Here is a 230,686-nt window from a genome sequence, read left to right as displayed (position 1 = left end):
CTGGCTGCGGCAAAACCACCACGCTGCGTATCATCAGCGGGCTTGAGCGCTGCGATGATGGCGGCGAAGTGTGGTTCGACGATCGCAACGTTACCGCGCTGCCGATTGAGAAACGCAACGTCGGTATGGTGTTCCAGAACTACGCGCTGTTCCCCAACCTTAACGTCGCAGAGAACGTGGCTTACGGCTTGAAAGTACAGGGCGTGGCGCGCGCAGAACGAGAAGCGCGCGTGCAGGAGATGCTGGAACTGGTGGATCTCAGCGCCTTGTCACAACGCAGTATTGATAAGCTATCCGGTGGACAGAAACAGCGTGTGGCACTGTCGCGCGCGCTGGCGGCTCGCCCTAAAGTGCTGCTGTTTGATGAGCCGCTGGCTGCATTGGATGCGCGTCTGCGCGATCGCCTGCGCCTTGAAATAGGCACCTTATTGAAAAAGCTGGCGATCACCGCCGTCTACGTCACGCACGATCAGCAAGAGGCGATGGCGCTCGGCGATCGTATTGCCGTGATGGAGCAGGGGCGTCTGGTGCAGATCGATACGCCACAAAATATCTATCAACATCCCGCTTCGAAGTTTGTGGCTGATTTTGTGGGGGCGATTAACTGCGTCGATGTCGATAAGCGCGGCAATCCGCAGCGCTTCTGCCGTCCGGAAGATGTGCTGCTCGCCGATGACAATCGTTATGCACGTCAGGGCTTTATCCTCGCCAGTACCTTTTTAGGCGCCTCGCAGCGGTTGATGATCGACATTGGCCTGGCGACGCCGATTCAGGTTGATCGCCACGCGCGTGAAACCTGGCACGCCGGACAACCGGTGAGCTGGACGCTGGCGCAGGACGCCGCCCTCCAATTTTCTGCATCCTGAGGAATAATTTCGTGTCTGAAGCATTGACGCTGATTGCGCAAATAAGTGATTTACACATTAAGGCCAACGGTCGCCTGTCGTACAAGAAAGTGGATACTCAGGCGGCGCTGCTGCGGGTTATCGAGACATTGAATCGTTTGACGCCGCGCCCGGACATGGTGGTGATCACTGGCGATCTGGTGGATTTTGGCAACGCGGAAGAGTATCAAACGCTGCGAACGGCGCTGCGTCGTCTGCAGCTGCCTTACATGCTGATGGCGGGCAATCACGACGATCGCCAGCAATTACGCGCGGCGTTTCCGGATCACCACTATCTGCAGCGCGGTGAAACCCTCAACTGGCAGGCGCGGGTGAAAGGGGTGCAGCTGTTGGCGCTGGATTCCAGCGTGCCGCAGCAGCCTTGGGGTTATGTGGATCAAGCGCAGCTGGCCTGGCTGGAAGAGCAGCTGGTGCGCGAACCGCAATTGCCCACGCTGGTGATGCTGCACCATCCACCGCTGATTTCAGGTATCGGCCATATGGATAAGCAGCCGCTACGCAATCCTGAAGCGCTGGCGGCGATCATCCGCCAGCATCCGCAGGTGGAGCGCGTGCTGAGTGGTCATTTACACCGCTCGGTGCAGGCGCGTTTTGCCGGGACGCTGGCCTGCGTGGCACCGGGGGTGTCGCATCAGGTGGCCTTTGACTTGTCTGAAAATGGTCCGGCGAATTTCGTGCTGGAACCGCCTGGTTTCCTGCTGCATCGCTGGCATCCTCAGCAAGGTATGACGACGCATCAGTGCGCTATCGGCGATTATCCGGGACCGTGGCCGTTCTATGATGCGAATGGTCTGATCGATTAGCACCAACGTTTGCTGAATAATTACGCGTGCCTGACAGGATGGTTCGTGCTCAATCTGGTTTGCAGGTGTACAATTGGCGGTTCCCTCACCAGGGGTAGCTAGTCCAACTATAACTATATTGTCAGGCACGCAAATTATGAATTCTCACACCAGGGCGGTTGCGTCATGCTGATGCGCATCCGGCCAAAAACTGACCTGCGTACGCTGATCGCGTTGCTGGCGATCACCAGTATCGTCATTACGCTCGCCAATACGTTGTACGCCACCTGGCGCGTGCAGCGTATGGTGCTGATCGAGAGCACTCTCGAAGCCAATCGCGCTTATGCCACCAAACTGGCTGCCACCACGGAAGTCTTTTTCCAGCTGGCACAGTCGCAGCTGCACTACAGCGCGACGCAGTTGGGCAAGGATTTTGATAATCCGGAACTGGCGCAGCAGGAAGTGAACCGTCTGCGTGAGCAAACCAACAGCTTTAACTCCGTTGCGGTGGTCGATACCAACGGGATAGTGAAAGCGATTTCGCCTGAGTCACTGATGCTCAAAGGCATGCAGCTCACTAGCCAGGCTTCGCGGGAAGCGCTGGCGCAGCGTCAACCGATGGTGAGTAAACCCACCATCTCTGCTGCCAACAATCTGGTGGTGTTTGTCTCCTGGCCAATCTGGAGCAACGAAGGGCGCTACCTTGGCTATGTCGGCGGCACCATCTATCTGAAGAAGAAAAGTATTCTCAATGCGTTACTCGGTGAGCAGTTCTACCGGGATGGCACGCGCGTGTATGTACTGGATAGCAACAATCAGGTGCTTTACCACCAGAATATTCAGCTGATTGGTAAAACCGCGCCGGAGATCGTCAGCGAGCGTCAACGCAAAGAGAGCACCAATGGCGAGGTGCAGGTCATCGAAGAAGACACGCCGAAACTGGCGGGTTACGCCATTGTGCCGACCACTGGCTGGATGGTGGTGGCGCTCAAACCGACTGACGTCACCCTGCTACCGCTTTCCGGCTTGCTGCTGAAAGTGCTGAAAAACTCTGTGCCGTTTGCGCTGCTGACCTTGCTGATGGCGGTGATTTTCGCCCGTCTGATTGCCTTGCCGCTGTGGCAACTGGCGCGTAAAGCCAGCCAGATGGATACCCAGGGCGTATCGGGTGAAATTGGCGGTATTCGTGCCTGGTACTTCGAAGCGGCACAAGTGAAACGTGCCTTGCTGACGGGGATTGGTCTGGTTCAGGACAAAATCGGTCGGCTGAAATCGGAAGTACAAACCGATCCGATGACCAGCCTGCTTAACCGCCGTGGCCTGAGTGCGGTGCTGGATTACTTCGAAACCATGCGTCAGCCCTTCGCGGTGCTGGCGCTGGATATCGATCACTTCAAACGGGTGAATGACAACTTCGGCCATGATGTGGGTGACGAAGTGATCAAACAGGTGGCACGAACCCTGCGCAACAGTGCGCGCCAGACTGACGTGGTGTGCCGTAACGGGGGCGAGGAGTTTCTGATGCTGTTGCCAGCCACCTCAACGGAAGAAGCGCGCGTCATTGCCGAGCGCGTGCGCACCAGCATTGCCGAGAGCTGGATTGACCATGTCGGCCATATCACGCTGTCGGTGGGCATCGCGCGCTGGGAAGCGGACAACGGGCCCCAAGACATGAGCCTGAAACAGGCGGATGCCGCGCTCTACCAGGCGAAAAATGCCGGGCGTAACTGCGTGATGATTGCCGGCCAGGACGCGCTGGTGAGTAGCATTACGCGCTAGCGCTTTCCGGGTGCCATAAATGGCTCCCCTACAACAAGACAGCGCAACGTGTCCGGTGCGCACGGACGCACGATATCGTCGGGTTTTCGTAGGGTGCGCACAGACGCGCAATATCATCTGATATTCGTAGGGTGCGCATTGATGCGCATCAGGCAATCGCTGCAAATTTCTGTACAATCGTCATCCCGTTTTTGGCGTCAAGGAAGTGAAATGCTGGTTCTGCTTTTCCAATGGTACAAACGTCGCTTTAGCGATCCCGAGGCGATTGGCCTGTTGGTGATCTTGTTGATGGCGTTCTGCATCCTGTTTTTCTTCAGTGGGTTATTGGCGCCGTTGCTGGTCGCGCTGGTGCTGGCTTATCTGCTGGAGTGGCCAACCGTTCGGCTGCAGCGCCTGGGATGCAGCCGTACCTGCGCGACCAGCATGGTGCTGATTGTGTTCGCTGGCATTTTGCTGGTGATGGTGCTGATTGTCGCGCCGGTGGCCTGGCAGCAGGGCATCAACCTGCTGCGTGACTTGCCCAACATGCTGAATAAGCTCTACGTCTATGCCGCGGGTTTGCCGAAACGTTTCCCGGCGCTGGTGGATGCGGGCATCATCGATATCATCGTGGAAAATCTGCGCAGCCGTTTGACCGGATTAGGTGAATCACTGGTGAAATACTCTCTCGCCTCGCTGGTGGGATTGATGACGCTGATGATCTATCTGGTGCTGGTGCCGCTGATGGTGTTCTTCCTGCTGAAAGATAAAGAGCAGATGCTGAACGCCGTGCGCCGTGTGCTGCCGCGCAATCGTGGTCTGGCGGGCGTGGTCTGGCAGGAGATGAATCAGCAAATCACCAACTACATTCGCGGCAAAGTACTGGAAATGGTCGCGGTAGGTTTTGTCACCTGGATTGCCTTCCTGATACTGGGACTTAATTACGCGCTGCTGCTGGCGGTGCTGGTGGGGATTTCTGTGCTGATCCCTTACATCGGCGCCATGGTGGTCACCATTCCGGTGATTGGCGTCGGTCTGTTCCAGTGGGGCTTAGGCACCGAATTCTGGACGATGTTTATCGTTTATCTGGTGGTGCAGGCGCTGGATGGTAATGTGCTGGTGCCGATTCTATTCTCTGAAGCGGTCAATCTGCATCCGCTGGTGATTATACTTTCGGTGGTGATTTTTGGTGGCATGTGGGGCTTTTGGGGCGTGTTCTTCGCCATCCCGCTGGCCACGTTAATCAAAGCCGTGGTGCGCGCCTGGCCTGAAACCACGCTGGAGCATCAGCAGGGGTAAAGAAAACGGGTGCACATTGTGCACCCGTTTTGTTTTATGCCGACTTCAGATAATCCAGCACGATATCGTGGTGGTTCGACGTTTTGAAGTCGTCGAAAACTTTCTCAACTTTGCCGTTGCCATCAATCAGGAAACTGGTGCGGTGGATGCCGTCATAGGTTTTGCCCATAAAGGTTTTCTCACCCCAGATACCGAACTGCTCACACACCTGATGATCTTCATCAGAGAGTAGGGTGAAGTTCAGCACTTCTTTTTCGACGAAGCGTGACAGTTTTTCAGGCTTATCGGTGCTGATGCCCAGCACTTCCACGCCCACGGTTTTCAACGCATCCATGTTGTCGCGCAGACCACAGGCCTGAACGGTGCAACCCGGCGTCATGGCCTTTGGGTAGAAATAGACCAGAACGCGCTGTCCCTGGAAGTCGGCCAAATTTACTTGTTCGCCGTCCTGATCGGGCAAGCTAAATTTCGGTGCGGTATCACCGGCTTTCAGTGGATTCATCACAACTCTCCATTTTTTTCTTCATGCTGTGGGTAATACACCATCGCGGGAAAAAGTACCAGCGGGTGCCACCCTCTGGGTTATTTCACTACACGGTATGCCGCGCGGCAGAGTGTGTGGAGAAATAACCCGGCGTTAGTTTACAGGGTGTTGTTGGCATCGTCGGTGACACTATAAAGACGAATTGAGCCTTGTGCATGCAGTTCTTCACACAGATTGTTGAAGGCTTGTTCAAACGGTGCACTGGCATGGTTATCGGGACTGTGTGCTGTCATCTGAATATACAGCGTCGGTGGGACACCTTCCTGTGCCGGGGTAATACGCGACACCAGTTCGGCAATGTTCATCTGATGTTTGTCGAACAGATCGGTGAAGCGCTCAATGAGATGGGGCGAATCCGGCACTTCCACCTGCACCCATACAGTGGCGGGCATCGGCGGAGTGATGCGCGCATTAGTGCGCTTCATGACAATCAACAGTTCCAGCTCAGCCCCTTTCATTGGCAATGTCGATTCAATCAGGGTTATCGCGTTCCAGCTACCCGAAAGCAGCATAATGAACGTGAACTCATCCCCGAGCATCGCCAGACGGCTGTCTTCAATATTGCAGCCGCAGCTACTGACGTGGCGAGTGATGGTATTGACGATTCCCGGACGATCAACGCCCAAAGCGGTGATCACCAAATGGTGAGGCTGTGACTGCGACAAAATGGCATTTCCTGTACGTTCGCTAATAACCATAAGGTAAACATAAAAAAAACTGCTGACAAGGGCAGGAATGGCTTGGCTCGCTTGCTTTTCTTTCGAGGTAAAACGTAACATGAGGCACTTGTTTGTCGAGGGGATAGCCCATGTTCACCGGAAGTATTGTTGCGCTCATTACGCCAATGAATGAAAAAGGTAATGTCTGCCGCGAGAGTTTGAAAAAACTGATTGATTATCATGTTGCCAGCGGCACCGCGGCGATTGTTTCTGTTGGCACCACCGGCGAATCCGCTACCCTCAGCCATGAAGAACATGGCGATGTGGTGATGCAGACCCTGGAGCTGGCTGATGGCCGCATCCCGGTGATTGCCGGAACCGGCGCCAATGCCACTGCTGAAGGTATCTCTCTCACTAAACGCTTCACCGGCACCGGTGTGGTGGGTTGTCTGACTGTGACGCCTTACTACAACCGTCCAACCCAGGAAGGTCTGTTCCAGCACTTTAAAGCCATTGCTGAGAGCACCGATCTGCCGCAAATGCTGTATAACGTGCCATCACGCACCGGCTGCGACATGCTGCCAGAAACCGTGGCTCGCCTGGCTGAAATCAAAAATATTATCGGAATCAAAGAGGCGACCGGGAACTTATCACGCATTACTCAGATCCAAGAGCTGGTTAATAATGAGTTCATTATTGTCAGCGGCGATGACGCGACAGCATTGGATTCCATGCAACTGGGCGGCAATGGCGTTATTTCGGTCACGGCTAACATTGCAGCGCGTGAAATGGTTGAACTCTGTGCGCTGGCGCAACAGGGTAAATTTGCCGAAGCGCGTCGCCTGAATCAGCGTCTGATGCATCTGCACCAGACGCTTTTCTGTGAACCCAATCCAATCCCGGTTAAATGGGCAGCGAAACAGCTAGGATTAATCGCGGATGACACGCTGCGCTTGCCAATGACGCCACTGACCGAAGCGGGTCAGGCGAAAACGGCTCAGGCGCTGATTAAAGCGGGTCTGCGATAAATTAGGGAGAATCAATGAGTTATTCAGTTAAGCGCTCGACGCTGGCAACCGTGGTGGGCTTGTCCACCCTGATGCTGCTAACAGCTTGTTCCAGCGATCAGCGTTATAAGCGCCAGGTCAGCGGTGATGAATCTTACCTGCAGGCGCCTGAACTGCATGATTTAAAAGCCCCGGCGGGGATGATTCTGCCTCTGCAGAATGGCGATTATGATGTGCCGCACACTGTCGCCAAGGGTGCTGTAGGTAAAGAGTTGGATATTCGTCCTCCGGCTCAACCCCTGGCGTTGCTGAACGGAACGCGTGCGCAGTTCAATGGCAACACGGCCGTGTTGGCAGTGGAAAGCAGCCGTGGTTCTATCTGGTCACAGGTCGTCAATGTGATCCAGTCTTACAAGTTCCCGATTGCACAGCGTGATGATGCTGGGCAGCAGCTGACCACCGATTGGGTGCAGTGGAACCGTGCGGATGAAGACAACCAGTATCGCGGTCGTTACCAGATCAGCGTACAGAACCAGAGCTATCAGCAAGTGCTGACGGTTCGTCTGCTGGAACTGCAGCAGAAAGGTGAGACGGTGACTTCCCCTGCGCAGATCCAACGCTACACCGGCCAGATGCTAAACGACATCAGTACCGGTCTGGATAAGATTGATACCGCCAGCGCCGATGCCGCTGCAGGCCGCGCAACCGGACAGATTGATGTCCAGAGCGGCGCAGATGATACCGGTCTGCCACTGCTGGTGCTGCGTTCACCGTTTAACGTCACCTGGCAGCGTCTGCCAGCGGCGCTGAAGCGTGTGGGCATGGAAGTGACTGATGACAACCGCTCGCAGGGTAGTCTGAAAGTGACCTACAAACAGCCAGGCAGCAGCGCGTTTGACGCGATTGGTGCGAAAGATCCTGAGCTGCCAAACGGCGATTACAAATTGCAGGTTGGCGATCTGGATAACCGCAGCAGTCTGCAGTTCATTGATCCTAAGGGCCATGTGCTCACTCAGGCGCAGAATGACGCGCTGGTGGCCGTGTTCCAGGGTGCACTGAACAAATAAATTGCCAAAGGGCCGGAGATTCTCCGGCCTTTTTGTTTTGATTTTGGCATAATAGCGCCCGGCGAAGTAAACGATTGCGTCAGGCAGTCGTCGCGCGGTGAAACACCGCTGAACACGGGTTCTTTCATGTTTGGAGTTAATGAGATGCAAAAGCGAGCTGAGTTGTATCGCGGTAAAGCGAAAACCGTATACAGCACCGACAATCCGGATCTGCTGGTACTTGAATTCCGCAACGATACGTCAGCAGGAGACGGTGCACGAATCGAGCAGTTTGATCGTAAAGGGATGGTGAACAACAAGTTCAACCATTTCATCATGACCAAATTGCAGGAAGCGGGCATTCCGACCCAGATGGAAGCGCTGCTGTCGGAAAACGAAGCGCTGGTCAAAAAGCTGGAGATGGTGCCGGTGGAGTGCGTGGTACGCAACCGTGCGGCAGGATCGCTGGTAAAACGTCTGGGCGTGGAAGAGGGCATGTTGCTCAATCCACCGCTGTTTGATCTCTTCCTGAAAGATGACGCCAAACACGACCCGATGGTAAACGAATCCTACTGCGAGACCTTTGGTTGGGTGAGCAAAGCCAATCTGGCGCGCATGCAGGAACTGACTTTCAAAGCCAACGACGTACTGAGCAAACTGTTTGATGACGCGGGTCTGATCCTGGTCGACTTCAAGCTGGAGTTCGGTCTGTTCAATGGCGAAGTGACGTTGGGCGATGAGTTCTCGCCAGACGGCGCGCGTCTGTGGGATAAAGAGACCATGGACAAAATGGACAAAGACCGTTTCCGTCAGAGCCTCGGCGGCCTGATCGAAGCGTATGAAGAAGTGGCGCACCGCCTGGGTGTGAAACTGGATTAAGTTTCAATTGGTGTGCATCACTGCACACCTGATGAAATCTTGCCGTAAGGGCGTCATTGATGACGCCCTTTTCTGTTTCTGCTATTCCTGCACACTTTAATTCGCCTCCTTTCTCTCAATCTCGCTACGCTTGCGCCGCAACGCTGGTGATTAGCAACGCCGCCAACTAAAATCATGCAAAACCTTTTAACAGGAGCGAGCCATGCGCTGGCAAGGTCGTCGTGAAAGCGACAATGTAGAAGATCGTCGCAATGATTCACCCGGAATGGGTGGCGGCGGCGGGCGGCAAATCCGTTTGCCGCGCGGCAAAGGCGGCATCATCCTGCTGATTGTGGTGGCGGTGGCGGGTTATTACGGTTATGACCTCACCGCGCTGCTGCAAGGGGAAACGCCGGTGACGCAACAGCAACAGCGCCCGGTTAACTCTGCGCAGGATAATGAGGATGCCAAATTCACCAAGGTGATTCTCGCCACCACCGAAGAGACCTGGGGCACGCTGTTCCAGAAAATGGGCAAACAGTATGTACCGCCTAAGCTGGTGATGTATCGCAATGCTACCTCGACCAGCTGCGGCACCGGTCAGTCGGCGATGGGGCCGTTTTACTGCCCGGCAGATCAAACCGTTTATATCGATCTTTCGTTTTACGATGATATGAAAACCAAACTGGGTGCGGGCGGAGACTTCGCGCAGGGCTATGTGATTGCCCATGAAGTTGGCCATCACATTCAAAAACTGCTTGGCATCGAGCCGAAAGTGCGTCAGATGCAGCAGGGTGCCACTCAGGCGCAAGCCAATCAGCTGTCAGTAAAAATGGAACTGCAGGCGGACTGCTTTGCCGGCGTGTGGGGCCATTATGTGCAGCAGCAAAATATGCTGGAAGTGGGCGATCTCAAGAAAGCGCTGGATACGGCAGAAGCGATTGGTGATGATCGACTGCAGCAGAAAAGTCAGGGGCGCGTGGTGCCGGATAGCTTCACACACGGCACTTCACAGCAGCGTTATACCTGGTTTAAACGCGGTTTCGACAGCGGTAATCCCGGCGACTGCAACACCTTCGCCTCTAACTGATGTCATTAATTGATATCACCGCCGCGATGCAGCGTGCGGGTATTCGACGCTTGTGCGTCGTCTCCGGTGAAGCTGACTGGGCGCTGCAACAGGCGGTCGAATGGCGTGCGGCGCTGCCCGGTGACTGGCTGACGCTCAGCGACAACGATGATTTCCCCCAACGTGTTGCCCCTGCTGCACTGCGTACGTTGTTGGGGCGTGAATTCCAGCATGCGATTTTCGATGCGCGCAGCGGTTTCCATGCTGAAGCCTTTGCGGCGTTGGCAGGCACGTTGCGTGCGGGAAGCTGGTTGTTGCTACTGACGCCGCCGTGGCACGATTGGGCCACGCAACCGGATGACGACAGCCTGCGTTGGGCCGATGTCGCTGAACCCATCGCCACGCCTCATTTTATTCATCATCTGCAGCAATTAATGGAGCAGGATCAGCAGGTCATGTTGCTGGATCAGCACCAGCACCAGCACCAGCACCAGCACCAGCAGCCTGTTCGCGCACCTGAATTATTGCATCGGCATAAGCCTGTTCGCGCATCCGAGTTACTGCATCAGCATCAACCTGAGCGCGCACCTGCCTTGCTGGATTTACCCGATTGGCACTGCCAGGCACCACAGCAGCAAGCGCAGATCCTGCAACAATTGCTGGTGATGCACTCCGGCGTGGCGGTGATCACTGCCGCGCGCGGGCGTGGTAAATCGGCGCTGGCCGGCATGCTGGCGCAGCATAATCAGCACTGCCTGGTAACGGCACCCGCCAAAGTTTCCACTGAAGTGCTGGCGGCGTTTGCCGGTGAACATTTTCACTTTATGGCGCCAGATGCCATTCTTGCGATGGATGCTGAGCCGTCAGTGCAGTGGCTGATTGTTGATGAAGCGGCTGCGATTCCAGCGCCGTTGTTACAACAGCTGGTTCAACGTTTTCCGCGCGTGTTGATGACCACTACCGTGCAGGGTTATGAAGGCACCGGGCGCGGCTTTATGCTGCGTTTCTGCGCCACCTTGCCGCAGGTAAAACATTTCCAGCTCGATGAACCGCTGCGCTGGTCTGCCAACGATCCGCTGGAAAAGTGGCTAAGCCAGGCGTTGCTGTTTGAGGATGCTGTAGAAAGCGAAACTGGCGGCGAGATAACGATTTTCCCGGCCACGCCTGAGCAAGGGGTACTGGAAGCAGGTTATCGTCTGCTGGCGAGCGCGCACTATCGCACTTCTCCTTTGGATCTACGTCGCATGCTGGATGCGCCGGGCATGCGCTTTTGGCTGGCTGGTACGCCGGAAAATATTGTCGGTGCCTTGTGGCTGGTGGAAGAGGGTGGGTTAGAGGAGCCGCTGGCTGAAGCGGTCTGGGCAGGTTTACGCCGCCCGCGCGGCAATCTGGTCGCACAGTCACTGGCTGCGCATGCCGGATTTACGCAAGCCGCCACCTTGCTCTCGCAGCGCATCAGTCGTATCGCCGTGCTCGCCGCACAACGGCAGCGTGGCATTGGTAGCGCGCTGGTGGCAGCGGCACAGCAGCAGGCAGATGGCTGCGATTTCCTTTCTGTAAGTTTTGGCTATACCGAGACGCTGTGGCAGTTCTGGCAGCGTTGTGGCTTTACCCTGGTGCGCATCGGCTCACAGCGTGAAGCCAGCAGCGGCTGTTATGCGGCGATGGCGATACGCGCCTTAACGCCGGCAGGAGAACGACTGCAGCAGCAAGCGGCTCAGCGATTTGCGCGTGACGCCGTGTGGCTGCGCGACATTATTGATCTTCCCTTCGAGACCACAGATCACCCGCAAACACTCAATGATGATGACTGGCCGCTTCTGGCAGGCTTCGCCTGGGCGCAGCGGCCGTATGAAGCGAGCTATGCCGTTTTACAGCGCCTGGTGCGCGCCTCCTCGCAACCGCTACTTGAAGCCATCCTTGTGCAAAAACAAGCGCTGACTGAGGTCGCTCAACAAGCCGCCATCAGTGGCCGCAAGGCACTGGTGCTACGTCTCCGACAGGAAGCGGCTGCGGCCCTGATGCAGTGTGATGCCAGCCGCGCGAAACAGTGGCATCAGCAGTTGGCATCATTGCAATAAATCCATTATCTCGTTCAAATTTTCCCAATATCACTGTGGCCTCAGCGGCGTATAGTGATTTGAGGAGGATCTTATGGCACTACGATATGTAATTGTTCAGCAACCGACGCACGCTGCGCAGCTGTTTTTGCTGTATCACGGCGTGAATGACAACCCTGATTCGATGGCACAAGTCGGCAACTGGTTCGCAAAAGCGTTTCCGGAAGCGTTCGTTGTGGCAGTGGGCGCGCCTTATCCCGCGAGCGAGCCGCAGGGTCGCCAATGGTTTGCGGATATCCCCGCGCATGACCGCTCAGAGCAGCAGGGTATCAATGCCGTGATGCCGATGTTTGTGGAGTCGGTGCGCCATTGGCAGCAGGCATCGGGTGTTCGGCCGGAAGCCACCGCGCTGGTGGGTTTTTCGCAGGGCGGCACCATGGTTCTGGAAGGCGTGAAAGCGCAAGCCGACCTGGCAGGACGCGCGATTGTGTTCAGTGGTCGCTACAGCACACTGCCGGAGCGTGCCAGTTCCCGGAATACCATCCACCTGATCCACGGTGATTATGATGAGCAGATCCCGCTGGAGCATGCCGAAGCTGCCATGCAGCGATTAACCGCGCTGGGAGGCGATGTGACGCTGGATGTGGTGGACGATTTGCCGCACGCGATTGATGACCGCAGCATGCAGCTGGCGTTGAATCATCTGCGTTATACCATTCCGCGTCGATATTTTGACGAGGCGCTCAGCGGTGCTAAACCGGGCGATGATGATGTCATCATGATGATGTGATGGCAGGACAGTGAGGTTGGCAATTAACCAAACGGCGAGATAAATCGCGCATTACTGTAGCCAGTTCGCTATCAGATGCGCGATGAATCACGCCGTCAGGTTTACAGGGGAAACGTTAACCGCAATTATTTCTTCTTCGGCCAGTCTTCGTCATCGTCCCATTTATCGTTAAAGTCGCGATGCGGTGGTAAATCCGGTTTGTTATCCATGAATTTTTTATGATCGATACGTTTTAAATCTTTATAAACGTTCATTAAAATACCGACCATCAGCAGGATCACTAAGATCCACCAGTACTCTTTAAAGAATTCCATCCCATTGCTCCTTTAGCGTGCTTACTTAAGCGATCAGCTGTTCCATGATGCGCTGGTACATACGACTCAGCATCTGCAAATCTGACGCTTTCACGCACTCATTGATTTTATGAATGGTGGCATTCACCGGGCCCAGCTCCACAACCTGTGCACCCATCCGCGCGATAAAGCGTCCGTCAGAGGTGCCGCCTGTGGTCAGCAACTGTGGCTTAATTTCATTATAGTGCGCGACAGCATTTACCACGGCATCAACCAGTTTGCCACGCGAGGTCAGGAACGGCTGACCGGAAACATTCCACTCTAGGGTATAACGCAGCTGATGGCGATCCAGCAGCGCCGCAACGCGCTCTTTGATCATCTGATCGGTGAGTTCGGTGCTGAAACGGAAGTTGAACTGCACGAAAAATTCACCAGGAATCACGTTATTGCTGCCGGTGCCGGCCTGCACGTTGGCAATCTGCATGCTGGTGGGTGGGAAGAATTCGTTGCCCTGATCCCATTCGGTGGCCACCAGCCCATTCAGTGCCGGCATCGTGCGATGCACCGGGTTATCGGCCAGATGCGGATAGGCCACGTGACCCTGCACACCGTGGATGGTGAGATTAGCGGTCATCGAACCGCGACGGCCGTTTTTCACCACGTCGCCAACGATTTCGGTACTGGAAGGCTCGCCCACCAGGCAGTAATCCATGCGCTCGTTGCGCGCCATAAGACGCTCAACCACTTTCACCGTGCCGTTAACCGCGCTGGCTTCTTCATCGGAAGTGATCAGGAATGCCAGACGCCCTTTGTGCTGCGGATTAGCCGCGACAAAACGTTCTGCTGCCACCACCATCGCGGCCAGCGATCCTTTCATGTCCGCGGCACCACGGCCAAACAGCATGCCATCACGAATCGAAGGCTCAAACGGCGGGCTGATCCAGCGATTAGCATCGCCCGGTGGCACCACGTCGGTGTGACCGGCAAACGCCAGAGTTTCGCCCTGGCCGCGCGTGGCCCAGAAGTTCAGCGTATCGCCGATATGCATCTGCTCGACCGTAAAGCCAATCGCTTCCAGACGCGCCACCAACAGCCCCTGACAACCGGCATCATCCGGACTCAATGACGGGCGACGAATAAGCTGCTGAGCCAGCTCAATGACCGGACAGAACATGTTATGACTTCTCCTGGATAAAGGCGTGATAAAGGGAATCTTTAAAACCGACCAGCAGGTCGCCATTCGGCGCAGACAATACCGGACGCTTGATAATGGCAGGCTGAGCGAGCATCACAGCTTTCGCGCTGGCCGCATCGGTGACGGCTTCACGCTCGGCTTCCGGCAGATTGCGCCAGGTGGTGCCGCGCGTATTCAGCAGCACTTCATAACCCAGCTGGTCGATAAAGGATTGCAGCAGCGCATCATCGATGCCATCTACGCGATAATCGTGAAAACGATAGTCGATGCCGGATGCGGTTAAATAGTTGCGTGCTTTTTTTATGGTGTCGCAATTCTTAATTCCGTACATCACCCACTGCGCTGTCATCGCTTATTCCCGTCCTGTTAAAAATAAAGCGCGAGTTTACCATAGCGCTTTCGTGGCTGTGACCCTCACGGCTGCGGGCACAGCGATTTATTTGTTTTTTCATGATTATTTTGGCGTTATCAAAGTTACTTATTAGATCCAGTAAACGTTTTCATTAACGTCATAAATAGTCGCCAGCGGCATCATCAGGGCGCTAAGAATTATCCTAATCTCGCAAAAGCGACTTTTGCTAACCTCAGTGATTTTTCCCTGTGGTGATAACGGGTTGCTGAAATGTGCGTCAGTACGCAATTTCGGCAAAATGACGCTTTTGTGCGCTTTTACCGATGGTGACAAGTGGTGGAAACGTATTCACCTGTAGAAAAAAACGGCGTAGAATCAGCCCTACAATAAGAGAGGGTACGATGGTCGACACCGAAATGGGAAACTGGAAAGAATTCATCGAAGCGATGTTACGTAGTAAGTAATACGCGAAGAGAAAAGCAGGGCATTCCCAACTTGCTGTAATTCTAACCACACAAAGCAATAAAGCCGCTATGTCTCCATAGCGGCTTTTTTTATGACTCCGGTTTTAATCGTGCGGCTTATCTTTCAATGGGAAGCGACGACGCACCAGCACAAAGAATAACGGCACAAAGAAGATGGCAAGCACGGTTGCGGAGATCATGCCGCCCATTACGCCTGTACCCACCGCGTGCTGGCTGCCGGAACCAGCTCCGCTGCTGATCGCCATCGGCAGCACACCGAAGATAAAGGCCAGCGACGTCATCAGAATCGGGCGCAGGCGCTGGCGCGAAGCTTCCAGCGTGGCTTCCAGCAACTCACGCCCTTTACTGTTGATCTCATTGGCGAACTCCACGATCAGGATGGCGTTCTTCGCCGACAAGCCAATCACGGTGAGCAAGCCAACCTGGAAGTAGACGTCGTTCTCCAGTCCGCGCATCCAGGTTGCCACCAGCGCGCCGACCACACCGAGCGGCACCACCAGCATCACGGAGAATGGAATCGACCAGCTCTCGTACAGTGCCGCCAGACACAGGAACACCACCAGCAGCGAAATCGCATACAGCGCAGGCGCCTGCGAACCGGAGAGACGCTCCTGATAAGAAGCTCCGGTCCATTGGAAGCCTACGCCTAACGGCAATTGGCCCACCAGTTTCTCCATCACATCCATCGCGGTACCGCTACTGACGCCGTTGGCGGCTTCACCGACGATCTCCAGCGATGAGTAGCCGTTATAGCGCTCGAGGCGCGGCGAACCGGTTTCCCAACGGCTGGTGGCGAAGGCGGAGAAGGGCACCATGGTGCCGATGCTGTTGCGTACGTACCACTTATTGATATCGCCCGGCAGCATGCGGAACTCCGCACCTGCCTGCACATACACCTTCTTCACACGACCCCGATCGAGGAAGTCATTCACATAGGTTGAACCCCATGCGGTGGTCAGCGTGTCGTTGATGGTATCAAGAGATACGCCGAGCGCCTGCGCTTTGCGCTGATCGACATCGATCTGCAATTGCGGGCTGTCATCCAGACCGTTGTGACGTACGCGAGATAAAGCCGGATTGCTGTCGGCCAGTTCCAGCAACTTGTCACGCATCGCCATCAACTGCGTATGGCCGACACCGCCGTGATCCTGCAGCTCCATATCGAATCCGGAAGAACTGCCCATGCCGGTAATCGCCGGTGGGCTGCTGGCGATGACGCGGCCTTCTTTGATCTTATGGAAGGCTTTAGTCGCACGGTCAATAATGGCGAACGAGGTACGATCGCTGCCTGGACGCTCTTCCCAGTTTTTCAAGCGCACAAACAGGCGCGCCACGTTTTGGCCGTTACCGCCCGGACCGGCACCGATGGTTGAAAACACTGACAGCACGTTATCTTTCTCGGCGGTCATATAATAGTTCTCGACCTTCGCCACCACGTTGGAGGTTTGCTCTAACGTCGCACCCGGCGGCAGCTGCACTTGCGTGAGGAACACGCCACGGTCTTCCAGCGGCAGGAATGAAGTTGGCAGGCGGAGAAACAGAAACGCCATCAGACCGATAATGCCGAGATAGAGCAACAGCCAGCGGCCACCTTTCATCAGGATGCGAGCGACACCGCGCTCATAGCGTTCCGCGCTGGCGTTAAAGTTGCGGTTAAACCAGCCAAAGAAGCCGCGCCGTCCGTGATGGTGACCTTGTTCGAGAGGTTTTAGCAGCGTCGAGCACAGGGCAGGAGTTAAGATCATCGCCACCAGCACCGACAACACCATCGCCGAGACAATGGTGATCGAGAACTGACGATAAATAGCACCCACGGTGCCACCGAAGAAGGCCATTGGCACAAAAACCGCCGACAGCACTAGCGCAATACCAACCAGCGCACCCTGAATCTGGCCCATCGATTTTCGCGTGGCGGCGCGCGGTGAAAGTCCTTCTTCACTCATGATGCGCTCGACGTTTTCCACCACCACGATGGCGTCATCCACCAGCAGGCCGATAGCGAGCACCATCGCGAACATGGTGAGCGTGTTGATACTGAATCCGCAGGCATACAGCACGGTGAAGGTGCCGAGCAGCACCACCGGCACGGCAATGGTCGGAATCAGCGTGGCACGGAAGTTCTGCAGGAACAGATACATTACCAGGAACACCAGCAGAATTGCTTCCAGCAGCGTTTTCACCACGTCGGTGATCGAGGCTTTTACGAACGGCGTGGTTTCATAAGCCACTTTGGCTTCCAGCCCGTGCGGGAAGTAGTGCGATAACTCTTCCACGCGGGCGCGCACCAGCTTATCGGTGTTCATTTCGTTGGCACCGGACGCCAGCTTAATGCCGAGACCGGAAGCCGCCTGGCCATTGTAGCGGCTAAGGAAATCGTATTTCTCCGCGCCCATCGCCACGTCGGCCACATCGCCCAGCGTCACTACCGAACCATCACTGTTGTTTTTCAGCGTGATGGCTTTGAACTGCTCTGGCGTCTGCAGCATAGACTGCGCATTCACGGTGGCATTGAGCGCCTGTTTATCCACCGACGGCAAGCCGCCGACCTGGCCGACCGCCACCTGGGTGTTCTGCGATTCGATCGCCGTCACCACGTCATCCGTGGTCAGCGCATAGGCGATCAGTTTGTTGGGATCGAGCCAGATTCGCATAGCATATTGCGAACCGTAGGCATCCACCTGGCCGACACCGTCGATGCGGCTCAGCGGATCCTGAATGTTACTGGCGACATAATCTGAAATATCCTGTTTGTCCATACTTCCGTCGGTAGAGACAAACGCAATCATCAGGATATTACTGTCACCGGTTTTATTCACCGTCACGCCCTGAGACTGAACGGCGGCAGGCAGTTTGCGCAGTGCAGTTTGCAACTGATTTTGTACCTGCTGGCGTGCTTCATCAGGATTGGTGCCAGCGGTAAAGGTGAGGGTGATTTGCGCCTGACCGGTATTACTGCTGTTAGAAGACATATACATCAGGTTATCGATGCCGGTCATGTTCTGTTCGATAACCTGGGTGACGGTATTCTCCAACGTTTCCGCAGAGGCACCGGGATAGTTGGCAGTAATACGCACGTTAGGCGGTGCGAGATCGGGATACTGCTCAATGGGCAGGGAGATGATCGCTAGTGTGCCGCAAAGACAAAGCAAAATAGCCAAAACCCAGGCAAAAATGGGGCGGTCGATAAAAAAATTCGACATGGAACCGACACTCCTCAGCTGCGTATTTTTTACTTTTATTATGTAAAACGTGAAGCGCGGTCGGCTTCACGTCGGCGGAGTGCAAGGTGCTATCCCGAAAACTCCTGCTGCTGCTTACTGTACGCGGCGCAAATTAGAGAATCGTGGATAAATTATGGAGAAAGTGTAAATGTCGTGCTGGGATTCTGTGCGCTGCTACACATTGCGGCTCTCAAGCCATAACACGGTGGCGGCGACGCGTGAACGCACATCCAGTTTACGCAGCAGATTGCGGATGTGCACTTTTACCGTTTCTTCGGAAATATGCAAGGTGGCGGCAATCTCTTTATTGGACAAGCCACGTGCGACTTCCTGCAGCACATCCAGTTCACGTTCGGTGAGCTGTTTGAAAGGATTGGCGCTCGGCTGTCGCGTCGCCAGATAGTCTGCCACGACTTCACTAAACACATTCTCACCCAATGCACCGCGCATCACCTGCGCCAGCAATAATTCCGGCTCGCTGTCTTTCAGCAAATAGCCATCGGCTCCCGCATCGACCATGGCGTAAATATCATTGCGCGCGTCGGAAACGGTCAGTACCAAAATACGGGAGGCGATACCTTCGTGGCGCAGGGCTTTCAGGGTATCCAGACCCGACATGCCTTTCATGTTCAGATCGAGCAGGATCACATCGGGCGACAGGCGACGCGCCTCAGCCAGCGCTTCGGTGCCGTTGTTGGCTTCGGCCACCACTTCCAGACGCGGTTCCAGTGCCAGCAGTTGGCGGATACCACGACGCATCAGCGGATGATCGTCGACGATCATAATCGTCAGGGAAGAGGGTGCCATAAGTTCTCCAGTCAAGGTCCATTCAACATAAGTGTATCGCGTTAAGCCAGCCGGTGTGTCGGGCGTGGTGGGAAACGCAGTGTGACGCGCGTACCGCGTGTCTGCGGAGTAATCAGTAAGCTGCCGGAAAGTCGGGCAGCGCGCTCCGCCATAATCGTCAGGCCGTAATGGCCTGGTGGCTCTTCAAGGCTGCGAATGCCGCAACCGTCATCTTCAATGGTCAGCAGGTGGGAGGCATCTGCATCGCGCTGATAGTAAATATGGATTTGCTGTGCCTGCGCGTGGCGAATAGCGTTCAGCAGCGCTTCGCGTGCGATCTGCAGCACATGTACCTGCTGTTGAGCATCCAGCGTTTGCAGGCCCGATTGATAATCGAAGGCGATCGCGGCGTGGGACTGTTCCTGCAGCGGGGCGATCATGGCCTGCATCGCCTGTACTAAATCCGCCTGTTCGATGGTCAGACGGAAGGTAGTGAGCAACTCGCGCAGCTGCTGGTAGGCCTCGGCCAGGGCGCGATCGAACTCGGCAATAATGGATTGCGCCTGGATCTGGGTATTATCGACGTTGCGGCGCAGCAGCGTGAGCTGAATGCGCAGGAAAGAGAGCGACTGCGCCAGCGAATCATGCAGTTCACGTGCAATAGTGGATCGCTCTTCTATTAATAGCATCTGCTGGTACTGTTTTTGTGTCTGCCAAATCCATAGCGAGCGCGCCAGCATGTTGGCCAGGCTTTGCATCAGTTCATCGGCAGGAGGTGCTCGCCGCGTTTGCCAGCACAGTTCGCCGAGTCGTTGATCCTCTTGCTGCAACGGCAAACGTTGCCATTCGAGATCGCCTTCCGCCACGCCCGCCTGAAAATCAATGCCGTCGCTGGTGATGCTCAATACGGTCAACGCTTCACGACGTTGAACCAGCCGCAGCAATCCCTGGAACAACTCTGGGTTCAGTGGGCTGCTGGTGAGGATCTGTGAGCTTTCATAGAGTAATTTCAGCGTGCGGTTGGCTTGGGTGAGATCTTCAGTTTTATTACGCACCGCCAGCTCAAGCAGGCGATAGTGCGAGTGCAGCCGTTCGGCCATGGTGGTAAAGGCTTGAGCTAACACGCCGAGTTCTGTGGGTTGGGAAATCGATAACGGCGGAAAGCTGAAATTCGCCTGCTCAACGTATTGGCTGGCCGTGACCAGTGAATCCAGCGGGCGCACCACGTTGCGACGAATAAAGCGGATGGTCCACAGCGCCAGCGCCACAATCGCCAGGAAACCAAACAGGCTGCTGGCCGCCACCAGATGCATTTTCAGTTCAGCGTAATGCTGCAGCGCCAGCACAAAACGGTCGATCTCACTGACGTAACCGGCAACGCGTTGCTGATAGATCTGCGCGCGTTCAGGCTGCAACGTTTGCTGCAACTGCGGCCAGCTGTCGCGTAGATAGCGATAGCGGCTGGACACTTCCTTCGGCACCCACGGTCGTTCCAGATGCTGCAAAGCCGGTGAGCGGAGGGTTTGCTGATAGATTTGGATGTGCTGCGCCAGCTGCTGCGGATCGCGCGTGGTATCCCAGGCGAGGCGGTATATTTGCATGCGCAGCGAACCGGCGACATTCACCGCTTCGGCATCACGTAAACTGCTAGAGAGCGTTAACAGCGCCAGACCGGTGGTGAGCAGCGATAACAATACAATCGCGCTCAAAGCACGGGCCATGGTGCGGGTAACAGGACGTTTCACTATCACAATAAAACCCTTATAAGAGCGTGGGATTATAAGGCAGCGCCTGGCAGACAGCGAGCCGGAATCGTCACATCAGGTTACTTTTAGCAGAGAAATCCACTTCTCTTTACCTTTCCCTGGATTGCATGTCGTTAGCTGGCGAATTATTGAACGGCTTTACGGCCTGCTGTGCCTGCTTTTCATTACATCGCTGATAATTTGCAGCGTAATCACTTTTATGAACGGACGACAACAGGAGCAAATGATGAAGAAACCCATTGCCATTCTGACTGCTGCACTGCTTGCCACCGCAAGTTTCACGGCCTTCGCCGCGCAACCTTTAAGTGCTGAGCAGGCGGAAAACCTGCAAAGCAGCGGCACCGTTTCCATCAGCGGCGTACGTGGTTCACTCGATGATGCAACCCGTCAGCTGTCGCAAAAAGCGGAAGATATGGGCGCCAGCCATTACCGTGTGATTGGCGTGCAGAACCCAGGCGACTCCAGCCTGTGGAGCGGCACCGCAGAGATTTACCGTTAGTCCCTTGTAGTGGCGGCATTTATGCCGCCCGTTAATCACCCGATGAAGTATTGAAAATCCCCACCTCCCTGTAGCCACCCCTTTACCGGCCATTCACTGGCCGGTTTTTTTGTGCACCGCGACCGATTCTTACAATTCACTTTGTGCAACCAAACGGTATTTTTTGCTTCGTTCATGCAGAACGGGTAGGATTCATCGCCGTAATTTCCCGGCTCTCCGCGCGGCATCGTTCCGCCGTTGCGGTAGCAGGTTTTACCCCATTTCGCACCGCCGTACGCAATCGTTTGGTTAGGCGATGATTGATGGTCAGGACAAACAGGAAAGCTATGAAATCAACTAAAAAAACCGCAGCCGAACAACGCGCTGCGAAAAGACGCTGGCTCAACTCTCACGACAGCGGTTATCAGAAAGCGATGGGTAACCGTCAGGTACAAATGATCGCCATTGGCGGTGCCATCGGTACCGGCCTGTTCCTTGGTGCAGGCGCACGCTTGCAGATGGCGGGTCCTGCTCTGGCACTGGTTTATCTGGTGTGCGGTATCTTCTCCTTCTTTATCCTCCGTGCGCTGGGCGAACTGGTATTACACCGTCCATCAAGCGGCAGCTTTGTTTCTTATGCACGTGAATTCCTTGGGGAAAAAGCGTCATACGTTGCAGGCTGGATGTACTTCGTTAACTGGGCGATGACCGGTATCGTGGATATCACGGCGGTGGCGCTGTATATGCATTACTGGGGCGCGTTTGGTGATGTACCGCAGTGGGTGTTTGCCCTCGGCGCACTGGCCATTGTCGGTACCATGAACATGATCGGCGTGAAGTGGTTCGCTGAGATGGAGTTCTGGTTCGCGCTGGTGAAAGTATTGGCGATCGTGGTGTTCCTGGTCGTCGGTGTAGTGTTTCTTGGCAGCGGTAAACCGCTGGATGGCAACACCACTGGCTTCCACCTGATCACTGACAACGGTGGCTTCTTCCCGCACGGCTTGCTGCCTGCGCTGGTCTTGGTACAAGGCGTGGTATTTGCCTTCGCCTCGATTGAGCTGGTGGGCACGGCGGCCGGGGAGTGTAAAGACCCGAAAACCATGCTGCCAAAAGCTATCAACAGCGTGATCTGGCGTATTGGTCTGTTCTACGTCGGTTCGGTGGTACTGCTGGTGCTGCTGCTGCCGTGGAATGCCTATCAGGCGGGACAAAGTCCGTTTGTGACCTTCTTCTCCAAACTGGGCGTGCCTTATATTGGTAGCGTGATGAACATCGTGGTGCTGAGTGCGGCGCTGTCGAGCCTCAACTCTGGCCTTTACTCCACGGGTCGTATTCTGCGTTCCATGTCGATGGGCGGTTCTGCACCACAGTTCATGTCGAAGATGAGCAAACAGCAGGTGCCGTTCGCCGGTATCCTGGTCACTATCGCGGTCTACGTGATTGGTGTGGTGCTCAACTACTACGTGCCTTCGCAGGTGTTTGAGATCGTACTGAACGTCGCTTCACTGGGCATCATCTCTTCGTGGGGCTTTATCGTGGTGTGCCAGATGCGTCTGCGCAAAGCGATTAAAGAAGGTAAAGCGGAAGACGTCAGCTTTAAGCTGCCGTGGGCACCGTTCACCTCCTGGCTGACGCTGCTGTTCCTGGTGAGCGTGCTGGTGTTGATGGCGTTTGACTATCCAAACGGCACTTACACCATCGCTTCACTGCCGCTGATCGCGGTGGTACTGGTGCTGGGCTGGTTCGGCGTGCGCAAACGCGTGCATGCGGAAGCCATGAAAGAGCACGACCATCATCATGACGATCAGGATGATGCGTCAGCTAAGCTGGCGGAAGATAGCTCGCGTTAATCGCAGCGATTCTCATCAACGGGGGCCTTTTGGCCCCCGTTTTCATTTCAATTGTCCTTCCCTTGATCCCACATCGGGATATACACCTTTCGGGTGATATAGCCCTGCATAACCTCAGGTTATTTTACGCCTCATCTCAAGCTGGCTAAACGAGGTGAGCGCATGACGCACTCCATTCTCCCTGAAAGCAGTTGGCACGTGTGCGGTCTGGTGATCCAGGCGCGACCCCACGCCATCCCGGCGGTAAAGCAGGCTTTGCTGGCGCTTTCTGACTGCGATATCGCTGCCGAAGACAGCGCTCGCGGCACGCTGGCCGTAACCTTAGGGGCAGCAGACAGCCGCGCCTTGCTGGACAACATCGAAGCCACCCGCAATATCCCGCATGTATTGGCCGTTTCTCTGGTGTATCACCAGCAGGACGAAACGGAATATCGTCACAAGGAAGCATCATGAAAGTCAGTCGTCGAGAATTTATGAAGGCCAATGCGGCCGCCGCGGCGGCAATCGCCGCAGGACTCACTATTCCTAGCGTCACCAAAGCCGTGACTGCTTTGGGTGCACCGATCCGCTGGGAAAAGGCACCGTGCCGTTTCTGTGGTACCGGCTGTGGCGTGCTGGTGGGCACGCAAGAAGGACGCGTGGTGGCCTCTCAGGGGGATCCGCAGGCGGAAGTGAACCGTGGACTGAACTGCATCAAAGGCTATTTCCTGCCGAAGATCATGTACGGGAAAGACCGCCTGACCCAGCCTTTACTGCGCATGACTGACGGTCATTATGATAAAGAGGGCGAATTCACCCCGGTGAGCTGGGATCAGGCTTTCGACATCATGGAGCAGAAGTTTAAAGCGGCGCTAAAAGCCAACGGACCTGACTCTGTAGGCATGTTTGGCTCCGGCCAGTGGACGGTATGGGAAGGATACGCGGCGTCAAAACTGATGAAAGCCGGTTTTCGCACCAACAATCTCGATCCCAACGCGCGCCACTGCATGGCCTCGGCGGTGGTGGGCTTTATGCGTACCTTCGGCATGGATGAACCGATGGGCTGCTACGATGATATCGAAGTGGCCGATGCCTTTGTGCTGTGGGGCTCAAACATGGCCGAGATGCATCCGATTCTTTGGTCACGCCTCACCGCCCGTCGTCTGAGCGATGACAATGTCAAAGTCGCGGTGCTCTCCACCTATCGCCATCGCAGTTTTGAACTGGCCGATAACGGCATGGTGTTTACCCCGCAGAGCGATTTGGCGATCCTCAACTTCATCGCCAACTACATTATTCAGAACAACAAAGTCGATAAGACCTTCCTGCAGAATCACGTCACGCTGCGTAAAGGCGTGACGGATATTGGTTATGGATTGCGCCCGAGCGATCCGCGTCAGGCCTCAGCGAAAAACCCGGATAGCGGCGAATCCACGCCGATCAGCTTCGACGAATACGCCAAATTCGTTGCTGAATACACGGTAGAGAAAGCCAGTGAGATGAGCGGTGTAGAGCAGGACCAGCTGATCGCGCTGGCTGAGCTTTATGCCGACCCGAGCATCAACGTGGTCTCCTACTGGACCATGGGTTTCAACCAGCATACGCGCGGCGTGTGGGCCAATAACCTGTGCTACAACATCCATCTGCTGACCGGCAAAATTTCACGTCCTGGCACGGGTCCGTTCTCGCTCACCGGCCAGCCTTCTGCCTGCGGCACCGCACGTGAAGTGGGTACGTTCTCGCATCGCCTGCCTGCCGACATGGTGGTCAATAATGACAAGCACCGTGCCACAGCGGAAAAGCTGTGGAAGCTGCCGCAGGGCACTATTCCCGCCAAAATCGGCCTGCACGCAGTAGCACAGGATCGCGCGCTAAAAGACGGCAAGATCAATGCGTACTGGGTGATGTGTAACAACAACATGCAGGCGGGCCCGAACCTGACGCAGGAGCGTATGCCAGGTTGGCGCGATGCGCGCAACTTTATCGTGGTGTCCGATCCCTATCCGACCGTCAGTGCCTTGTGCGCGGATTTGATTCTGCCGACCGCGATGTGGGTGGAGAAAGAGGGCGCTTACGGCAACGCCGAGCGTCGTACTCAGTTCTGGCATCAACAGGTTAAAGCACCGGGCGAGGCGAAATCGGATCTGTGGCAGATGGTGAATTTCGCCAAGCGCTTCCGCGTAACCGAAGTGTGGCCGGAAGCGTTGATCGCTCAGCAGCCGGAGCTGCGAGATAAAACCCTGTACGACGTGCTGTACGCCAATGGGCAGGTCAATCAGTTCCCGCTGAGTGAAGTGGCGGACGATCGACTGAACGACGAGGCGCGCGATTTCGGCTTTTACATCCAGAAAGGGCTGTTCGAAGAGTACGCCAGCTTTGGTCGCGGCCACGGTCACGATCTGGCGCCATTCGATGCCTACCATGAGGCGCGTGGATTGCGCTGGCCGGTGGTGAATGGCAAGGAGACGCGCTGGCGCTATCGCGAAGGTTTTGACAGCTACGTCAAAGCGGGCGAGGGCGTGCGTTTCTACGGCAAGCCGGATGGCAAAGCCACCATCTTCGCACTGCCGTATGAGCCACCCGCTGAAGCACCGGACGCCGAATACGATATGTGGTTCTGTACCGGCCGCGTATTGGAACACTGGCATACCGGCACCATGACGCGTCGCGTGCCGGAACTGCATCGCGCGGTGCCGCAGGCATTGCTGTACATCCATCCGCTGGATGCCAAAGACCGTGGCTTCCGCCGTGGCGAGAAGGTGCGCGTGGTGTCACGCCGGGGTGAAACCGTGGCGACCGTCGAAACGCGTGGGCGTAATCAACCGCCTAAAGGCTTGGTGTTTATGCCGTTCTTCGATGCGGGTGTGCTGGCCAATAACGTCACGTTGGATGCCACCGATCCGCTATCCAAGCAGACCGATTACAAAAAATGCGCCGTCAAGCTGGTCAAAATCTAAGGCAGGATGCAATGAAACCCTTATTCACTCTTATCACCGTCGCCGCCCTGATGCTGGGCGGCGTGGTTTACGCGGGCAATAGCGTGGATCTCACGCAATCCCCGGAAGTTACGGCCACGCAGCAGGGCACTATCCATCAGCCGAAAGAGCAGAGCCGTAAACCCCTGAACTATGTGAACCAACCGCCGGTGATCCCGCATAGCGTCGATGGCTATCAGGTGACGAAAAACGTTAATCGCTGCCTGCAGTGCCACGGCACGCAAAGTTACCTGACCACCGGTGCGCCGCGCGTCAGCCCAACACACTTTACCGATCGCGATGGTCTGGTGAGCAGCACAGTTTCGCCGCGCCGCTACTTCTGTTTGCAGTGCCACGTCCCGCAGACCGATGCCAAACCGGTGGTGGAGAACACCTTTAAACCGGCCAACGGTTTTGGGCAGTGAGGTTATCAATGAAAGAAAGACTATTACGCATCTGGCGCTGGTGGCGACGTCCGAGTCGCTTAGCACTCGGCACACTGCTGATTCTCGGCTTTGCCGGCGGGATTATTTTCTGGGGCGGCTTCAATACCGCGATGGAGATGACCAACCGCGAGCAGTTCTGCATTGGCTGCCACGAAATGCGCAACAACGTCTATCAGGAGTACATGCAAACGGTGCACTACAACAACCGCAGCGGCGTGCGCGCGACCTGCCCGGATTGCCATGTGCCGCACGAATGGGGCCCGAAAATGCTGCGCAAGCTGCAGGCCAGCAAAGAGGTGTACGCCAAGATCTTCGGCCTGATCGACACGCCGCAAAAGTTTGAAGAGACGCGCATTGAGCTGGCGCAGAACGAGTGGCGCAGGATGAAAAACAATAACTCGCAGGAGTGCCGTAACTGCCACAACTTTGAGTATATGGATTTCACCGCGCAGAAAACCGTCGCGGCGAAGATGCACAGCAAAGCCGTTGAGGACGGGCAAACCTGTATTGATTGCCACAAAGGGATCGCCCACCATCTGCCAGATATGAGTGAGCAGAAGAACGGTTTTTGATTTTCGCATTGTCATCAATTCGCGCGATAAATCGCGCCGCTACCACTCACTGCACTTTGCGGTAGCGGCGCAACGTATTGCGCGACCGTTCTCGCCCTTCATTGCGTATTGACCGCACGAATTCAGATAGTTTTCCCCGCCGCTAGCGCCTATTATCTCAGGCTCCCTCATTTAAGCGGTGGAGCGGCCATGTCGTTAAAGATCAACATCATCAAAGATAAGTTACTGTCAGATAATTACTTTATCCTGCGTAACTTCACCTACGAGCTGACCCGTAGCAACGGCGAAGTCGTGCGCCACAAACGCGAAGTCTATGACCGCGGCAACGGCGCCACCATCTTGCTTTACAACCGCGATAAAAATACCGTGCTGCTGATTCGTCAGTTCCGCATTGCGACTTACGTTAACGGCAATGCCAGCGGTGAATTGATTGAGACCTGCGCAGGGCTGCTGGATAACGATTCGCCAGAAGATTGTATCCGCAAAGAAGCTATCGAAGAGACCGGTTATGAAGTCGGCAAAGTAGAAAAGCTGTTTGAAGCTTACATGTCGCCGGGTGGCGTGACCGAGATCGTCCATTTCTTCGCAGCAGAATACAGCGAATCGATGCGCGCCAACGCCGGTGGTGGCGTGGAAGATGAAGAGATTACCGTACTGGAGTTGCCTTTCCCGGAAGCGCTGGCGATGGTGAAAGATGGCCGCATCCTCGATGGTAAAGCGATTATGCTGCTACAGCATGCGCAAATTGCGGGATGGCTCAAAGCCTAACGATTGCAATGCTATGGGCGACCTTAATGGCCGCCCACCGTCATTCAAGCCATCACTTCAAACGGCTCAGGCACACACTCCGGATGGGCCTGCATACGCGCCAGTGCTTCGGCATAAGATGGCATAGAGTTAGCCGCACCAGAACGCTCCACACACAGCGAAGCAAACGCCGAGGCAAAAAGTGCCGCCTGTGGCAGTTCATCACCCGAAGCTAAACGTGCCGCCAGTGCGCCGTTAAACGCATCGCCCGCACCGGTGGTATCCAGCGGTTGCGCCGGGAACAGCGGAATGCGCAGCGGTTGTTGTTCCGCGTTGGACAGCAGGGCACCCGCCATCCCCAGGGTAATAATCACCTGACGCGCGCCTTTGCGGTGCATCACTTCGGCCGCTTTCTGCGCGCTGGCAAAATCAGTGACCTTCACACCAGTGATCTGCATCGCTTCGGTGCTATTAGGCGTCAGCAGATCCACCTTCGCCAGCAGCGCGTCGCTCACTTTCTGCCAAGGCGCCGGGTTTAAAATCACAAAGGTGCCACCCGCACGCGCGTTATCAATCATGCGCTGAATGGCATTCAGGTTGTTCTCTAACTGTACCAGCAAAATATCCGCCGCCGCCACCGTAGGCTGACAGCGCGACACTTCCGCCGCCGTTACCGTGGTGTTCGCACCTGGAAACACCGAAATCATGTTCTCAGCATCATCCCCGGCCACATAGATCAGTGCGTTGCCGGTGGGTTTCTCTTTGCAGGTAAACAGCGTAATCGCATCGAAGCCGGTTTTCTCGAGGTGACGACGGGCAAAAGTGCCGAAATCATCGTTACCCACTTTACCGATGTAGTGTACGCGAGCCCCGGCACGCAGCGCCGCAGTGGCCTGGTTTGCCCCTTTGCCGCCTGGTCCCATCATGCTGTTGTGGGCGGTCAGTGATTCACCGGGCATCGGGAAACGGTTCATCACCGCGACCACGTCGAGGTTGAACGAGCCAAACACACACACTTTTCCTTTCATCATGCACTCCTGAACAGGCGTTCGGCGGCTAAACAGGCTCCCCGACAGCCGGTGTGATCGGTGGACTGACTAAAGACGATCTTCAGATTGTCACGTGTGGCCGGTGGACGCAGATGCTGCTGAATCTGACTGCGTAACTGCGCCAGCGGGAAATCCGCCATCGCCAGTACGCCACCGCCCAAAATTAGGTACTCCGGATCGAGGATGTTCATCTCGGTGGCAATCAGCTGTGCCAGACGATACACAAACGCCTGCAGTTCCGGATGGTCGCCATGCTGAGTAAACAGCGCCGACATATCGGTATCCGGCACGTTTGCCCTGGCCCAGTGACTCAGCCAGTTGCCGGAAGTCACCGTCTCTGCACAACCGTGGTTGCCGCACGGGCAGGGCAGATCGTTCCCGGCAATCGGCACGTGGCCCAATTCCCCCGCGCCGCCGTGCTGGCCGTGATAGAAGCGGCCATTGATCCACAAGCTGTTGCCCATGCCAGTACCGGGATACAAACCTACCGCGATATCCGGCAACTGCTCCAGCTGCATTAAATCCCACATCATCAGATGGTTAACGTCTTTATCCATCGCCACCGGCACGCCAAGACGTTCGGTGAGGATCGCCGCCACCGGCTGGTGATCCAGCGCCTGAATAAACGGCAGCGAAATCACCTGCTGGCGATCGCGGCTGAGAATGCCCGGCAATCCCAGCATCACGCCGCTCACTGGCTGCTGCTCCAGTGTTTCACTGATTAACTGCCCGAGTGCCGTCAAAGCGTCGGGCTGCTGCGCCCAGCTGGCCGTCGGCACCTTGCGGAAGCTGGACCAGATGCGTCCCTCTTCCATCAGCTGCAGACGTGTGCCGGTGCCGCCAATGTCGATACCCAGCCAGCGTGGAATCATGCGGATACCTTCGCCAGGCCCTGAGCTTCATCGATGCTGTCACGCATCATGTCCCAGGCCGTTGCTAAATCGTCATGGATATTGAACAGGCCAGAGGTACCGACGATCAGTACTTCAGCACCCGCACCGACCAGCGTGTTGTAAGTGCGCGTGTTGCACGAGCCATCAATCTCAATCAGATATTTGTGGCCATGCTGCTGCTTCAGGGCTTTCAGCTCCTGCACTTTCGCCACCATTTCCGGAATGAACGGTTGGCCGGCATAGCCAGGATCCACGGTCATCACGGTGATCTTATCCAGCAGATGAATGTAGTGATGGATAAATGACACTGGCGTCGCCGGGTTCAGCACCACGCCGACTTTCTTGCCGTGGCTGCGAATCAGGTTGATCACGCGGAACGCATCACGGTTGATGGTTTCGGCATGCGGGCAGATGTAATCGGCACCCGCTTTGGCAATCGCATCAATGAAATCAGTCGGCTGCTCCACCATCAAATGCACGTCGAGTGCCACTTTGGTGTGCGGGCGAATCTGCTCAATAAAGAACGGCGACAGCGTGATGTTCTTAACGTAATGACCGTCCATGATATCGATATGGAGGAAGTCTGCGCGGGAATCCAGCACTTCCAGCTGGTGCTTGATCTCCATCAGATTCATACACATCAACGACGGGGAGACTTGAATACGCATTAGACTTCCTTTTTTTCGGTCAGAGGATTAAGGGCCGCAGCGAGTTTGCTCAGCTTGACGGCACGATGTTCATTAAAACGGGCTTTAAATTGTTTGAAGGCCAGCACCACAATCAGTACTGCGCCCCACATCGCCAGGCTTACGTGCTGGCTGATGTTCATCAGATTGAATCCGGTTGAGAGCACTTGCAGCGCAATCAGCGCCAGCACCACACCGGTGACGCGGCCAAAACCGCCGTTGGGATCCGTGCCGCCGAGAATAATCGCCAGCACCGTCAGCAGCAGATACGCATCGCCGTAACCCATTCGTGCCGAGTTGAAGCGTGACATCATGATCAATCCGGCTAATACGCACAGCAGGCTGGAGATCACGTACACCAGCACCACCATGCGATGGGTGTTGATGCCGCTAAACCAGGTGGCATTGATGTTACTGCCGCCCATGTAGATGCATTTACCGGCGCGCGTTTTGCCGAGGAACAGCGCCAGCAGCGCAGCGGCAATCAGGAAGACCCACAGCGGCAGCGGCATACCCAACAGCGTGTTGGAACCGAGCGCCTGCACCACCGATGGCATGCCGCTCACGGCCGCACCTTTGGTCAGCCAGATACCGATGCCGTTCAGCGTCATCATGGTCGCCAGCGTTACCAGAATCGGATGAGCGCCAATTCGCGTCACCATCACGCCAGTAACCACGCCGATCACCACGGCAATTAACATCGCGCCGATGATGGCAATAAACAGCCACAACAGCTGCTGACCGGTGCCGGCATCAGTGGGCAGGGCGCTCATCAGTGTCCAGGCAATAAACAGTGCGGTCAGGTTGGCGGTGGCGATAATCGCCAGGTTCAGGCCGCCGCTGAGGATGGCGATAAACATCGCCAGCGTCAGTAGGCCGAGTTCCGGCAGCTGGAACGCCATACTCATAAAGGTCGAGTCGGTCATAAAGCGGCCCGGCAGCATAATGGTGAAGATTGCCAGCGCCAGCGCAATCAGCAGCATCAGGCCGATATTGGTGCCGTCCGGACGCAGAGCAGAGAGTGATTTCATGTGAATGCCCCTGTCAGACGAAACTGACGTCAGTTTCTTTACGTTTTTTGTAGTGAGTCACGGCAATCGCCACCATGATCACGCCGCCTACCACGATGTTCATGAAGTAGTTGGAGACGCCAATCAGGTTGAGGCCGTTCTTCAGAATGGCGATCAGGAACACACCCATTAGCGTGCCACTCACCGTGCCTTTACCGCCCATCAGGCTGGCGCCACCGAGTACCGTTGCTGCCAGCACATCCAGCTCGCCGCCGACTAAGGCATTCGGCACCACTTCACCCATGCGATACACCTGCACCAGCCCGCCAATCGCCGCCATCGCGCCGAGCCAGCCGTAAGCGAAGACATGAATCAAGCCGACGCGAATCCCGATACGACGTGCGGATTCCGCATCGCCGCCCACCGCATACAGCTGGCGGCCGAGATTGGTTTTGTTCAGCAGCAGCGCGGTCAGTCCGGCAATCACCAGCATGGTGATCAGCGGCAAGCCAATCTGGAAGCTGTTGCCTTGCCAGGTGAAGGGCAGCACGCTGCGCAGCGTGATCCACCAGTCCGGCAGGGAATAAAGGCTCTTACCGCCGGTCACCCACATCAGCAGACCAAACAGCAGCGACTGCATACTGATGGTGATGATGATCGACACCACGCGCAGTGAGGTGATCAACAGGGCGTTAATCACGCCGAAGGCAGTGCCACAGGCAATCGCCAGCAGGATGCTCAGCGCCGCGTTATCAAACTGGAACTGCACAAACAGCGAGGCGATCAGGTATTGCACCACCGACGCCACGGCGGCGAAGGAGATATCGATCCCGCCGGTCACCAGCACCACAAACAGACCGAGGGCAAAAATACCGGTCACGGCGTAGCTTTCGGCTAAATCCAGCAGGTTCTGCACCGAAAGGAATTGATCGCTGGCTACCGAGAAGAACAGGATGAAAGCCAGCAGTACCCACGCCAGCCAGCCCTGACTGGAGTGCGGACGTAAACGAGAAAAATCAGGCATTGATCACCTCCGCCAGCTGTTCTTGCTCAACGGTATCGGGTTGGTATTCGGCATGAACGGTGCCATCACGGAAGTGCAGAATGCGGTCGCAGTTGTACCAAACCTCTGGCACTTCATCGGAAATCAGAATGATCGACAGACCTTCCTTCGCCAGCTCGTGGATCAGCTGATAGATGCTGGCTTTGGCGCCGACATCCACGCCCACGGTCGGCGAATCCAGAATCAAAATGCGCGGCTGGGTCAGCACCCACTTCGCCAACACGATCTTCTGTTGGTTACCACCGGACAGGGTGGAGATCGCCAGATTGGGATCGGCCACGCGCACGCCGAGCTGTTGAATCCACTGCAGGATCAGCTTGTTTTTGCGGTATTCGTCGATTATGTGAAAACGGTTTTGCAGCTTATCGAGGATCGGCAACACCATGTTGTCGGCCACCGATTGTTGCTGCACCAGGCCCAGGGTTAAGCGGTCTTCGGAGACATAGCCGATACCGGCTTTGATGGCATCTTCATGGCCACGGAAGCGCACGGGTTTGCTGTCGAGCCAGATTTTGCCGCTGTCGGGTTTGGTCATGCCAAACAGTGACAGCGCCAGTTCGGTGCGACCCGAACCGAGCAGGCCGCACAGGCCGAGTACTTCGCCCTGATACAGCTTGAAATTGACGTCGTGATATTGTCCGGCGCGCGTCAGATTCTCGACTTCGAGAATGGCGCGGTCGGCATTGCGCGTTGGCGCTTTCAGCTGATAATCGAGCTTCAGCCCGGTCATCAGTTCAGTCAGATGATGTGGCGTCATCTCTTTGGCGGGCCAGCATCCCATCTTGCGACCGTCGCGGATCACCGTTACGCGATCCGAAATTTCCAGTACTTCATCCAGACGATGGCTCACAAACACCACGCAGATGTTTTTATCTTTCAGGTAGCGCACAGTGCGCAGCAGCTGATTCACTTCGGTGCGCGTCAGGGAAGCGGTTGGCTCGTCCATGATCACCAGGCGCGCATCGGCGACCAGTGCACGGCAAATGGCCACCTGCTGACGTGCGGCAATCGACAGCGCCGAAACTTTCTCATCCAAATCGAGATCGAATTTCAGCTCTTCAATAATGCGGGTTGCCGTTGCGCGCAGCTTCGCCTTGCGGTGCCAGCCCAACAGACTATTGAGATTGTGCTCAAAAGCGATGTTCTCGGCCACGCTCAAATTCGGGAACAGCGACAGATCCTGATAAATCACCTGGATGCCGAAATCACGCGCCTGACGGGTGGTCAGACGCGGGAAGGTCGGGCCATCACCTAAGGTAATGCGGCTGCCATTGTCCGGGGCATGCACCCCGGAAATGACTTTGATTAAGGTGCTTTTGCCACAGCCGTTGGTGCCAGCCAGGCAGTGCACTTCGCCCGCCAGTAAGCTCAGCGAGATATCGCTCAGTGCGCGGTTGCCACCAAATGTTTTCGACAGGTTGTCGAGCGCAATTATCGTCTGTGGGATCACCTCTTTCATCATTACAGCCCCATTTTCACCAGTTTTGGCAGGTTTTCTTTATCCAGGCTTTCGGTGTTGTTACCGAGGATGGTGTGGGTCGCCTCGTCAACTTTCACTTTGCCCAGACCGTCGATGGTCATACCGTCGGTGATTGGCTCTTTCTTCTGCATCATGTCGGCGATACGCACGAACACTTCACCGGCGGTTTGCGGGTTCCAGATGTAGCCGCCTTTGATCGCGCCACGCTGCACCAGAGAAGCACCCTGGCCTGGGCTGAAGGCGCCAATCACGCAGACCTGATCAATCTTGTTACGGTTCATCACTGCACGACCGGCACCGATTGGGCCCTGCGATCCGAATGCCATAATGCCTTTCAGATCCGGGTACTTGGACATCAACTCGTTGGTGGTACGGATGGAGTCATCCAGCGATTCGCCGACGCCGAACTTGTCGGTCACCATCTGCATTTTTGGATAGTGTTCTTTCTGATAATTCAGCGCCGCATCGGTCCACTGTTGATGCAGTGGCACGGTCAGGCTGCCGACGTACATGGCGTATTTGCCCTCTTCATGCATGCATTTCGCCAGCGCTTTCATATGGTTGATGCCGTGCGTTGGGGCATCTACCAGTTCGAAATCCCAGTTCGCGCCTTTCTGATCCGGTGATTCGTGGGTGATGACCTGAATACCGGCTTCACGCGCACGTTTCAGCACCGGCTCCAGCACTTTCGGGTCATTCGGCACCACGCCGATGATGTCGACTTTCTGCGCAATCAAATCTTCAATTGCACGCACCTGCAGGGCAGGGTCGGCGGCGGTTGGGCCTACCATCCATGCATCAATGCCGCGTTTCGCCGCTTCACTCTTGATGCCCGCTTCCATGGCGTTGAACCACGGAATACCGCCAATTTTCACCACGATGCCCATGCGTAATTTGTCAGCAGCGTGCGCGCCGGTGGCGGCAAACAGAGCAAGCAGAGAACAGGCGATAAGATGTTTTTTCATAAAGACTCCGGATTAATTTTTTATTAGCTGCATTGAATTGTTGCGCTGTGAGCAATCAATAATATTGACGCCGTTCCAGGCTAATTCTTGTTCCAGCTCTTTGTCTTTTAATTGGTCAGTGATGAGAAAGTCCACATCGCGATAATGACAAATACGCGCGAATGAGGGCCGCAGGAATTTACTGGCATCCAGCAGCAGATGTTTTCTTTCTGCTGCCAATAACATCTGTTGTTTTAAATGTGCGTTGTTTTCGTTACCTTCACGTAAATAACCGTCATTGCCTAAACTGCTACAGGAAAAAAAGATCTTATTAATCTGAAATTCCCGTAAAGGCTGCTCAGCGACAACACCGTGGAAATCTTCATAACGGTCAGAATATTCTCCCCCCAGACAGATGGTGCGGATACTGCCCCGCGCCGCAAGGGTTTGGACAATTCTGATGGAGTTAGTTAATACCGTTAATTCAATATCCGGCAGCTGTCGCGCTAAATACCAGCAAGTAGTGCTACTGTCGAGTAATATACAATCGCCGGGGCTGATGAAATCGAGTGCACGTTTGGCTATCACCATCTTTGCATCTACATGTTCATTCATTCGCTGGCGGAAAGATAATTCATACTCGTTAACACCCCTCGTATTCCCCTGAATGTTAGCGGCTTGTCGTTTTGCTGGTACTGCACCGCCGTGGCTACGTTGCAACAGCCCACGTTTCTCCAGTTGAGTTAAATCACGACGAATGGTTTCTTGCGAAACCTGACACAACGTGACTAATTCAGCGACAATAACCCGACCATTTAAATTTAGTTCGTCAATAATTCGCTGCTGTCTTTCAATCGGCAACATGACTTCCCTCCGATGGCTATAAAGTACTGGATACCGCAGCGGGAAAATGTGGACTGCGCACGAGTCCGCAGTGGTCAAAATGCCCGGCGACGTAAGAGTGATGTGAGTCGAATTTTTATGTAAATGAGATCTCAAATTTTCATTTAATAGAGATCTGATTCACATAAACACGCGTGTTAGCGCTAAATCGGGGGATCGGTAGCAAACAATTATTACCGTATGAAAACACCTTATCATGACCGGTTGTGACCGTTTGTGTGTATTTGACCGATTTGTGATGTGAATAAAATTGTTTTGGGCTGAGCCCCTACAAACGGCGTGGCTGCGCCAGGGCAGATATTTCACCCCCATGCACACTTTTAAGAAAAACATGACTCCACAGTCCGACGAATCCGATTGAGCGGAAATCAGTCAAAAAGGATGATGGAACCCTAGCTTCTCCAGCCTTAGATCGCCCCAGGCGACGGCTTTTTCAGCAGTTAGTACCGCTTTTAGGGCCAGCTCACAGTTTCGGCCTGCTGACCACGTTGCCGTTACGCTATGATTTCCTTTCAAGGAATTTGGGGACCTTTTTTTTTGATGTCTTATTGGATGAAGTTGCTGATTTTATTGCCCTTTGTGTTTGTCGCGTGCGTTCAGGCTGAGCCACTGCAAAAGTCATTTTCTGACTGGCAGCTCACCTGTAACAACGCGGCTTTTTGCGTGGCGCGCAGCTTTCCGGGGGACAACGGATTAGTGATGACCCTTTCACGCGGCGCTGGCGTTAACGATCGCCCACTGCTGCGTATCGATTACGGCAGCGCGTACAGCGGAGAACTGCCCGGCGGACCGTTAAAGGATAATTTGCTGCTGGATCAGCGTCGCCTGACGCCAGACCTCAAACACTGGAGTGTGGAGCCACACCATCTCGCCACCAGCAATGCTATCGCCATCGATGAGTTTCTGGCGCAAACGCTGGACGCCCATACTCTGCAACTGACCTATCAGGCGAAAGCCATCATTCCACTTAGCGGCATGAAAGCGGCGCTCCTGCTGATGGATGAAGTTCAGGGCCGGGTGAATGGCGCCAGCGCCTGGGTGAAGCGGGGCGATCGCGCGCAATGGGATGTTCCCCCTGTGCCGCAGGCCCCGCAACTGCCTGCTCCCTTGCCGCAGCCAGCGCCATTAACCCAGGAAGAAACTAGCGGGCTAATTGATTACGGCACCTGGCGGGTTAACACCGACAACTGTTCGCTCGACCCGCTGAGACGTGAAGTGAGTGTGGCGCCGCTCACCGACACGAAAGCTTTGCTATTAATCAGTTGTGAAACCGGTGCCTACAACGTGATTGATTTAGCGTTTGAAGTGACGCGCAGCCAGCCCTATGTGGCACGCGGACTGACGCTAACCTTGCCGTTTACGCCACCGGGACGCAGTGACAATCAAATGGAACTGGTGAATGCTGAATTTGATGCCAGCAACGGTTTGCTTTACACCTTCAGTAAAGGTCGCGGTCTGGGCGATTGCGGTGTCGCCACGCGCTGGCAATATGACGGCAATGAATTTGCGCTGGCAGAGTATGCTGAAGAGAAAACCTGTGATGCCTGGCATAGCAGTGATGATTGGCCAACCCTGTGGGTCAGCCAACCCCCGTCATAATTCGCACTGCAGATGCGTTGGCTGTTTTCATTCACCCCAGTCACTTACTGATGTAAGCTCCTGGGGATTCATTCAATTGCCGCCTTTCTGCATCACGAATTATCTAGGGGGAAGGTATGGCATTGATCATCATCGGTGAGCCATTTTGATTACCGACCAGCTCCACCAGCAGGTTATTCACGCCATCGCTCATGGGTGTGAAGCGTGACAGCGGTGAACGGGTCACCACCACAAATACCCCGACGTTACTTTGTGGCACCATCGCCATGTAAGTAATAAAGCCGCCGCCGCCGCCGGTTTTTTCGATAATGCCTGGACGACCCTCTTTCGGCCCCATATACACCCAACCCATGCCTAACGCATCGGCACGACCGGGCACATCCATACCTTCCACTTTGGTCAGCTGGTCACGGCGATAGATCAGCGTTTGCAGACGATCAACCTGTGGCGTGCGGTGATTGACCGCCGAGTTCAGGAACTGCTGCATCCAGCGGCCCATATCGTCCGGCGTAGAGTAAACGCCTCCGCTGCCCACTGCCGCGAGGGTGTTGTTGCACGGGCTGGCGCCTTTTTCTGGAATCATCAGACGCTGACACTGATCGGGTGATGGCGTGAAGGTGGTGTCTTTCATACCGAGTGGGCGAGTCACTAACTGCTGCAACAGCGCCGGATAGGGCATGCCTCCCGCTTTCGACAGGGCATCGCCCAGCAGATCAAAGCCGAGATTGGAGTAAGCGGCCTGGGTGCCCGGCGTGGCTTTCAGTTGCGCACCTTGCAGCCATTGCCAGCGATCGGCTTTGGTTGGCCAGACAAACACCGGTCGATGCGGTTTGCCGCCCGGCTGTTCACGTGGCAGGCTGCCGGTATGGGTGGCGAGGTTGATCAGGCGAATCGGCTGACCGTTGTAATTCGGGACGCGCGCGCCAGCCGGAGCATATTTGCTTAACGGATCGTCGAGGCGAATCTGTCCGCGTTCCGCCATCTTGACCATCACTTCGCTGGTCATCAGCTTGCTCAGCGAGGCGATGCGAATCACCGAATCAAGCTGAGGGCGCACGTTATTGCCAGGGCTGGTATCGCCAAAGCTGGCGAACACGCGCTGATTGCCATCGATCGCCACCAGCGCCATGCCGGTTGCGCCACTGCCATAGAAGATGTGCTCGGCGTAACGATCCACAATCTGAGAAGCCAGCAGCGGATCGGCCACCGTCTGCGCCATGCTTTTTAATGGAAGCACTGAAACCATTAAGGCCAGTAAAAAGGGAGTACGTTTTTTCAACGGGAAAGCGTCCGCAACAGGATTCGGAGGAAAGCTTATAGTAATCAGTTTGTGCGAGGCGTGAAGGGGGAAGGCAGGATTTTTTTCTGTATCAGGCTGTGATCAAAAAACGGCCCTTACGCCAAATGACGCAGGGCCGGATCGATTAGTGCGGCTTGAGTAATGCTTCGGTATGGCTCACGATATTTTCCACGGTAAAGCCAAATTCCGGGAACAGCTTGCCGGCCGGTGCAGACTCACCAAAGGTGGTCATACCGACAATCGCGCCATCCAGTCCAACATACTTGAACCAGTAATCTGCAATACCGGCTTCAACCGCCACGCGCGCTTTCACGCCGGAAGGCAGCACGGATTCGCGATAGGCCGCATCCTGCTTATCAAACACGTCGGTGCAGGGCAGCGACACTACGCGTACCTTGTGACCGCTGGCACCGAGTTTATCCGCCGCGCCCAGCGCGATTTCAATCTCAGAACCGGTGGCGATGATGATCGCTTCTGGCGTGCCCGCGCAATCCTGCAACACATAACCGCCTTTAGCGATATCCGCTACCTGTGCTTTGCTGCGTTCGGGCTGCAGCAGATTTTGACGCGACAGAATCAGCGCCGTAGGGCCATGGTGGCGCTCAACGGCGGCTTTCCAGGCCACGGCGGTTTCCACCTGATCGCACGGACGCCAGACGCTCATATTTGGCGTCACGCGCAGGCTGGCGAGCTGTTCCACCGGCTGATGCGTCGGGCCATCTTCGCCCAGGCCAATCGAGTCATGGGTGTACACCATCACCTGACGCGCTTTCATCAGCGCTGCCATACGCACCGCGTTGCGCGCGTACTCAACGAACATCAGGAAGGTCGCGGTGTATGGAATAAAGCCGCCGTGATGCGCCAGACCGTTACCAATCGCCGTCATACCAAATTCGCGCACACCGTAATGAATGTAGTTCCCAGCGAGATCCTCTTTGATCGACTTCGAACCCGACCAGATGGTGAGGTTACTCGGCGCAAGGTCTGCTGAACCGCCCAGCAGCTCTGGTAGCAGTTTGCCATACACTTCCAGCGTGTTCTGCGAAGCCTTACGGCTGGCGATTTTTTGCGGATTAGCCTGCAACTGGTCAACAAAGGCTTGAGTCTCTTCCGCCCATTTGGCCGGCATACCGCCATCCAAACGACGGCTAAACTCGCTAGCGAGGTCCGGGTGTGCGGCTTTATAAGCAGCAAATTTCTCATCCCAGGCTTTCTCACGCTGGCTGCCGGCCTCTTTGGCATCCCACTGCTGATAAATCTCTTTCGGGATTTCAAACGGCGGATGATGCCAGCCCAGTTTTTGGCGTGTCAGCGCAACTTCCTGCTCGCCCAGCGCGGCGCCATGTGACTCTTCTTTACCGGCTTTGTTCGGCGAACCGAAACCAATCACGGTACGGCAGATGATCAGCGAAGGCTTGTCGGTGACGCTCTGCGCTTCTTTGATCGCCGCCGCAATGGCTTCAGGATCGTGGCCATCAATGCCTTCCGCACTGCCAACCACGTGCCAGTTGTAGGCTTCGAAACGTTTATGCGTGTCATCGGTGAACCAGCCTTCGGTTTCACCATCAATTGAGATGCCGTTGTGATCGTAGAAACCAATCAGTTTACCGAGGCCCAACGTGCCCGCCAGCGAGCTGACCTCATGCGAGATCCCCTCCATCAGACAGCCATCGCCCATAAACACGTAGGTGTGATGATCGACGATATCGTGGCCCGGGCGGTTGAACTGTGCTGCCAATGTGCGCTCAGCAATCGCCATCCCCACGGCATTCGCCAGGCCCTGGCCCAGCGGACCGGTGGTGGTCTCCACGCCTGGCGTGTAGCCAATTTCCGGATGGCCCGGCGTTTTCGAATGCAGCTGGCGGAAGTTTTTCAACTCTTCCATCGGCAGGTCATACCCGGTGAGGTGCAGCAGGCTGTAAAGCAGCATCGAACCGTGGCCATTGGAGAGGATAAAGCGGTCGCGGTCGGCCCAGGCCGGGTTGTTAGGGTTATGTTTGAGGACATCGCGCCACAGCACTTCGGCGATATCCGCCATCCCCATTGGCATACCGGGGTGACCAGAATTTGCTTTTTGTACCGCATCCATACTTAAAGCACGAATCGCGTTAGCCAACTCTTTGCGTGAAGACATAGGGTTCTCCCTTATGATTGGGCAAATGAGGACGGGCAGACGCCCGTCCGACATGAAAAGGGTGGTGATTTACAGGCGAGAAGCCAGCACATCCTCCAGCTTCTGCTGGTCAATGGCGAATTGACGGATGCCGTCAGACAGTTTTTCCACCGCCATTGGATCCTGGTTATGTTCCCAGCGGAACTCCGCTTCGGAGAGCGATGCAGGCTGGTGAAAACCTTCGGTTGAAGGCTCCAGTTTGCGCTCCAGTGGCGCATCGCTGTTCGCCAGCTCTTCCAGCAGGTTAGGGGAGATGGTCAGGCGGTCACAACCGGCCAGCGCCTGAATCTGCTCCACTTTACGGAAGCTGGCACCCATGATCACGGTGCTATAACGATGCTTCTTGTAGTAATCGTAGATACGACGCACAGATTTCACGCCAGGATCTTCATCCACCACGTACGGGTCGAGCGGTTTACGGGTGTTGTACCAGTCATAAATACGGCCAACAAACGGTGAGATCAGGAACACGCCGGCTTCGGCACAGGCACGCGCCTGAGCAAAGGAGAACAGCAGCGTCAGGTTACACTGGATGCCGTTCTTCTCCAGTTCTTCGGCGGCTTTGATCCCTTCCCAGGTTGAAGCCAGTTTGATCAGGATGCGTGAACGATCAATGCCGTTCTCTTCATACATCCGCACCAGTTTTTCAGCCTTGGTCACACACATGCCACGATCGAAGGAGAGGCGCGCATCCACTTCGGTCGAAACACGGCCCGGTACGCTTTTCAGAATTTCCATACCGAGATTGATCGCCACTTTGTCGCTGGCGTTAATGATTTGCGTCTCTTTGCTGCCGCCCTGTTTTTTCGCATAGTCGATGGCGTCATCAATCAGATGTTTGTAAGCGTCAAGACCGGAGGCTTTCAGAATTAAAGAGGGATTAGTTGTTGCGTCTTCCGGATGGTAATGGCGAATAGATTCGATGTCGCCGCTGTCCGCCACCACGGTGGTGAACTGTTTCAATGCATCTAGCTGGTTCATCGCTTAACTCCTTGATTAGCAATAATGTGGGCAGGGTATTCGTGCCCTTTCCTGTTGAGTCCTGGCTCAACACAGTGCTACAGACGTTGCACGAAGAAAATGCGTTTTCTCTGATTGTGGCGTCGGAGTACTTCTGTGACAGAAGAAGTTGCCTGATCGGTTCAGCTACGCGTTTTGCCATCCATAAGCATAGCAGGCTGCACCAAAGCCGCAGGCGAAGCCGTAGCAATCTGTGCCCTTATAACTGTGTGTTCTTTGAGCGCCTTCACCCTCTTTTGTGCCGTAGATTCCTATACTGGAGGCTTTCAGCCGTGCCAAAGGATGCCCAATGGACGATCAACTCAAGCAAAGTGCGCTCGACTTCCACCAATATCCCACTCCCGGAAAAATTCAGGTTTCCCCCACCAAACCGCTGGCGACCCAGCGTGATTTAGCACTGGCCTATTCGCCAGGCGTGGCGGCACCTTGTCTGGAGATCGCGGCCGATCCGCTGGCGGCCCACAAATACACCGCGCGCGGCAATCTGGTGGCGGTGATTTCCAACGGCACGGCGGTGCTAGGGCTCGGCAACATTGGTGCGTTAGCGGGTAAGCCGGTGATGGAGGGCAAAGGCGTATTGTTCAAGAAGTTTGCCGGTATCGATGTGTTTGATATCGAAATTGATGAGCTGGACCCGGATAAGCTGATTGAGGTTATCGCCGCGCTGGAGCCGACATTTGGCGGCATTAATCTGGAGGACATTAAAGCGCCGGAGTGTTTTTACATTGAGCAGCAGCTGCGCGAGCGCATGAAGATTCCGGTGTTTCATGACGATCAGCACGGCACGGCGATCATCTGTACTGCGGCAGTACTCAATGGTCTGACTATCGTGAAAAAGGCCATCTCCGATGTGCGGCTGGTGGTGTCCGGCGCGGGGGCTTCAGCGATTGCCTGCCTGAATTTGCTGGTGGCGCTCGGTATGCAAAAGCACAACATTGTGGTGTGCGATTCGAAAGGGGTGATCTACCGCGATCGCGAACCGAATATGACGCCGACCAAAGCTGAGTATGCCATTGAGGATAATGGCTCACGCACGCTGGATGAGGTAATTGCGGGCGCGGATATCTTCCTGGGTTGTTCTGGTCCGAAAGCGATGACGCCAGAGATGGTAAAGAAAATGGCGCAGGACCCGCTGATTCTGGCACTTGCCAATCCTGAGCCGGAGATCATGCCGCCGCTGGCGAAGGAGGTCAGGCCTGACGCGATTATCTGCACCGGGCGCTCGGATTTCCCCAATCAGGTTAACAATGTGCTGTGCTTCCCGTTTATTTTTCGTGGGGCGTTGGACGTAGGGGCTACCGCCATTAACGAGGAGATGAAGCTTGCGGCGGTGCATGCGATTGCGGCGTTGGCGCAGGCCGAGCAGAGCGATGTGGTGGCGTCGGCGTATGACGATCAGGATCTGAGCTTCGGCCCGGAGTATCTGATCCCTAAGCCTTTCGATCCGCGTTTGATTGTGCAGATCGCGCCTGCCGTGGCGAAAGCGGCGATGGAGTCTGGCGTGGCGACCCGACCGATCGCCGATTTCGATGCCTATCGTGAGCAGCTCACCGAGTTTGTGTATAAAACCAACCTGTTTATGAAGCCGATTTTCTCGCAGGCACGCAAAGATCCCAAGCGGGTGGTGATGGCGGAAGGAGAGGAAGTGCGCGTGCTGCACGCGACGCAGGAGCTGGTGTCGCTGGGGCTGGCGAAGCCGATTCTGATTGGTCGTCCGAATGTGATTGCGATGCGTATTCAGAAACAAGGGCTGAAGATCGAAGCGGGCAAGGATTTTGAAATCGTGAACAACGAATCCGATCCGCGCTTTAAAGAGTACTGGAATGAGTATTACCAGATCATGAAACGGCGCGGCGTGACGCCTGAAACCGCTCAGCGCGCGGTGATCGGCAATCCGACCTTGATCGGCGCGATCATGGTGCATCGTGGCGAGGCTGACGCGTTGATATGCGGCACCATCGGCGATTACCGTGAACATTACGATGTGGTGGAGAAGGTATTTGGTTTCCGCGATGACGTGAAAGTGGCCGGGGCGATGAACGCGCTTCTGCTGCCGAGCGGTAACACCTTTATCGCCGATACATATGTGAATGAAGATCCCAGTTCGGAACAGCTGGCGGATATCACATTGCTGGCGGCTGAAACGGTGCGCCGCTTTGGTATCGAACCGCGCGTGGCGCTGCTATCGCACTCCAGCTTTGGCACCTCGAATGCGCCGGGCGCACGCAAGATGCGTGAAGCATTGGCATTGATTCAGAGCCGTGCGCCGGAAATGGAGATCGATGGTGAGATGCACGGTGATGCGGCGCTGGTGGAGAGTATCCGCCGCGAGTTGATGCCTGACAGCCCGCTGAAAGGCACCGCTAATCTGCTGATCATGCCGAACGTGGAAGCGGCGCGCATCAGCTATAACCTGCTGCGTGTGTCGTGCTCGGAAGGTGTGACCGTGGGGCCGGTGTTGATGGGGATCAGCAAGCCGGTGCATGTGCTGACGCGCATTGCATCGGTAAGGCGCATTGTGAATATGGTGGCACTAGCGGTGGTGGAGGCGCAGACCGAGCCGCTTTGATGAATTGTGGTTAGGTGGCCAACAGCTGGAGGCTGTTGATGCGGTGGTGGGCTGTTGCGGTTTTACGATGGTGTGGTGGTGCGGGCCTTAGCACCTCTGCTGCTGCCGGGCCGTCCTCGCGCCGCTTGCGCGGTACCCTCGGCTTTCACGTCGTGCCGACGGATCGTTCGGGTAAGGCCATCCAGGCCAACCCGAACTGCCAGCCGCATCCATGCGCCTGGCTCCAGCCAGCGTTATCATCAGATCCAATACGCAGCTTCAAACAGTGTTTCATTCAGAATCTACAAGCAGCCCAGGACAGGGTTGCCCACTGCTAAGACGACATTACCATCAGATCCAATAATCAGCCTTAACACCAGTTTGTATGAAATAAGGCTACTCACCTAATCCCAGCCAATCCTTCACCGGCAGGAAATCGCTGTAGAGTGCCGCTTCTGGCGTGCCGGCTTCGGTTTGATAATCATATTCCCAGCGCACCAGTGGCGGCATCGACATCAAAATTGACTCGGTGCGGCCGCCGGTTTGCAGGCCGAACAACGTGCCGCGATCCCATACCAGGTTGAATTCAACATAACGGCCACGACGATAGAGCTGGAACTGGCGCTCGCGATCGCCCCACGGCAGTGCTTTGCGTTTGGCGACGATCGGCAGATACGCGTCCAGATAACCCTTGCCCACGGCCTGCATAAAATCGAAGCAGTGATCAAAGTCCGGCGTGTTCAGGTCATCGTAAAACAGCCCGCCGATGCCGCGCTGCTCATTGCGATGCTTAAGGTGGAAATAGTCATCACACCATTTCTTGTAGCGCGGATAGACGTCTTCACCGAACGGCTGGCACAGGTCAAACGCGGTTTGATGCCAGTGCAGCGCATCTTCCTCGAAACCGTAATAGGGCGTGAGATCGAAACCGCCACCGAACCACCACACTGGATCGGCACCCGGTTTCTCGGCAATGAAGAAGCGCACGTTGGCATGACTGGTGGGGATGTACGGATTTTCCGGGTGGACAACGAGTGACACGCCCATGGCTTCAAAACTGCGGCCGGCCAGCTCAGGACGATGCGCGGTGGCAGAGGCGGGCATCTGATCGCCGTGCACGTGCGAGAAGTTCACGCCCGCCTGCTCAAACACCGCACCATTGCGCAATACGCGGCTGCGTCCGCCGCCGCCGCCTGGGCGCTGCCAGTCATCTTCGGCGAAGGTCGCCTGGCCATCGGCTGCGGCCAGCTGGGCGCAAATTTCATCCTGAAGCGTCAATAAGAACGCTTTGACGCGGGAAATATCGGGATTGCTCATGAGTCACTCGTTCCGGAAATTTGCCGCGATTCTATCACATGAAAAAGCTACGCCTGGTGCCGATCGTACTCGTTAAAGTAATTGACGATGCCATCCGCAATTGCGCTGGCGATCTTCTGGCGGAAGGCGGTGGTGCCCAGCAACTGCTCTTCTCGCGGATTGGTAATGAATGAGGTTTCGACCAGCACTGACGGAATCGAAGGTGACTTCAGCACGGCGAACGCGGCCTGTTCAGTATGCTGGCTGTGCAGATGATGCACCGGGCGGATCTGATCCAGCACATGTTTGCCCAGCGTCAGGCTGTTGCGGATGGTATCGGTCTGCACCAGATCGAACAGAATCTGGTTCAGATAGTTATCTTTCTCCTGCACTTCCGCGCCACCGACCTTATCGGCATCATTCTCACGTTGAGACATGTAGCGCGCCATAGCACTGCTGGCACCGCGATTCGACAGGGCGAACACCGATGCGCCGTTGGCATCCGGGCTGGTGTAACCGTCGGCATGAATCGACATAAACAGGTTAGCGCCGTGCTGGTGTGCGATCTCCACACGCTGATACAGCGGGATAAAGTGATCGCTGTCGCGCGTCAGGCGCACTTCCACTTTAGGGTGATTTTGCAGCAACGTGCGCACGGTGTTCGCAATCGCCAGCACCACATGTTTCTCTTCCGAACCCTCTTCGCCCACCGCGCCTGAATCAATGCCGCCGTGGCCGGGATCGATCATCACGATGCGTTTGCCATTGGTCGCCGGTTTCGGCGGCGTGTGACCTTTGCTCACGCGCAAATTGGAACTCTCTTCTTTCGCCATCACCGCGCGCGGTGACAGCACTGCCAGCGCAAGGCCAGACAGGAGCAACTGACGCCGATTGGTGAGGCGCTTCAGCAGTGAAATTTTACTCATAATGGGGTCCCTGACAGAAAATCCTGCCCAGTGTTATATCGTAACAACTGCCTTGCGGCGACTTCACAACCATTTCAGCGCATTACTTTGTATTACACGGTACTAACAGCAATTTAGCCGTTTTTTTCCTCCGTTGCGCGGCGTGAGGGTTGCGCCTGGCAAAGAATGCGTGATAATCAGCGAATTGTGCCTAATTGCAGGGTAACGCCGATGGAAATCCGCTCATTCCGCCAGGAAGATTTTGAAGAAGTGATCACGCTCTGGGAGCGTTGCGATCTGTTACGCCCATGGAACGATCCTGAACTGGATATCGAACGTAAAATGAACCACGACGCCGAACTGTTTCTGGTGGCGGAAGTCGGCGGTGAAGTGGTCGGCACGGTGATGGGCGGCTACGATGGTCATCGCGGTTCAGTTTATTACCTCGCGGTGCACCCGGATTATCAGGGGCGCGGTTTTGCCAACGCGCTGATGAATCGCCTTGAGAAGAAGCTGATCGCGCGTGGCTGTCCGAAAATCAATCTGATGGTGCGTGAAGAGAACGATCAGGTGATCGCTTTCTATGAAAAGCTTGAGTACGAGCCAGTAGATTCGGTGCTGTTGGGTAAGCGCCTAATCGAAGACCGCGAGTATTAAGCTGCCCATGATGGGGCTAAAATATTTGCCTGATGAGTACGATGCGAAAGGGCAGCTACGGCTGCCATTTCTTTTCTGGCTGATCTTACTACTGCAAGCGCGTACCTGGCTGTTGCTGGTGATGGCGGGCGCATCTCGTCAGCAAGGCAACGATCTGCTGGCGCTGTTCTATCCAGACCGTCAGAGCTTTTGGGTTGGGTTAGCGCTGGGCATTCCGGCGGCAATCGGTTTGTTGCTCACCGGCTATCGCCAACGCTGGCCGCGCCTGTGGCAGCGCTGGCGACTTGTGCTCATCGCATCGTTTTTGATCAGTCTGCTGTCGCAGGGCTACGGTCTGTGGCAGGGCGCTTTTCCCGATTCCCCGTTGCCGTTGCTACTGACGCTGTTTGACCTGCTGGCGCTGGTCTGGCTACAAGCTCATCAGCGCCTGCGCGACTGTTTTCTGCCGGAACATCACATCGAATAAACTTTTTGCCGGTTTGCGACTCCAACAGGCACGCCAATCGGCACAAGAGATCAAGGAGCATTCATGAAAGTTGTTCGTCCCGCACTGCTGGTCAGCGCCATGATTCTGGCGGGTTGCGCCAGTTCAGGTTCCTCTACCGCCTCCAGCGCGAGCGAAAGTCATTGGTATAATCCGCTCAGCTATCACTGGTCGGCATTGAATCCGATGACCTGGTTTGGTGGATCACTCACTGTGACCGAGCAGGGCGTGGCAGGCTTAAGCAGCACCACCGCCATGTCAGAAGCGGCGATCGGTAAAGCACTGAACAATGATTATCAACTGCGTCAGGGCATGCGCACCCAGAATGGTCAGGTTGTCGATTTCTGGCAGGCGCTGGAAGATGGCAAAGTGAAGCTGGTGATCAATGGCCAGAGCAGCGTTGAACGCATTGAAGTGATGGATGCGGATGCAAAGAGCGCAGACGGCAGCAAAATTGGCGATTTGTTTAGCGCCAAATTCAGTAAAGCCTTCGACAACTGCAAATTGACCACCGGATTAGATGCCCGCGATATTGAATGTCGCGCACCGGGTATTCAGCACATCTCTTATGTTTACAGCGGCGAAGGGCACGGACCCGAAGGTTTAATGCCCGCTGACGACACCTTAAAAATCTGGAAAATCAGCAAGATCGTTTGGCAGCGCTAAGCGAAAAAAAGTTGCGTTAACGCACAACCATAGTGTGGCTTTCCGGTATGATGTGGGCGAAAAATCGTCCTAACTTTCATGCCGGAGAGCAGTGCAATGTCTCAATTTCAGAGCGGGATCCTGTTGGAGCACCGCCGTTTCGCCATTTGGCTTGAAGCCCGCGTCACGGGCGATCTCGATGCTGTCCGCCAGGGGAGCAAAACCTTCCTGCAACACCTCGAACTGCTGCAACAGAAATTTACCGATGCCGGATTAGGCGCGGTGATCGCTTTTGGCGATGCACTGTGGCGCGATCTGCAAGGCCAGGATTCTGCTCCAGAGTTGAAAGCCTTTGCGCCGCTCGGTAAAGGCATTGCACCCGCGACGCAGCGTGATCTGCTAATCCATATTCAATCACTGCGCCATGACGTCAACTTTTCGCTGGCGCAGGCGGCATTGGCGGCTTTTACTGACGCCGTGAACATCGAAGAAGAGACGCACGGTTTTCGCTGGGTGGAAGAGCGCGATCTCTCCGGCTTTGTCGATGGCACTGAAAACCCGCAAGGCGAGGCGCGCCAGCAGGTGGCGATTATCGCTGATGGCCCGGATGCCGGCGGCAGCTACGTCTTCACCCAGCGCTGGGAGCACAATCTCAAACTGTGGAATCGCATGGCGGTGGAGAAGCAGGAAGCGGTTATGGGTCGCACGAAAGTGGATAATGAAGAGTTGCCTGGCGATCAGCGTCCCGCCACCTCGCATCTCAGCCGTGTCGATCTGAAAGAAGAGGGCAAAGGGCTGAAGATTCTGCGTCAAAGCCTGCCTTACGGTTCGGCCAGCGGCACCCATGGCTTGTACTTCATCTCCTATTGCCATCGCTTGTACAACATCGAGCAGCAGTTGCTGAGCATGTTTGGCGAGCGTGACGGCAAGATGGATGCGATGTTGCGCTTCACCAAGCCGGTAACCGGCAGCTACTTCTTTGCGCCCTCGCTGGACGCATTGCAGGCGTTGTAACACGCGAGTGAGCGGCCTTATGCGCCGCTCACCGTTAATCCCGCCCGCCGCATAAACTCTCCCGCCGTCTTATGCCTTTTTAGACTTTGAAATCCCCAAACGATATATAAAACCGTTACTGGTTTGCCCTGAGTTATAAATACACTGACAGCATCTAATGGCATTGGCGATATCGCCGACTAGCAGGGTGCAGCATGACACTTCCGATTGCGAAAAAATGGATGAGCGGAATCGCCTTGTCGCTGGCGTTAGCCGGTGCAGCGCAGGCAACAGAGTTGTTGAACAGCTCTTATGATGTCTCGCGCGAGCTGTTTGTCGCCCTCAATGCGCCGTTTGAAAAGCAGTGGGATGCAGCGCATCCGAATGACAAATTGACGATTAAACAATCGCATGCCGGGTCATCAAAACAGGCGCTGGCCATTCTGCAGGGCTTACGTGCGGACGTGGTGACCTACAACCAGGTGACGGATGTGCAGGTGCTGCATGACAAAGGCAACCTGATTCCCGCCGACTGGCAATCGCGTCTGCCGAACAGCAGTTCTCCGTTTTACTCCACCATGGCGTTTCTGGTGCGCAAAGGGAACCCTAAGCAGATTCATAGCTGGGCTGACCTCGCGCGCGACAACGTGAAGCTGGTGTTCCCGAATCCAAAAACTTCAGGCAATGGCCGTTATACCTATCTGGCTGCCTGGGGCGCTGCCGATCAGGCGGATGGCAATGACAAAGCGAAAACCGAAGCCTTTATGGCGAAGTTTCTCAAGAACGTTGAAGTGTTCGACACCGGCGGCCGGGGTGCCACCACCACCTTCGCCGAACGTGGCTTGGGTGATGTGCTGATCAGCTTTGAGTCGGAAGTGAACAACATCCGTAATCAATACGGCAAAGATGAATATGAAGTGATTGTGCCGAAAACCAACATCCTCGCGGAGTTCCCGGTGGCGTGGGTGGATAAAAACGTGGAGCAGAATGGCACCGCCGATGCGGCCAAAGCCTATCTGAACTTCCTCTACACCCCTGAGGCGCAAAAAATCATTACCGGTTTTTATTATCGCGTGAACAATCCTCAGCTGATGGCAGAGCAAAAAGATCGCTTCCCGCAGACGGCGCTGTTTAACGTTCAGGACGCGTTTGGTGGTTGGGAAAATGTAATGAAAACCCATTTTGCCAGCGGCGGTGAGCTGGACAAATTGCTGGCAGCGGGGCGCGGCTGATGTTTGCTTTAGCGCAAAAGCGCGTGCTGCCGGGATTTGGCCTTAGCCTCGGTACCAGCCTGTTGTTTACCTGCCTGATTCTGTTGCTGCCGATCAGTGCACTGCTGATGCAACTGTCCAACATGACGCTGGCGCAGTATTGGGATGTCGTCACCAATCCACAGCTGATTGCGGCCTATAAGGTGACGCTGCTGTCGGCTGGTGTCGCTTCTATTTTCAATGCGCTGTTTGGCATGTTGATGGCCTGGATTTTGACGCGTTATCGCTTCCCTGGCCGTGCGCTGCTGGATGGCTTGATGGATCTGCCTTTTGCACTGCCGACCGCCGTTGCTGGTCTGACGCTGGCTGGTCTGTTCTCGGTGAGTGGTTGGTATGGTCAATGGCTGGCCCATTTCGATATTAAAGTCTCTTACACCTGGCTGGGAATTGCGGTAGCGATGGCCTTCACCAGCATCCCGTTTGTGGTGCGCACGGTGCAGCCGGTGCTGGAAGAGTTAGGCCCGGAATATGAAGAGGCGGCAGAAACCCTCGGTGCGACGCCGTGGCAGAGCTTCCGCCGCGTGGTGCTGCCTGAAGTGGCGCCTGCGCTGTTAGCGGGCACGGCGTTATCTTTTACGCGCAGCCTGGGCGAGTTCGGTGCGGTGATCTTCATTGCGGGTAACATCGCGTGGAAAACCGAAGTCACCTCGCTAATGATTTTTGTTCGTCTGCAGGAGTTCGATTACCCGGCAGCCAGCGCAATCGCCTCGGTGATTATGGCGGCTTCGCTGCTGTTGCTGTTCGCGATTAACACCCTGCAGAGCCGCTTTGGCCGTCGTTTAGGAGGCCACTAATGGCGGAGATTTCGCAGATTAATCATGCTGAACGCCAGCCAGTGAACTGGGGCAAATGGCTGTTGATTGGCGTGGGCGCGCTGGTCTCCTTCCTGCTGCTGGTGGTCCCAATGATCAGCATCTTCTGGGAAGCGCTGAATCAGGGGATTGTCGCTTCGCTCTCTAATTTGAAAGATGGCGACATGCTGCACGCCATCTGGCTGACGATCCTGGTGGCGTTGATCACCGTTCCGGTCAACCTGGTGTTCGGTACGCTGCTGGCATGGCTGGTGACGCGCTTTACCTTCCCTGGCCGCCAGCTGTTGCTGACCCTGTTTGATATTCCGTTTGCCGTGTCACCGGTAGTGGCCGGGCTGATGTATCTGCTGTTCTGGGGCATTAACGGTCCGGCTGGCGGTTGGCTCGATGCCCACAATATCCAGATTATGTTCTCCTGGCCGGGCATGGTGCTGGCCACTATCTTTGTGACCTGTCCGTTTGTGGTACGTGAGCTGGTGCCGGTGATGTTGAGCCAGGGCAGCAATGAAGATGAAGCCGCGGTGCTGTTAGGCGCCTCGGGCTGGCAGATGTTCCGCCGCGTGACGCTGCCGAACATTCGCTGGGCGCTGATGTACGGCGTGGTGTTAACCAACGCCCGAGCCATTGGCGAGTTTGGTGCGGTCTCGGTGGTATCGGGATCGATTCGCGGTGAGACCTATACCTTGCCGCTTCAGGTTGAATTACTGCATCAGGATTACAACACGGTTGGCGCCTTTACCGCGGCAGCGCTGTTGACCCTGATGGCCATTTTGACGCTGTTTCTGAAAAGCATCGTGCAGTGGCGATTAGAGCATCAGCAGAAGCGCCTACAGGAGGAAAATCATGAGCATTGAGATTAAACAAATTAATAAATCGTTCGGTCGCACCCCGGTGTTGAACGATATCTCACTGGATATTCCTACCGGTAAGATGGTGGCGCTGCTGGGGCCTTCAGGCTCGGGCAAAACTACGCTGCTGCGCATCATCGCTGGGCTGGAGCATCAGAACAGCGGACAGATTCATTTCCACGGTAAAGATGTCAGCCGCATTCACGCGCGCGATCGTCAGGTCGGCTTCGTGTTCCAGCACTATGCGCTGTTCCGCCACATGACGGTGTTCGACAACATCGCCTTTGGTTTGACCGTGCTGCCGCGCCGTGAGCGCCCGTCCGCCGCTGAAATTAAACAGCGTGTGACGCGACTGCTGGAGATGGTGCAGCTGGCGCATCTCGCCAATCGTTTCCCGGCGCAGCTGTCCGGTGGACAGAAGCAGCGTGTGGCTTTAGCGCGTGCGCTGGCGGTGGAACCGCAGATCTTGTTGCTGGATGAGCCTTTCGGCGCGCTGGACGCACAGGTGCGCAAAGAGCTGCGTCGCTGGCTGCGTCAGCTGCATGAAGAGCTGAAATTCACCAGCGTGTTCGTCACCCATGACCAGGAAGAGGCGATGGAAGTCGCTGACAGCGTGGTGGTGATGAGTCAGGGCAATATCGAACAGGTCGGGACGCCGGATGAAGTGTGGCAGGAACCAGCCACCCGCTTTGTGCTGGAGTTCCTCGGCGAAGTGAATCGCTTCGACGGAGAAGTACATGGCTCGCAATTCCATGTCGGTGCGCACCGCTGGCCGCTGGGCTATACGCCTGCACATCAGGGTGAAATAGAGCTGTTTCTGCGTCCGTGGGAAGTGGATATCTCACGTCAGAGCAGCCTCGAAACCCCGCTGCCGGTACAAGTACTGGAGATCAGCCCACGTGGCCACTTCTGGCAATTAGTGGTGCAGCCAAGCGGCTGGCAGGGTGATGTCTTCTCGGTGGTCTACGACGGCGATCACACCGCTCCGATTCGCGGCGAGCGCCTGTTTGTTGGCCTGCAGCAGGCACGACTGTACAACGGCACGACACCGCTGCGTCCGGTTGCCTTTGCCGAAAGCGCCTGATATTTTTGACACTCCTTCGGGCGGGACTTTCCCGCCCGATTTCTTTGCGTCTTTTTTGTCTGGAACCAAACCGTGACCACACTAGAAAATACTATCGGCAACACGCCGTTGATCAGGTTGCAGCGCCTGACGCCGAATAACGGCAGTGAAATCTGGTTAAAGCTGGAAGGCAATAATCCGGCCGGTTCGGTAAAAGATCGTGCGGCCTGGTCGATGATCCACCAGGCGGAACTGCGCGGTGATATCCAACCCGGCGATCAACTGATTGAAGCCACCAGTGGCAACACCGGTATTGCTCTGGCGATGATCGCAGCGATGAAAGGCTACAAACTGCGCTTGCTGATGCCCGATAACATGAGCCAGGAGCGACAGGATGCCATGCGTGCCTATGGCGCAGAACTGGTGCTGGTGACGCGTGAACAGGGCATGGAAGGCGCCCGCGATTTGGCGCAAGAGATGGCCGATCGTGGCGAGGGCAGGGTGTTAGATCAGTTTAACAATCCCGACAATCCTCTCGGCCACTATCTCACTACGGGTCCGGAAATCTGGCAGCAGACGCAGGGGCGCATGACGCATTTTGTCTCCAGTATGGGCACCACGGGCACCATCACCGGCGTCGGTCGCTATCTCAAAGAGTTTGCACCGGCGGTGAAAGTCATTGGTTTACAGCCGCAAGAGGGCAGCAGCATTCCCGGCATTCGACGCTGGCCCGAGGCTTATCTACCGGGGATTTTCCGTCCTGAGTTAGTGGATGAGGTCATCGATATGGCACAGCTGGAAGCCGAGGAAACCATGCGTGCGTTAGCGCAGCGTGAAGGGATTTTCTGCGGTGTGAGTTCAGGAGGCGCTGTCGCAGGTGCACTTCGCATCGCCGCGGCCCATCCCGGTAGCATCGTGGTGGCAATTGTTTGCGATCGCGGCGACCGCTATCTCTCCACCGGCGTGTTCCACTAACCTTCTTCCCCCCGCATTTTATCTGGCCTGAGCGTACTGATGTGGTGCGACCGGGCCATTTTTGTCTATAGTCTCCCTGATAATCGTCTGGTGTTGGCACTGTAAGGATCGAGTAAAATCGGCTGCGTTCATTGCCAACTCAGGCCAAAATAGCGGCAATTTTGTACGAGAGATAAAGATGAAAATTCTGCTTGTTGATGACGATGTAGAACTTGGCACCATGCTGAGCCAGTACCTGATTGCGGAAGGCTTTGAAACGCAATTGGTTTTAACCGGAACCGCCGGGGTTGAAGGTGCGCTGTCGGGCAACTATACCGCGATGATTCTCGACATTATGCTGCCGGATATGAGCGGTATTGATGTGCTGCGTCAGGTGCGCCAGAACAGCCGCTTACCGGTCATCATGCTGACGGCGAAAGGCGACAACATCGATCGCGTCATTGGCCTGGAAATGGGTGCGGACGATTATGTACCGAAGCCGTGCTATCCGCGTGAGCTGGTGGCGCGTCTGCGTGCCGTGCTGCGTCGTTTCGAAGATCAGGCACCGGTTCAGGACAAAAAAGAAGTGCTGCGCTGGGGCGAACTGAGCCTGAATCCGGCCGCACGCATCACTGAATGGCAGGGCAAAGCCTTTGACCTGACCGCCTCTGAATTCAACCTGCTGGATCTGCTGCTGCGTGCGCCAGACCGCGTAGTGTCGAAAGATGAATTGTCAGAGAAAGGGCTAGGCCGTCCGCGTGAAGCTTACGATCGCAGCGTGGATGTGCACATCAGCAATATCCGTCAGAAGCTGGCTGCGCTGACCGCCGACAGCATTAACATTGAAACTGTGCGCAGTATTGGTTATCGCATTCGATGAAACACAGCTACCGCGGCCGCATGTTCTGGAAGATCCTACTGGGCTTCTGGATCGTTTTTGTCATTATCAGCCAGCTGCTGTGGCTAGGTTTTACGCTTTCCGGTAATCGTCATGAGCCACCCGAAATTGTCGCTATACGCCGTATTGTGAATTTACAGATGGCGTCCGCGGTTTCTGTTCTTGAACGCGGCGGACCGAGTTCACTGGATGACATGATGGCCGATTGGGAACCCAACGACCGTCAGTTCTTCTCAGTCATCCAGCATGATAAACCCGCTGCTACGCCGGGCAATGCACCGCCTGAGACCTTCAGTGAACCTTTCCACGGCCCATTCCCCAATATTATTGTGCGTTGGGTGAAAGGGCAGGACGGCAAAGAGTACGAGCTGCGTTACGACGTCAAAGGGTTGCGTGAGGATAGCTCGATGGGCGGCGGCGGGCCGCGTCGTATCCTCAACATTCCAGAGCCGATGTTTACCTTTGCCGGTGCGCTGGGGCTGCTGTTTAGCCTGTTGCTGGCCTGGAACCTGACGCGCCCGATGCGTCAGCTGCGTGAAGGTTTTGCCCGCGTCTCCAGTGGCGATTTGTCAGTGCGACTCTATCCGGTGATGCGCCGACGCCATGATGAGCTTTCCAGCGTGGCACAGGATTTCGATGCCATGGTGGAGCGCCTGGACACGCTGGTGAAGGCGCGCGAGGAGCTACTGCACGACATCTCCCACGAACTTCGTTCACCGCTGGCGCGCCTGCAATTGGCGACCGGTCTGGCGCGGCAAACGCCGGAATCGGTCGAGTCCTCTCTCAACCGCATCGATGAAGAAGCGCGTCGCCTCGATAAGATGATTGGCGAATTGCTGACGCTGTCGCGTGCGGAACACGAAAGCATGCCGGGCGAGCAGTATTTCGACCTCACTGGTCTGCTGCATGCGGTGGTCACGGATGTGCGCTATGAAGCGCAGATCCCTGGCGTGAAAGTCGACTTTCAGGTCGATGAGAACGCGGATTACACCGTGCACGGCAATGCCGAACTGATTCGCCGCGGCGTGGAGAATGTGCTGCGTAATGCGCTGCGCTTCTCGCATAAAGGACAGCACATCAGCGTGCGGTTGCAGGCGGAAAACCAGTGGCTGGCGATTCGCGTGCGCGATCAGGGGCCGGGCGTGGACGAAGAGAAGCTCTCCAGCATCTTTGATCCCTTCGTACGCGTTAATTCGCCACTGATGGGCAAAGGATACGGCTTAGGGCTCTCTATCGTGCGCAAGGTGATTCTGGCGCATCACGGTGAGGTGCAGGCGGTCAATCGCCCTGAGGGTGGTCTGGAGTTGACTCTGAAGCTGCCGCGCTGGAAGCAAGACTGAAGGTTTTAAGGGTCCTGTAGTTCCAGTCAGCCACACAGTCAATAACCGCACCTATTGTGGAATGCTCGTTTGTTAAGCCTCGGGGGGATGACGCAGTCTGGTGTCGTTCAGGGGCTGGCGGTCCTCGCGCCGCTGCGCGGTACCTTCACTTCATTCGTCTGCCTGACGGAACGGCGGGGATGGCACATCGTGTAGTGGTCTAATCATTTAGGACACAGCCAGAGGTTTTTCTGCGTTTGCCTTTCTTTTTCAGCGTTGCGGATTGCCAGCCCCTGAACGGCACCAGCCTGCCCGGCAGCAGCAGAGGTGCTCTGGCCCGCACCCCGTCAGTCTCCCCCAAACAAAAAGCTGCCACTTTTAACAGTGACAGCTTTTGCAATTGAGGCTTTAACTGACAAGCATTACACCCATTGGGTGCCGTTTTTACTATCCAGACGCTGCTTACTTCTTGATGCGGATAACCGGGGTTTCACCCACAGTCACCTGACCGGAGAGTTTGATCAGGTCTTTGATTTCGTCCATGTTCGAAATCACAACCGGCGTCAGCGTAGATTTTGCTTTCTCTTCCAGCAGTGGCAGATCAAACTCGATCACCACGTCGCCTTTTTTCACTTTCTGGCCTTCTTCGGCGATACGCTTAAAGCCTTCACCTTTCAGTTCAACCGTATCGATACCGAAGTGGACGAACAGCTCGATGCCGTTGTCAGACTCGATTGAAAAGGCGTGGTTAGTCTCGAAAATCTTGCCGATAGTACCGTCAACCGGTGCAACCATCTTGTTGCCAGTCGGTTTAATGGCGATACCATCACCCACGATTTTCTCAGCAAATACCACATCAGGTACGTCTTCGATATTCACGATTTCGCCTGACAGAGGCGCAACGATATCAATAGTCCCTGACGCGCTCTCTGATTTTTCGCCAAAAAGTTTAGAAAACAAACCCATGATCTTCTCCTAAGCAGTAATTTGGGGCCAGCGTCTCGTGGATCAGCAGAGCGTTTTTTCTTTAATGAACTTGTTCACCAGGTTCATCAAATCTTCCGCTGTGGGTTGAGCCAGAGCCTGCTCCGCCAATGCCTTCGCATCTTCGAAATTAGTATTACGAATAATCTTCTTGATGCTCGGGATTGAAATGGCACTCATGCTGAATTCGTCCAGCCCCATTCCCAGTAACAGTAGTGTAGCACGTTCATCACCAGCCAGCTCACCACACATGCCGGTCCATTTCCCTTCGGCATGTGATGCGTCGATCACTTGCTTAATGAGGCCGAGTACCGATGGCGTCATTGGGTTATAGAGGTGTGAAATCAAATCATTACCACGATCGACCGCCAGAGTATACTGCGTCAGGTCATTTGTCCCAATACTAAAGAAGTCGACTTCTTTCGCCAGATGGCGCGCAATCACCGCTGAAGCTGGCGTTTCCACCATAATGCCCACTTCAATGGTCTCATCGAAGGCTTTGCCTTCTTCGCGCAGCTGGGTTTTCAGCAGCTCAAGCTCGGCCTTCAGTGCACGCACTTCTTCCACCGAAATGATCATCGGGAACATGATGCGCAATTTGCCGAAGGACGATGCACGCAAGATAGCGCGCAGCTGAGCATGCAGAATCTCTTTACGATCCATGGCGATACGAATCGCACGCCAGCCGAGGAACGGGTTGTCCTCTTTCGGCAGGTTCATGTACGGCAAATCTTTGTCGCCGCCGATGTCCATGGTACGCACGATGACTGCCTGAGAGCCCATGGCTTCAGCTACCGCTTTATACGCCTGGAATTGCTCTTCTTCGGTTGGCAGCGAGTCACGGTCCATAAACAGGAACTCGGTACGATACAGGCCCACGCCTTCCGCACCGTTGCGCTCTGCACCGGCGACATCACGCACGGTACCGATGTTGGCGCACACTTCAACCTGATGACCGTCCAGCGTGATAGCCGGCAGATCTTTCAGTTTCGCCAGTTCATGTTTTTCTGACAGGTACTGTGTCTGGATGGCTTTCAGCTCTTCCAGCACGTCTTCAGTCGGATTGACGTAAATCTTGTTGTTCACGCCATCAATAATCAGGTAATCACCGTTCTTAACGCTGGTGGTCACGTTACCGGTTCCCACAATGGCTGGGATTTCCAGAGAACGCGCCATGATGGACGTATGCGAAGTACGGCCACCGATATCGGTGATAAAGCCCAGCACCTTCTTCAGGTTCAGCTGTGCCGTTTCTGACGGCGTTAAGTCTTTCGCCACCAGGATAGATTCTTCAGCAATCGCACCCAGATCGACAATATGCAGACCAAGAATGTTTTGCAGCAGACGTTTACCGATGTCACGCACGTCAGCCGCACGCTCTTTCAGGTATTCATCGTCGAGTTCTTCCAGCGCTTTGGCCTGGCCATCAATGACAGAGTACGCCGCAGCGTCAGCCGTTGCGTGATCTTTCTTAATCAGGTCGATGATTTCCTGCTCAAGCTCTTCGTCTTCGAGCAGCATGATGTGACCTTCAAAGATCGCCGCTTTCTCTTCACCGAGGGTTTCACCGGCTTTGACGCGGATGGCTTCAAGCTGAATGGCTGCTTTGCCACGTCCATCAAGGAAGCGCTGAACTTCTTGTTCAACCTGATCGTCGGTAATTTTTTTACGGCTGATGACGATCTCATCTTCCTTCAGCAGAAGTGCTTTGCCGAAAGCGAAACCTGGTGATGCTAAAATGCCTGAAATCATAACCCTACCTTTTAATCACGATGGCTCATTGACCCAATGCGTTGCCACTGTCGCGGAACAGTACTCTAAGGAAGCAAGAACGCGGACAGGTTGTCCGCGATCAAGATATTTGCACTCAATGGGGCAAAGGAGTCGGTTTAGTTGCTTGCCTGAGCGGAATTACTCCAACTCAGCCATCAGTTTCACCAGGTGCTCAACCGCTTGCTGCTCATCTTCACCTTCAGCAGACAGCGTAACAACCGTACCCTGAGTCAGACCCAGAGTCTGCAGTTTGAACAGGCTTTTCGCGCTGGCAGATTTGCCATTAGAGGTCACAGTGATGTCTGACTGGAAAGCCTTAGCTTCTTTCACGAACTGAGCTGCAGGACGGGTATGAAGGCCGTTAGGTGCGGTAATGGTAACTTCTTGCTGGAACATTCTATTTCCCCAACTTTATCAGGTTTGGTGTTATGGATCTAAAGTCTAGCCTGGAGCCGTCACTTTAGCCTGTATAGGTGCGCTGGTGTGGCATTAAGCTGACCAAAAAATGCGCTTAGTAATGTGTGTCTTTCAGCAGCAGATCAAAAACTGTGCGAAAAGGTCACCTTGCTAAGTATGCCGTGATTCGCCGTTTCGCCAAATCAGTAATTCCATTCAGCTTGATCCACTTCAAAGCCAGATTAATTTCAGGCACCGAAATAATTGGGAGCTTAAATACCAGAGCCGCGTCATTGAAATCAATCTGTCTGGTGATAAAAGTGAGATCTGCGCCACAAAAAAGCACCCATTTGGGTGCTTTTTTCGTCGTTTTCAGACTTTGGAGGTTACTGCTGCAGCTCTTTTTCAGTGAACAGATCGGCAAACAGGGCGGTACTTAAATAGCGCTCGCCGGAGGAGGGCAGGATCACCACGATATTCTTGTTGGCGAAAGCTTCATCTTCCTGCAGCTTCAGCGCCGCAGCGACTGCCGCACCTGAAGAGATTCCGGCCAGAATGCCTTCTTCTTCCATCAGCTGACGTGCAGTGCTGATGGCTTCTTCGTTGGTGATCGCAACGACCCGATCAACCAGTTTCAGGTCAAGGTTGCCGGGAATGAAACCTGCACCGATGCCCTGAATCTTGTGTGGACCTGGTTTGATCTCTTCACCCGCGATAGCCTGGGCGATAACCGGAGAGTCAGTAGGTTCCACCGCCACGGTGATCAGATCTTTCTTGCCTTTGGTATTTTTGATGTAACGACTGACGCCAGTCAGCGTGCCACCGGTGCCTACACCCGCAATGAACACATCCACTTCACCGTCTGTGTCTTCCCAGATTTCCGGGCCGGTGGTTTTTTCGTGGATTTCCGGGTTAGCCGGATTGCTGAATTGCTGCAGCAGCACGAATTTGTCAGGATCGCTCGCCACAATCTCTTCCGCTTTGGCAATCGCGCCTTTCATGCCTTTTGGACCTTCAGTCAGCACCAGATTTGCACCCAGCGCTTTTAACAGCTTACGACGTTCAACTGACATGGTTTCTGGCATTGTCAGCGTCAACTTGTAGCCACGCGCTGCAGCCACGTAGGCCAGCGCGATACCGGTGTTACCACTGGTCGGTTCAACCAGCTCAACGCCCGGCTTAAGAATTCCGCGTTTTTCCGCGTCCCAAATCATATTGGCACCGATACGGCATTTGACGCTGAAGCTCGGGTTACGCGACTCGACCTTTGCCAGGATGCGTCCATTACCGATGCGGTTCAGTCGAACCAGCGGCGTATGACCAATTGTCAGAGAGTTGTCTTCATAGATCTTACTCATAGCTCGTCCTTAACTGTATGAAATATTGGGAACCCTCAGAGCATACCTGTTCTTCCCGCGTGCGGAAGGAAAGAAATCGCATATCTATATAGCGCACAACCATAAGCCTTACGCAAAAATGCATAAGGCTTTTTGAAGCATTAACGGCGTGCGTGTTGCAGGCGATAGCGATCGACCCACATCGCGGTAGCACCACATACTGCCACTGGCATGATGGCAAGGTTCAGAATCGGAATCATGGTGAACAGGCTGACCATCGCGCCAAATTGCATGTTCGCCGTTTTATGCTGGCGTAACGCATTGCGCATCTGATGAAAACTCACTTTATGGTTATCAAATGGATAGTCGCAATACTGTATTGAAAGCATCCAGGCACTAAACAGAAACCATAATACCGGCGCCACCGTTTGTCCAAATCCGGGGATAAAGTAAAGCAGCAGTAATCCCAGTGCGCGCGGCAAATAGTAGCCAAACTTCTGTAATTCACGCTTCATGATCCGTGGGATATCTTTAAACATCGCCATCCAACCGCTATCGGGCAGCGGGTTACCGGTGAGGCGGCCTTCCAGTTGCTCGGCCAGCAATCCACAAAAGGGTGCGGCAATCCAGTTCGCGATAGTGGAGAAAAAGTAGCTGAACACCAGCACAATCGAGATGACTGAGAGCGGCCACAGTAAATAACTGAGCCACTGCAACCAATCAGGGATGTGTGACATCAAGGCCGGAATCCACTGTCCGAGTCGTTGAAACAGCCAGACAAAGGCGCCTCCCAGCAGCAAAATGTTCACCAGCAGAGGAATAATGACGTAACGACGGATGCCGGGCAGACGCACCAGCCTCCAGCCTTCGGCAAAGTAATGAATACCATTTAATGATGAGGGCGATTTCTCAACGGGCATAGCGAGCCTTTCTCCTTTATGTGGCGGCGCGAACATCATAACCTGGCTTTTTGTCGGTGGCAGGCGCACTTTGCGCGAAAAATCAGCAAAAAAGCGTGGGGCAGCTATCTTATTTGTCAGAAAATACTGCACAGACTTGCACTTGTGTAGCTGGGCAAATACAGTTAGAGGATAAAGTTTGCCGTGGTGGCAAGGTATTGGAACAACAGAGAATACAATGATGCAGGATTTGCGTCTGATATTAATCGTTGTTGGCGCGATCGCCATAATAGCGTTGCTACTTCACGGACTGTGGACCAGCCGTAAAGAGCGCTCTTCTGTGTTTCGCGATCGCCCGCACAAACGTCTGAAACAGCGCGAAGAAGCGGATGAAGATCTGCTGAGCGAAGATGAAGATGATGGCGTCGGCGAGGTTCGTGTCCGTCGCGATCGTGACGCTCACGTCGAGCCAGAATTCGACGCACCTGTGACTAAGCCTGTCAGTGCGCCACGTGCGCCTGAACCTGCACGTCAGCCGTTCCCGCGTCATGAAACCCCATTAATGGGCGATCCGCTGCTGGATGATGAGCCAGAAGTGCGTCAGCCTGCGCCTGCGCCACAACCGCAGGTGGCAAGACCCGCGCCACAGCCAAAACCTCAGCCCCAGCCCGTTCAGGCCGATCCGTTATTGGATAATGAGCCACTGTCGTCGACTCAGCCCGCGCCTGAATTCCAGGCGGCTGAAGAGCCAGAATACGAAGAAGATGCGCCGGCTGCTCACGAAGAACCTCAACAGCCTGTAGCTTCTACTCAGAGAAAAAATGAAGCGGTACTGGTGCTGCATGTTGCCGCCCATGCCGGTGGCGAACTGAACGGCGAAGCACTGCTGCAGGGTATTCTGCAAGCGGGCTTCCAGTTTGGTGAGATGAACATCTTCCATCGTCACCTGAGCCCAGCGGGCAGCGGCCCGGTGCTGTTCAGTCTGGCGAATATGGTGAAGCCGGGTTCATTTAATCCTGACACCATGGGTGATTTCAGCACGCCGGGCATCTCCATCTTTATGATGGTGCCGTCTTACGGTGATGCGAACCAAAACTTTAAGCTGATGCTGCAATCTGCTCAGCGTATCGCGGATGATGTTGGCGGTGTGGTTCTGGATGATGAGCGTCGTATGATGACGCCGCAGAAACTGGAAACCTACAAAACGCGTATTCGCGAAGTTATCGGTTGATAACCGCTAGTTAAATCAAATATTAACGAAACAACCCCCGCATGTCGGGGGTTTTTTATCGGATAAGACACTATGAAATCGGTTCAGGAGCAGATCACCGCGCTGCGCACCTCGTTACGTCACCATGAGTACCTTTATCACGTGATGGATACGCCGGAAATTCCGGATGCAGAATATGACCGGCTGATGCAGCAACTGCGCGAACTGGAAGCGGCACACCCCGATCTCATTACACCCGATTCGCCGACACAGCGCGTGGGCGCGGCGCCGCTGGCCGCCTTCGAACAGGTGCGCCATGAAGTGCCGATGCTGTCACTCGACAACACCTTCGATGAAGCCGGTTTCCTTGCCTTCAATAAGCGCGTCCAGGATCGCCTGAAAAGCAGTGATGATTTGACGTATTGCTGCGAGCTTAAGCTGGATGGTCTGGCGGTCAGCCTGTTGTATGAAGATGGGCTGCTGGTGCGGGCGGCGACACGCGGCGATGGCACCACGGGCGAAAATATTACCGCCAACGTGCGCACCATCCATGCTATTCCACTGCGCCTGCACGGAGACAACATTCCTGCGCGTGTTGAAGTGCGCGGTGAGGTCTTTATGACCGAGGCGGGCTTCGAGAAGCTCAATGAGGATGCGCGCCGTACCGGCGCCAAAGTGTTCGCCAACCCGCGCAACGCCGCTGCGGGATCGCTGCGTCAGCTTGATCCGCGCATCACCGCCAAGCGCTCATTGACCTTCTTCTGTTACGGTTTCGGCCTGCTGGAGGGCGGTGATATGCCCGCCAGCCACTGGCAGCGCCTGCAGCAATTTAAAGCCTGGGGTTTGCCCGTCAGCGACCGTATTCGCCTGGCGCATACCGCGGAAGAGGTGCTGGAATTTTATCGTCAGGTTGAGCAGGATCGTCCGTCACTCGGATTTGATATTGATGGCGTGGTGATCAAGGTCGATTCGCAGGCACTGCAGGAGCAGTTGGGCTTCGTCGCCCGCGCCCCGCGCTGGGCTGTGGCCTTTAAATTCCCAGCGCAGGAGCAGATGACCTTCGTGCGCGATGTGGAATTTCAGGTAGGACGTACCGGTGCGATTACGCCTGTCGCCCGTCTGGAGCCGGTGCAGGTAGCCGGGGTGGTGGTGAGTAATGCCACACTGCACAACGCCGATGAAATCGCGCGTCTTGGCCTGCGTATTGGCGACAAAGTAGTGATTCGCCGTGCCGGTGATGTGATTCCGCAGGTGGTTAACGTGGTGGAATCCGAACGTCCGGATGATACCCGCGAAATTGTCTTCCCCAGCCATTGCCCGGTGTGTGGCTCTGACGTGGAGCGCGTGGAAGGCGAAGCCGTTACTCGCTGTACCGGTGGGCTGATTTGTGGTGCTCAGCGTAAAGAGGCGCTTAAGCATTTTGTTTCTCGCCGTGCGATGGATGTTGATGGCATGGGCGACAAAATTATCGATCAGCTGGTTGAAAAAGAGTATGTGCACACGCCGGCCGATCTGTTCCGTCTTACGGCGGGCAAGCTGACGGGACTGGATCGCATGGGGCCGAAATCGGCACAAAATGTGGTGGATGCACTCGAAAAAGCCAAACTCACCACGCTGCCTCGCTTCCTTTATGCGCTGGGGATTCGTGAAGTCGGTGAAGCCACTGCGGCCAATCTGGCCAATCATTTTGGCGATCTTGAGAAGGTAATGAATGCCGATCTCGATGCGCTGATTGAGGTACAGGACGTGGGCAAAATCGTGGCCGCGCATGTGCGTAATTTCATGGAAGAAGAGAGCAATCGTGAAGTGATCCGCGAACTCACCCAAGAAGTGGGCGTGCATTGGCCACAGCTGGAAGTGGTGAATGTTGAAGAGATCGACAGCCCATTTGCCGGCAAGACCGTGGTGCTGACTGGTTCGCTGTCGCAGATGAACCGTGATGATGCTAAAGAACGTTTAGTGGCGCTGGGCGCGAAAGTCAGTGGCAGCGTGTCGAAGAAGACGGATTTGTTGATTGCCGGTGAAGCGGCCGGTTCCAAACTGGCGAAAGCGCAAGAGCTTGGTATTCCGGTGATCGACGAAGCGGAAATGATTCGCCTGCTGGGAGCTTAGCGTGGATAAATTTCAGCTGGTAGAAATCGCCAATACCGCGATGCCGTTCGGCAAGTATAAAGGCCGCATGCTGATCGATGTACCTGAAGAGTATCTGCTGTGGTTTGCGCGTAAAAATGAGTTTCCCGCTGGAAGGTTGGGTGACCTTATGCAGCTGACCTTAGCGATCAAAATTGAAGGATTGCAGGAGTTGGTTAAGCCACTCAAACGCAGCGAATAATAAAATGGCCCGCAATTGCGGGCCATTTTACTTATGATTTCTGTACTTCGACTTGCTGCTGAGCCAGCCGCTTCTCATTGCCCGCTTTATAGCGCTGGGCGATGAACGAACAGACCATTAACTGCACCTGATGGAAGATCATCAGTGGTAGCACGATAATCCCCACGGAACTGGCCGGGAACAGGATATTGGCCATCGGCACGCCATTGGCGAGACTCTTTTTCGAACCACAGAACAGCACCACGATTTCATCGGCACGGCTGAAGCCGAACAGACGCGAGGCACCCAGGTTAATCGCCAGCGCGACAAACAGAATCAGCACGCTACCCGCCAGAATCCACAGCAGAGTATCCACACCCACACGATGCCAGATACCGTTGACCACCGCTTCACTGAAGGCGGAGTAGACCACTAACAGAATCGAGGTCTGGTCGGTTTTACCAATCAGGCTACGATGTTTTTCCACCCAGCCGCCAATCCAGCGACGTGACATATGGCCAATCACAAACGGCACCAGCAGTTGCAGCATGATTTTGCCAATCTGCTCCAGGCCATTGCTCGGCGCATCGCTGTGAACGTTCATCACCTGATTTACCAGCAGCGGCGAGATGAATACGCCTAGCAGGCTAGAGGCAGATGCGGCACAGACGGCCGCCGCAACATTGCCGCCCGCCATGGAGGTGAAAGCGATGGCAGACTGCACGGTGGCAGGCAGAATACAGAGATAAATGCAGCCGGTATAAATCTCCTGACCGACGTTCACCGGATGCCACCACACCAGCAGTAAACCGAGAATCGGGAACACCACGAACGTGCTGCACATGATCCACAGATGCAAACGCCAGTGGCTACTACCGGCAATGATTTTCTCACGTGACAGCTTGGCGCCGTGCATAAAGAACAGCAGGGCAATGGCGGCGGTGGTCAGGTATTCAAAGAAATCGACAAACCCGCCTTTGGCCGGGATGAAGCTGGCCAGCAGCACAGTGATGATGAGTTTGACCATCATCGGGTCGAGTCGTAAAAAGCCCATTGTTACAATCCGGTTAAAAATAAAAATGATGGTGCTGATTGTGCGCCAGCTGGGTTTAGAAATAAAATTGATTTATTGCATCAATCTATGAGCAAATTCGATGAATTATACCTTACGTCAGTTACGCACTTTTGTGGCCGTGGCGCAGCAAGGCAGTTTTAGCCAGGCAGGGCAGGCGATTGGTCTGAGTCAGTCGGCGGTCAGCCACAGTATTAAAGAGCTGGAAGCGGAAATAGGGGTGCGTTTACTGGACCGCACCACGCGTGAAGTGATGCTGACGGAGGCGGGGCACCAGTTGGCATCGCGCCTGGAGCGTTTGCTGGAGGAGTTAAATACCACGCTACTGGATGTCCGAAGCTACGGCGAACAGCGTAGTGGCACCGTGCGAGTTGCCGCCAGTCAGACGCCTTCGGCGAACCTGATGCCGCAGTGTCTGGCCAGCAGCCAGCAACGTTATCCGGATATCCGCGTCATTCTGCACGATCGCGCTCAGCAGTCAGTGCTGCAAAGCGTGCGTAATGCGGAAGTGGATTTTGGCATTGTCATTGGGCCGCTAGGGGATGCCGATCTGGATTACGAAGCGATTTTGCAGGAGCCGTTTCTGCTGTTATGTCATGCGGATGATGAACTGGCCCAGGTCGAGCAAGCGGAATGGACGATGCTGGCGGGGCGCAACCTGGTTTTGCAGGATTATGCCTCAGGAAGTCGACTGCTGGTGGATGCGGCGCTACAGCAGTTATCGATTCAGGTACAGGTGGTACAGGAAATTGGTCATCCCGCCACGCTGTTTCCGATGGTGGAAGCGGGCATTGGCATCAGCATTTTACCTGCGCTGGCGCTACCGTTGCCTGCAGGGCGTAAACTGACGGTTCGGCGACTCTATCCGGAAATTCATCGCAATCTGATGCTGATTAAACGCAAAAATCGCTCTTTGACACCCGCCGCGGAAGCCATCTGGCAGGAAGTGCGCCAACAGGCAAGCCTGCTGGCGCAACAACGAGCACTCAAACCGGCGTTTTAGACGTAAACGTTAATTTGATTAGACTCGGTCGGACGGTTAATGCCATCGGCTTTCTGGGCGCTGGTTGCACTTTCCGTGGTGGGCTGCTGTGCTTCCTGTTTCTGTTGCGCTTTTTCTGCCGCCTGCTGCTCGATTTGTGCAATCTGCGCTTCAATCATTTGAATCTGCGATTGCAGCATCTGTTCCTGTTCAGATTTTTGTTCATCTGTCAGGGAATCATCGCTGGATAAATCTTTAATTTCTTTGGTGATGCTTTGAATTTGTTTATTCAGGCTGGCGACTTCAGACGTCGAACCGCCACCGCTGCTTGCGGTACTGACACTGCTAACACTTGAGATAGTAGACATGGTTTTCTCCTTGCAATAGACCATTATCGTTATCGGCAAGGGGATAAAGCGGCTTGAGCGCGTAAAGCGTTAAGTGATCGCAAAGGTTTTGTCAGGATGGGGCGAATCGCAGACAGCAAAAAGGCGCCTTTAGGGCGCCTTTTTACATTGGTGGGTCGTGCAGGATTCGAACCTGCGACCAATTGATTAAAAGTCAACTGCTCTACCAACTGAGCTAACGACCCGAAGTGGTGGGCGATGACGGGCTCGAACCGCCGACCCCCTCCGTGTAAAGGAGATGCTCTACCAACTGAGCTAATCGCCCACTTCGGAACTGCTTAACAAGAGTGTCATCTGACTAAGATATGGTGGGCGATGACGGGCTCGAACCGCCGACCCCCTCCGTGTAAAGGAGATGCTCTACCAACTGAGCTAATCGCCCATATCTTACTCTTCAAACTCTTGCACACTGCGAGCCACTTTTAGAGTGGTGGGTGATGACGGGCTCGAACCGCCGACCCCCTCCGTGTAAAGGAGATGCTCTACCAACTGAGCTAATCACCCCCGCTGTGTGGAGTCGCATTATAGGGATCCAGCGAAGTGAGTCAACGCTTTTTAAAACATAAATGTGCGTTCGCTTTAAATTTAGGCAGCATGCCGCGCTTTTAGCCAATGTGCTGGTTTTATTAGCAGAAAAACGCACTTCAATCTGTGATGCCGCCGCGAGAGTCATTGAGGAAAGCGTCCCACCTGCTAGAATATGCGCACTGTTTTTTCGCGTTAACCCGTTTTTTTGTCATCCAGATAAAGAAACCTGCGCATCTAAGGCAATGCTGAATGAAAATCAAAACTCGCTTCGCACCCAGCCCTACTGGCTACCTGCATGTGGGCGGTGCCCGTACTGCTCTTTATTCCTGGCTTTATGCTCGCCATAACAAGGGCGAATTCGTTCTGCGTATCGAAGATACCGATCTGGAACGCTCAACGCCGGAAGCCATTGAAGCCATCATGGATGGGATGAACTGGCTCAACCTGCAGTGGGATGAAGGTCCTTACTATCAGACCAAGCGCTTTGACCGTTACAACGCGGTGATTGATGAAATGGTTGAAGCAGGCTCGGCTTATAAATGTTACTGCTCTAAAGAGCGTTTAGAAGCGTTGCGTGAAGATCAGATGGCGAAAGGCGAGAAGCCACGTTATGACGGTCGTTGCCGTGACAGCCATGAACATCATGCGGCGGATGAGCCTTGCGTGGTGCGTTTCCGTAACCCACAAGAGGGTTCGGTGATTTTCGATGACCAGATCCGTGGCCCGATTGAGTTCAGCAACCAGGAGTTGGATGATCTGATCATCCGCCGTACCGACGGTTCACCGACCTACAACTTCTGTGTGGTGGTGGATGACTGGGATATGGGTATCACTCACGTGATCCGTGGTGAAGACCATATCAACAATACGCCACGCCAGATCAACATCCTTAAAGCGATTGGTGCAGAAGTGCCAACTTACGCGCACGTCTCCATGATCCTGGGTGATGACAGTAAGAAGCTGTCGAAACGTCATGGCGCGGTGGGTGTGATGCAGTACCGTGATGACGGCTATTTGCCGGAAGCGCTGCTCAACTATCTGGTGCGTTTGGGCTGGTCACATGGCGATCAGGAAATTTTCAGTGTGGCAGAGATGGCCGAGCTGTTTACTCTGGATGCCGTGAGCAAGTCTGCCAGTGCGTTTAACACCGAGAAACTGCAGTGGCTGAACCATCACTACATTAATACGCTGCCGCCGGAATACGTGGCAACGCAGTTGCAGTGGCACATTGAGCAACAGAATATTGATACCCGCACCGGCCCGGAACTGGCGAAGCTGGTAACGCTGCTGGGCGAGCGTTGCAAAACGCTGGTCGAGATTGCGGCTTCTTGTCGTTACTTCTATGAAGAATTTGAAGCCTTTGATGCTGATGCGGCCAAAAAACATCTGCGTCCTGTTGCACGCCAGCCATTAGAAGTAGTGCGTGACAAGCTGGCAGCGCTGAGCGACAGCGAGTGGAATGCGGAGAATGTGCACAACGCGATTCAGGGTGCTGCTGATGCGCTCGAGTTGGGCATGGGCAAAGTGGGCATGCCACTGCGCGTAGCGGTGACTGGTGCAGGTCAGTCTCCGGCACTGGATGTGACGGTTGAAGCGATTGGTCGCAGCCGCAGCGTTGCCCGTATCGAAAAAGCGCTGGCCTTCATTGCTGAGCGTGAAGCCCAGGCTTAATTGAGCCAGCGGCAGCCTGTAGCGTTGCCGCTTCACTTATCGTGGGTATTAAAAAAGCCGGGTGCATGATGCGCCCGGCTTTTTTTAATCTTCTTTAATTCCTAGCCGTTCCAGCACGCCACTTATCCCCTCGCGCAGTAACAACGCAGCCAGTTGATCTTGCTCAGCGGTTGTCATTTGCTGGACAGAATTTATTAATAACGCAGGTAACGTATTTTGCTGGGCACCGTAATTGGCCGCCGGCTCTGTCGCGTGGCGGGTGGACTGAACAAAGCTTTTTACACGCTCATCAATATGAATCAATCGCGCTTTACCACCCTGTACGCCGGGCTTGGGCGTGGTTGTCCAGTTTTCGCGTTTGATCCACTTATTCACCGTTTGCCGACTGTAGCCCGTTTCCAGCGCGAGCTCCTCGGGGGTGAGCCATTCCTTTTTCACGATGCTGTCCCTGTTAAATACATTAGCTGTACATATTACAACAAAACGTAACGGGGAAAAGTAATCAGGCAGGAAAATGCCTCTTGTCTGATGACAAAAGGCATAAATCGGATATTAAGCTTCGCTGGTTTCAGCCTGGGCAGGACGGAAAGCAAGGAAATAGGTGAGACCAACAAATATTGCACCACCCACGCCGTTGCCGAGGAACACGGCAATCACGTTTGGCGCAAATTCAGCCCAGCTCATTTGTCCGGCAAAAATCGCGGCAGGCACAATAAACATATTGGCCACCACGTGCTGGAAGCCAATCGCGACGAAGGCCATCACCGGGAACCACATGCCGAAGATTTTGCCGACCATGTCTTTACTGGCGAAAGCTAACCACACCGCCAGACACACCAGCCAGTTGCAACCAATGCCGGAAATGAAGGCGTGCAGGAAATCCGCATTCACTTTCGCGTGTGCAATCGCCACGGTCTTTTTCAGATAATCGCCTTCGGTCATGCCCAACATGTGGCCAAAGAACCAGGCGACTGCGATGCTGCCGATAAAGTTAGCAATCGTGACCCAGAACCAGTTGCGCAGCACGCTAAAGCCGCTGATACGGCGGGCGAACCAGGCAATCGGTAAGGTCATCATGTTGCCGGTCAACAGTTCGCCGCCGGCCAGTACGGTCAGAATCAGGCCAACCGGGAACACCGCCGCGCCGAGGAAGCCGCCAAAGGAGCCCCATTCAGCAGGCAGTTGGTTGATAACATGCAGATCCAACAGAAAACCGGTGGCAATAAAGGCACCGGCCATAAAACCAAGAATCATCAAGGTGGAAACAGGCAAACGGCTTTTAGCCACGCCCGCTTGAATCGCCAGTTGGGCGATCTCTTTCGGTGTATGCAGCGACATAATTCACTTTTCTATTATTGAACAAGGGGAAAATGCTGGCCGATCAAAGAGCGATATACCCTGGAAGGTTGACCGGTTAATTAGCGCGCTAAGTTTTACACTTACCCATACCGAATACAAGATTATTCCTAACAACTTTAACCGTGATGTAACGTGCTGGCGTGATGGGAAAGGCATAAAAAAGGCGGTGTTCAGTTCAAAAAAAAGCCTCAGTGGCAGCGGTTTGCCGCCTTTTTCAGCGATTGAACACAGAACGAGAATTTGGCGTTGACACTCAGGGAGCGGTTTCATATGATGCCGTCCGTCGAGTTAAATCGGCTGTTTTTCGGTGCTGGGGGTATAGCTCAGCTGGGAGAGCGCTTGCATGGCATGCAAGAGGTCAGCGGTTCGATCCCGCTTATCTCCACCAAATCGTTTCTAACGATGCACTGAAAAAGATTTCCAGATGTGGGGGTATAGCTCAGCTGGGAGAGCGCTTGCATGGCATGCAAGAGGTCAGCGGTTCGATCCCGCTTATCTCCACCAAATCTCTGTTCGTCCTGAACAACTACACAATTCCAACACTTATCCATATTGAGATATTCAGCATTGCGTGGCTTATTGCGTGATAAATGGCACCGCTACGGCTTTGTGCGTTTTGAGACTATCTCATCCCAACCACACAATCCTGTAGCGGCGCAATTAATTGCGCAAACGATTAAGCCATTGCGGTTTGCGCTTGAGCAGGCAGCACGCGGAAGCCGTGCGTGACATCACGCCCCAACTGCGCCACCAGACCGTATTCCCAATCCAGATAGGCCTGCATCACGGCAGGTTCGATATCGGTACCTTCATACGGACGGCGATAGCGATCAATCGCCGGTGACAGCAACTGCTGGTCGCCTTGCTCGGTAGGCAGCTGCGCGGCGCGCCAGGCCGCGTTGCCGCCTTCCAGCACGAACACCGGCTTGCCGGTGAGTTCCGCCACCTGTTCAACCGCATATCCGGCCAGCAGGCTGCTGCCGCAGGTCAGCACATAACGTCGTGCCGCTGGCAGTATGGCTTTGCCTTCTTTTTGCAGTGTTGAACGTAGCAGCCAGCCCGCACCCGGAATATGACTGTTAAGGTGATTGGCGCGCGTGGTGAAGTCCAGTACCTGGGTCTGACCTTCTTCCAGCCACTCCGCCAGTTGCTGCGGAGAAATAAACTCGGGCTGCGCAACAGCAGGAACCTGCGCTTTCCAGGCGCCGGTGGCGCTGAAATCACTGGCCTGCAGCTCTTCCAGCACCGAGACCTGCCAGCCGAGCTGCGCCAGCCAGGAGGCGGTCATATTAGCGCGTACGCCGTCGTCATCAATCAATACAATGCGCGCACCGCGCACGCTGGCGTAATGATCGGTTTCCTGCACCAGCTGTCCGCCGGGAACATGTCGACTGCCGGGCAGATGACCTGCCGCATACTCATCGGCATCGCGCACATCAAACAAGTAAGTGGTGCGCGGTTCCTGCTGCCAGCGCTTAAGCGTTGCCAGTGGAATACGCTCTACGCCTGCGCGATCGGCAATGCCTCGCGCATTACTTGCCGCCTGTCGCTGCGCGGTTTCACTGGCTTCACCGTAGCGGCGTGATTGACCTTTATCCAGATCGTGCCCTGCCAGCGTCCAGCCAATTGTGCCATTGCGCAGTGCAAACACCGGATTGCGAATGCCCGCATTCACCAGCGACTGAGTACCGATGATACTGCGCGTGCGACCCGCGCAGTTCACAATCACCGTGGTTTCCGGTGATGGCGCGAGATCACGCACGCGCAACACCAGCTCACCGCCCGGCACGCTGGTGGCGCCTGGAATGCTCATGGTCTGGTACTCATCAAAGCGGCGGGCATCCAGCACCACCACGTTGGCGTCGCTGTTGATCAAGCTGTGCACTTCATCGGCTGACAGGGAAGGGGTGTGATTGTGATGCTCAACCAGTTCGCCAAAGGCTTTACTCGGTGAATTCACATCAATAAACAGCTCACCGCCTGCTGCCTGCCAACCAGCTAAATCCTCTTTTAACAGCGCCACATTGCTGTAACCCAGCGCGGCAATGCGCTCTGCTGCCGTCTGCGCCAGGCCCTCGCCGTTATCATATAAAGTGATGGCTGTAGTGGATTGTGGAATGCGATCCAACAGCTCTAGCTCCAGTTTGGAGAACGGAATGTTCACCGCAAATAGCGGATGCCCGGTGGCAAACAGCGCTTCGTCGCGCACATCAATAATTGCCACTTCCTGCTGCTGACGCAGAGCCTCAAGAATGTCCGCCGCCTGACGGAAAGGGAAAACGAGTTTACTCATGTGATAGATCCCAAATGTTCGGTAAGTAACGGTTGCTGTAACCGGAGATGAACTGTTTTTCACTGCCGTCTTCGCGATACACCGCGCGTTTTACCGCGCCAATGTTGGCGCCATAAACGTGAATGCTGATCGAGACGCGATCGTCATAGGCATTGCTCACGCGATGGATATCGCCCACGGTGGGAGAGACGGCTTCGACGCTGCCGGGATCGAGCCGTACTGGCGCACCTTCCGGTTGCAGGCCGTTCGGCCCCGGTTGCCAGGATTGCGAAATCTCTGCTCCACGCAGCATGCCAATCAATCCCCATATGCGATGATCGTGAATCGGCGTTTGCTGGCCCGGCCCCCACACGAAGCTCACCACGGAGAAACGCTGTCGGGCATCGGCGTAAAGCAGATATTGTTGATAGTGATCGGGATGCGGTTGGGTGTAAGCTTCGTCCAGCCAGTCGTCATGTCGGATCAGTTCGCCCAGCCAGGCGCTGCCCTGTTGCAAAACAGTGGCTTCATCGGGGTTCTGATCGAGTAACGTAGCCAGATTACCGACAAATTCGCGTAAACGATGATGCTGATATGCACTCATGATTTATCTCCCGGCGCGCTTTTAGCGACCTGATTGGCCTGAGCAGACAAACTAAAATCAAAGGCTTTGCTGACATCAATCGCCTTCGGCAATACCTGATAGCGATGGAAGAAGTCGGCAGATTTTTGCAGCGTGGGGATCAGGCTGGCATCAAACACCAATGGACGAATACGTGCATCGGCAATCCAGCTGCGGGTGATGTTAGTGGGCATGTTCAGTGACTTACCCAGCACGCTGGCAAACTCCTGCGGATGTTGCTGCGCCCAGATTTGTGCTTTAGCCAGACGCGCCAGCAGATCGGCAATCGCTTTACGTTTACCTGCATCATTGATCGCTTCATCACGCGCCAGCGCATAGGAATAGCCCGACATAATACCTTTGCCGCCGCCGTCAGCGACGCGCACTGTGCCGTCCACAGCGGTGGAGGTGGCGATATAAGGTTCCCATGGCGCCCATGCGGATACGGCACCGGAGGTCAATGCAGCACGGCCATCGACAGGGCCGAGGAAACGCAGCGTGACATCGTCTGGTTTTAATCCAGCACGCTCCAGCAACCCAAGCAGCAGATAGTGGCCCCAGCCGCCGCGATTCACCGCGATTTGCTTGCCTTTCAAATCCTGCAAACGGTGAATTCCGGCATCGGGACGCGTCAGTAGCGCGATACTGTCAGGATTGTTCTGCCATGCGCCCACGGCTTTCACCGGCGCGCCAGCCGCGAACACAAACAGAAACGGCAGATCGCCCGTGAAGCCGACATCCAGTGCGCCGGCATTCAACGCTTCCTGCACAGGTGCACCCGAATCAAATGCCGTCAGTTTCAAATCGTAGGGAAGATTATTGAGTTCGCCCGACGCTTTTAATGCGGCAAAGCGATCCCCTTTTACATCGCCCAGACGCAACGTGACTTTATCAGCAGCGAACAGCGGATTGAGCGTGGAGAGCGCCAGCGCAACACCGGTAAACAGTGCAGCCAGGCGCATCAGGCGCTCCTTTTGTCAGCGGCATTCAGCGCAGCCACTTTTTCACGCGTCAGCGGAATCAGTTCCTCGCCGTATTCCACCGCATCATTCAGCGGATCGAAGCCGCGAATCAGCACGCTGTGAATGCCAAGGCGATAGTAATCCAGCAGCGCGTCGGAAACCTGATCGGCGGTGCCAACCAGCGCCGTGGAGTTGTAACCGCCTTGCACCAGTTTCGCCACGCCGGTCCACAGCACTTTGTCCAGACGATCGCCTTCATTGGCGGCGGCCAGCAGGCGCTGAGCGCCGACGCTTTGTGGTTTAGGTTTGCCAAAGGCGAAGCCGGTTTCGCGCAGCTGTTTCTCGGCCAGTCCGCGGATATGCTCGGCGCGCTCCCAGGCTTCTTTCTCGGTTTTACCGATGATGGGACGGAACGAGATATTGAAGTCGATTTCACGTCCCTGCTGCGCCGCCGCCGCTCGCACGCTGCGCACCGTCTCTTCTGCGCCTTTCAATGGCTCACCCCACAGGGCAAACACATCGGCGTGACGTGCTGCGACATCAATCGCTTCCTGTGACGATCCGCCAAAGTACACCGGCAGTTTTTTCTGCACGGGCTTGATGGCAGAAAACGCCTGCTCAGCCTGGTAAAAGTGTCCCTTATGATCATAAGGCTGGCTCGACTCCAGACTCTGCTTCAGCACAGCAAGAAACTCATCGCTGCGAGCATAGCGTTCGGCTTTATTCAGGAAGTCACCATCACGACGCTGTTCGACATCACTACCGCCGCTGATGATATGTACCGCCAGACGACCATCGGTCAGTTGATCCAACGTTGCCAGCTTACGTGCGGCCAGTGTCGGTGCGACAAAACCCGGACGGTGTGCCAGCAGGAATTTCAGTGTTGAGGTGTGTGCCGCGGCATGTGCGGTGACCAGAAAACCGTCGGGTTGATCGGACCAATAACCCACCAGAATGCGGTCGAATCCGGCTTCTTCATGGGCGCGGGCAAATCGCGCGATGTAGTCTTTATCGAATAGCGGCCCGCTAGCGGGAATGATCTCTGAAGCCAGACGGTGGCCAATCATGCCAAGAAATTGAATGCTCATACGATTCTCCAGATGTGACGTTATGGAGAAAAGCTACGGGCGCAGGTATCCGCGAAGGAAATTCAATATTGTGCAAAGGTTTTGCGTTTAGCGGGGAAGTGGCGATTGGCGGGGATAAGCAGGAATCAAAGCGAGATAGAACAGAAAAATATAATTAAGAAGAGAAGGGCGAGCCGCAGCTCGCCCTCATCATCAGAAGGCCAGAACCAGACCGGCGATAGCGGCAGAGAGCACGCTCACCAGGGTTGAACCGTACAGCAGTTTCAGGCCGAAGCGAGAAACCACGTTACCCTGTTCTTCGTTCAAACCTTTAATCGCACCCGCCACAATCCCAATAGAAGAGAAGTTAGCGAACGAGACGAGGAACACAGACAGGATACCTTCCGCATGTGGAGAGAGCTGACCGGCAATTTTCTGCAGATCCATCATCGCCACAAATTCGTTAGACACCAGTTTGGTTGCCATGATGCTGCCCACCTGCAGTGCTTCGCTGGACGGCACGCCCATCACCCACGCAAACGGGTAGAACACATAACCCAGCACACCCTGGAAGCTGATGCCGAAGATCAGGTCAAACAGTGCGTTCAATCCAGAAATCAGTGCGATAAAACCAATCAGCATCGCAGCAACGATGATCGCCACTTTGAAACCAGCAAGGATATATTCGCCCAACATTTCGAAGAAGCTCTGACCTTTATGCAAATCCTGCAACTGCAGATCTTCTTCGTTGTCGACACGGTACGGGTTGATCAGTGACAACACGATAAAGGTACTGAACATGTTCAGCACCAGTGCAGCAACCACATACTTCGGTTGCAGCATAGTCATGTAGGCGCCCACGATGGACATGGAAACCGTCGACATCGCCGTTGCAGCCATGGTGTACATGCGACGCTGCGACATTTTGCCGAGGATATCTTTATACGCGATAAAGTTTTCTGACTGTCCCAAAATCAGAGAGCTTACGGCGTTAAAGGATTCCAGTTTGCCCATACCGTTCACTTTTGACAGCACGGTACCGATGCCGCGGATAACCCATGGCAGGATACGGAAATGCTGCAAAATACCGATCAGCGCGGAGATGAACACGATCGGGCACAGAACATTAAGGAAGAAGAACGCCAGGCCTTTGTCGTTCATGTTGCCAAACACGAAGTTAGTCCCTTCAGCGGCATACTTGAGCAGATGGTCAAACACCCCCGCAAACCCTTTGACGAAGCCGAGGCCCGCTTCTGAGTTGAGGAAGAACCATGCCAGCAGAACTTCAATCACCAGAAGCTGGACGATATAGCGAATACGAATGCTTTTACGATCGTGACTGACCAGTAAGGCCAGTGCGGCTACCACCACTAATGCCAAAAGAAAGTGCAAAATATGGGACATGTCGGCTCCAAATTTGAGGAGGGTTGTATTTTGTTGCGTATTCTATGTAACGCGTTACTTAAAAACGAGATCAAAACCACATTATAAGTATTCGGTATCGACAAATTTCTAAGAATAGTCTCACCGCTCACAACCTCTTCACAAACCCTTCACAAGAAATATCCACAAAAACATTGTCTATAAAATAACCCGAGAGTAGAGTGATTCCTGTTGCAAACATTTTGGCAAGAACTGGCTTTACCGCAAGGTATAGCAATGGCTATACTTCATAGCACCATCTATTATTACGATAACTATAATCAATTTTCACTTGCCTTGAGCGCCCGTTAGTCTGCAAGGGTCAACAAGCGTTAGGACAGGGTCCACACTATGTCAGAAAGTCGCACCGCTGAGCGCGCCGCTCGCGGAGCCAGAAAAATCAAGCTCGCGCTGCTTGGCCCTGCCTTCATCGCGGCGATTGGTTATATCGATCCCGGTAACTTCGCCACCAACATTCAGGCCGGTGCGGCCTACGGCTATAAACTGCTGTGGGTGGTAGTCTGGGCCAACATCATGGCAATGATGATTCAGCTGATGTCGGCCAAACTCGGCATTGCCACTGGCAAAAATCTTGCCGAACATATTCGCGATCGTTTTCCGCGCCCGGCGGTGTGGTTCTATTGGGTGCAGGCGGAAATCATCGCCATGGCCACAGACCTCGCTGAATTTATCGGTGCGGCACTCGGCTTTAAATTATTGCTGGGGATTTCGCTACTGCAAGGTGCGGTGCTTACCGGTGTGGCGACCTACCTGATTTTGATGTTGCAAAGCCGGGGGCAGAAGCCGCTGGAGCTGGTGATTGGCGGCCTGCTGCTGTTCGTCGCGGCCGCTTATATTGTTGAGCTGTTTTTCTCTCAGCCAAAGGTCAGTGAACTGGTCACCGGCATGGCGCTGCCTTCGCTGCCCACCTCTGACGCCGTTTTCCTCGCCGCCGGTGTGCTGGGTGCCACCATCATGCCACATGTGATTTATCTGCATTCGGCGCTAACACAGCACGGCAACATTGGCAGCAAAGCGGATCGCTACTCATCGACCAAACTGGATGTGGCGATTGCCATGACCATCGCGGGCTTCGTCAATCTGGCGATGATGGCCACCGCCGCGGCCGCTTTCCACTTTAGCGGCCACACCAGTATTGTGGACCTCGACCAGGCCTATCTGACGCTGCAACCGCTGCTTGGCCATGCCGCTGCTATCGTGTTTGGTTTGAGCCTTGTCGCGGCGGGCTTGTCATCTACCGTGGTGGGTACGCTGGCAGGGCAGGTGGTGATGCAGGGCTTTATTCGCTTCCACATTCCGCTTTGGCTGCGTCGCACCATCACCATGTTGCCTTCCTTTATCGTGATCTGGGCGGGATGGGATCCAACGCGCATTCTGGTGATGAGCCAGGTGCTGCTGAGCTTCGGTATCGCGCTGGCGCTGATTCCGCTGCTGGCTTTCACCGGCAATCGCGAGTTGATGGGCGATGAGATGGTCAATTCTCGCCTGATGCAAAATGCCGGACGCTTAATTGTGGTGCTGGTAGTGGCGTTAAATCTTTATCTGCTGGTGGGCGAAGCGCTCGGCTGGTAACGCATCGAGAAAACAAAAAATCCCGGCTCAGCAGCCGGGATTTTTTTATCAATGATGATGGTGGTCGTGATGGTCACGGCGATCATCATGGCGATGATCGTGACGCCAATGTTCACGGCGCTCCCGCTCATGCCAGCGGCGTTCACGCTCACGTTCGTAAGCCTGATGACGACGCCACTCTTCGTGACGCCACCAGCGGTGATCGTTATAGCGATAACGGTCGTTCCACCAGCGTGGCTCACGCCAATGTCCGCCATCCCAATAGTAACCACGACGATCGCGATCGCCGAGATGCAGCGTGACACCCGGTGCTAATGTCAGCGTGGCGCTGTTGGCTTCTGCTGTGTGCATCGCCAGGGGTGAAAGTGTTGCCAGCAAGGCGGCAAACAAAATTGCACGTTTCATAACTTCTCCTTTTCAGTGGCTTATCACTGCCACCGTTGCGCTAGTGTGCCACATCGGTCCAGTGTTGCCTTGAGAGTGAGTCTGAAAAGGTTGCGGGAAATCTGAATTGAGAATTTTCTGCTGCGGAAAACACCCGGCCTGAGCCGGGTGAGTAAGCGTTTACACGAGAATGTTATGAATCGCTTCGATCTCTTCAGTTGTCAGCACGGGCTGGCTTAACATCTCCACCGCATCATCAATTTGCGCGGTTTTACTGGCACCAATTAGCACCGAAGTGACACGCGCATCGCGCAGCACCCAGCTCAGCGCCATTTGCGCCAGCTTCTGCCCACGCTGTTGCGCGATGGCCTGCAGCTTACGCACCTTCTCCATTTTCTCTTGCGTCAGCTGGCTCTCACTAAGGAATTTACTGCCGCTGGCGGCACGCGAGTCCTCAGGAATGCCTTGCAGATAGCGGTCGGTCAGCACGCCGCCCGCCAGCGGGGAGAAGGCGATACAGCCGACGCCGTTATCACCCAGCACATCCAGTAAACCCTGCTCTTCCGGTGCACGTTCGAACATGGAGTATTTCGGCTGATGAATCAGGCAAGGCGTGCCGAGATCGCGCAGAATGGCAATCGCTTCGGCTGCTTTATCCGCCGGGTAGTTGGAAATCGCCGCGTACAGCGCTTTACCCTGGCGCACCACCTGATCCAGCGCGCGCATGGTTTCTTCCAGCGGCGTTTCCGGATCGGGACGGTGATGATAGAAGATATCGACATACTCCAGCCCCATGCGTTTCAGGCTCTGATCCAGACTGGAGATCAGATACTTGCGCGAACCCCAGTCGCCGTAAGGACCGTCCCACATGGTGTAACCAGCTTTGGTGGAGATCACCAACTCATCGCGCAGGCCGGCAAAATCTTCACGCAGAATGCGCCCGAAATTGGACTCGGCAGAACCCGGCGGGGGTCCGTAGTTATTGGCGAGGTCGAAATGAGTGATGCCGCGATCAAAGGCGTGGCGCAGTAATTCACGGCTGTTATCGACGCGCGTGCTGTCGCCAAAGTTGTGCCACAAACCCAGCGAAATGGCCGGCAATTTCAGGCCGGTACGGCCACTGCGACGATATTGCATCTGTTGATAGCGGTCGGGATGAGGAAATACGGACATGCAGCGTTCCTGTCTCAAAAGGGGAGAAAGTGACATCAGCATAGCAGTGTATGCGTTTACACTAAGCTGAAACGCGCCGAAGATCGCAACTTACAGAATTTTCTGTCGTCGTAACGATTGCTTGCCACAAATCACCATGCGCTGATGGTGAAAATCTCGCCAATTCAGCCACATCGCTGATACTTCGATCATCCCATTAAGAAGGAGCTGTCGATGAAAACCCTCAACGTTGGCGACTATTTACTGCACTGTTTACAGCAAGCTGGCATCCGTCACCTGTTCGGCGTGCCGGGTGATTACAATCTGCAATTTCTCGACAGCGTTATCGCCCACCCTGATATTGCCTGGGTTGGCTGCGCCAATGAACTCAATGCCGCCTACGCGGCGGATGGCTATGGCCGTTGCAACGGTGCAGCAGCGTTGCTCACCACGTTTGGCGTCGGTGAACTGAGTGCAATCAATGGGATTGCGGGCAGCTACGCAGAATATGTTCCGGTGATTCATATAGTCGGCGCGCCAGCCAGTGATGCGCAGCGACAAGGTGATTGCGTGCACCATTCTCTGGGGGACGGCGACTTCCATCATTTCCTGCGCATGGCGCAAGAGGTGAGTGCCGCCAGCGCGGTGCTGACTTCGGAGAATGCGGTAGAAGAAATTGACCGCGTGATAGCAGAGGCGCTTCACCAGCATCGGCCCGGATATCTGCTGCTGGCGGTGGATGTCGCGGCGGCGCACATTGCGATGCCTGATGTTCAACCTACAGAACCTGTCCATCAGGACAATGCGGTTGCGACGGCATTCGCTGCTGCCGCCGAGCGCTTACTGGCTCCCGCGCAGCGTGTTGCGCTGTTGGCCGATTTCCTCGCTTCGCGTTGGCAATTGCAGTCGCCGCTGGCCGATCTTCGCCAATTGCGCGCGATTCCTGCCGCCACATTACTGATGGGAAAAGGCGTGCTCGATGAACATCAGCCAGGCTATGTGGGTACATACGCCGCAGAAGGCAGCAGCGAAGCAGTGCGCCGGGCCATTGAAGAAACGGATGTCACGCTGTGTATCGGCGTGCGTTTTACCGATACCTTAACCGCCGGTTTCACTCAACAGTTGCCCGCAGAACGCGTTATTGACCTGCAACCTTTTCACGCCACGGTGGGCGGGGAACGCTTTGCGCCGCTCAGCATGGCGCAGGCCCTCGCCGCATTGCTGCCGATTTACCAACGCCACTGCGCACATTGGGCGCTGGCTGACACTGCGTTTTGCGAAGAAATTGAGCAAAACGATGATGCGGTAATCAGTCAGCGCGCATTCTGGCAGGCGATGCAGCGCTTCCTGCTGCCGGGTGATATTATCCTGGCCGATCAGGGCACGGCCGCCTTTGGTGCCGCCGCGCTGCGTTTACCGCTTGAAGCACAATTGCTGGTGCAACCGTTATGGGGCTCGATTGGCTATACTTTACCGGCGACCTTTGGTGCACAAACGGCACAACCCGACCGACGCGTGATTCTGATTATCGGGGATGGGTCAGCGCAACTCACGATCCAGGAGCTAGGTTCGATGCAGCGTGACGGGCAACAGCCGATTATCTTCCTGATCAATAACGACGGTTACACGGTTGAGCGAGCGATTCACGGTGCTGAACAGCGTTACAACGACATCGCACAGTGGAACTGGACCGCGCTGCCGCACGCGATGAGCGTGGAGTGTGCGGCGCAAAGCTGGCGAGTGAGCGAGACGGTGCAGTTAACGGCGGTGATGGAGCAATTAATGCGTGATCGTCGCCTGACGCTGGTGGAAGTGGTGATGGAGAAGCAGGATCTGCCGCCACTATTACGTAAAGTCACGGCGGCACTGCATCAGCGCAACGGCGGCTAACGTTGTTTGGCTTAAGCTTGGTGAATCGCCACTGTTGACCCGGCGATGCGCGAAATCCTCTCGTACTCTCGGTACGCTCCGGTTTCTGCGCGCCGGCCATTTCCGCGAGGCTGCGGCGATACCGCCTGACGCGATAAGCCTGCAGTTTCGGAAAGTTGCCTCTATACAGTGAAGCCGCTGATTGTCAGGCTGTGGCACGCACCAGAAATGTTTACGCCCATCGTGCTGGTGGGCGTTATTGTTTTATTGGCAGGCTCTTATATAGTGTCCTGCAATTGTTTATGACCCAAGCGGAGCAGCAGAAGAATGACTAAATACGCCCTGGTCGGCGATGTGGGCGGCACCAACGCCCGTCTCGCCCTGTGTGAGGTGGAAACCGGTGCCATCTCCCAGGCCAAAACATTCTCAACATCAGACTACGACAATCTCGAAGCGGTGATTCGTGCTTATCTCGACGAGCAAAAGCAGGAGATTAAACATGCCTGTATCGCGATTGCCTGTCCAATCACCGGCGATTGGGTCGAGATGACCAACCACGATTGGGCATTCTCAACCCGTGAGATGAAAGAGCACCTGGCATTCGACAGCCTGGAAATCATCAATGATTTCACTGCCGTGTCGATGGCCATCCCGATGCTGGCCGAAGATCAGGTGATTCAGTTTGGTGGTAAATCGCCGGTTGAAGGCAAACCGATTGCGATTTACGGCGCCGGTACCGGATTAGGCGTGAGCCATTTGGTGCACGTGGATAAACGCTGGATTAGCCTGCCGGGTGAGGGCGGTCACGTTGACTTCGCACCGAACAGCGAAGAAGAGGGTGAAATTCTCGAAGTGCTGCGCGCAGAACTGGGCCATGTGTCGGCGGAACGCGTGCTGTCAGGCTCCGGGTTAGTGAATCTTTACCGCGCTATCGTCAAAACCGACAACCGCGAACCCGAAAATCTTAAGCCGAAAGATGTCACCGAGCGCGCATTGAAAGACAGCTGCATCGATTGTCGTCGTGCGCTGTCGCTGTTCTGCGTGATCATGGGACGTTTCGGTGGCAACCTGGCGCTCAATCTCGGCACCTTTGGTGGCGTGTACATCGCCGGCGGAATCGTGCCGCGCTTTCTCGAGTCCTTCAAAGCCTCTGGCTTCCGCGCTGCGTTTGAAGATAAAGGCCGCTTCCGTGATTATCTGGTCGATATCCCGGTGTATATGATCACTCACGATCAGCCTGGCCTGCTGGGCGCGGGCGCGCATCTGCGCCAGACGCTGGGTCGCGTACTGTAATCTTTTCAGGCGAGCAGCGTCCTGCTGCTCGCTTTACAACCTCATCAACTGGCGAAACGCCTTCACCTTGCTGCGGCTCACCGGCACCTGTGCATCCAAATCACGTAACTTCACCAGATAAGTATTGTTAAACCACGGCTCGATCTCGCGGATTTTGCTGAGGTTGACGCAATACGAACGATGGCAGCGGAAGAACAGCTGTTCTGGCAGGCGACTACAAAATTCACTGATCGCCATCGACATCACGTACGCTTCGCGGCGCGTATAAACAAACGTCAGTTTTTCATGCGCTTCGACGTAATAGATATCGTTAATATCCGTCACGATAATGCGCTCGTCTTTCACCAGATTAACGGTTTGCGGCGCGCTTTGCTGAGTGGAGGGCTGGGCGAGTTGCTGCTGTGCGCTGGCTTCCAGCTTATTCAGCATGGTGATAATGCGCGACTCGTGATAGGGCTTGAGGATGTAGTCAAACGCATCCAGCTCAAAAGCATCCACCGCATGCTCTTTCCACGCGGTGATAAACACAATCAGCGGTTTATGCGCAAACTGGTTAATATTTTGGGCCAGCAGCATGCCATCCAGCGATGGAATATTGATGTCGAGGAAAATGACATCCACCCGATGGTTTTGCAGATACTTCAATACTTCCAGCCCGTCATCAAAACAGGCTTCGATAGTGATCTGACTGTGCTGCTGAATCATCCAGCTCAGCTCTTGCTGAGCAAGAAACTCGTCTTCGACGATGATGGCTTTCACGTGCTGTGTTCCGTGATATGGCTTAACGGTGCAGCCAGACGCTGACCATTTTTGCTCAGGGTGAAGGCGATTTCCGTCCCCGGATGATGGCGAGTGATACTCAACCCCTGGCCGGAAAGCAGTTTCACCCGATGATGCACGTTAAGCAGCCCGATTTTATTGCCCGGCATCTCATCACGCGCGACACGACCAATCACCTCTTCGCTGATGCCCGCGCCCGTATCACGCACCGCGACGCGTACATAATCACCGAGGTCTTTCACACTCAAGGTCACCACCCCTTTGCCACGGCAAGGCTGAATGCCGTGCACAATGGCATTTTCCACAAGAGGCTGAATCAGCAAACTCGGCAGCGTGAAGTGCAGATCCTCATCAATGTCATAAATCATCGACAGCTTGTCGCCAAAACGCGCTTGTTCAATCGCAATGTAATCCTTCACCTGCCACAGCTCTTTTTTAATATCGATCAGCTCGTCATCGTTCAACTCAAGGTTGTAGCGCAAATAGCGCGACAGATTGATCACCAGCTGGCGTGCTGTATCTGGATTGAGACGAATGGAAGAGGAGATGGCATTCAGCGCATTAAACAGGAAGTGCGGGTTAATTTTGCTCTGCAACGCTCGCAGTTCCGCTTTATTTGCCATCTCACGCAACTGCTCAGCGCGTGACACCTCCAGCTGGGTGGAGATAATTTGTGACAAACCAATGGCCATCTCTTTCAGCGATCCGGTAATGCGATGCGCCCGACGATAATAGATTTTTAGCGTGCCCGTGACTTCCCCTTTTTCCCAAAGGGGAATAACCAGCATCGAGTGAATATCTTTGGTGCGATGCGCCTCATCATTATTCTTGATGATGATTTTGCCGCTCGCAATCGACTGCGCCGTGGTCGGGCTGATGCCGTCATCCCCGTTCTGATAATTATGCTCACCGTAACCGACATAGGCGAGAATCTGCTGAGTATTGGTGATGGCCACGGCATCGGCATGAATATCGCTGCGAATGATATCGCACACTTGGCGCAACGACTGGCTATTCACCTGACGAAACAGCGGCAGGGTTTTATTGGCAATCTCCAGTGCCAGCTTGGCCTGGCGCGCTGCAATCGCCTCTTTTTCTCCTTCCACGCTCTGTACCAACAGCACAATCAAGCCAATGCTCGATGCGCCGAGAATCATCGGTAACGCGATTTCAGAAACAATCGAAAAGCCCAACGCCAGCGGGCTGGCCCATAAAACAATCAGCACCATGGTCAGGGTTTCGCACAGCATGCCGCAAAGAATACCGGCGCGCCAGCGCTGCTCTTTACTTACGCGACGATTGATAAACCCAGAAGCGATACCGGCAATGATGCTGGTAATCAGACAAGGCACGGCCGTGACGCCATCCATATCGATAAGATAGCGATGTATCCCCGCAATCACCCCGGTGGCGATACCAACCCAGGGGCCAAACAGAATACCGCCGGACATCACCGCAATCACGCGGACATTCAGCAATGAGCCATCCACGTTAATACCCGACCAGGTACTGAACAGCGCAAACAGCGAGAAAATCGCTGTCACCACCACTTTCTCTTTGATCGAATGCTCATCTTTTTGCAGCAGCTGACGGAATACCCGCGTGCGGGTAAGGAAGAACAGACAAATCAGCATCAGCGCAGCGCGGTCAAAAACCGCCAGCAGCATGTCGAAGTGGGAAGGCAAGGGCATCTCTCGGAGTGAACCTGGGTGAGGCTATGATAAAAAATGTGATCGAGATCTGCCAGCGCCGCGACACCCGCAAAACGCTTCTCATGGTTTAGATCAATTTTCCTGCCAAATCCTCACTGGTGTTTAAAACAGCAACGCATTCAGCTCAAGGCCAGAACGGGCCAGCCCGAAGAGCAAAGCGTCTGGGCCATGGATGGCCCAGCCGATCTGCAGGGATGCGTGTAGTCTTTGCGATCGGGCTGGCCCGTTCTGGCCCTGGCACCCAACCAACAGCGACTTTCAACTCAACACCCAACACCCAACTCCCCAAAAAGAGGAAAACTTGAGTAACAAAAAGAGGATTAGCTATCCCTGCGCAGAACGCTGGTTGAAAATGACTCGGTTTGCTATGTTGCCATGAGTTATTTCGCGGAGCGCAGCAATGCAACTACTGACCCCTCGCTTGTCCCTGGCACGCTTACAACCCGAAGACTGGCAAATCTTCAAAGCCGTACACGAAGATCCCGGCACCATGACCTGGGTGAGTGAAATTCCAGACGAAAACGACATTCGCCAGCGCTTTACCGAACGCCTCGCCCCATGGCAGGTCACCAGTTTCCATATGCTCTGCCTGGTAGCACGTCTGCGCGAAACCAATGAACCCATTGGCCTGTTTGGTTGCAGCGCCGAGTGGCAACCTTATCGTCAGGCAGAAGTCGGCTACATGCTTTGCCATCGCTACACCGGAAACGGCTACGGCAGTGAAGCGCTCAAGGCACTGTGCGACTTCTTACTGCAGGCAGAATTTCATAAGCTCAAAGCGCTGGTCATAGAGGGGAATTGGCCGTCGCGGCGCATTCTGGAAAAGAATGGTTTCACGTTAGAGGGCACGTTGCGGGATAATTATCTGCTAAATGACCAATGGGTAAACGATTGGGTGCTGGGTCGCCTGAATCCGCAACATTAAAAAAATATTCTGTTGCTCTCGACAATTCTGTTATCAGCGCGTTATGTTCTTACCTCGGTCACCACAGTGACCAGCGTCGCTCGGACGGTCCGGGCGCCTACGTAAACCAGAGGACATCATGGCTGATAACAGCACACCCCGTCGTTTCTCGCGTATTGAACGCCTTCCCCCGTATGTATTTAACATCACCGCTGAATTGAAGATGGCTGCGCGTCGGCGCGGCGAAGACATCATCGATTTCTCAATGGGGAACCCCGATGGACCTACGCCGCCACACATCGTGGAAAAACTCTGTCAGGTAGCGCAACGCGAAGACACGCACGGTTACTCCACCTCGAAAGGTATTCCTCGCCTGCGTCGCGCTATCTCGCGCTGGTACGCAGATCGTTATCAGGTAGAGATTGATCCCGAATCAGAAGCCATTGTCACCATCGGTTCCAAAGAGGGGCTGGCGCACCTGATGCTGGCCACGCTGGATCACGGCGACACCGTACTGGTGCCAAACCCCAGCTACCCGATTCATATTTACGGCGCGGTGATTGCCGGTGCGCAAGTGCGTTCCGTGCCGCTGGTGGCAGGCGTTGATTTCTTCAACGAACTGGAACGCGCCATCCGCGAAAGCTATCCAAAACCAAAGATGATGATCCTCGGCTTCCCTTCGAATCCGACGGCACAATGCGTTGAGCTGGACTTCTTCGAACGCGTCATTGCGCTGGCGAAACAGTACAACGTGCTGGTCATCCACGATCTGGCCTACGCCGACATCACCTACGACGGCTGGAAAGCACCGTCGATCATGCAGGTGCCGGGCGCGCGTGATGTGGCGGTCGAATTCTTCACCCTGTCAAAAAGCTACAACATGGCAGGCTGGCGTATCGGCTTTATGGTCGGTAACAAAGAGTTGGTCTCCGCGCTAGCACGTATCAAAAGCTACCACGATTACGGCACCTTCACTCCGCTGCAGGTTGCGGCGATTGCCGCACTTGAAGGCGATCAGCAGTGCGTGCGGGATATCGCTGAGCAGTACAAACGCCGTCGCGATGTGCTGGTGAAAGGGCTACATGAAGCGGGCTGGATGGTGGATCTGCCAAAAGCCTCGATGTATGTCTGGGCTAAAATCCCCGACCACTATGCGCATCTCGGTTCGCTGGAGTTCGCGAAGTTACTGCTGCAGGAAGCCAAGGTATGTGTCTCGCCAGGCATCGGCTTTGGTGATTATGGTGACACCCATGTGCGATTTGCACTGATTGAAAACAGCGATCGTATTCGCCAGGCGGTACGTGGCATCAAAGCCATGTTCCGTGCGGATGGTATTTTGCCGGGAACGGTAAAAGCGCTGGAAGAAGAAGAGTAAATACTAAGAGGGGCGACGAGGGTCGCCCCGCCTGGCAGGATTTATTTGAGCATCAGCACGAAGGTGCCTACCCAGATTAACAGGAAGAAAGAAACTCCCATCAAAGCATATCTCACAAAACGACTCCTCTGAGCGGTTACCATGCTGGTGATCCCATGCCAGCGTAACCCGAACAGAATAAGAAAAAGGTGAAGTTCATAACCGCTGCACGCTTTCTTCTCAGGTGGTTCCAAGCGAACTCAGAACAGGATCGAGCGATAATTTACGCGCAATCGATCCGAAAATAAATAGGCCAGTTCTGAGAGATTGCTCACATTTTCACCGGGCTTGAATTTCCGGTATTGCGGACATGCCCACACGCAGTTGCGCCAAATCGGGTTGGTTGGCATCCAGCACAATTTTCACCGGTAAACGCTGCACCACCTTGGTGTAATTACCCGTGGCATTGTCTGGAGAGATGGCGGAGAAGGTCGCGCCAGTGGCCGGAGCAATGCTATCAACATGACCGGTAAAGGTCTTGCCGGGCAGCGCATCGACTCTCACCACCGCTCTCTGTCCCGGCTGCACGTCGGCCAGTTGCGTTTCAAGATAGTTGGCGGTGATATAAGTCTGTTGCAGTGGTACGACCGCCAGCAAACGAGTACCCGCACTCACGTAAGCGCCCAATCGTACCGAGCGCTGACCGACCATGCCATCCACCGGTGCCACAATCCGCGTATATGAGAGATTCAACTTCGCCTGATCCACGCTGGCCTGCGCCGCCGTCACATCGGCTTCAGCCTGACGCACCGCTGCCTGCAGCACACCCACCTGTTTCATCGATGCAGCCAGTGCAGCTTCACTCTGGCGAACCGCAGCGGAAGCTGAACGCTGAGTAGAACTGGCTTTCTGTTGCTCGTCCGCGGCAATAGTGCCGCTCTTGTAGAGTTGGTTATAACGCGCGGCACTCTGGCCGGCGTATTGCGCTGACGCCTGGCTCGCCGCTAAGGTCGCTTTGGCTTCATCAATCGTCGATTGCTGCTGCTCCAGCTGAGCCTGACTGCTCAGGCGTTTGGCATCACTCACCTGCAAATTCGCCTGCGCCGTTTCCAGCGCCACACGGTAATCTCGGTCGTCGAGTGTGGCCAGCAGTTCGCCTGCTTTCACTCGCTGGTTATCCTGCACATTCACACTGGCGATATAGCCGGAGACCTTCGGCGCCACCAGGGTGTAATCCGCATTGACGTAAGCATCATCTGTGCGGTGATCGTTGCCGGTCATTGATGACCAGACAAAAAAGGCCATGGCCAGCAACACGATTAATAAGGCACTCAACAGCACCGTTCTTTTCAAAGCAAAAGCTTGCATATCAATTATCTCGACGTCGTCGTAACAGGTTGAATCAGGGTTTGTGGCGGCCAGACACGTTTTGGCAACCAGGCAGTCAGCAGTAACAGCAGGGCGGCGAAACCAATCAGCATTTGGTAGCAGTCACTCAGGCTCAGCACCATCGCCTGATGCTTCAGCAGGGTCGCGAAGCCGCTGAGGTTCTCTGCACTACTGGCGCTGCCATCCGGTAATAAAGGAAAGCTGCTGCTGGATTGGGCGCTGCTGGGCGCGGTCATCAGCCAGGGGCGACTGGCGGCATTGCCCACCAGCACGCTAGAGTGAAACTGTTCCCGATGGCTGATAAACCACCCCACCAACGTGCTGGCGGCAATGCTGGAGAAACCGCGCACCGTATTGAACATCGCGGAGGCAAAAGGGCCTTCCGGCGGTGCGACGACGCTCGTCGCACTCATCAATACCGGCAGAATCACCATCGGTTGACCGAAGGCCTGCAAAATCTGGATAACCCAGAAATTCTGTCGCGCCCAGTCGCTGGTGATATGCATACCCATCAGGCAGGAGATCACCAGCAGCGTCACGCCAGCGGTCAGCATCCAGCGGCAATCAATCCAACGGATATTGAGCAGTGCTGCCACCAGAGGGGCGATCAGTAACTGCGGCAAGCCGATCGTTAACGCCAGCGGCGCGAATTGCAGCGTGCGGAATCCTTCCACCTGGCCAAGATAGGCCGAGGGCAGCGCGGATCCTGACAGCGACAGAATCAACACGCCCGCCAGCGCCAGCAAACCGTGCGCGAGATTGTGACGGCGCAGCATCTGGAGTTTGAACAGCGGCAGCGGATGAAACCATTCATTAATAAAGAACACAGTCAGCAATGCGAGCGCGCTTAATAATAGCGCCGCAAACAGCGGTGAACTGAGCCAGTCAAGACGCTCGCCCTGCGTCAGCGCCAGAATCAACAGCGCCATCCCTGAACAGCCGGTCAGCATGCCGAAAAGATCGATCTGTTTAAAACGCTCGAAGCGCAGTGGGTCCTGGGGTAAGCCCCAGCCAATCAACAGCATGGCGATTAACATCGGCGGGATAACTTGCCAAAAAACAAACATCCAGCTCACTTCATCGGTCCAGAAAGCGGCGAGCGTGGCGGCGAGATTGGGCCCAAAAGTGGCAGTCAGCGCATAGGCGCCAAGACCATAAAGCTTGATCGGCGGTGGCAGAAAACGCAGTGCCACGGTCATGAGCAGCGGCGGTAATGCACCGCCAAACAGACCCTGAATCACGCGCAGTGCAATAAACAGCGTGGCATTAGGCATCAGGGGCAGCAGCAGACCGCACAGCATAAAGCCAGCGGAGACGGCGAGGGCGAAGCGGCGCAAGGAAAAGGTCACGGCAAACCACGGTGCGATCATCATAGCGGCTACTTCCGCCGCCTGGTAAGCGGAGATGATCCAGCTGCCTTGATCGTAGCTAATGCCGATGGCAGCACGGATATCCGCCAGCGCAATGTCAGTCACGCGGTCGTTAAGTCCGGAGGTGAGCGCAGCAATCAGCACGCCAACCAACCCCAGCGCCAGGCGCAGAGTAAACGGATGGGGTGCCGGTGCCGCAACGGGCTGGGCGTTCATAGCAGGCTTCTCGTATTATTATTGATGCAGTGTATTGCGATGTGATACATATCGCATCTTACATCTCGGTATGATGTATTGCAATGTGATACAGGGTGTAAAAGTGCGGTCATTCGCGCTAAAGTAGGGCAGGCCAAAAAGGAACGCACAATGGTTGAACTTCCCTCAAGCCGTGAGGATGAAAAAGCGGGTGGCATTCAGGTCATCGCGCGTGCGGCAAAAATTCTGAATGCGCTGGGCGAACACCCGGGCGGCATGAGCTTGGGTGAAATCGCGCAGGTGGTTGATCTTCCTCGCTCAACGGTGCAACGCATCATTGCTGCGCTGGACAGCGCCCAACTAGTGCGCAGCAGCGGCGCGGGCGGATTACGTCTGGGGCCGGCACTGCTCAAGTTGATCTCCAGCGTGCACAGCGATGTGGTCGAAATCGTCCGCCCATTTCTGGAACAACTCTCAGTCGATATCAACGAGACGGTTTCGCTGGCGCGCGCCAGTGGTACGCAGTTAGCGATTGTTCACTATGTGGTGGCATCCCGGGAATTGCGGGTGGTGCCGCGCATCGGTCTGAATCTCCCGCTTTACAGTACCTCTGGCGGTCGTGCACTGCTGGCACTGGAAAGCGATGAAGATGTCCGGGTGATGGTCGGCGAAGCCTATAAAGAGCTGACCGAAATGACGGTCAAAACGCTGCCGCAGCTGCTGGAGTTGATTGCTGAAGTCCGCATCAGCGGTCTGGCCGTCGATCGCGGCGAAACCCTGGAAGGAATTTCCACCATGGCGGTGGCGATCGACACGCTGTTTGGTCGCTTCTCCATTTCGCTGCTGGTGCCGACGGCGCGTTTTCATAAACAGGAAGCGCGCTATCGAGATGAAATCATGAAATGCAAAGAGGCGCTGATTCGCGAAATTGGCAAAATGACCGCTGTGGAAGGATAACCAACTGATGAAAACCTTGCTGATGGCCATTGATAGTTCTCCGGTGGCAGAAAAAGTCATCGCGTTAACCATTGAACAGGCACTGGCGCAACAGGCTCAGGTCACGGTGTTGTGCTGTGTCGATCCCGCTTATTCATCCTGCAATCAACCGATCGAAATCGATGCGGGTGAAGATCCGGATGATTTCGTCGCGGCAAAAGATGAACAAAACACCGCTGAAATGGTGGTTCGTCACGCACTGGCACCGCTACTGCGTGCTGGTGTGGCTGCCAAAGGTCTGATTCTGGCCGGTGAAGCCGCGGAAACGATTGTGGCGCAGTCCAATGCACTGAAGGCCAGCATGATCATCATCGGTCGCCGTCATCTTTCTCCTTTCAATCGCTTACTTAAAGGTTCGGTGAGTGCGGCTGTGATTGAGCGCGCCAACTGCCCGGTTCTGATTGACGTTCGCAAGGATTAATCACGCTCCATGTTCTCCCTCATTCCTGTCACGCTGGCGGCGTTCGCGCTGCTGGCGGTGATTCTCATCGTTTTGATTCGCACCACCGCACTCCGCTTATGGCAGGGGTTGGTGCTGTTTTTACTGCCGTTGATTTTGGCAAATATGCTGTGGTTTAGCTGGTTACACCCACGGCAGGAGCGACAGGCGCTGGAAAGCGAGGTGGCAACCCAGTTAAGCCTCGCACCAGGGTATCGTCAGTTAAAAACACAGGAGCCGGCCCTGTGGCAAATGCTTAATCGCGAGTTACTGCACAAGCGTATGGAAGGCGTGCCTGCTGACCAGGCGCTGGGCGAGTTGCGTGGATGGCTGATGGATCTGGTTAATCAGCGTATGGCGCGTGCAGATGACGAGACGTTGCTTAATTATTTGCGTGTGTCAGTGCAGGAGATGCAGGCACTGCAGCAGCCGGAGCCACAACGCTGTTTCCGTTTCCTTTATCCGCAGGTGAATGGCGGCATCAATCTGCAACAAGCGCTGTCACCGGAGTTGTATCTGCGTGATGCACAGGCGTTAGATTTGCTGCTGCAAAACAGTACGGGCGAAGAGCGACCGGTTGATCAACAGGGCGCACAGCGTGATTTGCAAAGCGTCGTGGAAAAGCTTTACGGCAAGTGGGGCGATAAGCTTCAGCAACTTAACATGCCGGCCGATACCGCCGTCGATCGCAGCGCGATGTGCGCCATGTCGATTGATCTCTACAGCGGCATTCTCGCATTGCCTGCCAAACAGTCCGCCAACCTTTTGCGTAAGATGGTCAGCCTTACCGGTTAGGTTTACGCGTAAAAAAAGCCCGCTCAGCGCGGGCATAATGGTCACTTTCCGTTTGTTTTTCTCGTATCACCTGGTGTGGTGCAGACGTTGTGCTGTCTGAAAGCATCATGTCATCGGTTGAGTAATATGAAAAACCGTTTGGTTTTATTGATTTGATTGGTAAAAACTTTATCAAAATGACTATTTCGCGCCAGTTTCCTATAGATGCGTGCGGCGTAGGCATTTAGACTGCTTCGCCTGGAAGAGGACACCCTAATGAAAAAAATGCTTATTAGCGCGTTCGCGCTTTTTATGCTGGCCGGTTGTAGTGTCAGCAAACCCGGTGGATTTGAACGTGTCGATGAAGATAAAAGCTCAAATACCGTGCAATATCGTTACGACCCGCATACGTTGAATAAAGATGCGATGGAAATCGATCTGGCGAATTATTGTAACCAACGTGGATTTGATAAAGTGGAATCGCTGCCCGCGCAGGACAGTCATCTACCTGGATTAAAGAAAGCCTGGTATCAATGTAATTATGCGGTAAAAAGTTAAAAGAAAGGGCGGGATAATTTCCCGCCCTTTTTGTTTTTTTATTATGTGCTGTGTGTGCTTTGCCCAACTACCAATGACGACCATGATAACCACGGTCATGATGCCAGCCACCGCCGTGGCCCCAGCCCGGTCCGCGACCATATCCATCATGAACGATACAACCACTCAACATCGTCATAATGGCAACAACCGAAGCAGCTTTAATAAGTGTTTTCATGGAGAGTCCTCCTCTTTTCCAATGAAGCCAGATTACCGGGGAAAAGTGGAGTGAAGATGCAGCGAATGTAGAGTTATTTCTGGATCTATTGCCAGATATGTCAATTTAAAGCTAAAAACGTCAAGGCGGGAAATAAACCAATCAGATAAAACTGAATGCCTGATGATAATAACGCGAATACTCTGAAATGCAATCCTAAATAACAGCCATTCTCAACTATTAAAACATTATGCAGGAAAGATGGAGAAAAAAGATGCCGCAGAGTGATGCGGCATCTGTTGAGATTAATTATGCAGCAAAGGTTCAGCAACGTTTTGACGATTTGGCAGACGGATGCTGAGCGACAGCACCAGCGAAATCACCAGCAGTGTCATGATCAAGCTGAAAGTCACGGTAAAACCACCGAATAAGGAAGCCACCAGCGAACCCATCACGCTGCCGATACCGAATCCCAGGTAAATCAACCCGTAATTTTTCGTCAGATTATTAAGACCGAAGAAATCGCTGACCAGGGAAGGGAACACGGTGATGGTGCCACCAAAACTAAAGGCAACGCAGGCCAGTGACAGGAAGAAGGTGGTTTCATTCATACGGGTAAACAACAGAATGCTCATGCCCACCAGCGAAACAACCTGTGCCATTGAAATGACGCGAATACGTGCCATTTTGTCGGAGAGCACGCCGAGAATCAGGCGACCACTCAGGTTAGCAATCGCGATGACAGTTACGGCATTAGCGGCGGTTTGCGTGGTCAGATGAACCATACCTTCACCGATGTCTTTCGCTACGCCAATCACATACAGACCGCTCATGCAGGCAGTGAGGAACATCAGTGCCAGCATCCAGTACTGCGGTAACCGCACGGATTGCGCCAGCGTGTAATCTTTTTCCAGCACTTTCGCGTTCCCGCTGCTTTGCTGGAGAGGGGCATCACGCATCATCAGCGCACCCACAATAATCATGCTCATTGCCAGCACACCCCAAATCATAAAGGTGTTCTCCAGGCCGTAAGTGCTCAGCAACGCGCCACAGATAAATTTGAAACCGAGACTACCTAAGCCGTAAGCGCCAATCGAGCAGGCGGAAATTAATCCTTTACGCTCAGGGAACCACTTCACGCAGTTTGATAGCGTCATCAGGTATCCTGCGCCATCCGCTAAACCGACCAGGATGCCGGCGCTGAGGTACAGCATCATCAGGTTATCGGCATGGGCGGTCAGCCAAAAGCCAATCGCCATCAGAATACCGGCGCCGATGGTGACGTTACGCACACCAAAGCGCTCCTGTAATTTCCCCGCCAGCGACGATGCAATCGCCAGGCCCAGGCTTAATAAACCAAACGAGAAGGCAACCTGGCTGATGGGCGCATCCAGCTTATGAGCCAACTGGCCGTTAAACAGGCTCCAGGTGTAGACCGAGCCCAGTGCAAACTGAGTAATGATGGTGCCGATAAGGGTAAGCATACGGGTACGCTGCAACTGCGCGGATAATTCTGTTTTCATTTTTATCTCTCCCCTCAGGGAATGCGGAATCTGCAGCGATAATAGGCGGCTTACGCGCGCGTGGGGCGAAGCAGGGCATCAAGAGACAGGACGAAGGAATGAAATGCAGGAAAACGGGTATGAATGACATTGCCCCTACAATGTTGTCAATTTAAGCGTAGCGGTTGCTATGGGTAAACATATGTAACCAGGTGTGATATGCACGCCCATTTCGCTGCAAAATGGCAAAACTTTGCCAGGATTAAAATTCACTAACAGGAGGAAATATGACAGACCGAGCATATGAATCCGCGTCAAGCGAGGATGAAGTTTGCTGCATCATCGGTCAGGCGGTGATCGAGTTAAGCGATGAGCATCAGCCTGTGAATAAATCCACGCTGTCGCTGAAACTACTGGCTATGGCCGATCGCGACAGAGATGATGAACGCGTTCTGCTTTACTGGATTGCCAGAAAAGCCATCAATAAACCTCACCAGCTCAATATCGGCGTCCAGGGCTGGCGCTAGAGGACCAAAGAGCGGGCGCAATGCCCGCTCTCGCTGTTTAGGCTAAGCGTAATTTGCGTGACGTTGGCCAGCGTACAAACATCACCATGTTCCCCATCAGAATCATCACTAATCCCACAATGGCATTATCGTGCCACTGATATCCCTCATAGATTGTGGAAAGCGTCAGCGCCACGAGCGGGAACAGCAGTGTGCTATAAGCGGCCTGGCTGGCCCCAATACGACCGACCAGCGTGAAATAGGCGCCAAAGCCTAACACTGAACCAAAAATCGCCAGATAGCTCATTGAACCGAGCCATTGCAGATTCAAGGTGGGAGCCAGTGAATCGCCGTTCAGAAGCGCTAAGATTGCCATCATGATTGCGCCATAAAACATGGCATAACTGTTGGTGGTGAGCACATCACGCTGACGGCGTTGGTGGCGCGTGGATATCATGTTGCCAAACGAGAAGCCGAGAGTACCCAAAGCACTTAGACCTACGCCCCACAAAAGTTGAGGCGCTGGGTGAGCCGCCTGAATATCATGCCAAAAGAGCGCCACAATGCCCCCTAAGCCGAGAACCGCAGCCGGCAGCAGGCGGAACGGTGGGCGCTGACGGAAAAATATCCAGCTGTTGAGCGCGTTATACAGCACCGCCATCGAAAAGATCACTGACTCTAATCCACTGCTGATCCACGCTGCCGCATGATAGAAACAGACAAAATTGAAGCCAAAGACGCAACAGCCCTGTAGCAAGCAGAAAAGATGATCCTGCTTATCCAGCGGGCGCAGGCGTTTAATCAGTTTCAGGATCACCAGCATCAGCACCGATGCCAGCAAGAAGCGCCAGAATACCGCCACCAGAACCGGTGTGTTAGCCGCTTCTTGTTGCAGGAATATCGCAATCCAGGTGGTGCCCCAAATCAACACCACCGCAAGGTACAACATAATGTTCATCGCATTCTCTCCAGCAAAATCATTGCCTGAAGTGTGTCGAAAATGGTGGCCTTCGGCTTGCACGCGGTTGCGCGCGAATTGCAAAATCTTGCGCTTTTTACACTGATGTCCCGCGTTGGCCTGTTTTCTGGCCGTGGAGATCCGTAAACTGTGCGTTATTAACCTGTGAGTGGATCCCTTTGATGCCCGATTATCAGACCTTCGACATGCTGCAGCGCCATAAAGCGCAATTGCGCGATAGCGTGCAGCTTTCGGGTGGCATCAAGTTGGCAGCCTGGTTTAATAGTGGCGATCGTGTTACTAATCTCAGCGATCACCATACGCTCAGCCTGTATACCGCTGATGGCTATGACACCTGGCATAAAACACAGCATGGTTGGCGCAATGGCGGTGGTCCGGATCGCTTTTGCCTGATGCCCTCTGGTGTTGAATCGACCTGGGATTTACGTGCAGATTTGTCGTTCGTACATCTTTACTGTACTGACGAGCACCTGCGTCATCTCGGCGAGCAGATTTGGGATCGCAGTCCCGCCCAACTTAATTTGCATGAAAAGATCTTTGCCGACGACGATCGCATCACGCAGCTTTATCGACATTTCCTGCTGAGTGTTGACTGGCAGCAACCCGCCAATCAATTGATGTTGACCAGTGCTTCGACATTGCTGATGACGCATCTTTTGCAGCGTTACAGTGAAGTGCAATGGCAGGCGCCACAGGTGCGCGGTGGATTAGCGCCCGCAGTATTGCGACGTGTACTGGCGTTTATTGATGCGCAGTTGGATCAGCCTTTGACACTGGCACAGCTGGCGTCAGAAGCGGCCTTGAGTGAATACCACTTTGCCCGCATGTTCCGCAGTAGCGTGGGCGAAGCCCCTCATCAATATGTGATGCGCCGCCGTATGGACACTGCACTGCAACTGCTGAAGTTCAGCGCTTTGCCATTAACCGAGATCGCCTTGCGCTGCGGTTTCCACTCTTCCAGTCACTTCAGTAACCGTTTTCGACAGCTGCATGGTGTCACCCCTTCCGCATGGCGCCAAAACTCACACCAGCTTTGATTCCGCTGTAATCGCCTGAAACAGCCAGTTTCTACCTGCGAGAAACGTCTCAGATTCATTCACTCTCATGCTAATTGTGATGAAGTTTTCTTTGCCTTAGTTACAATGTAATCTATTAACATGTTGTTTTTGATGTGATAATTACATGTTTAGCTTATGCGGAGTGGTAATGATGGAAATGCGCGTTTCAAAGCTTGAAGCCGATGTATTTGAAATGAAGTCAGATATTAAAACGTTGAAAACCGATATGGAAACGGTGAAAACCGACCTGGCGGTAATCAAGTCTAACTACGTAACGAAAGCCGATTTGCATCAGGAAATTGCTAAAACTCATGTAGAGATCGCCAAAATTCATTTAGAGATGACAAAACAAACCAAATGGATCCTGGGTGGAATAATGAGCGCGGCTGGACTCAGCTTGGGTATAGCTCGCTGGCTGTTTTGAGGGATTAACCGAAAGCCAATATGAGGGAATGATGAACACCGCAAGCTGCCATTTCTCATGAAGACTTGGGCTGTTTTGGTTTAACTAATCCTTTCGCCACTCATCGAAAATCCTTACGTGCGATTAATTTGAGGATTGCCTGATACAAAGAAGATCTAAAGGACGGATGTGGAGGGCAGCGAAAGGCTTTATGGTGTCCCCTACAGGAATCGAACGTATAAATATTTTCATGATTTAAAAGAGAATTTTTATAGGTAGTCATAATTGTTCCAACATTAATACCAACAAAGAATTTTTATGTCGCTGTCATCGGTTAAGTCTTTGAAACTTGCATAAATCGAGTAAGTCTGGGAAGTTCAACACTAACAGATTATGGTCTATTGCTGGAGTGTGTTTCGATGAAAAATTGGTCCCCAGAGCATACAAAAGAAATCAAAGCTTGGCTCGACATAGATAACTACCGTAAGTTCGAAGAAATAACCTTAAACGGCCTGTATTATGAACTTTGGGCTAGATCGCATTTGTTTAAGCCATGGCCCACGGAGGAAGAGAAAAAAGGGTTGTGGAACTACATGACGAAAATTTTCAGTGGCAACCCCCATCTTTTCAAAGACACACAACTCGACTACCCAACGACCCACGATAGCCTTTACAACCCTCCCCACATTTTTATAACTGATATCAGCAGGCTTGCTCAACTGAGTGTATCTGCTCTCAATGTGAATCTTTTCACTTGGGAAAGAGGAAACGATATATACAGTGTTAACGCTCCCCATCACGAAGCTTATGTATCAACGCTAATGTCCCCTTTAAGTGAGAAAACTGTTCTGCTCGAAATCGATCTGGGTAGTGGAACAGACGATGAAATTACAGAGTCCATAAAAGCAGCACTGCCTCAATGGAGACGGATTAAAGGGGTTGAGGTTGATGAGGCTGGTGCGGTTCGTTTTGGCTATGGAACTATCAAAAAAATCATAAACTACCGTTTGCCAGCGATGTTGGACATATTGCTATGGGCGAAAAAGAAGGATGTTCGAGTGTCAGATGATCGCCTTTCTCGTCTTCTATACACGGACGAAGACGATGAGGCTTCAATCCGGCTTCACTATCACATCAAAGATGCAGATCGACCACTCGCTATGAAAGCTGCAACAATGGACTTCGCCAAGCAGTTCAATTTTTTCATGAATCGAAATCCACACCTAAAAAACATGAGAGTTTCAGATGTGATGAAACTCTCTGATTCCAACTAATCGTAACTCCTCGATACCTAGATCTACAGGGCTACTCATTGCCCTGTAGTTCGGAAACTCGCTCCTTTCTTTTTCCAACAGTTCGTATAGTCATTTCATCGAAACGAACAAGAGGAAACATGAAATGAACAACAAAAGCACTCGTCTAATACGTCTTCCTGAAGTCCTCTTGAGAACTGGCTACGGAAAAGCCTGGATCTATCGGCTGATCAGCGAAGGGCGTTTTCCAACTCAAATTAAAATCGGTTCACGATCTGTAGCTTTTATTGAAAGTGAAATTGATGATTGGATTCAAGCAACAATAGCTGAAACAAGAAAAAACGCTGCTTAACTCATACCACCTACGAGGATATCTAAAATGAGAATTGAACAATTTATAAGTGAAGAATGCAAAATGGCTAATATTGAATTAGAAATTTACTCTGGGATCTTTGACTTAAAGATAATGGATAGTCTATCAGATAATGACCTTCACAGGAAATAGGCTATTGGTTAAGTCAATATTTTGAAGGGGATACTCAAGGTGTTTTTGAAGAAATAAGCAAGATTAATATACTCGAGCAATCAATTGTCTATGAAACATTTTTCCTTTTGATTAAGTCTCGCCGGGAATTGAAACTATTAGCAATTAGAATGATGAAGTATCAGTTAGAATTGAGAAGTGATGAATAAAATATAAAGTTTTAATGAATAAAAAAACCTAATATTTTACTTAAAAGCTTACGGAATTAAGGGGTGACTTATTCCACTTAGTGTTGCGGTCTGTTTTAAAGTATTAGGTATACATAATGCAAATAAAAATATCCCTTTGAAAAACTTGAAAGTTTCGGATGTGATAAAATCTTCTACTTCTGATTAGCATTAAAATCTATTTTGATTTTCTTGTAAGGGAACTGGTGTTCCCTTATAACGAAATCCACTCCTTCTATATTTTTTCCCACTTCCATAGTGATCTTATTGAAATAACGTAAGAGAAGTAAAGTTTCCGCAAATGATAGATTTTAACTTTTAAAGTTTTTGATTGCGACTTGTTATAAATTAATTACTGATATAGAAATATTACTTTGGTATCGTGAGGTTTTATTTTTATTTTCGCATTGACATTAAACTTATAACTGCTATTTAAAATATATATACAAGGTGATTGTTTATATTTCACCTGTGGGCAAAGTGTTATTACTTATAATTAAGCGCTGTAAAAAACGATGTAATTAATGCTTAATGCTCACTAAACAATAATATTATTCCTATGTATTGGTGAGCGAATTGTGGAAATAGTGTGTTTGTCCGATTTGTTTGATTATTGTGAGTAAAGACGGGGAGTGCAGCATATTACTCACCCCGAAGCACTGCTCTAAGTCGTTGGTTATCAGTCAGGTAGGCTATGTGAAAGCCCGGCCATTAAACGGGGATAGACTGAAGCAATTTCGATATGAGCGGATCTCGTGGGGGCTGTAGGGTGTCGCATATTGGAAACGATATGTAGCTCTATGACGAGACGGCCGTTAGTGGTCTGGGTTGAAGAACCATAGATTCGGGTTAGTGCCTCTCCTAAAATATTCTTTCTTTTAAGAATATTTTTGGAGAGGCGAAGCTTGGGTTGAAGCAATTCGAAACACCCCAAGACATGATTTTACGAAGATAAAGTAATACAATATTTTAAAGAAAAAAGAAAAAAGAAAAAAGAAAAAAGAAAAAAGAAAAAAGATTTTAACAAAAAACATACTTAAAAAAATTTTTAAGTAAATATATTTTCTTTTAAAATAAAGAGTTTTAATTGTGGTTTTTTAAAACATTTAAATGGGTCGGATGAATATAAAAGGAAATTTTAAGCAATATTTGCAAAGGCTGTAAATAATTAATGTCTTTTATATTGACATTATCTGTTGTTATGGTAATTATAAAATAAGGCAAGGGATAGTTTTATGCAAGGACGCAATTACATGGATAATTATATAGAAACACTAACCCGAAAGAGAAATTAATAGTCATTATTGATCAGTATATTACCAAAGCATACAGCCCTGAAGATACTATGTATACTCATAAGTTATATTTGATTTTTGTCGGTTATCACTTGAAATACTTCTATCCGACATCTCAGTATTGCCGTTCTACTAATAATGTCGATAATATTATGCAGATGTTGTTGGCGGTATTAAAAAATTTGAAAGGCGACTTCATAAAAAGCTTACATCATAAAGATATTTTGTTATTCCAATTCAATGCTCTTGTCAATTATATCGAAGAAAATCATGGAAGATTAGAACAGATCTATATTGAATTAAAAGCACAGTATGAATTTAAAGAGATCAGCAGTAGCGTCACAACGACATGTAGACCTATAAGGACAAGGTTGTGATGTTTTCATAAAAAAGCTCCCATTTGAGAGCTTTTTGACTGACTAATATTTAATTACCAATGACTTTCCAGCTATCGTCAGTTTTTAATAGTTTAATCTGAGTCATCCTATTTTCATTGTTAATAGCTACTTCTGCATTACATTTATAGCTTTTATCAGACTCTTTTTGACAATCAACTTTTTTAACAGATTTCAGCGTTCTAAGCATTGTTTCCGAAGCATTTGGGTTAATAGATCGAATTGCAGAATTCCCACTCTCTATAGACTTATTTAATGCATTTGAAATATCATTTTCTGAGGGCTCGCTATCACAACCAGCAAGTAAGAAAGTCGAAAGTATGATTGCAACAAATGTATATTTTTTCATTTTATTTTCCATATAGACAAATTTTTATTGTGTGTAGGCTTATCTCGATGAATCTTCGATGTTTATCAGACTGAAGTAAAAACGTTTGTACCGATCGATGATTAACTTATGATAGCCTGTAACTATCAACAGTATGTAATTGATCTGTAAAACCGATCAATCACTTCTTATAAAATCAATGAATTAATCCCTAGTATCAATATGGTTTCTTTCAGGTAAATGAAAATTGTTGTTATCTTTGTTGTTTAAGATTTGTAGTAAACTCAGAACTGATAGGAGGGGGAACGCTGTGAACGGTGAAGATGTTCTTAAACTTTCTGACTGGATACAACAAAGATAAACCTATTTTTTTCAGTAAGTTAATCAATATTAGCCATGAGTTAAAACGAGCAATGTTTGTGCTTTTCCTTCTTTGTGAGTTTTGCAAATCAAGGACAGCACTGATTATGCGTTGCCGCTTATCTTCTTCAACTACCATCTTCGGTGCCAAAGTAGGTGCAAGAGAAAAAGAAGGGGCACAAGAAGGTGAAGGAGTAAGCGAAGCTATTTTCTCAGCAATAGTTAGCAATTCCCCTTTTTGCTTCGCTGGTGAAATCTTGACAGGAGCCACAAGAAACTCTGGGACAACCGAAGGTCGTAACGGTGATGGAATTGGAGATTTGTCGGTTTTAAACGTCTCTACATGCTCAGGTGCATAACTAAGGTGCTTCTGTAAGTTTAGCCACGAATACTTTTTCCCAAGCTTAGAAGCTTTGAAAGCCATACCCTGGTATTCAAATGAGAATCCATTCATTTTTCCCGTCGAAGCTCTATTAGCTTTGCAGGTTACTCGGCTACCTTCGAGCCGCTTGATAAATGTTTCAAGACCGGGTTTATCAGCCAAAATTTTATCAATGATCTGTTGTAGGGATTTCTTTGGGCAGGGGGAGGACGTTCGTGCTTCAAGCATCTCTTCGTTGCGAGATAACCTCTTACGCTTCGGTTGTGACGTGTTGGTTGAAGGTGTTGCTTTGGTAAAAGTAAGGGCATGAGTAATCTCGAGCTCGCTAATGATACGAGTGCTGATAAGATTTTCATTCCTACCCAGGTAGAGCTTACCACCGACCATATCGATTCTACTGGCGATAATGTGTATGTGCTGGCCAGCTTCGTCGTCGTGAAGGACATAGCAACGCAGATGAGTATCACTAAATCCCATGCGTTTCATGTAGTCGTCAGCAACCAATTTCCATTGTTCCGGGCGAAGCCTCTCACTGGCAGGTAAACGAAGAGAGTTGTGCCAGACTGGTTTTATAACGTCTGTGCGAAGTTGCTTGCTTGTATTGAATTCAAAGATCAGTTCCAAGACCGAATCGCCTAACAGGTTCCCGCCAATCACTATTGGATCACTTTTATGATGTGAATCAGGCTTCAATGCATATAAAACTACACCAGCGAAGCTTTTACCTCTCCGTATCTTCTGCATACCCTTCATCAGGCTTGCTCCATGAATCGGATGATATTAATTTCTGGCGAAGCTCACTGATCTGGGTCTTAATAACAAAGATCTCTGTTTTTGTCAGTAAACTATCGCTACTTTTGGCATCCAGATGCTTGGCTATACGTTGTATAGTTTGGTTGATATCAGCCAAATATTTCCATGCTTCTATATTGATTGATGGCACAATGGCTGGAAGCTTATGGAGAAACACCATACGAAGCCATTCTCCTTTGGCATAATAGCCTCGCAATGTATTAAGCTTTGTTAGTTCTCTATGGTTCAACCTAACGCTTACACAGTGGGTTCTCAGCATTTCTGGCGTCAAATCATTTACTACTTTGACTTGCGTTTTTGAATGTGGGAATAATGATATATTTAAATTATTCATATGACTTCCTTTTATAAAAATTTGACATTTCCTTATATGTTGTTTTAGTTATATTCTATTTACTTAAAATGTCAATGATGGGAATGTATACTTTGCTTTTTGCAATTGACCATAAAAACATGCTAAGTAATTTCATATTAAAAATATTTAGTAATAAATCTCTTTGGGATATGTGATAATATAAAACTAAAATATTAATATAGGAGTTTTAAAGTGTATCTAATGAAGCCCCTTCATATGCATTTTGATTTCGGTTTTGGATCTACAGCCGATCAATTTAAAGAATCAGCAGATCTTTTATCAAAAACAGCAGTGGTAAAGGACTTGGTCATGCCGCTTAACTACCTAAGGCGGCATGCCGTTGAGCTATATTTAAAGTCATTGATATACATTTTGCATAGAAAATATGATATTCCTTTTAGTGATCAAGGTGATTTAGAAAATCCATTGATTAATGTTCGAGGTAAAAATAAACTTCTGACAAATCTACACGATGTCGGTGTTTTATTCAGTTACTTTATTGAACTACATAATAGTATGTTATCAAAATTTCCTGATAGAACAGATTGGTCAATTGGTGAAGATATTAGAATTAAAGTTAACAGTATAAGTGGAATAGATTCAAAAAAGTACTTTTTTTAGATATCCTAAAACAGATGACCGTAGACAAGATGTCAGGAAGTCTAAGGTAAAAGAAGTAGCCTGGGAAGATATGCAAGAAAGAATGAATGTTCCGTCAGATAGAAAGGTAAAAGCAATGCTTCTCTTTGATAATAATGATAATTTAATACAATCTTTTGATATTGATTCTGACGTTATGCCTGAATTACAGGAAACACTAAATTCGCTTTGTGAATTTTTCTATTGTTTACATGCAGCTTACAGATATGAAATATGTAAAGGTGAGTGAAGCTATGAAGATATATGGTTTGAAGAAACTTGTAATGGATATTTTGATATATGACAATAGAAACTTGATTAATGAATGAGTATGCTAATTTTCTTTTCAACTGAAAGGAGAAAAGCAAGGGAAATCAGAGAAGCGGAGCTTCGATGAGTTAGCCCTTGCTCCCATAACATATTATTAAATTTATAGTTTTTCCATTGTGTAAGAGATATAATGCTTTGGGGTCAACTAATTTAGTATAAATAAGGTGTGGTCAAGATGAATATTGAGAGTATACAAATAAGTAAATTAAATGGAGAAAACAATTACTCGATAGATATCGAGGATAATAGCTTCATTATTGTTGGCGAGAATGGCACAGGTAAAAGCACAGTCCTATCAATGACATATTACTTGTTAAAAGCTGATTGGGGAAAACTCTCTGAATATGATTATGAAAATATCACCATCACTATAGATGGTGAAACATGTTCATTCCCTAAAATATCTGTTATTGAATATTTAGATAAAAAAGATAGCAGAAGAAATAGGAGTAGAGGTAGAAGTAAAAGTAGTCTTTCCTACAAACTTAAAATGTATGTTCATGAGTTTATAAAAAACACATTAGAAAATGATATCAATAAAGCTCATGATAAAGATGTAATATATAAAATACGAAATGATTTTAAAATCATGGGTAATCCAATGCCACCTATTGAGCTCGTCGCAGATTATATAAATGATTATTGGTTAGACACTAATGTAATATTTGACGATGAGATAGACATGGATATTTCAAATCTAATGAAGTCCATGGCATTTATTAATGAAAAAGTAAACTGTTCGCTTATGTATTTGCCTACATATCGTAGAATAGAACAAGACCTTGAAATAATATTCCCTAACTCCACCAAACTGCCGAACTACCTCGAGGAGAACGTCGAAGCTGATGGTATCGTCCAGTTTGGTATGAAGGATGTTGAGAGCTTATTAAATCATGCTATGCATAAACTTAGTTCTGATTTTAGAAACAAATTACGTGAACTTATCGCCCAATCTCTTCAAGATATTTTAGGTAACCGTTACGAGGATTTTGTTCCGAATGAACATTTATCTTCTGTTTCAGAAAAAGAATTTGAAGAAATATTGGCTCGTGTAGATAGTGAAACATTGTCATCACAGGTTAAAGAAGAAATCAGGAAAAATACTAAGCACTATGGAAGAGGCAAAGGCGAGAAAAAACCAGATAAAGTTATCTTCTATTTCATAGGTAAACTTCTTGAGTTGCATAGATTACAGTCAGAAAATGAGGGTGATCTTATTAAATTTATAGGTGTTTGTAATAAATATCTTGTTAATAAAGAATTATATTTTGATCGAGTTAAATTTGTAATAAGTATTACGCCTACAAAAAATAATGATGATAGAACAAAAACTATAAAGTGGGAGACTCTATCGTCAGGAGAGAAACAAATAATTTCACTTTTCTCAAAATTATATTTAGGGGATGGGAAGGATTTTCTAATGATAATAGATGAACCTGAGTTATCGCTCTCTTTAGAATGGCAAAGTACTTTCCTTGAAGATGTTAAAAATACGGGTTTATGTGAAGGGATATTTGCAGTAACACATTCACCATTCATTTATAATAATAGTCTCAAAAAATATGCAAAAGGTATTGGCACACTGATGGAGGCGTTATGAGTTTTTTAGATTTAATGGATAGTGCCTTAGAGTCTCCCCAAACAGCTTTACATATTTTTTTAACTAAAATGAACAATAAAATCAACACCTTGCATGTTTATTATGAAGGGAAGTGCGATAATAAATTGTATTATGGAATGATTAGGCGATTGGTAGAAGATTCGGTTAACATAAGGACCGTTGTCTGTGGGAACAAGAAAAAAGTATTTAGCTTTAGAAATGAATTAATTGAAAGGGGCAATGATAAAAATAGGCTGATATTTTTTGTTGACAAAGATATTGATGATTTTTTTGATGATCATAATTATGTTCTTACACAGGAGATGCATCAGTCTTTATATTATTCAATAGAAAATTATGTTTCCTGCGAGCAAATTCTCATTTCAATTTGTCGTGAATGTTTCGATATGACAAATTTAGAAAATAGTAATAATGAGTTTTATATAAAGTTATTAGAGTCATATAAAGCGGCGGAAAAAATATTTTACCAAACTGTAAAGGATATTATGATTTTTGCCTTTATAGCCAGGAGGAATATTGAAAAGCCGGTGTTAAGCAATATGAAATTCAGTGACTTGTTTTATTTTGATGAACAATGCAACATCCATTTTAAAATAAAAGGTAAGTATCAAAATTTGTTAGAATATTTCATGGATAAAACAAAATGTGATATATCTGAATATTTGTATCAATATGATGAAATTGAATCAATGATTAACACTATTGATGAACGTTTCTATGTCAGAGGTAAATATCATTTGGAAATGTTCTGTGCTTTTTTACTATCACTTCAAAAGGCAGTAGGTGATATATTACCTTACAAACAAAGATTTCAAATTAATGATGAGAGTATGTTCCTTTTTTCTGGACCGAGGATAACCATTCCTGCAAGCATAAATGATTTTATAACTAACAATGCAGCAGATTTTATTAACAATAATTAGCAGCCTCAAATGGACATTGTAACAACGGCAATAATATCTGGCGCAGTCTATGATATTTTAAAAAACAGTATATGTTTTACAAAGAAAAAAATAAAAGAGAAACTATCGTATGTTATAGCGAATGATGATTTTCTTGAATTTTATTTTCCTGAAATTTTTATAAAGTGCTAAGGGATTGAGGTTGTAGAAAGGATAAAAGTAAAAGAGTTATCTTTCTACAACATCTTCCTGAGTATTTTAAATTGCAAAACATTCGATTTTATAAAGGGTTTTCAATAGTTTTCACCGACTATTTTAGTTAGTGACCTTGGCCTTTTCATTTTTACTGTAGTCGTGTGGTTATGCTTTTATTTAACAGAATGAGGAGTAATAGATCTTTCGCAGGTCTTTTTCACTGGAATTGAATTTATGTGCTCAGATGAATAAATTCCTTCTGAAAAAATTACACGAACAGTAAATCTCGAGTAATAAATATTTATCTTCGAGGTCCTTTTAATTTAATGCTTCTTCTTCTTATCTTTCTTCTACAACTACTGATAGTAATTCTACTTTATCCTAAAGAGAATAAAGCATAAGGTCATATGACTGGATTAACAGTGTGTGAATATTTTTTGGAATCAAAAAGTATCACTTGTTTTAAATAAATTATTTTAGCCGAATGCTCTGGCATTCTTTATGCATTTTCTAACTGTGTGAAATAATTTACTCATAAGACACTGTTCATGAATATTAAAACCAAATGTTATCTGTATTGTTATTTTGAATTTAATATAGAAATTATATTTGACATAATGTAATTTTTATATTAATTGTCTTATAGTAGTGTTTTCTTGGTTGGTTTTGAGTTTATCAGCTAATGGATTTGAGTATTCTTCGCTACAAAAAACGTAATTATAATAATAAGTGAGGTAATGTAATGGTAAAATACAATATAGCATTTAAGGAAGTTGAAGAATTAGTAAGTGAGATCTTGGAACAATTAAATATAGAATTAGATGAAATTAATTTATTTCCAACGGATGATATTTTTAGAATAATCATTAAGGCCATGGATGTTGAGAATATAAAGACACTTTCATGTATTTATTCAAACGATGAGTTTTTAGAAATTGAAAAAGATATGAGTCCTGCTGTAAATAAATTTATGTGGTGGTGGGGGGACTGTTTAGATTCGGGTGTCTTCAGCATACCTGCTTTAATCGCAAGTAAAGAAAAAGAAGTTATTTCATTATTGATTTCAAATGATGTGGATAGTAATAATGACAGAAATAAAAAAAGGATTTGATAGGGCTCATTGTATGTAATAATAAAATTGGATTGCCAATATGTGTTTTTAATATAAAATATTTAACAAGGGTTTATATCCAGAAAAAATGGATGCCATTTAATTTAGTTCAAAAATTTTACGTGAGTTATAATGATGGTAAATGAGATCTTACACTATACGCAGTTGATTTTTAGTGCAATAAGCATAAAAGATAAGTTCGAATGTCTTTTATGCTTTGATCTTTATGGTAATTCATAAGCCATATATCATAGCCACCTTTGATGGGTGCGCAATCATCATCTTATATAAGCATGTTGCTTAGAATAGATATTTTCACTTGTTCCTTGAGTTGTTATAAAGACCGTTCAAGCAGTTTAACTATCGATTTGTGGTGTGTTAATAATCTAAAACACGGTTTGTTATAGTTAGAAAAAAAGAAAAGAGTTTTTGATATGTTGCTATTCACCAACTGTGAAGCAACATTTATAGATCAACTATAATTGGCTTTACCCACAAAGTTTCTTCTGCCCACGACAATGAATCAAATGGCTCCTTTTCTTTATAAAATGTAGCCCATCAGTAAATCAAAGACTTGGCCATAGATAATAAATTGTTTTTTATTAGTGGGTTATATCTTGTAAAATGATACTGCTGCATCATCTCTGTCTGAGATTTATGACATACGAAAAGTATGTCGGCAATGGCAACATGTAACTCTATGACCCTACTATATAATTTTGCGCTTAAAGCTCGCATCACCAAACCAACTGGCTCTTACATTACTAATAGACTAATAGTGGATAACTTCTCACATCTCCGGCTAAATCTTCGCTACTAACCTGTTCTATCAACTAATCATAAAATGTAAAAAAAATTTACAAATTACCCTTTCAAGGGGTAATGTTATTGTATATGGGATAAGTCTTGATTATGATATGCGTAACCTACTGAATTTTAATAGGTTAGATTTTACTACAGTTACAGGATCTTACGTCATCTATCCTGAAAGCTTGGAAGATGCTTACAAAAACATAAGCCATTCTAATAGTGTTTTCTAGACTCTTTGAGACATTTATGTGGAATAAAACGATAAGCAAAACAGCATGTTCTGAATGGGTTTTACGAAACAGTCTTTACTGGATGACTGCCTATACACGGTGGCGATTGGAAGATGACGATATAAATTGGCATGTCTCTTTTGATACATTTAGTGAGGAAATACAGTTCGAATTTGAACGGTTGAGAAACGATTTCCAGCTAAGGGAGTCTCTTGATAGCCATACGGGAAGAGTTAGAGCAGCGATTATCAGCAATGTCCTGAAGAGTATTGATGAGAGACTCACTGGATGAAGCTCATGCCGTTTAACTTCGATAGATTAAATGATGGCAAGGTTTTCATCAGTAATCTGGCTGGTTTCCACCACTTCATCGAGGATGCAGAGCTTTTCCAGCTATCACGCAACCAATTCCCGACAGAACGGAATGTATCGGGTAGCCTTGAAAGTAAGCTTTTTATTGCTAATGATGACGCGGTTTCATTGGCTTCTTCTGCGTTAAGCTCTGGTTTAGCTAAAAGACTCATGAATGATTTAGCCATCAGGCCAATCTTCATGATAGTTCCTACACTGAGATGTGATCATACCTGCAAGTATTGTCAGGTTAGCAGAGCAGCAGTTGGAGCAAGTGGCTACGATCTTGACCCGACACTCATACCTGAAATTGTCAGCGCTATAAAGAAATTGGGAACACCGCCATACAAAATCGAAGTTCAGGGGGGAGAACCACTCCTCAGATTCGATCTTGTGCAAATGATTTATAACGAATGTCAGGTTTCACTCGGCTCCGAAGCTTTTGAAATAGTGATTGCTACAAGCCTGTCGCTTTTAGATGCTTCTGTCATCGAGTGGGTGAGAAGTAGGAACATTACTTTCTCTGTATCTCTTGACGGCAATGAACATATCCACAATAAGAATCGAATCCTCCCTGGAGCAAAAGCTCACTCGAGAGCTATCGCTGGTATGCAACTCATACGTGATGAATTGGGTTCTAATCGTGTTGCTACAGTAACCACCGTAACAAAAGAACTTACCAAAGATCCTGTTTCGATAGTGGAGGCTCATTTGGGCTTAGGTCTTACGGATATGTTTATTAGACCTGTCAGCCCATACGGATTTGCCCAAAAGCAAAGCTTTACCTTTTCGATGCCGGAGTATTTCGAATTTTACAAAGAGTTGATGGAAGAAGTGTTACTTCAGAATCAGAAGGACATACCTGTCGTTGAGCATTCGGCTGCTATCCATATTAAGAGAATCTTTAATCCGGGCTTCAGTGGCTATGCAGACCTGAAATCGCCAAGCGGAGTGGTTCTGAACTGTATCCTCTTCAATTATGACGGTAAGGTTTACGGTAGCGACGAAAGCCGTATGCTTCAGAAAGTGAATCCCGAAGCAGATTTTAGTGCTGGTAACTTTTCTTCCCTGTCGTTCAGTAATAGTGAGTTCTACAGGTCGTCATTAACATCATCATTTAATTTCGCTATGCCTGGTTGTGACACATGCGCCTATCAGCCTTTCTGTGGTGCAGATCCTTGCCAAAACATCAGTGTTCACGGCGAACCTGTTGGTGACAAGAGTCGGTCTACGTTCTGCCAATATCACAAAGGTATGTTTCGTTACCTTCTGAACGAGATATCTCAGGATGGGCCCATGGCAGAGATGCTTAAAGGATGGGCTTATGTCTGAGGTGTTAAGAAACGATATTTTCCGGTTTTCATCTGAATTGCCAGTTCAGCAGGGATTCTATCGCTTGTGCAAATCCAAGCCAGAAAACCCTCAGTTTTTCCTCCCAAATTTGCTTGTCACTAAGGCAAAGAGCGATTCACAGCTACCTGCATATTTTACAGACTCTGTTTTTAGCAAAGAGCTATTTGATTCGATAGAAGATGGTGACATCGGGATCGTTAACAACGGCAACATGCTCAGGGTGATTTTGTCCCGAAGAGCAAATCATAATACGGTTCTGGTAACTGAAAGGTGCAACAACAGTTGCCTGTTTTGTTCGCAGCCCCCTAAGACTGGAAACGATGATTGGCTACTCAGTCAGTCAGCACTTGCCATTGCCTCTTTCTCTTTGAATGGTGTAGTGGGAGTGAGCGGGGGAGAGCCTCTACTGTATGGTGACGATTTCCTGCACTTTATCGATTTCATCATCGAAAACTCGCCAGGCACTGCTTTGCATGTTTTAACAAATGGGCGGAAATTTTCAGATGTCAGTTTTACTCGTCAGATGAAAGAACGAAGCGATAAGATCAAAATTACTTTTGGTATCCCACTTTATTCTTCAAGGTCATCAGTTCATGACTATCTGGTTGGAAGTGACGGGGCATTTGATGAGACAGTAAGAGGGTTAATCAATGCAGGTAACTCAGGGATCAACATTGAACTGAGAATCATCCCTACACAGGCTAACTATACAGAACTTGATGACATCGTTGAGTTTACTGGCCGTGTGTTCTCCAATATAAACCAAATTTCACTGATGGGGCTGGAATCGATTGGATGGGCTCGTAAGAACTGGTCATCAATCTTCGTTGAGCACGACAGCTATAGCGAGAAGATCCTTTCTGCTGTAGAAACCGCTCAGAGGTCGGGCATACCCCTTACCATCTTCAATTATCCATTGTGTCACCTTCCGGAAAGAGCTTGGGGATTTGCTACACAGTCCATCTCTGACTGGAAAAATTATTATCCAAAAGAATGTGATGAATGCACTCAGAAGTCTTCCTGTGCTGGATATTTCAGTTCATCAAAAGGCCGTTTTCATCAACCTCCGAGACCTATCAAATGAAAAAATTTAACTTCGCAGCATTACTTCCTGGATTTCTTGCTTTGAATAACTCTGTATGGGCAAGTGACTCAGCTATAGGCGCAAGTGATATGCCTGCAATGTCTCTTAACGAGCATGATATGGTGATAGCCCCTCTAAACACAGATGTGCCATTTTATATAGCGGGTCATCGCAGTCACAGTTCACATCGAAGTCATAGCTCTCATAGATCATCTTCTGGCGGTGGATACTATGGGGGAACTTCTACTCCCTACTATCCGAAAACTTACAGCACACCAAGCTCTTCTTCCCCTTCCAGCTCAGGGAGCAGTTCTCCATCGTCTTCTTCGTCTGTCCGTTCGCTTCGTTCTAATGACACTGATACCTCCGCCACTACATACTCAGCAGGAACCACAGGAGCCAATCGTGCCAGTAATGGGCTGACTTCGGATACAGAAAAACGTAAGCGGTTGATCATGCGAGTTCAGTTCGCGTTACTCGATAAGGGGTTCTATAACGGCAATATAGACGGAAGCATGGGACCTGCGACACGAACTGCTATCAAGAATTATAGAGTTGCAAATGGATTACCAACTCCGGTAAGAGAAACATTAGACACTCAGTTATTGAACTCTTTAAGTATACTGGCCCGATAAATTATTGGGGGTAAATAGAATGAAGATAAAACTTTCAATTTATAAAACAAAGAGAATTGCTGATGACATTGACCAAGTTTTAAATCTGGAAAGAGTCAAAAAGCCTGTCGAATTCGAGGTGGATAATGCACGAGTATACCTTTATGCAAAGCAAGTTTTGGACCCAATGCCACCTGAATGGACAACTCTATTCACGAGCCAAAAGACGGAAATAGAACCCGATTTCTTCGGTATGAATAGTAGCACTGGAGCAGTTCTTGTTGTTGAGGTTGATAACACAAGGTATCTTATTCCTTTCGGAACTGGCCATCACTTAATCAATGATAGTAGTATTATCAAAGGTTTTGGACTGAAAACAACCCTTAACTGTATTGAGCATAAAAAAATCCGTAGCTTGGATAAAGGTAGTCATAACGAAACCAATCTTTTAACTCGTAGTCAGAGTAGTAAAGAAGTCGACATATATAATCTTAAAATAGATTCTGAGATGGATATTCTTACGACCCTCACAGGCATTTCCACTGAAGATGTTTTAGGAAATAAAATAACAGGGAAAGATGCTTTTGTAATTGTGCCTGACATTGAATTAGCATCGATCCCTGAATTATTAATAAAAATAGACTCTATTAATCTATTACCTCTTCCTGAAGAATTCGAATGGGTTAACAATATCAAAGAAGCTGATGAGGCCGAAATTGAAATATTGGATTCGCTTTTGATTGATTTAATAAAACAAAGGGACTTCAGTGACATATGGTTAGGTGAGCCAGAAATTGTAGATTGGGAAAAACAAATAGGATATTGCTTCGAGAGAAGGCAAAGAAGCATTATTTATGAAAGCTTGTCAGTAAATCATATATGTGAGTATTTTGATGGCAAAAATGCTGATGTTACTGTTGATGAACTTAAAAGAAGTTGCTTGCATGTTTTGAATGCCGATTATGAATCGATAAAAAAATGGTCTTTGTACAGATGCATTTATGCTGAAATAAAAGAAGGTGATCAGAACTATATTCTGCGAGATTCTATATGGTATGTGGCCGATAGAAAATTCGTAACGACCATTGATGATGAAATGAAAAAAATTCTACATTATGAAGAATCAGATAAGTTTCCAGTATACTCATATAATAGAGAAGAAGATTACAATAAAAAAATTTGCCTTGGTGACAAATCATTTACACATATGGATCAGAAATTTATTCATCACGGTGGGAGCAAAAGTAAAGTTGAATTTTGCGATCTTATAAAAGGTGCATCAGATTTTATTCATGTGAAATATTATAGTGGTTCGCAAAGTATGAGCCATCTTTTCTCTCAAGGATTTGTCGGTTCGGAGCTTTTCATAAGCGATGCTGAATTCAGAGGAAAGCTTAATGAGAAACTTCCTGCCCATATAAAATTGGTTGATCATATAATACGACCTGATGCCAAAAATTATAAATTAGTCTTCGCTATAGCTACGAATAAAAACCTACCTGAAGACTTACCTTTGTTTTCAAAAATTAATTTAAAGAACTTTTATAAGAGTATTAGCAATTTTGGATACGAAGTCAGGATCTGCAAAATAGCTGTAGATCCTAACATTTACAAAAAAAAATTATGTAAGCCACAAAAAAACAAACTTTAAGTTAATTTGTTAATGTCAGAGATCTCTGTCAATTCATTGAGGTAATCGCTTTTATTCCTCAGGAGCCAATGAAACACTTTTGGGTTCTCAAGCAGTTTCTTAATATGAGAAATAATGATTGTGAGTTTCAAACTATTTGAGCCGTAGGTTTCTTTAATTTTTTTAGTGTCAAAATGAACTTGTGCCATTTCCTTCTCAAGTCTTTCTATAGCTTTTCTGTTTGCAAGTTTAGAGTCTGATTTCTTTTTTGGTTGCTCGATGAGAAACTCTGGCGAGGAGCTGTGATATAAAGACTCCGAAAATAATATTGAATAGTTTTCAAATTTTACCATCAGGTTCGCACATTCTATTTGTCTCAAAGGTATCATTTTCTTCAAAGTTCTAAAAGTATTAATTGGGATATCTTTATCACTGAACAATTCTATCACTTCTGGGCAGATCCCTTTTAAAACTGATAGGTTAGATTTCAGAGACTCAACACTTACATTCAATGCGGTGCAAAGCATTTCAACAGGAACTCCTACTCTTACAGCTTCTTTTAGCATTCGTTGGATCTGTATAATTGTTATCCGGTTAACTTTTTTATTGGGTGTGTAGGTGTCGTATGTAGTCGAAATAAGGCAGTTTACTTTATCTTCGCCTAAGTCTTTAAGGGCCTCAACCCTAAGGTGACCATCAAGGATTTTCACAGAGTTATCTGTTCGATCAATGAAAACAAGTATTGGTTCTACTAACCCAATGGCTAATATAGTGCTTTTTATTTGTGTGTATTTTTTACTGATTTGAAAATTTGTAGGAAGCTTTTTTGTGTAAGTCAGATCAGCAAGTTTGAAGCTTACTGATTTGTCATTAAAGCAATACTTTATCATTTCACACCTCAATTGGCAGTGTTTTTAACTATGACTTTGACAATATCTTGTAAACTCTCTTCATTTACTATTTTATAAAAACTCTCATTGCTGGTAAGTTCTTTGAATATCTGACTTGCAACCAATAGTTTGATTTCAACATAGTCAGCTTTATTTTTGATTTTTTTATGTTGTGAAATGTTGTCCTGATAAAGTTGTTGTAATTCATCTGTAGTCATTTTTTTCTTTTTCTTGGTAACTCCGAAATTATTATTGATAAATCCTTTGAGTCCTTCATCCCGCGAGTCGAGTATTTCACGAACTTTACCAACATCCTTATGTTTTATTAGGCCTTCGTCAAACGCTTTGATCAATAATTCCTGACCACCTTCAAAGTCCACTCTTGCAATTTCAACAGCAAATGATATGGGTATACTTCCTGATTCGACAGCCGATAATAGCTTGTTTTCTCCTTTGTTAATAAGCATGGTTAAACTTGTAATCCAGTGCAAAGATAAGCCGGTGGAGTTGGATATCTCCTTGTTAGTTAATCCTTGATCGGTCATTTCTTTTATTCGTTGAAATTGCTCACCCGCTCTTGGGATCACTCGGGCCATGTTTTCGACTAAACTCATTATGTAAGCTTGGTTTTCGTCTATGTCCAATATAAATGCGGGAATCAATTCCTCTCCCAGGGCAGTCAATGATTCAAGTCTGCCTTGACCACAAATTAGAGCAAAATCGTATTTCTTATCAACGATTTTTCGAATCGTTATTGGTTTCCTTAGCCCGCTTGCATCAATGCTTTCTGTTATTTCTGCATGTCGAAATTTGTTCCTTGCCCGAGGGATTACTACCTTAATAGAAGATATTTTAACCATGTGAACATTTTGCTCTTGCATTTAAATTACATCCTTATCATCAGTTGATAGCATATTAAAGAATGGCTTGATATCATCAAAACGATACATTTCGAACAAAAGGTTATTGTTGTCTTTAAGTTTTAATTCATTTTCAAAAAAATCTATTGACGGTAATATATAAAAATCAACAGGCTCAGTATTAAGACTATTCATTCTTGCAATGATACTAATTTCTGGATTTAGACTCCTATCCAATCGCACTTTCCACCTATGTCTGTTCGAACCTATTTTTTTACATCGTGAAAGCACTATGGAGAAATTTAAAGCTTTATTAATTGTAACCAGTTTATTTTCTAATATCTTTACTTCACTGCTTAGAATTTCATTTTTTATTTTTTTTACAATGTCACAGTGTTTTTTTCGCAGATAAGAGTTTATCTCTAAGTATTGATAATCTCGCTCAGGGGTATAGTCGATTAATTTATAGGCATTAAGAAGACCACCAAAGCGGTTTGCAATTACACTGCTTGATGGACTACTATCCTCTTCATCTATAATAAATCCTGAAATCTTTCCATGTTTAGAAAGGATTTTTCTTAGGCAATCAAGAATCTTTTCATTGCTAATTTTTACAGAGCGATTATCAATAATTTCTTTAGCTAATTTAAATTTTTCTTCTGAAATAATAGGTTTAAAAAAAGAATTATATTCAATCCATTCCTTTTCAGGATTTTTAATTTTCTTTGTCTTTAACTTTTGTGATGTACGGTTATATGTGTATTTTCCGGTATATCGGCTATTAATAAGAACAGAGTGAATTCGACCTCGTGTCCATTCTGTTTTATCGCTGAATCTATACCCCTCTCGATTGAGTCGCGAGGCGATAAGATATTCATTCAGCCCTTCAAAAATAAACATATTGAAAATCTTTTTTACTAACTCAACTTCTTTCTTTGTTCCGGGGACAAGAACTATTCTATCTGTTTGAAGACTCTTTCTCTCACCATGAGCAAGTATCATTTTGTGTTTGTTATTGTTATCAAGCAACTTTCTTTTAAGCCCATATCCGGCTTTTCCTCCCTGATAATATCCTCTTTTCACAAGATTCACATGTCCTGCAAATACCTTTATTGAAAGGTTTTTACTAAAGGCTCCCGCAGCATACATAAGTGAAGAAAGTATGAATGTTTCAGTTTCACTGTTTTCTGGGAGATTTTCGGCACAATAAATGACATCCACATTGTTCATTTTTAACAGATATTTATAATAAATACCCTCTTGAGGATCTTTGAAACGGCCGAAACGACTAACATCGTATACAAGGACAGCATCGATATTTATTTCTTTCGTAAGGACATCGTTTACAAGCTTATTAAAATCATGCCTTCCAGTTGTGGATACACCACTTTTGCCTGCATCGTCATAAGTATGTAAGATTTCCATATTATGCTCATCAGCATATTTTTTGATGAATTGGGCCTGGTTATCTAACGAAAACTCCTGAAGATTAGTAGACATCCGTAAATACTGTGCAACCCTAACCCTCTGTTTTTCCTTGATTTGATTGTTCATTACAGTGCCTTGATGCAACTTTAATAAGTCATAGTGGTTAAAAATTGATCAATTTTGATGCTGTTGCAACCTTTTTTGACATCTGTTTTTTAAAAATTTTGCTCTCGAACAATAGAAATAGGGAGTGTTATCTAATGATGGTTTGAAATGAAAAGGCGACTGGGTGGGTTTTGCGTAGCTTTTAGGTGAATTTAAATTTGGACATTGCTTGAGTCGCAAGATGTGGGCATTTATTTGTGTAAAAGAATGCCCAAACCTTATCCTGTATTAGCAATCTAAGTAATTGATAAAATTAATTATAATTTAGCCAAAAACAAGGAAGTCTCTGCATTCATAGCGCTCTTAGACAAATGCATGAGTCTTGGCTCTCTTTGACAAGAGCCATTTTCAACGGTGGATATGAGTGTCCTTTAGCTCGCTAAAATCCAGCTTTGTTACAAAACGAAAAAGGAGTCAGTTCTTTCTCTTCACATGCTTCAAGGTAGTCAGCCCACCATTGGAGCATCAGTTTCCTTTCTTCGAGATGTTCTGCTTTGTGTATGTATGCTGCTCGAACGGAGTTTCGTTCTTGATGGCTCATTTGACGTTCAACAGCATCTCTTGACCACAATCCAGACTCAATTAGAGCACTACATGCCATGGTTCGAAAACCATGTCCACACACTTCCTTCTTTGTATCGTAGCCCATAGTGCGCAGGGCCTTGTTGACAGTGTTTTCGCTGATTGGTTTGTCATCACGACTAAAACCTATGAACATAAGTTCTTTATCGCCACTGATAGAATGAAGTTTTTCGAGCAGGGTTTTGGCTTGTTTGCTCAATGGCACAAGGTGAGGGTTTTTCATTTTCGAGCCTCTGCCAGAATACTTAACTCCATCCAACTCTTGACGTTCTCCTGGGATCGTCCATAAGGAATTTTCGAAATTCACTTCGGACCAACGTGCGAACCTAAGTTCACTTGAACGGATGAAAGTCAGCAGAGTTAACTGGACTGCGATTTGCGTTATGCCTTTACCTTTATAAGCTTCAATTCGTCTTAGAAGCTCAGGTAGCTGTTCGAAGGGGAGAGCAGGGCGATGAGTGCTTTTAGGTGTTGTCACGGCACCCGAAAGGTCATAGGCGGGATTTTGGTCAATCAAAGCGTTATGGACGGCATATCGCATTATGGCTGTTATGCGTTGTTGTAAACGCGAAGCCACTTCAAGATGCCCGCTTTTCTCAGCGTTTTTTAGCGGAAGCAATAATTCACGGGTTTTGAGTTCAGTGATGTTCCGTTTACCAATAACTGGAAACAGATGAGTGATTAAGCTGTTTAACACTGTGGTTCTGTGACTATCAGACCATGTCCTGTTGCTCGAATGCCAATCTCTTGCAACCGTTTCGAATGTGAGCAACCCTTTTTCTTCAATCTTTTCAGATTTTCGCTTCTCACCAGGATCTATGTTGTTTGCGATTAGCTTTCTTGCTTCGTCTCTTCTAAGACGTGCAGTGGCAAGAGAGATTTCAGGATAAACACCTAACGCCAACATTTTTTGTTTACCAGCAAAACGATATTGCAGACGCCAATATTTCGAACCGCTGGGCTGAATCAGAAGGTGCATACCACTACCATCAGTCAGCTTCATCGGCTTCTCAGCAGGTTTAGCGTTTCTGACTTTTACCTCAGTGAGTGCCATAGTAAACCTCCCATGCTGATGGTATCGGCATTATCGAACTTACCATACCAACATAGATACCAACAAAACAAGCAGGATGTTGATAAAAGTTATTGGAATTTGGTAGACGAAACGATGGGGTTAAGTTGCTGAATTTAGATAATAAAATATACTTTAGCAGACGTTCGTAGACATTAAAATGGTGTCCCCTGCAGGAATCGAACCTGCAACTAGCCCTTAGGAGGGGCTCGTTATATCCATTTAACTAAGGAGACGCGGCGCGCAGTATAGCGTACCGACCAGCAGAATTTAACCGTGTAAATCCTGTTTGCTCAATCTATCAACAATCTCGTGCCACATCTCACTGTTGTTTCTTCTGCGCTTTCTCTTTGCGCTTCTGCTCCGCCTTCGCTTTGGCCTTCGCCGCTTCACTCATATCGTTGCGAATTTGTGCGTGACTGATCAGCGCAAAAATCAACGTACCGCCGGTGATATTCCCCAGCAGCGTAGGTAAAGCAAACGGCCAGAGAAACTCCTGCCAGGGCAGCGTGCCGGCAAACACCAGATAAAGCACTTCTACTGAACCCACCACGATATGGGCTAAATCTCCCAGCGCCACCAGCCAGGTCATCATCACAATCACCACGATTTTGGCCGCGCCCGCGTAAGGGAACATCCAAACCATGGTGGCGATAATCCAACCTGAAATGACGGCATTGGCAAACATTTCGCTGGGGGAGTTGTCCATCACCTTTTCGCTAATCACGGTGAAGGCCTGACGCGTCGCCTCGTCAAAAATCGGCATATGATTAAACGCCAATGCGCCGAGCGCCGTGCCGATCAAATTCCCCGCCAGCACCACGCCCCACAGGCGCAATAACAGCATGAAATTACCGCCAGTGGGTTTGTGCATCACCGGTAATACCGCAGTAACCGTGTTCTCAGTGAACAGTTGCTGACGGGCCATTATCACGATGACAAACCCAAAGGTATAACCCAGATTCTCCAGCAGGAAACCGCCAGGCACATCAGCCAAATGCACATGGAAAATCCCTTTTGCCATCAGCGAAGCGCTCATGGATAGCCCCGCAGCTACAGCAGACCATAGCAACGCCATGCCATCGCGCTCTAACTCTTTCTCCCCGTCCTGGCGAATCTCTTCATGAATTGCCGCAGCCCGCGAGGGCAGGGCATCTTCATCCACTTCTATCTCTTTACCCTGGTCCTTTTCGTCGCTCTCGACATCGTTGTCATGTTCTGAAATGGATGGTGATTGCTTCATGTTTTCCCCTGGTGATAATGCCAACGCGTAATAAGCGTAGACGGTTTTATCAAGGGCGAAATGTTACGAAGATTCAATTTAAGAGTAACAAGATTTTAACCGAGGCGATTTTTTGCGCAATTCCTTGATCTGATGCGCACGAATACCCCCTTTGGGGGAAGTGAGAGCTACCTCACAGACTTCGGCCCACAGATTCATTGTGGTATTATCCCCGCCTCTTTTCACTGCTGCGATTCCCTCTTTCATGCTCGAAGTCATTAATCTCTCATGCGTTCGTGATGAGCGAACCCTGTTCCATGGGCTGAGCTTCCATGTGCAACCGGGTGACATTGTGCAAATTGAAGGCCCTAACGGGGCAGGAAAAACCTCACTGCTGCGCTTGCTGGCCGGATTAAGCCGGGCAGAAGAGGGCGAAGTGATGTGGCAATCGCAGCCGGTTCGACAGCAGCGCGAAATATGGCACCAAAACTTGCTCTATCTCGGCCATCATCCTGGCGTGAAGTCGGTACTCTCACCACTGGAAAACCTGCATTTTTGGCACGGCGATCGTGATGAAGAAGTGATTTTCGACGCACTTGAGCAGGTTAATTTGCTGGGTTATGAAGAGGTGCCCGTTGCGCAATTGTCCGCAGGACAGCAACGACGCGTGGCCCTTGCTCGCCTGTGGCTCAGCCCGGCAAAGATCTGGATCCTGGATGAACCGCTCACGGCGATTGATAAAGGCGGCGTGGAAAAATTAATGGCGCGTTTCGCTGAACATGCCGATAACGGAGGCGCAGTGATTTTGACCACCCATCAGGATTTGCCCGGTGAGGGTGGCCGCGTGCGCAAAATTCGTCTGACGTCGGAGTGGGCATAATGTTAGGTCGGGTGATTCAGCGCGAATTGAAAATTGCCTTCCGTAGTGGTGCCGAGGTGATTAATCCGCTGTGGTTTTTCCTGATTGTTATCACGCTGTTTCCGTTAGGTATCGGGCCGGATCCCCAACAGCTGGCGCGCATTGCGCCGGGGATTGCGTGGGTCGCCGCGTTATTAGCCTCTTTGCTGGCTCTGGAACGTCTGTTTCGTGACGATTTTCTGGATGGTTCGCTGGAGCAACTACTTTTACTGCCCACGCCATTACCCCTCACGGTGCTGGGAAAAGTGATTGCCCACTGGCTAATCACCGGTCTGCCACTGATTTTGCTGTCGCCGCTGGCGGCACTCCTGCTGTCACTGGATTTTCCCGGCTGGCGTGCGATGGCGCTGACGCTATTGCTCGGCACGCCCACCTTGAGTTTTCTCGGTGCAATTGGCACCGGATTGACCGTTGGGCTGCGGCGTGGCGGCGTACTTCTGAGTTTACTGGTATTGCCGTTGTCGATACCTGTTCTGATCTTTGCCAGCGCGGCGATTGATGCCGCCGGTCAGGGATTGCCGATCGGAGGCTATCTGGCAATTCTTGGCGCGATGCTGGCAGTGAGCGCAACACTTTCGCCGTTCGCAACTGCTGCGGCTTTGCGCATTAGTCTGCATTAATCCGTGCTGCCCCAGAGCCGCCGGTATCCGAATTCTTTTTTATTGTGAGCTATGCAAATGTGGAAATGGTTACACCAGTGGGCAAAGCCTGAGCGGCTTTACCAGCTATGCGGTCGCTTAATTCCGTGGTTCGCCGTGCTTGGCGTGGCAACGCTGCTGCTCGGTTGGGTGTGGGGCTTTGGCTTTGCACCGGCTGATTATCAGCAAGGCAACAGCTTCCGTATTATGTACATTCACGTGCCAGCAGCGATGTGGTCAATGGGCGTTTACGCTTCCATGGCGATTGCCGCGTTTATCGGCCTGGTGTGGCAGATGAAGATGGCGGATTTAGTTTCGGCAGCGATGGCGCCCATTGGCGCGGTGTTTACCTTTATCGCGCTGATCACCGGCTCCGCCTGGGGCAAGCCAATGTGGGGCACCTGGTGGATTTGGGATGCCCGCCTGACATCGGAGCTGGTGCTGCTGTTCATCTATATGGGCGTAATCGCGCTCTATCACTCCTTTGAAGATCGCCGCACCGCCGGTCGCGCTGCCGGTATCCTGATTCTGGTTGGCGTGGTGAATCTACCGATTATTCACTTCTCAGTGCAGTGGTGGAACACGCTGCACCAGGGATCGTCCGGCATTCTGCAGCAGGCGATTGCGCCAAGCATGCGGACCCCGCTGCGTTGGGCCATCCTCGGTTATCTGCTGGTGTTTGGGGCGCTGACGCTGATGCGCCTGCGTAATCTGATCCTATTCAGCGAGCGTCATCGTCCATGGGCGATTGATGTGGCTCAGGGAGGGCGCAAAGCATGACGCCAGCCTTCTCATCCTGGAGCGATTTCTTCGCTATGGGCGGTTATGCCTTTTATGTCTGGCTCGCCGTTATCCTCACCTTAATCCCTTTGTTCGGACTGGTGCTGCACACTGTGCTGTTCCGGCGCCGTTTGCTGGCTGAAATTCGCCAGCGTCAATCCAGGGAGCGCCGCATCCGCGCGGCCAAGTCGAAAAAAGCTGCCAGTGAAGCAGCAGGAGAATCCGTGTGAATATCCGCCGTCGTAACCGCCTGTATGTGGTGGTAGCGATCCTGGTGGGCTTAGGCCTGGCCACGACGCTAGTGATGTACGCGCTGCGTTCCAACATCGATCTGTTTTATACCCCGAGTGAAATTTTGTACGGCAAAGGTGAGGCGCACCAGATGCCGGAAACCGGTCAGCGCCTGCGCGTCGGCGGCATGGTGATGCCGGGCAGCGTGAAGCGCGATCCGAAAACCCTCGCGGTCTCTTTCAAACTGTATGACGCCAATGGCGTGATCAGCGTGAGTTACGAAGGCATCTTGCCGGACCTGTTCCGCGAAGGGCAGGGCGTCGTGGCGCAGGGCGTGCTGGAAAGCGGCAATCTGGTTAATGCCAAAGAAGTACTGGCAAAACATGACGAAAAATACACGCCGCCAGAAATTGAAGATGCGATGAAGAAAAACCACACAGGACCTGCAGCGACTTATCAGCAGGCAGGTGCTCAATCATGATGCCGGAAATTGGCAGCTTTCTGCTCTGCCTCGCGCTGGGCCTCGCGCTGCTGTTAAGTATTTATCCGTTGTGGGGCGCAACGCGCCAGGATGCACGTCTCATGGCAATGGCACGCCCGCTGGCGTGGGGCATGTTTGCCTGTATCGTTGCCGCCTTCGTGTTATTAGTGCATGCGTTTATCGTTAATGATTTCAGCGTGGCCTATGTCGCCACCAACTCCAACACCTTGCTGCCGGTTTACTACCGCATCGCAGCCACCTGGGGCGCGCATGAAGGTTCACTGCTGCTGTGGGTGTTGTTGCTCAGCACCTGGACGGTAGCGGTCGCGATTTTCAGTCGTGGTATGCCGCAGGATGCGCTGGCGCGCGTACTGTCTGTGATGGGGATGATCAATCTCGGCTTCCTGCTGTTTATTACGCTGACCTCTAATCCGTTTACCCGAACCCTGCCAAACTTCCCGATTGATGGCAGCGACCTCAATCCGATGCTGCAGGATATCGGGCTGATTTTCCATCCGCCACTGCTCTATATGGGTTATGTCGGTTTCTCTGTGGCCTTTGCGTTTGCTATCGCTTCATTGATGGCTGGGCGTCTCGATACCGCATGGGCGCGCTGGTCACGCCCGTGGACTACGGCGGCCTGGGTTTTCCTGACGATTGGTATCGTACTCGGTTCGGCGTGGGCCTATTACGAACTGGGCTGGGGCGGCTGGTGGTTCTGGGATCCGGTAGAGAATGCCTCCTTCATGCCATGGCTGGCCGGTACGGCGTTGATGCACTCGCTGGCGGTAACGGAAAAACGCGGCAGCTTCAAATCCTGGACGGTGCTGCTGGCGATCACGGCATTTTCATTAAGCCTGTTGGGCACCTTCCTGGTGCGTTCTGGCGTACTGGTATCGGTGCACTCGTTTGCCTCCGATCCGGCGCGTGGCATGTTTATTCTCGCCTTCCTGGTGATCGTGATTGGCAGCTCACTGCTGCTTTATGCGATTAAAGGCGGCAAGGTGCGCAGCCGCGTGCAAAGCGAAGCCTGGTCACGTGAATCCTTCCTGCTGGGTAATAACGTGCTGTTAATCGCGGCGATGCTGGTGGTGCTGCTGGGCACGCTGTTGCCGCTGGTGCACAAGCAGCTTGGTTTGGGCAGCATTTCTGTCGGCGAACCGTTCTTCAACACCATGTTTACCTGGCTGATGGCACCGTTCGCGCTGATGCTCGGCATCGGGCCGCTGGTGCGCTGGCGCCGTGATGAGCCGCAAAAGTTGTGGAAACGCCTGGGTGTCGGTTTACTGGTGACCTTGATCCTGTCGATCGCGCTGCCGTGGCTACTGCAGGATCGCATTGAAGCGATGACGGTGATTGGCCTGCTGATGGCGATCTGGGTCATTCTGCTGACGTTGATGGAACTGCATGAACGCGCCACTCATCGCCATAGCTTCTTCAAAGGTCTGCGCCATTTAACGCGCAGCCATTGGGGAATGGTGCTGGGTCATCTAGGCGTAGCCGTGACCGTGGTGGGCATCGCCTTCAGCACGCAGTACAGCGTCGAACGTGATGTGCGCATGAAGTCGGGCGATACCGTGGATATCCACAACTATCACTTTATCTTCCGCGATGTACACAACCTGCAAGGGCCAAACTACAGCGGCGGTGTGGCGATTATTGACGTCACGCGCGACGGCAAGTTTGAAGCCGTGCTGCATGCGGAGAAGCGCTTCTATACTGCGGCACGTACCATGATGACTGAAGCGGCGATCAGCGGGGGCTTCACGCGTGATCTCTATGCGGCACTCGGCGAAGAACTGGATGACGGTTCATGGGCAGTGCGCATCTATTACAAACCGTTTGTGCGCTGGATCTGGTTCGGTGGCGTGTTTATGGCGTTCGGCGGCCTGCTGTGTTTGCTGGATCCACGTTACCGCTCGCGTAAAAAAGCGCAGCAGGAGGAACTGGTATGAGTAAGAAGATCCTGTTCATCCCGTTAGTGCTGTTTTTACTGCTGGCGGCGGCGCTGTTGTCGCAGCTGTCACGCAACGCCAACGGTGACGATCCGACGCGTCTGGAATCGGCATTGATTGGTAAGCCGGTGCCGGTATTCAAACTGGAAGCGCTCGATAAGCCAGGCAAAATCTACGATCAGCAAGTGCTGAACGATGGTAAGCCGATTTTGCTGAACGTCTGGGCCACCTGGTGCCCAACCTGTCGTGCGGAACATCAATATCTCAACACGCTGGCCGAGAAGGGCATCCGCGTAGTCGGGCTGAATTACAAAGACGATCGCACCAAAGCGGTCACCTGGCTAAACACGCTGGGCAACCCTTATGCGCTAAGCCTGTATGACGGTGACGGCATGTTAGGTCTGGATCTCGGCGTCTACGGTGCACCGGAAACCTTCCTGATCGACGGTCACGGCATTATCCGTTACCGCCACGCGGGTGACATGAACGACCGCGTGTGGAACGAAGAAGTCAAACCGCTGTGGGACAAATACAGTAAAGGGGCGGGCGCGTGAAACGACTGCTTTTGTTAGTGGCGGGTATTCTGCTCAGCACCAGCCTGTGGGCAGCCATCGATACCTATCAGTTCGATTCGGTGCAGCAGGAAGAGCAATACCGCGATCTCACCGGCTCACTGCGCTGCCCTAAGTGTCAGAACAACAGCATTGCCGACTCCAACGCAATGATCGCTGCGGACATGCGCCTGAAAGTGTATGAGTTGATGAAGCAAGGCCAAAGCCGGCAGCAGATCATCGATTATATGGTGGCGCGCTACGGCAACTTCGTGACCTATGAACCGCCGGTGACGCCTTCAACGCTGATTCTGTGGGTTGGGCCCGCGCTGTTCGTGGTGCTCGGTGCGCTGATTATTATTCTGCGCAATCGCCGGGGGAAAGCCCGTAGCGATCTTGACGACGATGAACAACAACGCCTTGCGGCAATTTTAAAGCGTGACGGGAAGCCGTAATGACTGGATTCTGGATTACCCTGATTATTTTGCTGGTGGCGGCCTCGGCGCTGTTTCTCAGTGCAGGCTGGCGTCAACGTCAAGCCACTAGCGGCGATCGCGATCGTCTGAATACCGATTTCTACCAGCAGCGCCTGCGCGAATTAGCGCGTGATGAAGAGGAAGGCGTGGTTGCAGAGCGCCCGGAGATGGTGCGTGAACTGCAACAAACGCTGCTCACCGATGTGCCGAACGAGCACGCGGCTCGCATCCATAACAGTAGCCGTTGGGTGCTGCTGCCGGGACTGATTGTATTGATTCTGGTATCAGTGGGTTTTTACCTGAAAACCGGTGGCCTGGCGCAACTGGCGGGTTGGGTCAGCGTGCAGCAGGAGTATCCTCAACTGCGTGCCCGCGTGATGGATCCCAAAGCAGCACCGTTAACCATGGAAGAGCTGGCTCGCCTACAATTAGGGTTGCGCACTTCTTTGCAAGACGATCCGCAGAACCTTAATGACTGGACGATGCTGGGCCGCCTGGGCATGGTGCTGAACAACGCCACTAATGCCAGCCAGGCATTCGAACGTGCGCTGCAACTGGCGCCGAACAATCTGGAGTTGCAGCAGGATTATGCCGAAGTGCTCACGCGATCCAGCGATCCGCAGGACAATCGCCAGGCCAATGTGATGCTGAAAGATCTGTTGAAACGCGACCACAGCAACGTGCGCACGCTGAGCTTGTTAGCATTTAATGCTTTTGAGCAGCAGCAGTACGATCAAGCGATTGGCGCCTGGCAGGTAATGCTGAAGCTATTACCGGCGGGTGACAAGCGTATTACCATTATAGAGCGCAGCATTGAACAAGCGAAAACTGACGCGGGACAGCAAAATAGTCATCTGGCATTGACGGTGGGTTTAGCTCCGCAGGCAGAAAAAATGTTACCGCAAGGCGGAGTGTTGTATATTTCTGTGTCTGACGGTGCTTCACCGGTGCCTGTGGCTGTGAAGCGTTTACCGCTGAGCCACTTCCCGTTATCGCTCACGCTGGATGACAGTAATGCCATGATGCCAGACCGACTGCTTTCGGCGCAGCATCAGGTGCAGGTCAGGGTGCGTATTTCGCGCGATGGTAGCGCCAATCCTCAGTCGGGTGACTGGTTTGGCTTGAGCGCGGTTACCCCCTGGGATGGTCATCAGCAACTGGCTGTGGAGATTAATCAACAGCAGCCCTGAAGCGATACCTATTTCAACCGCACAGGGAGATAAGAATGAATAACCGCCTGACCGGTCTGGCGCTGGCCAGCTTGCTGCTGGTGGGTTGTGCCAGTTCAAAACCGGCCGATCCGACGCAGCCTGCCCAGCGTAGCGATCCGCTCGAAGGCTTTAACCGCACCATGTTTAACTTCAACATGAATGTGCTGGATCCTTATGTGGTACGCCCGGTGGCGGTTGCCTGGCGCGATTACGTGCCGGTGCCTGCGCGCAGTGGTATGAGTAACTTCCTTGGCAACCTGGATGAACCTGCCAGCATGCTGAACTCGATTCTGGTCGGTGAACCGCGCCAGGCGGGTATCCACTTCACACGTTTCTTCCTCAATACCGTATTGGGCTTGGGCGGGTTTATTGATGTGGCGGGTAAAGCGAATCCTGAACTGGCGCGAGAAGTTCCGCACCACTTCGGCAGCACGCTGGGTCGTTACGGTGTGGGTTACGGTCCGTATGTGGTATTACCGGGTTACGGTAGCTTCACAGTGCGTCAGGATGGCGGCGACTATGTCGATACGCTTTACCCGGTGCTGAGCTGGCTCACCTGGCCGATGTCGATCGGTAAGTGGACGATTGAGGGTGTGGAAACACGTGCACAGTTGTTGGATTCTGATGCCATCCTGAAACAGCAGCAGGATCCGTATGCGTTTATTCGTAACGCCTACTTCCAGCGCAATGATTTCCTCGCCAACGGCGGTAAGTTGAAACCGGAAGAGAATCCGAACGCCAGTGCGATTCAGGATGATTTGAAGGACATCGATTCGCAGTAAAATTGAATGGCGGCTTTCTTAGCCGCCATTGTTTTATCCCTGCTTGACGGGCTGCTTGAGCAAAATCCCCACCACGATCGCGCATCCGAATGTGATGGCTGCCAGGCCATAAAGCAGTATCTGATACGCATGCTGCACGTTGAGTCTCAGCAGCGATGCGGAAATCTGCGGCAGTAATTCCTGTGCTTGATGAATATGACTTCCGGATAACCACACGGCAGCGTTGTCACGCGTGACGCCATCCACGTCAGGTAAGCGCTGCTGTAAACCCAAGCGATTGAGCAGTGCCAGCAGCGCCATAACGATCGCCAAAGCAATGCCTTCTCCGGCCACGCGCACCGTATTAAACAATCCCGCCGCCATGCCCGCACGATCTACGGATACCGCCGAGACGGCGAGGCCATCCATTAATCCCCACGGCAAGGCGGCTCCCGCACCGGTAATGGCCATGGAAACGGCAAGTAGAGTCAGTTCATTCAGGGTGATGGCATACGCCATGCCGACCAATCCCAGCGTGGCCAATAACAGGCCTGCCACCGAGATTTTACCCGCGTCAAACCAACGTGTTAATCCAGCCGCAACGCCCGGGAAGAGCAACATCGGGGCCGTCAGAGACAGCAAAATAATTGCGCTCTGGGTTTTGCTGAGATTGCGTGCGCCCATTAAAAAAAGCGGGATAACAATTAGCAAAACCACATAGCAATAGCAGGTGGCCACAGGCAACAGCAACACCCCAGCAAAGTGCGGCTGTCGCAGCAATGCCAGGCTAAACACGGGATGGGCGATACGCTGCGTATGGCGAATGAAGCGCCAACTCGCCAGCAACGTCACGACAATGCCGACGATCGCGGCTGAGGATGATACCCCATACTGAGGTAACAGGATCAGCGTGGTGGTGAGGGCAAGGAGAGCGAGACTAAACAGTGCCGTGCCGCGAATATCTGCCGATGGGGAATGTGCCGCTGGCGCGGAGACAACACTGAACTGGCCCACCAAACCCACGATGGCCGCCAGGGCGGACAGCAGCGCATACACCCAACGCCAGCTGAGCGCATCGGTTATCACGCCCATTAACAGTGGACCAAACGCCAGCCCGACGCCAAACAGCGTACCGAGCAAACTGAATGCCCGCGTGCGTGCCGGTCCACTGTAAAGATGGGCCAGTGCCGTTGCTCCGCCGGCCAGCGTGAGTGCCGCGGCAATGCCCTGTAATGCACGATAAATGCCGAGGGTAAACGTGCTTTCTGTCAGGGCAACCAGCAATGAGCTGAGGGAGAAAAGAGCCAGCCCTGCGATGAACACCCGCTTGTAACGCAGTTTGTCTGCCGCTACGCCCGCCGCCAGCAAGCCGCTACCGAAGGTCAACATAAAACCGTTGGTTAACCACGCCAGCGACAGTGGCCCGCCGTGCAATGCCTGGCTGATGGCGGGAGTGGTGACAACGCCGCCGGTAAAACTCAAGGGGAGCAACAGCGCAGCCAGCAAAATGGCCAGGGTTGCGCTGATTGTGACGCCTGAAACTGAGGAAGTGGTGATTTCCGCCATCGATTGTCTCGCAAAGAGTGGAATAGATGACGCCGCATATTATTGAGGATATAAAAGATGATAAATGGGTTGAAGCTCCATACTTTGCGGATGAAAGGTTTATTATCATGGACAGTCTTACCGCGTTAACCTCGTTCGTGCGCACGGCTGAAACACTCAGTTTTGTGCAGGCGGCTCAGCTGCTGGGAATTTCGGCCTCGGCGGTGGGTAAAAATGTCGCCCGGCTTGAACAGCAACTGGGCGTGCGGTTGTTCAACCGCAGCACACGCAGCGTGAGTTTGACGGCTGAAGGCGTATTGCTTCTGACGCGCACGCGCCCGATCCTCGAACAGCTGCGTGACGTTGAGGCGGAGATAACTCAAGCGGTGGCGCATCCGAGCGGTAAACTGCACGTGTCACTGCCGGTGGTGGGATATCGACTCATTACGCCTCTGTTGCCACGATTTAGTCAGCTTTATCCTGATGTTGAACTGGATTGTGATTTCAGTGACCGTTTGGTCAATGTGATCGATGAAGGATTCGACGTGGCGATTCGCAGCGGCGAAATGCAGGATTCCCGGCTACAGGCGCGAGCGTTGGGACCTTTCCGCTTCGTGTTGTGTGCCAGTTCCGGCTACCTCGCCGCGCGTGGTGTACCCTTATCCAGCGCAGCGCTGATCACGCATCACTGCATCCTGTTCCGCTTTCCAGCAACGGGCTTGATTCAACACTGGGAACTAAACGATCTGCGTGTTACGGGGGATTTCCAGCCGCTGAAAACACTGACCGTGAATAACATTGAAGCGATGGTGCAGAGCACGCTGGCCGGAATGGGGATCAGCTATGTGCCGGATTTCGTGGTGTGGGATCTATTGGATCAAGGCAGGCTGGTTGAAGTATTGCCGGGAAGCTGCATCCGCGAAAGCGGTTTTTCGGCCATCTGGCCTGGGCGCTATCTATCACCGCGCGTACGTTGTTTTATCGATTTTCTGGCAGAACACTGGCCGGTGTCGCGTCGGCAATAAAAAACGGCGACATCACTGTCGCCGTTTTTCACACTGTTTTCAGCATCAAAACTTGTAGTTAAAGTTCGCGCCGTACAGCCAGGCTTTACCTTCGGAGTTAAAGGTGTAAGGACCTTCTTTCACCGTGACTTTCTGTCCGTGCATGTAAGAGATACCGAGGTCGACTGACGCATCTTCATTGAAGGCGTAAGAAGCACCGGCACTCAGCCACAGACGATCCTGGTCTGGAATTGAGATAGAGCGTTTGTCGGCGGGAACCGGGCTGTCATCAAACGCGATACCGGTACGGAAAGTCCAGTTATCGTCGTAGAAGTAGGTGGTACCCAGCGCGATGCGATACGCATCCTTGAAGCCTTCATCTTTATAAAACAGCGTCTGACCGTTGCTGCCGGTGGCCTTCAGCTCCTGGAACTGGCTCCAGCTGGTGTAGGTCAGGCTGTAGTGCACGGCCCACTGCGGAGCGACTTTATGCCAGCCCGACACTTCCCACATCTCTGGCAGGTTCAGCGTGAGTGAACCCGGAATGGTCTGGCCGCTGGTACCGTATGGCAGACCTAAGGCAATCGCCTGCGGTGTACCATTGTAAGCGGTTGGGATGCTGCTCTTATAATCGCCGTCAAAGTCGATTTTTACTTCGGAACGATAGGTGAAGCCGAAGCGGTTGTTTTTATCCACTTCATACAGGATGCCGGCGTTCCAGCCATAGCCCCATTCATCACCTTTCAGATGGGCAACCTGAGTATCGGATGGCATGCCGACACGCGCGCCCGCTTCACCTGCATAACGCTCGATTTTCGCTTTGGCGTAAACCGCATCAAAGCCGACACCGAAGCTGAAGTGCTCATTCAAACGATAAGCGGTGCTAAGGTTAAAGTTACCGGTCATCAGGTCGGTTTTGCCACCGTATCCGCCAGCGGTGTAACCATCATTAAATTCCGTCGCCAGACCATAGTTGGAGGTGACGGATGCGCCTACCCACCATTGATCGTTAATCGGATGAACGTAATGGAGGTTAGGGATCCACTGATTCGGTGCGATGTTTTTCGCATTCAGACTGTTGCCGGTGGGGCTCTGGCCGCTGATATCCACTTCAGGATCAATATAAACAGCACCGATGGAGAACGAAGGGCGATCCATCAATGCCATGGTCGCTGGGTTGCGGCTAGCGGAGGCAGCGGTATCGCCCATCGCACCTTCACCCGAATATGCACGACCTAAACCAATTGCTGAAAATTCATTAAGTTGAAAGCCAGCGGCGTAAACCTGGGAAGAGATAAGCGCCACTGCAGCTGCCACAGCTGACTTTGCAAACAGGTTCTTATGGTTCATGACCACAACCTCATCTAGATTTATTATTAAACGTTGTTACGTCGCGTAACAAAGGACGGCGGATTGTAGGGACTGATGACAAAGGCACATATCAGACCAGTGCGACGAGTATAGGTCTGACCTGTGTATTTGTTGCAATAATGTTTTTTAAATATTTCCGATTTGATCGATAAAATCAGATCTGCTTAACAAAATCTTGTCGAAGCTCATCTAGCATAGCGGTCAAATTTGTTCTGGATCAATTTTTAGTGTGATATTCGTCACTTAGCCGCAGGAAGATAGAAGCCAGGCCGCGCGGGGCGTACACTTTGCGTCAGAAAATGATCCGATTGTGTCGATTTATCGTCAGGAGAGAACAATGACTGATGCCATTAAAAAATGCAGTGCGACTGAAACGGCAGCTTGCTGTTGCGTGGATGTCGGCACCGTGATGGACAATACCGATTGCACTGCCAGCTGGTCGGGCGTGTTTGCCGATCGTCATGCGGCTGAAGCGATGCTGAAGCACTTAACGGATAAAGCGCGTCAGGTTGAATCCGAGCCTTGCGAGATTAATGCAGAATTCGTTGAAGAAGCCCCAGGCGTACGCCTGAATGTTGATTTCACTTTTGCCTGCCAGGCTGAGACCTTCATTTTTCAACTCGGCTTACGCTAATCCTGTCGCTGCCGGAAGCCCTTTCGGCAGCGTTTTCTCTTTTTCGTGTCTTCCCTCTCACTTTTTTTCTTCTGTTATTGGCGACTTAGCGGCACCTGGTTAACACTGATGATCAGGTCAGACCTGTTTGGCAATGATGCAACGGTCGTAAATTACAGGTGAGTGCAATGAGCAAAGCGCAGCCGCTGCTGACGCGTCAGGGCGAACGTATCGCCATAACCCATGGATTACGCACCCCTTTCGCCCGTCAGGCGAGTGATTTTCATGGCATCACGGCGCTGGAATTAGGGCGCATGGTGGTGTCCGAACTGATGGCGCGCAGCGAATTGCCGGTCGACGTTATCGATCAACTGGTATTTGGCCAGGTGGTGCAAATGCCGGAAGCGCCCAATATTGCGCGCGAAATCGTGCTGAGCAGCGGATTGAGCGTGCACACCGATGCCTACAGCGTCAGTCGCGCCTGTGCCACCAGTTTTCAAGCCGTCGCAAACGTGGCAGAGAGTCTGATGGCGGGCACCATTGATGCCGGCATTGCCGGTGGCGCAGACTCCTCTTCGGTGCTGCCGATAGGTGTCAGTAAAGCGCTGGCGCGTGCGCTGGTTGATCTGAACAAAGCGCGCACCTTCAGCAAAAAGCTGCAAATTCTGCGTCGCCTGCGCCCGCGCGATCTGTTGCCAGTGGCCCCTGCGGTGGCGGAGTATTCTACCGGTTTGCGTATGGGAGACACCGCCGAGCAGATGGCGAAAACCCATGGCATCACGCGTGAACAGCAAGATGCCCTGGCGTTGCGCTCGCATCAGCATGCGGCGCGTGCCTGGCAGTCAGGCGTTCTGGCGCAGGAAGTGATGGCGGCCTTTGTACCGCCATGGAAAGCACCGATTGAGCAGGACAACAACATCCGCTTTAACGCCAGCGCCAGCGATTACGCCAAACTGCGACCGGCCTTTGATCGCCGCCACGGTTCAGTCACGGCTGCCAACAGCACGCCACTAACCGATGGCGCGGCCGCGGTGATTTTGATGCGTGAAGGGCGTGCAAGAGAGCTGGGGATTACCCCGCTTGGCTATCTGCGTAGCTACGCGTTTACCGCGATTGATGTCTGGCAGGATATGTTGCTGGGTCCCGCTTATGCCTCACCGCTGGCGCTGGATCGCGCCGGCATCACACTCAACGACCTCACGCTGATCGATATGCATGAAGCTTTTGCCGCGCAGACGCTAGCGAACCTGAAAATGTTCCGCGATGAACGCTTTGCGCGCGAAGTACTGAATCGCCCGCATGCGCTGGGTGAAGTGAATGAAGAGCGCTTCAATGTGCTGGGCGGTTCGATTGCTTACGGCCATCCGTTTGCTGCCACCGGCGCGCGCATGATCACCCAAACTCTGCATGAGTTGCGGCGGCGCGGCGGCGGATTAGGACTGGTGACCGCCTGTGCAGCGGGCGGATTAGGCAGCGCAATGGTTCTGGAGGCTGAATAATGAGCGCATCTGCATTCCATTTACACATGCGCCTCGATCATGTCGGCATCATCACCATCGACGTGCCGGGCGAAAAGATGAACACGCTAAAAGCGGAGTTTGTCCCACAAATAAAAGCGGTGCTGGCTGAAGCGCGCAGCAATCCGAAGCTGGCGGGATTGGTGCTGATTTCTGGTAAAAGCGATAACTTTGTCGCCGGCGCGGATATCAGCATGATCGCCAACTGCCAGACGGCAGAAGAAGCGGAAGCCTTAGCGCGTCAGGGACAAGAGGTGATGGCGGAGATTGCGGCGCTGCCATTCCCGGTGGTTGCAGCAATTCACGGCGCCTGTCTCGGCGGTGGACTGGAGTTGGCGCTGGCCTGTAGCGCGCGTATCTGCACGCTGGATGATAAAACCCGGTTGGGGCTGCCAGAAGTGCAGTTGGGCTTGTTACCCGGTTCAGGCGGGACGCAGCGCCTGCCAAAACTGATTGGGGTGCCGCAGGCGCTACCGCTGATTCTGAGCGGTAAACAGCTGCGCGCCAAACAGGCGCTGAAACTCGGTATTGTTGACGATGCGGTGCCACAATCCATCTTGCTGGAAACGGCGATTGCGCGGGTGCATAAAGGAAAGGTCGTCCGCCGTGAGTTGTCACGTCGCGATCGCCTGATGCAGGCACCGCTGGCGCGCTCGCTGTTATTCGCGATGGCAAAGCGCCAAACCGACAGTAAAACGCAGGGGAATTATCCGGCAGCGGATCGCATTCTGCAGGTGGTCCGCACAGGGTTGGAGCAGGGCAGTCACGCCGGTCATGCGGCGGAGGCGCGCGCCTTCGGCCAGCTGGCGATGACCCCTGAATCTGCGGCACTGCGCAGTCTGTTTTTCGCCTCGACCGCGATAAAGAAAGAAGCAGTGGCCGACGCTGAACCGCGCGCATTGAAACACATCGGCGTACTCGGTGGCGGATTAATGGGCGGAGGCATTGCCAGCGTGACGGCGCTGAAAGCCGGTTTACCGGTGCGAATTAAAGACGTCAATCTCAATGGTGTGAACCATGCGCTGCAGTACAGCTGGGATCTGCTGAGTCAAAAAGTGAAGCGGCGCCAGCTGAAACCCGCCGAGCGCCAGCAACAGATGGCGCGCATCAGCGGCGGTATTGATTATCAGGGGTACAGCCAGCGCGATCTGGTGATTGAAGCGGTATTTGAGGACCTGGCCCTGAAGCAGCAGATGGTGGCGGATATTGAAAGTCACTGTCAGCCGCACACCATCTTTGCTTCCAACACCTCATCGTTACCGATTGGTGATATTGCTGCCAACGCGCAGCGCCCTGAGAATGTCATTGGTCTGCACTATTTCAGCCCGGTGGACAAAATGCCGCTGGTGGAAGTGATTCCGCATGCGGGCACATCGGTAGAAACGCTCGCGACCACGGTGCAGCTGGCGCGCCAGCAAGGCAAAACAGCGGTGGTAGTGGCCGATAAACCCGGTTTTTACGTCAACCGCATTCTCGCGCCCTATATAAATGAAGCCATGCGCTGCTTGCTGGAAGGTGAGCCAGTGGATCATATCGATCGTGCGTTAGTGAAGTTCGGTTTCCCGGTTGGGCCATTGCAGTTGCTGGATGAAGTGGGGATTGATGTCGGCAGTAAAATCAGCCCGATTCTGCAGCAAGCGTATGGTGAGCGATTCAGCGCCCCCGACGCGGTCAACGCCATCCTCGCTGATGGCCGTAAAGGGCGCAAAAACCAGAAAGGGTTCTACCTTTACAACACCTCTCGCTGGCCGGGCAAACGCAAAGTGGATGCTTCAATCTATGGCCTGATTAACGTTAAACCGCAGGCAAAGCAGAGTGAAGAGCAGATCGCGCAACGATGCGTCATGATGATGCTGAACGAGGCCGCACGTTGCCTCGATGAGTCCGTGATTCGTCACGCACGGGATGGCGATATCGCAGCGGTGTTTGGCATCGGTTTCCCGCCTTTTCTCGGCGGCCCGTTCCGCTATATGGATCAATGCGGCACCAGCGAAATCGTCAATACATTACGTACCTTAATGCAGCAACATGGCGACCGTTTCGCGCCTTGTGACGCTTTGATGGCAATGTCAGAAGCGCAAACGAATTTTTACACTTCTGCACAAATATGAATAGGCGCACAGATTCAGCGGGTTAGTTATGGTGCCATGGAGGAGGTGGCGCGGCACCATTCTTAGATATGCTTATTTAATAAACAACCGGTTGACTATACTGAAGCCATTGGGGTAAAACACAGCGTTCATTCGCAGAATGAAGCGTCTGGTGCTGTGGTACCCGACGATATCGACAAACAACAGCGGTGCTTTATGCAAGTTTTTATCATGCGTCATGGCGATGCAGCTCTGGAAGCAGCGAGTGATTCAGTACGCCCACTCACAATCTGTGGCTGTGACGAATCGCGCCAGATGGCGAGCTGGCTAAACGGCCAGGCGCTGGATATCGAAAGGGTGTTAGTGAGCCCTTATCTCCGTGCAGAGCAGACGCTCGCTACGGTTCGTGAGGCACTGAAACTGCCAGAAGGGCAAGACGTGCTGCCGGAACTGACGCCGGGTGGCGATCCGGGCATGGTGGCCTGTTATCTGCAGGCGTTGGCGCAGAAGGGTGTAAAATCAGCCTTGGTGATTTCGCATCTGCCTCTGGTGGGCTATCTGGTTTCAGAGCTTTGCCCGCAGGAAGCGCCACCGATGTTTGCTACGTCGGCAATTGCTTATGTGAACTTTGATGCAGACGCCTGTGAAGGCAAACTGGAGTGGCAGGTCAGCCCGTCAAAACTGGCCAAAGCGATGTAAACTCGCCATGCGTTAGATCTCTATGGGCCGCACTCAGCGGCCCTTTCCTTTTTTGCGTCAAGGCAACTCTGGCGGCACCCACTCTTCCACCTCAATCAGCACCAGCAGTGCGGCATCGCCGCCAAACAATTTCGGTGCCTGATGAAATGCCATCACGTGCGGATGTTGCGCCAACCACAGCGGTGTTTGCTGCTTAAGGATGTGCTTGCCATGCCCGGTCATCACGCTGGCACAGAACAGGTGTTCACGACGACAGGCAGCAATTAATGCGCCCAGTTCCTGCTTAGCCTGCTGCTGTCTTAAACCATGAAGATCGAGAAAAATCTCCGGCGTGTAATCGCCGCGCCGCAATTTCTTCAGCTCATAATGACTGACATCGGCGCGCACGTAGCGCATTGGCCCCTCGCTTGAGAGCAACGGCTGAAACTCATCTGAGAAGTAGTGACTGTTATCAGCTTGCTCGGAAAGCAGTCTTTTCAGCGGGACTTCGCGGGTTTTCACTGCCGGTTTATGCACGATAGTGTCTTGTTTCAGCTTACGCGTTCCGCTCATCAATTCGCGAAACAGCGCCTGATCGTCCTGGTTTAGGGGCGTCTTCTTACTCATGGCTCAAAATAGGGTTAGAGGGCTGGTTAATAGCCGGTGGCATACCTTAACGCTTAGCGTTAACAAATGTCAGCTTTTTCACCTTGCCGCGCTGAATTCTGCCCGGCTTCGTGGCAAACTAACGGCCGATTGATTTTAAGGCCTGCGGAGGGCTACGTGGACAAGATTTTCGTCGATGAGGCAGTGAGTGAACTGCACACCATTCAGGATATGCTGCGCTGGGCTGTCAGCCGTTTTTCGGCGGCAGGCATTTGGTACGGCCACGGCACGGATAATCCCTGGGACGAAGCAGTCCAACTGGTTCTGCCTACGCTCTGGCTGCCGCTGGATATTCCTGAAGATATGCGCAATGCGCGCCTGACGGCCAGCGAGCGTCATCGTATTGTTGAACGTGTGATTCGCCGCGTCAACGAGCGCATTCCGGTGGCTTATCTCACCAATAAAGCCTGGTTCTGTGGTCATGAATTCTATGTCGATGAGCGCGTGTTAGTGCCGCGTTCGCCGATTGGTGAGCTGATTGAAAACCGTTTTGCCGGTCTGGTTGGTGAACAACCTCACCACATTCTCGATATGTGCACCGGCAGTGGCTGCATCGCGATCGCCTGTGCTTATGCCTTCCCGGAAGCGGAAGTCGATGCGGTTGATATCTCCACGGATGCGCTGGCCGTGGCCGAGCAAAACATTGAAGAACACGGTTTGATCCACCACGTCACGCCCATTCGCTCCGATCTGTTCCGGGGACTGCCGCAGGTCAAATATGATCTGATCGTCACCAATCCACCGTACGTGGATGCGGAAGATATGGACGATCTGCCGAACGAATATCGCCACGAACCGGAATTGGGTCTGGCAGCAGGCAGTGATGGTCTGAAGCTGGTGCGCCGCATTCTTGCCTGTGCTCCGGATTATCTGAGTGAGCAGGGCGTGCTGATTTGTGAAGTGGGCAACAGCATGGTGCATATGATGGATCAGTATCCAGATGTGCCGTTTACCTGGCTGGAATTCGATAACGGCGGTGACGGCGTGTTCATGCTGACGCGCGAGCAGATCGTCGCGGCTCAGCATCACTTCTCCTTCTACAAAGACTAAAAAATGGGGCGAAACATCGCCCGCAACATCGCAACAAGGAACCACAATGGCCGGTAACAGCATTGGACAAGTTTTTCGCGTAACCACCTTTGGCGAGTCGCATGGTATTGCGCTGGGCTGCATCGTTGATGGTGTGCCGCCAGGCATTCCGCTCACGGAAGCGGATATTCAGCACGATCTCGATCGTCGCCGTCCGGGCACATCGCGTTACACCACGCAGCGTCGCGAACCGGATCAGGTGAAAATTTTGTCCGGCGTATTTGAAGGTGTCACCACCGGCACCTCTATCGGCCTGCTGATTGAAAATACTGACCAGCGTTCGCAGGATTACGGCACGATCAAAGATCTGTTCCGTCCCGGCCATGCCGATTACACCTACGAACAAAAATATGGCCTGCGCGACTATCGCGGCGGTGGCCGTTCCTCTGCGCGTGAAACCGCGATGCGCGTAGCGGCGGGTGCGATTGCCAAAAAGTATCTGCAAATGAAGCACGGCATTCAGGTTCGTGGCTATCTGGCACAGATTGGTGATGTGGCCTGCGAGCTGAAAGACTGGAGCATCGTTGAAGAGAACCCATTTTTCTGCCCGGATGCCTCTAAGCTGGAAGCGCTGGATGAACTGATGCGCGGCCTGAAGAAAGAGGGCGACTCTATCGGTGCCAAAGTCACGGTGATGGCGGAAAATGTGCCACCGGGGCTAGGTGAGCCGGTGTTTGATCGTCTGGATGCCGATCTGGCGCACGCGCTGATGAGCATTAACGCAGTGAAAGGCGTGGAAATCGGTGACGGTTTCGCGGTGATTAACCAGCGCGGTAGCCAGCATCGTGATGAGATTCGTGCTGACGGTTTCCAGAGTAATCACGCCGGTGGCATTTTGGGTGGCATCAGCAGCGGCCAGACCATCAGTGCGAACCTGGCGATGAAACCCACTTCCAGTATCACCGTTCCGGGTAAAACCATCACCCGTGATGGCGAAGAGGTGGAGATGATCACCAAAGGTCGCCACGATCCTTGCGTGGGCATTCGCGCGGTGCCGATTGCCGAAGCGATGATGGCGATCGTGTTGATGGATCACCTGCTGCGCCAGCGTGCGCAGAACGGTGACGTCAACAGCAGCGTTCCGCGCTGGTAAGCCACTGATGCGCCGCCTGCTCATCACCGTCGCCGCGCTGTTGTGCAGTGCGGCTGCCCTTGCTGCCACGCCGTGGCAGCAAATCCATCAGCCTATTGCTGGCAGCCCACAGTCGATTGGCGGTTTCGCCAACGGCTGTATTGTCGGCGCTCAGCAGCTGCCACTCAATTCGCCTCATTATCAGGTAATGCGCCAGGATCAGCGGCGTTATTACGGCCATCCCGATCTGATTGCCTTTATTCAGCGTCTCAGTACTCAGGTGCATCAATTGCAGCTGGGGCAGGTGTTGATCGGTGATATGGGCATGGCGGCCGGCGGGCGCTTTAGCAGCGGACATGCCAGCCATCAAACCGGGCTGGATGTCGATATCTGGCTGCAGCTGCCGCAAAATCGCTGGACGGCGCAGCAATTGCTGAAGCCACAGCCGCTGGATTTGGTCGCGCCGGATGACAAACAAGTGATTGCGCGTCATTGGCAGCCGCAGATCGATAGCCTGATTAAGCTGGCAGCGAAAGACGATGAAGTGACGCGTATCTTCGTCAATCCGGCGATTAAAAAACAGCTTTGCGCTGACGCCGGAAGCGATCGTGCGTGGCTCAATAAAGTGCGCCCGTGGTTTGCCCATCGTGCGCATATGCACGTGCGTTTGCGCTGCCCGGCTGGCAGCCTGGAGTGCGAAGATCAGGCACCACCGCCTCCGGGCGATGGTTGTGGCGCGGAGTTAGACAGCTGGTTTCTGCCGAAAAAACCCGGTAGTTCTCCACCTGTGAAAAAAACGCCGCCGCCGTTACCGCCATCCTGTCAGGCACTGTTGGATCGTCATTTACTCTAACCTGAATGCTTCCTGCCTCAGGTGCAATGGCGACGCTCTCTTCCCCGGGCACTGACTTTTGTCAGCCGTGGGGAAGCGAACTGACCGCCTGCCTGGTCGAGAATGGTTGTGGTTAACTTTACGAGAAAAAAATGGACCTCTTTGTTGTTAGCCCGCTGTTGCTGGGCGTGCTGTTCCTGGTTGCCGTGCTGGCCGCGTTTATCGACTCCATCGCTGGCGGCGGTGGTTTACTCACCGTTCCTTCACTACTCGCTGCGGGGCTCTCTCCCGCGCAGGCGTTAGCCACCAATAAATTACAGTCGGTAGGGGGATCTTTCTCTGCCAGCCTCTACTTTGTGCGTCGCGGTGCCGTCAAATTGCGTGAGCAGCGGCTGAACATCGCCATGACCTTTATTGGTGCAATATGCGGCACGGTGCTGATTCAGCACATCAACGCCGATGTGCTGCGCCAGATTCTGCCGATCCTGCTGATCAGTATCGGTTTATGGTTCCTGCTGATGCCGCGGCTGGGCGAGTCGGATAGTGAGCATCGCATGCAAGGTTTGGCGTACGCGCTGGTAGGCGGCGGTTGCGTTGGTTTCTATGACGGCTTTTTCGGACCGGGTGCCGGTTCGTTTTATGCCCTGGCATTTGTCACGCTTTGTGGTTTCAATTTGGCCAAAGCCACTGCCCACGCCAAAGTCTTAAATTTCACCTCAAACTTTGGCAGTCTGCTGTTCTTTATGTTCGGTGGAAAAGTGGTATGGGGCACCGGCGTCATTATGTTGATTGGCGCGTTTGTCGGTGCGCGTCTTGGCGCAAAGCTGGTGCTGAGCCGGGGTCAGAAGCTGATCCGCCCGATGGTGGTAACCGTATCGGCCGTGATGAGCGCGAAATTATTGTGGGATAGCCATGGCAGCGCGTTGCTGGCGTGGATGGCCACGCTGTAAAGCAATACTCGTCAAGAACGGCTGCCAGTGCGACAATGGCGATAATTTTTTTAAAGATTAAAATATTATGAGTAGAGAACATCATTACCAGCAACTGGTGGATATTTTTGATGGCTGCTTTGTTGAAGATTTTCAGACCCGTCTAATTAAAGGCGATGACGAACCTATTTATCTTCCAGCGGATGAGGAATCACCGTGGAACCGCGTGGTGTTTGCTCACGGCTTCTACGCCAGCGCGCTGCACGAAATTTCTCACTGGTGTATTGCCGGTGAAGCGCGTCGCAAGCTGGTGGATTTCGGTTATTGGTACTGCCCGGATGGGCGGGATGCGCAAACGCAGAATCAGTTTGAATCGGTTGAGATTAAACCGCAGGCGCTGGAGTGGCTGTTCTGTGTTGCGGCGGGCTTTCCCTTCAATGTCAGTTGTGACAACCTCGAAGGAGATTGTGAACCCGATCGCATCGCGTTCCAGCGTAAGGTCCATGCTCAGGTAATGACCTATTTTGAGCAGGGGATTCCGGCACGTCCGGCACGTTTTATTGATGCGTTAGCCAGCTATTACGCTACGCCAGCGCTGACGGCGGCACACTTCCCGTGGCCGGAAGATCTGTGATTCGCAAACATATTATTAATGACCCAAAGTAACCCGCGTTGCAGCATGATGGCGAATGAACGAACCCCCGGACGGTAACTAGCGCGAACGGGGTAAGAGCGTGAAGCCAATGCAGTCGTGGCGCGAAGTATCAAGGGCAATAAGGAACAAGACGATGATCGTAGAATTCGAATCCCGTATACTGGCATTGATTGACGATATGGTTGATCACGCCAGTGACGACGAGTTGTTTGCCGGTGGCTATCTGCGTGGTCATCTGACCCTGGCGGTGGCTGAGGTTGAAATCACGGGTGAACATACGCCAGAAGCGCTGCAGATTCATGTGACGAACAGTCTGCAAAAAGCGATTGCAGCGGGTGAACTGTCCCCTCGCGATCAGGCGCTGGTGATTGGCATGTGGGATAACTTGTTCCAGCAGGCGCGTCAAACGGCCTGATAGCACGGGGCGATCGCTCGCCCCGTCAACTTAGCGTCCCGCTTTCTTTCCTTTCAGCAGCTTCCTTACCCAGTAACGATTCGGATTCATTGCCGCCAGCGTGGTGATATCCAGCGGTTGTGGCTCGCCACTCATCTGTGCCGCCAACACTTCCGCTGCCAGCGGCGCGCTGCACAAGCCGCGCGAACCCAGCGCACCCAGCACAAATAAACCAGCATGAACCGGTGCATCGGCAATGCTTTCACCACTTGCACGCTGCTCCGGCAGATCGGCGTATTGCGTTAGCGTTGCGGTGTAATCGGGCGCGCTGCCACTCATCGGTAAGTGATCGCGCGTGGCGCAGCGCACACCGACACGCGCCTCGTTATCACTGATATCCACTTGCTGCGGCCACTGCGCATCCGGCAGACAGTTAACCAGGCGCTGGCGGTTTTCCTGCTGATCGTCAGCACGGAAATCGGTTGTAGTGTCGCCACGGTGGTAGCTGGCCCCGATGCAGTGAGTGTTGAAATTCGGGCTCACCGGCGTGAGATAGCCGTCGTAGCACAGCACGGTATTTAACGCGCCCAGTTCAGGATTGGTCGGTACATGACTGACCTGACCCGCCACCGCGTAAACGGGCAGATCTTTGCTCTGCTCAATCTCCAGCAGCGCATGGCCATTAGCGAGCACCACTTGCCGATGATTTACCGAGGGCTGTTCGCTGAAGTTGAGGGTCCAGCCCTCGGTCGTCGTTTCCAGCGTGGTGACGCGATGTAGCCAGTGCAGGCGTAAACCCAGCGTTTGCGCGTGCTCCAGCAGGTTGGTGGTCAGTTGCGACGGAGAGAGCCAGCCGCCTTGCGGATAGAAAATGCCACCGCAGCCAGTATCGACGCCCGCTAACTGCTGTGCATCTTCCTTGCTCACGCCGTACGCCACATCATGCGGCAATCCCATCTCCAGCATCTGTGCGATCTTATCGGCACTTTTGCTGTCCCAGCCGAGTTGCAGCACACCGCTCCAGTGGTGTTCAAACATCACCGGTAGCTGGTCGTACAAACGGCGGGCAAAGGTGAACGCCGCAGGGAAGAAGGTGGCGAGGGCAGGGTCGTGCTGATTGAGCAACGGATAGAGTGCGCCCTGACGATTGCCCGATGCGCCCAATGCAGGTGCTGCATCAGCGCAGTAAAGCGTGACATTCCAGCCACGACGCAACAGCGCCAGTGCCAGTACGGCACTTGCCACGCCACCGCCAATCAGCGCCACTTCCTGAGTGCGAGCCGCAGGGCGTGCGTACCATGGTTGGCTGTGGGGCAGGGCAGCAGCCTGCTCCATTACGCCCGTTAGCATTTCACGTTTGTGACCAAAACCTTTGCACTTAGTCACGCTAAAGCCCGCTTCCTGTAATCCCCGACGGACAAAACCTGCCGAGGTGAAGGTCGCCAGCGTCCCACCCGGCCGAGCCAGACGTGCCATAGCGGCAAACAGTCCCGGCGTCCACATCTCCGGATTTTTAGACGGCGCAAAACCATCTAAAAACCACGCATCGACTTGCGCGTTAAGACTGTCATCAAAGGTATTAATTAGCGCGTTAATATCACCGAGCCAGAGATCGAGCGTGACTTTACCGTTGTTGAACAGTAAACGCTGGCAACCCGGCAGCGCCTGTGGCCACTGTTGCTGTAATTGTTCGGCCCAGGGCGCCAGCTCTGGCCAGTGCGCATGTGCAGCAATCAGATCGATTTGCGTCAGTGGGAATTTTTCGCAGCTAATGAAGTGCAGGCGCTTAAGTGTCGCGTCGGGATGGTCACTGCAGAAGCGATCGAACGCTTGCCACAGGGTAAGAAAGTTCAGACCAGTCCCAAAACCGCTTTCCGCGACAATAAAAATATCGCGTGAATGTTGAGCAAAACGGACAGGAATTTGGTTGCCATTGAGGAAGACATAGCGCGTCTCCTCCAACCCATTGTCGTTGGAGAAATAGACGTCGTCGAATGCTCGGGAAACAGGTGTACCCTGATCATTCCAGTTTAATTGCGCGTGTTCAACCGGGGCTAATTTCACGGGAAAGGCTCGTTTTTCAGGCAGTGGCGCGATTTTAACGACTGCCGTGACATGACGCAAATTTACAAAAGGAAATGGCTGATCGGACTTGTTCGGCTTACAACTGTAAGCTAGAGTGCACGTCAATCCAAAAGAAGTGGAATGAGGACTATTGAATGAAACGTGCAGTGATTACTGGCCTGGGTATCGTTTCCAGCATTGGTAATAACCAGCAAGAAGTGCTGGCTTCTCTGCGTGAAGGCCGTTCAGGTATCACCTTCTCTGAAGAGATGAGAGATATCGGTATGCGCAGCCACGTATGGGGCAACGTCAAACTGGATACCAACGGGCTCATCGATCGCAAAATCGTGCGTTTCATGAGTGATGCTTCAATCTACGCTTACCTGTCTATGGCAGAAGCGATTCAGGATTCCGGTCTGACTGACGAGCAATATCAGAACAACCCACGCGTGGGTCTGATTGCCGGTTCAGGCGGTGGCTCGCCACGTTATCAGGTATTCGGTGCCGATGCGATGCGTGGCCCGCGTGGCCTGAAAGCGGTCGGCCCTTATGTGGTGACCAAAGCCATGGGTTCAGGTGTGTCAGCGTGTCTGGCAACTCCGTTTAAAATCCACGGTGTGAACTACTCAATCAGCTCTGCGTGTGCGACTTCAGCGCACTGTATTGGTAATGCGGTTGAGCAGATTCAGTTGGGCAAACAGGACATCGTGTTTGCTGGCGGCGGCGAAGAGCTGAGCTGGGAAATGGCCTGTGAGTTCGATGCGATGGGCGCACTGTCCACCAAATACAACGAAACACCAGAGAAAGCTTCCCGTACTTACGATGCGAACCGCGATGGTTTCGTGATCGCAGGCGGCGGCGGTATGGTGGTGGTTGAAGAGCTGGAGCATGCTCTGGCACGTGGCGCGCACATCTATGCAGAAATCGTTGGCTACGGCGCGACTTCTGACGGTGCTGACATGGTTGCTCCATCAGGCGAAGGCGCAGTACGTTGCATGAAGATGGCGATGAACGGCGTTGATACCCCAATCGATTACCTCAACACCCACGGCACTTCTACGCCAGTCGGTGATGTGAAAGAACTGGGTGCGATTCGCGAAGTGTTTGGTGATAACTCGCCGTACATCTCTGCCACCAAAGCCATGACCGGTCACTCACTGGGTGCGGCGGGCGTGCAGGAAGCGATCTACACCTTACTGATGCTGGAGCACAGCTTTATCGCACCAAGCATCAACATTGATGAAATTGATGAAGCCGGTAAAGGCCTGAACATCGTGACGCAGCCAACTGAAAAAGCGCTGACCACCGTGATGTCCAACAGCTTCGGTTTCGGCGGCACCAACGCCACCCTGACCATGCGTAAGCTGCCAGCTTAATCTCGTGATCACCGTTTTCCAGGGGCCGGTCTATCCGGCCCCTGTTGTTTTTGACATTTCCCCTGCGGCTTGCCTACACTCTTCCCATCTTTCCTGAAATAAAATAATCGTTTGTGCACATTATGAACCAAACAACCCGTTTTCGTCTGAATGCCGGACGTGCACGTATGTGGGTTTATTGCCTGTCGTGCACGCTCTGAACAAGGAGTTCATACCACCATGACCACGGCTGCAGATACGCAGACGCAATCTGTGCTGCCTTTGGGTTGCATATCCTTTGCGGTGTTTCTCACATACTTAACCGCAGGCCTGGCGCTGCCGGTGATTCCACTTTATGTGCATCAGGAATTGGGGATGAGCAACCTGATGGTGGGCGTCGCAGTGGGGATTCAATTCTTCGCCACGTTGCTGACGCGCAGCTTTGCCGGACGCCGAGCCGATCAGCACGGCGCGAAGCTCACCACGCAACACGGTATGATCGCTATCGCGCTGGTGGGCGTGGCGTATCTGGCGGCCGCGCTATTGCCGGTTTCACCCTGGGGCAAGTTTGGCTTGCTGGCGGTGGGGCGCTTACTGTTGGGATTCGGTGAAAGCCTGCTGCTCACCGGTAATCTCACCTGGGGCATGGGGCTGGTGGGAAGCAAACGTTCCGGACTGGTGATGTCGTGGAACGGCATGGCGATTTATGGATCGCTGGCGGCGGGCGCACCGCTGGGTTTGCTGATTAATCAACATGGCGGATTTGCGGCGCTCGGTGCCGTTGCGTTGCTGCTGCCATTGCTTTCGCTGGCGATCAATAGCTGGGTCAGCAAAGTGCCGGTGGTGGGTGGCGAACGTCCTTCACTGTTCAGCGTGGTGAAAACCATCTTCCAACCTGGCATGGCGCTGGCGTTGCAGGGAACCGGATTTGCGGTCATCGGGACGTTTACCTCGCTCTATTTTGCCGCAGAAAACTGGGGCAACGCCGGTTTTGCTCTGACCGCTTTTGGCTGTGCTTTTGTATTGGTGCGCGTGTTCTTTGGCGGCCTGCCGGATCGTCATGGTGGTGTGCGCGTCGCGATGGTCTCGCTGCTGGTGGAAACCGCCGGTTTGCTGGTGCTGGCCTGCGCAACTTCAGGCTGGATGGCGCTGGTGGGTGCCGCGCTAACCGGTTGCGGCTGCTCGTTGATTTTCCCGGCGCTCGGCGTCGAAGTAATCAAACGCGTCTCACCACAAATTCGTGGCACGGCGCTGGGCGGCTTCTCCGCTTTCCAGGATATCGCTTACGGTGCCAGTGGCCCACTGACCGGTTTACTCGCCACCGCGTTGGGCTATGGCTCGGTCTACCTGGCGGGCGCATGCTGCGCAGCCTTGGGCATTCTCGTCACCTGGACGTTTGCGCGTAGCGCGACAACAGCGTAACCAACTTATCGCAGGCGCTGACAATCTCACCCGGTGTCAGCGCAGCAAAGCCCAGCATCCAGCCCGGTTGAGGCGGGCTTTCCGCATACAGCGGCGACAGACGCGGCAACAGCAGGCCGATTTCCTGCGCTTGCTGCGTGAGTGGCCCTTCCTCTCCCTGATGCAATCCTACCGTCAACTGCAGCCCGCCAGACGCCGGCATCGGCGTCAGCCATGGCTGCAGGCGCGTGTTGATCTGCTCCAGCAATCGATCGCGACGGCTGTGGTAAAGCTGGCGCATCAGCCGCAGGTGGCTGGCAAAGTGTCCCTGTTGCAGAAACTCAGCGGTAATCGCTTGCGACAGTAGTGCGCTGTGCCCATCCAGAATGCTGCGCGCACGGCCGACAGCATCAACCAGCGCTGGCGGAACCACCATCCACGCCAGTCGCAGGGAGGGAAAGAGCGTTTTGGAAAAAGTGCCGAGGCAGATCACCCGGCTATCATTTTCCAATCCCTGTAAGGCGGGAACCGGGCGATCGTCATAGTGAAACTCACTGTCGTAATCGTCCTCAATCAACCAACTCTGCTGCTGGCGCGCCCAGTCGAGCCATTGCAGGCGGCGGGCAAGGCTCATCGCGGTGCCAGTGGGGTAGTGATGTCCCGGCGTCAGATAAACCAGCCTGGCATGTCCTTTTAACGGCATCGCGCCTTCGCTATCCAGCGGCATCGCGCGACAGTGTGCACCCGCAGCGAGGAATGCGTTGCGCGCGCCGGGATAGCCAGGCTCCTCAAGCCACACTTCATCATTGGCATCCAGCAACATCAATGCCAGTAACTGCAAGGCCTGCTGTGAACTGGTGAGGATCACCACCTGTCCGGCAGCACAGCGCACACCGCGTGATAACGCCAGATAATCCGCTACCGCCTCACGTAGCGGCATAAAGCCCAGCGGATCGCCATAACCCATCACCTTGCTACCCAGCGAACGCTGCACGCTGTTGCTGATCCGGCGCCATTGCATATGCGGGAAGGCACGTAATTCAGGCGAACCGGCGGCAAACGCATGTGGAAAAGGCGGATCCTGGCAGCCACCGGTCGCCAGTATCTGCTCGCCGCGTCGGGAGAAACGAGGTGAATTCTGTGCGGGTGTGGTCACTGCACGTGCAGGTATCGCAATCGATACAAAAGTGCCCAGCCCAGCCCGTCTCTCCAGATAGCCTTCGCTCTCTAACTGCGCATAAGCGGCTTCCACCGTTACCCGGGACAATGACAAATCTTCGGCTAACTGACGGCTGGAGGGTAAGCGTTGCTGATGGTGCAAATGGCCGCTGGTAATGGCCTGACGTAGCGTAATGCATAAGCGCTCGCGCAAACCGCCGGATGACGCATGATTAAACAGTGCTAAAAAAGAGTGGCGCATGGTGGTCTTATTACTGTGGCGAAAGTGGTATCAAATTGCAGACCACTTTGCCGTAAACTCAGGGAAAATTACATAAGGAGAATGCGATGTCATCAGTCTTACTTTTCCCACCCGTGGATCCTCAGGAAAGCGTGGCGTATCTGCAGCACAAACTGAGTTATTACACCGATGCCTGGGATTTGGCAGAGGATCTGGCGCAAGGCATCAATGCGATAGTGGTGATCGATGCACGATCCGTCGAGGTTTATCAGGCGGGGCACATTACCGGAGCGATTTCGTTTCCGCATCGCACCATGAATGCCGAATCCACTGCACAGCTGGATCGCAGCAAGGTGTACATCACTTACTGCGATGGTATCGGCTGCAACGGCTCAACCAAAGCGGCATGGAAACTGGCTTCGCTGGGATTTCAGGTCAAAGAGTTGATCGGTGGACTGGACTTCTGGAAGCGCGATGGGCATCCGTTGACGTGGGGAACGTCGCCGGGCGAGTGGCCACAAGCCACTGCCGGCGCACACTGCGGTTGCTAAATTACAGGAACAGCCACAGCAAAAAGAAGAACAGCGCCAGGCCCAGGATTAACGTCAGTGCCGGGCGCTGGGCCAGTGGACGCGGCAATATCTCGATCCACGGCGACCAGATCGGCTGCGGGCGCAGATCGCTGGCGGCGTGCGGCTGCTCCAGCGTTTTCTCGACGCGACGGCTGAACAACAAGTTGAGAAGATCCTGTGTTTGTGCGGGCGTCAGCACTGTTTGCGGCGTGGCCTGGAAACGCTGCTGACTGTAATCCTCCAGCAGTCGCTGTTCATCATGTGTCAGCGGCTGCTTCAGTGAGGTTTCCAGCATCTGTAAGGTGGGTGCGCTGTGTTGGCCCAGCGTCTGGCGCACCTGCAAATATTGCGTCAGTAACGGGAAGTGGCGTGACGGGATAGGATCGCCACTCTTCAGATTGACCAGCTTCAGCGCTTCGGTCAGCAGCTTGACCGGTGATTCACCCGTAGTGGCGGCAAGGCGCGTGACCTGTTGATTCAGCGATTGCTGTTCAGCGGGCAACAAGGTGCGATCGGACACACGCGTTTGTTGCGGTTGTGGGATCGCCATCTGCCCATTTTGCAGCATGGTCAGCACCTGACGCAGTTGATCTTGCGACAGTGCACTTAACACCGTTTGATTAAACTGCTGACGGATAAATTCACTCACCGCCTGACGATTATTGCCCTGCGGCAACTTCTCCAGCAACTGTTGCAACAGCTGGCGCGTCGCCAGGCTGTTCTGCACCTGTGTCAGACGCCCATTCAAATGCTGTTCAGCTGCGGGGAAATGCCGCGATTGCAGCTCAGCATCATTCTTTACGCCCACTTCATGGCGTACGCCAGCCCATAGTTCTGGGGCTTTTAATGTACTGAGTGACATGATGCGCACAATCAGACGTTCCAGCGTGGTGCGCTGGGCAGGGGAGAGCGGCTGTTCGCCCGCCGGTCCGCCAGGACGTGTTGGGCCAGTCGCATTAGTGAGCGTTGAACGATCGCCCGCAGGCACACCGGGACCGCTGAGAGGTTGCATGGCGGAATCCTTGAAAAACGAGGTCAGATCCGGGTGCGCCGGAAAAAAGAGGCCATATGATAGCAAAAGCCCCCGGGAAATCCACGGGGGCTGCGGCCTTTCGGGACAATAAAATCAGGTGGCAGGATCGGGAACGGTCGTCTCACGCGGTTTACGCAGCGGTGTTTTCAACCGTTGCGCCAAAATCACACCCACCAACGTCATCCCGCCACCAATCCAGTGATAGGCATGCAGTTGTTCGTGCAGGAACATCACGGCGATAATCGCGGTAAAGGCGGGCACGAAATTCATAAAAATACTGGTGGTGCTGGCGCCAAGGCGTTGCACGCCAAGGATCCACAAAAAAGGCGCAATAATCGAAGCAAACAGCCCGGCAAACAGCACCAGCGGGATGTTATGCACATTCAGCGTAACGTCCGGTGCGCGCAAGAATCCGGGCAGTAACAGCAACACGCCAAAGAAAATCTGCACATACAGGCTCTGCCAGGTCGGCAGGGGAATGGCCCAGCGTTTAGTTAGCACACCGTAAAGCGCATAAGAGGTGGAAGCCGCTAACATCATCAATTCGCCGTTGCCAAGACGCTGATTCAGTAACTGTGTCGGATTCCCCTCACTCACCAGCCACACCAGACCCGCAAAGGACAGCAGACCTCCGATCAAAATGCCGCGTGTCGGCGCGAGACGCAGAACAAACAGACTGAGCAAAATGGTCAGCAGCGGAATCGTGGCACCCAATATACCCATCATCACCGCCGACACGCTGTGGGCAGCATAGTAGGCAAGGCTTTGATACAGCACCATGCCCAACAGGCCGAGGACCAATAGTCGCCACAAATTGGCCTTTACGGCATGGCGATGACGCCACACGCCGGGCAGGCTGAAGGGAGCCAGCACGATGAGTGCCAGCAGCCAGCGGTAGAAAGAGATGGCAGCAGGATCGATGCTCCCGGCAGAGAGTTTGCTGACGATGGTGTTGATCGACCAGATCATCACCGCAATCAGCGGAAACAGTAAATTCATCGTACGACTCCTGAGTATAATCGCGAATAGTTTACATTTGACCGGTTTAAACCAGATAGTTAAAATCGGACAACATTCGTTAGTGACCGGACAGAATGAATTTACAGATTGAATATCAGCCGCCGATTGATGCACCACTGCTGCGCTTCTTTATGCGCTACGAGCAGGCTAACGCGAAAACCGAATATTTACCGCATCATCACAGCTGGGGTCAGGTGATTTTCGTCACCAGTCACGTGCTGGAGATGGAAGTGGAAGGGGAGCGGTTATTAACGCCAGCTGATATGCCTATTTGGATCCCGCCGGAACAGCGCCACAGCAGCTATAACCATTGCCATGCCCAGTTCCGTACCTTCAATCTTGCGGCCGATCTCTGTGCGGGTATGCCCGGGAATGCTTGTTTACTGCACGTCGATGCGATCGTGCACGCCATCATGAATGACTTTGCACAGCGCGAGTTAGAGCAACCTCAGACAGAAGCGGACTGGCGGTTGTGTGAGGTTTTGATTGATCGTCTGCGCCAGTCACCGGTGCACACCAGCTATTTACCCTTGTCTGACGACAAATTCCTCGCGCCAATTTTGCGCGCGCTGGAAGAAAATCCCGGTGACAACACCACGCTGGCACAATGGGCGAAGCGCGTGTTTACCACTGAGCGTACGCTGGCGCGACGTTGCCAGCAGCAGTTGAAAATGACCTTTAGCGAGTGGCGTCAGCGTTTACGTTTTTTGCGTGCGATTACGCTACTGGAGCAGGGTTGCAGCGTGCAGGGCATCGCGCACGAACTGGGTTATAGCTCATCGTCGGCGCTGATTGTGATGTTCCAGCAGCAGGCCGGCACCACGCCGGATCGCTATCGCAGTCGGTTAGGTTAATCTCCGGCTTTATGTAAGAATACGCGCCTTAAACGCCTCAGCAGACAGGACCGCCGCAGTGAAAATTCTCGTCGATGAAAACATGCCTTACGCTCGTGAACTCTTCAGTCGCACGGGTGAAGTATTGGCCGTTCCGGGACGTCCGTTACCAGAAGCAGAATTACAGGATGCCAGCGGTTTGATGGTGCGTTCGGTGACTAAAGTGAACGCGGCATTACTGGCTGGCACACCGGTGAAATTTGTCGGCACCGCGACGGCAGGCACTGACCATGTTGATGATGCTTCTCTGGCGGCGGCAGGTATTGCCTTCTCGGCGGCACCAGGCTGTAACGCGATTGCAGTGGTGGAGTATGTGTTCTCCTCATTGCTGTTGCTGGCCGAGCGCGATGGTTTTGAACTGCGCGATCGCACCGTGGGTATCGTCGGCGTCGGTAATGTCGGTGGTCGTCTGCAAAAGCGGCTTGAAGCCTGGGGCGTGAAAACGCTGCTGTGCGATCCGCCGCGTGCAGATCGTGGCGATCAGGAAACATTTCACTCGCTGGATGAGCTGGTGGCACAGGCCGATATTCTGACCTTCCACACGCCGCTGTTCAAAGATGGCCCTTATAAGAGCTGGCATCTGGCCGACATGGCACTGCTGATGGCACTCAAACCGAACACCATCCTGATCAATGCCTGCCGTGGCCCGGTGGTGGATAACGCCGCGCTGCTGGAAGTGTTGAAAATGCGCAACGATCTCAGCGTGGTGCTGGATGTGTGGGAACCTGAGCCGGATCTGAACCTCGATCTGCTGGATAAAGTGGATATCGCCACTGCACACATTGCGGGCTACACGCTGGAAGGCAAAGCGCGTGGGACGACACAGGTATTTGAAGCCTGGTGTGAGTTTATCGGCCAGCCGCAACAGGTCGCGCTGGAGAGTCTGCTGCCTGCACCGGAATTTGGCACCATCACGCTGCACGGCAAGCTCGATCAGCCAACGCTGAAACGACTGGTGCACCTGGTGTATGATGTGCGCCGCGACGATGCGCCGCTGCGAAAAGTGGCTGCTAAACCGGGCGAGTTTGATCGCCTGCGCAAGCAGTATGAAGAGCGTCGTGAATGGTCGTCACTACAGGTGAAATGTGATGATGCAGACGCGGCCGCGATGCTGGAAAAGCTCGGTTTCCGCGCCAGTTTGTAAAGTTAAATCAATCCCCTGCGTTTTCGCGCGGGAAAAGTCTTAAATGTCAGGCGGTGTAATCACCGCCTTCTGTTTTTATGTCATTGTCTGGAGTAAACCAACATGTCTGACGGCTGGAATATTGCGTTATTGGGCGCAACAGGCGCAGTAGGGAACGCTGTACTGGAACTGCTGGCGGAACGCCAGTTCCCGGTTGGTGAATTGTATCTGCTGGCGAGCGAAAACAGCGCCGGTGAAAACATACGTTTTGAAGGGCGCACCCTATATGTGAAGGATGCGGCCGAATTTGACTGGACACAGGCGCAGCTGGCGTTTTTCACCGCCGGTCGTGAAGCCTCCGCGCGTTACGCGGATGAAGCCGCGAGCCAGGGTTGCCTGGTCATCGACAGCAGCGATTTGTTCGCGCTGGAACCGGATGTGCCGCTGGTGGTGCCAGATGTCAATCCACAGGTGCTGGCCGATTACCGTAATCGCAATATCGTGACGGTGGCCGATGCGCTGGTGAGCCAGTTGCTCAACGCTATCAAACCGCTGGTGGATATGGCCGGATTGAGCCGTTTGCAGGTGACCAACCTGATCTCCGTTTCAAGCCACGGTAAAGCGGCAGTGGATGGTTTAGCGGGTGAGAGCGCGAAGTTGCTCAACGGTGTGCCAGCGGATGAGCACTATTTTGGTCGCCAGCTGGCGTTTAACCTGCTGCCACAGTTAGCTGACAACCAGGGCAGCGTGGAGAGCGAGCGCCGTATGGTGGATCAGGTGCGTAAAGTGCTGCAGGACGACGGTTTGCCGATTGCAGTTAGCAGCGTGCAGGCGCCAGTGTTTTACGGCAACACGCAGATCGTGCATGTTGAGAATTTACGTCCGCTGTCAGCGGAAGAAGCGCGTGATGAACTGGATCGTGCCGAGGATATCAATCTGAGTGCAGACGGTGAATACCCGACGCCGGTGAGTGATGCGTCAGGCAGTGATGCACTGAGCATTGGCAACGTGCGTAATGATTACGGTGTACCTGAGTTGCTGCAATTCTGGTCCGTGGCTGACAACGTTCGCTTCGGCGGCGCACTGATGGCGGTAAAAACTGCTGAGAAATTGGTGCAGGAGTACTTCTATTAATGTTGTCTGAAGAAACGACATTTAAGCTGGCGTTAGGCATTGAGTACGACGGCAGCCGATATTACGGCTGGCAGCGACAAAACGAAGTGCGCAGCGTGCAGGAAAAGCTGGAAAAAGCGCTGTCGAAAGTGGCGAATCATCCGGTGGTGGTGTTCTGCGCCGGACGCACGGATGCCGGTGTGCACGGTACCGGCCAGGTGGTGCATTTTGAAACCACCTCGCAGCGTGCCGACAGCGCCTGGACGCTGGGTGTGAACGCTAATTTGCCTGACGACATCGCGGTGCGTTGGGTGAAAGCGGTGCCGGATGAATTTCATGCCCGCTTTAGCGCCACGGCGCGTCGTTATCGCTATGTGATTTTCAATCAGCGGCTGCGACCGGCGATTCTTGGCAATGGCATCACTCATTTTTACCATCCACTGGATGTCGAGAAAATGCAGCGTGCTGGTCAGTGTTTGATTGGCGAGAACGACTTTACCTCGTTCCGTGCGGTGCAGTGCCAGTCACGCACGCCATGGCGTAACGTGATGCACCTTAACGTCACGCGTTACGGCTCTTATGTGATTGTCGATATCAAAGCCAATGCGTTCGTGCACCACATGGTGCGCAATATTGTCGGTAGCCTGATGGAAATTGGCTGTGGCAATCAGCCCGAAAGCTGGATGGCGGATTTGCTGGCGGCAAAAGATCGTACTCTGGCGGCAGCGACCGCTAAAGCCGAGGGTTTGTATTTGGTGGCGGTGGATTACCCATCCCACTTTGCGTTACCTCAGCCTGCGTTGGGACCGTTGTTCCTCGCAGATTAATTTAAATGAGTAAGGATGTTTGGGAGCCGGAGCATTATGGAATTCATCCACTTTTTGATCGACTTTATCCTCCATATTGATGTGCATTTAGCCGAGCTGGTGGCGCAGTACGGCGTGTGGATTTACGCCATTCTGTTCCTGATCCTGTTCTGCGAAACCGGCCTGGTTGTGACGCCGTTCCTGCCAGGGGATTCGTTACTGTTTGTTGCTGGCGCGCTGGCGGCACTGCCGGGTAACGATCTCAACGTGCATTTAATGGTCACGCTACTGGTGATTGCTGCCATCCTCGGTGATGCGGTGAACTACACTATTGGTCGGTTGTTCGGTGAGAAGCTGTTCAGCAACCCAAACTCGAAAATTTTCCGTCGCAGCTATCTGGATAAGACCCACGCGTTCTACGATCGCCACGGTGGCAAAACCATTATACTTGCGCGCTTTGTACCAATCGTGCGAACCTTTGCCCCCTTTGTGGCGGGGATGGGACACATGTCTTATCGCCACTTTGCGCTCTTCAACGTCTCGGGCGCGCTGCTGTGGGTTCTGCTGTTCTCCTATGCCGGTTACCTGTTTGGTGACTTGCCGGTGGTGCAGGAGAACCTGAAACTGCTGATTGTTGGCATCATTGTGGTCTCAATTTTGCCTGGCGTGATTGAAGTGTGGCGCCATCGCCGTCAGGCACGTCAGCAGAAACCACAGTAAGCCCGTAACCAGATTTTTATCCACAGCGTGAACGGGTTGTGGTTTAATGAGCGACATTTACGGCCTGCTGAAGGTGATTTCAGCAGTAACAAGAAGACTGGACCAGGTCAGCATTAAACAGAAAGGTCATCAATGAGCTGGATTGAACGCATACTGAATAAAAGCACCACCACGCCAACGCGCAAAGCCAGTATCCCGGAAGGGGTCTGGACCAAATGCGATAGCTGTGGTCAGGTGCTGTACCGCGCCGAACTGGAGCGTAACCTTGAGGTCTGCCCGAAGTGCGACCACCACATGCGCATGCACGCCCGTGAGCGTTTGCACACCATGCTGGATGAAGGTTCTCTGGTTGAATTAGGTAGCGAGCTGGAACCTAAGGATCTGCTGAAGTTCCGTGATTCCAAGAAGTACAAAGATCGTCTGGTTGCCGCGCAGAAAGACACCGGTGAGAAAGATGCACTGATCGCCATGAAAGGTACGCTGCATGGTATGCCGGTGGTCGCTGTGGCCTTTGAGTTCTCCTTTATGGGCGGCTCAATGGGTTCTGTGGTTGGCGCGCGCTTCGTGCGTGGCGTTGAGCAGGCACTGGAAGATAACTGCCCGCTGATCTGCTTCTCTGCGAGTGGCGGTGCCCGTATGCAGGAAGCGTTACAGTCGCTGATGCAGATGGCGAAAACCAGCGCAGCGCTGGCGAAAATGCAGGAGCGCGGCTTGCCGTACATCTCCGTGCTGACCGACCCAACCATGGGCGGTGTTTCTGCCAGCTTCGCGATGCTGGGCGATTTGAACGTCGCTGAACCGAAAGCGCTGATCGGCTTTGCTGGTCCACGCGTTATCGAACAGACTGTGCGTGAAAAACTGCCACCGGGCTTCCAGCGCAGTGAGTTCTTGATCGAAAAAGGCGCGATCGACATGATCATCCGTCGTCCGGAAATGCGCTTTAAGCTGGCAAGCCTTCTGGCGAAAATGATGAACCTGCCAGCGCCGCTGCAGGATGGTGATCAGCCTTCTACGGCTGTGCCAGAGAGCAACGAGGCCTGACAGGCAGCGAAAAGCGGTGGTTAAACGCTTTTCACCAATGAACCGTAAACACCCAGTCATTCGAGTTGCAGCAAGGCGGCAAACGAATGAAGCCCCCGGCAGCTTATCCAGTAAGGGATCGGGGGTGATTGAGTGCAGCCCACGCCGCTGCGGCTTGAATGACGATGTGTAAGATGAGTAAACGGGACACATGGACACTCTGCAGCTTCCTCAAGCCACGTCGCCTTTGGCCACGTGGCTTCATTATCTTGAACACCTGCATTCTCAGGCCATTGAATTGGGTCTGGATCGTATTCAACGCGTCGCCGCACGCCTTGACCTGCTAAAACCCGCTCCGTTTATCTTCACCGTCGCCGGCACCAATGGCAAAGGCACCACCTGCCGTACGCTGGAAACGCTGTTGATGGCCGCAGGCTATCGCGTGGGCGTGTACAGCTCGCCGCATCTGGTGCGCTACACCGAGCGCGTGCGCGTGCAAGGCGCGGAGTTGGATGAAGCGCTGCACAGCGCCAGTTTCGCCAGCATTGAAGCCGGGCGTGGTGACATCTCTCTGACTTATTTTGAATTCGGTACGATCTCCGCACTCAATTTGTTCCGCGAGGCCAATCTTGATGTGGTGATCCTCGAAGTCGGCCTGGGCGGACGTCTTGATGCCACCAATATTGTGGATGCGGACGTGGCGGTGATCACCAGCATTGCACTGGATCACACCGACTGGCTGGGACCGGATCGCGAAAGCATTGGTCGGGAAAAAGCCGGCGTGTTCCGCGGTGGCAAACCGGCGGTCGTTGGTGAAGCCGATATGCCGCACACTATCGCCGAAGTGGCGGCGGAGAAGGGCGCGCAACTGCTGCAAATCAACCGCGACTGGCAGTGGCAGAAGCAGGAAAACAGCTGGACGTGGCAGGATGCACAAGGTGAACTGCGCGACCTGCCGTTGCCACAGGTGCCGTTGCCCAATGCGGCGACCGCGCTGACCGCGCTGCGCGCATCAGGACTCAACGTCAGCGAAGCGGTGATCCGCGAACACCTGCCTCTGGCGATTCTGCCAGGACGTTTCCAGACGGTGAGTGAAAGCCCGCGAGTCATTCTCGATGTGGCGCACAATCCGCATGCGGCTAATTATCTGGCTTCACGTCTGGCGGAGTTGCCGAAAAGCGGTAAAGTGCATGCTGTAGTGGGCATGCTGCATGATAAAGATATCGCCGGCACGCTGGCCGCACTGGCGCCGCAGGTCGATAACTGGTACTGCGCCCCACTTGAAGGGCCGCGTGGTGCCCGTGCTGATGAGCTGATCGCCCACCTTGAAGGTGGCAACGCGTATGATAACGTTGATGCAGCATGGCAGGCCGCACGTCAGCAGGCCGCGCCCGAGGATGTGATTCTGGTGTGTGGTTCTTTCCACACCGTCGCACAGGTTATGGAATCGATGTCAGCGGAGAATGGCAGTGGCAAGTAAGTTTCAAAATCGCTTAGTCGGTACCGTCATTTTGGTGGCGATTGGCGTCATCGTGCTGCCGGGGCTGCTCGACGGCAAGAAAAAGCATTATAAAGAAGAGTTCGCGGCGATCCCGCTGGTGCCAAAGCCGGACGATCAGCAGGATAGCGAAATGGTGCCGCCGGTCACGCAACCGCTCCCGGCACAGCCGCCGGAAGGGGCGGGTACGGCACAAACCCCGGATCACGCGAAAGTCAGCGGCTCGGCCAGCAATGGCAACGCGCAACCGGCGCAAAACAGTGAGCCTACTCTGGTGACGCCGCCGCCGGTGCATCAGCAGGCGAAGCCGGTTGAGCAGCCAAAGCCAAAAGTGGTCGAGCAACCAAAACCTAAGCCGGTTGAACAGCCTAAGCCAAAACCGGTCGAGCAACCGAAACCAAAAGTGGTCGAACAGCCGAAACCGGTTGAGCAGCCAAAAGCGGTCGAAACACCGAAACAGAGTGAACCGGAAGCGGCTCCTGCGGGGCAGGCGTTCGTCGTTCAGCTGGGTGCGCTGAAGAACGCGGCCAAGGTCAGTGAGATCGTGGCGCAACTGCGTCTGTCGGGATATCGTGCCTTTACCGTACCTTCCACGCCAGTGCAGGGACAAATTACGCGCATTTACGTGGGTCCGGATGCCTCCAAAGCGAAGCTGCAGAGTTCGCTGAGTGAGTTGCAAAGCATCTCCGGGCTGGGTGGCGTGGTGAAACCGTACGGCACGCGATAATGCGGTGATAAGCCGCGCCTATAGCAGTAAAAGGCGCGGTTTAGCACAAGCGGTTAAGTGCGGGTTTGGTTAAAAAATAGATTTATATCAGCAGGTTAAATTGCTGGATTCACTCAGGGCGAGGAAAGTTTTTTTCATCGCCCTTTTTATGGATACAGAACCGGAAAACCCTACGCAAACGTTTTCTTTTTCTGTTAGAATGCGCCCCGAACTGGATGCAGGGGTGCTTAGCACTGGGTTGGAAGCGTTCATGATCTGGATTGATTACGTCATTATTGCGGTAGTTGGTTTTTCGGCTCTGGTCAGCCTGATTCGTGGGTTTGTCCGGGAAGCCTTATCTCTCGTTACCTGGGGATGCGCGTTTTTTGTCGCCAGTCATTACTACACCTACCTTGCAGTCTGGTTTACAGGTTTTGACGACGAACTGGTTCGCAACGGCATCGCGATAGCGGTGTTATTCGTTGCCACCCTGATTGTGGGTGCCATCGTGAACTATGTGATCGGCTCGCTGGTTGAAAAAACCGGCTTGTCGGGAACCGACAGGGTGTTGGGGGTCTGTTTCGGGGCGTTGCGTGGCGTGCTGATTGTTTCCGCTATGCTCTTCTTCCTCGATACATTCACTGGCTTTTCCAAAAGCCCGGACTGGCAACAGTCGCAACTTATTCCCCAGTTCAGTTACATCATCAGGTGGTTTTTCGATTACCTGAAAAGCACGTCCAGTTTTATACCCCGGTAACGCCACCGGGAGTGCGGCCAATGAGGAAATGACAACATGTGCGGTATTGTTGGTATCACCGGTTTTATGCCAGTAAACCAGTCGATCTATGACGCGTTAACGGTGCTTCAGCACCGCGGGCAAGATGCCGCCGGCATTTGTACCATCGATGCGCTTAATTGCTTCCGTCTGCGTAAAGCGAATGGCCTGGTGAGCGATGTCTTCGAAGCACGCCACATGCAGCGTTTGCAGGGTAATATCGGGATTGGCCATGTTCGCTATCCAACGGCGGGCAGCTCCAGTGCCTCCGAAGCGCAGCCTTTCTACGTTAACTCCCCGTACGGCATTACGCTGGCGCACAACGGCAACCTGACGAATGCGCACGAACTGCGTAAGCATCTGTTCGAAGTGGGCCGCCGTCACGTTAACACCACCTCTGATTCTGAAATCCTGCTGAACATCTTTGCGCAGGAACTTGACCGTTTCCAACATGATCCGCTGGAAGCTGACAACATTTTTGCTGCGGTGGCGGCAGTGCACCAACAGGTGCGCGGCGCTTACGCAGTGGTTTCGATGATTATTGGTCATGGTTTGGTGGCCTTCCGCGATCCGAACGGTATTCGCCCATTAGTGCTGGGTAAACGCGTGATTGCTGATGGACGCACCGAATACATGGTGGCTTCCGAAAGCGTGGCGCTGGATACGCTGGGCTTTGAGTTCATTCGCGATGTTGCACCAGGCGAAGCGGTGTACATCACCGAGCAGGGCCAGCTGTCAACGCGCCAGTGCGCTGAGAATCCGAAAACCAATCCGTGCCTGTTCGAATACGTTTACTTTGCGCGTCCTGATTCCTTCCTCGATAAGGTGTCGGTCTACAGCGCTCGCGTGCGCATGGGCACCAAACTCGGCGAAAAAATCGCACGTGAGTGGGAAGACCTGGAAATCGACGTGGTGATTCCAATTCCGGAAACCTCAACCGATTCCGCACTGGAAATCGCCCGTATTCTCGACAAGCCATATCGCCAGGGCTTCGTGAAAAACCGCTATGTTGGCCGCACCTTTATCATGCCTGGCCAGCATATGCGCCGCAGCGCGATTCGTCGCAAGCTTAACGCTAACCGAGCTGAGTTCCGCGGTAAGAACGTGCTGCTGGTGGACGATTCGATTGTACGTGGCACCACATCTGAGCAGATTATCGAGATGGCACGTGAAGCAGGCGCGAAGCGTGTGTATCTGGCGTCAGCGGCGCCGGAAATTCGGTTCCCGAACGTGTACGGCATTGATATGCCGAGTGCCACCGAGCTGATCGCGCACGGTCGTGAAGTGGAAGAGATTCGCCAGCTGATCAAAGCCGATGCGCTGATTTTCCAGGACCTTGACGATCTGATCGAAGCCGTGCGTGAAGAGAACCCGGATATCGCACAGTTTGAGTGCTCGGTGTTCAACGGCATATACGTTACCAAAGATGTCGATCAGCAATACCTTGAGTATTTGCAGTCGCTGCGTAATGACGATGCGAAAGCGATTCAGCGTCAAAACGAAGTGGAAGGTCTGGAGCTGCATAACGAAGGCTAACGGCCTCGGAATGCAAATCGATAACAGGGCGGGGGCAACCTCGCCCTGTTTGTTTTTGTATTTTTGTTCAGTGAGCGGCTATCATTGCCGCAATCTGAACGAGTAAGGCTTAATAATGAAACGATTGATCATTGGAATTTCCGGTGCCAGTGGCGCGATCTACGGTGTGCGACTGTTGCAGGTGCTGCAACCGCTGGCCGATGTGGAAACCCATTTGGTGATCAGTCCTGCTGCACGTCAGACGTTGTCGCTGGAAACCGATTACAGCCTGCGAGATGTGCAGGCGCTGGCCGATGTGGTTCACGATGTGCGTGATATTGCTGCCAGCATCTCTTCCGGATCGTTCAAAACTAAGGGCATGGCGATTTTGCCGTGTTCGATGAAAACCCTGTCTGGCATCGTGCACAGCTACAGCGACAGTTTGCTGACGCGCGCCGCCGATGTAGTGCTGAAAGAGCAGCGTAAGCTGGTGCTGTGCGTACGCGAGACGCCGCTGCATCTTGGGCATTTGCGCATGATGACCACCGCCGCTGAGCTGGGTGCCGTGATTATGCCGCCCGTGCCGGCCTTCTATCATCGCCCACAAACCATTGAGGATTTGGTCGATCAAACCGTCAATCGTGTTATCGATCAATTCGACATTGAGCTACCTGAAGACCTGTTTACCCGTTGGCATGGCGCATAATGGTGCAATCTTGCACTAACTGTGTGCAATTTCGCGTGCCCGATCACTCTTCGTGCATCTTGTGCACCAAAAGTTAACAATGTCGCTTTTTCTTCCTCACTCCGCTGTTATATTTCCCTCACAAACTAAGTGCTTGCGCCCCTGAAAGGCGCGGTATTTAGTGCGCCTGAGCACGCTTTCGCCGTTTTGCATAACTGGCATGAAACCTGCACATCATTCAGCGCAAACACACATCACGACCATATAACAATAAGCACTTCACTTGAGGGTTACCTATGAAAAAGCGAGTTCTGGCTCTTTCCCTGATGCTGGCCATGTCCAGCGCTGCGAGCGTGTTCGCTGCGGTACCAAAAACGCTGCGCATTGGGACAGATCCGACATACCCGCCGTTTGAGTCCAAGAATGCGCAAGGCCAGTTAGTGGGCTTTGACATCGATCTGGCGAACGAAATCTGTAAGCGTATCGAGACCAAATGTACTTATGTGGAAAGTGATTTTGATGCGCTGATCCCGTCGCTGAAAGCGAAGAAGATCGACGCCATCATCTCTTCTCTCTCCATCACCGAAAAACGTCAGGAAGAGATCGCCTTCTCTGAAAAACTCTACGCCGCCAACGCGCGTTTAGTGGCGAAAAAAGGCTCAACGCTGCAACCGACCATTGAATCGCTGAAAGGTAAAAACATCGGTCTGCTGCAGGGCACCACTCAGGAAACCTACGCGAACGATAACTGGCGTCCAAAAGGTGTCACCGTGACGCCGTACGCCAACCAGGATCTGGTGTATCAGGATCTGGATGCGGGTCGTATCGATGCGGCTTTCCAGGATGAAGTGCAGGCGAGCGAAGGCTTCCTGAAACAACCGGTTGGCAAAAACTATGCGTTTGCCGGTCCAGCAGTTAAAGACGACAAAATCTTTGGTGTCGGAACCGGTATGGGCTTGCGCAAAGACGATGCCGATCTGAAAGCGGCCATCGACAAAGCGTTCAGCGAAATGCGTAAAGATGGCACCTACGACAAGATTGCTAAGAAGTACTTTGATTTCAACGTGTACGGCGATTAATTGTCCTGTTTTCTGACCTTGATGATTGATTTGCAGCAGGGTTGGTCATAACTATTCACTCCGGGCGCTTACTTATGTAAACTCCCGGGGTTCATACGCTTGCCGCCATCTACCCTGTGATTCAAATCCTGGTCAGGACTGTCCGTTAGTTGGGCAGCGTTTGTTATTTTCCTTCACGACAGGATCGAACCCATGCTGTATGGCTATTCTGAAGTAATCCTAAAAGGCACCTTGGTGACCCTTGAGCTGGCACTCAGCTCAGTGGTGCTGGCGTTAGTGCTTGGTTTGATGGGCGCTGGCGCCAAACTCTCCCGCAGTCGCCTGTTGGTGATGATCTCTGAAGGTTACACCACTCTCATTCGTGGTGTGCCTGACCTGGTTCTGATGTTGCTGATCTTCTATGGTCTGCAAATCGCCCTCAACAGCGTGACCGATGCGCTGGGTGTCGCCCAGTTCGATATCGACCCGATGGTGGCCGGTATCATTACGCTCGGCTTCATCTATGGCGCGTACTTTACCGAAACCTTCCGTGGTGCTTTCCTGGCTGTACCCAAAGGGCAAATCGAAGCGGCGACCGCTTTCGGTTTCACTGGCTCGCAAACTTTCCGTCGTATTTTGTTCCCGGCGATGATGCGTTTTGCGTTACCAGGCATTGGTAATAACTGGCAGGTGATCCTCAAAGCCACGGCGCTGGTGTCGCTGCTGGGGCTGGAAGACGTGGTGAAAGCCACGCAGCTGGCGGGTAAAAGTACCTGGCAGCCGTTCTACTTCGCGATCGTCGCGGGGGTGATTTATCTGGTGTTTACCACGCTATCAAACGGCGTGCTGTGGTGGCTTGAACGCCGCTACACGGTGGGTGTGAAAAGGGCAGAGCTATGATCGATATTATTCAGGAGTATTGGAAACAGCTGCTCTGGACCGATGGTTACCGTTTTACCGGCGTCGCCATTACGTTGTGGTTGTTGATTCTTTCCGTGGTAATCGGTGGTTGTATGGCGGTGTTATTGGCGATTGCGCGCGTATCGCCAAATCGCTACATCTCCACGCCTGTCTGGCTGTTCACTTATATCTTCCGCGGTACGCCGCTGTATGTGCAACTGCTGGTGTTCTACTCTGGCATGTACACGCTGGAAGTGGTGAAAGGATCGGAGTTGCTGAACGCCTTCTTCCGCAGCGGCCTCAACTGTACGCTGCTGGCCTTTACGCTGAATACCTGCGCCTACACCACTGAAATTTTTGCCGGGGCCATTCGCGCCGTTCCGCATGGCGAAATTGAAGCGGCACGCGCTTACGGTTTTTCGCCGTTTAAGATGTATCGCTGCATCATTCTGCCGTCGGCGCTGCGCACTGCGCTGCCAGCCTACAGTAACGAAGTGATTCTGATGCTGCACTCTACGGCATTGGCGTTTACCGCCACGGTGCCGGATCTGCTGAAAATCGCGCGTGATATCAACTCGGCGACCTACCAGCCGTTTACCGCGTTTGGCATCGCTGCGGTGCTGTATTTGATCATCTCTTACGTGCTGATTAGCCTGTTCCGCAAAGCGGAGCGTCGCTTCCTGGCGCACGTGAAACCTTCTTCATCGCATTGAGTATCACTATGGCTGACAACAAATTAAGCGTTACCGAATTGCACAAGCGTTACGGTGAACATGAAGTTCTGAAAGGCGTATCACTGCAGGCCAACGCCGGCGATGTGATCAGCATCATTGGCTCGTCCGGTTCCGGGAAAAGTACCTTCTTACGCTGCATCAACTTCCTCGAAAAACCGAGCGAAGGCACCATTTCGGTCAACAACGAGCAAATCAATCTGGTGCGTGATACCGATGGGCAGCTGAAAGTGTCCAACAAAGAGCAGCTGCGTTCACTGCGCACTCGTCTGACCATGGTGTTCCAGCACTTCAATCTGTGGAGCCACATGACGGTGCTCGACAACGTCACCGAAGCACCGATTCAGGTACTGGGGCTGAGCAAAGCCGAAGCGCGTGAGCGTGCGATTAAGTATCTGGATAAGGTCGGCATCGACGCTCGTGCGCGCGCGAAATATCCGGTACACCTTTCGGGTGGTCAGCAGCAGCGTGTGTCCATTGCCCGTGCGCTGGCGATGGAACCAGAAGTGCTGTTGTTCGATGAGCCGACTTCAGCGCTCGATCCGGAACTGGTTGGCGAAGTGCTGCGTATCATGCAGAAGCTAGCTGAAGAGGGTAAAACCATGGTGGTGGTGACGCATGAGATGGAGTTTGCTCGTCACGTCTCCAATCACGTGATTTTCCTGCATCAGGGCAAGATTGAAGAGCAGGGCACGCCGGATGAGCTGTTCGGCAACCCGAAAAGCCCACGCTTGCAGCAGTTCCTGTCGGGGTCGCTGAAGTAATCGAACAGGTCGCCATTAATGGCGACCCTGTTGATGTAGGGGGCGCATTGATGCGCACCTGGCCGATAACCGTATGGGCGCGTTGAGGTATTGCTGTGCACCTGGCTGATACTTCATGGGCGCGTTGAGGTATTGATGCGCATCATGCCCGATACCGCATGGGCGTGTTGAAGTATTGTTGCGCACCTGGCCGTTAACTGCACGGGTACGTTGAGGTATTGATGCGCGCGCGGGTCAGTCTCGCAGTAGTTTCAGCGCCGTATCTTCATCAGTTACCAGCCCCGATATCCAGCCGCCTAGCAACGCCGCACGAATTGCCGGATACTTACGCGCGCTGCCGGAAAAACCAATAATCTTGCGTTGAGTCTGGCTCTCCAGTAAGACGCTGGTGAGCAGCTCATCCGTTTCGCCCCACACGCGTTCACCTTGCTGATTGAAAAAGTGGCCGAGCATTTCGCCCACCACGCCGCGCCCGTTCAGCGCCTCGACCTGCGCATCGGTAATAAATCCCTCGGCATTCAACGGACAGCCTGGCATCACTTCCCCAATACCCACAAAAGCCACATCGGCCTGCAGCGCGCGATCGGTGACGCGCTGGTACACCTGATGCTGCACCCACATCGCTTTATCCTGTGGCGTGTCGGCGTACAACGGTGCAGGAATGAAGAAATACTTACCCTGCATCTTTTCAGCCATCTTCAACGGCACGTCATAGCGTGTACCAGAATCATCCCGCGCGATGGCGCCAATCATCGAAACGCACTGATGCTGCGGGCGATCCACCCATGGCAATGCATCGATCATTGAGCGCAAAGTTTTACCGGAACCAATACCAAACACCTGCGGCGCTTCCTCATTGATAAACTGCGACATCACCGCCGCGCCTTCAACGGCCAGCATCTGCTGGATAGCGTCATCGTTCAGATTGGCCGATGGCACCACGCGGCACAGATCCAGACCAAACTTCTCCTGCACCTCACGCGCCAGTTGCAGGCAGTGCGTCACAGGATGATCGATCTTCACGCTCACCATCCCCATTTCGCGCGCGCTGGACACCAGACGCTGCGCCACCTGGCGTGATAATCCTAATGCCTGCGCAATCTCCTGCTGTGTCACACCTGCGACGTAATACATCCACGCGGCACGCGCGGCCAGTTCCTGTTTTTTCTCTTCTCTGCTCATCACGCTGTTCCGTCAAAACTCATGCGCCATCTTAGCGCGTGTTTTACGAAAAGCACTAACTGAGCAAAAGCCCTAAAAAAGAGCAAAAGTATTATTTGTGATAAGGCTCGCAGAACGATCCCTATGGCGCGCACTATGCTACACGTCATCGGGCAAATGCCCTGTCTTGTGGCAAATGTTTAATTGAGGCGATTATGACCAATCAATCAGTGTGGATGCACATCGGCGCGGGATCTTTTCATCGGGCACATCAGGCGTGGTATCTGCATAAACTGCGTGAGCAGGGTGACGAAAGCTGGAGCATCGCGCTAGGCAATATTCGTAATGACGCGGTGCCGCTGCTCAATCAGCTCGCGGCACAGGATGGCGAGTATGTGCTGGAAACCGTGACGCCAGAAGGCGAGCGGGATTATGAAACCATCACCTCGCTGCGCAAAATCTTGCCGTGGGACAGTGAAATCAGTGCACTGGTAGAGCAGGGAGCCAATCCGCAAACCCGTGTGATTGGCTTTACCGTGACCGAAGCAGGTTACTACCTGACGCCTGAATTCACACTGGATCTTAACCAGGCGGACGTGAAGGCTGATTTGGGCGGCGACATTCGCACTATTTATGGCGCACTTAGCCACATTCTGACAGAGCGTGTTGCACAAGGTGGCGCCCCGGTCACGCTGCTGAACTGCGACAACCTGCGTCACAACGGTGAGCGATTCCGTGAGGGCTTCCTCGCCTTCCTCACTGCTAAAGGCGATACCGCACTGGCGGACTGGGTGCGCTCGCACACCACATCACCGAATACCATGGTCGATCGCATCACGCCACGCCCAACGCCGGATGTGGCAGAGCGCGTGCAAGCGGCGACCGGCAAACAAGATGGCGCTGCGGTGATGGCCGAATCTTTTATTCAGTGGGTGATTGAGGATGACTTTATTGCCGGTCGTCCGGCGCTGGAAAAGGTGGGTGTTGAGTTGGTGGAATCGGTGCTGCCGTGGGAAGAGGCGAAAATTCGCATCCTCAATGCGACACATGCCGCGATTGCCTGGGCGGGCACGCTGATTGGCTTGAACTACATTGATGACAGCACGCGTCATCCAGCGATTTATCAACTGGCGCACGACTATGTCACTCAGGATGTCATCCCGTCCCTGTCGCCCAGCCCGCTTGATTTAGCCGATTACCGCGACGTAGTGCTGGCCCGCTTTAGCAACCCTTACATCAAAGACACCAATCAGCGCGTGGGTGCCGATGGTTTGTCAAAAATTCCCGGCATGGTGACGCCAACGCTGCAAGAGTGCTACCAGCGCGGTGCGCAACCCACCGCAACGGCAGTGATTCCGGCGCTGTTCTTCCTGTTTATGCAGCGCTGGGCCAATGACGACCTGCCATATTCCTATCAGGACGGCGCGCTACAGGCTGATGCGCTGCGTAAACAATTCGCCAGTGTCGATCCGTTGAAGGCTTTCCTCAGTGACAGTGCGCTGTTTGCAGAACTGGCGACTGATAAGGCGTTTCACGAATTGGTGACGCGCCGTGTCGCGAGCCTACAGCAGTGGCTTAAACAACCTGAACTGGCGGCGGTGTAATTATGTATCTCGGCATCGATATCGGTACGTCAGAGCTTAAAGCGCTGATCATCAATACGTGCGGCGAGATTGTGGCATCACAGCACGCCACGCTCACAGTGCAGCGCCCACATCCCCACTGGGCAGAACAGGATCCTGAACGCTGGTGGCAAGCCTGCACTGAGGTGCTGGCGGGATTGCGTCATCAATCTCCTGATGCGTGGGCCGCGATCCGTGCCATTGGCTTATCCGGCCAGATGCATGGGGCTGTGCTGCTGGACGCTCAGGGCAAGGTATTGCGTCCGTGCATCTTGTGGAACGACACCCGCAGTGCGCCACAGTGCGATGTGCTGCGTAAATGCTATCCGCAGATGATGGAGATTAGCGGCAACATGATCATGCCCGGCTTCACCGCGCCGAAACTGCGTTGGGTAGCGGAACATGAGCCGGAGATCTTCAGCCGCATCGATAAGGTTCTGCTGCCGAAAGATTACCTGCGCTGGCGTCTTACCGGGCGCTTTGTCAGCGAGCCTTCCGATGCTGCCGGCACGCTGTGGCTGGATGTGGCGCAGCGTGACTGGTCCGATGAACTGCTGGCGATAACCGGACTGACGCGCGCGCATATGCCTGAACTGGTGGAAGGCAGCGCGGTGAGTGGCCGCGTGCAACCGTCACTGGCGAGCGAATGGGGCTTATCCACTTCGGTCACGGTTTCCGGCGGCGGCGGTGACAATGCTGCTTCAGCGGTGGGCGTGGGCGCGGTGAATCCCGGTGATGCTTTTATCTCGTTGGGTACCTCCGGCGTGATTTTCGTGGTGAGCGATCGCCTGCAAGCTGATCCTCAATCCGGCGTGCATGCCTTCTGCCATGCGCTGCCGGGCCGCTGGCATCAGATGAGTGTGATGCTGAGCGCCGCCAGCTGCTTGCGCTGGCTGTGCAACCTGCTTTCGGTGAGTGAAAGCCAACTGATGGAGGAGATGGCGCAGCTGAGCGATGAACAACTGCGGAGTGCACCGGTATTCCTGCCTTACCTGTCAGGTGAGCGCACTCCACACAACGATCCAGACGCTTCCGGTTCTTTCTTCAATCTGCGCCACGAAACGCCGCGTGCCTTGCTGGGTTATGCGGTGATTGAAGGCGTTGCATTTGGGCTGGCGGATGGTCTGGCAGTGCTCGGGGATGCCCAGCATCAAATTCAGCAATGCAGCCTGACCGGCGGTGGGGCGCGCAGCACGCTGTGGGCTCAGCTGATTGCCGATGTGCTGCAACTGCCCATCGTCACCCATCCGGCCAGCGCATCCGGTGCGCTGGGTGCCGCACGCCTGGCATGGTTGGGCGATGGCGGTAATGAGCAGGAGGTCTGCCTGAAACCGTCGGTGCAGGCGCGCTATCAACCGGATGCCACGCGCGGTGCCATGCTGCAACAGCGGCTGCGTCTGTTCCGCGAACTCTACATCCAACAACAACAGGTGCGCAGCTTGCTGCCTGCATAACGGCTTACCGAACAGAAGGTGATGGTGATGCAATCGAACGAATACTGGTTTGGCTTACCGAAAAAGATGTTCTGGGGCTTCCTCGCTATCGCGATTTTCATGGCGGGTGATGGCTTTGAAATGGCGTTTCTGTCGCGCCATATCACTGATTTAGGCTTTACACCTACCCAATCTGCGGTGGTGTTTACCTTCTACGGCTTGGCGGCGGCACTGGCGGCGTGGGCTTCCGGCGTGGTGGCAGAGTTGATTACGCCGCAGCGTGCGATGATGATTGGTTTTGTGCTGTGGATTGTGATGCACACGTTGTTTATGTCACTGGGGCTGGGCATGCGCAACTACCCGTTGATGGTGCTGTTCTACGGCATTCGTGGGCTGGCTTATCCGCTGTTTATCTACTCGTTCATGATGATGCTGGTTCAGGTCTTGCCTCGTGAGAAACTGGCGGCAGCAACCGGCTGGTTCTGGGCGATGTACTCCGTCGGCATCGGCGTGGTCGGCAGTTATTTGCCAAGTCTGACCATCCCGATGCTGGGGGAAACCGGCACGCTGTGGCTGGCGATCATCTGGGTGGCCTGTGGCGGTATTCTCGCGTACTTCAGCCTGCGCAATGTGCCGGTGGATCGCTCGCGGGTAAATCTGCCGATGCGGGAAAAAATGACAGAGATGTCGCGTGCCGTCACCATCCTGTTCACCAATCAGCATGTGTTTTATGCCTGCCTGATTCGCATCATTAACACGCTGTCGCTGTTTGGTTTTGCCATTATCATGCCGTTGCTGTTTGTCGATCGTCTCGGCTTTACCATTTCTGAATGGCTGCAGATCTGGGCGGTGTTCTTCTTTGTCACCATCTTCACCAACATCTTCTGGGGAATCACTGGCGAAAAACTGGGCTGGATCCGTCAGGTGCGCTGGTTTGGTTGCTTGGGAATGGCCATCTCCAGCCTGATGTTTTACTACCTGCCGATGTATGCCGGTCACAACTTCTGGGTGGCACTGATTCCGGCCGTGATGCTGGGGATCTTTGTGGCGGCGTTTGTGCCGATGACGGCGGTGTTCCCGACGCTGGAGCCGCATCACAAAGGCGCAGCCGTCTCGATCTACAACCTGTCGGCAGGCCTAAGTAATTTTGTGGCACCGGCCATCGCCTCAGTGATGTTACCGTTCTTCGATATCGTGGGTGTGGTGTGGGCCTATACCGCGCTGTATGTGTTTGCGGGCGTGCTGACCTTTATCATTCGCGTGCCGCAGCCGGGGCATACGCGTGAAGAGAAGGCAGTGAAATCACGCGTGGCAGAGCAACGTAGCTAATGGAAAACGGCGGCCCTGGGCCGCCGTCTGTTTATCCTGCCACATCCTGTAACGCTTCCTGTAAATCAAACCAACGGAAGCCAAAGCCCGATTCCTCCAGCCGTTTCGGCAACACATGTTGCCCACCCAGCACCAACACTGCAGATTCTCCCATCATCAATTTGATCGCGCTGGCGGGCGTGCGCATAAACGCAGGCCGATGCATCACATGGCCCAACGTGGCGGCAAACTGCTCATTGCGTACCGCATAAGGCGCAACCATGTTGAACGGTCCGCTCAGGTGGTTATTGTCGATCAGCCAGATGATGGCATTGACCAGATCGTCGATGTGAATCCACGGCAAATACTGTTTGCCGCTGCCTATCGGGCCGCCGACGCCGAGTTTGAACGGCAGCTTCATTTTTGCCAGTGCGCCACCTTCCTCTGCTAACACCACGCCGGTGCGTAACAAACAGACGCGGGTGCGATCGCTCTGGGCGTTAAGCGCCAACTGTTCCCAGCGCGCACATAGAGCATGGGTAAACTCATCGTGGCCAGGATCGTCTTCCGTTAATACCAGATCACCCGTATCACCATAAAAACCGGTCGCGGATCCGGAGATTAGAAAATGCGGTGGATTGCTGCTGGCGTGAATCAACGAAACAATCTGCTCGGTGATTTGCCAGCGACTTTCACACAGCCGCTGCTTCTGTTGTTCGGTCCAGCGTTTATCGGCGATCGGTTCGCCCGCCAGATTAATCACGCCATCAATACCATCAAGATCGGTTTGCTGATTGATGCCAGACCACAGCGAAACGCGGGGATCCAGTTTCTCACGCGCCGCCGCGACATCACGGGTGACGACGTTCACCTGATGCCCGAGCAACAGCAGGCGTGGTATCAGGTGGCGGCCTATTAAACCTGTGCCGCCGGTAATAAGCAGGTGCATGCTGAGCCTCCTTGTAATTTGTTTTTTGCTCAATCTGATCATAGAAGAGAAGCGCACGGATAGCGTGACAGCGCTTACGCTAATGAAGAAAAAGGGAAAGTTTGAGCTGGACTCAAGGTCAAAGATCCGACCAGCACCCCATTGCCTTAGCAATTAAAAATCGGTAAATAGAAAGCACACCTGATGCTTATTGAGGCAGCCGATGAACTACCCATCCATCACTTTGTGGTCCGATGCATCCTTTTTCAGCCCTTATGCCATGTCGGTATACGTCGCACTCACCGAGAAGGGTATTCCTTTCTCCCTGAAGCGCGTGGACCTGGCGCAAAACGCCCAGCTCGACGATGACTATCGCGCGCTGTCGCTGACGTGCCGCGTGCCCACGCTGGAAATCGATGACCTGGTTCTCAATGAGTCTTCAGCGATTGCTGAATACCTCGAAGAACGTTTTCCGGCCCCTGAATTTGAGCGCCTCTATCCACGCGACCGTGAAAAGCGGGCGCATGCGCGTGAAGTGCAGGCGTGGCTGCGCAGTGACTTGATGGCGCTGCGTGCTGAACGTCCAACGGAAGTGCTGTTTGCCGGCGAACGCTTTGCGCCGCTCACCCCGGCAGGCGAACTGGCCGCCAGCAAATTGATTACGGCAGTTCAACGCCTGCTGCCGGATGGGCAACAAAATCTGTTTGGCGAATGGTCAATTGCCGACACCGATCTGGCGGTGATGATCAATCGTCTGGCGCTGCATGGCGACACGTTACCGGTCAAATTGCAGCATTACGCCGAGTTTCAGTGGCAACGCGCGTCAGTGCAATTGTGGCTGTCAGAATCGGGCAAATCGCGCTAAGCACGAAGAGCCTTGCGGAGGCGAAAAGAACGCTTTACCTTACCGCTCATTCTAATAAGGCATCGCAAACAGGCGCGTGCTGGGCACGCCGAAAACAGAAAAGGGTTACGGATGGTGGATCAAACGGCAGATAGCGGTATCGAGTGGGTTGATATCGTTAGTGAAGAGAACGAAGTCATTGCGCAGGCCAGCCGTGCGCAGATGCGTGCGCAGAATTTGCGTCATCGTGCGACCTACATCGTGGTGCATGATGGTATGGGCAAAATTCTGGTGCAGCGTCGTACTGAAATCAAAGACTTCATGCCGGGTATGCTCGATGCGACCGCCGGTGGCGTGGTGCAGAGTGGTGAAGACATGCTGGAATCTGCACGCCGTGAAGCGGAAGAAGAGCTGGGCATCGCTGCAGTACCGTTTGCTGAACATGGCAAATTCTACTTCGAAGATGAGCACTGCCGCGTCTGGGGCGGATTGTTTAGCTGCGTTTCGCATGGCCCATTCGCCATGCAGGAAGAAGAAGTGGACGAAGTGTTCTGGATGACGCCGGAAGAAATCACTGCGCGCTGCGATGAATTCACCGACGACTCGCTCAAAGCAGTATCATTGTGGCTGACCCGCAACAGCGATGCCGCACGCCGTAAGCAGAGCAGCGAATCCTGATTCCTGCTCCAGTCAAACAAGGCGCCCTCAGGCGCCTTTGTTGTTTCTAGTGCTCACGCAAAATGTCTATGAGCAACTGCAATGCCTTATCAAACTGCGGCTGTGGAATCGTCAGCGGATAAAGAAAACGGATCACATTACTGTGCACGCCGCAGGTCAGCAAAATCAGTCCTTGAGCCAGCGCCTGTAACTGAATCGCTTTGGTAATTTCCGCTGATGGCCGGCCTGAGGCATCCTGAAACTCTGCTGCGATCATTGAGCCAGACCCGCGCACCTCAGCAAGTGACTGACAGCCTGCATCCCGCAAGGTCGCACTGAGCTGTTCGCCCAGTTGGTTAGCGCGAGCGCACAACTGCTCCTCATCGATGATATCCAGCACCGCGTGTGCTGCCGCTATCGCGGGTGGACTGCCCGCATAGGTGCCGCCCAAACCGCCCGGCTCGGGTGCATCCATCACTTCGGCACGCCCGGAGACCGCTGATAACGGAAACCCGCCCGCCAGACTTTTTGCCATGGTGATCAAATCCGGCTGCACATCGTAGTACTCACTGGCAAACAGCTTACCGGTGCGCGCAAAGCCGGTCTGGATCTCATCGGCGATTAACAAGATGCCGTGGCGATCGCACAAGGCGCGTAACGCAGAGACAAACTCCGGCGGCGCAACATAAAAACCGCCTTCGCCCTGTACCGGTTCAAAGATAATCGCCGCCACCTGCTGCGGGCTGATATCGCTGCGGAAAATCGCTTCAAGACTCTCTAATGCCTGATGTACGCTCACATTGTGCAGCGCATTAGGGTAATGGGCATGAAACACCGAGCCGGCAAACGGACCAAAGCCGGTTTTGTAAGGCATGACCTTGCCCGTCAACGACATCGTCATATTGGTGCGCCCGTGAAATGCGCCAGTGAACGCAATAACGCCGGGACGACCCGTCGCCACGCGGGCAATTTTCACCGCGTTCTCCACCGCTTCCGCGCCGCTGGAGAAGAAGGTGGTTTTCACCTCACCGCTAATTGGCACGCGCTGGTTAAGCCGCTCAGCGAGATGAATATAATTCTCGTAAGGGATGACCTGAAACGCGGTATGGGTAAAACACGCCAACTGCTGCTGCACGGCCGCCATCACTCTCGGATGACGATGCCCGGTATTGAGCACCGCAATGCCTGCCGCGAAGTCAGTGTATTCGCGCCCGTTCTGATCCCAAACCGTGGCGTTTTCCGCCTTCACTGCATAGAAATCACACATCACACCCACACCGCGCGGCGTGGCCTTCAATCGACGACTGTGCACTTCACTGTTGCTCATCATTCACCTCGCAAGTCACGGGAGCCTGTCATCAGTGTGAGCGGCGGGGTGTTTTTTCGCCAGTGAATGGCTGCGTGAAAATCGCCTCGTTACATAGGGTCTGAATGCAGAGGTGTGCACCACAAAAGCGATGAACATGTTTTAAGGCAGGGAAGGCGAGTATTAAAACAAACGTACGCCATAGCCTTTAACGACAAACAGTAAGAATGTTGAGGTGTGAACTACAAAAGCGATGGTGGAGTGTGAAAAGCAGGGAAGAAGATTGCCCACTGAAACGCACGATAGATCCTCCCCTGACAAACAATCAGAATGCTGAGGTGTGCACCCCAAAAGCGATGATCAAGTTTGAAAGACAGGGAAGGCCAGTGCGAAGAGCGAAGCGTCCGCGCCATGGACGGCGCGGCCGATCTGCAGGGATGCGTTAATCCTTCGCGATCGGACTGGCCTTCCCTGTCGTTTGCACCCAGCATTCAGCGACAATCGCACCCAGTCCACAACAACAATTGCACCCAGCCCACAGCAATAACAGCACCCAGCCCACAGCAACAACAGCACCCAACCAACAGCGACAATTGCACCTAACCTTCACCACCCACCAATCTTAAAGCAAAAAAAAGAGCACAAGGTCTAACCCTCATGCTCTTCACATTCAGCGGCAAGAAAAAGAAATTAGCCTTCCGCTTGCTGTGACTGAATCGCCGTCAGTGCGATGGTATAAACAATGTCATCCACCAATGCGCCACGTGACAGATCGTTCACCGGCTTGCGCATACCCTGCAGCATCGGCCCGATAGAAATCAGGTCTGCCGAACGCTGTACCGCTTTATAAGTGGTATTACCGGTGTTCAGATCCGGGAAGATAAACACAGTAGCGCGACCTGCAACCGCTGAGTTTGGCGCTTTCGATTTCGCCACATCTTCCATAATCGCGGCGTCATACTGCAACGGACCATCGATCACCAGGTCAGGACGTTTCTCCTGAGCGATACGCGTCGCTTCACGCACCTTCTCAACATCGCTACCCGCACCAGAGTTACCGGTAGAGTAAGAAATCATCGCCACGCGCGGATCGATACCAAAGGCCTTAGCAGAATCTGCAGACTGAATAGCGATCTCTGCCAACTGTTCTGGATTCGGATCCGGGTTAATCGCACAGTCACCGTACACCAACACCTGCTCAGGCAGCAGCATAAAGAACACTGAAGACACCAGTGAACTGTTCGGTGCGGTCTTGATCAACTGCAACGGCGGACGAATGGTATTGGCGGTGGTATGCACAGCACCCGAAACCAAGCCATCTACCTCGCCACGCTCCAGCATCATGGTGCCGAGCATCACGTTATCTTCCAGTTGCTCCTGCGCGACCACTTCGGTCATGCCCTTGCTCTTACGCAGCTCAACCAAACGTGGCACATAGTTCTCGCGCACCACCTCTGGATCGACAATCTCAATGCCCTGGCCCAGTACCACACCCTGAGCAGCAGCGACACGCTGGATCTCATCCGGATTACCCAACAGCACGCATGACGCAATACCGCGTTCGGCACAGATCGCCGCCGCTTTCACGGTACGCGGCTCGTCGCCTTCTGGCAGTACAATACGTTTGCCTGCTTTACGTGCCAGCTCAGTAAGCTGATAACGGAAGGCTGGTGGAGACAGGCGACGGCTACGCTCGGAGGTGGCGGTGAGTGATTCCACCCAATCGGCATCGATAAAGCTGGCCACATACTCCTGCACCTTCTCAATACGCTGCGTATCATCCGCAGGCACTTCCAGGTTAAAGCTCTGCAGGCTCAGTGAGGTCTGCCAGGTATTGGTCTTCACCATAAACACCGGCAGGCCAGTCTGGAAGGCACGCTCACACAGACGCGCGATCGGTGCTTCAATCTGATAACCACCTGTCAGCAACACGGCGCCGATCTCAATACCGTTCATGGCCGCGAGACAAGCCGCAACTAACACGTCTGGACGGTCAGCTGACGTCACCAGCAGTGAACCCGGACGGAAGTGCTCCAGCATGTGCGGAATGCTACGTGCGCAGAACGTCACGGATTTCACGCGGCGTGTCTGGATCTCACCTTCGTTAATGATCTCAGCATTCAGATGGCGGCACATATCGATGGCGCGCGTGGCGATCAGATCGAAGCTCCATGGCACACAGCCCAAAATCGGCAGCGGACTGTTAGCAAACAGCTGCTTAGGATCGATATTGGCGATGCTCGCCTTGTTCGAATCATCAAAAATTTCGGACAGGTCCGGGCGCGTACGACCCTGCTCATCCACTGGCGCGTTCAGTTTGTTAATGATTACGCCGGTAATGTTCTTGTTCTTGCTGCCACCAAAGCTGCTCTGCGTGACTTCAATACGTTCTTTCAACTGAGCCGGAGAATCGTTACCCAGCGCCGTCACAAACACGATTTCCGCATTCAGGGTCTTGGCGATTTCATAGTTGAGCGAAGAAGCGAACTGATGCTTACGGGTTGGCACCAACCCTTCAACCAACACCACTTCCGCGTCTTGTGCATTGGCGTGGTAGTTAGCAATGATCTCTTCCATCAACACGTCTTGCTGGTTCGAACCCAGCAGTGACTCAACGCGTGACATCTGCAGCGGTTCAGCAGCAGGGATCGCGGAGTTTTTACGGATGATGGTGGTGGTCTGATCTGGCGCATCGCCGCCCGCACGTGGCTGGGCAATTGGCTTGAACACGCTCAGGCGAACGCCTTTGCGCTCCATGGCACGGATCACGCCGAGGCTGACGCTGGTCAGGCCGACGCTGGTGCCGGTGGGGATGAGCATGATTGTACGTGACACTATAAAAACCTCTCAGGTGTTGCAGACTAGCCAAAACAACTCCGTCAGCCTGAGCTGACGGAGAGAAGTGTATTTAAGCGGTCAAACGCGCGGCGTCCTGGGCGATAACCAACTCTTCGTTGGTTGGGATCACCACGGCCGGGCGGGTGCCCTCTTTGTTAATGAAGCCTGACTTACCGAAGCGAGCAGCAAGGTTGCGCTCGTGATCCACTTCAAAGCCCAGCAGACCCAGTTTCGCCAGCGCCAGCTCACGCACCATCGCTGCGTTCTCACCGATACCACCGGTGAATACCACGGCATCCAGACGACCTTCCATCAGCGCGGTGTAGCTGCCGATGTATTTCGCCAGACGATGGCAGAACACGTCCATTGCACGCTTAGCATCTTCTTTGGTTGCGTAGTTATCTTCGACGTAGCGGCAGTCGCTGGTGACTTCGGTCAGACCCAACAGGCCAGACTCTTTAGTCAGCAGCTTGTTGATCGCATCCACGCTCATACCGAGGGTGTCGTGCAGGAAGAACACGATAGCCGGGTCGATATCACCACTGCGGGTACCCATCACCAGACCTTCTAATGGCGTCAGGCCCATTGACGTATCGACGCACAGGCCGTTGCGGATAGCAGAAACTGAACCGCCGTTGCCGAGGTGGCAAGTGATGATGTTCAGTTCATTGACCGGCTTATTCAGCATTTTGGCGGCTTCCTGCGTCACATAGTAGTGGCTGGTGCCGTGTGCGCCGTAGCGACGAACGCCGTGCTCTTTGTACAGTTTGTACGGCAGAGCATAAAGATAAGACTCTTCCGGCATAGTCTGATGGAATGCCGTATCAAAAACCGCCACATTCTTATCTGACAGATGAGGGAAGTTCTTCAATGCCTCGTCGATACCGATCAGATGCGCCGGGTTATGCAGTGGAGCAAAAGAAGAAGCATCTTTAATGCCCTGAATCACCGATTCATCGATGATGACTGATTTTGTCAGCTGCTCGCCGCCGTGAACGATACGATGGCCGATTGCAGCGATTTGTGCCGAAAGCTCTGGTTTTTGTGCCAGAATAGTTTTAACAATGAAGTTCAGCGCTTCACTGTGCGCTGCACCTGCACCCAGAGGTGCTTCTTGTTTGCTGCCTTCCAGTTTCCATTTGATACGCGCTTCTGGTAAATGGAAACACTCCGCCAGACCTGACAGATATTCGTCACCGGTGGCTGGATTGAGGATGGCAAACTTAAGGGAGGAGCTGCCGCAGTTCAGAACCAGTACTAACTTCGTTGACATGGAAGTACCTATTGATTAAAGAGTGGCTAAAAATAACGCAATCAGACTAACAGCGTAGCCCATGAATGCTGGTAGATTAATGATTAACATCATGCGGTAGTCAAAAAGAGACCGACATGCAAAAAAATTTCGGTAATTTTACGCAGATTTTTGAATTCTGCTTAGCGAAACATGGCTCTGAACCGCTCTTTTATTGAGCTGAAGCTTCCGGTAATGTTGCTAAAACGGCGTCAGAATACCCACTGTCACCCGCAAAGACAAAATCTTTTGAAGGATGTGACGTAAAGTTGTGTAGTTATCATTTTATTTTAATCATTACAGAATTAGTTGAGGTCTATCATGGCGAATGACACAAGCAATCCCGGCTGGTTTGGTTTATTCCAGAACGGTCAGCGTTACATGAAGACCTGGCCAGCCGATAAGCGTCTGGCACCGATGTTCCCGGAAAACCGGGTGGTGACGGCAACGCGTTTTGCCATCCGTTTTATGCCGCCGCTGGCGATATTCACTCTGACGTGGCAAATCGCCATGGGCGGACAACTGGGGCCGGCCATCGCTACCGCACTGTTTGCCTGCAGTTTGCCGATGCAGGGATTGTGGTGGCTGGGCAAACGCTCAATCACGCCTTTACCGCCGACATTGCTGCACTGGTTCCACGAAGTGCGCGCAAAACTCGAAGAAGCGGGACAGGCGATCGCCCCCGTCGATGGAAAGCCGACTTATCAGGCACTGGCCGATGTATTAAAGCGTGCTTTCAAACAACTCGATCGTACCTTCCTCGACGATCTTTGATCGAACATGCCCTTTTACTGCCAGAGAATGTGTGCAGTAACCGGGTTCAAATCAAAGAAAAGTGATGCGGGCAAACACGCATCGCTTTCCTTGTGTAATCATTTATCCATTGTTTAAATCTTAAGCGGCCGTGATGGCCCGGGAGCGAACCGTGGAAATGACCCATGCACAACGACTGATCCTCTCTAACCAATACAAAATGATGGCGATGCTGGAGCCGGAAAATGCCGAGCGCTATCGTCGTTATCAGACCATCATCGAGCGAGGTTACGGCCTGCAACTGCGCGAACTCGACAAAGAGTTTGGCGAGTTAACGGAAGCCACCTGCCGCCAGCTCATCGACATCATGGAAATGCACCATGCGCTGCATGTTTCCTGGTCGAACCTCAAAGAAACCCATAACCTTGAAGAGCGCCGTCTGGCATTTCTCGGCTTTGATGCGGCCACCGAAGCGCGCTATCTCGGCTATGTTCGTTTCATGGTGAACGTGGAAGGGCGCTACACCCACTTTGATTCTGGTACGCACGGCTTTAATGCGCAGACGCCGATGTGGGAAAAATACCAACGTATGCTGGCGGTGTGGCACACTTGTCCGCGTCAGTATCATCTTAGCGCGAATGAAATCGCGCAGATTCTCAATGCCTGAATAAGGAGCGACGTGTGAAGTACAGGGGTTTTCTGTTTGATTTGGACGGTACGTTGGTGGATTCATTACCTGCGGTGATCCGCGCATGGTCACTGTGGGGCGAGCGCCAGGGTATTGCGGCGGAAGAAGTCCTGAACTTCATACACGGTAAGCCGGCGATCAATTCACTTCGCCATTTTATGGCGGGTCAGTCTGAAGAGGCAATTCAGGCGGAGTTTCTCTGGCTTGAGCGTTTAGAAGCAGAAGACACGCAGGGCGTGCAAGCGATTCCGGGGGCGAAGGCGTTGCTCGCCACGCTCAATGAGCTGAACATTCCATGGGCTATTGTGACCTCAGGATCGATTCCGGTGGCTCACGCACGTCACAAAGCCGCGGGTCTACCGATGCCAGAAGTGTTCATCACCGCTGAAAACATCAAATTGGGCAAACCGAACCCGGAGCCGTATTTACTGGGTGCTGAGCGCCTTGGGCTGGCTGCAGCGGAATGTGTCGTGGTTGAAGATGCCCCCGCCGGTATCATCGCTGGCCTGGAGGCGGGCAGTGCCGTGGTGGCTGTGAATGCGCCCACCGATGCACCGCGCCTGAATGAAGTCAGCTGGCGGGTGAAAACGCTGGAACCGCTGGTGGTTTCGCGTGCAGAAAGTGGCACGTTTACGCTCTCCGCCAAAGCATGACAGAGCGGGCCATAACGGCCCGTTTTTTATAACGGGGTATCCTGAGAAATTTCATCCAGAGACAGGCTAAAGCTTGGAATGAATATCTCAACAAAGTAATCCATTTCGGGTGAACGGCGCTGTGACAGCGTTTTCTCCAGACGTGCCTTAGCCATTAGAAACTCGTTATTCCCTGCTGACAGCTCTTCCAGACATTTGACGTAGGCGCACAGCGCGTCAGCCTGCTTCACCACCGCCTGTTCGCTCTCGCTATGCAAATGCTCGTCAATCAACGGACGGTAAGCATCCTGTAATTCTGGAGGCAACATCTCGATCAGCTTCTGCTGGGCGATCTTTTCGATCTTTTTATATTCATGGGCAATTTGCGCGTTGTAATACTTCACCGGAGTAGGCAAGTCACCGGTCAGGACTTCGCTGGCATCGTGATACAGCGCCAGCATCGCAATACGTTCGGCGTTCAGATTGCCATTGAATTTCTTGTTCTTAATGATCGCCAGTGCATGGGCAACCATCGCCACCTGAAGACTGTGCTCAGAGACGTTTTCAGTGCGCACGTTGCGCATCAGCGGCCAGCGATTGATCAGTTTAAGACGGGAGAGGTGGGCAAAAAAATGGCTACGGGTCATAAACGGTTCCTGTTCTCACGGCGGGGAAGGAGGGCCTTCCCCGAGATGAAAACAGTATATACCCTTCATACTTCAGGTTGCATGCGCGTCAGACTACTGACGATAACCTTGCAGGAAGCGGCCAAATTTATTGATCGCCATTTCCAGGTCATCGACACGTGGCAAGGTGACGATGCGCACGTGATCCGGCCATGGCCAGTTAAAGGCAGTACCCTGAACCAGCAGCACTTTCTCTTGTAACAGGAAATCCAGCACCATTTTCTGATCGTCAAAGATGTTGAATTTCTTTGGATCGATGCGCGGGAACATGTACAAGGCGCCTTGCGGTTTCACGCAGCTGACGCCGGGAATATCGTTGATCAATTCCCAGGCACGTTGACGTTGTTCATACAAACGACCGCCAGGTGCAATAAACTCGCTGATGCTTTGATAGCCACCTAACGCCGTTTGAATCGCATGCTGAGCTGGCACGTTGGCGCACAAACGCATCGACGCCAGCATTTCCAGCCCTTCAATATAGCCCTTGGCATGTTTCTTTGGACCGTTTAACACCATCCAGCCCTGGCGGAACCCCGCAACACGGTAGGTTTTAGACAGGCCATTAAATGTCACGGTCAGCAGATCCGGCGCCAGTGCCGCAATCGAATGGTGCTGCGATTCGTCATACAAAATCTTGTCGTAGATTTCATCAGCGAAAATGATCAGGTTGTGCTGGCGCGCAATCTCCACCACTTCCATCAGCAGTTCTTTGCTGTAAACCGCACCCGTTGGGTTGTTCGGGTTGATGATCACAATGCCACGCGTGCGCGGGGTGATCTTACTGCGGATATCATCCAAATCCGGGAACCAACCCGCAGACTCATCACACAGATAGTGCACGGCTTTTCCGCTCGACAGCGAAACGGCCGCCGTCCATAACGGATAGTCCGGCGCAGGCACCAGCATCTCGTCGCCGCTGTTCAGCAATGCTTGCATCGCTTGCACAATCAGTTCAGAAACACCGTTGCCAATATAGATATCTTCGACGGTAACATCGCGCATATCTCGCGCCTGGTAGTGCTGCATAATGGCTTTACGCGCCGAATACAGCCCTTTTGAATCACAATAGCCTTGCGAACTCGGCAGGTTGCGAATCACGTCTACCAGAATTTCATCAGGCGCCTCGAAACCAAACGGGGCTGGGTTGCCGATGTTCAGTTTGAGAACTTTATTGCCTTCTTCTTCCAGACGTTTAGCTTCTTTCAGTACCGGACCGCGGATGTCATAACAGACATTTTCCAGCTTGCCGGATTTATCAATTTGAAAATTCATTATTACCGCCTTAACGGGCAGAGTCCTTTAACCTGCCACCAAAAACAAACCCGACCAATTTACTCCTCTCAATGTAACAAAAGAAGGGCGGCTTTAGGTTTTGGCGCGTTTGCCAATGATTCCCGCCGTGGGTGGCTTAAAACGCAATGTCCGAGGGTTAATCTGGTTGATAACTCCAGTTGTGTTCATTGTGGTAATATAAAATGCTGCCCTCCAGAGGGAACACTGTAAAGTCTCTAATCCATAGGTACTGGAGGTCATTAAGAAATTTTTTATTTACATCCTGCATAAAAAATCATTAGCGACCTGATGAAATAGTTAAAGGAATCTTGTTGGATGTCGAAGAAGTGTACAGAGGGTTTGCAGCCATGGCTGGTGCCAGCAAATGTCACGCATTCTTATTCAGTTTAAGGCGACAGCATTAAGCGCTGTGAAGTGACCTCTTATGGTAACAACCGCGGCTTAAATAGCATTTACACTGTAACTTTAACGCTGCTGCTGTAGTTTAAGAACCTGGGGGGGTTAAAAAATGAGCAGCGTTGTGGCAGGATGTGGCGGAAAAGGGATTTGGTCAAAAAATGCGATGATTTGATCAAAAACATTTCCCTTTAAAGCGTAAAAATGATTAAGTATAATTTATTATTTGATGCACTTTACCGCTTCGCATCAGCATAACATGATGTTATCTCTTTTTGACCCGCAGGTCGTTTTCGCGGGAAACTAGACAACTACGCAGCTTCCAGCACCTGTGCGACATACGTCTTCGGACCCGAAGTTGTTCTGTCTTATATAGACGGCGCGCCTCTGATTACAGAGTGACGTATCCGTCAGCATCCGCCTGACACGATTTTTCCATGACAGCTCCACACAGGGCTGTCATTAAGCACCATTACCTCTTATCTATTTGATAAGTAGGGTAATACACCAGGGTAGTAGTTTTAAAAAATCTTATAAGTGAAGAAAAAACATGACTAATGCAAATCGTCCGATACTCAATCTCGACCTCGATCTGCTGCGTACCTTCGTTGCTGTTGCTGACTTGAATACTTTTGCGGCGGCGGCTGCGGCAGTATGCAGAACGCAATCCGCAGTAAGTCAGCAGATGCAGCGTCTGGAACAATTGGTAGGTAAAGAGCTGTTTGCCAGACATGGACGTAATAAACTGTTGACGGAGCATGGCATCCAGTTGCTCGGCTATGCCAGAAAGATCCTGCGTTTCAATGACGAAGCCTGCACTTCTTTAATGTACAGCAACATCCAGGGCGTATTGACTATTGGCGCCTCCGATGACACTTCCGATACCATTCTGCCGTTCCTGCTTAACCGCGTAACGTCGGTATATCCGAAGCTGGCCATTGACGTGCGCGTTAAACGCAACCCGTTCATGATGGAAATGCTGAATCAGGGTGAGGTTGATCTGGTTGTCACCACGTCCAGTCCTGGTAATTTCACCTATCAGGTCCTGCGTACCTCACCGACGCTTTGGTACTGTGCTGCGGATTACATCTTCCAGCGCGGTGAAGCCATTCCATTGGTGCTGCTGGATGAGCCTAGCCCGTACCGTGACATGGCAATCGATCACCTGAATGAAGCCGGTATCCCATGGCGCATTTCGTATGTTGCATCAACGCTGGCAGCAGTGCGTGCGGCAGTGAAAGCGGGTCTGGGTGTCACAGCACGTCCGGTTGAGATGATGAGCCCAGAGCTGCGTGTGATGGGTGCAGCAGAGGGTCTGCCGGTATTGCCGGATACTCAGTACCTGCTGTGTCGCAATCCAGACAGTGATAATGAGTTGGCGCTGGCGATCTTCAACGCGATGCAGTCGACCAACGATCCTTACAATCTGACGGCAAATCCAGATGGCACTCTGCTGCTGGATGACGAAGAGTAAGGTCAGCAATAGCCGGTTATTCCTTCGCATTGGAATAGCGGGTAATTGTTAAAACTTATTAAAATGAGCCTTAGACTGATAAACATCAGCTAAGGCTTTTTTTATGCATTTTATCTCACCCTTTCTGACGTGATTCACGATCAATAATTTTCCCGCCTTCCTGAAAAATGGAAGTTGTTCCATTTTTGCTCAAAGTGGAACTTCTTTATCATTCCGTGCCATCTTTCCCAGGGCATTTGCCAATGCCGATCGCCGCTTTTTACAGCAAAAAACACCATTATGTGTCCTGGATCAAAAAAATACCCCCTATAAGGGGGGGGGAAATCCCCGTAAGACCTGTCAAAATATGATTGTTAAATGCACGATCCATGCATGTGAATACCCGCTACACTAAAATTAACCTCACAAACTGAAGCGATTTAGCTGGTATCATGGGGTTCGTTTGTTAATAATATGCTACGGGTGTTAATTAATGTTTGGATGCTTTTGTCAAAGTTGACAAAAGGTTATAGAAAGGAGTAAAAAACCCCATAAAAGTGCTGCTTATTTGATAATGACAGCATAGTTTACAAGGTTTTTTATCCTTCCCTTGAATTCATGTGGTGTGTTTGCTGCAACAGTGCAGGATGCCAGCGCCACTTTTGATGAGTAAGCAAAGAGTATGTCGACAACCACAGAAGTGATCGCTCATCACTGGGCGTTTATTGTTTTTATTGTTATTGCATTTGGCCTGTGTGCCTTCATGTTGACCGGCGGTTGGTTATTGGGTGGACGTGCGCGGGCACGCCATAAAGATACCCCGTTTGAATCGGGTATCGAATCCGTCGGTGATACTCATATTCGCCTCTCCGCTAAATTCTATCTGGTTGCGATGTTCTTCGTTATTTTCGACGTCGAAGCCCTCTATTTATACGCATGGTCGACTTCAATCCGTGAAAGCGGTTGGGTTGGCTTTGTCGAAGCCGCAATTTTCATTTTGGTGCTATTGGCAGGCCTGGTTTATCTGGTGCGCATCGGTGCGCTGGATTGGGCTCCTGCGCGTCGTCGCGTAGTGGTCAAATCAATCCCGGTCAGCCACAACCACACCAACCCTCATAAGCAGTAAAAGCGAGGCAATAAGATGGACTACACGCTGACACGCGTAGACCCGAACGGCGGCGGTGATAACGATCGTTATCCTCTGCAGAAACAGGAGATTGTTACCGATCCCCTGGAGCAGCACGTTCATCGCAGCGTCTACATGGGCAAGCTCGAGCACGCCCTGCATGACATGGTGAACTGGGGTCGTAAAAACTCTCTGTGGCCGTATAACTTCGGTCTTTCATGTTGCTACGTGGAAATGACCACGTCATTCACTGCGGTGCATGACGTGGCGCGTTTTGGTGCGGAAGTCATGCGTGCCTCCCCACGTCAGGCTGACTTTATGGTGATCGCCGGTACGCCGTTTACCAAGATGGCGCCGGTTATTCAGCGTTTGTATGACCAAATGCTGGAGCCAAAATGGGTGATCTCCATGGGTGCCTGCGCTAACTCGGGCGGCATGTACGACATCTATTCAGTGGTGCAGGGCGTGGATAAATTCCTGCCGGTTGACGTGTATATTCCAGGCTGCCCACCGCGTCCTGAAGCCTACATGCAGGCGCTGCTGCTGCTGCGTGAGTCCATTGGTAAAGAGCGCCGTCCACTGTCGTGGGTGGTGGGTGATCAGGGCGTTTATCGCGCCAATATGCAGCCAGAGCGTGAGAGAAAACGCGGCGAGCGTATTGCCGTCACTAACCTGAGAACGCCAGACGAAGTCTAAGCTTCCCGTACACGGATGGCACAACGGCCGCAGCAGAACATCACAATTTAATGCGCGCCGCCATCCTGACGCCTTCTTTTAGCGCCTGATTACAGGCCGGAATGGTGAGTAACGTATGACAGATTTAACCACGCAAGATCTCGCTCAGCCTTCATGGCAAACCCGCGACCACCTGGACGATCCAGTGGTCGGCGAGCTGCGTAACCGTTTTGGGCCGGATGCTTTTACCGTTCAGGCCACCCGCACCGGGATTCCGGTCGTCTGGGTGAAGCGTGAACAGTTACTGGAAATTGTCGAATTCCTGCGTAAGCTGCCGAAACCGTACGTCATGTTGTATGACCTGCACGGTTTCGATGAGCGTTTACGTACCAACCGCGCCGGTTTACCTGCCGCGGATTTTTCCGTTTTCTATCACCTGCTGTCGATTGAACGCAACCGCGACATCATGCTCAAGGTGGCGCTGTCTGAAAACGATCTGAATGTGCCCACCATCACCAAAATCTTCGCCAATGCCAACTGGTATGAGCGCGAAACCTGGGAGATGTTTGGTATCACGTTCCAGGGGCACCCGCATCTGACGCGCATCATGATGCCGCAGACCTGGGAAGGCCATCCGCTGCGTAAAGATTACCCGGCGCGTGCCACTGAATTCGATCCGTTCGAACTGACCAGGCAGAAAGAAGATCTGGAGATGGAGGCGCTGACCTTCAAGCCCGAAGATTGGGGCATGAAGCGCAGCACCACCAATGAGGACTTCATGTTCCTCAACCTTGGTCCGAACCACCCATCAGCACACGGTGCCTTCCGTATCATCCTGCAGTTGGATGGCGAAGAGATCGTCGACTGCGTACCTGATGTCGGCTACCACCACCGTGGTGCCGAGAAGATGGGAGAGCGCCAATCCTGGCACAGTTACATTCCGTACACCGACCGTATCGAGTACCTCGGCGGCTGCGTGAACGAAATGCCTTACGTGCTGGCGGTGGAAAAATTAGCCGGTATCACCGTGCCCGATCGCGTCAACGTGATCCGCGTGATGCTGTCTGAACTGTTCCGTATCAACAGCCACCTGCTGTACATCTCCACCTTTATCCAGGACGTCGGCGCGATGACGCCGGTGTTCTTCGCCTTTACCGACCGTCAGAAAATTTATGACGTAGTGGAAGCGATTACCGGTTTCCGTATGCACCCGGCGTGGTTCCGCATCGGTGGCGTAGCGCATGACCTGCCGAAAGGCTGGGAACGTTTGCTGCGTGACTTCCTCGACTGGATGCCAAAGCGTCTGAGAGAGTATGACAAAGCCGCCCTGCGTAACACCGTACTGATTGGCCGTTCAAAAGGCGTTGCCGCCTACAACATGGATGAAGCGCTGGCATGGGGTACCACCGGTGCTGGCCTGCGTGCCACCGGCCTCGACTTTGATGTGCGTAAATGGCGTCCGTATTCAGGCTACGAAAACTTCGACTTTGAGATCCCGGTTGGTGCTGGCATCAGTGATGCTTACACCCGCGTTCAGCTCAAAATGGAAGAGATGTGGCAGTCACTGCGCATTCTGGAACAGTGCCTGAACAACATGCCGGAAGGCCCGTTCAAGGCGGATCATCCGCTGACCACGCCGCCACCGAAAGAGCGCACGCTGCAACACATTGAAACCCTGATCACTCACTTCCTGCAGGTGTCGTGGGGCCCGGTGATGCCGGCCAACGAATCCTTCCAGATGATTGAAGCGACCAAAGGGATCAACAGCTACTACCTGACCAGCGATGGCAGCACTATGAGCTACCGCACCCGCGTGCGTACGCCAAGCTTCCCGCACCTGCAGCAGATCCCATCGGTGATCCGCGGCAGTCTGGTATCCGACTTGATCGTGTACCTCGGTAGTATCGATTTTGTTATGTCAGACGTGGACCGCTAATTATGCACGATCAAAAAATTGCCATTCACACTATCGACCCTGATGAGGTCTTTGTGCTGAGCGAGACCGAGCACCACGCTATCGAGCACGAAAAACACCATTACGAAGATGCGCGCGCCGCCTCAATTGAAGCGTTGAAGATCGTGCAGAAGCAGCGTGGCTGGGTGCCAGATGGCGCCATCAATGCTATCGCTGATGTACTTGGCATCCCAGCCAGTGACGTGGAAGGTGTGGCGACGTTTTACAGCCAAATCTACCGCACGCCGGTTGGCCGTCACGTCATTCGTTACTGCGACAGCGTGGTGTGCCACATCACCGGTTTCCAGGGTATTCAGGCGGCACTCGAGCAGAACCTGAACATCAAACCGGGCCAGACCACCACTGACGGCCGCTTTACGCTGCTGCCAACCTGTTGTCTGGGCAACTGCGATAAAGGCCCAACCATGATGGTGGATGAAGATACGCACGTTCATCTGACGCCGGAAGGCATCGCCAACCTGCTGGAGCAGTATCAATGACCATTAAACAGATCATTCGTACTGCGGAAACCCATCCACTGACCTGGCGTCTGCGTGGCGACAAGCAGCCGGTTTGGATCGATGAATATCGCAGTAAAAACGGCTACGTCGGTGCTGATAAAGCTTTGAAAGGCATGAGCCAGGACGACATCGTCGCCTTAGTTAAAGACTCCGGTCTGAAAGGGCGCGGTGGTGCAGGCTTTAACACCGGCCTGAAGTGGAGCTTGATGCCGAAAGACGAATCCATGAACATCCGTTACCTGCTGTGTAACGCCGATGAGATGGAGCCGGGCACCTATAAAGACCGCTTGCTGATGGAGCAGATGCCGCATCAGCTGGTGGAAGGCATGCTGATCAGTGCGTTCGCGCTGAAAGCGTACCGTGGCTACATCTTCCTGCGTGGCGAGTACATCGAAGCGGCGGTGCACCTGCGCCGTGCGATTGCGGAAGCCACCGAAGCGGGCTATCTCGGTAAAAACATTCTTGGCAGCGGTTTCGACTTTGAGTTGATCGTCCACACCGGCGCAGGTCGTTATATCTGTGGCGAAGAGACTGCACTGATCAACTCACTGGAAGGCCGCCGCGCGAACCCGCGTTCTAAGCCGCCATTCCCGGCGAGTGCTGGCGTGTGGGGCAAGCCAACCTGCGTGAACAACGTGGAAACCTTGTCCAACGTGCCCGCCATCCTTCTTAACGGCGTTGACTGGTACAAAAACATCTCTACCAGCGAAGACACCGGCACGAAGATGATGGGCTTCTCCGGCCGCGTGAAAAATCCTGGCGTGTGGGAACTGCCGTTTGGCACCACCGCGCGCGAGATTCTGGAAGATTATGCCGGTGGCATGCGTGATGGCCTGAAGTTCAAAGCCTGGCAGCCAGGCGGTGCAGGTACCGACTTCCTGACCGATCAGCATCTTGATCTGCCAATGGAATTTGCCAGCATCGGCAAAGCCGGCAGTCGTTTAGGCACGGCACTGGCGATGGCGGTCGATCATGAAATCGGCATGGTTTCGCTGGTGCGTAATCTGGAAGAGTTCTTTGCGCGCGAGTCCTGCGGCTGGTGTACGCCATGCCGTGATGGCTTGCCATGGAGCGTGAAGATCCTGCGTGCGCTGGAGCAGAAAAAAGGCCAGCCGGGTGATATCGAAACCCTGCTGCAGCTTTGCCGCCAGCTCGGCCCAGGTAAAACTTTCTGTGCCCACGCACCGGGTGCCGTTGAGCCATTGCAGAGCGCGATTAAATATTTCCGTGAAGAGTTTGAAGCCGGCATTGCGCCGCAGGTGTTTGGCAATACCCGATCGATCGGTGGTATTCAGCCCAACCTGCTGAAAGCGCGCTGGTAATCAGCCGCCGTACACGGAATTCACCCTGAGCCGACACGGCTTGGGGGACAGAATTAGATGTTTAACGCTCGTCTTAGGGCGAGCCTTACGGAAGCATGTTCACTATGGCTACAATCCATGTAGACGGTAAAGAATATGATGTGAACGGAGCGGACAACCTGTTGCAGGCGTGTCTCTCTCTGGGCCTTGATATTCCTTATTTTTGCTGGCATCCGGCGCTGGGAAGCGTGGGAGCCTGCCGCCAGTGCGCGGTGAAGCAATTCCAGAATGCCGAAGACACCCGCGGTCGCCTTGTTATGTCATGCATGACACCGGCGTCGGACGGCACCTTTATTTCCATCGACGATGGCGAAGCCAAAGAGTTTCGTGAAAGCGTGGTGGAATGGCTGATGACCAACCATCCGCATGACTGTCCGGTGTGCGAAGAGGGCGGTAACTGCCACCTGCAAGATATGACGGTGATGACGGGCCACAGCTTCCGTCGTTATCGTTTCACCAAACGTACGCACCAGAATCAGGATCTTGGCCCGTTCATTTCCCATGAAATGAACCGCTGCATCGCCTGTTATCGCTGCGTGCGTTACTACAAAGATTATGCCGACGGCAAAGATCTTGGCGTTTACGGTGCGCATGACAACGTCTACTTCGGTCGCCCGGAAGATGGCACGCTGGAGAGCGAATTCTCCGGCAACCTGGTCGAAATCTGCCCGACCGGCGTGTTCACCGATAAAACCCACTCCGAACGCTACAACCGTAAATGGGATATGCAGTTCGCACCAAGCATCTGCCAGCAGTGCAGCGTGGGCTGTAACACCAGCCCAGGTGAACGTTATGGTGAATTGCGCCGTATTGAGAACCGTTATAACGGCACCGTAAACCACTACTTCCTGTGTGACCGCGGCCGTTTCGGTTATGGCTATGTAAACCTTAAAGATCGCCCACGTCATCCGGTACAGAAGCGCGGCAACGATTGGGTCAGCCTGAATGCTGAACAAGCTGTGAATGCGGCGGCTGACGTGCTGCGCCAGGCGAAGCGCGTGATCGGCATTGGCTCACCGCGTGCCAGCATTGAAAGCAACTTTGCGCTGCGTGAATTAGTCGGCGCAGATAACTTCTCAACCGGTATGCCCGCCGCTGAGCAAGCACGTGTTGAATTGATGCTGAAAGTGCTGCAGGAAGGCGGTATTTACACGCCATCGCTGCGCGAAATGGAAAGCTACGATGCGGTACTGGTGCTGGGTGAAGATCTTACTCAGGTCGGCGCACGTGTCGCGCTGTCTGTGCGTCAGGCTGTTAAAGGTAAAGCACGTGAAATGGCAGCGGCACAAAAAGTGGCTGACTGGCAGATCGCGGCGATCCTAAACATTGGTCAGCACGCCAAACACCCGCTGTTCGTCACCAACGTCGATGAAACTCGTCTTGATGACATCGCTGCGTGGAGCTATCGCGCACCGGTGGAAGATCAGGCGCGTCTCGGTTTCGCCATCGCTAACGCCCTGGATGAAACGGCGCCTGCAGTGAACGGCTTCGACAGCAAACTGAACGGCAAGCTGGATGTGGTGGTACAGGCATTAGCCGGTGCTAAAAAACCGCTGATCATTTCCGGTACCCACTCTGGCAGCATCGCGATGATTGAAGCGGCAGCCAACGTGGCGAAAGCGCTAAAAGGTCGCGGTGCTGATGTCGGCATTACCTTCCTTGCCGGCGCAGCCAACAGCTTTGGTCTTGGCCTGATGGGCGGACACTCGCTGGATAGCGCGCTGGAGCAGCTGGATAAAGGTGAAGCGGAAGCGCTGGTGGTGCTGGAAAACGATCTTTATCGTCACGCACCAAAAGCCACCGTTGATGCGGCATTGCACAACACCGCACACGTGATTGTGGTTGATCACCAACGCACCGCCACGCTGGAAAAAGCGGGTCTGGTGCTCTCCACGGCGAGCTTCGCTGAGAGCGATGGCACCTCGATCAACCAGGAAGGCCGCGCACAGCGTTTCTTCCAGGTTTACGATCCGGCTTACTACGACAACAGCATTGTGATGCTGGAAAGCTGGCGCTGGCTGCACTCGCTGCACAGCACCGTTGAAAGCCGCCAGATCGACTGGACGCTGCTGGATCACGTGATTGATGCCACCGTTGCGGCGCTGCCACAGCTGAAAGGCATCAAAGATGCGGCACCAGATGCAAGCTTCCGTATTCGTGGTCAGAAACTGGCGCGTTCACCGCATCGTAACAGTGGCCGTACTGCGATGCGTGCCAATATCAGCGTGCACGAACCGCGTCAGCCGCAGGATAACGACACCATGTTTGCCTTCTCGATGGAAGGTAACAACCAGCCAGGCGCACCGCGTTCACAGATTCCTTTTGCCTGGGCACCAGGCTGGAACTCCCCGCAGGCATGGAACAAGTTCCAGGCTGAAGTGGGCGGTAAACTGCGTCACGGCGATCCGGGCGTACGTCTGTTTGAAGCTGGTGAAGGTTCACTGCCATGGTTCACCACCGTGCCAGAAAGCTTTGTCGAAGGCAGCCAATATCGCGTCGCCCCTTACTACCAACTGTTTGGTAGCGAAGAGATGACTCAGCGTTCGCCGACGTTCCAGAAGCGTATGTCGCCTGCCACGCTGGTGATTAACCCGGCTGATGCGGAAAAACTGGGCGTGAATAACGGGTCTGCAGTTGAACTGGTCTGTGCCGGTGAAACGCTGCGTCTGCCAGTGCGCTTCTCAACTTCCCTGCAAGCAGGGCAGGTGGGGCTGCCGCTGGGTATGCCGGGTGTGCCGCCATTCCTCTCAGGTGCGCAAATTGACAAATTGCAGGAGGCCGTGCAATGAGCTGGCTGACACCGGACGTTATCGACATCCTCCTCCAGATCCTCAAAACGATCGTCATTTTGCTGGTCGTAGTGGGTTGTGGTGCCTTCATGAGTTTCGCCGAGCGTCGTCTGCTTGGCTTATGGCAGAACCGTTACGGTCCAAACCGCGTCGGCTGGGGCGGATCGCTGCAGCTCGCGGCGGACATGATCAAAATGTTCTTTAAAGAGGACTGGGTTCCGCCGTTTACCGATCGCTTCATCTTTACCCTGGCGCCAGTGATTGCCTTTGTTTCGCTGCTGCTAGCCTTTGCCATCGTGCCGGTTTCACCGACATGGATGGTCACAGACCTGAATATCGGTCTGCTGTTCTTCCTGATGATGGCCGGTCTGGCGGTTTACGCCGTGCTGTTCGCCGGTTGGTCGAGTAACAACAAATACTCGCTGCTGGGTGCGATGCGTGCTTCGGCGCAGACCCTGAGCTACGAAGTGTTCCTTGGCCTGTCGCTGATGGGTGTGGTGGCGCAAGCCGGTTCATTCAATATGAACGCCATCGTCGAGAGCCAGACGCACTTGTGGAACATCATCCCGCAGTTCTTCGGTTTCGTGACCTTCTGTATCGCGGGTGTTGCGGTATGTCACCGCCATCCGTTTGACCAGCCAGAAGCGGAACAGGAACTGGCCGATGGTTACCACATCGAATATGCCGGTATGAAGTTCGGTCTGTTCTTCGTAGGTGAATATGTGGCCATCACCACCGTTTCAGCGCTGATTGTGACGCTGTTCTTCGGTGGCTGGCACGGTCCATTCCTGCCGCCATTCATCTGGTTCGCCCTGAAAACGGCGTTCTTTATGGTGATGTTTATCCTGATTCGTGCTGCGCTGCCGCGTCCACGTTACGACCAGGTGCTGTCGTTCGGCTGGAAAGTATGTCTGCCGTTGACGTTATTGAACCTGCTGGCGACCGCCGCAGTGATTCTGTACAGCGCGCAGTAAGGGGTTTTGAGATGACTTTAAAAGATATTGTCGTTGGCTTCGGCACGACAGTGCGCAGTATCTGGATGATAGGCATGCATGCCTTCGCCAAGCGCGAAACCCAGATGTATCCAGAAGAGCCGGTTTACCTGCCGCCGCGCTATCGTGGCCGTATCGTGTTAACGCGCGATCCGGACGGCGAAGAGCGCTGCGTTGCCTGTAACCTGTGTGCGGTAGCTTGCCCAGTGGGTTGTATTTCGCTGCAGAAAGCCGAAACCAAAGATGGCCGTTGGTATCCGGAATTTTTCCGCATCAACTTCTCGCGCTGCATCTTCTGCGGTCTGTGTGAAGAGGCGTGCCCGACCACGGCGATTCAGCTGACCCCCGATTTCGAGCTGGGTGAGTTCAAGCGTCAGGATCTGGTGTACGAGAAGCAGGACCTGCTGATTTCCGGTCCGGGTAAATATCCGGAGTACAACTTCTATCGCATGGCGGGTATGGCGATCGACGGGAAAGAGAAAGGCGAAGCGGAAAACGAAGCCAAGCCAATCGACGTCAAAAGCTTGTTACCTTAAGGAGCCAGGTATGGAATTTGCGTTTTATCTTTGCGGACTGGTGGCGGTGCTGACGACATTGCGCGTCATCACCCACACCAATCCGGTACATGCGCTGCTGTACCTGATTGTCTCACTGCTCTCTATTGCGGGCGTGTTCTTCTCGATGGGGGCTTACTTCGCCGGTGCGCTGGAAATCATCGTCTACGCGGGTGCCATTATGGTGCTGTTCGTGTTCGTGGTGATGATGCTGAACCTCGGCAAAACCCAGCAGGACCAGGAACGCGAGTGGCTGAAGCCGTCATTGTGGATTGGTCCGGGCATTGTCTCTCTGCTGCTGCTGGCAGTGATGATTTACGCCATCAGCACCGCACACGATCAGGGTATTGATGGCACCGTCATCGATGCTAAAGCGGTGGGTATCAGCCTGTTTGGTCCTTACGTTCTGGCGGTTGAATTGGCGTCGATGCTGCTGCTGGCCGGTCTGGTAGTGGCCTTCCATATCGGACGTGAAGAGCGTCAGGGCGAAGTGCTGAGCAATCGCCATGCTGATGCACATGCGAATAAGGAGGATCACGCATGATCCCGTTACAACACGGCCTGATGTTGGCTGCTGTGCTGTTTGTTCTCGGCCTGACCTCGCTGGTGCTGCGCCGCAATCTGCTGTTTATGCTGATTGGTCTGGAGATCATGATCAACGCTGCCGCGCTCGCGCTGGTGGTAGCAGGCAGCTACTGGGGACAAGCTGACGGCCAGGTGATGTACATTCTGGCGATCAGCCTCGCGGCGGCGGAAGCCAGTATTGGTCTGGCACTGCTGCTCCAGTTCTATCGTCGTCGTCAGACGTTGAACATTGACACAGTGAGCGAGATGCGCGGATGAATCTTCTCTATTTAACCGTATTATTTCCGCTGATTGGCTTCCTGCTATTGGCGTTTTCCCGTGGTCGCTGGTCGGAGAACCTGTCGGCAGCGGTGGGGATGGGATCGGTAGGTCTGGCGGCATTGACCACCGTTTTCGTCGGTATGGATTTCTTCAGCAACGGTCAGCAACCTTTTACTCAGGCGCTGTGGACCTGGATGCAGGTCGGCCACTTTGATATCAAAGTGAACCTGGTGCTGGACGGCTTGTCGCTGACCATGCTGTCAGTGGTCACCGGTGTCGGCTTCTTCATCCACATGTTCGCTTCGTGGTACATGCGTGGTGAAGAGGGCTATTCACGCTTCTTCGCTTACACCAACCTGTTCATCGCGAGCATGGTGGTGCTGGTGCTGGCCGACAACCTGATGCTGATGTATCTCGGTTGGGAAGGCGTGGGCCTGTGCTCTTATCTGCTGATTGGCTTCTACTACAGCAATCCAGAGAACGGCAAAGCGGCGATGAAAGCGTTCATCATTACCCGTGTGGGTGATGTGTTCCTGGCATTCGCGCTGTTCATTCTCTACAACGAACTGGGTACGCTGAACTTCCGCGAGTTGGTGGAGTTGGCGCCGGCGCACTTCGCGGCTGACAACCACATGCTGCAGTGGGCGACCCTGATGCTGTTGGGTGGTGCGGTCGGTAAATCTGCACAGCTCCCTCTGCAAACCTGGCTGGCCGATGCGATGGCCGGTCCTACGCCGGTATCGGCACTGATCCACGCCGCCACCATGGTGACCGCGGGTGTCTACCTGATTGCGCGTACCCATGGCTTGTTCCTGTTAACGCCAGAAGTGCTGCATCTGGTGGGAATCATCGGTGCGATTACGCTGGTGCTGGCAGGTTTTGCCGCTCTGGTGCAGACCGATATCAAACGCGTGCTGGCTTACTCCACTATGAGTCAGATCGGCTACATGTTCCTGGCGCTGGGCGTTCAGGCATGGGACGCGGCGATTTTCCACCTGATGACGCACGCTTTCTTTAAAGCACTGCTATTCCTTTCTTCCGGTTCGGTCATTCTGGCCTGCCACCACGAGCAGAACATCTTCAAAATGGGCGGCCTGCGTAAGAGCATCCCACTGGTGTATACCTGCTTCCTGGTCGGTGGCGCAGCGCTGGCGGCACTGCCGCTGATTACCGCAGGTTTCTACAGTAAGGATGAAATCCTGTTCGGTGCGCTGGCAAATGGTCACATCAATCTGATGGTGGCAGGTCTGGTCGGTGCATTCCTGACCTCGATCTACACCTTCCGCATGATCTTCATCGTGTTCCACGGCGAAGAGAAAATTCATGCGCACGCGGGCAAAGGCATCACTCACCATCTGCCGCTGATTGTTCTGTTAGTACTCTCCACCTTCGTTGGCGCCATGATTACGCCACCGCTGGCGGGTGTGCTGCCGCAGAATGAGTTCGGTGAAGGCGGCAAAGTGGCGCTGGAAATCACCTCAGGCGTAGTCGCGATTGTCGGCATCCTGATTGCTGCTGCCCTATGGCTCGGCAAACGCCAGCTGGTCACGAGTGTCGCCAACAGCGCGCCGGGTCGCTTCTTCGGCACCTGGTGGTTTGCGGCATGGGGCTTCGACTGGCTGTATGACAAGGTGTTCGTGAAACCTTATCTCGGCATTGCCTGGCTGCTGAAGCGCGATCCGCTTAACTCACTGATGAACCTGCCTGCGCTGCTGTCGCGCATCGGTAATAAAGGCCTGGTGGTGAGCGAGAACGGTTACGTGCGCTGGTATGTGGCTTCCATGAGTGTCGGTGCCGTGGTGGTGCTGGCGCTGATGCTGGTGATTTAAAGATTGATGAGCGGGGCGGGTTCGCTCGCCCAATTAGAATGTCAAAAATTGCCTGAAGTAAGGCAATAAAAAGGGAAGTACGCCGTGTTATTACCTTGGCTAATAATCATCCCCTTCGTCGGGGGCTTACTCTGCTGGTTAGCAGAACGCCTCGGTGCGAAAGTGCCACGCTGGATCGCCATGATCACCATGGGCCTGACGCTGGCACTCGGCCTGCAGTTGTGGCTGCAGGGAGGCTATTCACTGACGCAGGCCGCTGGCATTCCGCAGTGGCAATCGACTTTCTCTGTGCCGTGGATTCCGCGCTTTGGCATCAACTTCCATTTGGCTATCGACGGTCTGTCGTTGCTGATGGTGGTATTGACCGGTTTACTCGGTTTGATGGCAGTGCTGTGTTCCTGGAATGAAATCGAGAAGTATCAGGGCTTTTTCCACCTCAACCTGATGTGGATCCTCGGTGGTGTGATTGGCGTGTTCCTTTCCATCGACATGTTCCTGTTCTTCTTCTTCTGGGAAATGATGCTGGTGCCGATGTACTTCCTCATCGCGCTCTGGGGTCATAAAGCCTCTGACGGTAAAACGCGTATCAGCGCAGCAACCAAATTCTTCATCTATACCCAGGCGTCGGGTCTGGTGATGTTGATTGCGATTCTGGCGCTGGTGTTTGTGCACTTCAACGCTACCGGTGTCTGGACCTTCAGCTACGAAGAACTGCTGAAAACCCCGATGTCACACACCGTTGAATATCTGCTGATGCTCGGCTTCTTCATCGCCTTCGCGGTGAAAATGCCGGTGGTGCCATTACACGGCTGGTTGCCAGATGCGCACAGCCAGGCGCCAACCGCCGGTTCGGTTGACCTCGCGGGTATCTTGCTGAAAACCGCGGCATACGGCTTGCTGCGCTTCAGCCTGCCACTGTTCCCGAATGCCTCCGCAGAGTTTGCGCCGATTGCCATGTGGCTTGGTCTGCTCGGTATCTTCTACGGTGCCTGGATGGCGTTCTCGCAGACAGATATCAAGCGTTTGATCGCTTACACCTCTGTTTCGCACATGGGCTTCGTACTGATTGCCATCTATACCGGCAGCCAGCTGGCGTTCCAGGGGGCGGTTATCCAGATGATTGCGCACGGTCTTTCCGCCGCGGCACTGTTCATCTTGTGTGGCCAGCTGTATGAGCGTCTGCATACCCGTGACCTGCGTCAGATGGGCGGTTTGTGGGGACGTATCAAATGGATTCCTGGACTGTCGCTGTTCTTCGCGGTGGCCAACCTTGGTATGCCAGGCACCGGTAACTTTGTCGGCGAATTTATGATTCTGACCGGCAGCTTCCAGGTGGTGCCAGTGATTATCGTGATTGCGACCTTTGGCCTGGTGTTTGCCTCGGTGTATTCGCTGGTGATGATGCAGCGTGCCTACTACGGCGAAGCGAAATCGAAAGATCCGTTGCCGGGCATGTCACCGCGTGAATTCATGACGATCGGCGTGCTGGTGGTGCTGCTGGTTCTGCTGGGTATCTATCCTCAGCCGATCCTTGATACTTCTCATGCTGCGATGAGCAATATTCAGCAGTGGTTTACCGCTTCAATTTCAACTACAAGGCCGTAATTCGCCATGACAATAACTCCTCAACATCTGATTGCGTTACTGCCGCTGTTGATCGTCGGATTGACGGTGGTGGTGGTGATGCTCTCCATTGCGTGGCGACGCAACCACTTTGTTAATGCCACGCTGACGGTCATTGGCCTGAACGTTGCGCTGTTTTCACTGTGGTTTGTCGGTCATGTCGGTGCCATGGATGTCACGCCGCTGCTGCGCGTTGACGGCTACTCAATGTTCTACACCGCGCTGGTGGTGCTCGCCAGCCTCGCGACCTGCACCTTTGCTTATCCGTGGCTGGCCGGTTTCCCGGACAACAAAGATGAGTTTTATCTGCTGGTGCTGATTGCGGCACTGGGTGGAATCGTACTGGCCAGTGCTAACCATCTGGCAGCGCTGTTCATCGGTATCGAGCTGCTGTCACTGCCGCTGTTTGGCTTGATTGGTTATGCTTTCCGCCAGAAACGCTCGCTGGAAGCCGCTCTGAAGTACATGATCCTGTCCGCAGCGGCGTCATCGTTCCTGATCTTCGGTATTGCGCTGATTTATGCCGATTCAGGCAGCCTGAGCTTTGTGCAGTTGGGTAAAAGCCTGAATGACAGCATGATCCAACAGCCATTGCTGCTGGTCGGTCTGGGCATGATGATTATCGGCCTTGGCTTCAAGCTGTCGCTGGTGCCGTTCCACTTGTGGACGCCAGACGTTTATCAGGGTGCGCCTGCGCCGGTGTCGACCTTCCTGGCCACCGCCAGCAAGATCGCCATCTTCGGTGTGGTAATGCGCTTGTTCCTGTATGCGCCAGTAACGGACAGTGAGGCGGTGCGCACCGTACTCGGTGTCATCGCCTTTGTGTCGATTCTGTTCGGCAACCTGATGGCGATTTCGCAAAGCAACATCAAACGTCTGCTCGGTTACTCGTCTATCGCGCACCTTGGCTATCTGCTGGTGTCGCTGATTGCGGTGAAAACCCATCAGCTGTCGCTGGAAACTGCGGGTGTTTACCTGGCCGGTTACCTGTTCAGCAGCCTCGGCGCGTTCGGCGTGGTGAGCCTGATGTCCAGCCCGTACCGTGGCCCGGATGCCGATACGCTTTACTCTTACCGTGGTCTGTTCTGGCACCGTCCGATTCTGTCAGCGGTAATGACGGTGATGATGCTGTCACTGGCCGGTATCCCGATGACGCTGGGCTTTATTGGTAAGTTCTACGTGATTGCTTCCGGTGTGAACGCGCACCTGTGGTGGCTGACTGCTGCAGTGGTTGCCGGCAGTGCGATTGGTCTCTATTACTATCTGCGCGTGACGGTGAGTCTGTACCTCAGCCCACCAGAAATGCACACGCGCGATCGTGATACGCCAGCCAACTGGGCCTTTACTGCCGGTGGTGTGGTGGTGCTGATCTCTGCGATTCTGGTGCTGCTGTTGGGTGTCTATCCACAACCACTCATCTCGCTGGTGCAGATGGCACAGCCGCTGATGTAAGGTGAAGTGACTCAGAGAATCAGGCCTACGGGCCTGATTTTTTTTGCCTGTAATCTGACAAGACTGATGTGCATTGCTAATTTTTAAGCAGGGTTTGCCCGATGCGCAGAGGTTATATGATTAAACTTATCTTTCTGCTTACCGGCGCGCAGGTACTCCGCAGGCGCTGGTATTGGCTGGCGATAGTCGGCGTCGCCTTACTCATTTTATCCGCTTCCATGCTGTACGATATTGGTAGCGATGGCCTGTTGTCAGTGCCATTAGATGTGCTGGCTTGTTTTTTTGTGGTTGAGGGCGTGGTGCAGCTGTTTTTTGCCCTCACCAAAGAGATGCTCATCGACTGGTTAACGTTGTTTAAAGCAGCGGGCTTTCTGTTTATTGCCTTCCTGATCTTCAACATTCCCGGGGATAACAATGATGTTTCGGCAGCCCTCTTTGGGTTGGCCTTTATGCTTGATGGATTATTTCGCATCTCTGCGGCGTGGGTACTACGCGGCGTACGCTGGCGTAAACACTGTTTTACCGGCGTAATCGAAGTCATATTAAGCATCTTGATCATCAGTAACTGGCCGTTCCATCACCATATCGCTGTACCCCTCTGCTTCGCTTTAATGTTGTTAAGTATTGGCACCAATCTCTTGCAGATGGCCCGTCAGGCCACGTTGTTGAAAGATGACAGTTCCGTCACGGCTCTACCGCTGTTCAAAGCCGCGGGGTTACGCCGCTGGCATAGCAGCCACTATTCTCATCCTCCTTTTCCAGAAACATGTGTTGCCAGTCCGCTCCTCGTGCATATCTGGACCCCGGCGGGATCTTGTCAGGTGCGTGAACGTTATCGATTAATTGATCGTTATATTGCGGCAATAGACCAGCAGGGCGTGATCTCTACCGGCCATGCGGCGATGGAGGCAGAAGGTGGACTTTATATCAGCCACTATCCGCGCAACCAGATAGATCGTGATAGTGGTAATTTCCGCGCCGTACTACGTTCAGGCAAGCATAATGACGATGCGGGGCGATTTCTTCCCTCGCTGGCGAGTGAAGTTGCCGAATGGTGTTCACCCGATAAACAGGTTGAATTCAAATATTATAATCTCGTCGCACTGCAGAATTATTGGCGAAATTACAGCAGTGACAGCACTTATAACCTGACGGCTCGCAACTGCTCATCAACGGTGATTCAGGCACTCGATGTGGCGATGGAAGGGATTTTGGCGCAGCAAGCCTATGCGGGTATTCGTTTGATTATTGATCCCAACTTTTGGTTACTGGGAGTGGTGCGAGGGCGCGCAGAAGAGATGACGTGGACGCCGGGCTTAGTGCTGGACTACGTGCGCTTGCTCAAGCGCGTGCTGGAACCGCAATCCAGCCAGTTATGGCCGTTGCGTTTATGGCAGGGGTTACGCTTACGACATGCGCTACGCCAGCAGAAGCGATTGCCCTCAAGCGGTATCGTGAAGTAGGCCATGAGATAAAGTGAGATATTGGTCACGTAACTCATCAGGCAAGGAGGGCGGCCCGCTCTGCTAACTTTGCACGATATGATAATCTCTTGGGATCACTTTTTTCGCTCTAACAAGGAAGCATCATGGATATGCAAATGCAATGGCTTGATTGCCACCACAGCGAACTGAGCGCTCAGCAGTTGTATACCGTGCTGGCGCTCCGCAATCACGTCTTTATTGTGGAGCAAAACTGCCCTTATCAGGATGTCGATGGTCAGGATTTGCGGGCAGATAATCGCCATATTTTGGGCTTTTTGGACGGAAAATTGCTGGCCTATGCCCGTGTGCTCACACCCTCGATTGATACCGCCCCTGTGCTGATTGGTCGGGTGATTGTTTCTGAAGAGGCGAGAGGGTTGAAGTTGGGTTATCGGTTGATGGAGCATGCATTAGAGAGTTGCGCTAATCACTGGCCGCAGCGAGCGATTTATCTCTCGGCGCAGGCACATCTGGAAGGCTTCTACGGTCGGTTGGGTTTCAAAGCAGTGGGGGACGTTTATTTAGAAGATAACATTCCGCACATCGGCATGCAGAAAGCATAACGGCGAGGATTGCGCCTCGCCGTTTATACCCGTCATATTTCGAATTACAGGTGCGTTGGCTGCTCTCGAACACCCGAATCACTTACTTGAGTAAGCTCATCGGGACTCTTTCGTTTGCCGCCTTCCTGAAGTTCGAACTATTTTGGGTATATCAGCCCGGCGTCATCTGCCGGTCATCGGTATATTTACGCTGATCTGGCGGTGGCGGGAAGTACTGATACAGCCAGGTCTCACTCAAGGTCTCATCTTTGGTACGCAGGAACAGGCGCATATCCACTGGCTTGGTGGAGTCGCTGTTTGGATACCAGTCAAACAGGATGCGGTAACCATTAATTGGTTCCACATACAAAATCTCAACCTGTTTGATGGTGCCGGCATTCACAGTGATCACCGGCTCAATACCTTTCGGTGCTGCAGCTTTCAGATCGCCACCGACGAAATCAATAGCGAAGCGACGGCACCACTGGTCCGGGAAGTGCTCGCCCGGTGCCCAACCTTCCGGGAAGCCACCAATACCGGTACGTGTTGCATCCACGCGCGCCAGGCCACTGCGCACTGGCGGCAGTTGGCTCCAGTAGAGTTTGTACTGGAAGTTAAACTCGCTGCCTGCTTTAACTGGTTCCGTTGGCTGCCAGAAGCACACCACGTTATCCAGCGTTTCACCAGTGGTAGGAATCTCCATCAGGTTAATGGCGCCTTTGCCCCACTTACCAATCGGCTCCACCCACAGGCTTGGACGTTTGTCATACCAGCCAATCACGTCCTGATAATCTTTGAAGTCATGATTAAGCTGCAGCAGGCCGAAGCCGCGCGGGTTTTCATCTTCATAGGCATTGAACTGCAAGCGCTGTGGGTTGTTGAGCGGACGCGCAATCCATTCACCTTTACCGGTCCACATCGCCAGACGATCGGAGTCATGGATTTGTGGATGATAGGTGTTGCACATGCGACGTTCGTTGGTGCCGCAGCTGAACATACTGGTCATCGGCGCGATGCCGAGCTGACGAATTTCGTTGCGCGCAAACAGGTGGTTTTCCACCTCCATCACCACGCGTTTATCTTCGCAGTGGATGGTGAACTTGTAAGCACCGGTCAAACTGGCGCCGTCCAGCAGGGCATAGACTACAAAAGTGGTGTCATCCGCTTTCGGTGTTTCAAACCAGAAGGCAGTGAAATCCGGGAACTCTTCATGACCGTTGCTGAAGGTATTGACTGCTACACCACGTGCGGACAAACCGTACTGGAAAGTCTCATCGACGGCGCGGAAGTAGCTCGCGCCAAGGAACGAGACGATGTCGCGACGTGCCAGTTCCGGCTTTTTAAACGCACGGAAACCGGCAAAGCCCAAATCGGTTTTACCGACCAACTGTTGGGTATCGACGTTGGCGTTGTGATAGTTAAACAGCTCCGGGCGGAAGTGGATTTCGCGCGCTTCGCGGCTATCGGCATCCACTGAGAACATGCGGATACGGCGCTTGAAGCCCATCCCCACGTGGAAGAACTGCACATCCAGTTCGCGATCGGGAATGTTGTTCCACAGCGAATGGTTGGCGTCGTACTGAATTTCGTTGTAGGCCTGCGGTGTCAGATTGGCCAGGGTGTCGGGTAGCGGGCCGGGTGCGCCGCCCCAGGGCTGTTTCGCCAGCGCGGAGGCTTTCTTTTTCAGTGAGTCGAAATCGAAGCGGACTGCGGTGCCGTCGGCGATACCATCATCGGCCCAGGCGGACTGCGCAAACAGCGAGGAGAGCCCGGTCATACCGCTAACGGCAGAGAGGGCCATGGACGCTTTCATAAATTTTCTACGATTCATGCCGGAAATCTAATCCTTAGCTGCTCTGGTGTGTTGTGACTATCGAAAGACGCTTTACGTCTGGCTACAGGGGGTTACGACAGTCGCGAAATTAAAAAATTCAGTCTGACGAAAATTTATCAGATTAATCAAATAAGCGAAGCAGAATTCACGCGGCAACAGCGCGGATTACGCAACTTTGCATTGAGTCGGGCAAAACCCAGCGTAATCCTAATCCCTTGTACTCAGCAAATACCGAATTAATGACTATAGTTAAACGACGATAAATGACGAGCATGGAGGAAGTATAACGTGTCATCTACAGATCAATTCGAAACCCGCCTGGATGACGACCTGGCGCTACTGACAGAAACATTGGAAGAAGTACTGAAATCGTCGGGCGATCCGGCCGACCAAAAGTACATCGAACTGAAACTCAAAGCGGAACAGGCGCTGGAAGACGTGAAAAACCGCGTCAGTCAGGCCTCCGACAGCTACTACTATCGTGCCAAAAAAGTCGCCTATCAGGCCGATGATTATGTGCATGAAAAACCGTGGCAGGGGATTGGCATCGGTGCCGCCGCTGGTCTGTTTGTTGGTTTACTGCTGGCCCGCCGTTAAATTATCGGGGCGTAACGTCAGTTGCGCCCGATTCCTCTCATTTACCGCCTATACCCGTCATACTTCTAGCTGCAGATGCGTAGGCTGCGCGCATGCACCCCAGTCACTTCCTTCAGTAAGCTCCAGGACATTCACTCCCTTCCTGCATTTTGAATTATTTAGGGTAAATCGACTTATTTGTCTCGAACCCTTGTTTCGCATCAACAGCGATTGTGTTTCGCGTGCACGCTTTCTACAGTAAAGCGACAGGGAAAAGGAGAACGTAACGTGATACGAGTTGAAATGCTCTCAACGGGCGATGAAGTGTTACATGGTCAGATTGTGGATACTAACGCGGCCTGGCTGGCCGATGTGCTGTTTCAGAACGGCTTACCGATGACCAGTCGCAGCACGGTGGGCGATGCGATGTCCTCGCTGGTGGAGGCACTGCAGAGTCGCAGCCAGATTGCCGATGTGCTGATTGTGAACGGCGGCCTTGGGCCAACCAGCGACGATCTCAGCGCGCTGGCGGCGGCTACCGCGTGTGGCACCGAATTAGTGATCCAGCAGGAATGGCTGGAGAAAATGGAAGCCTGGTTTGCCAGCCGTGGACGCATCATGGCATCGAGCAACCGTAAGCAGGCAGAAATCCCGGCCAATGCTGAGCTGATTGATAATCCAGTGGGCACCGCGTGTGGCTTCGCGTTACAACTCAATCGCTGCTGGATCTTCTTCACGCCGGGCGTGCCGTCAGAATTCAAAGTGATGGTGGAGCAGGAGATTATTCCGCGTCTGAAAGCGCGTTTTGATCTACCCGAGCCGCCGTTGTGTCTGCGCCTGACCACCTTTGGTCGTGGTGAAAGTGATATTGCCGCCGAACTGGAGCCGTTACCGCTACCGGAAGGTGTAGTGATGGGCTATCGCTCATCAATGCCGATCATCGAAATCAAACTCACCGGCCCAGCCAGTCAGCGTGTGGCGATGGAGCAGGCGTGGCAACAAGTTAAACTGCTGCTGGCCGAATGCACCATCTTTGAAGGTACGGAAGGTTTGCCTGCTTTGTTAGCGCGTGAACTGCAGGAGCGCGGTTTCAGACTGGCGCTCAGCGAACAATACACCGCAGGACTTTTGAACTGGCAGCTGGCTTCAGCAGAAGTCCCGCTGAGCGCAGCAGAGATTCTGCCGCCCCACGATGAATCGCTGGAAGCGCAGGTCGAGCGTACGCGTAAACTTGCCGCGCATCACGGCACGGTGCTGGCGCTGTCGGTGGGTAATCTGGAAGAGGGCGAAGTGGCGATTGCGCTGCACACGCCGGAAGCCAGCTGGGGCCAGCGTGTGAAATTCACCCATGGGCGTCACAACGTTGAGACCCGTCAGAAGGTGGTGGCGATGATGGCGATGAATATGCTGCGCCGCTGGCTGCACGGTAGCGAAGTGAGCACCGGGCACGGCTGGATTGATGTGCTGGAAGCGGTAAAACAGTAAATTTGTGGTCAGGTGCGCGGTTTGTACGTGAATGCGCACCCTACGATATCCACAGAGTCGCCATGGAAGGCGACCAGGCGGTTACAGCTCGATCTCAATCTCCCCTTTGGCGCGGCAGCAGCAGGGCAAAATCTCCCCCTTCTGGATAAACGCCAACGGGGTTTCCGCGTAAGCCACTTCGCCTTTTAGCAAGCGCATGCGACAAGAACCGCAGTAGCCTTCACGGCACTGAAACTCCACGCAGACATTGTGCGCTTCCAGTGCCGTCAGCAGATTGGGATGATCTTCTGCGCACTCCAGCCGGGAGCCGGAACTGCGCAGAATAACAACAGAACGGCTCATACTTACAGCTGGAAGTCGTTGAAGTCGTCTTCGCCGACTTCGGCATCAATCTGACCCACCAGGTAAGAACTCACTTCAACTTCCTGCGGTGCCACCTGCACGTTGTCTGACACCAGCCACGAGTTGATCCATGGAATCGGGTTAGAACGCGTCTGGAATGGCAGATCGAGGCCAACCGCCTGCATGCGGATGTTGGTAATGTACTCGATGTACTGGCACAGAATGTCTTTGTTCAGACCGATCATCGAGCCGCCGCTGAACAGATATTCTGCCCACTCTTTCTCTTGCTCGGCGGCTTTCTTGAACAGGTCATAACATTCATCACGGCACTCGGCAGCGATCTCTTTCATTTCCGGATCGTCTTCACCGGTGCGCAGCAGGTTCAGCATATGCTGCGTGCCGGTCAGATGCAGCGCTTCGTCACGGGCAATCAGCTTGATGATCTTGGCGTTACCTTCCATCAGCTCACGCTCAGCGAACGCGAAGGAACAGGCAAAGCTGACGTAGAAGCGAATCGCTTCCAGTGCGTTAACGCTCATCAGGCAGATATACAGCTGCTTTTTCAGGGCGCGCAGATTCACGGTTACGGTTTTACCCGCCACTTCGTGCGTGCCTTCACCCAGCAGATGCCAGTAGCTGGTCATTTCGATCAGATCGTCGTAGTACTTCGAGATATCCTGCGCGCGCGCCAGAATCTGCTCGTTGGTGACGATATCGTCAAACACCAGCGACGGATCATTCACGATGTTACGAATGATGTGGGTGTAAGAGCGCGAGTGGATGGTCTCAGAGAACGCCCAGGTCTCGATCCAGGTTTCGAGTTCTGGAATCGAGATCAGCGGCAGCAGCGCCACGTTCGGGCTACGACCCTGAATGGAGTCCAGCAGCGTCTGATATTTCAGGTTACTGATGAAAATGTGCTTCTCATGATCCGGCAGCGCCTGATAATCGATGCGATCGCGTGACACGTCGACTTCTTCCGGACGCCAGAAGAAGGAGAGCTGCTTTTCGATCAGCTTTTCAAAGATGTCATATTTCTGCTGGTCGAAACGGGCAACGTTCACTGACTGGCCGAAGAACATCGGTTCCAACAGCTGGTTATTCTTGTTCTGCGAGAATGTGGTGTAAGCCATGACTAAGTCCAAAAGTGATGAGGGCCGACCGCTGCCGGCCCTGACAAGATGAGGTGTGCGAGTAATTAGATCTTACAAGCGCCGCTTTCGCAGCCATCATCCTGGATGGAAGGGGCCATATCGTCCTGCACATCTTCTGCACCGTCACGGGTGTTTTGGTAGTACAGGGTTTTCACGCCAAACTTATAAGCGGTCAGCAGATCTTTCAACAGCTGTTTCATTGGCACTTTGCCATTGGCGAAACGGCCTGGATCGTAGTTGGTGTTCGACGAAATTGCCTGGTCGATGAACTTCTGCATCACGCCAACCAGCTGCAGATATCCGTCGTTTGACGGCATTTCCCACAGCAGCTCGTACTGATCTTTCAGACGCTCATACTCTGGCACCACCTGACGCAGAATACCGTCTTTGGATGCTTTGATACTGATGTGACCGCGTGGCGGCTCAATACCGTTAGTGGCGTTCGAAATCTGCGAAGAGGTTTCAGACGGCATCAGCGCAGAGAGCGTGGAGTTGCGCAGACCGTGTGTGGTGATCGACTCACGCAGACCTTCCCAATCCAGGTGCAACGGCTCGCTGCAGATGGCGTCGAGATCCTTTTTATAGGTATCGATCGGCAGAATGCCCTGTGAGTAGGTGGTCTCTTTGAACCACGTACAAGCGCCTTGCTCTTTGGCCAGCTCGTTCGACGCTTTCAACAGATAGTACTGAATCGCTTCGAAAGTTTTATGCGTCAGGTTGTTGGCGCTGCCATCAGAGTAACGCACGCCGTTCTTCGCCAGATAGTAAGCGTAGTTGATCACGCCGATACCCAGGGTACGACGGCCCATAGCGCCACGTTTTGCCGCTGGGATTGGGTAATCCTGATAATCCAGCAGCGCATCCAGCGCACGTACTGCGAGGGTCGCCAGCTCTTCCAGATCGTCCAGGCTATCAATGGCACCCAGGTTAAACGCAGACAGCGTACACAGGGCAATCTCGCCGCTTTCGTCATTCACGTCGGTCAGCGGTTTGGTCGGCAGCGCGATTTCCAGGCACAGGTTAGACTGGCGTACTGGCGCGATAGCCGGATCAAACGGGCTGTGGGTGTTGCAGTGATCGACGTTCTGAATGTAGATACGGCCGGTAGAAGCACGTTCCTGCATCATCAGTGAGAACAGTTCAACCGCTTTCACGCGCTGTTTGCGGATGCTGTCGTCTTTTTCGTATTTGGTGTACAGACGCTCGAACTCGTCCTGATCGGCGAAGAACGCATCGTACAGGCCTGGCACGTCAGACGGGCTGAACAGGGTGATGTCCTCGCCTTTCAGCAGGCGGGTATACATCAGCTTGTTGATCTGTACGCCGTAATCCATGTGACGCACGCGGTTGCCTTCAACACCACGGTTGTTTTTCAGAACCAGCAGGCTTTCCACTTCCAGATGCCACATCGGGTAGAACAGGGTGGCTGCACCGCCACGCACGCCGCCTTGTGAGCACGATTTTACGGCCGTCTGGAAATGCTTATAGAACGGGATACAGCCGGTGTGGAAGGCTTCGCCGCCACGGATCGGGCTGCCCAGCGCACGAATGCGACCGGCGTTAATGCCGATACCGGCGCGCTGAGAAACGTATTTCACGATGGCGCTGGAGGTGGCGTTGATAGAATCAAGGCTGTCACCGCACTCGATCAGGACGCAAGAGCTGAACTGGCGGGTTGGGGTACGCACGCCCGACATGATTGGCGTCGGCAGTGAGATCTTGAAGGTCGACACGGCATCATAGAAACGACGCACATAATCCATACGCGTTTCGCGCGGATAACCGGAGAACAGGCAAGCAGCGACCAGAATGTACAGGAACTGGGCGCTCTCGTAGATCTCACCACTCACACGGTTCTGCGCCAGGTATTTCCCTTCCAGCTGCTTCACGGCGGCGTAAGAGAAGTTCATGTCGCGCCAGTGGTCGAGGAACTCGTCCATCTGCTCGAATTCTTCAACGCTGTAGTCTTCCAGCAGGTGACGGTCATACTTGCCCATCTCAACCATTTTCACTACCTGATCGTACAGCTTCGGCGGTTCAAACTGGCCGTATGCTTTTTTACGCAGGTGGAAGATGGCGAGGCGCGCAGCCAGATACTGGTAATCCGGCGCATCACGGGAGATCAGGTCTGCAGCGGCCTTAATGATGGTCTCGTGGATATCAGAAGTACGAATGCCATCGTAAAACTGAATGTGGGAACGCAACTCAACCTGAGACACAGAGACGTTGGTCAGCCCTTCAGCGGCCCAATCCAGTACTCGGTGAATCTTATCGAGATCAATGCGCTCCTGACGGCCATCGCGTTTAGTAACGAGCAGACTTTGGTTCATGTCGCGTGTTTACCTGTCCATGAAATAGAGAGTTATCCCCCAACTATGCACAAGGTCTATGCACAAGCCGCTCGTTGTGAGTAAGCCTGTGGATAAACACTATATATAGGGGGTGTGGGAAGTTTGAACAACAATATGGTGAGTATTCTAGTCAGCATTCAGATCATCACAAGAGTTGATTTTCGCGAAAAAATACGTCCTGGGGGGTGGCGAAATTCCTGGATCCCCATTCCGTAAGGCCTGCCACTGCTGTCAACTGCCAGCGACTTTTTTTTCACTTTTTGATCGAGCGCGTGTTTATTGCTCAAAGGCTCCTGTGCCGGAAATTTCTGAAGTAAAAAAAGCCCTGACAAGGCCGCCAGTAGCGAACTTATCTAAAATTGCTTATGAATTTTTTGTGACCTGTGCAGACTACAAAAAAGCCTGGTACGCGTCTAAAAGGAAATTGATCTGGATAGCGGCAGGGTCACAAACCGGGCGCTTTCCACATCGAGGTGGTTAAGCCACTGTCCACCAAAGTCAGTTGGTCAGCATAGACTTTCTGCCAGTTGGTTTTTTGCTGCTGATACAGCTGATGATGTTCTGCATTGGGCAGGAATTCCCGTTCCCAACGTACCAATGCTTGTCCGGTTTCCTGCAGGCTGCTGTAAATGCCCGCCGCTACGCCTGCCGCAATCGCGCAGCCGAGAGCAGTGGCCTCTTTTACCTGTGGCACCTTCACTGTCAGACCCGTGACATCACTGAGAATCTGACTCCACAACTTGCCCTTAGCGCCGCCACCCGCAAACACAAGCTGCGAGGTGTGAACACCGGAAAAGGCGGCCACCTGATCCAGATTGCAGGCCGAAACAATCGCGGCGTTCTCCTCCAGCGCACGAAACAGCGTCTGCTTGTTACAGCGTTCGGGATCGATGGAGAGGTTAATAAATGAAGGCGCAGCGTGATACCACTTGTTGAAATGCATCGCATCCGAGAACACTGGCATCACGCCCCAGGATCCGGCGGGCACACGTGCGGCCATCTCTTCCAGCAGGCTGTAGCAATCCACGCCCAGACGCTCCGCCAGCAATTTCTCTTCGCCGCAGAAGGCGTCACGGAACCAGCGCATCGTCAGGCCGGTGAAGAAACTGATCGCTTCCGCCTGCGCCATACCGGGAATGACATGCGGATTAACACGAATATTCATGTCCGGATCGACCTGCGGCTGCGGCAGATTCACCACCTGCTGCCAGAAGGTGCCGCCGAGCACCGCGGTTTCGCCCGCCTTCACCACGCCTAACCCCAGCGTGCCCAGTTGCACATCACCGCCGCCCATGCCAACCACCGTGCCTTGCGCCAGTCCACACTGGCGAGCTGCTTCGGCTGTCACGGTTCCCAGCTGCGTGCCGGTTTCGGCCACCGGAGACAATATATCGCCGCGCAGACCCGCCATCTCCAGCAAATCAGGCCGCCAGTTTCGGGTGCGTAAATCCAGCAGGCCGGTGGTGCCCGCGTTGGAGGGATCCACTGCCAGTTCGCCACTCAGGCATTTCGCCAGCCAATCGCTGATCATCGACAGCGTTGCCGCCTGACGATAGATATCGGGTCGATGATGCGCCAGCCATAACAGGCGTGGCATTGCCCCAAGTGCCAGGGTTTGCCCTGAGCACTGATAGATTTCACGCTCAAACTCGCCGTGATGAATTTCCTTGAGCTCACTCACTTCTCGGCTAGCGCGGGCATCGACGTTGGCGCAGGCCCAAATCGCCTCACCGGCTTTGTTATAGAGCACGATCCCTTCACGCATGGAGCAGCAGGCCACGCTGCGAATCGCGCTGGCTGGCAGTTGCGACTGTTGCAGCACCTGCTGAATACACTGACAGGCGAGTGACCAGTTGTGGCTCAGATCAAACTCCATCGATCCCGGCACATCGGGCAGGGCGAGGTGCCGCCATTCAGCTTGCGCCACAGCGACCTGCTCGCCCTGAAGATTGAAAATCACGGCGCGAATGCTGCCAGTACCGGCGTCGAGCGCCATCAGATGCGGGGCGTGTGTCATCGCAAAACTCCTGTTGAAACGGAACGGGTGCTCCACACCGACGGCCCAACGGGTGTTACTGCAAAGATAGCTGCGCGTGTAGGTTTTCACCTCCAGATGAAGGGCTTAGCCTACTGCTGAAAGTTTGAACTGTGATCGCTGCGAGAGTTTTATTAAACAAGCTTTATCAGGATTGCCACTTTGCCAATAGCGATAAAAAAGGACATGCCGATGGAAGTCACGCTGGTAGAGATCAACGTCAAACCCGACTGTATCGACGAATTTTTGCGGGTGTTTGAGTTAAATCATTTGGGAGCTTTAAAGGAGCCTGGCAACCTGCGCTTTGATGTATTGCAGGACAGCCATATGCCTACGCGTTTCTTTATTTATGAAGCTTACACCGATGAGGCCGCCGTGCTGGCGCACAAACAAACGCCACACTACCTGACGTGCGTTGAGGCGCTGGAAGCATTAATGAGTGAACCGAGAAAGAAAACCGCGTTTAAGGGGATATTCCCTCAGTGAAGCCATGATCAACGTTCAGGGCCAGTAAAGCCCCGCCCGAGGAGCAAAGCGTCCGCCGCAAGGATGCGGCGGCCGATCTGCATGGATGCGTGTTTCCTTTGCGGTCGGGCGGGGCTTTACTGGCCGATGCACAGTTCACACAGCAACCACGCACCGTTCCCCCAGCAATTATTCACCGTTCCCAACAGCAACCACGAACACACTCAATCCTGACGATGCGTATGCACCATATAATTCACATCAACGCCACGTCCCAGACGGAACTGGTTAGTCAGCGGATTATAATGCAGGCCAATCATGCCCATCTCACGCAACGGCGTCTCATCAACCCAATTCAGCAACTCAGCCGGACGGATAAACTTCTTCACGTCATGGGTGCCGCGCGGCACCATGCGCATCACATACTCGGCACCAAACACCGCCAGCAACCACGCCTTTGGATTACGGTTAATGGTAGAGAAAAACACCTCGCCGCCGGGTTTCACCAACTGCGCGCAAGCCAGCACCACTGAACGCGGATCCGGCACGTGCTCCAGCATCTCCATGCAGGTCACCACGTCATAGGCACCCGCATGGCTGAGCGCATGATCTTCCACGGTCTGTTGCACATAGTCCACGCTCACACCGCTCTCCAGCGCATGCAAACGCGCCACTTCCAGCGGCTCTGCGCCCATATCCAGACCGGTCACATTGGCCCCTTCACGCGCCATGCTCTCCGCTAAAATACCGCCGCCGCAGCCGACATCCAGCACCTTCTTACCAAACAGACCGTTGCTGTGCTGGGCAATCCAGCCGAGACGCAGGGGATTGATGCGGTGTAACGGCTTAAACTCACCTTCTAAATCCCACCAGCGCGATGCGACCGCTTCAAACTTTGCAATCTCAGCGTGGTCGACGTTTTGGCGGCTTTCCTGCGGTTGTTCACTCATTGAATCACGACTCCTGACAAAATATTCCCTCAGTATAAACGCTTAACTCTCGCCAGCGCATCTCTCACCTGCAAGGAAAAGCGGCATTAAACCCTGCTTTACGTTCACCGAGGGCAACCACTGTGATATACTTTCGCACCATTAAAAACCGGCATTATGTAGAGGGATAGCGGCTCCATGAGCGACCTTGCGAGAGAAATTACACCGGTCAATATCGAAGAAGAGTTAAAAAACTCTTACCTCGATTACGCCATGTCGGTCATCGTTGGCCGAGCATTACCCGATGTGCGTGATGGCCTGAAGCCGGTGCACCGCCGTGTGCTTTTTGCCATGAGCGAACTGGGTAACGACTGGAATAAAGCTTATAAGAAATCGGCCCGTGTGGTCGGTGACGTGATCGGTAAATATCACCCACACGGTGATTCCGCGGTATACGAAAGTATCGTTCGTATGGCCCAGCCGTTCTCCCTGCGCTACATGCTGGTAGATGGTCAGGGTAACTTCGGTTCCGTTGATGGCGACTCCGCCGCAGCGATGCGTTATACCGAAGTACGTATGGCGAAAATCTCTTCCGAACTGCTGGCGGACCTCGAAAAAGAGACCGTCGATTTTGTGCCGAACTACGATGGCACCGAGCAGATTCCTGAAGTTCTGCCGACCAAAATTCCTAACCTGCTGGTGAACGGTTCGTCCGGTATCGCCGTAGGTATGGCGACCAACATTCCTCCGCACAACCTGACGGAAGTGATCAACGGCTGCCTCGCCTTTATCGAAGATGAAGACATCACCGTTGAAGGCCTGATGGAACACATCACTGGCCCTGACTTCCCAACTGCGGCATTCATCAATGGTCGTCGTGGCATCGAAGAAGCGTATCGCACCGGTCGCGGTAAAATTTACATCCGCGCACGCGGTGAGATTGAAACCGACGCCAAAACCGGCCGCGAAACCATCATCGTCAATGAAATCCCGTATCAGGTAAACAAAGCGCGCCTGATCGAGAAAATTGCCGAACTGGTGAAAGAGAAGCGTGTTGAAGGCATCAGCGGCCTGCGTGATGAGTCCGATAAAGACGGTATGCGTATCGTCATCGAAGTCAAACGCGATGCAGTGGGTGAAGTGGTCCTCAACAACCTCTATTCACTGACGCAGCTGCAGACCTCTTTCGGCATCAACATGGTTGCCCTGCATCAGGGCCAGCCGAAGATCATGACGCTGAAAGGCATCATTGAAGCCTTCGTGCGCCATCGCCGTGAAGTGGTGACGCGTCGTACCATCTTCGAACTGCGTAAAGCACGCGACCGCGCGCACATCCTTGAAGGCCTGGCGATTGCGCTGGCTAACATCGATCCGATCATCGAACTGATTCGTCGTGCACCAACGCCAGCGGAAGCGAAAGCGGGCCTGCTGGCACAGCCATGGGATCTCGGCAACGTGGCTACCATGCTGGAACGCGCGGGCGATGATGCTGCACGTCCAGAGTGGCTGGAAGCGCAGTTTGGTATCCGTGATGGTCAGTACTACCTGACTGAACAGCAAGCTCAGGCGATTCTGGATCTGCGTCTGCAGAAACTGACCGGCCTTGAGCACGAAAAACTGCTCGACGAGTACAAAGAGCTGTTGGATCAAATCGCTGAACTGATTTACATCCTGCAGAACGCTGATCGTCTGATGGAAGTGATTCGCGAAGAGCTGGTGGCGATGCGCGATCAGTTTGGTGATGAACGTCGTACCGAAATCACTGCCAACAGCGCCGACATCAACATCGAAGACCTGATCACTCAGGAAGACGTTGTGGTCACGCTGTCGCATCAGGGTTACGTCAAATATCAGCCGCTGAGAGACTATGAAGCTCAGCGTCGTGGTGGCAAAGGCAAATCTGCTGCACGTATTAAAGAAGAAGACTTTATTGACCGTCTGCTGGTGGCCAACACCCATGACACCATTCTGTGCTTCTCAAGCCGTGGCCGTCTGTACTGGATGAAAGTCTATCAGCTGCCAGAAGCGAGTCGTGGTGCGCGCGGTCGTCCGATCGTCAACCTGCTGCCGCTGGAAGCCAACGAACGTATCACCGCTATTCTGCCGGTGCGTGAATACACTGAAGGCTTCAACATCTTCATGGCGACCGCTGACGGTACCGTGAAGAAAACGGCACTGCAGGAGTTCAGCCGTCCACGTAGCGCCGGTATTATTGCCATCAACCTGCGTGAAGATGATGAGCTGATCGGTGTAGCGTTGACCAACGGTGCCGACGAAGCGATGCTGTTCTCTGCTGCCGGTAAAGTAGTGCGCTTCGCTGAGACCGCTGTTCGTGCCATGGGCCGTTCGGCCTCCGGTGTGCGCGGTATCAAGCTGGCTGAAAACGACAAAGTGGTGTCGCTGATTGTGCCGCGTGAAGAGGGTGCAATCCTCACCGTGACGCAAAACGGTTACGGTAAACGTACCGCCAACAGCGAATACCCAACCAAGTCGCGTGCGACTCAGGGTGTGATCTCGATTAAAGTCACCGAACGTAACGGGCCAGTGATTGGTGCGGTACAGGTGGTGGATGGCGATCAGATCATGATGATCACCGATGCTGGTACGCTGGTGCGTACTCGCGTGTCGGAAGTCAGCGTTGTGGGTCGTAACACCCAGGGCGTAATCCTGATCCGTACTGCAGAAGACGAAAACGTTGTGGGTCTGCAACGTGTCGCTGAGCCGGTGGAAGAGGAAGAACTCGACGCCATCGACGGCAGCGTCGCAGAAGGCGAAGAGGATATCGCGCCGGAAGTCGACAACGACGACGCACCGGAAGCGGACGAAGAAGAGTAATCCGTCACGGTGAAAACGGACGGCAGGTCAGGGCAACTGACCTGCCGTTTTTTTTGTCCGAGTTTCACTCCCAAAGTCGCGTCCTGACTGGCTTTTTAGGCCCGATAAAGCTAGTGTATGAAAGCTTTTCAACATCCTGACAACCCCTTGCCGCCAGTGAGTCTCTTTTGAAATATCTCGTCTCCTTTCGTACCACGCTTCGCATCTCGCGCTATCTGTTCCGTGCGCTGGCGCTGCTGCTTTGGACGCTGGGTGCGTTGCTGACCACCTTCTTCATCATCAACGTACTGCACGAGAAAGAGAACTCGGTTCGTCAGGAATTTGACACTAATTATGGTCAGGCCGAATGGTATGTACGCCACTCAGCGGATGTGATGCGTGAACTGAAATACATTACGGAAAATCGCCTAAGTAACAGTAGTAACGGGCTGGATGTATTGAATGGTCTGCCTGCGGGTAAAAGTACCTTGCCACAGTTCACGCCGCTGTTTTCCGACGGTGATTGCACCTCAATGAGCAACACCTGGCGCAACTCGCTCGATTCGCTGGGTTACTTCATCAACTACTGGAAAAGTAACTTCACCTCCGCTTACGAACTCAATCGGGTGTTCTTTATAGGTGGTGAAAACCAATGCCTGGCCGATTTCGCCATTGGTAACAATAATTCAGTCGATCGTGAACGGAGCCTGAAAGCCCTGCGCGAGCGCGTGCTGCACTATCGCAGCGGCAATGAAGAAGAGCGCCGTAATCCGATGTACTGGATTACGCCGAGCAGTCAGCCTGGCGTCGGCAATTTCTACATGGTGATGCCGGTGTATGTGGCTAACAAGCTGCAGGCGTTGCTGGGCGTGGAACAAAATATTCGTCTCGATGAGTTCATCCAGCCGGGCGGCTTACCGCTGGTTGCCACCATCACTGATGAGAACTACCGTCCATTGCTGAGTTCGCGTCGCGGTGGCCCCGGCTACTCGTTTGACGATCTGCCGGATGACAGCACCTGGTTTGGTTATCTGGATAGCTATCGCCAGTTAGTACTGAAGAAACCGCTGCCGCCGTCCAATCTTAACGTGGTGTGGTCACTCTCAACTGATGTGCTGGTGGATCAGCTCAAGCTGATGCTGATCAACGCCCTGTTGCTGAATATCCTCAGCGCATTGATCCTGTTCACGCTGGCATGGATATTCGAACGTCGCATGTTCCTGCCGGCGGAAGACAACGCACATAGATTGGAAGAACACGAGCAGTTCAACCGCAAAATTGTCGCCTCGGCGCCGGTCGGCATCTGTATTCTGCGCACCAGCGATGGCACCAATATTCTTAGTAACGAACTGGCGCACAACTACCTGACGCTGCTGACGCAGGAAGATCGTCAGCGCCTCAATGAGATCATCGGGGGCCAGCAGGTCAACTTTGTCGATGTGCTTACCGGCACCAACACCAACCTGCAAATCAGCTTTGTGCATTCGCGCTATCGCAATGAAAACGTAGCGATTTGCGTGCTGGTAGACGTCTCGGCGCGTGTGCGCATGGAGCAGTCGTTGCAGGAGATGGCGCATGCGGCAGAGCAGGCCAGCCAGTCGAAATCGATGTTCCTTGCCACCGTCAGTCACGAACTGCGCACTCCGCTGTACGGCATCATCGGCAACCTCGACCTGCTGCAAACCAAGTCGTTGCCGAAAGGCGTGGAAACGCTGGTGACGGCGATGAACAACTCATCGAGCCTGCTGCTGAAAATCATCAGTGATATTCTCGACTTCTCGAAAATTGAGTCGGAGCAGCTAAAAATTGAGCCGCGCCCGTTCTCACCGCGTGAGGTAGTCAATCACATCGCCAGCAACTATCTGTCGCTGGTGGTGCGCAAACGTCTGACGTTATATGTCATGATCGAAAATGATGTGCCGCTGACGATGGATGGCGATCCGATGCGTCTGCAGCAGGTGATCTCTAACCTGCTGAATAACGCCATTAAGTTCACCCATACCGGCTGCATTATTCTGCATGCCTACGTCAAAGATGGCTATTTAGCGTTCCGTGTGCGCGATACCGGCGTCGGTATCCCAGCGAAAGAAGTCACGCGTCTGTTCGATCCTTTCTTCCAGGTGGGATCCGGCGTACAGCGCAACTTCCAGGGCACAGGGCTGGGTCTGGCGATCTGCGAAAAGCTGATCAACATGATGGACGGTGATATTGAGGTCGACTCTGAACCGGGTATGGGCAGCCAGTTTATCATCCGCATTCCAATTTACGCTGGACAGCAACCCGCGCCGCCGCTGCTGGATGGCTTGCAGGAAAAATCTATCTGGCTGGACATGCGCAACGACTATCTGGCTGTCTTCCTGCTGCGTCTGCTGCAACAGCAGGGCATCGCGATAGCCCGTTATCAGGGCAGTGCCGGTAGTGATGATGTGATCATTAGCGATCATCAGGATACGGTGTCACAGCCCGTGCGCGCGCAGATTCACATCTGTGGCGAGCACATCGACATGCCGCAGGAAACCGCGCCGGGTCAATGGGTGCAAAGTAGCGCCATGCTGCATGATTTGCCTTCATTACTGGGGCGCATTTATCGCATTGATATTGATAGCGAAACCAGCACACCGCTGCAGTTAGCCGCGCCGCAGGAAGCCAACCGTTACGATGACATCATGGTGCTGATTGTTGATGACCATCCAATTAACCGTATGCTGTTGTCCGAGCAGCTTGGCACGCTGGGCTACCAAACCAAAACCGCGCAGGACGGCGTTGATGCGCTGAACGTGTTGAGTCGCAATCACATTGATATCGTGCTGAGTGACGTCAATATGCCGAATATGGATGGTTATCGCCTGACGCAGCGCCTGCGTCAGCTGGGACATGCCTTCCCGGTGATTGGCGTAACAGCTAATGCGTTGGCAGAAGAGAAGCAGCGTTGTATGGATGCCGGTATGGATAACTGCTTATCCAAGCCTGTCACACTGGATGTGTTGAAAGTGACGCTGGCAACTTACGCAGAGCGCGTGAGAAAAAGCAGGGAAGGGTAGTACAACAGAACAGGCGCACCGAAGTGCGCCTTATTTATATCTTAATCTCTTTCAACCTGAGTCGCGCTCACGGAAGAGAGGTAGTTCAGCAGGGCGATATCGTTTTCCACCCCGAGCTTCATCATCGCCGATTTCTTCTGGCTACTGATGGTTTTGATACTGCGGTTCAGCTTTTTCGCGATTTCCGTTACCAGGAAACCTTCGGCAAACAGGCGCAGAACTTCACTCTCTTTCGGCGACAGACGTTTGTCTCCGTAACCGCCAGCACTGATTTTTTCCAGCAGTTTAGCCACGCTTTCAGGCGTATATTTTTTGCCTTTCTGCAGGGCTGCCAGCGCTTTTGGCAGGTCGGTCGGCGCACCTTGCTTCAGTACGATCCCTTCGATATCCAGATCCAAAACGGCGCTCAGGATCGCTGGGTTATTGTTCATCGTCAGAACGATAATTGAGAGATCCGGATAGTGACGTTTGATGTACTTAATCAGTGTGATGCCATCACCGTATTTCTCGCCTGGCATAGAGAGATCGGTAATCAGAACGTTGGCATCCAGTTTGGACAAGCTATTAATCAGTGCTGTTGAGTCTTCAAACTCACCTACAACGTTGACCCATTCGATCTGTTCCAGAGACTTACGGATACCGAACAGAACAATCGGATGGTCATCGGCAATAATTACATTCAGGTTATTCATCTTATGGGTTACCTTGCTGCAGCAGTTGGTTGACGTATGCGTCAATTTCACTGGTGGTATTTATAATGGTTAAATCGTCACATAGTTTTATGTGTTGTTCTAACTCTTCACAAAGCTGTTTACCTGGAACCAGATTTAGCATGGCGAACACGCCTTTCAGGCGATGTGCAGTCTGAGCAAGCGAGGGATAATCCTTCTCCGCTGCCTCAGTATACAGTCTCTTCACATCAGGCGGTACTGTCTCGGTAAACAGCTGGAAATAGCCTCCGCTCATTAACGGCGTGGCAGCCTCATCTTCACTACTTTCCTCCATCAAATCATGAGCCATTTGCTTTTCAATCAGTGCCAGCAGCGCGTCAAGCAGCGCATTACTGAGATTGAAATTGACCCGGTATTGCTGATCGTTCAATGCGTGGTGACCCATTTCGTCACCAGCTAATAACAGGGCCCAGCCATTAAGACGGGCGGGATCGTCGGTGACCAGTACATCATGGTCTTGCCCTGATAAACGTTCATCAGAAGTCAGGCAATTCGCTCCCCAGTTTTCTAACTGGCGGCAAACAATTTTGTGCACATCTTCGACGGCGATATCGACCAGTGCGGTTACACCTTCCAGCAGCTTCTCTTCCTGCTCGCCTTGCAGTTCCAGCGCGAGCGGTAGCTGAATATTATAGCGCGTGCCGATATCGGGTTTAGCGATGATCTCCAGCTGGCCACCCATCTGCTTGCACAGCTGTTTGCAGAGGAAAAACGCCATGCCGGAGGCCTGACCATAGCGATCCTGGGTGGTTTCGCCCAGATACGGGAAATCAACATTCGCCAGTTCATCGACACTCAGGCCTGAGCCGGTATCCACCAGATGCAGCAGCACCGAGTTGGGTTTGTTCTCACTGGCCTTAATCTCCAGCGTAATCTTGCCCCACTGCGTGGTGGTGAGTGCGTAGTGCATCAGGGTGGTCAGCACTTTGCGCAGTGCACGGCGATCGCCAAAGCGCATCTCGTCATTTGCCAGATGGTTATTAACCACCAGTGCCAACCCTTTACGACGCATCAGTGGCAAGGTTTCCAGCGCAATGTCGTCCAGCAGCTCCTGCAAATTAAACACGCTGGCATCCGGTGACCAGTCGTGCGCTTCCAGGCGGTTCAGCAACACAATGTCATCGACCAAACGCGCGAGGCCCTGACTTTCATCCAGCAAATCCAGCACGCTCTCATCGTCATCACGCTGGCTGAGTTGCACCAGTTGCGCCACCATACTTTCCAATGGGCGGTTCAGGGCGTGACCAAGATTTTGCATCAACTGCTGACGCATCTGATGATTACGATCCAACACCTGCTGTGCCTTTTGCAGCTTTTTATTCACCAGCAGTTCGCGGTCCTGATCGCGCATCATAAACAGCTGAGTGTGCGGCGACAGCACGCTGCGGGCGTGGCGGATCTCGTACACCTCGTTGTTGATGGTGGCCTGCAATACGCCCTGATGCTGATCGGACATATTGATGATTTTCTGCAGATTCAGGTGTGGCAACAGATGCTCGGCAATTTTGTTGCTCAACAGCGTGCGATTGGTGGCGAAGTCATATACAAGCAAACCCACCGGCAAGCTGGAGACAATCTCTTCATTCAGCATGCGCAGCGAATCTAACTCGGCGCTTTGGTTCTCATTCGGACGCAAGGACTGCTGGCGCAATAAGGTGATGCCGGCAATGGAAAGCAGCAGCAGCACCAGATTGATCAACAGCGGCCACATCAGGTTATGCAGGGTATCGATAGCGAGGCTGGTGAGCGGCACGCGATAAACCAGCTGTAACGACGTGCTGGGCAATGACGCCGCAATTTCCAGATTTGGATTCGCCAGCGACACATGAGTGGTTTCGCTGGTGGTATCGTCGCCGCTGGTGCTGGAAGACTGCGTGGCATCCTGAATCAGCTGGAAGTTTTCCAGCGGCATGCTGTGTGGGATCAAATCGTTGATCGGCAAATCGAAGGCGACCACCGTGGCGAGGTGGCCAGGCTGATTAAAGGTGGTGCGCAGGGTAAAGTAGTGATCGTTTTGCCAGGCGAAGTGGCGCAGCGGTGAGAAGCTTTCGCGTTCATCCAGTGCATTTGCCTGTTGCAACATCTCAGCGCGACGGCTGTCGACCAGCGTATTGATGGCACTCTCTTTATAACGCGTTGCCATGTCTTTCAACGGCAGCGTCGAGATCATGATCAGGCTGTTGTCCTGACCATTCAGAAAGTACATCGACCAGGTGGGATTCTCAGCGCCCCACAGCGTATCGAGGTAATTGGACATGCGCATCGTCATATCCAGTGTGCTGCTGTCGTGAGAGCCAAAGATTAGCGCTTCCGTTTTACGGCGCGTCTTTTCCAGATAGTAAACATCCGGGCGCAGGCGGGTTTCCTGAAGGTTGGCATTGGGCGCAGATCCGGCCGCACTGGTGGCGAGATTTTCATAGATCTGCCAGGTGGCGAAACGCGAGGCATCGATACGTTTTTGCACCGCACGCGCTAAATCGGTCATCGCGTAACGCTTCTCGGTGATCCAGGCGTTGACACTGTTGTGCACCATGGCACCCAGCGCCAGAAACAGCACCAGGTTGAACACCACGAAGAAACGGGTAACGTTACCCGAGGTCAGCGGAAATTTGTAAGGCAGCATAGTGTCTCAGGATCCTGCGATTAGCGCGCCACCAGGCGAGCACTGGCGGCAACGGCCAGCAGCAGTAGGGCGATCAATAAAAATGCGCCACTCAAACTGAGCCACTGGGAAATAAATCCGATTAGAGCCGGACCTGAAAGAATACCTGCATAGCCTAATGTTGTCATGGCAGAAATCGCCAGATTCGACGGCATATCGTGTTGATTCCCTGCCGCATTAAACAGCATGGGCACGGTATTGGCTAAGCCGAATCCCACCAGCAGGAAAGCCAGCAGTGCAATCTGAGGCCACGGCAGCAACACTGCCAGCGTCATGCCCGCTGCAGCAGCTAACGCACCGGTTAACATCACAGGGTAGCGGCCAAATCGCTGAATCACTTTATCACCGGTGAGACGACCGATTGTCATTGCCACAGAGAAGATGGCATAACCCAGCCCCGCGTGCGCAACGTCCATCCCGGCGTTTTGCAGCAACAGCAGTGCGCTCCAGTCGAGCACCGCGCCTTCTGCCAAAAACAGAATGAAGCACAGTAACCCCAGGAAGGCGACCCAACCGCGTGGGATCACCAGCCATGGCTGATCGGGCTGATGCAGACGTTCGGTCATTAACGTTGGCAGGCTGATCACCAACAGCACCACAATCAACAGCATCACCACCGCAACGGCTTGCAAGGGCGAGAGTCCACTGGCCAGCAACAGGCTGACACTACCGGCACCAATAATGCCGCCCAGGCTGAAGAAACCATGGAAACCCGACATCATCGGCTTACCTGCAGCTTTCTCCACTTCAACGGCCTGCACATTCATGGCGACATCCAGCATGCCCAAGCCGGCACCGAAGATCATCAATGCCACCGCCATCAACCACATCTCATTAAGCTGGGTGAGCAGTGGCAGGATCGCCAACACCACTAAAGTGGAACATAACATCACCCGACGGCCGCCTACGCGGGCAATCAACGCCCCGGTGATCGGCATCGCTGCCAGCGATCCCATGCCGAGACACAGCAGCAGCCCACCCAGAGAAGCACCACTCAGTGCCAGGCGCTGGCTGGCATACGGCACCAAAGGCGCCCATGCCGACATGCAAAGTCCGGCGATCAGAAAGACGATGCGTGTTCCCATGTTGACACGCTGATGCAAATTATTGCGCTGTGCGGCGTCCAGTGCTGTCATAAAAGTCTTTTTCAATAGCCAATAAAGCGACGAAGTTTAGCATTAAAGCTGGCGTCACACCGCTGTTCAGAACCGGTGAGTTCAGAAAAGATGAACGTCAGAAACAGGCATATTACCGAGTTTTGGCGTGGCGTGACGCTTTTCCAGAACTTTCCTGGCGGCTGAACAGCCTTTTTGCTCTGAATCTTTAGTCGAAAATCGAGATTTCATGATTGAGCAGGATGAATATAAAACCATCAGCGGTAATAAATCAGCGCTGCACTTCGGCTTAACCGATTGAATAAGAGAAAACTCATGTCAGTTAATAGGAGGGAGTCTGGACCAGTGTATTTTCCAGTATTCTTAGTTGCGCACAGAAATTAACATTTCAAAGTGATGGCTAACGATTGAACAAAATGTGCGGAAAAATACAAATAATGCGCCGTAGAGATTGTGTTAATTTAACCCAATCAACTAACTTTACTCAAAATTACCGAAAGGTGATGAATTTTGGCCAAAAAAATGCCGGACAAACATGTCCGGCGGGAATTAGGGTAAAACAACTCATTCGGGGTGAATGAAGGGAATAATGAAATAAATGATGATAGCGGGAGTAATTGTATGCGCTGAGGTGATTTTAGTTTTATCATTCAGTGCGGCATGATATTGCAATGTAAAGTGTTGTTGTTAAATGAAGAAATAATCGATTATCAATATGTTCTGTATTTTTTGTTGATCCGTGCTGATTATAAGTTCCACTATATTTACATTTAGAAATAACTATTAAATACAATGAAACACTTTTGGAAATTTAGTATCATTTTCGTGATAGATTATTGCCCCGTATAAAATAACAATGGCTTGCCGGCTGAATTTTTAATCGTTCAGTTTGCAGTGGCATAAATAAAGGCACATTAAAGAGGGTAATAAAATGAAACGTCGCGTTCTCTCCCTGATGATCCCTGCATTGCTGGTTGCAGGTTCAGCAAGCGCAGCTGAAATTTACAACAAAGATGGCAACAAATTAGACCTCTACGGTAAAGTCGATGGTCTGCACTATTTCTCCGACAACTCAGGCTCAGACGGTGATCAGTCTTACCTGCGTTTCGGCTTCAAAGGTGAAACTCAGATCTCCGACCAGCTGACCGGTTATGGCCAGTGGGAATACCAGGCAGCACTGAACACCTCAGAAAGTGAAGGCACCGCCAACAGCTTCACCCGTGTTGGTTTTGCCGGTGTGAAATTCGGTGATGCCGGATCCTTCGATTACGGTCGTAACTACGGCGTGATCTATGATGTCTCAGGCTGGACTGACGTTCTGCCAGAGTTCGGTGGCGATACCTATGGCGCGGATAACTTCATGTTCCAGCGCGGTAATGGTATGGCAACGTATCGTAATACCAACTTCTTTGGTCTGGTGGATGGCTGGAACTTTGCCGTTCAGTATCAGGGCAAAAACGATAACCCAACCGAGTCTACAACTGGCCGTGATGTGCTGGGTGAGAACGGTGATGGTTACGGCCTGAGCACCACCTATGACATCGGTTCTGGTTTCGGTATCGGTGCAGCGATGTTCCAGTCTGACCGTACTAACAACCAAAACAACGGTGCCATTCTTGGACGTGGTGATAAAGCAGATGCCTATACCGGCGCGCTGAAATATGACGCGAACAACGTGTATCTGGCCGCGATGTACACCCGTTCGTACAACGCGACGCGCTTTGGTTCAAGCGATGCGACCTCTTACGGTTATGCGGAGACTGCGGATAACTGGGAATTGGTGGCACAGTACCAGTTCGACTTCGGTCTGCGTCCATCTCTGGCCTTCGTCTCTTCTCGCGGTAACGTAGAAGGCTACGGCAATCAGAACCTGAAGAAATATGTTGATGTGGGTGCGACTTACTACTTCAACAAAAACATGTCGACCTATGTTGATTACCAGATCAACATGCTGGACGACAACAACTTCACCAATGCCGCCGGTATCAACACCGATGACATTGTAGCGCTGGGTCTTGTTTACCAGTTCTAAGTTGCAGGCTCTGTAGGGCGCGCCACGGTGCGCCCTTCGTAAGCCTTCGGGCCGCCGCTACTGCAGTAATGGCATTAAGCGCACTACGCAATACTTGTTCTCTCTTCAGCCTTTTCCCCAATTTGCGCCTGCACGATAGTTCCTTCGACTAACAACACAACTTACGCAGTTTTAAACTGCCCCTATGCTGGCAATTTCTTAGCGTTTCTCTTTTCTCACTGATTTATCGATAGCGGCAGGGCAGCGTATGTTTCACCTGGCGGCAGGAAGACGCCCGGATGAACATCCGGGCGTGGGCGAGCTGGGAGGGTAAATTTACGATACAGGGCGCCATTTTTTGGCTTTTGGCGCGGGCGCCGAGGACGTATTAGGCGCCGGTGTACTGCCTTCCAGCGCAACGCCTGCCAGCGTAAACGCTGAGAAGCGCAGCCAGTGTTGCCAGGTTTGTTGTGTTTTTGTCTTATCCATTTTGCACCTCGCTGATATTCAACTCAGTCTCAACGGTGCAGAATTCATGCCAGATCACCGCTCTCAGCGCCACGCGGCCTCAAACTAATTTGCTACACTCCGGCAGCGCTGAAGCGGTGCATATCATCAACCCATGGTGCAAAAATTTAACGTTTGCGCGAAGGGTAATGCTGAATCAGGCGATGGCGATAGTGTTGCCAGCAGCGGAAAGTCCCGAAGATGAACAGAACGGCGGATACAGCGAGAATCATAAAAATCATCTGTCGCTCCTGTGTGGTTGGGGGCTTGAACGCTCCATCCTGTGGCAGTTTGGTATGAACATCAAGCAGCTTTAGCCTGTTTTACAAGCGGTTTATGCTTTGAAACAGGATGAATTAATGCGTTACAGATGAGGAAGTGATGGGTATTAAGAATATTCTGCTAATTGGTGTTATGGCAGGTGCGTTGATCGGCTGCGACCAACAGGCCTCCCGTAGCGCACTGGTTCTTGAGGGGAAAACCATGGGCACTCAGTGGCGTGTCAGCCTGGCGGGTGTGGATCCCCAACGGCAGGGCGCTTTGCAGCAGGCTATTCAGCAGCAGCTTGATCGTGATGACCAGGAGCTTTCCACCTGGAAGCAGGATTCAGTTTTGTCGCGCTTCAACCAGTATCAGGGTAATCAGCCGCAGCCGATCAGTGCGGATATGGCGGATATCGTGGTTGAAGCCCTGCGCATTGGCCATAAAACCGAGGGTGCGATGGATATTACCGTCGGCCCGCTGGTCAATTTGTGGGGGTTCGGACCCACCAAACAGCCAGCGCACACCCCGAGCCAGGGGCAGATTGATACAGCGAAAGCGCAAACCGGCTTACAACATCTGCATGTCATTCAGAGCGTGGACGGGCAATGGCTGCAGAAAGATCTGCCCGCCCTGGATGTCGACCTTTCGACGATGGGGGAAGGGTACGCCACCGATCATCTGGCACGATTGATGGAGCAGCAAGGCATTACCGATTATCTGGTCTCAGTGGGCGGTGCGGTGCTAACCCGTGGGCAAAATGCCAGCAACCAGCCCTGGCGTGTAGCGATTCAAAAACCGACCGATCGTGAAAACGCCGTCGAAGCGCGCGTTGACTTACAGGGGCACGGTATCAGTACCTCAGGCAGCTATCGCAACTATTATGAACTGGACGGCAAACGTATTTCGCACGTGATCGATCCCGCGACCGGACGACCCATCGAACATAAACTGGTGTCGGCCACGGTGATTGCCACCACTGCGCTGGAGGCCGATGGCTGGGATACCGGATTGATGGTACTGGGAAGCGAGCGGGCACAAGCGTTGGCACTGAAAGAGCATTTGGCGGTTTATCTGATCAGCAAACAGGGTGACGGCTTTACGCACTGGATGTCGCCCCAGTTCAAATCCTTCCTGATCGATCAGGAAAGCAAATAACGGCAGGAGGCGCAGATGTTGGATCTGTTTAGCGAAGAGGCGCCGTGGCAAGAGCCGCTGGCGGAAGGCGCGGTGATTTTACGCCGCCGCGCACGCGACGATGCGGACGCATTGCTGGCGGCAATACATGACATTGCCGGGCAAAATCCCTTTGCTCATCGCATCACACCAGG

The 230,686-nt window shown here is 52.9% G+C and carries 208 protein-coding genes and 7 tRNA genes (2 of these 215 cut by a window edge); 133 read left to right on the top strand and 82 right to left on the bottom strand.

Annotated elements, in window-relative coordinates; genetic code table 11:
* From ACXI0A_RS16200 to ACXI0A_RS16185, 4 genes are all read left to right on the top strand, one after another.
* A protein-coding gene (locus ACXI0A_RS16200; protein ID WP_476147717.1) for an ATP-binding cassette domain-containing protein crosses the window boundary here: on the top strand, positions 1 to 866 show its 3' portion. It extends 124 nt beyond the left edge of the window; 866 of the gene's 990 nt are visible here — the last part of the coding sequence; its start codon lies beyond the left edge, outside the window; its stop codon occupies positions 864 to 866.
* Positions 867 to 877: 11 nt separating this feature from the next.
* Entirely contained in the window at positions 878 to 1,708 is an 831-nt protein-coding gene (locus ACXI0A_RS16195) for a metallophosphoesterase (RefSeq protein WP_476147719.1), read from the top strand.
* 165 nt (positions 1,709 to 1,873) lie between these two features.
* Complete coding sequence (locus ACXI0A_RS16190; RefSeq protein ID WP_476147722.1) at positions 1,874 to 3,466, top strand: diguanylate cyclase; 1,593 nt, start codon at positions 1,874 to 1,876, stop codon at positions 3,464 to 3,466.
* Positions 3,467 to 3,676: 210 nt separating this feature from the next.
* Positions 3,677 to 4,744 carry an AI-2E family transporter gene (locus ACXI0A_RS16185; RefSeq protein ID WP_476147724.1) on the top strand — a complete coding sequence of 356 codons (1,068 nt, stop codon included), beginning with the start codon at positions 3,677 to 3,679 and terminating at the stop codon, positions 4,742 to 4,744.
* A gap of 34 nt (positions 4,745 to 4,778) precedes the next feature.
* Here ACXI0A_RS16185 and bcp read toward each other — a convergent pair whose 3' ends face one another.
* Positions 4,779 to 5,246, bottom strand: a complete 468-nt coding sequence (gene bcp / locus ACXI0A_RS16180; RefSeq protein ID WP_224930659.1) for a thioredoxin-dependent thiol peroxidase — start codon at positions 5,244 to 5,246, stop codon at positions 4,779 to 4,781.
* A 140-nt stretch (positions 5,247 to 5,386) separates the two neighbouring features.
* A complete protein-coding gene (locus ACXI0A_RS16175) occupies positions 5,387 to 5,986 on the bottom strand; it encodes a glycine cleavage system transcriptional repressor (RefSeq protein ID WP_414004074.1) in 600 nt (199 codons plus the stop codon).
* Between the two features lie 110 nt (positions 5,987 to 6,096).
* Here ACXI0A_RS16175 and dapA point away from each other — a divergent pair, with 110 nt between their 5' ends.
* From dapA to ypfH, 6 genes are all read left to right on the top strand, one after another.
* Positions 6,097 to 6,975, top strand: coding sequence for a 4-hydroxy-tetrahydrodipicolinate synthase (gene dapA / locus ACXI0A_RS16170; RefSeq protein ID WP_224930664.1), 879 nt, complete (start codon positions 6,097 to 6,099; stop codon positions 6,973 to 6,975).
* A gap of 14 nt (positions 6,976 to 6,989) precedes the next feature.
* Positions 6,990 to 8,021 (top strand): outer membrane protein assembly factor BamC, encoded by a 1,032-nt coding sequence (gene bamC / locus ACXI0A_RS16165; protein WP_084936187.1) that lies wholly within the window; start codon positions 6,990 to 6,992, stop codon positions 8,019 to 8,021.
* A 144-nt stretch (positions 8,022 to 8,165) separates the two neighbouring features.
* Complete coding sequence (gene purC, locus ACXI0A_RS16160) at positions 8,166 to 8,879, top strand: phosphoribosylaminoimidazolesuccinocarboxamide synthase (protein ID WP_476147728.1); 714 nt, start codon at positions 8,166 to 8,168, stop codon at positions 8,877 to 8,879.
* A 202-nt stretch (positions 8,880 to 9,081) separates the two neighbouring features.
* A complete protein-coding gene (ypfJ, locus tag ACXI0A_RS16155) occupies positions 9,082 to 9,948 on the top strand; it encodes a KPN_02809 family neutral zinc metallopeptidase (RefSeq protein ID WP_224930667.1) in 867 nt (288 codons plus the stop codon).
* Positions 9,948 to 12,008 (top strand): GNAT family N-acetyltransferase, encoded by a 2,061-nt coding sequence (locus ACXI0A_RS16150; protein WP_476147730.1) that lies wholly within the window; start codon positions 9,948 to 9,950, stop codon positions 12,006 to 12,008. The genes ypfJ and ACXI0A_RS16150 overlap by 1 nt, the downstream gene beginning before the upstream one ends.
* Before the next feature lie 73 nt (positions 12,009 to 12,081).
* Positions 12,082 to 12,777, top strand: a complete 696-nt coding sequence (ypfH, locus tag ACXI0A_RS16145) for an esterase (RefSeq protein WP_476147731.1) — start codon at positions 12,082 to 12,084, stop codon at positions 12,775 to 12,777.
* A 125-nt stretch (positions 12,778 to 12,902) separates the two neighbouring features.
* Here the strand turns inward: ypfH and ACXI0A_RS16140 are convergent, their stop codons facing one another.
* Genes ACXI0A_RS16140 through ACXI0A_RS16130 form a run of 3 tightly spaced genes read right to left on the bottom strand, consistent with a single transcriptional unit; the run spans position 12,903 to position 14,614 of the window.
* Positions 12,903 to 13,091, bottom strand: a complete 189-nt coding sequence (locus ACXI0A_RS16140) for a YpfN family protein (RefSeq protein WP_224930675.1) — start codon at positions 13,089 to 13,091, stop codon at positions 12,903 to 12,905.
* A gap of 25 nt (positions 13,092 to 13,116) precedes the next feature.
* Positions 13,117 to 14,244, bottom strand: coding sequence for a succinyl-diaminopimelate desuccinylase (dapE, locus tag ACXI0A_RS16135; RefSeq protein WP_476147733.1), 1,128 nt, complete (start codon positions 14,242 to 14,244; stop codon positions 13,117 to 13,119).
* 1 nt (position 14,245) lies between these two features.
* Complete coding sequence (locus tag ACXI0A_RS16130) at positions 14,246 to 14,614, bottom strand: ArsC family reductase (protein WP_476147735.1); 369 nt, start codon at positions 14,612 to 14,614, stop codon at positions 14,246 to 14,248.
* 326 nt (positions 14,615 to 14,940) lie between these two features.
* Between ACXI0A_RS16130 and ypfM the strand changes: the two genes are divergently transcribed.
* Entirely contained in the window at positions 14,941 to 15,081 is a 141-nt protein-coding gene (gene ypfM / locus ACXI0A_RS16125; protein ID WP_414004118.1) for a protein YpfM, read from the top strand.
* A 104-nt stretch (positions 15,082 to 15,185) separates the two neighbouring features.
* On the opposite strand, the gene acrD is transcribed toward ypfM, so the two are convergent.
* The 3 genes from acrD to narQ all read right to left on the bottom strand — a co-directional run bounded on the left by acrD (position 15,186) and on the right by narQ (position 20,860).
* The gene (gene acrD / locus ACXI0A_RS16120) at positions 15,186 to 18,302 is read right to left on the bottom strand and encodes a multidrug efflux RND transporter permease AcrD (protein WP_476147736.1); all 3,117 of its coding nucleotides are present in this window, start codon (positions 18,300 to 18,302) and stop codon (positions 15,186 to 15,188) included.
* A 195-nt stretch (positions 18,303 to 18,497) separates the two neighbouring features.
* Positions 18,498 to 19,130 (bottom strand): response regulator, encoded by a 633-nt coding sequence (locus tag ACXI0A_RS16115; RefSeq protein ID WP_224930689.1) that lies wholly within the window; start codon positions 19,128 to 19,130, stop codon positions 18,498 to 18,500.
* A gap of 41 nt (positions 19,131 to 19,171) precedes the next feature.
* Positions 19,172 to 20,860, bottom strand: coding sequence for a nitrate/nitrite two-component system sensor histidine kinase NarQ (gene narQ, locus ACXI0A_RS16110; protein ID WP_476147738.1), 1,689 nt, complete (start codon positions 20,858 to 20,860; stop codon positions 19,172 to 19,174).
* Between the two features lie 241 nt (positions 20,861 to 21,101).
* On the opposite strand from narQ, the gene ACXI0A_RS16105 reads away from it, so the two are divergent.
* From ACXI0A_RS16105 to nudK, 7 genes are all read left to right on the top strand, one after another.
* Positions 21,102 to 21,374, top strand: a complete 273-nt coding sequence (locus ACXI0A_RS16105; RefSeq protein WP_224930695.1) for a YdgH/BhsA/McbA-like domain containing protein — start codon at positions 21,102 to 21,104, stop codon at positions 21,372 to 21,374.
* A 326-nt stretch (positions 21,375 to 21,700) separates the two neighbouring features.
* On the top strand, positions 21,701 to 23,203 hold the full coding sequence (gene ansP, locus ACXI0A_RS16100; RefSeq protein WP_224930698.1) for an L-asparagine permease: 1,503 nt from the start codon (positions 21,701 to 21,703) through the stop codon (positions 23,201 to 23,203).
* Between the two features lie 162 nt (positions 23,204 to 23,365).
* Entirely contained in the window at positions 23,366 to 23,656 is a 291-nt protein-coding gene (locus tag ACXI0A_RS16095) for a chaperone NapD (protein WP_476147740.1), read from the top strand.
* A complete protein-coding gene (napA, locus tag ACXI0A_RS16090) occupies positions 23,653 to 26,139 on the top strand; it encodes a nitrate reductase catalytic subunit NapA (RefSeq protein ID WP_224930703.1) in 2,487 nt (828 codons plus the stop codon). The genes ACXI0A_RS16095 and napA overlap by 4 nt, the downstream gene beginning before the upstream one ends.
* A gap of 11 nt (positions 26,140 to 26,150) precedes the next feature.
* Complete coding sequence (gene napB / locus ACXI0A_RS16085) at positions 26,151 to 26,582, top strand: nitrate reductase cytochrome c-type subunit (protein ID WP_224930705.1); 432 nt, start codon at positions 26,151 to 26,153, stop codon at positions 26,580 to 26,582.
* An 8-nt stretch (positions 26,583 to 26,590) separates the two neighbouring features.
* Positions 26,591 to 27,175 carry a cytochrome c-type protein NapC gene (gene napC / locus ACXI0A_RS16080; RefSeq protein ID WP_100701226.1) on the top strand — a complete coding sequence of 195 codons (585 nt, stop codon included), beginning with the start codon at positions 26,591 to 26,593 and terminating at the stop codon, positions 27,173 to 27,175.
* 189 nt (positions 27,176 to 27,364) lie between these two features.
* On the top strand, positions 27,365 to 27,943 hold the full coding sequence (gene nudK / locus ACXI0A_RS16075; RefSeq protein WP_224930708.1) for a GDP-mannose pyrophosphatase NudK: 579 nt from the start codon (positions 27,365 to 27,367) through the stop codon (positions 27,941 to 27,943).
* 44 nt (positions 27,944 to 27,987) lie between these two features.
* Here nudK and ACXI0A_RS16070 read toward each other — a convergent pair whose 3' ends face one another.
* From ACXI0A_RS16070 to ACXI0A_RS16035, 8 genes are read right to left on the bottom strand one after another with little or no spacing between them, the layout of a single operon-like run.
* Positions 27,988 to 28,950, bottom strand: coding sequence for a PfkB family carbohydrate kinase (locus ACXI0A_RS16070; protein ID WP_476151024.1), 963 nt, complete (start codon positions 28,948 to 28,950; stop codon positions 27,988 to 27,990).
* On the bottom strand, positions 28,950 to 29,843 hold the full coding sequence (gene alsK, locus ACXI0A_RS16065) for an allose kinase (protein WP_476147742.1): 894 nt from the start codon (positions 29,841 to 29,843) through the stop codon (positions 28,950 to 28,952). Before alsK ends, ACXI0A_RS16070 begins: the two co-directional genes overlap by 1 nt.
* Complete coding sequence (gene alsE / locus ACXI0A_RS16060; protein WP_224930716.1) at positions 29,840 to 30,532, bottom strand: D-allulose 6-phosphate 3-epimerase; 693 nt, start codon at positions 30,530 to 30,532, stop codon at positions 29,840 to 29,842. Before alsE ends, alsK begins: the two co-directional genes overlap by 4 nt.
* The gene (locus ACXI0A_RS16055) at positions 30,532 to 31,581 is read right to left on the bottom strand and encodes an ABC transporter permease subunit (RefSeq protein ID WP_476147743.1); all 1,050 of its coding nucleotides are present in this window, start codon (positions 31,579 to 31,581) and stop codon (positions 30,532 to 30,534) included. The genes alsE and ACXI0A_RS16055 overlap by 1 nt, the downstream gene beginning before the upstream one ends.
* A gap of 13 nt (positions 31,582 to 31,594) precedes the next feature.
* Positions 31,595 to 32,584, bottom strand: coding sequence for an ABC transporter permease (locus ACXI0A_RS16050; RefSeq protein ID WP_045814874.1), 990 nt, complete (start codon positions 32,582 to 32,584; stop codon positions 31,595 to 31,597).
* On the bottom strand, positions 32,577 to 34,082 hold the full coding sequence (locus ACXI0A_RS16045) for a sugar ABC transporter ATP-binding protein (RefSeq protein ID WP_224932008.1): 1,506 nt from the start codon (positions 34,080 to 34,082) through the stop codon (positions 32,577 to 32,579). Before ACXI0A_RS16045 ends, ACXI0A_RS16050 begins: the two co-directional genes overlap by 8 nt.
* Positions 34,083 to 34,084: 2 nt before the next feature.
* Positions 34,085 to 35,068: a substrate-binding domain-containing protein gene (locus tag ACXI0A_RS16040; protein ID WP_034825834.1), complete on the bottom strand. Its 984-nt coding sequence runs from the start codon at positions 35,066 to 35,068 to the stop codon at positions 34,085 to 34,087.
* A gap of 12 nt (positions 35,069 to 35,080) precedes the next feature.
* Positions 35,081 to 35,911, bottom strand: a complete 831-nt coding sequence (locus ACXI0A_RS16035; RefSeq protein WP_224930723.1) for a DeoR/GlpR family DNA-binding transcription regulator — start codon at positions 35,909 to 35,911, stop codon at positions 35,081 to 35,083.
* 579 nt (positions 35,912 to 36,490) lie between these two features.
* On the opposite strand from ACXI0A_RS16035, the gene ACXI0A_RS16030 reads away from it, so the two are divergent.
* Positions 36,491 to 37,549: a DUF1176 domain-containing protein gene (locus ACXI0A_RS16030; protein WP_476147746.1), complete on the top strand. Its 1,059-nt coding sequence runs from the start codon at positions 36,491 to 36,493 to the stop codon at positions 37,547 to 37,549.
* A 103-nt stretch (positions 37,550 to 37,652) separates the two neighbouring features.
* On the opposite strand, the gene ampH is transcribed toward ACXI0A_RS16030, so the two are convergent.
* The 3 genes from ampH to tal all read right to left on the bottom strand — a co-directional run bounded on the left by ampH (position 37,653) and on the right by tal (position 42,003).
* A complete protein-coding gene (gene ampH, locus ACXI0A_RS16025; protein ID WP_476147747.1) occupies positions 37,653 to 38,828 on the bottom strand; it encodes a D-alanyl-D-alanine-carboxypeptidase/endopeptidase AmpH in 1,176 nt (391 codons plus the stop codon).
* Positions 38,829 to 38,973: 145 nt separating this feature from the next.
* A complete protein-coding gene (gene tkt, locus ACXI0A_RS16020; RefSeq protein ID WP_476147748.1) occupies positions 38,974 to 40,983 on the bottom strand; it encodes a transketolase in 2,010 nt (669 codons plus the stop codon).
* 69 nt (positions 40,984 to 41,052) lie between these two features.
* Entirely contained in the window at positions 41,053 to 42,003 is a 951-nt protein-coding gene (gene tal / locus ACXI0A_RS16015) for a transaldolase (RefSeq protein WP_224930734.1), read from the bottom strand.
* A 328-nt stretch (positions 42,004 to 42,331) separates the two neighbouring features.
* Between tal and maeB the strand changes: the two genes are divergently transcribed.
* Positions 42,332 to 44,611 (top strand): NADP-dependent oxaloacetate-decarboxylating malate dehydrogenase, encoded by a 2,280-nt coding sequence (gene maeB, locus ACXI0A_RS16010; protein WP_476147750.1) that lies wholly within the window; start codon positions 42,332 to 42,334, stop codon positions 44,609 to 44,611.
* A gap of 375 nt (positions 44,612 to 44,986) precedes the next feature.
* Here maeB and hemF read toward each other — a convergent pair whose 3' ends face one another.
* Both hemF and amiA read right to left on the bottom strand, forming a co-directional pair.
* On the bottom strand, positions 44,987 to 45,907 hold the full coding sequence (gene hemF, locus ACXI0A_RS16005) for an oxygen-dependent coproporphyrinogen oxidase (RefSeq protein ID WP_476147752.1): 921 nt from the start codon (positions 45,905 to 45,907) through the stop codon (positions 44,987 to 44,989).
* Between the two features lie 47 nt (positions 45,908 to 45,954).
* Positions 45,955 to 46,812: an N-acetylmuramoyl-L-alanine amidase AmiA gene (gene amiA, locus ACXI0A_RS16000; RefSeq protein ID WP_476147753.1), complete on the bottom strand. Its 858-nt coding sequence runs from the start codon at positions 46,810 to 46,812 to the stop codon at positions 45,955 to 45,957.
* 210 nt (positions 46,813 to 47,022) lie between these two features.
* Between amiA and ACXI0A_RS15995 the strand changes: the two genes are divergently transcribed.
* The 11 genes from ACXI0A_RS15995 to ACXI0A_RS15945 all read left to right on the top strand — a co-directional run bounded on the left by ACXI0A_RS15995 (position 47,023) and on the right by ACXI0A_RS15945 (position 56,756).
* The gene (locus ACXI0A_RS15995; protein WP_224930746.1) at positions 47,023 to 47,448 is read left to right on the top strand and encodes a GNAT family acetyltransferase; all 426 of its coding nucleotides are present in this window, start codon (positions 47,023 to 47,025) and stop codon (positions 47,446 to 47,448) included.
* Between the two features lie 7 nt (positions 47,449 to 47,455).
* Complete coding sequence (locus ACXI0A_RS15990; RefSeq protein ID WP_476147754.1) at positions 47,456 to 47,914, top strand: DUF2919 family protein; 459 nt, start codon at positions 47,456 to 47,458, stop codon at positions 47,912 to 47,914.
* A gap of 63 nt (positions 47,915 to 47,977) precedes the next feature.
* Positions 47,978 to 48,598 (top strand): RpoE-regulated lipoprotein, encoded by a 621-nt coding sequence (locus tag ACXI0A_RS15985; RefSeq protein ID WP_476147755.1) that lies wholly within the window; start codon positions 47,978 to 47,980, stop codon positions 48,596 to 48,598.
* 96 nt (positions 48,599 to 48,694) lie between these two features.
* A complete protein-coding gene (locus ACXI0A_RS15980; protein WP_476147757.1) occupies positions 48,695 to 49,591 on the top strand; it encodes a Dyp-type peroxidase in 897 nt (298 codons plus the stop codon).
* A gap of 194 nt (positions 49,592 to 49,785) precedes the next feature.
* Positions 49,786 to 50,802, top strand: a complete 1,017-nt coding sequence (locus tag ACXI0A_RS15975; RefSeq protein WP_476147759.1) for a thiosulfate ABC transporter substrate-binding protein CysP — start codon at positions 49,786 to 49,788, stop codon at positions 50,800 to 50,802.
* Positions 50,802 to 51,635: a sulfate/thiosulfate ABC transporter permease CysT gene (gene cysT, locus ACXI0A_RS15970; RefSeq protein WP_224930762.1), complete on the top strand. Its 834-nt coding sequence runs from the start codon at positions 50,802 to 50,804 to the stop codon at positions 51,633 to 51,635. Before ACXI0A_RS15975 ends, cysT begins: the two co-directional genes overlap by 1 nt.
* Complete coding sequence (gene cysW, locus ACXI0A_RS15965) at positions 51,635 to 52,507, top strand: sulfate/thiosulfate ABC transporter permease CysW (RefSeq protein WP_476147761.1); 873 nt, start codon at positions 51,635 to 51,637, stop codon at positions 52,505 to 52,507. Before cysT ends, cysW begins: the two co-directional genes overlap by 1 nt.
* Complete coding sequence (cysA, locus tag ACXI0A_RS15960; RefSeq protein WP_224930767.1) at positions 52,497 to 53,585, top strand: sulfate/thiosulfate ABC transporter ATP-binding protein CysA; 1,089 nt, start codon at positions 52,497 to 52,499, stop codon at positions 53,583 to 53,585. The genes cysW and cysA overlap by 11 nt, the downstream gene beginning before the upstream one ends.
* 72 nt (positions 53,586 to 53,657) lie before the next feature.
* Entirely contained in the window at positions 53,658 to 54,539 is an 882-nt protein-coding gene (cysM, locus tag ACXI0A_RS15955; protein WP_476147763.1) for a cysteine synthase CysM, read from the top strand.
* 178 nt (positions 54,540 to 54,717) lie between these two features.
* On the top strand, positions 54,718 to 55,398 hold the full coding sequence (locus ACXI0A_RS15950; protein ID WP_476147764.1) for a response regulator: 681 nt from the start codon (positions 54,718 to 54,720) through the stop codon (positions 55,396 to 55,398).
* Complete coding sequence (locus ACXI0A_RS15945; RefSeq protein WP_476147766.1) at positions 55,395 to 56,756, top strand: ATP-binding protein; 1,362 nt, start codon at positions 55,395 to 55,397, stop codon at positions 56,754 to 56,756. The genes ACXI0A_RS15950 and ACXI0A_RS15945 overlap by 4 nt, the downstream gene beginning before the upstream one ends.
* 441 nt (positions 56,757 to 57,197) lie before the next feature.
* Here ACXI0A_RS15945 and crr read toward each other — a convergent pair whose 3' ends face one another.
* From crr to cysZ, 5 genes are all read right to left on the bottom strand, one after another.
* On the bottom strand, positions 57,198 to 57,701 hold the full coding sequence (gene crr, locus ACXI0A_RS15940; protein ID WP_034825872.1) for a PTS glucose transporter subunit IIA: 504 nt from the start codon (positions 57,699 to 57,701) through the stop codon (positions 57,198 to 57,200).
* Positions 57,702 to 57,743: 42 nt separating this feature from the next.
* Positions 57,744 to 59,471, bottom strand: coding sequence for a phosphoenolpyruvate-protein phosphotransferase PtsI (gene ptsI / locus ACXI0A_RS15935; RefSeq protein ID WP_476147768.1), 1,728 nt, complete (start codon positions 59,469 to 59,471; stop codon positions 57,744 to 57,746).
* A 159-nt stretch (positions 59,472 to 59,630) separates the two neighbouring features.
* The gene (ptsH, locus tag ACXI0A_RS15930) at positions 59,631 to 59,888 is read right to left on the bottom strand and encodes a phosphocarrier protein Hpr (RefSeq protein ID WP_034825876.1); all 258 of its coding nucleotides are present in this window, start codon (positions 59,886 to 59,888) and stop codon (positions 59,631 to 59,633) included.
* A 386-nt stretch (positions 59,889 to 60,274) separates the two neighbouring features.
* On the bottom strand, positions 60,275 to 61,246 hold the full coding sequence (gene cysK, locus ACXI0A_RS15925; RefSeq protein ID WP_476147770.1) for a cysteine synthase A: 972 nt from the start codon (positions 61,244 to 61,246) through the stop codon (positions 60,275 to 60,277).
* A 140-nt stretch (positions 61,247 to 61,386) separates the two neighbouring features.
* On the bottom strand, positions 61,387 to 62,145 hold the full coding sequence (gene cysZ, locus ACXI0A_RS15920; protein ID WP_476147772.1) for a sulfate transporter CysZ: 759 nt from the start codon (positions 62,143 to 62,145) through the stop codon (positions 61,387 to 61,389).
* A gap of 217 nt (positions 62,146 to 62,362) precedes the next feature.
* Between cysZ and zipA the strand changes: the two genes are divergently transcribed.
* The 3 genes from zipA (at position 62,363) to ACXI0A_RS15905 (ending at position 65,666) form a co-directional block, all read left to right on the top strand.
* Positions 62,363 to 63,355: a cell division protein ZipA gene (gene zipA / locus ACXI0A_RS15915; RefSeq protein ID WP_476147773.1), complete on the top strand. Its 993-nt coding sequence runs from the start codon at positions 62,363 to 62,365 to the stop codon at positions 63,353 to 63,355.
* A gap of 72 nt (positions 63,356 to 63,427) precedes the next feature.
* Positions 63,428 to 65,446, top strand: coding sequence for an NAD-dependent DNA ligase LigA (gene ligA, locus ACXI0A_RS15910; RefSeq protein ID WP_476147775.1), 2,019 nt, complete (start codon positions 63,428 to 63,430; stop codon positions 65,444 to 65,446).
* 1 nt (position 65,447) lies between these two features.
* Positions 65,448 to 65,666 (top strand): DUF3820 family protein, encoded by a 219-nt coding sequence (locus ACXI0A_RS15905; protein ID WP_224930793.1) that lies wholly within the window; start codon positions 65,448 to 65,450, stop codon positions 65,664 to 65,666.
* Between the two features lie 31 nt (positions 65,667 to 65,697).
* Here ACXI0A_RS15905 and ACXI0A_RS15900 read toward each other — a convergent pair whose 3' ends face one another.
* Positions 65,698 to 66,699: a bile acid:sodium symporter gene (locus tag ACXI0A_RS15900; RefSeq protein ID WP_476147777.1), complete on the bottom strand. Its 1,002-nt coding sequence runs from the start codon at positions 66,697 to 66,699 to the stop codon at positions 65,698 to 65,700.
* Positions 66,700 to 66,799: 100 nt separating this feature from the next.
* Here ACXI0A_RS15900 and ACXI0A_RS15895 point away from each other — a divergent pair, with 100 nt between their 5' ends.
* Entirely contained in the window at positions 66,800 to 67,720 is a 921-nt protein-coding gene (locus ACXI0A_RS15895; RefSeq protein ID WP_224930796.1) for a LysR family transcriptional regulator, read from the top strand.
* Here the strand turns inward: ACXI0A_RS15895 and ACXI0A_RS15890 are convergent.
* From ACXI0A_RS15890 to ACXI0A_RS15870, 5 genes are all read right to left on the bottom strand, one after another.
* The gene (locus ACXI0A_RS15890) at positions 67,717 to 68,067 is read right to left on the bottom strand and encodes a FlxA-like family protein (protein ID WP_224930799.1); all 351 of its coding nucleotides are present in this window, start codon (positions 68,065 to 68,067) and stop codon (positions 67,717 to 67,719) included. The two genes, ACXI0A_RS15895 and ACXI0A_RS15890, sit on opposite strands and share 4 nt — an antisense overlap.
* 148 nt (positions 68,068 to 68,215) lie before the next feature.
* Positions 68,216 to 68,291 (bottom strand) — tRNA-Lys (locus ACXI0A_RS15885).
* Between the two features lie 4 nt (positions 68,292 to 68,295).
* Positions 68,296 to 68,371 (bottom strand) — tRNA-Val (locus ACXI0A_RS15880).
* A gap of 41 nt (positions 68,372 to 68,412) precedes the next feature.
* Positions 68,413 to 68,488: transfer RNA gene (locus ACXI0A_RS15875), tRNA-Val, on the bottom strand.
* 46 nt (positions 68,489 to 68,534) lie between these two features.
* Positions 68,535 to 68,610, bottom strand: a tRNA-Val gene (locus ACXI0A_RS15870).
* 273 nt (positions 68,611 to 68,883) lie between these two features.
* On the opposite strand from ACXI0A_RS15870, the gene gltX reads away from it, so the two are divergent.
* Positions 68,884 to 70,305 (top strand): glutamate--tRNA ligase, encoded by a 1,422-nt coding sequence (gene gltX / locus ACXI0A_RS15865; RefSeq protein WP_200578922.1) that lies wholly within the window; start codon positions 68,884 to 68,886, stop codon positions 70,303 to 70,305.
* Positions 70,306 to 70,389: 84 nt separating this feature from the next.
* Here gltX and ACXI0A_RS15860 read toward each other — a convergent pair whose 3' ends face one another.
* Positions 70,390 to 70,743: a YfeC-like transcriptional regulator gene (locus ACXI0A_RS15860; RefSeq protein WP_034825897.1), complete on the bottom strand. Its 354-nt coding sequence runs from the start codon at positions 70,741 to 70,743 to the stop codon at positions 70,390 to 70,392.
* A 114-nt stretch (positions 70,744 to 70,857) separates the two neighbouring features.
* On the bottom strand, positions 70,858 to 71,643 hold the full coding sequence (locus ACXI0A_RS15855) for a formate/nitrite transporter family protein (protein WP_224930805.1): 786 nt from the start codon (positions 71,641 to 71,643) through the stop codon (positions 70,858 to 70,860).
* A 333-nt stretch (positions 71,644 to 71,976) separates the two neighbouring features.
* On the opposite strand from ACXI0A_RS15855, the gene ACXI0A_RS15850 reads away from it, so the two are divergent.
* Both ACXI0A_RS15850 and ACXI0A_RS15845 read left to right on the top strand, forming a co-directional pair.
* Positions 71,977 to 72,052, top strand: a tRNA-Ala gene (locus tag ACXI0A_RS15850).
* A gap of 40 nt (positions 72,053 to 72,092) precedes the next feature.
* A tRNA-Ala gene (locus tag ACXI0A_RS15845) sits at positions 72,093 to 72,168 on the top strand.
* A 172-nt stretch (positions 72,169 to 72,340) separates the two neighbouring features.
* Here the strand turns inward: ACXI0A_RS15845 and ACXI0A_RS15840 are convergent.
* The 5 genes from ACXI0A_RS15840 to ACXI0A_RS15820 form a co-directional block, all read right to left on the bottom strand.
* On the bottom strand, positions 72,341 to 73,957 hold the full coding sequence (locus ACXI0A_RS15840; RefSeq protein WP_476147782.1) for a rhodanese-like domain-containing protein: 1,617 nt from the start codon (positions 73,955 to 73,957) through the stop codon (positions 72,341 to 72,343).
* Positions 73,950 to 74,540 carry a cysteine dioxygenase family protein gene (locus tag ACXI0A_RS15835; RefSeq protein WP_476147783.1) on the bottom strand — a complete coding sequence of 197 codons (591 nt, stop codon included), beginning with the start codon at positions 74,538 to 74,540 and terminating at the stop codon, positions 73,950 to 73,952. The genes ACXI0A_RS15840 and ACXI0A_RS15835 overlap by 8 nt, the downstream gene beginning before the upstream one ends.
* Positions 74,537 to 75,520, bottom strand: a complete 984-nt coding sequence (locus ACXI0A_RS15830) for an ABC transporter substrate-binding protein (RefSeq protein WP_224930812.1) — start codon at positions 75,518 to 75,520, stop codon at positions 74,537 to 74,539. The genes ACXI0A_RS15835 and ACXI0A_RS15830 overlap by 4 nt, the downstream gene beginning before the upstream one ends.
* Positions 75,520 to 76,608, bottom strand: coding sequence for an LLM class flavin-dependent oxidoreductase (locus tag ACXI0A_RS15825; protein ID WP_476147785.1), 1,089 nt, complete (start codon positions 76,606 to 76,608; stop codon positions 75,520 to 75,522). The genes ACXI0A_RS15830 and ACXI0A_RS15825 overlap by 1 nt, the downstream gene beginning before the upstream one ends.
* A gap of 192 nt (positions 76,609 to 76,800) precedes the next feature.
* Positions 76,801 to 77,991, bottom strand: coding sequence for a NupC/NupG family nucleoside CNT transporter (locus ACXI0A_RS15820; RefSeq protein WP_224930817.1), 1,191 nt, complete (start codon positions 77,989 to 77,991; stop codon positions 76,801 to 76,803).
* A 369-nt stretch (positions 77,992 to 78,360) separates the two neighbouring features.
* On the opposite strand from ACXI0A_RS15820, the gene ACXI0A_RS15815 reads away from it, so the two are divergent.
* Positions 78,361 to 79,602: an Nramp family divalent metal transporter gene (locus ACXI0A_RS15815; protein ID WP_476147787.1), complete on the top strand. Its 1,242-nt coding sequence runs from the start codon at positions 78,361 to 78,363 to the stop codon at positions 79,600 to 79,602.
* Between the two features lie 48 nt (positions 79,603 to 79,650).
* Here ACXI0A_RS15815 and ACXI0A_RS15810 read toward each other — a convergent pair whose 3' ends face one another.
* Both ACXI0A_RS15810 and mgrA read right to left on the bottom strand, forming a co-directional pair.
* Positions 79,651 to 80,007: a DUF2502 domain-containing protein gene (locus ACXI0A_RS15810; RefSeq protein WP_224930823.1), complete on the bottom strand. Its 357-nt coding sequence runs from the start codon at positions 80,005 to 80,007 to the stop codon at positions 79,651 to 79,653.
* A 159-nt stretch (positions 80,008 to 80,166) separates the two neighbouring features.
* Positions 80,167 to 81,159, bottom strand: a complete 993-nt coding sequence (gene mgrA / locus ACXI0A_RS15805) for an L-glyceraldehyde 3-phosphate reductase (protein WP_224930824.1) — start codon at positions 81,157 to 81,159, stop codon at positions 80,167 to 80,169.
* Between the two features lie 213 nt (positions 81,160 to 81,372).
* Here mgrA and ACXI0A_RS15800 point away from each other — a divergent pair, with 213 nt between their 5' ends.
* Both ACXI0A_RS15800 and glk read left to right on the top strand, forming a co-directional pair.
* A complete protein-coding gene (locus ACXI0A_RS15800; RefSeq protein ID WP_476147789.1) occupies positions 81,373 to 83,028 on the top strand; it encodes a thiamine pyrophosphate-binding protein in 1,656 nt (551 codons plus the stop codon).
* A 306-nt stretch (positions 83,029 to 83,334) separates the two neighbouring features.
* Positions 83,335 to 84,300, top strand: a complete 966-nt coding sequence (glk, locus tag ACXI0A_RS15795; RefSeq protein ID WP_476147791.1) for a glucokinase — start codon at positions 83,335 to 83,337, stop codon at positions 84,298 to 84,300.
* Positions 84,301 to 84,333: 33 nt separating this feature from the next.
* Here glk and ACXI0A_RS15790 read toward each other — a convergent pair whose 3' ends face one another.
* Both ACXI0A_RS15790 and ACXI0A_RS15785 read right to left on the bottom strand, forming a co-directional pair.
* Positions 84,334 to 85,059, bottom strand: a complete 726-nt coding sequence (locus tag ACXI0A_RS15790; RefSeq protein WP_045816617.1) for a LytR/AlgR family response regulator transcription factor — start codon at positions 85,057 to 85,059, stop codon at positions 84,334 to 84,336.
* Positions 85,056 to 86,747 (bottom strand): LytS/YhcK type 5TM receptor domain-containing protein, encoded by a 1,692-nt coding sequence (locus ACXI0A_RS15785; protein WP_476151025.1) that lies wholly within the window; start codon positions 86,745 to 86,747, stop codon positions 85,056 to 85,058. The genes ACXI0A_RS15790 and ACXI0A_RS15785 overlap by 4 nt, the downstream gene beginning before the upstream one ends.
* Positions 86,748 to 87,192: 445 nt before the next feature.
* Between ACXI0A_RS15785 and ACXI0A_RS15780 the strand changes: the two genes are divergently transcribed.
* Together ACXI0A_RS15780 and alaC are read left to right on the top strand one after the other, a co-directional pair.
* A complete protein-coding gene (locus ACXI0A_RS15780; RefSeq protein WP_224930834.1) occupies positions 87,193 to 87,717 on the top strand; it encodes a GNAT family N-acetyltransferase in 525 nt (174 codons plus the stop codon).
* 118 nt (positions 87,718 to 87,835) lie between these two features.
* Complete coding sequence (gene alaC, locus ACXI0A_RS15775) at positions 87,836 to 89,071, top strand: alanine transaminase (RefSeq protein ID WP_224930837.1); 1,236 nt, start codon at positions 87,836 to 87,838, stop codon at positions 89,069 to 89,071.
* Between the two features lie 41 nt (positions 89,072 to 89,112).
* On the opposite strand, the gene ypdK is transcribed toward alaC, so the two are convergent.
* The 3 genes from ypdK to ACXI0A_RS15760 all read right to left on the bottom strand — a co-directional run bounded on the left by ypdK (position 89,113) and on the right by ACXI0A_RS15760 (position 92,025).
* Entirely contained in the window at positions 89,113 to 89,187 is a 75-nt protein-coding gene (gene ypdK / locus ACXI0A_RS15770) for a membrane protein YpdK (protein WP_100701370.1), read from the bottom strand.
* A 202-nt stretch (positions 89,188 to 89,389) separates the two neighbouring features.
* Positions 89,390 to 90,418, bottom strand: coding sequence for an HlyD family secretion protein (locus ACXI0A_RS15765; RefSeq protein ID WP_224930840.1), 1,029 nt, complete (start codon positions 90,416 to 90,418; stop codon positions 89,390 to 89,392).
* A gap of 5 nt (positions 90,419 to 90,423) precedes the next feature.
* Positions 90,424 to 92,025 carry an MFS transporter gene (locus ACXI0A_RS15760; protein ID WP_476147794.1) on the bottom strand — a complete coding sequence of 534 codons (1,602 nt, stop codon included), beginning with the start codon at positions 92,023 to 92,025 and terminating at the stop codon, positions 90,424 to 90,426.
* 150 nt (positions 92,026 to 92,175) lie between these two features.
* Here ACXI0A_RS15760 and ACXI0A_RS15755 point away from each other — a divergent pair, with 150 nt between their 5' ends.
* The 4 genes from ACXI0A_RS15755 to ACXI0A_RS15740 all read left to right on the top strand — a co-directional run bounded on the left by ACXI0A_RS15755 (position 92,176) and on the right by ACXI0A_RS15740 (position 94,771).
* Positions 92,176 to 92,961, top strand: a complete 786-nt coding sequence (locus tag ACXI0A_RS15755; protein WP_476147796.1) for an IclR family transcriptional regulator domain-containing protein — start codon at positions 92,176 to 92,178, stop codon at positions 92,959 to 92,961.
* Between the two features lie 7 nt (positions 92,962 to 92,968).
* Positions 92,969 to 93,421 (top strand): universal stress protein, encoded by a 453-nt coding sequence (locus ACXI0A_RS15750; RefSeq protein WP_224930848.1) that lies wholly within the window; start codon positions 92,969 to 92,971, stop codon positions 93,419 to 93,421.
* Positions 93,422 to 93,430: 9 nt separating this feature from the next.
* Positions 93,431 to 94,234, top strand: a complete 804-nt coding sequence (locus tag ACXI0A_RS15745; protein WP_476147798.1) for a hypothetical protein — start codon at positions 93,431 to 93,433, stop codon at positions 94,232 to 94,234.
* Between the two features lie 255 nt (positions 94,235 to 94,489).
* Entirely contained in the window at positions 94,490 to 94,771 is a 282-nt protein-coding gene (locus tag ACXI0A_RS15740) for a membrane lipoprotein lipid attachment site-containing protein (protein WP_476147800.1), read from the top strand.
* A 67-nt stretch (positions 94,772 to 94,838) separates the two neighbouring features.
* Here the strand turns inward: ACXI0A_RS15740 and ACXI0A_RS15735 are convergent, their stop codons facing one another.
* Both ACXI0A_RS15735 and ACXI0A_RS15730 read right to left on the bottom strand, forming a co-directional pair.
* On the bottom strand, positions 94,839 to 94,988 hold the full coding sequence (locus ACXI0A_RS15735; RefSeq protein ID WP_476147801.1) for a hypothetical protein: 150 nt from the start codon (positions 94,986 to 94,988) through the stop codon (positions 94,839 to 94,841).
* 284 nt (positions 94,989 to 95,272) lie between these two features.
* Entirely contained in the window at positions 95,273 to 96,490 is a 1,218-nt protein-coding gene (locus ACXI0A_RS15730; RefSeq protein WP_476147803.1) for an L-lactate MFS transporter, read from the bottom strand.
* 266 nt (positions 96,491 to 96,756) lie between these two features.
* Here ACXI0A_RS15730 and ACXI0A_RS15725 point away from each other — a divergent pair, with 266 nt between their 5' ends.
* Positions 96,757 to 96,996, top strand: a complete 240-nt coding sequence (locus ACXI0A_RS15725) for a hypothetical protein (RefSeq protein ID WP_034825199.1) — start codon at positions 96,757 to 96,759, stop codon at positions 96,994 to 96,996.
* A gap of 37 nt (positions 96,997 to 97,033) precedes the next feature.
* Here ACXI0A_RS15725 and ACXI0A_RS15720 read toward each other — a convergent pair whose 3' ends face one another.
* Positions 97,034 to 97,933, bottom strand: coding sequence for an EamA family transporter (locus tag ACXI0A_RS15720; protein WP_476147806.1), 900 nt, complete (start codon positions 97,931 to 97,933; stop codon positions 97,034 to 97,036).
* Positions 97,934 to 98,115: 182 nt separating this feature from the next.
* Between ACXI0A_RS15720 and ACXI0A_RS15715 the strand changes: the two genes are divergently transcribed.
* From ACXI0A_RS15715 to ACXI0A_RS15700, 4 genes are all read left to right on the top strand, one after another.
* The gene (locus tag ACXI0A_RS15715) at positions 98,116 to 98,991 is read left to right on the top strand and encodes a helix-turn-helix domain-containing protein (RefSeq protein ID WP_476147807.1); all 876 of its coding nucleotides are present in this window, start codon (positions 98,116 to 98,118) and stop codon (positions 98,989 to 98,991) included.
* 169 nt (positions 98,992 to 99,160) lie between these two features.
* Positions 99,161 to 99,436: a hypothetical protein gene (locus ACXI0A_RS15710; protein ID WP_476147808.1), complete on the top strand. Its 276-nt coding sequence runs from the start codon at positions 99,161 to 99,163 to the stop codon at positions 99,434 to 99,436.
* A 398-nt stretch (positions 99,437 to 99,834) separates the two neighbouring features.
* A complete protein-coding gene (locus tag ACXI0A_RS15705) occupies positions 99,835 to 100,689 on the top strand; it encodes a DUF6387 family protein (RefSeq protein WP_476147810.1) in 855 nt (284 codons plus the stop codon).
* A gap of 124 nt (positions 100,690 to 100,813) precedes the next feature.
* Positions 100,814 to 101,020 carry an AlpA family phage regulatory protein gene (locus ACXI0A_RS15700; RefSeq protein WP_476147812.1) on the top strand — a complete coding sequence of 69 codons (207 nt, stop codon included), beginning with the start codon at positions 100,814 to 100,816 and terminating at the stop codon, positions 101,018 to 101,020.
* A 2,080-nt stretch (positions 101,021 to 103,100) separates the two neighbouring features.
* Here ACXI0A_RS15700 and ACXI0A_RS15695 read toward each other — a convergent pair.
* From ACXI0A_RS15695 to ACXI0A_RS15685, 3 genes are all read right to left on the bottom strand, one after another.
* Positions 103,101 to 103,418 carry a cell wall-binding protein gene (locus ACXI0A_RS15695; RefSeq protein WP_476147814.1) on the bottom strand — a complete coding sequence of 106 codons (318 nt, stop codon included), beginning with the start codon at positions 103,416 to 103,418 and terminating at the stop codon, positions 103,101 to 103,103.
* Between the two features lie 232 nt (positions 103,419 to 103,650).
* Complete coding sequence (locus tag ACXI0A_RS15690) at positions 103,651 to 104,892, bottom strand: relaxase/mobilization nuclease domain-containing protein (RefSeq protein ID WP_476147816.1); 1,242 nt, start codon at positions 104,890 to 104,892, stop codon at positions 103,651 to 103,653.
* A complete protein-coding gene (locus tag ACXI0A_RS15685) occupies positions 104,861 to 105,286 on the bottom strand; it encodes a hypothetical protein (RefSeq protein ID WP_476147818.1) in 426 nt (141 codons plus the stop codon). The genes ACXI0A_RS15690 and ACXI0A_RS15685 overlap by 32 nt, the downstream gene beginning before the upstream one ends.
* A gap of 222 nt (positions 105,287 to 105,508) precedes the next feature.
* Here ACXI0A_RS15685 and ACXI0A_RS15680 point away from each other — a divergent pair, with 222 nt between their 5' ends.
* From ACXI0A_RS15680 to ACXI0A_RS15635, 10 genes are all read left to right on the top strand, one after another.
* Positions 105,509 to 105,928, top strand: coding sequence for a hypothetical protein (locus tag ACXI0A_RS15680; protein WP_476147820.1), 420 nt, complete (start codon positions 105,509 to 105,511; stop codon positions 105,926 to 105,928).
* Positions 105,929 to 106,451: 523 nt separating this feature from the next.
* On the top strand, positions 106,452 to 107,876 hold the full coding sequence (locus ACXI0A_RS15675) for an AAA family ATPase (protein WP_476147822.1): 1,425 nt from the start codon (positions 106,452 to 106,454) through the stop codon (positions 107,874 to 107,876).
* On the top strand, positions 107,873 to 108,820 hold the full coding sequence (locus tag ACXI0A_RS15670) for a DUF4435 domain-containing protein (protein ID WP_476147824.1): 948 nt from the start codon (positions 107,873 to 107,875) through the stop codon (positions 108,818 to 108,820). The genes ACXI0A_RS15675 and ACXI0A_RS15670 overlap by 4 nt, the downstream gene beginning before the upstream one ends.
* Before the next feature lie 9 nt (positions 108,821 to 108,829).
* Positions 108,830 to 108,991, top strand: a complete 162-nt coding sequence (locus ACXI0A_RS15665) for a hypothetical protein (protein WP_476147826.1) — start codon at positions 108,830 to 108,832, stop codon at positions 108,989 to 108,991.
* A gap of 745 nt (positions 108,992 to 109,736) precedes the next feature.
* A complete protein-coding gene (locus ACXI0A_RS15660) occupies positions 109,737 to 110,105 on the top strand; it encodes a hypothetical protein (RefSeq protein ID WP_476147827.1) in 369 nt (122 codons plus the stop codon).
* A 1,056-nt stretch (positions 110,106 to 111,161) separates the two neighbouring features.
* The gene (gene hxsD, locus ACXI0A_RS15655; protein ID WP_476147829.1) at positions 111,162 to 111,437 is read left to right on the top strand and encodes a His-Xaa-Ser system protein HxsD; all 276 of its coding nucleotides are present in this window, start codon (positions 111,162 to 111,164) and stop codon (positions 111,435 to 111,437) included.
* Positions 111,434 to 112,828, top strand: coding sequence for a His-Xaa-Ser system radical SAM maturase HxsB (gene hxsB, locus ACXI0A_RS15650; protein WP_476147831.1), 1,395 nt, complete (start codon positions 111,434 to 111,436; stop codon positions 112,826 to 112,828). The genes hxsD and hxsB overlap by 4 nt, the downstream gene beginning before the upstream one ends.
* Positions 112,821 to 113,933, top strand: coding sequence for a His-Xaa-Ser system radical SAM maturase HxsC (gene hxsC, locus ACXI0A_RS15645; protein WP_476147833.1), 1,113 nt, complete (start codon positions 112,821 to 112,823; stop codon positions 113,931 to 113,933). Before hxsB ends, hxsC begins: the two co-directional genes overlap by 8 nt.
* Positions 113,930 to 114,568, top strand: a complete 639-nt coding sequence (hxsA, locus tag ACXI0A_RS15640) for a His-Xaa-Ser repeat protein HxsA (RefSeq protein WP_476147835.1) — start codon at positions 113,930 to 113,932, stop codon at positions 114,566 to 114,568. The genes hxsC and hxsA overlap by 4 nt, the downstream gene beginning before the upstream one ends.
* Before the next feature lie 19 nt (positions 114,569 to 114,587).
* Complete coding sequence (locus tag ACXI0A_RS15635; RefSeq protein WP_476147837.1) at positions 114,588 to 116,198, top strand: TIGR04141 family sporadically distributed protein; 1,611 nt, start codon at positions 114,588 to 114,590, stop codon at positions 116,196 to 116,198.
* Here ACXI0A_RS15635 and ACXI0A_RS15630 read toward each other — a convergent pair.
* The 6 genes from ACXI0A_RS15630 to ACXI0A_RS15605 form a co-directional block, all read right to left on the bottom strand.
* Positions 116,195 to 117,067, bottom strand: coding sequence for a plasmid partitioning protein RepB C-terminal domain-containing protein (locus ACXI0A_RS15630; RefSeq protein WP_476147839.1), 873 nt, complete (start codon positions 117,065 to 117,067; stop codon positions 116,195 to 116,197). The two genes, ACXI0A_RS15635 and ACXI0A_RS15630, sit on opposite strands and share 4 nt — an antisense overlap.
* An 8-nt stretch (positions 117,068 to 117,075) precedes the next feature.
* Positions 117,076 to 117,948: a ParB/RepB/Spo0J family partition protein gene (locus ACXI0A_RS15625; protein WP_032905926.1), complete on the bottom strand. Its 873-nt coding sequence runs from the start codon at positions 117,946 to 117,948 to the stop codon at positions 117,076 to 117,078.
* The gene (locus ACXI0A_RS15620) at positions 117,949 to 119,481 is read right to left on the bottom strand and encodes a recombinase family protein (protein ID WP_476147842.1); all 1,533 of its coding nucleotides are present in this window, start codon (positions 119,479 to 119,481) and stop codon (positions 117,949 to 117,951) included. It lies immediately after the preceding gene.
* 418 nt (positions 119,482 to 119,899) lie between these two features.
* Complete coding sequence (locus tag ACXI0A_RS15615) at positions 119,900 to 121,156, bottom strand: phage integrase central domain-containing protein (protein ID WP_476147844.1); 1,257 nt, start codon at positions 121,154 to 121,156, stop codon at positions 119,900 to 119,902.
* Positions 121,157 to 121,335: 179 nt separating this feature from the next.
* A tRNA-Arg gene (locus ACXI0A_RS15610) sits at positions 121,336 to 121,410 on the bottom strand.
* Between the two features lie 86 nt (positions 121,411 to 121,496).
* The gene (locus ACXI0A_RS15605) at positions 121,497 to 122,417 is read right to left on the bottom strand and encodes a formate/nitrite transporter family protein (RefSeq protein ID WP_476147846.1); all 921 of its coding nucleotides are present in this window, start codon (positions 122,415 to 122,417) and stop codon (positions 121,497 to 121,499) included.
* 244 nt (positions 122,418 to 122,661) lie between these two features.
* Between ACXI0A_RS15605 and ccmA the strand changes: the two genes are divergently transcribed.
* The 10 genes from ccmA to mlaA are packed head-to-tail and all read left to right on the top strand — an operon-like array spanning position 122,662 to position 130,420.
* Positions 122,662 to 123,276 carry a cytochrome c biogenesis heme-transporting ATPase CcmA gene (ccmA, locus tag ACXI0A_RS15600; protein ID WP_224930872.1) on the top strand — a complete coding sequence of 205 codons (615 nt, stop codon included), beginning with the start codon at positions 122,662 to 122,664 and terminating at the stop codon, positions 123,274 to 123,276.
* Positions 123,276 to 123,935 carry a heme exporter protein CcmB gene (gene ccmB / locus ACXI0A_RS15595; protein WP_476147848.1) on the top strand — a complete coding sequence of 220 codons (660 nt, stop codon included), beginning with the start codon at positions 123,276 to 123,278 and terminating at the stop codon, positions 123,933 to 123,935. The genes ccmA and ccmB overlap by 1 nt, the downstream gene beginning before the upstream one ends.
* A 57-nt stretch (positions 123,936 to 123,992) precedes the next feature.
* Complete coding sequence (locus tag ACXI0A_RS15590; RefSeq protein ID WP_224930875.1) at positions 123,993 to 124,733, top strand: heme ABC transporter permease; 741 nt, start codon at positions 123,993 to 123,995, stop codon at positions 124,731 to 124,733.
* Positions 124,730 to 124,963, top strand: coding sequence for a heme exporter protein CcmD (ccmD, locus tag ACXI0A_RS15585; RefSeq protein WP_039335142.1), 234 nt, complete (start codon positions 124,730 to 124,732; stop codon positions 124,961 to 124,963). Before ACXI0A_RS15590 ends, ccmD begins: the two co-directional genes overlap by 4 nt.
* A complete protein-coding gene (gene ccmE / locus ACXI0A_RS15580) occupies positions 124,960 to 125,445 on the top strand; it encodes a cytochrome c maturation protein CcmE (RefSeq protein WP_476147851.1) in 486 nt (161 codons plus the stop codon). The genes ccmD and ccmE overlap by 4 nt, the downstream gene beginning before the upstream one ends.
* Positions 125,442 to 127,400, top strand: coding sequence for a heme lyase CcmF/NrfE family subunit (locus ACXI0A_RS15575; RefSeq protein ID WP_476147853.1), 1,959 nt, complete (start codon positions 125,442 to 125,444; stop codon positions 127,398 to 127,400). Before ccmE ends, ACXI0A_RS15575 begins: the two co-directional genes overlap by 4 nt.
* Complete coding sequence (locus ACXI0A_RS15570) at positions 127,397 to 127,954, top strand: DsbE family thiol:disulfide interchange protein (RefSeq protein WP_200539194.1); 558 nt, start codon at positions 127,397 to 127,399, stop codon at positions 127,952 to 127,954. The genes ACXI0A_RS15575 and ACXI0A_RS15570 overlap by 4 nt, the downstream gene beginning before the upstream one ends.
* Positions 127,951 to 128,406, top strand: coding sequence for a cytochrome c-type biogenesis protein (locus ACXI0A_RS15565; protein WP_224930887.1), 456 nt, complete (start codon positions 127,951 to 127,953; stop codon positions 128,404 to 128,406). Before ACXI0A_RS15570 ends, ACXI0A_RS15565 begins: the two co-directional genes overlap by 4 nt.
* The gene (ccmI, locus tag ACXI0A_RS15560; RefSeq protein WP_476147857.1) at positions 128,406 to 129,617 is read left to right on the top strand and encodes a c-type cytochrome biogenesis protein CcmI; all 1,212 of its coding nucleotides are present in this window, start codon (positions 128,406 to 128,408) and stop codon (positions 129,615 to 129,617) included. Before ACXI0A_RS15565 ends, ccmI begins: the two co-directional genes overlap by 1 nt.
* A 35-nt stretch (positions 129,618 to 129,652) precedes the next feature.
* Positions 129,653 to 130,420, top strand: a complete 768-nt coding sequence (mlaA, locus tag ACXI0A_RS15555) for a phospholipid-binding lipoprotein MlaA (RefSeq protein WP_224930893.1) — start codon at positions 129,653 to 129,655, stop codon at positions 130,418 to 130,420.
* A 33-nt stretch (positions 130,421 to 130,453) separates the two neighbouring features.
* On the opposite strand, the gene ACXI0A_RS15550 is transcribed toward mlaA, so the two are convergent.
* Entirely contained in the window at positions 130,454 to 131,965 is a 1,512-nt protein-coding gene (locus tag ACXI0A_RS15550) for an MFS transporter (RefSeq protein WP_476147859.1), read from the bottom strand.
* A gap of 107 nt (positions 131,966 to 132,072) precedes the next feature.
* On the opposite strand from ACXI0A_RS15550, the gene ACXI0A_RS15545 reads away from it, so the two are divergent.
* Positions 132,073 to 132,969 (top strand): LysR substrate-binding domain-containing protein, encoded by an 897-nt coding sequence (locus tag ACXI0A_RS15545; RefSeq protein WP_476147861.1) that lies wholly within the window; start codon positions 132,073 to 132,075, stop codon positions 132,967 to 132,969.
* A 45-nt stretch (positions 132,970 to 133,014) separates the two neighbouring features.
* On the opposite strand, the gene fadL is transcribed toward ACXI0A_RS15545, so the two are convergent.
* Entirely contained in the window at positions 133,015 to 134,298 is a 1,284-nt protein-coding gene (gene fadL, locus ACXI0A_RS15540; protein WP_476147863.1) for a long-chain fatty acid transporter FadL, read from the bottom strand.
* Positions 134,299 to 134,656: 358 nt separating this feature from the next.
* Here fadL and ACXI0A_RS15535 point away from each other — a divergent pair, with 358 nt between their 5' ends.
* The 4 genes from ACXI0A_RS15535 to sixA all read left to right on the top strand — a co-directional run bounded on the left by ACXI0A_RS15535 (position 134,657) and on the right by sixA (position 139,238).
* Complete coding sequence (locus tag ACXI0A_RS15535) at positions 134,657 to 134,953, top strand: YfcZ/YiiS family protein (protein WP_200569110.1); 297 nt, start codon at positions 134,657 to 134,659, stop codon at positions 134,951 to 134,953.
* A 167-nt stretch (positions 134,954 to 135,120) separates the two neighbouring features.
* Positions 135,121 to 136,431, top strand: a complete 1,311-nt coding sequence (fadI, locus tag ACXI0A_RS15530) for an acetyl-CoA C-acyltransferase FadI (RefSeq protein ID WP_476147866.1) — start codon at positions 135,121 to 135,123, stop codon at positions 136,429 to 136,431.
* On the top strand, positions 136,431 to 138,560 hold the full coding sequence (gene fadJ, locus ACXI0A_RS15525) for a fatty acid oxidation complex subunit alpha FadJ (protein ID WP_479485265.1): 2,130 nt from the start codon (positions 136,431 to 136,433) through the stop codon (positions 138,558 to 138,560). Before fadI ends, fadJ begins: the two co-directional genes overlap by 1 nt.
* A 195-nt stretch (positions 138,561 to 138,755) precedes the next feature.
* Positions 138,756 to 139,238 carry a phosphohistidine phosphatase SixA gene (gene sixA, locus ACXI0A_RS15520; protein ID WP_476147870.1) on the top strand — a complete coding sequence of 161 codons (483 nt, stop codon included), beginning with the start codon at positions 138,756 to 138,758 and terminating at the stop codon, positions 139,236 to 139,238.
* Positions 139,239 to 139,295: 57 nt separating this feature from the next.
* On the opposite strand, the gene smrB is transcribed toward sixA, so the two are convergent.
* On the bottom strand, positions 139,296 to 139,844 hold the full coding sequence (gene smrB, locus ACXI0A_RS15515; RefSeq protein ID WP_224930913.1) for an endonuclease SmrB: 549 nt from the start codon (positions 139,842 to 139,844) through the stop codon (positions 139,296 to 139,298).
* 156 nt (positions 139,845 to 140,000) lie between these two features.
* Between smrB and prmB the strand changes: the two genes are divergently transcribed.
* From prmB to ACXI0A_RS15485, 6 genes are all read left to right on the top strand, one after another.
* On the top strand, positions 140,001 to 140,933 hold the full coding sequence (gene prmB, locus ACXI0A_RS15510; RefSeq protein WP_476147873.1) for a 50S ribosomal protein L3 N(5)-glutamine methyltransferase: 933 nt from the start codon (positions 140,001 to 140,003) through the stop codon (positions 140,931 to 140,933).
* A gap of 46 nt (positions 140,934 to 140,979) precedes the next feature.
* Positions 140,980 to 142,065, top strand: coding sequence for a chorismate synthase (aroC, locus tag ACXI0A_RS15505; protein WP_224930917.1), 1,086 nt, complete (start codon positions 140,980 to 140,982; stop codon positions 142,063 to 142,065).
* A gap of 7 nt (positions 142,066 to 142,072) precedes the next feature.
* On the top strand, positions 142,073 to 142,897 hold the full coding sequence (gene mepA / locus ACXI0A_RS15500; RefSeq protein WP_476147875.1) for a penicillin-insensitive murein endopeptidase: 825 nt from the start codon (positions 142,073 to 142,075) through the stop codon (positions 142,895 to 142,897).
* A 131-nt stretch (positions 142,898 to 143,028) separates the two neighbouring features.
* Positions 143,029 to 143,826, top strand: a complete 798-nt coding sequence (locus tag ACXI0A_RS15495; RefSeq protein ID WP_476147877.1) for a TSUP family transporter — start codon at positions 143,029 to 143,031, stop codon at positions 143,824 to 143,826.
* A gap of 67 nt (positions 143,827 to 143,893) precedes the next feature.
* Entirely contained in the window at positions 143,894 to 144,439 is a 546-nt protein-coding gene (locus ACXI0A_RS15490; protein ID WP_476147878.1) for an elongation factor P hydroxylase, read from the top strand.
* Between the two features lie 154 nt (positions 144,440 to 144,593).
* Entirely contained in the window at positions 144,594 to 144,875 is a 282-nt protein-coding gene (locus ACXI0A_RS15485; protein WP_224930929.1) for a YfcL family protein, read from the top strand.
* Positions 144,876 to 144,905: 30 nt separating this feature from the next.
* On the opposite strand, the gene mnmC is transcribed toward ACXI0A_RS15485, so the two are convergent.
* On the bottom strand, positions 144,906 to 146,918 hold the full coding sequence (gene mnmC / locus ACXI0A_RS15480) for a bifunctional tRNA (5-methylaminomethyl-2-thiouridine)(34)-methyltransferase MnmC2/FAD-dependent 5-carboxymethylaminomethyl-2-thiouridine(34) oxidoreductase MnmC1 (protein WP_476147880.1): 2,013 nt from the start codon (positions 146,916 to 146,918) through the stop codon (positions 144,906 to 144,908).
* A gap of 155 nt (positions 146,919 to 147,073) precedes the next feature.
* Here mnmC and fabB point away from each other — a divergent pair, with 155 nt between their 5' ends.
* Both fabB and ACXI0A_RS15470 read left to right on the top strand, forming a co-directional pair.
* Positions 147,074 to 148,294: a beta-ketoacyl-ACP synthase I gene (gene fabB / locus ACXI0A_RS15475; RefSeq protein ID WP_224930935.1), complete on the top strand. Its 1,221-nt coding sequence runs from the start codon at positions 147,074 to 147,076 to the stop codon at positions 148,292 to 148,294.
* Positions 148,295 to 148,513: 219 nt separating this feature from the next.
* Positions 148,514 to 149,695 carry an MFS transporter gene (locus tag ACXI0A_RS15470; protein ID WP_224930939.1) on the top strand — a complete coding sequence of 394 codons (1,182 nt, stop codon included), beginning with the start codon at positions 148,514 to 148,516 and terminating at the stop codon, positions 149,693 to 149,695.
* Here the strand turns inward: ACXI0A_RS15470 and pdxR are convergent.
* A complete protein-coding gene (pdxR, locus tag ACXI0A_RS15465) occupies positions 149,658 to 151,094 on the bottom strand; it encodes a MocR-like pyridoxine biosynthesis transcription factor PdxR (protein ID WP_476147882.1) in 1,437 nt (478 codons plus the stop codon). The two genes, ACXI0A_RS15470 and pdxR, sit on opposite strands and share 38 nt — an antisense overlap.
* An 86-nt stretch (positions 151,095 to 151,180) precedes the next feature.
* Between pdxR and ACXI0A_RS15460 the strand changes: the two genes are divergently transcribed.
* Positions 151,181 to 151,624 carry a rhodanese-like domain-containing protein gene (locus ACXI0A_RS15460; protein ID WP_476147884.1) on the top strand — a complete coding sequence of 148 codons (444 nt, stop codon included), beginning with the start codon at positions 151,181 to 151,183 and terminating at the stop codon, positions 151,622 to 151,624.
* A 1-nt stretch (position 151,625) separates the two neighbouring features.
* Here the strand turns inward: ACXI0A_RS15460 and flk are convergent, their stop codons facing one another.
* Entirely contained in the window at positions 151,626 to 152,657 is a 1,032-nt protein-coding gene (gene flk, locus ACXI0A_RS15455; RefSeq protein WP_476147886.1) for a flagella biosynthesis regulator Flk, read from the bottom strand.
* 114 nt (positions 152,658 to 152,771) lie between these two features.
* On the bottom strand, positions 152,772 to 153,677 hold the full coding sequence (locus tag ACXI0A_RS15450) for an EamA family transporter (RefSeq protein WP_476147888.1): 906 nt from the start codon (positions 153,675 to 153,677) through the stop codon (positions 152,772 to 152,774).
* Between the two features lie 95 nt (positions 153,678 to 153,772).
* Here ACXI0A_RS15450 and ACXI0A_RS15445 point away from each other — a divergent pair, with 95 nt between their 5' ends.
* From ACXI0A_RS15445 to hisP, 15 genes are all read left to right on the top strand, one after another.
* Positions 153,773 to 154,552, top strand: a complete 780-nt coding sequence (locus tag ACXI0A_RS15445; RefSeq protein ID WP_476147890.1) for a helix-turn-helix domain-containing protein — start codon at positions 153,773 to 153,775, stop codon at positions 154,550 to 154,552.
* 58 nt (positions 154,553 to 154,610) lie between these two features.
* The gene (gene pdxB, locus ACXI0A_RS15440) at positions 154,611 to 155,735 is read left to right on the top strand and encodes a 4-phosphoerythronate dehydrogenase PdxB (protein WP_476147892.1); all 1,125 of its coding nucleotides are present in this window, start codon (positions 154,611 to 154,613) and stop codon (positions 155,733 to 155,735) included.
* Positions 155,736 to 155,837: 102 nt separating this feature from the next.
* Positions 155,838 to 156,848 carry an aspartate-semialdehyde dehydrogenase gene (locus ACXI0A_RS15435; RefSeq protein WP_224930972.1) on the top strand — a complete coding sequence of 337 codons (1,011 nt, stop codon included), beginning with the start codon at positions 155,838 to 155,840 and terminating at the stop codon, positions 156,846 to 156,848.
* Entirely contained in the window at positions 156,848 to 157,654 is an 807-nt protein-coding gene (gene truA / locus ACXI0A_RS15430) for a tRNA pseudouridine(38-40) synthase TruA (protein ID WP_476147893.1), read from the top strand. The genes ACXI0A_RS15435 and truA overlap by 1 nt, the downstream gene beginning before the upstream one ends.
* Before the next feature lie 36 nt (positions 157,655 to 157,690).
* The gene (locus tag ACXI0A_RS15425; RefSeq protein ID WP_476147895.1) at positions 157,691 to 158,353 is read left to right on the top strand and encodes a DedA family protein; all 663 of its coding nucleotides are present in this window, start codon (positions 157,691 to 157,693) and stop codon (positions 158,351 to 158,353) included.
* Between the two features lie 132 nt (positions 158,354 to 158,485).
* Positions 158,486 to 159,394, top strand: a complete 909-nt coding sequence (gene accD, locus ACXI0A_RS15420) for an acetyl-CoA carboxylase, carboxyltransferase subunit beta (RefSeq protein WP_034825118.1) — start codon at positions 158,486 to 158,488, stop codon at positions 159,392 to 159,394.
* Between the two features lie 190 nt (positions 159,395 to 159,584).
* Entirely contained in the window at positions 159,585 to 160,853 is a 1,269-nt protein-coding gene (gene folC / locus ACXI0A_RS15415) for a bifunctional tetrahydrofolate synthase/dihydrofolate synthase (protein ID WP_476147898.1), read from the top strand.
* Positions 160,843 to 161,598, top strand: a complete 756-nt coding sequence (dedD, locus tag ACXI0A_RS15410; protein WP_224930981.1) for a cell division protein DedD — start codon at positions 160,843 to 160,845, stop codon at positions 161,596 to 161,598. Before folC ends, dedD begins: the two co-directional genes overlap by 11 nt.
* A 250-nt stretch (positions 161,599 to 161,848) precedes the next feature.
* Complete coding sequence (cvpA, locus tag ACXI0A_RS15405; protein ID WP_034825265.1) at positions 161,849 to 162,334, top strand: colicin V production protein; 486 nt, start codon at positions 161,849 to 161,851, stop codon at positions 162,332 to 162,334.
* A 36-nt stretch (positions 162,335 to 162,370) separates the two neighbouring features.
* Complete coding sequence (gene purF, locus ACXI0A_RS15400) at positions 162,371 to 163,888, top strand: amidophosphoribosyltransferase (protein WP_224930984.1); 1,518 nt, start codon at positions 162,371 to 162,373, stop codon at positions 163,886 to 163,888.
* A 115-nt stretch (positions 163,889 to 164,003) separates the two neighbouring features.
* Positions 164,004 to 164,573 carry a UbiX family flavin prenyltransferase gene (locus tag ACXI0A_RS15395; RefSeq protein WP_476147901.1) on the top strand — a complete coding sequence of 190 codons (570 nt, stop codon included), beginning with the start codon at positions 164,004 to 164,006 and terminating at the stop codon, positions 164,571 to 164,573.
* Between the two features lie 275 nt (positions 164,574 to 164,848).
* Positions 164,849 to 165,631, top strand: a complete 783-nt coding sequence (gene argT / locus ACXI0A_RS15390) for a lysine/arginine/ornithine ABC transporter substrate-binding protein ArgT (protein ID WP_224930987.1) — start codon at positions 164,849 to 164,851, stop codon at positions 165,629 to 165,631.
* A 192-nt stretch (positions 165,632 to 165,823) separates the two neighbouring features.
* Complete coding sequence (locus tag ACXI0A_RS15385; protein ID WP_200569159.1) at positions 165,824 to 166,510, top strand: histidine ABC transporter permease HisQ; 687 nt, start codon at positions 165,824 to 165,826, stop codon at positions 166,508 to 166,510.
* Positions 166,507 to 167,223, top strand: coding sequence for a histidine ABC transporter permease HisM (locus ACXI0A_RS15380; RefSeq protein ID WP_476147903.1), 717 nt, complete (start codon positions 166,507 to 166,509; stop codon positions 167,221 to 167,223). The genes ACXI0A_RS15385 and ACXI0A_RS15380 overlap by 4 nt, the downstream gene beginning before the upstream one ends.
* 8 nt (positions 167,224 to 167,231) lie before the next feature.
* On the top strand, positions 167,232 to 168,005 hold the full coding sequence (hisP, locus tag ACXI0A_RS15375) for a histidine ABC transporter ATP-binding protein HisP (RefSeq protein ID WP_476147904.1): 774 nt from the start codon (positions 167,232 to 167,234) through the stop codon (positions 168,003 to 168,005).
* A gap of 234 nt (positions 168,006 to 168,239) precedes the next feature.
* Here the strand turns inward: hisP and ACXI0A_RS15370 are convergent, their stop codons facing one another.
* Positions 168,240 to 169,187: a sugar-binding domain-containing protein gene (locus tag ACXI0A_RS15370; RefSeq protein WP_476147906.1), complete on the bottom strand. Its 948-nt coding sequence runs from the start codon at positions 169,185 to 169,187 to the stop codon at positions 168,240 to 168,242.
* Between the two features lie 194 nt (positions 169,188 to 169,381).
* Here ACXI0A_RS15370 and dalD point away from each other — a divergent pair, with 194 nt between their 5' ends.
* From dalD to ACXI0A_RS15355, 3 genes are read left to right on the top strand one after another with little or no spacing between them, the layout of a single operon-like run.
* Positions 169,382 to 170,770, top strand: coding sequence for a D-arabinitol 4-dehydrogenase (gene dalD / locus ACXI0A_RS15365; protein WP_476147907.1), 1,389 nt, complete (start codon positions 169,382 to 169,384; stop codon positions 170,768 to 170,770).
* A gap of 2 nt (positions 170,771 to 170,772) precedes the next feature.
* Positions 170,773 to 172,242 carry a xylulokinase gene (gene xylB, locus ACXI0A_RS15360; RefSeq protein ID WP_476147909.1) on the top strand — a complete coding sequence of 490 codons (1,470 nt, stop codon included), beginning with the start codon at positions 170,773 to 170,775 and terminating at the stop codon, positions 172,240 to 172,242.
* A gap of 27 nt (positions 172,243 to 172,269) precedes the next feature.
* The gene (locus ACXI0A_RS15355; protein ID WP_476147911.1) at positions 172,270 to 173,550 is read left to right on the top strand and encodes an RbtT/DalT/CsbX family MFS transporter; all 1,281 of its coding nucleotides are present in this window, start codon (positions 172,270 to 172,272) and stop codon (positions 173,548 to 173,550) included.
* A gap of 31 nt (positions 173,551 to 173,581) precedes the next feature.
* Here the strand turns inward: ACXI0A_RS15355 and ACXI0A_RS15350 are convergent, their stop codons facing one another.
* Positions 173,582 to 174,478 carry a TIGR01777 family oxidoreductase gene (locus ACXI0A_RS15350; protein ID WP_224931005.1) on the bottom strand — a complete coding sequence of 299 codons (897 nt, stop codon included), beginning with the start codon at positions 174,476 to 174,478 and terminating at the stop codon, positions 173,582 to 173,584.
* Positions 174,479 to 174,680: 202 nt separating this feature from the next.
* Here ACXI0A_RS15350 and yfcF point away from each other — a divergent pair, with 202 nt between their 5' ends.
* Entirely contained in the window at positions 174,681 to 175,322 is a 642-nt protein-coding gene (yfcF, locus tag ACXI0A_RS15345) for a glutathione transferase (protein WP_476147913.1), read from the top strand.
* A gap of 111 nt (positions 175,323 to 175,433) precedes the next feature.
* Positions 175,434 to 175,979 (top strand): NUDIX hydrolase YfcD, encoded by a 546-nt coding sequence (yfcD, locus tag ACXI0A_RS15340; RefSeq protein ID WP_224931009.1) that lies wholly within the window; start codon positions 175,434 to 175,436, stop codon positions 175,977 to 175,979.
* A 46-nt stretch (positions 175,980 to 176,025) separates the two neighbouring features.
* On the opposite strand, the gene ACXI0A_RS15335 is transcribed toward yfcD, so the two are convergent.
* From ACXI0A_RS15335 to ackA, 3 genes are all read right to left on the bottom strand, one after another.
* Positions 176,026 to 177,285, bottom strand: coding sequence for a 4-aminobutyrate--2-oxoglutarate transaminase (locus tag ACXI0A_RS15335; protein WP_476151026.1), 1,260 nt, complete (start codon positions 177,283 to 177,285; stop codon positions 176,026 to 176,028).
* 669 nt (positions 177,286 to 177,954) lie between these two features.
* On the bottom strand, positions 177,955 to 180,099 hold the full coding sequence (pta, locus tag ACXI0A_RS15330; RefSeq protein WP_224948295.1) for a phosphate acetyltransferase: 2,145 nt from the start codon (positions 180,097 to 180,099) through the stop codon (positions 177,955 to 177,957).
* A 73-nt stretch (positions 180,100 to 180,172) separates the two neighbouring features.
* The gene (ackA, locus tag ACXI0A_RS15325; protein ID WP_476147916.1) at positions 180,173 to 181,375 is read right to left on the bottom strand and encodes an acetate kinase; all 1,203 of its coding nucleotides are present in this window, start codon (positions 181,373 to 181,375) and stop codon (positions 180,173 to 180,175) included.
* Between the two features lie 339 nt (positions 181,376 to 181,714).
* On the opposite strand from ackA, the gene yfbV reads away from it, so the two are divergent.
* From yfbV to ACXI0A_RS15310, 3 genes are all read left to right on the top strand, one after another.
* Positions 181,715 to 182,167: a terminus macrodomain insulation protein YfbV gene (yfbV, locus tag ACXI0A_RS15320; protein ID WP_034825085.1), complete on the top strand. Its 453-nt coding sequence runs from the start codon at positions 181,715 to 181,717 to the stop codon at positions 182,165 to 182,167.
* 151 nt (positions 182,168 to 182,318) lie between these two features.
* Positions 182,319 to 182,813 (top strand): YfbU family protein, encoded by a 495-nt coding sequence (locus tag ACXI0A_RS15315; RefSeq protein WP_476147918.1) that lies wholly within the window; start codon positions 182,319 to 182,321, stop codon positions 182,811 to 182,813.
* Positions 182,814 to 182,827: 14 nt separating this feature from the next.
* On the top strand, positions 182,828 to 183,487 hold the full coding sequence (locus ACXI0A_RS15310) for a sugar phosphatase (RefSeq protein ID WP_476147920.1): 660 nt from the start codon (positions 182,828 to 182,830) through the stop codon (positions 183,485 to 183,487).
* 26 nt (positions 183,488 to 183,513) lie between these two features.
* On the opposite strand, the gene yfbR is transcribed toward ACXI0A_RS15310, so the two are convergent.
* Positions 183,514 to 184,113, bottom strand: coding sequence for a 5'-deoxynucleotidase (gene yfbR / locus ACXI0A_RS15305; protein ID WP_224931028.1), 600 nt, complete (start codon positions 184,111 to 184,113; stop codon positions 183,514 to 183,516).
* A 93-nt stretch (positions 184,114 to 184,206) separates the two neighbouring features.
* Entirely contained in the window at positions 184,207 to 185,424 is a 1,218-nt protein-coding gene (locus ACXI0A_RS15300; protein ID WP_034825078.1) for a pyridoxal phosphate-dependent aminotransferase, read from the bottom strand.
* Positions 185,425 to 186,391: 967 nt separating this feature from the next.
* On the opposite strand from ACXI0A_RS15300, the gene lrhA reads away from it, so the two are divergent.
* From lrhA to ACXI0A_RS15220, 16 genes are all read left to right on the top strand, one after another.
* Complete coding sequence (gene lrhA / locus ACXI0A_RS15295; RefSeq protein WP_224931031.1) at positions 186,392 to 187,315, top strand: transcriptional regulator LrhA; 924 nt, start codon at positions 186,392 to 186,394, stop codon at positions 187,313 to 187,315.
* Between the two features lie 661 nt (positions 187,316 to 187,976).
* Positions 187,977 to 188,420, top strand: coding sequence for an NADH-quinone oxidoreductase subunit A (locus ACXI0A_RS15290; RefSeq protein WP_034825074.1), 444 nt, complete (start codon positions 187,977 to 187,979; stop codon positions 188,418 to 188,420).
* 15 nt (positions 188,421 to 188,435) lie between these two features.
* A complete protein-coding gene (locus ACXI0A_RS15285; RefSeq protein ID WP_007889318.1) occupies positions 188,436 to 189,116 on the top strand; it encodes a NuoB/complex I 20 kDa subunit family protein in 681 nt (226 codons plus the stop codon).
* Between the two features lie 115 nt (positions 189,117 to 189,231).
* On the top strand, positions 189,232 to 191,031 hold the full coding sequence (gene nuoC / locus ACXI0A_RS15280) for an NADH-quinone oxidoreductase subunit C/D (protein WP_476147924.1): 1,800 nt from the start codon (positions 189,232 to 189,234) through the stop codon (positions 191,029 to 191,031).
* 2 nt (positions 191,032 to 191,033) lie between these two features.
* Complete coding sequence (gene nuoE / locus ACXI0A_RS15275) at positions 191,034 to 191,549, top strand: NADH-quinone oxidoreductase subunit NuoE (protein ID WP_234472916.1); 516 nt, start codon at positions 191,034 to 191,036, stop codon at positions 191,547 to 191,549.
* 2 nt (positions 191,550 to 191,551) lie between these two features.
* Entirely contained in the window at positions 191,552 to 192,892 is a 1,341-nt protein-coding gene (gene nuoF, locus ACXI0A_RS15270) for an NADH-quinone oxidoreductase subunit NuoF (RefSeq protein WP_476151028.1), read from the top strand.
* A gap of 104 nt (positions 192,893 to 192,996) precedes the next feature.
* Positions 192,997 to 195,720 (top strand): NADH-quinone oxidoreductase subunit NuoG, encoded by a 2,724-nt coding sequence (nuoG, locus tag ACXI0A_RS15265; protein WP_476147925.1) that lies wholly within the window; start codon positions 192,997 to 192,999, stop codon positions 195,718 to 195,720.
* Positions 195,717 to 196,694: an NADH-quinone oxidoreductase subunit NuoH gene (gene nuoH, locus ACXI0A_RS15260; RefSeq protein WP_160869127.1), complete on the top strand. Its 978-nt coding sequence runs from the start codon at positions 195,717 to 195,719 to the stop codon at positions 196,692 to 196,694. The genes nuoG and nuoH overlap by 4 nt, the downstream gene beginning before the upstream one ends.
* Positions 196,695 to 196,705: 11 nt before the next feature.
* Positions 196,706 to 197,248, top strand: a complete 543-nt coding sequence (gene nuoI / locus ACXI0A_RS15255; RefSeq protein ID WP_084934609.1) for an NADH-quinone oxidoreductase subunit NuoI — start codon at positions 196,706 to 196,708, stop codon at positions 197,246 to 197,248.
* Positions 197,249 to 197,258: 10 nt separating this feature from the next.
* Positions 197,259 to 197,810, top strand: coding sequence for an NADH-quinone oxidoreductase subunit J (gene nuoJ, locus ACXI0A_RS15250; RefSeq protein ID WP_200569185.1), 552 nt, complete (start codon positions 197,259 to 197,261; stop codon positions 197,808 to 197,810).
* Positions 197,807 to 198,109: an NADH-quinone oxidoreductase subunit NuoK gene (gene nuoK / locus ACXI0A_RS15245; protein ID WP_476147928.1), complete on the top strand. Its 303-nt coding sequence runs from the start codon at positions 197,807 to 197,809 to the stop codon at positions 198,107 to 198,109. The genes nuoJ and nuoK overlap by 4 nt, the downstream gene beginning before the upstream one ends.
* On the top strand, positions 198,106 to 199,941 hold the full coding sequence (nuoL, locus tag ACXI0A_RS15240; RefSeq protein ID WP_200569187.1) for an NADH-quinone oxidoreductase subunit L: 1,836 nt from the start codon (positions 198,106 to 198,108) through the stop codon (positions 199,939 to 199,941). The genes nuoK and nuoL overlap by 4 nt, the downstream gene beginning before the upstream one ends.
* Positions 199,942 to 200,025: 84 nt before the next feature.
* A complete protein-coding gene (gene nuoM / locus ACXI0A_RS15235; protein ID WP_224931046.1) occupies positions 200,026 to 201,546 on the top strand; it encodes an NADH-quinone oxidoreductase subunit M in 1,521 nt (506 codons plus the stop codon).
* Between the two features lie 6 nt (positions 201,547 to 201,552).
* Positions 201,553 to 203,016, top strand: coding sequence for an NADH-quinone oxidoreductase subunit NuoN (gene nuoN / locus ACXI0A_RS15230; RefSeq protein WP_224931049.1), 1,464 nt, complete (start codon positions 201,553 to 201,555; stop codon positions 203,014 to 203,016).
* Between the two features lie 116 nt (positions 203,017 to 203,132).
* Positions 203,133 to 204,479, top strand: coding sequence for an HdeD family acid-resistance protein (locus tag ACXI0A_RS15225; protein ID WP_476147929.1), 1,347 nt, complete (start codon positions 203,133 to 203,135; stop codon positions 204,477 to 204,479).
* Positions 204,480 to 204,610: 131 nt separating this feature from the next.
* On the top strand, positions 204,611 to 205,063 hold the full coding sequence (locus ACXI0A_RS15220; protein ID WP_224932012.1) for a GNAT family N-acetyltransferase: 453 nt from the start codon (positions 204,611 to 204,613) through the stop codon (positions 205,061 to 205,063).
* 151 nt (positions 205,064 to 205,214) lie between these two features.
* Here the strand turns inward: ACXI0A_RS15220 and ACXI0A_RS15215 are convergent, their stop codons facing one another.
* Positions 205,215 to 206,873, bottom strand: a complete 1,659-nt coding sequence (locus ACXI0A_RS15215) for a glucan biosynthesis protein (RefSeq protein ID WP_476147931.1) — start codon at positions 206,871 to 206,873, stop codon at positions 205,215 to 205,217.
* Between the two features lie 291 nt (positions 206,874 to 207,164).
* Here ACXI0A_RS15215 and elaB point away from each other — a divergent pair, with 291 nt between their 5' ends.
* Positions 207,165 to 207,473: a stress response protein ElaB gene (gene elaB, locus ACXI0A_RS15210; RefSeq protein ID WP_084934616.1), complete on the top strand. Its 309-nt coding sequence runs from the start codon at positions 207,165 to 207,167 to the stop codon at positions 207,471 to 207,473.
* A gap of 267 nt (positions 207,474 to 207,740) precedes the next feature.
* Complete coding sequence (locus ACXI0A_RS15205) at positions 207,741 to 208,937, top strand: nicotinamide mononucleotide deamidase-related protein YfaY (protein WP_476147932.1); 1,197 nt, start codon at positions 207,741 to 207,743, stop codon at positions 208,935 to 208,937.
* 81 nt (positions 208,938 to 209,018) lie between these two features.
* Here the strand turns inward: ACXI0A_RS15205 and yfaE are convergent, their stop codons facing one another.
* From yfaE to lsrK, 4 genes are all read right to left on the bottom strand, one after another.
* The gene (gene yfaE, locus ACXI0A_RS15200) at positions 209,019 to 209,279 is read right to left on the bottom strand and encodes a class I ribonucleotide reductase maintenance protein YfaE (RefSeq protein ID WP_224931060.1); all 261 of its coding nucleotides are present in this window, start codon (positions 209,277 to 209,279) and stop codon (positions 209,019 to 209,021) included.
* 2 nt (positions 209,280 to 209,281) lie between these two features.
* A complete protein-coding gene (gene nrdB, locus ACXI0A_RS15195; protein WP_224931063.1) occupies positions 209,282 to 210,412 on the bottom strand; it encodes a class Ia ribonucleoside-diphosphate reductase subunit beta in 1,131 nt (376 codons plus the stop codon).
* A gap of 65 nt (positions 210,413 to 210,477) precedes the next feature.
* Positions 210,478 to 212,763, bottom strand: a complete 2,286-nt coding sequence (nrdA, locus tag ACXI0A_RS15190; protein WP_224931066.1) for a class 1a ribonucleoside-diphosphate reductase subunit alpha — start codon at positions 212,761 to 212,763, stop codon at positions 210,478 to 210,480.
* A 466-nt stretch (positions 212,764 to 213,229) separates the two neighbouring features.
* Entirely contained in the window at positions 213,230 to 214,801 is a 1,572-nt protein-coding gene (gene lsrK / locus ACXI0A_RS15185) for an autoinducer-2 kinase (RefSeq protein WP_476147936.1), read from the bottom strand.
* A 210-nt stretch (positions 214,802 to 215,011) separates the two neighbouring features.
* Here lsrK and lsrG point away from each other — a divergent pair, with 210 nt between their 5' ends.
* Positions 215,012 to 215,305: a (4S)-4-hydroxy-5-phosphonooxypentane-2,3-dione isomerase gene (gene lsrG, locus ACXI0A_RS15180; protein ID WP_476147938.1), complete on the top strand. Its 294-nt coding sequence runs from the start codon at positions 215,012 to 215,014 to the stop codon at positions 215,303 to 215,305.
* A gap of 203 nt (positions 215,306 to 215,508) precedes the next feature.
* Here lsrG and ubiG read toward each other — a convergent pair whose 3' ends face one another.
* The gene (gene ubiG, locus ACXI0A_RS15175; protein ID WP_476147940.1) at positions 215,509 to 216,234 is read right to left on the bottom strand and encodes a bifunctional 2-polyprenyl-6-hydroxyphenol methylase/3-demethylubiquinol 3-O-methyltransferase UbiG; all 726 of its coding nucleotides are present in this window, start codon (positions 216,232 to 216,234) and stop codon (positions 215,509 to 215,511) included.
* 177 nt (positions 216,235 to 216,411) lie between these two features.
* On the opposite strand from ubiG, the gene gyrA reads away from it, so the two are divergent.
* Positions 216,412 to 219,048 (top strand): DNA topoisomerase (ATP-hydrolyzing) subunit A, encoded by a 2,637-nt coding sequence (gene gyrA, locus ACXI0A_RS15170; protein WP_224931075.1) that lies wholly within the window; start codon positions 216,412 to 216,414, stop codon positions 219,046 to 219,048.
* A gap of 167 nt (positions 219,049 to 219,215) precedes the next feature.
* A complete protein-coding gene (gene rcsC / locus ACXI0A_RS15165; protein ID WP_476147942.1) occupies positions 219,216 to 222,068 on the top strand; it encodes a two-component system sensor histidine kinase RcsC in 2,853 nt (950 codons plus the stop codon).
* A 41-nt stretch (positions 222,069 to 222,109) separates the two neighbouring features.
* On the opposite strand, the gene rcsB is transcribed toward rcsC, so the two are convergent.
* The 3 genes from rcsB to ACXI0A_RS15150 are packed head-to-tail and all read right to left on the bottom strand — an operon-like array spanning position 222,110 to position 226,597.
* A complete protein-coding gene (gene rcsB / locus ACXI0A_RS15160) occupies positions 222,110 to 222,760 on the bottom strand; it encodes a response regulator transcription factor RcsB (protein WP_034825012.1) in 651 nt (216 codons plus the stop codon).
* A gap of 1 nt (position 222,761) precedes the next feature.
* Complete coding sequence (gene rcsD, locus ACXI0A_RS15155; protein WP_476151030.1) at positions 222,762 to 225,419, bottom strand: phosphotransferase RcsD; 2,658 nt, start codon at positions 225,417 to 225,419, stop codon at positions 222,762 to 222,764.
* A gap of 23 nt (positions 225,420 to 225,442) precedes the next feature.
* Positions 225,443 to 226,597 carry an MFS transporter gene (locus ACXI0A_RS15150; RefSeq protein WP_476147944.1) on the bottom strand — a complete coding sequence of 385 codons (1,155 nt, stop codon included), beginning with the start codon at positions 226,595 to 226,597 and terminating at the stop codon, positions 225,443 to 225,445.
* Between the two features lie 910 nt (positions 226,598 to 227,507).
* Between ACXI0A_RS15150 and ompC the strand changes: the two genes are divergently transcribed.
* Positions 227,508 to 228,608, top strand: coding sequence for a porin OmpC (gene ompC, locus ACXI0A_RS15145; protein WP_476147946.1), 1,101 nt, complete (start codon positions 227,508 to 227,510; stop codon positions 228,606 to 228,608).
* Positions 228,609 to 228,923: 315 nt separating this feature from the next.
* Here the strand turns inward: ompC and ACXI0A_RS15140 are convergent, their stop codons facing one another.
* Positions 228,924 to 229,076 carry a hypothetical protein gene (locus ACXI0A_RS15140; RefSeq protein ID WP_476147948.1) on the bottom strand — a complete coding sequence of 51 codons (153 nt, stop codon included), beginning with the start codon at positions 229,074 to 229,076 and terminating at the stop codon, positions 228,924 to 228,926.
* A 399-nt stretch (positions 229,077 to 229,475) separates the two neighbouring features.
* On the opposite strand from ACXI0A_RS15140, the gene apbE reads away from it, so the two are divergent.
* Together apbE and alkB are read left to right on the top strand one after the other, a co-directional pair.
* Positions 229,476 to 230,513, top strand: coding sequence for an FAD:protein FMN transferase ApbE (apbE, locus tag ACXI0A_RS15135; RefSeq protein ID WP_476147949.1), 1,038 nt, complete (start codon positions 229,476 to 229,478; stop codon positions 230,511 to 230,513).
* Positions 230,514 to 230,528: 15 nt separating this feature from the next.
* On the top strand, positions 230,529 to 230,686 hold the start of the coding sequence (gene alkB / locus ACXI0A_RS15130; RefSeq protein WP_476147951.1) for a DNA oxidative demethylase AlkB. 484 nt of this gene lie beyond the right edge of the window; 158 of the gene's 642 nt are visible here — the first part of the coding sequence; the start codon lies at positions 230,529 to 230,531; its stop codon lies off the right edge, out of view.

Source organism: Pantoea sp. C1E2, from assembly GCF_056491465.1.
This window is presented reverse-complemented; position numbering and strand designations above follow the sequence as displayed.

Coding starts and splice junctions, on each gene's coding strand:
- ansP (WP_224930698.1), top strand. CDS start 21,701: ATGAAATCAACTAAAAAAACCGCAGCCGAACAACGCGCTGCGAAAAGA.
- fadL (WP_476147863.1), bottom strand. CDS start 134,298: ATGAACCATAAGAACCTGTTTGCAAAGTCAGCTGTGGCAGCTGCAGTG.
- hxsD (WP_476147829.1), top strand. CDS start 111,162: ATGTGGAATAAAACGATAAGCAAAACAGCATGTTCTGAATGGGTTTTA.
- cvpA (WP_034825265.1), top strand. CDS start 161,849: ATGATCTGGATTGATTACGTCATTATTGCGGTAGTTGGTTTTTCGGCT.
- folC (WP_476147898.1), top strand. CDS start 159,585: ATGGACACTCTGCAGCTTCCTCAAGCCACGTCGCCTTTGGCCACGTGG.
- ACXI0A_RS15735 (WP_476147801.1), bottom strand. CDS start 94,988: ATGAAAACACTTATTAAAGCTGCTTCGGTTGTTGCCATTATGACGATG.
- tal (WP_224930734.1), bottom strand. CDS start 42,003: ATGAACCAGCTAGATGCATTGAAACAGTTCACCACCGTGGTGGCGGAC.
- lsrK (WP_476147936.1), bottom strand. CDS start 214,801: ATGACACACGCCCCGCATCTGATGGCGCTCGACGCCGGTACTGGCAGC.
- ACXI0A_RS15220 (WP_224932012.1), top strand. CDS start 204,611: ATGCAAATGCAATGGCTTGATTGCCACCACAGCGAACTGAGCGCTCAG.
- ACXI0A_RS15225 (WP_476147929.1), top strand. CDS start 203,133: ATGATTAAACTTATCTTTCTGCTTACCGGCGCGCAGGTACTCCGCAGG.
- alsE (WP_224930716.1), bottom strand. CDS start 30,532: ATGCGTATTCAAGTCTCCCCGTCGTTGATGTGTATGAATCTGATGGAG.
- flk (WP_476147886.1), bottom strand. CDS start 152,657: ATGCAACCTCTCAGCGGTCCCGGTGTGCCTGCGGGCGATCGTTCAACG.
- ACXI0A_RS16095 (WP_476147740.1), top strand. CDS start 23,366: ATGACGCACTCCATTCTCCCTGAAAGCAGTTGGCACGTGTGCGGTCTG.
- ACXI0A_RS15590 (WP_224930875.1), top strand. CDS start 123,993: ATGTGGAAATGGTTACACCAGTGGGCAAAGCCTGAGCGGCTTTACCAG.
- ACXI0A_RS15545 (WP_476147861.1), top strand. CDS start 132,073: ATGGACAGTCTTACCGCGTTAACCTCGTTCGTGCGCACGGCTGAAACA.
- ACXI0A_RS15995 (WP_224930746.1), top strand. CDS start 47,023: ATGGAAATCCGCTCATTCCGCCAGGAAGATTTTGAAGAAGTGATCACG.
- ACXI0A_RS16035 (WP_224930723.1), bottom strand. CDS start 35,911: ATGTTGCCGATTGAAAGACAGCAGCGAATTATTGACGAACTAAATTTA.
- ACXI0A_RS16055 (WP_476147743.1), bottom strand. CDS start 31,581: ATGAAATCACTCTCTGCTCTGCGTCCGGACGGCACCAATATCGGCCTG.
- nrdB (WP_224931063.1), bottom strand. CDS start 210,412: ATGGCTTACACCACATTCTCGCAGAACAAGAATAACCAGCTGTTGGAA.
- ACXI0A_RS15290 (WP_034825074.1), top strand. CDS start 187,977: ATGTCGACAACCACAGAAGTGATCGCTCATCACTGGGCGTTTATTGTT.
- ACXI0A_RS15815 (WP_476147787.1), top strand. CDS start 78,361: ATGTCAGAAAGTCGCACCGCTGAGCGCGCCGCTCGCGGAGCCAGAAAA.
- zipA (WP_476147773.1), top strand. CDS start 62,363: ATGATGCAGGATTTGCGTCTGATATTAATCGTTGTTGGCGCGATCGCC.
- ligA (WP_476147775.1), top strand. CDS start 63,428: ATGAAATCGGTTCAGGAGCAGATCACCGCGCTGCGCACCTCGTTACGT.
- ACXI0A_RS15890 (WP_224930799.1), bottom strand. CDS start 68,067: ATGTCTACTATCTCAAGTGTTAGCAGTGTCAGTACCGCAAGCAGCGGT.
- ACXI0A_RS16140 (WP_224930675.1), bottom strand. CDS start 13,091: ATGGAATTCTTTAAAGAGTACTGGTGGATCTTAGTGATCCTGCTGATG.
- aroC (WP_224930917.1), top strand. CDS start 140,980: ATGGCCGGTAACAGCATTGGACAAGTTTTTCGCGTAACCACCTTTGGC.
- dapA (WP_224930664.1), top strand. CDS start 6,097: ATGTTCACCGGAAGTATTGTTGCGCTCATTACGCCAATGAATGAAAAA.
- ACXI0A_RS15740 (WP_476147800.1), top strand. CDS start 94,490: ATGAAAAAAATGCTTATTAGCGCGTTCGCGCTTTTTATGCTGGCCGGT.
- ACXI0A_RS15460 (WP_476147884.1), top strand. CDS start 151,181: ATGTCATCAGTCTTACTTTTCCCACCCGTGGATCCTCAGGAAAGCGTG.
- cysT (WP_224930762.1), top strand. CDS start 50,802: ATGTTTGCTTTAGCGCAAAAGCGCGTGCTGCCGGGATTTGGCCTTAGC.
- ACXI0A_RS16185 (WP_476147724.1), top strand. CDS start 3,677: ATGCTGGTTCTGCTTTTCCAATGGTACAAACGTCGCTTTAGCGATCCC.
- crr (WP_034825872.1), bottom strand. CDS start 57,701: ATGGGTTTGTTTTCTAAACTTTTTGGCGAAAAATCAGAGAGCGCGTCA.
- napC (WP_100701226.1), top strand. CDS start 26,591: ATGAAAGAAAGACTATTACGCATCTGGCGCTGGTGGCGACGTCCGAGT.
- ACXI0A_RS15535 (WP_200569110.1), top strand. CDS start 134,657: ATGACTGATGCCATTAAAAAATGCAGTGCGACTGAAACGGCAGCTTGC.
- hxsB (WP_476147831.1), top strand. CDS start 111,434: ATGAAGCTCATGCCGTTTAACTTCGATAGATTAAATGATGGCAAGGTT.
- ptsH (WP_034825876.1), bottom strand. CDS start 59,888: ATGTTCCAGCAAGAAGTTACCATTACCGCACCTAACGGCCTTCATACC.
- ACXI0A_RS15680 (WP_476147820.1), top strand. CDS start 105,509: ATGAAGCCCCTTCATATGCATTTTGATTTCGGTTTTGGATCTACAGCC.
- ACXI0A_RS15660 (WP_476147827.1), top strand. CDS start 109,737: ATGGTAAAATACAATATAGCATTTAAGGAAGTTGAAGAATTAGTAAGT.
- napA (WP_224930703.1), top strand. CDS start 23,653: ATGAAAGTCAGTCGTCGAGAATTTATGAAGGCCAATGCGGCCGCCGCG.
- ACXI0A_RS15855 (WP_224930805.1), bottom strand. CDS start 71,643: ATGTCGCTGCATACACCGAAAGAGATCGCCCAACTGGCGATTCAAGCG.
- ACXI0A_RS15370 (WP_476147906.1), bottom strand. CDS start 169,187: ATGAGCAGAGAAGAGAAAAAACAGGAACTGGCCGCGCGTGCCGCGTGG.
- smrB (WP_224930913.1), bottom strand. CDS start 139,844: ATGAGTAAGAAGACGCCCCTAAACCAGGACGATCAGGCGCTGTTTCGC.
- fadJ (WP_479485265.1), top strand. CDS start 136,431: ATGAGCGCATCTGCATTCCATTTACACATGCGCCTCGATCATGTCGGC.
- ccmD (WP_039335142.1), top strand. CDS start 124,730: ATGACGCCAGCCTTCTCATCCTGGAGCGATTTCTTCGCTATGGGCGGT.
- yfaE (WP_224931060.1), bottom strand. CDS start 209,279: ATGAGCCGTTCTGTTGTTATTCTGCGCAGTTCCGGCTCCCGGCTGGAG.
- yfcD (WP_224931009.1), top strand. CDS start 175,434: ATGGTGGATCAAACGGCAGATAGCGGTATCGAGTGGGTTGATATCGTT.
- ACXI0A_RS15685 (WP_476147818.1), bottom strand. CDS start 105,286: ATGAATAATTTAAATATATCATTATTCCCACATTCAAAAACGCAAGTC.
- ACXI0A_RS15620 (WP_476147842.1), bottom strand. CDS start 119,481: ATGAACAATCAAATCAAGGAAAAACAGAGGGTTAGGGTTGCACAGTAT.
- nudK (WP_224930708.1), top strand. CDS start 27,365: ATGTCGTTAAAGATCAACATCATCAAAGATAAGTTACTGTCAGATAAT.
- ACXI0A_RS15765 (WP_224930840.1), bottom strand. CDS start 90,418: ATGCAAGCTTTTGCTTTGAAAAGAACGGTGCTGTTGAGTGCCTTATTA.
- ACXI0A_RS15840 (WP_476147782.1), bottom strand. CDS start 73,957: ATGAGTAAACTCGTTTTCCCTTTCCGTCAGGCGGCGGACATTCTTGAG.
- gltX (WP_200578922.1), top strand. CDS start 68,884: ATGAAAATCAAAACTCGCTTCGCACCCAGCCCTACTGGCTACCTGCAT.
- ACXI0A_RS16105 (WP_224930695.1), top strand. CDS start 21,102: ATGAAGAAACCCATTGCCATTCTGACTGCTGCACTGCTTGCCACCGCA.
- ACXI0A_RS15570 (WP_200539194.1), top strand. CDS start 127,397: ATGAGTAAGAAGATCCTGTTCATCCCGTTAGTGCTGTTTTTACTGCTG.
- ACXI0A_RS15395 (WP_476147901.1), top strand. CDS start 164,004: ATGAAACGATTGATCATTGGAATTTCCGGTGCCAGTGGCGCGATCTAC.
- fabB (WP_224930935.1), top strand. CDS start 147,074: ATGAAACGTGCAGTGATTACTGGCCTGGGTATCGTTTCCAGCATTGGT.
- ACXI0A_RS15715 (WP_476147807.1), top strand. CDS start 98,116: ATGCCCGATTATCAGACCTTCGACATGCTGCAGCGCCATAAAGCGCAA.
- hxsC (WP_476147833.1), top strand. CDS start 112,821: ATGTCTGAGGTGTTAAGAAACGATATTTTCCGGTTTTCATCTGAATTG.
- ACXI0A_RS16045 (WP_224932008.1), bottom strand. CDS start 34,082: ATGAAAGAGGTGATCCCACAGACGATAATTGCGCTCGACAACCTGTCG.
- ACXI0A_RS15335 (WP_476151026.1), bottom strand. CDS start 177,285: ATGAGCAACAGTGAAGTGCACAGTCGTCGATTGAAGGCCACGCCGCGC.
- ACXI0A_RS15615 (WP_476147844.1), bottom strand. CDS start 121,156: ATGGCACTCACTGAGGTAAAAGTCAGAAACGCTAAACCTGCTGAGAAG.
- ypfM (WP_414004118.1), top strand. CDS start 14,941: ATGGTGACAAGTGGTGGAAACGTATTCACCTGTAGAAAAAAACGGCGT.
- ACXI0A_RS15665 (WP_476147826.1), top strand. CDS start 108,830: ATGGACATTGTAACAACGGCAATAATATCTGGCGCAGTCTATGATATT.
- nuoH (WP_160869127.1), top strand. CDS start 195,717: ATGAGCTGGCTGACACCGGACGTTATCGACATCCTCCTCCAGATCCTC.
- cysZ (WP_476147772.1), bottom strand. CDS start 62,145: ATGCCCGTTGAGAAATCGCCCTCATCATTAAATGGTATTCATTACTTT.
- ACXI0A_RS15980 (WP_476147757.1), top strand. CDS start 48,695: ATGTCTCAATTTCAGAGCGGGATCCTGTTGGAGCACCGCCGTTTCGCC.
- ACXI0A_RS15380 (WP_476147903.1), top strand. CDS start 166,507: ATGATCGATATTATTCAGGAGTATTGGAAACAGCTGCTCTGGACCGAT.
- ACXI0A_RS15725 (WP_034825199.1), top strand. CDS start 96,757: ATGACAGACCGAGCATATGAATCCGCGTCAAGCGAGGATGAAGTTTGC.
- ACXI0A_RS15575 (WP_476147853.1), top strand. CDS start 125,442: ATGATGCCGGAAATTGGCAGCTTTCTGCTCTGCCTCGCGCTGGGCCTC.
- napB (WP_224930705.1), top strand. CDS start 26,151: ATGAAACCCTTATTCACTCTTATCACCGTCGCCGCCCTGATGCTGGGC.
- ACXI0A_RS15800 (WP_476147789.1), top strand. CDS start 81,373: ATGAAAACCCTCAACGTTGGCGACTATTTACTGCACTGTTTACAGCAA.
- purC (WP_476147728.1), top strand. CDS start 8,166: ATGCAAAAGCGAGCTGAGTTGTATCGCGGTAAAGCGAAAACCGTATAC.
- acrD (WP_476147736.1), bottom strand. CDS start 18,302: ATGTCGAATTTTTTTATCGACCGCCCCATTTTTGCCTGGGTTTTGGCT.
- dalD (WP_476147907.1), top strand. CDS start 169,382: ATGACCAATCAATCAGTGTGGATGCACATCGGCGCGGGATCTTTTCAT.
- ACXI0A_RS15985 (WP_476147755.1), top strand. CDS start 47,978: ATGAAAGTTGTTCGTCCCGCACTGCTGGTCAGCGCCATGATTCTGGCG.
- mgrA (WP_224930824.1), bottom strand. CDS start 81,159: ATGTCCGTATTTCCTCATCCCGACCGCTATCAACAGATGCAATATCGT.
- ACXI0A_RS15810 (WP_224930823.1), bottom strand. CDS start 80,007: ATGAAACGTGCAATTTTGTTTGCCGCCTTGCTGGCAACACTTTCACCC.
- ccmB (WP_476147848.1), top strand. CDS start 123,276: ATGTTAGGTCGGGTGATTCAGCGCGAATTGAAAATTGCCTTCCGTAGT.
- hxsA (WP_476147835.1), top strand. CDS start 113,930: ATGAAAAAATTTAACTTCGCAGCATTACTTCCTGGATTTCTTGCTTTG.
- alaC (WP_224930837.1), top strand. CDS start 87,836: ATGGCTGATAACAGCACACCCCGTCGTTTCTCGCGTATTGAACGCCTT.
- ACXI0A_RS15470 (WP_224930939.1), top strand. CDS start 148,514: ATGACCACGGCTGCAGATACGCAGACGCAATCTGTGCTGCCTTTGGGT.
- nrdA (WP_224931066.1), bottom strand. CDS start 212,763: ATGAACCAAAGTCTGCTCGTTACTAAACGCGATGGCCGTCAGGAGCGC.
- cysW (WP_476147761.1), top strand. CDS start 51,635: ATGGCGGAGATTTCGCAGATTAATCATGCTGAACGCCAGCCAGTGAAC.
- hemF (WP_476147752.1), bottom strand. CDS start 45,907: ATGAGCAATCCCGATATTTCCCGCGTCAAAGCGTTCTTATTGACGCTT.
- ACXI0A_RS15445 (WP_476147890.1), top strand. CDS start 153,773: ATGAATTTACAGATTGAATATCAGCCGCCGATTGATGCACCACTGCTG.
- ACXI0A_RS15730 (WP_476147803.1), bottom strand. CDS start 96,490: ATGAAAACAGAATTATCCGCGCAGTTGCAGCGTACCCGTATGCTTACC.
- ACXI0A_RS15690 (WP_476147816.1), bottom strand. CDS start 104,892: ATGAAGGGTATGCAGAAGATACGGAGAGGTAAAAGCTTCGCTGGTGTA.
- ubiG (WP_476147940.1), bottom strand. CDS start 216,234: ATGAGTGAACAACCGCAGGAAAGCCGCCAAAACGTCGACCACGCTGAG.
- ACXI0A_RS16040 (WP_034825834.1), bottom strand. CDS start 35,068: ATGAAAAAACATCTTATCGCCTGTTCTCTGCTTGCTCTGTTTGCCGCC.
- truA (WP_476147893.1), top strand. CDS start 156,848: ATGTTGTCTGAAGAAACGACATTTAAGCTGGCGTTAGGCATTGAGTAC.
- ACXI0A_RS15755 (WP_476147796.1), top strand. CDS start 92,176: ATGGTTGAACTTCCCTCAAGCCGTGAGGATGAAAAAGCGGGTGGCATT.
- ACXI0A_RS15215 (WP_476147931.1), bottom strand. CDS start 206,873: ATGAATCGTAGAAAATTTATGAAAGCGTCCATGGCCCTCTCTGCCGTT.
- sixA (WP_476147870.1), top strand. CDS start 138,756: ATGCAAGTTTTTATCATGCGTCATGGCGATGCAGCTCTGGAAGCAGCG.
- ACXI0A_RS15820 (WP_224930817.1), bottom strand. CDS start 77,991: ATGTCCCATATTTTGCACTTTCTTTTGGCATTAGTGGTGGTAGCCGCA.
- gyrA (WP_224931075.1), top strand. CDS start 216,412: ATGAGCGACCTTGCGAGAGAAATTACACCGGTCAATATCGAAGAAGAG.
- lrhA (WP_224931031.1), top strand. CDS start 186,392: ATGACTAATGCAAATCGTCCGATACTCAATCTCGACCTCGATCTGCTG.
- ACXI0A_RS15385 (WP_200569159.1), top strand. CDS start 165,824: ATGCTGTATGGCTATTCTGAAGTAATCCTAAAAGGCACCTTGGTGACC.
- argT (WP_224930987.1), top strand. CDS start 164,849: ATGAAAAAGCGAGTTCTGGCTCTTTCCCTGATGCTGGCCATGTCCAGC.
- ccmI (WP_476147857.1), top strand. CDS start 128,406: ATGACTGGATTCTGGATTACCCTGATTATTTTGCTGGTGGCGGCCTCG.
- ptsI (WP_476147768.1), bottom strand. CDS start 59,471: ATGATTTCAGGCATTTTAGCATCACCAGGTTTCGCTTTCGGCAAAGCA.
- ACXI0A_RS15550 (WP_476147859.1), bottom strand. CDS start 131,965: ATGGCGGAAATCACCACTTCCTCAGTTTCAGGCGTCACAATCAGCGCA.
- nuoE (WP_234472916.1), top strand. CDS start 191,034: ATGCACGATCAAAAAATTGCCATTCACACTATCGACCCTGATGAGGTC.
- bcp (WP_224930659.1), bottom strand. CDS start 5,246: ATGAATCCACTGAAAGCCGGTGATACCGCACCGAAATTTAGCTTGCCC.
- nuoL (WP_200569187.1), top strand. CDS start 198,106: ATGAATCTTCTCTATTTAACCGTATTATTTCCGCTGATTGGCTTCCTG.
- tkt (WP_476147748.1), bottom strand. CDS start 40,983: ATGTCTTCACGCAAAGAGTTGGCTAACGCGATTCGTGCTTTAAGTATG.
- ACXI0A_RS15605 (WP_476147846.1), bottom strand. CDS start 122,417: ATGAAGCAATCACCATCCATTTCAGAACATGACAACGATGTCGAGAGC.
- ACXI0A_RS16175 (WP_414004074.1), bottom strand. CDS start 5,986: ATGGTTATTAGCGAACGTACAGGAAATGCCATTTTGTCGCAGTCACAG.
- ACXI0A_RS15670 (WP_476147824.1), top strand. CDS start 107,873: ATGAGTTTTTTAGATTTAATGGATAGTGCCTTAGAGTCTCCCCAAACA.
- ACXI0A_RS15945 (WP_476147766.1), top strand. CDS start 55,395: ATGAAACACAGCTACCGCGGCCGCATGTTCTGGAAGATCCTACTGGGC.
- ACXI0A_RS15710 (WP_476147808.1), top strand. CDS start 99,161: ATGATGGAAATGCGCGTTTCAAAGCTTGAAGCCGATGTATTTGAAATG.
- dapE (WP_476147733.1), bottom strand. CDS start 14,244: ATGTTCTGTCCGGTCATTGAGCTGGCTCAGCAGCTTATTCGTCGCCCG.
- hisP (WP_476147904.1), top strand. CDS start 167,232: ATGGCTGACAACAAATTAAGCGTTACCGAATTGCACAAGCGTTACGGT.
- apbE (WP_476147949.1), top strand. CDS start 229,476: ATGGGTATTAAGAATATTCTGCTAATTGGTGTTATGGCAGGTGCGTTG.
- ACXI0A_RS15495 (WP_476147877.1), top strand. CDS start 143,029: ATGGACCTCTTTGTTGTTAGCCCGCTGTTGCTGGGCGTGCTGTTCCTG.
- ACXI0A_RS16115 (WP_224930689.1), bottom strand. CDS start 19,130: ATGGCACCCTCTTCCCTGACGATTATGATCGTCGACGATCATCCGCTG.
- ACXI0A_RS15745 (WP_476147798.1), top strand. CDS start 93,431: ATGTTCTCCCTCATTCCTGTCACGCTGGCGGCGTTCGCGCTGCTGGCG.
- ACXI0A_RS15835 (WP_476147783.1), bottom strand. CDS start 74,540: ATGAGTGCATATCAGCATCATCGTTTACGCGAATTTGTCGGTAATCTG.
- ACXI0A_RS15675 (WP_476147822.1), top strand. CDS start 106,452: ATGAATATTGAGAGTATACAAATAAGTAAATTAAATGGAGAAAACAAT.
- ACXI0A_RS15900 (WP_476147777.1), bottom strand. CDS start 66,699: ATGGGCTTTTTACGACTCGACCCGATGATGGTCAAACTCATCATCACT.
- yfbV (WP_034825085.1), top strand. CDS start 181,715: ATGGCGAATGACACAAGCAATCCCGGCTGGTTTGGTTTATTCCAGAAC.
- purF (WP_224930984.1), top strand. CDS start 162,371: ATGTGCGGTATTGTTGGTATCACCGGTTTTATGCCAGTAAACCAGTCG.
- ACXI0A_RS15150 (WP_476147944.1), bottom strand. CDS start 226,597: ATGACAGCACTGGACGCCGCACAGCGCAATAATTTGCATCAGCGTGTC.
- ACXI0A_RS15720 (WP_476147806.1), bottom strand. CDS start 97,933: ATGAACATTATGTTGTACCTTGCGGTGGTGTTGATTTGGGGCACCACC.
- nuoC (WP_476147924.1), top strand. CDS start 189,232: ATGACAGATTTAACCACGCAAGATCTCGCTCAGCCTTCATGGCAAACC.
- xylB (WP_476147909.1), top strand. CDS start 170,773: ATGTATCTCGGCATCGATATCGGTACGTCAGAGCTTAAAGCGCTGATC.
- ypfJ (WP_224930667.1), top strand. CDS start 9,082: ATGCGCTGGCAAGGTCGTCGTGAAAGCGACAATGTAGAAGATCGTCGC.
- ACXI0A_RS15635 (WP_476147837.1), top strand. CDS start 114,588: ATGAAGATAAAACTTTCAATTTATAAAACAAAGAGAATTGCTGATGAC.
- ACXI0A_RS15450 (WP_476147888.1), bottom strand. CDS start 153,677: ATGAATTTACTGTTTCCGCTGATTGCGGTGATGATCTGGTCGATCAAC.
- ACXI0A_RS15490 (WP_476147878.1), top strand. CDS start 143,894: ATGAGTAGAGAACATCATTACCAGCAACTGGTGGATATTTTTGATGGC.
- ACXI0A_RS15700 (WP_476147812.1), top strand. CDS start 100,814: ATGAACAACAAAAGCACTCGTCTAATACGTCTTCCTGAAGTCCTCTTG.
- fadI (WP_476147866.1), top strand. CDS start 135,121: ATGAGCAAAGCGCAGCCGCTGCTGACGCGTCAGGGCGAACGTATCGCC.
- ccmA (WP_224930872.1), top strand. CDS start 122,662: ATGCTCGAAGTCATTAATCTCTCATGCGTTCGTGATGAGCGAACCCTG.
- nuoJ (WP_200569185.1), top strand. CDS start 197,259: ATGGAATTTGCGTTTTATCTTTGCGGACTGGTGGCGGTGCTGACGACA.
- maeB (WP_476147750.1), top strand. CDS start 42,332: ATGGACGATCAACTCAAGCAAAGTGCGCTCGACTTCCACCAATATCCC.
- pdxR (WP_476147882.1), bottom strand. CDS start 151,094: ATGCGCCACTCTTTTTTAGCACTGTTTAATCATGCGTCATCCGGCGGT.
- ompC (WP_476147946.1), top strand. CDS start 227,508: ATGAAACGTCGCGTTCTCTCCCTGATGATCCCTGCATTGCTGGTTGCA.
- alsK (WP_476147742.1), bottom strand. CDS start 29,843: ATGATTCCACGCTGGCTGGGTATCGACATTGGCGGCACCGGCACACGT.
- ACXI0A_RS15705 (WP_476147810.1), top strand. CDS start 99,835: ATGAAAAATTGGTCCCCAGAGCATACAAAAGAAATCAAAGCTTGGCTC.
- lsrG (WP_476147938.1), top strand. CDS start 215,012: ATGGAAGTCACGCTGGTAGAGATCAACGTCAAACCCGACTGTATCGAC.
- ACXI0A_RS15975 (WP_476147759.1), top strand. CDS start 49,786: ATGACACTTCCGATTGCGAAAAAATGGATGAGCGGAATCGCCTTGTCG.
- rcsB (WP_034825012.1), bottom strand. CDS start 222,760: ATGAATAACCTGAATGTAATTATTGCCGATGACCATCCGATTGTTCTG.
- ACXI0A_RS16070 (WP_476151024.1), bottom strand. CDS start 28,950: ATGAAAGGAAAAGTGTGTGTGTTTGGCTCGTTCAACCTCGACGTGGTC.
- ACXI0A_RS15300 (WP_034825078.1), bottom strand. CDS start 185,424: ATGAATTTTCAAATTGATAAATCCGGCAAGCTGGAAAATGTCTGTTAT.
- ACXI0A_RS15990 (WP_476147754.1), top strand. CDS start 47,456: ATGATGGGGCTAAAATATTTGCCTGATGAGTACGATGCGAAAGGGCAG.
- ACXI0A_RS15830 (WP_224930812.1), bottom strand. CDS start 75,520: ATGCGCCTGGCTGCACTGTTTACCGGTGTTGCGCTGGCGCTCTCCACG.
- ACXI0A_RS15950 (WP_476147764.1), top strand. CDS start 54,718: ATGAAAATTCTGCTTGTTGATGACGATGTAGAACTTGGCACCATGCTG.
- ACXI0A_RS15785 (WP_476151025.1), bottom strand. CDS start 86,747: ATGCTGCTGGCGGTTTTTGACCGCGCTGCGCTGATGCTGATTTGTCTG.
- yfcF (WP_476147913.1), top strand. CDS start 174,681: ATGAACTACCCATCCATCACTTTGTGGTCCGATGCATCCTTTTTCAGC.
- amiA (WP_476147753.1), bottom strand. CDS start 46,812: ATGAGTAAAATTTCACTGCTGAAGCGCCTCACCAATCGGCGTCAGTTG.
- bamC (WP_084936187.1), top strand. CDS start 6,990: ATGAGTTATTCAGTTAAGCGCTCGACGCTGGCAACCGTGGTGGGCTTG.
- ACXI0A_RS15825 (WP_476147785.1), bottom strand. CDS start 76,608: ATGAGCATTCAATTTCTTGGCATGATTGGCCACCGTCTGGCTTCAGAG.
- mlaA (WP_224930893.1), top strand. CDS start 129,653: ATGAATAACCGCCTGACCGGTCTGGCGCTGGCCAGCTTGCTGCTGGTG.
- ACXI0A_RS15435 (WP_224930972.1), top strand. CDS start 155,838: ATGTCTGACGGCTGGAATATTGCGTTATTGGGCGCAACAGGCGCAGTA.
- ACXI0A_RS16030 (WP_476147746.1), top strand. CDS start 36,491: ATGTCTTATTGGATGAAGTTGCTGATTTTATTGCCCTTTGTGTTTGTC.
- ACXI0A_RS15625 (WP_032905926.1), bottom strand. CDS start 117,948: ATGCAAGAGCAAAATGTTCACATGGTTAAAATATCTTCTATTAAGGTA.
- ACXI0A_RS15355 (WP_476147911.1), top strand. CDS start 172,270: ATGCAATCGAACGAATACTGGTTTGGCTTACCGAAAAAGATGTTCTGG.
- ACXI0A_RS16190 (WP_476147722.1), top strand. CDS start 1,874: ATGCTGATGCGCATCCGGCCAAAAACTGACCTGCGTACGCTGATCGCG.
- cysA (WP_224930767.1), top strand. CDS start 52,497: ATGAGCATTGAGATTAAACAAATTAATAAATCGTTCGGTCGCACCCCG.
- ACXI0A_RS15695 (WP_476147814.1), bottom strand. CDS start 103,418: ATGAAAAAATATACATTTGTTGCAATCATACTTTCGACTTTCTTACTT.
- ACXI0A_RS15630 (WP_476147839.1), bottom strand. CDS start 117,067: ATGATAAAGTATTGCTTTAATGACAAATCAGTAAGCTTCAAACTTGCT.
- nuoN (WP_224931049.1), top strand. CDS start 201,553: ATGACAATAACTCCTCAACATCTGATTGCGTTACTGCCGCTGTTGATC.
- nuoI (WP_084934609.1), top strand. CDS start 196,706: ATGACTTTAAAAGATATTGTCGTTGGCTTCGGCACGACAGTGCGCAGT.
- ACXI0A_RS15485 (WP_224930929.1), top strand. CDS start 144,594: ATGATCGTAGAATTCGAATCCCGTATACTGGCATTGATTGACGATATG.
- ypfH (WP_476147731.1), top strand. CDS start 12,082: ATGGCACTACGATATGTAATTGTTCAGCAACCGACGCACGCTGCGCAG.
- ackA (WP_476147916.1), bottom strand. CDS start 181,375: ATGTCAACGAAGTTAGTACTGGTTCTGAACTGCGGCAGCTCCTCCCTT.
- cysK (WP_476147770.1), bottom strand. CDS start 61,246: ATGAGTAAGATCTATGAAGACAACTCTCTGACAATTGGTCATACGCCG.
- ACXI0A_RS15895 (WP_224930796.1), top strand. CDS start 66,800: ATGAATTATACCTTACGTCAGTTACGCACTTTTGTGGCCGTGGCGCAG.
- ACXI0A_RS15760 (WP_476147794.1), bottom strand. CDS start 92,025: ATGAACGCCCAGCCCGTTGCGGCACCGGCACCCCATCCGTTTACTCTG.
- accD (WP_034825118.1), top strand. CDS start 158,486: ATGAGCTGGATTGAACGCATACTGAATAAAAGCACCACCACGCCAACG.
- mepA (WP_476147875.1), top strand. CDS start 142,073: ATGCGCCGCCTGCTCATCACCGTCGCCGCGCTGTTGTGCAGTGCGGCT.
- ACXI0A_RS16150 (WP_476147730.1), top strand. CDS start 9,948: ATGTCATTAATTGATATCACCGCCGCGATGCAGCGTGCGGGTATTCGA.
- yfbR (WP_224931028.1), bottom strand. CDS start 184,113: ATGACCCGTAGCCATTTTTTTGCCCACCTCTCCCGTCTTAAACTGATC.
- glk (WP_476147791.1), top strand. CDS start 83,335: ATGACTAAATACGCCCTGGTCGGCGATGTGGGCGGCACCAACGCCCGT.
- ACXI0A_RS15140 (WP_476147948.1), bottom strand. CDS start 229,076: ATGGATAAGACAAAAACACAACAAACCTGGCAACACTGGCTGCGCTTC.
- ACXI0A_RS15780 (WP_224930834.1), top strand. CDS start 87,193: ATGCAACTACTGACCCCTCGCTTGTCCCTGGCACGCTTACAACCCGAA.
- ACXI0A_RS15350 (WP_224931005.1), bottom strand. CDS start 174,478: ATGCACCTGCTTATTACCGGCGGCACAGGTTTAATAGGCCGCCACCTG.
- ACXI0A_RS15750 (WP_224930848.1), top strand. CDS start 92,969: ATGAAAACCTTGCTGATGGCCATTGATAGTTCTCCGGTGGCAGAAAAA.
- ACXI0A_RS16130 (WP_476147735.1), bottom strand. CDS start 14,614: ATGACAGCGCAGTGGGTGATGTACGGAATTAAGAATTGCGACACCATA.
- ACXI0A_RS16050 (WP_045814874.1), bottom strand. CDS start 32,584: ATGCCTGATTTTTCTCGTTTACGTCCGCACTCCAGTCAGGGCTGGCTG.
- nuoK (WP_476147928.1), top strand. CDS start 197,807: ATGATCCCGTTACAACACGGCCTGATGTTGGCTGCTGTGCTGTTTGTT.
- ACXI0A_RS15285 (WP_007889318.1), top strand. CDS start 188,436: ATGGACTACACGCTGACACGCGTAGACCCGAACGGCGGCGGTGATAAC.
- ACXI0A_RS15425 (WP_476147895.1), top strand. CDS start 157,691: ATGGAATTCATCCACTTTTTGATCGACTTTATCCTCCATATTGATGTG.
- nuoG (WP_476147925.1), top strand. CDS start 192,997: ATGGCTACAATCCATGTAGACGGTAAAGAATATGATGTGAACGGAGCG.